This window comes from Rhizobium sp. 01N424 (genome assembly GCF_056399485.1).
Genome location: NZ_JBFTRK010000004.1, coordinates 55,666 through 286,351, shown reverse-complemented (window position 1 = coordinate 286,351; position 230,686 = coordinate 55,666). Strand labels below are relative to the sequence as shown.

The following is a 230,686-nucleotide window of genomic DNA, read 5'->3' as shown; positions in this document are numbered from 1 at the left end:
ATGCGCTCCTTCGAGGCGATCAAGCAGATCCGCCAAGACTATGCCTTCGCGATCGATATCGAGATCTGCGCCTTCGCACAGGACGGACTGACAAACGAGCCGCGGACGCTTGAAATGCTCGACGCGGCGCTCGCGGATGGAGCCAACCTCGTGGGCGGAGCGCCCTATATCGATCCCGATCCGCGGGGCCAGATCCGGATGATCTTCGATCTGGCGGAGAAGCATGGCACCGCCATCGATTTCCATCTCGATTTCGATCTTTCGCCGGAAAAGACCAATCTGCCTGCGGTCATCGAGGAGACGGTGCGCCGCCGCTATCAGGGCCGCGTCTCGCTCGGCCACATGACCAGCCTCTCCGCGATGGCGCCGGAGGACGTTCAGCTGCTCGCACAGCAATTGAAGACAGCCGGCATTGCCGTTACGGTCCTGCCCTCTACTGATCTCTTCCTGAATGGCCGCGGTCATGACCGGCTTGTGCCGCGCGGCGTTGCACCGGCCCATCTGCTGGCATCCGAAGGGGTGCTGACCTCGATCGCCAACAACAATATCCTCAATCCCTTCACGCCCTATGGCGATGCATCGCTGCTGAGAATGGCCAACCTCTATGCGAATGTCGCGCAGCTTTCGCGGCGCAGCGACATGCAACTGGCCTTCGAGATGATCAGCACCTCGGCAGCGCGGATCATGGGCAGGGATGAGCAGCCGATCGAGATCGGCTCGCCTGCCGATATCATCCTGATCGATTCCATCGACAGGGAACAGGCGATCCGCGAAAACGCCCGCGTCATCTTTGGATGCAAACGCGGGCGCAGGACTTTCGAGGCACCAAGGCCGAGCATCTTGCGGGCTTAAGCCGCCTGCGCTGCCTTCGCCGGAATTTCGACGTCGATCTCCAGCACCGAGACATGCTCGCCGCGGTCGATCTTCACCTGCAGCCGGTCGCCGTCGATTTCCACATGCCTGGCGATCACGGCGAGGATTTCCTCGCGCAGGATCGAGACCAGGTCGGCCCCGGGTGTGATGCGCTCATGGGCGAGCAGAAGCTGCAGCCGCTCGCGGGCAACAGGCGCGGACTTTTTCTTCTGGAAGAAGTTGAACACGTTCATGCTGCCCTCCGTCCGAAGATCTTGCCGAACAGGCCGCGCTTCTCGCCAGGTACCGTAACCGGCACCACTTCGCCTGCCAGGCGGCGGGCGGCTTCGAAATAGGCCTTGGCCGGCGCCGTGTTCTGATCGGCAAGCGTCACCGGCGCACCGATATTGGAAGCACGCAGGACGTCCATGCTCTCCGGAATGATGCCGAGCAGCGGAATCGAGAGGATTTCCAGCACGTCATCGACCTTCAGCATGTCGCCACGCTCGGCGCGGGTCACGTCGTAGCGGGTCAGCAGCAGGTGCTTTTCGATCCGCTCGCCGTTTTCGGCTTTCGCCGTCTTGGAGTCGAGCAGGCCGATGATGCGGTCGGAGTCGCGAACCGAGGAGACCTCGGGGTTGGTGACGACGACGGCGATATCGGCATGGCGCATGGCGAGCGTGGCGCCGCGTTCGATGCCGGCCGGGCTATCGCAGATGATCCAGTCGAAGTTGCGCTTCAGATCGTTGATCACCTGCTCGACACCCTCGGCGGTCAGGCAATCCTTGTCGCGCGTCTGCGAGGCCGGCAGCAGGAACAGCGTTTCCAGCCGCTTGTCGCGGATCAGCGCCTGCGAGAGCTTGGCATCGCCCTGGATGACGTTGACCAGATCGTAGACGACCCGGCGTTCGGCACCCATGACGAGATCGAGATTGCGCAGGCCGACGTCGAAATCGACGACGACGACCTTTTCGTTGCGCTGCGCCAGAGCGGCGCCGAGTGCGGCCGTAGAGGTCGTCTTGCCAACGCCACCCTTACCCGAGGTAACAACTATGACTTTACCCATATCCCCTCTCCTGTCCTAAACCATTCGTCCGTTAAATCAGCCGCGATGCAAGGATCGCGTCGTTTTCGAGCCAGAGCTGCGCAGGCTGGCCGCGCAGTTCGGCAGGCAGATCGTCTGCCGTCTTGTAGATGCCGTCGATCGCCAGCAATTCCGCTTCCAGCTTTCGGCAGAAAATCCGGGCCGACGAGTTGCCGACCGAACCTGCCAGCGCCCGGCCGCGAAGCGCGCCGTAGATATGGATGGAGCCGCCGGCGATAATCTCGGCGCCCGAAGCGACCGATCCGATGATCGTCACGTCGCCTTCCGGGAAGATGATCGACTGGCCCGAGCGCACCGGCTCGTGCAGAACCATCGATGACAACGTGGCGCGTGTTACCTGAACGGGCGCGGTGGCCTGCACCTGCGCCTCGGCCTTCGGCGCCGGCTCCTTCGCCTGCGGCACGTCGGCGACGTCGACATCGGGTGCCGGGCGACCGCCGCTCATGCCCGGCGGCATGGTGGCGTCGAGCTGCGATGGCCGCGCTCCTTCGATGCCCATGATCCGGACGCCGCGTTCGCCAAGCGAAGCGATCATCGACTTCAGCTGAGCCCGGTCCGCCTGGAGATCGGCGACATCGAGGACAACCGGCCTTCCCAGGAAAAAGCCTGCCGAACGCTTGGCCAGATCGTCGAGCCGGACCAGCCATTCATCGAAGGGCAGATCGGGCGTCAAAACGACCGCCAGGAACGAACGGCCTTTGATACGGATGGAGCGCGCGTCGGTTAACACATTAGCAATCTTGGTTAATTTTTGATTGCTTCGGTGTAGCTGCTTCGTGGTTAACAAATAGTTAACGCGCGGCCCCGGCCGCAACGTTCAGTTAACGGCCGGGGACATTTGCACGGCGCCGTGGCAGGGCCGCCACAGGGCTATTTTACCTCGACGGCAAGGTCCTCGACATCGGGTGCGGTCTTCACCAGACCCATCTCCTGCATGAAGGCCCCGAACCGCTGGTAGCGGGCGGTATCGAGCGCCGCGGGACGCTTGGCGAAACGCGGCAGCGTATCGAAGAAGGCCGTGCGGTTCAGTTCGTCGTCGAGAGCAGGATAGGCCTTGACGAACAGCTGCCAGGCTTCCTCGGGATGATTGGTGATGAAGATCGAGGCCTGTTCGACGGCCGCGAGGAAACGTGGCAGCCGCGGATCGGCGATCGAATCGCGATGGGTGACGAAGATCAGCTCGTCATAGGGCGGCACGCCGTTTTCTTCTGGAAAGAATGCCTTGCCCTCATGGCCTTCAAGCTTCATCTGCGTCAGCTCGAAATTGCGGAAGCCGCCGACATTGGCATCGACCTTGCCGGCGATCAGCGATGGCGACAGGGCGAAATTGACGTTGACCAGCTCGACGTCTTCTTTCGTGAGACCGGCGTTTTCCAGCATCCGCTTCAGCATCGCGTCTTCGAAGCCGGTGACGGAAAAGCCGACCTTCTTGCCCTTCAAATCGGCAAGACTCTTGATCGGCCCGTCCGCAAGCACGGTGACGGTGTTGAGCGGCGTCTCGACCAGCGTGCCGACGCGCACCAGCGGCAATCCGGCTTCGTGGTCGAGGTAGAGGTTGGGCTGGTAATGGATGCCAATATCAGCCTGCTTGGCGGAAATCAGACGCGGCACCGCCGAGGGATCGGCCGGCGGGATGAGCTCGACATCCAGCCCTTGCGCTGCAAACAGGCCCTTCTGCCCGGCGATGACAAGCGGTGCGTGGTCGGGGTTGACGAACCATTCCAGCATCACTGTCAGCTTGTCATTGGCAAGCGACGGCGAAGCGAGCGCCACAAGGGCAAGGAAGGTGGCGGATATCAGACGCAGCATGTTGGCTCCATGAATGTGCAGTTTGAAAATCGTTCAGCGCGTGGTTGCCCATGGTGTCCAGCCGGAGGTGAGCCTGTCGACCACCACCCGGCAGATCAGCGTCATCGCTGCCAGCACTGCCATGGCGGCAAAGACCATGTCGGTCTGCATGCGCGCATTGGCCTGGACCATGACGAAGCCGAGGCCTGCCGACGCGCCGACCCATTCGCCGATCACGGCGCCGAGCGGCGCCAGCGGGGCGGCGATCCTCAAGCCTGAAACGAGGGCGGGAACCGCAAGCGGCATCCGGATGCGGACCAGCGTCTGCCAGTGGCTGGCATTTGTCAGCGACACGGCATCGAGGATATCGCGCTCGGTCCGGCGCAGCCCGTCGGCGAAAGCCGAAGCGACGGGAAAGAAGATGATGATCGTTGCCATGGCGACCTTGGAGGCCATGCCGAAGCCGAGCCAAATGACCAGGATCGGCGCCAGCACAAAGACCGGGAAGGCCTGCAGGATCAGCACCAGCGGCCAGACCAGCGCACCGGCGGCCGGAAAGGCCGACAGCACGAAGGCCGCCGCCGCACCCGAGATTGCTCCGCAGAGGAATCCCAGCACGATTTCGAGCGCCGTCGTCAGGCTCTGCTCCAGCAGGAACAGCGGCTGCCGCACAAAGACCGAAGCGACCGAAAGCGGCGAAGGCAGGATGAAATGCGCCGGCGCAAACAGCCAGATGACCGCCTGCCAGATCGCAAGCAGCAAGACTGCACCATAGAGAGCGTTGAGAGGGCGCATCCTTCAGGTGTCAGTGGAAACTGAGGAGCGTGAGCGCGGCAGAACAGACATGGCGAAGCGACCTCCAGACGGCAATGGAGATCCAGGCAAAGCGAAGACGAAGGGAGATACCGGGGCATCTTGTTCCGTTCCTACGCCGGCATGACCCGGATCAGGTTCAAGGGTCCAGCTCAGCGCCATCTCAGCATCGTCAGATGCTCCCCTCGGAATGGGCGGGAAACTGTCGCGTTTTCAAAGGACTGTCAATGGTGGATCCGCCGCCTGCGCAGCGCGCAGGCATTTGTGATCGAAAGGGCTAGAGACTTTTGGCCCGGGGCTACCTATCTAACAGTCATGCAATTTAGGGAGACCGAATATGAAATTCGCTATTCTCACCGTTCTTGCTGCTTCGCTGGCGGGAATATCAGCCCAGGCCGCGGACCTGACACCACCGCCTGCGCCGGTCGAACCGGAGGCGATAACGCCGGTTTTCACCTGGTCTGGCCCGTATATCGGTGCCGAGGGTGGCTATAGCTGGACGACATTCGATCCTGACGGTGCATCCAATGTCGACGCCAACGGCGGGATCCTGGGCGGCTTTGCCGGCTACAACTACCAGTTCGACAATAACTGGGTGATCGGCGTCGAAGGCGATGTCCTCCATAACTGGAACGAAGAGGACACGGCCTTTGGCTCCGTCGAGACGACATGGCAGGGTTCGGTCCGCGCCCGCGTCGGCTATGCCTTCGACAACGCCCTGCTCTACGGAACGGCCGGCTGGGCGATCGCGCGGGCAGAAGGTCATCCGACCGGGGCTTCCGATGTGTCCGACACGCTGAACGGCTGGACGATCGGCGCCGGTATCGACTACGCCTTCACCCAGAACATCTTTGCCCGCGGCGAATATCGCTATACCGACTACGGCAGCGGCAACTTCGGCGGTGCGGCGGGCGGTGATTTCGATCTGAACCAGAACACGATCATGATCGGCGTCGGCGTCAAGTTCTGAGGGGATGGTATGAAATGCGCGATCGCGGACGGCACGCCTTCACCCGGCGTGACGCGAAGCTAGCCGTTTTCCAAAAGTCCCCCCCTACGTGTTCCAACATCCCCGTGGAAAACCGGAACACCGTGTTGCACTAAATTAGGACTTCGACAAAAGTCATTCCTCATGATGAGGAATGCTCACAATGCTGTCGGGTCTCGGGACAATCACCATTACGGACGAGAATTACAGCGAGCACGTGGCCTTCGAACTTGGTGAGCGTGACGGCCTGCTGTTTGGCGGCGAGGAGATTCTGCGGCGGGCGCAGCGCGCCAAGAAAGTATTTCTCTTCCTGCTGACATCGCGGCGCGAGTTGCGCATCCGCATTGCCAATGTCGAGCATTCCTGCGCCAATTTCGTCGTCATCAGCGAACCGCTTCCTGCCACCTGAGAGCGCGGGAAAAGGCCACGAGCGGGTCAGCGCTGCGTGGCCTTCATGACGCTGCCCGTGAGGCGAGCCGCGCCTCAGTTCAGATGTTCGAAATCAGCCATGTTCTTCTCCGTCACCAGCTGGAACGGGATCCAGACCTCGCGGTCGATTTTTTCACCCTTGATCGCCTTCAAAGCCGCATCGATCGAACCCTTGCCCTGACCCTTCGCATCCTGGAAGACCGTGACCTTCAGGTCGCCCGCCTTCATCGCCTGCAGGGCTTCCGGCGTGGCGTCGATACCGGCGACGATGATCTTGTCCGTGGATGCGCCACCATTCTTCAATGCGGAGATGGCGCCGAGTGCCATCTCGTCGTTGTTGGCAAGAACGGCATCGAACTCCAAGCCCGATGTCAGCCAGTTGGAGACCAGATCGGCGCCGTTGACGCGGCTCCAGTTACCGACCTGCTCCTGAGCGACCTTCAGGCCGCTGCATTCGGGCGTCGCGATGACGTCATGGACGTCCTGAGTGCGTTGACGCGCGGCCTGGCTCGTCAGGTCGCCGATCATGACGACGACATTGCCCTTGCCGCCCAGAATGCGACAGACTTCCTTGGTCTGCAGCGTGCCGGATTCGGCCTCGTTGGAACCAACGAAAGCCTGCTGCTTGCCGAGCGTCGAAAGATCGGTCGGCTGAACGTTGACATAGATCAGCGGGATGCCGGCATCCTCGGCGACCTTGCTGAGAGCCGGCGTGCCATCTGAATCGACGGGATCGACGATGATGGCCGAGACGCCGCCGGCAGCGAAATTCTTGACCTGGTCGAGCTGCTTGTTGACGTCCGTCGTCGCATCCTCGATCTGCAGCTCGACACCGACGGACTTGGCATAATCCTGCATGCCGTTGACGATCAGCGTCTGAAAATTGTTGGTGAGCGTCCCCATCGAAACACCGATGCGATCGGCCGCGTGCGCCTGCATAGCAAGCACCAGGGCAACCGCGCTGGTGGTCAGCAATTTCAGCATGTTCTCTCCTCCCAGAGATAAGGCGGCGCCAGCCGGCCGCACGAAAACGTTAGCCGGGGAAGATCGCGCAGTCCGTGGAAAAATTGATGAAAATCCCTCATTTGCAGGGATCCGGACAGCAAAAAGGCCCGGCGGAGAAGCCGGGCCTGCGGGTTGCTTGGGAAGATCAGCCAGCCTGCCGTTCGCGGCGCGCCTTCTTTTCGGCCCGGCGTCTGGCCTGCTCCATGAACCGCTTGTCCATGCGCTCCTGCGCTTCGGATGAACCGTCGTGGAAAGTGCCGAACCACTTGTCGAGCGGGATCACGCCATCGGCGTAGTTGCACTCGAAATACTTGTGGTGAAGGTAGTGGTCGTAGCTGTGCGTATCGATGGCGCTTTCCTCGCCGACGACGATCTTGTCGAAACCGGCATGGCCGGGCGCCGGTGCGAGGCCGGCATGCGCCAGATGGAAGATCGCATGAACCGGGTTCGACGGAACGATCCAATGGATCAGCACGCCGGAGAAATACAGCAGGTGCTCGATCGGGTGCATGGCAAGACCTGACCAGGGGCCGGGATTGACGTTGTTATGATGCAGCTTGTGGACGGCATGATAGAGCGGCGGCCAGTGGATCAGCCGGTGGACCAGATAGAAATGCAGGTCGCGGAATGTAGGGATCAAGAGCATCACCACGGCGTAGTAAACCGGATGCTCGGCGAATGAGACATAGGGAATGATGCCATTGGCGAAGGCCCACAGCGTCAGCACCTCGAAAGCCGTCCAGAGCGGCACGGCGCTGGCGAAAGTCCAGATGACATTATCGACCGTCTGATTGCCGAACAGGAAGGCGTCGTTGCCGACGGAGGGCCATTTGGCATTGAATTTGAAGCTCGTCCCCTGCTTCTTCTGCATGTAGAGGCGCAGGTGGAACGCGCCGAAGAAGACGAAGACGATTGCGGCGTTGCGCACCAGCAGATAGGCAATCCAGCCGATCGAGAAGGTCTTTGCGGTCTCGAGCGACGGCGTTGCATAGAGCCAGAGCAGCGTGCCGATCGCCGCATAGAGCACGTTCCACGGCATCAGGTAGCCCGGATAGCCGAACACCCATTTCAGGAAACGGAGCGGCTGCACCGGCCAGATGAAGACTGGCGGATACTGAATAAGCTTGGAAGGCGCCCAGTCGCCACGTTTGTTGCGCTTTCCGTAAAGTGTGTCGTCCATCTGATATCCTCCAACTCGTGCCGGAAAATTACCGCAGCAACAGTGCCGTTTCCCATCGCTGTCTTGATGTGTTTTGATCAACTGAGCGATTTCGCCAGAGGCGCTGCAATGCTTGACTGTCGAGCGGAGTTTTGGGGAGGTTTTGATGAAAAAGACGACACTGCAGGATGTCGCCACAGAGGCCCGGCTTGGCATCGCCACCGTCGAGCGCGTCATCAACGGCCGCGGCGGCGTCACCGAGAAGACGGCAGAAAAGGTGATCCGTGCGGCCAAGAAACTTGGCTACGGCGAGCGCTCGACGGAAACGCATCGCGGCGCCATCCGCATCGAGGTCATTCTGGTGCGCCCTGAAACCAGCTTCTTCGCCCGGTTGAACCAGGCCTTCGAGCGCATTGCCGCCTCGCTTGACCGCGCCGTCATCCTGCACCGCACCTTCATCAAGGAAAGCGATCCGATCGGCATGGCCCATCACATCGCCAATCCGAGCTTCCGCCGCTCCGGGCTGATCATCTGCGCGCAGGACCACCCGAAGGTCATCGAGAGCCTGCGGCGGGTGCGTGCCGCGGGCGTCGAGGTTGCCCAGGTCGTCACCCGCTGCGACGACCCCGAGGTCCCCTATCTTGGCATCGACAATTATGCCGCCGGGCGCAGCGCCGCCTATTACATGTCCGGCATGCTGGCGGCCCGGCGCGGAAACTTCGCCGCGATCTGTCATAGCGGCGCCTATTCGAACCACCGCCAGCGCATCCAGGGCTTTTCCGATTACGTCACCGAGAAGGGCGCCAATGGCCACGCGGTATCGCTGGTGATGATGGGACGCGACGATGATCTGCAATGCGCGGAACTGCTCGGCGAGGCGCTGCGCCGCGATCCTGAAATCATCGGCGTCTATTCGGCCGGCGGCGGCGACGAAGGTGTCGCCATCGTCCTGCAGCAATGGGCCAGGCAGCGTGATATCTTCTGGGTCGGTCATGAGCTCACCGAGAAGAAGAAGCGCTATCTGGAAACCGGCCTGCTGGATATCTGTCTCGACCAGGCGCCCGAAGTGCAGGCGCGGCGCTCCGTCGATCTCATCCTGCGCAAGCTCGACATCATCCGCACCGAGGTCATCACCGATCCGGTGCGCTTCATGACGGTCAGTGCCCAGAACCTCTAACCAACGACGAGGCCACCGATGCAATCCCTCACCGTCTTCCAATCCCTGTGGGCCATGGAGCTTCGAAGCGCACTCACCCCGGAGCGCCCGCTCGAGGAGAATATCGACCTGATATCCGAGGCCGGTTTCGACGGCGTGAGCGCCCACTGGTATGACCGCACCTATGTCCGGCCACTTGCCGCTTTGCTGAAGGACCACGGCTTGAAGGCGGAGGGGCAATGCTTTCCGAAGACGATCGACGAGCTGAAACCGGCGCTGGAAAATGCCGCAGAATTTGATGTCTCGCATCTTTGCCTGCAGCCGGACGTCCGGCTGCGCCGGATCGAGGATTGCCTGCCGCTGCTGGAGGGCTGGCATCGGCTTTCCGAGGAGGCTGGCATTCCGGTCTTTATCGAGACGCATCGCGACCGGATGACCACCGACCTGTTCTTCACCCTCGACCTGATGGACCGGCTTCCGGATCTGAAACTGCTCGGCGATCTCTCGCATTTTCTTGTTGGCCGCGAGTTCGCCTGGCCGGTCTCCGATGAGAACCACGAACTGATGCAGCGCGTTCTCGACAGCTCCTGGGCCTTTCATGGCCGCGTTGCCTCGCGCGAGCAGGTGCAGATCGAGATCTCCTTCCCGCATCACCGGCCGTGGGTCGATCTGTTCATGGGCTGGTGGGATTACGGTTTCCGCAGCTGGCGGCAGCGGGCAGGCGCCAACGACGCCCTCGCCTTCACCTGCGAGCTCGGCCCGAAACCCTATGCCATCACCGGCCGCGACGGCGAAGACAGCACCGACCGCTGGCAGGAGGCGCTGCTTCTGAAGGACGAGATCCGGGCGCTCTGGGCCCGGACTGCCGCGTAATCAGTAGAAATCGGGTTTTTCGGGTCGCGGGACCGCCACCCGCTCGCCCGATTTCCATGCCTGAAGACAGGCCTTGGTGACCTGCATCGCCATGAAGCCGTCCCAGGCGCTGGCGCCGGTCGGCTGCCCGGTGAGTATCCCGGACGTCCAGGCTTCCAGCTGTGCTCGGTAGGCCTGCCGGAACCTCGGCCGCCAATCAGGCGGGGTCCGGAAACCGTCATGGCCCTTTGCACGAAGCGTCGTATGCGGCGACGGATCCAGCGATACCGTTCCGTCCTCGCAGACGAGCTCGGCGCGGACGTCATATCCGTATTGGGCGTCGGTGAAGACCTCGATGTCGATCACGACGCCAGATGCCGTCTGCAACAGGATGAATTGCGGCTGGCGGTTCGGCGCATTCCGCGTCGGCGGCGGGCTGGTGACGAAGGCCGAGGCAATCTCTTCGTCCAGCAGGAAGCGGGCAATATCGAATTCGTGGCCTGCAGAATTGGCAATCACCAGATCCGAGGTCAGATAATCGGGCGCCACCGCGTTGCGGTGGATGCAGTGGAGAAACAGCGCATGGCCGAGTTCGCCCGATTGCAGCGTATGCTTCATCTCGCGATAGCCGGGATCGAAGCGGCGCATGAAACCGACCTGCACCAGACGGCGCCCGGCATTGGTTTCGGCACTGATGATCGCCTCGGCATCCTCGATGCCGGCCGCAAGCGGCTTTTCCACCAGCACCGGCTTGCCGGCGGCAATCGCCTTCAGCGCCAGCGCAGCGTGCGTTTCATCGGGCGAACAGACCATGACGGCGTCGACATCCGGGTCGGCGATCAGCTCATCCGCACCGGCAAAAACACGAGCACCAGAGGCCTCGCCAACGGCGATCGCGCGCTCCCGGCTGAAGTCCTGCACAGCGATGAGCCGCGCATTGGCGACACCTTCCGCAAGGATCGCCGCATGGTCGCTCCCCATCACGCCGGTGCCGATGATACCGATCTTGACCTCTGCCATTGATGTTCCTTTCGGGATTCCGCTTTCGGTGATCCAAGCTAAGCGCGCGGCAACAGTGATTTCAAGTTCACCGACGGCTGCGAAAGGTCTGCGGCATCGGGTTTTGCCCGCTTGGCGATCAGCATCTCGGCGAGGCGGATATCCTTGGCGATGCGGTTGCCTGGTCCAAAGCCACTGGCGGCCAGCAGGCGCCCGTCCTCCGCGAGGTGGAAGAGAATGAATGTCCCGGGCTCGATTTCCCGGCGCACGCTTGTGACCGCGCCGTCGGCGAGACCGGCGATCTGCAGCGTGCAATCATATTGATCCGACCAGAACCACGGGACGGCCTCGTAGGCGCTGACCGCGCCCAGCATGCCGGCGGCCGCGTGCGCGCCCTGATCCTGCGCATTGCGCCAGGCCTCCAGCCGGATTCGCTTGGCCTCATACGGAAAGGAACAGCAATCCCCGGCCGCAAAAATTGCCGGATCCGAGGTTTGCAGGCTCGCATCGACGGCAATGCCGTTGTCGACGGTGAGACCGGCCTTCACAGCCAGTTCGGCGCGAGGCTGAGCGCCAATGCCCACCACCAGCGTACCGGCTTTCAGGATTTCACCGGTGCGGAGGGCCAGGACGACACCATCGCTGTCACCGGAGAGCCGCTCGATACCGGCGCCGCACACGATCCGCACGCCGTTGCCTTCATGAAGCGCCTGGACCTTTGCGGCAATTTCCTCAGGCACGCCCCGCATCAGAATGCGCGGCAATGCCTCGATGACGGTGACCTCAAGCCCGCGCTGGCGGGCAGCTGCCGCCAATTCCAGGCCGATAAAGCCCGCGCCGATGATCGCGACGTGGCCGCCCGCCGTCAGACGCGCGGCAAGGCCCGCCGCATCGTCATGGGTTCGCAGATAGAAGACATGGTCGAGCCCCTCCGCCGCGGGCAGGCGCCGCGGGGCCGCACCAGTCGCGATCAGCAGCCTGTCGTAAGGAATTTGCCGGCCGCGTGCCAATTCGACGGTGCGGCGCTCGCGATCGATCGCGGTGGCGGCATCGCCAGCGACCACGACGATACCGCGTTCGTCATATTGCTGCTGCCCCGCGATAAAAGGCGGCTCGGCGCCATCAGGCGCCAGCATATGCTGCTTGGAAAGCGGCGGCCGCTCGTAAGGCAGATGCCGCTCGTCGCCAATAAGCGTGATCGATCCGTCGAAGCCCCGATCGCGAAGCGCGAAGGCCGCGCGCGCGCCGCACTGGCCGCCGCCGATGATGACGAAATGCTGCATCGGCCTCACTCCAGCCCGAGAAACACAGCACCGTCTTCGACCTTGACCGGATAGGTGCGGAGATTGACGCAGACAGGCGCACCCCTCGCCTCGCCGGTGCGATAGTCGAAGCGCCCGTTGTGTTTTGGACATTCGACGATGTGGTCCATGACCAGACCATCGGCGAGATGGACCTTCTCGTGGGTACACATCCCATCCGTCGCATAGAAGCTGTCATCGGGGCTGCGGTAGACGGCGAAGGTCTTTCCGCCGTGATCAAAACGGATCACGTCCTCGTTCTCGACATCATCGATCTCGCAGGCTTTCACCCAGTTGCTCATCCGATCCTCCCGAATACATCGCGTTTGATCAGAACCTAGGCGATCGGCCGGAAAATCGCGGTCAGATTCTTGATCAAAACCCATCAATTCGAACGGCGGGGATACCATCTCGACAGGACCAAAACAGCATGTCGGAGCTATTTATGAAAACCATTTGACTAAATAAAAACTCGGTGCCAAGCTGACGGCATTCTGAGGGCTGTGGCATGACATTGCGTGGTACCAATCAGGAATCAGGGCGTCCGTATAACCGGCGTATCGTTCTCGAAGCGATCCGGTTGAACGGCCCGGTGACGCGCGCAGACATCGCCAAGCGCGTCAGCCTGACGGTGCAGACAGTCTCCACCATCGTCCGTGAACTCGAAGAGCAGGGCTACATCCTCTCGGTCCGTGAGGAGCCGAAAGGGCGCGGCATTCCGCCATCGGTGCTGACGATCAATCCGCAGGGCGGCTATGTCGCCGGCATCCATCTGACCCCGCTCGGCATCGACGCGGCACTGGTCGATCTCAACGGCAATATCGTCGAAAGCGCCTATCGCACCGCGCCGAACGTCGCGCCCGATCTTGCTTTCCAGCTGATCGGCGAGCTGGTCTCAGAACTTCGCGCCGGCGGCAGCAAGCGCATCCTGGGGGCCGGCATGGCGCTGCCGGGTCCCTTCGGCGTCGACTCCATGAGCTTCATCGGTGCGACCACCATGGCAGGCTGGAAAGACGTGCCGCTCAAGGAGCGGCTGGCGGAAGCCGCCGATCTTCCTGCTTTCATCGACACGGACATGGCCTGTGCGGCACTCGGCGAACAGCTCTATGGAATTGGCTCGCAATTCTCCAACTACTATTATCTCTATTTCGGCGTCGGCCTCGGCGGCGCCATGGTTCATGACGGGGCCGTGATGCGCGGCGGCTGGGGCAATGCCGGCGAAATCGGCCATATCCCGGCGGTACCGGATGGCGAGCCCTGCCCTTGCGGCAACAGCGGCTGCCTCGAACGCTATCTTTCTCTCGACGCCTTCAATCGCCGCGGCGTCTCGCAGCAGATGTGGGCCGAGGAAATCCGGCCGATCTTCCACAACGCCGTCCGCACCATCGAAAACCTGCTCGACCCGCAGACGATCGTGCTCGGCGGACTGGCGCCCCCCGACCTCATCGAAAAGCTGGTGGCCTCGGCCGGCCTGCCGAATTCCGTCGCCGCCCGCAATGATCGAAAGCATCCGCGGCTGGTCATGGCGAGCGATTGCCAGAACTCGGTGCTCCGCGGCGCGGCAGCGCTTGCCGTCTCCAGCCTGCTGTCGCCGCGCTTCGGCCAGATGTTTTCCACCCCCGACGAGAAAGGGATCGCCGCATGAGCGAACCGCTGCTGGTGCTCGACAATATCCGCAAGAATTTCGGCGCCATCGAAGCGCTGAAGGGCGTCAGCTTCTCGATCGGCAAGGGCGAGGTCGTGGCGCTGCTGGGCGATAATGGCGCCGGCAAGTCGACGCTGGTGAAGATCATTTCCGGCGGGCTGGAACCATCCTCCGGCCGCATGCTGTTCGAGGGTCGCGACTATGTGGCCAAGACCCCGGCCGAGGCAAAGGCCGCCGGTGTCGAGACGGTCTATCAGGACCTGTCGCTTGCCACCAATGTCGATGTCGTCGCCAATTTCTTCATGGGCCGCGAAATCACCCGCAAGGTCCTCGGCATTCCATTCCTCGACGAGCGGGCGATGGAGAAAGTCGTCGGCGATGCGCTTGCCAATGCCGGCACCCGCATCCCGTCGCTCCGCACCAAGGTGGAGCATCTTTCCGGCGGCCAGCGCCAGGCGATCGAGCTCAACCGCTTCGTCCACTGGGGCGGCAAGCTGGTGCTGCTCGATGAACCCTTTGCCGCACTCGGCGTCGAGCAGACGCGCCGCGGCCTGGAGATGATCCGCCATGTTGCCAACCAGGGCATCGGCGTCGTCATCATCACCCACATCATGCAGCAGGCCTTTCAGGTCGCTGACCGGATCGTGGTGATCCGCCAGGGCGTCGTCGCAGGCGACGTCGAGACATCAAAGACCAACGCAGACGCGGTGATCGAAATGATCACCGGACAAAGCCTCGCCGGTGCCGGACCGGTGAGACCATAAAAATTGAGGGTCCGGCGCAAAAGGAGAGAACGACATGAAGCGAATAGCCTTAGCCGCGCTGACCGTTCTGGCGCTCGGCATCTCATTGATGACGACTGCCTTCGCGCAATCGAAGGGAACGGTCTATTACCTCGTCCCGACACTGCTCGATGAATTCCAGACCGGCTCGGTCAGCGCGCTTGAGATGTTTCTCAAGCAGACCGGCTACGAAATGAAGACGCTGAACGCCGACAACAAGACGGATGCGCAGCAGTCGCAGATGAACGACGTCATTGCGCTGAAGCCTGCGGCGATCATTCTGGCCGCCGTCGATTTCAACGCGCTGAAACCATCGATCGAGGCCGCACGCGCCGCCGGTATCCCGGTCGTCGAGTTCGACCGCCAGATCACTTCGACACAGTCGGACTTCACGTCGGTCGCCGGAACGATCGAGATCGGCTACGTGGCCGCCGAACAGGCAGAAAAGCTGCTGAAGGCCAAGAATGGCGACGTGAAGGGCAAGGTTCTCCAGGTTCTCGGCGATCCCGGCGACCCCTACACGCTCGACATCCAGAAGGGCTTCGAAGAGAAGATGAAGGCCTTCCCGGGCGTGAAGATCATCTCGGTGCCTGCCATGCAGTGGGAAGCCAGCAACGCCGGAACGATCGTTTCCGACCAGATGCTCGCCAATCCTGACATCGATTTGATCTTCAGCCATGCGGCGCATCTCTCGGTCGCCGCCGTCGCTTCGCTCGAAGCCGCCGGCAAGAAGCCGGGCGACGTGATGCTGATGAGCTCGAACGGCGCTCCCGTCGGTCTCGACCTGATCCGCAAGGGCTGGCTGAATGTCGAAGTCGAGCAGCCGCTTTACGCACAGGCCGCTGCCGTCGCCATCTTCATGGACAAGATCGCCAAGAAGCAAGAAATCAAGCCCGGCGAATATGACGTGCTCGGCTTGAAGGGCGTCGTCACCAAGGAAGCATGGGGTCCGAACATCAAGATCCCGGGTGCTGCCATCACTAAAGAGAATGTCGACGATCCGGCTTTCTGGGGCAACCAGAAAGCACCGACCTCGCAGGTCAAATCGGTCGAATGAGCGACATCCAAGCGCCCGGGCTTCACGGCCCGGGCTCCCTCCCCAGCAACCGGAACGGCCTGATGACACCTCGCACGCGTCAATTCTTTGAGCTCGTCCTCGACAATCTCGTCTGGTTCATGCTCATCTTCGTGCTCGCCGTCTTTTCGGCGTTCGTCCCGAACTATTTCCAGCTTGGCATCTTCGCCAATATCATCGAGGCCTCCAGCGTCCTCGGCGTCATGTCGATCGGCCTGTCGCTTGTCATCATCGCCGGACATATGGACCTCTCGGTGGAGTCAGTTGCGGCGCTGTCGGCCATGGCGGTCGGCATCCTGTTCTGCTCGGCCGGCATCGGCATCGGCTTCACGCTGAGCCCGGAATGGCTGATGGTGCCGGTCTCGCTGCTGATCGCCCTTGCCGTCGGCGGGCTGATCGGACTGCTCAACGGCTTCCTGATCGTCAAGGTGAAGATGAATGCCTTCATCATCACGCTGGCCTCCTATATCTGGGTGCGCGGCATCGTGCTTGCCGTCTCGGGCGGCCGCTCCGCACAGGATCTGGCACCCGCCATCCGCTGGTTCGGTATTCAGAGACTGATCGGCCTGCCACTGACGGCCTGGATCGCGATCTTCTGCTTCGTGCTGTTTTCGGTGATCATGGCCAAGACCCCCTTCGGCCGTCATCTGACGATGATCGGCGGCAACGAGACGGCAACGTTCCGCGCCGGCATTCCCGTCCAGCGCAACCTGATCATCGCCTTCGTCATGGCAGGCGCGATCGCCGGTCTCGCCGGCTGGTTGCTGGCGATCCGCACCTCGGGCGCGACTGCCAATCTCGGCGTCGGCCTGCTGTTCAACGCCTTTGCGGCCGTCGTCATTGGCGGCGTCAGCCTGAAGGGCGGCGTCGGCGCGCTCCCCGGTGTCTATGCCGGCGTGCTGCTGCTGTCGTCGATCAACACCGCCATCAATCTCATGGGCCTGCCCGCCAATTTCACCCAGGTGATCCACGGCTTCCTGGTGTTGGCGGCGGTCCTTCTCGATACATTCAAGCAAAAACTGCGTCAGAGGCTCGCATGACTGGAAGACTGGACGGAAAAATCGCGGTTGTCATCGGCGCCGCCCGCGGCATCGGCAAGGCGACGGCCAAGCGCTTTCAGGAAGAGGGCGCTACCATTATCCTCGCCGACTACGAAGAGGAAGGCGGACGCGCCGCCGCCGAAGATCTCGGCGTCACCTTCTTCAAGACCGACATCTCGAAGATGGAGGACGCCAAGGCTGTCGTCGGCTTCGCGGTCGGGACCTATGGCAGGATCGACATCATCGTCCAGAATGCCGGCGTCTATCCCTGGCAGCTGATCGAGGATACCAGCCCCGAGGACTGGGACAACGTCATCGCCGTCAATCTGCGCGGCTCCTTCAATGCGGCGCGCGCAGCGCTCGACCCGATGCGAAAGCAGGGCTATGGCCGCATCCTCTTCACCTCGTCGATCACGGGGCCGCGCGTCACCAGCCCCGGCCACGGGCACTATTCGGCGACAAAGGCCGGGATCAACGGCTTCATCCGCGCTGCCGCGCTCGAATTCTCCTCCTATGGCATCACCGTCAACGGCGTCGAGCCGGGCAACATCATGACCGAGGCGATGCAGCTTCACCGCGGCCCGGCCTTCATCAAAAACATGGAGGATGCCATTCCGCTCGGCAGGCTCGGCAGCCCGCGCGATGTCGCCAATGCCTTCCTGTTCCTCGCCTCCGATGATGCGAGCTACATCACCGGCACGACGATCGTCGTCGATGGCGGGCAGCTTCTGCCGGAGGGAAGCGATTTCAGGCTCCTGCCTCCGTGAGCTGGCGGCGGTCCTCACGGTCTCGTGAGCGAAGTCGGCCGCCCGTCTCTTGACCTTCGTGACTGCTTCCCTACTTCGCAACTCGGGCGAAGAAGTTGGGAATGACATGAAGGTATTGATCGTAGAGGACGAGGGCATCATTGCCTGGGACCTCGAGAGCATGGTGCTCGACAACGGGTTCGAGGTTGCAGGACTCGCAAGGACAGAGATTGAGGCGCTCTCGCTGGCACGGCGCGCCGATATCGCGCTCGTCGACGTCCAGCTGGCGGATGGCCCGACCGGGCCGCAGATCGCCCGCACGCTGATCGATCTCTATGGCATCGAGGTCGTCTTCATGACTGGCAATCCCGAAATTGTCGCGGGCTTCGAGGGCGCCGTCGGCGTCGTCACCAAGCCGCATCACCTCGACAAGGTCAAGTCGGCGCTGATGGATGCGCTGGCTGCCAGAACCCGCAAACGGGATGCCAGGTCCAGCGGCGCGACGGCTGCCTGATGTAGTTCGCTGCAGCGGAAGGCCGTCAGCTTTCCGCCCGCCAGAACCGTTCCCTGAATCCGGTTCCGGACGCGTCCCTCATGTAGCTCCTCAGTTCCCACTCGGCATCGAGGCCGGGGAAGATTTCGGCGATCTGCGATTCATATTTCAAGATTGCCGCGAACTTGCGCTCGAAATCGATGTCGATATCGACATGATTCCTGACCGTCCAATTGGTCCGCGCCAGTGCAGCCGGCACGCTGTCCGGATAACCGGGCGGGAAGAAGCCGGCGGCATAGGGAATGTCCTCATAGAGATAAATATCGGCGTTCCAGGCAGCACTGCATTTGCGGAACGTCTCGGTGGTCACGACATGATCCAGATGGCGGCCGACCGCCAGCGGGCAGAGGACGATCGTCGGGCGCACCGCGGCGAACCATTCCGCCAGCAAATCCTCCAGCGGCCCCCAAGCCGGATCCTGATCCGATGGCGGCGAGAAGACCGCCTCCCGGGTCGCGTAAAGGGAGATGCCATCGCGGTCTCTGCGATAGATCGAATCCGTCATGCCGCCATGAATGTAATCGGCGCCGAGGAGCGCGATTGAGGCGATATCCTCCTCGCGCCTGACGGCATAGGGATTTGCGCCGAGCCCCCACCATTCATGCAGCTCGCGAACCAGCGGTGACGGCTCGCCCTGCAGATCGGCATCACCGGTAAAGATCGTCGCCGCGACGACATGGGCGCCATCCTTCACGGCCCTGTCCATCAGCCCACCGGCGCTGAGAACGGCGTCGTCGAGATGCGGTGAGAGGATAAGGACGCGGTCGTCCCGGGTGAGCTTGTCGAGCATTGCGGCATCCGTTCGAGTGGCGATCTGCCTTACAGACATCAGACGCCGGATTATTCACCCCAGCCGACAACACCCTTGATTTCAAGGAAATCGTGGATCGCCCAATCGGCGTATTCGCGGCCGTTGCCCGACTGCTTGTAGCCGCCGAAGGGTGCGAATGTGTCCCAGTCCGGATAGTTGAGATAGACCGAACCAGCGCGCATGCGCTTGGCCACGGCACGGGCATGCTCGATATCGGTCGACTGGATATAGGCGGCGAGACCGTAGACCGTATCGTTGGCGATGCGAACGGCATCCTCGTCGTTCTCGTAGGAGATGATCGAGAGAACCGGCCCGAAGATCTCCTCGCGCGCAATCGTCATGCCGGGCGTGACATGGCCGAAGACAGTCGGGCGGATATAATAGCCGCGGTTCAGCCCCTCCGGCCTGCCGGGACCGCCGGTGACCAGCGTTGCACCTTCGCTGATGCCGCTCTCGATCAGGCGCTGGATCTTGTCATACTGGATCTGGCTGACGACGGGGCCGAGATCGACGCCTTCGGCGTGCGGATCGCCGGTCTTGAATGCTTCGGCTGCCTTTTTGGCGATGGCAAGCACCTCGTTGTGGCGGCCTGCCGGTACCAGCATCCGGGTCGGCGCATCGCAGGACTGGCCAGAGTTGCCGAAGCAGCCCTCGACGCCCTTGGCGACAGCCGTTTCGAAATCGGCATCGTCGAGGATGATGTTCGCCGACTTGCCGCCGAGTTCCTGCGCCACACGCTTGACCGTATCGGCTGCCGTCTTCGCGACGATGATGCCGGCGCGCGTCGAACCCGTGAACGAGACCATATCGACATCAGGGTGGCCAGCCATGACCTGGCCGACATCGGGACCGGTGCCATTCACCAGATTGAACACGCCCTTCGGCGTTCCCGCGGCCGCCATCACCTCGGCGAAGATGATGCCGCTGATCGGCGCGATTTCCGATGGCTTGAGAACGACCGTGCAGCCTGCGGCGATCGCCGGAGCCACCTTGCAGACGATCTGGTTTAGCGGCCAGTTCCAGGGGGTGATCAGCGCGCAAACGCCGATCGGCTCCTTGACGACGGTGGTCGTGCCGCGCTTTTCGCTGAATGTGTACTCCTCGAACGCGGCGATCGTCGCTTCCATGTGGGCGCGCCCCACCCCGGCCTGCGAATCGCGGGCGAATGGCAGCGGCGCACCCATTTCCTGACTGACGGCCTGGGCGATATCTTCGAAGCGCTCATTATAGCATTCGAGAATCCGCTTCAGCAGCGCCAGACGCTCCTCCTTCGAGGTCAGCGAGAAAGTTTCGAACGCCTGCTTCGCAGCCGCAACAGCCTTGTCAACATCGGCTGCGGAGCCGCCGGAGATCGAGGTATAGGTTTCTTCGGTCGATGGATCGATCACCTCGATCGTCTTCGGCACCACAGGATCGACCCACTCGCCGTCGATGAAGAATTTCAGGTGGTTATTCATGTGTTCTCCAATGCCGTTGATAGCTCAGGCGCGGGCAGCGCGATTGCGCTCGACCGGTGTCATTGACGGACACTAGCCGAACTTCGGAAATGTGAAATAGCAATTGCGAGGCAATCTCTGCCGCCGCCACGCGGCGGTGTTTCTCACCGGGCAAACCGTGTCGAGAGAATGATCGAGGACAGCGTGCGGTCGACGCCATCGATCGCCCCGATCCTGTCGATCACCTGGTCGAGCTCCGATATCGACGGCGCGGCGATCAGCGCGATCAGGTCGAACGATCCGCTGACGGAATGCAGCGCGGTTACCGCCTGCATCTTGTCGAGGGCCGATGTCACCTGCGCCAGGGCCTTGGGCGCGATGGTGATCAGGATATGCGCCCGGATCAGCCCCGAGGCATAGGCATCCGACAGCCTGACGCCATATCCGGCGATCACGCCCTCGCGCTCGAGCCGTTCCAGCCTCGCCTGCACCGTCGTTCGCGACAGCGACAGTTTCTTGGCCAAGGTGGCAACCGGCAGGCGGGCATTTTCGCCGAGCAGCGCCAACAGCTCCCGGTCCTTCACGCTCAGATCCATCGCTCTACACTCCGCAAAAATTGATCAGCAAACTGATTTAATATGGCCGTCGTTTTGCGCATTCTGCCGCTATTCTATGTGAAGTCCACTGCTAGGCTTATAAAAATCCTATAAACGTCATCGAGGGCTGATATGAAAGAAGTTGTTGTTGCAGGCGCAGGCAAGATCGGTGGCGCCATCGCCTTGATGCTGGCCGATACGGGCGCGTACAAGGTGCTGGTCGTGGACCGCAGCGCCGAGCAGACCGAGCGGGTCGAGCGGCATCCGGCGATCTCGACCGCCGTGCTGGATATTTCCAGCCATGCGGATCTGGTGGCAACGCTCAAGGGCAAGTTCGCCGTCCTGTCGGCAGCGCCCTTCAATCTGACCGGCCTGATCGCCGAGGCGGCACTTGCCGCAGGCGTGCACTATCTCGACCTGACGGAAGACGTCGCGACGACCAAGAAGGTCGAAGCACTGGCAGAAAATGCGGAAAGCGCCTTCATTCCTCAGTGCGGCCTGGCACCGGGCTTCATCTCCATCGTCGCCAACGATCTGGCCAAGCGCTTCGACAAGCTCGACAGCGTGCGCATGCGCGTCGGCGCGCTGCCGCAATATCCGTCCAACGCTCTGAACTATAACCTCACCTGGAGCACCGACGGCCTGATCAACGAATATATCGAACCCTGCGAGGCGATCGTCGAAGGCAAGTTCATCACCGTACCGGCGATGGAAGAACGCGAAGAGTTTTCACTCGACGGCGTGACCTATGAGGCGTTCAACACCTCTGGCGGACTGGGTACGCTTGCCAAGTCGCTGGAAGGCCGCGTGCGGACGATGAACTACCGCACGATCCGCTATCCCGGCCATCAGGCGATCATCAAGGCGCTCCTGAACGATCTCAACCTGAAAAACCGCCGCGACGTGCTGAAGGACCTGTTCGAGCATGCGCTGCCCGCCACCATGCAGGATGTGGTCATCGTCTTCGTAACGGTTTGCGGATGGAAGGACGATCGTTACCTCCAGGAAACCTATGCCAACAAGGTCTATTCCGGCGTCGTTGCCGGCCGCAAGATGAGCGCGATCCAGATCACCACCGCAGCAGGCATCACCGGCGTGCTCGATCTTCTTGCGAACGGCAAGCTGCCGGCCAAGGGCTTCGTGCGCCAGGAAGAAATCGCTCTCGCCGACTTCCTCGACAACCGCTTCGGCCAGTTCTACAGCCCCGAAGCCGCGCGCCTCAAGGCAGCTGGCTGAACCAGCCCTCAGAAATCGAACTTCGGCCGATCAAGCCGCAGTTTCAAAGGCTGGGATTGAATTTGTCCCAGCCTTCCTTGACCGTTTCCATCGCCGGATTGGTCGATGTGCTCGCGACATGCGGCAGCGTCGAAATCTTCTCGCCGAGAACACGGCGGTATCTTGCGATGTCGCGGGTGCGAACCTTCAGCAGGTAATCGAAGCGCCCGGCGATCATGTGGCACTGTTCGACCTCCTTGATCTTCTTGACAGCATCGTTGAAGCTCTTCAGCGCGCCCTCGGTCGTGTTCGAGAGCTTGACCTCGACGAAGGCGATATGGTCGAGTTCCATCTTCGCCGGATTGAGCACCGCCCGGAAACCCTCGATATAGCCTTCCGCAATCAGCCGCTTGAACCGGATCTGGCATGGCGTATTCGACAGACCGACGCGCGCTGCCAGGTCTGTGATTGAGATCCGCCCATCTTCCGACAGGGCTTCCAGTATCTTTCTGTCCAGCTGGTCGAGTTCACTAAACAAGGCTGTCTCTTTAGGCATATTAGCATCCCAATCGCGATATCTATGGATAATTGCCACTGAAATCGCCCTCAATCAAGTTGGATCGACCAGGCACATTTATGCTAGATTGCCGCTGCCGGTGGTTTGGGGCATGGGCGCACGCGCCTTGTGTATCGAACAGACGCCGGCAGTTGCCGTTCAAACAAGTCCCGCTGCTAGGATCCCGCAATGCTCAACGCCGCTGATAACGCACCAGGTCCGGATTCCAATTCGCCATTTGCCGAGTTTGCGCCGCCGATCCGCGAGCAATCGGACCTGCGCAAGGCCATCACCGCCGCCTACCGGCGCCCGGAAACGGAATGCCTGCCGCCCCTCGTGGAAGCAGCCCGCGTACCTGCGGACCTGAAGGCCGCCGCCCGTGATACCGCGCGCAAACTGATCGAGGCGCTGCGTGCCAAGCACAAGGGAACCGGCGTCGAGGGCCTGGTGCAGGAATATTCGCTGTCGAGCCAGGAAGGCGTTGCGCTCATGTGCCTCGCCGAAGCGCTGCTGCGTATTCCCGATACTGCCACGCGCGATGCGCTGATCCGCGACAAGATTTCCGAAGGCGACTGGAAGTCGCATGTCGGTGGCGGACGCTCGCTGTTCGTCAACGCGGCGACCTGGGGACTTGTGGTTACCGGCAAGCTGACATCGACCGTCAACGACCGCAGCCTTGCCGCCGCGCTGACCCGGCTGATCGCCCGCTGCGGCGAACCGGTGATCCGTCGCGGCGTCGATATGGCGATGCGCATGATGGGCGAGCAGTTCGTCACCGGTGAGACGATCGACGAGGCGCTGAAGCGCGCCCGTCCGCTCGAAGCACGCGGCTTTGGTTACTCCTACGACATGCTGGGCGAGGCAGCGACGACGGCAAAGGATGCCGACCGCTACTACCGCGACTACGAGAAGGCGATCCACGCGATCGGCAAGGCATCGGATGGCCGTGGCGTCTACGCCGGCCCAGGCATCTCGATCAAGCTCTCGGCCCTTCACCCCCGCTATGTCCGCGCCCAGTCAACGCGCGTGATGACCGAGCTTCTGCCGCGCGTTCGCGAACTGGCGCTGCTTGCCCGCAAGTATGACATCGGCCTCAATATCGATGCCGAAGAGGCCGATCGCCTCGAACTTTCGCTGGACCTTCTCGAAGAGCTCAGCCTCGACGCGGGGCTGAAAGGCTGGAACGGTCTCGGCTTCGTCGTTCAGGCCTATGGCAAGCGCTGCCCCTTCGTTCTCGATTACATCATCGATCTCGCCCGCCGCTCCGGCCGCCGGATGATGGTGCGCCTCGTCAAGGGCGCCTATTGGGACGCCGAGATCAAGCGCGCCCAGCTCGACGGCCTGCCTGACTTCCCCGTCTATACGCGCAAGATCCACACCGACGTTGCCTATGTCGCCTGCGCCCACAAGCTGCTGGCCGCCACTGACGCCGTGTTCCCGCAATTCGCAACGCATAATGCCCAGACTCTGGCGACCATCTATCAGCTCGCAGGCCCGGACTTCCAGATCGGCAAATACGAGTTCCAGTGCCTGCATGGTATGGGCGAGCCTCTTTATGACGAGGTCGTCGGCAAGCAGAATCTCGACCGGCCCTGCCGCATCTACGCGCCCGTCGGCACGCATGAAACGCTGCTCGCCTATCTGGTCCGCCGCCTGCTGGAAAACGGCGCGAACTCCTCCTTCGTCAACCGCATCTCGGACCCCAAGGTTTCGGTCGATGACCTGACCACAGATCCGGTCGATCTCGTCGAAGCCTTCACGCCCATTGGCAGGCCGCATGATCTCATCTCCCTGCCGCAGAACCTCTATGGCGCCGAGCGCGGCAACTCCTCCGGCATCGACCTTTCGAACGAGACCGAACTGGCCCGCCTTGCCGGCAACCTCCTTCAGACGACCACGCAATCCTGGCATGCCACGCCGCTTCTGGCCGACGGCTCGGTGGATGGCACGACAAGCCCGGTTCTCAATCCGGCCGATCATCGAGACGTTGTCGGTCAGGTGACCGAAGTGGAGATCGAAGCCGCCGCCAGGATCGCCAGGCTTGCTGCTGATGGCGCCAAGCAATGGGCGGCAGTCCCGCCGGCAGACAGGGCAGCCTGCCTCGATCGCGCCGCCGATATCATGCAGTCGCGGATCGAGCCGCTGATGGGCATCATCATCCGCGAGGCCGGCAAATCCGCCGCCAACGCCATCGGCGAGGTGCGCGAGGCGATCGACTTCCTGCGCTACTATGCGGAACAGGCTCGCCGCACGCTCGGCCCGTCGCATGTGCCTCTCGGCCCGATCGTCTGCATTAGTCCATGGAACTTCCCGCTGGCGATCTTCACCGGCCAGGTCGCCGCAGCGCTGGTGGCGGGAAACCCAGTTATTGCCAAGCCTGCGGGCGTCACCCCGATCATCGCCTTCGAAAGCGTCAGGATCCTGCATGAGGCCGGCGTTCCGCGCGCAGCGCTTCAGTTCACCCCGGGCAGCGGTCGCCTCGGTGCCGCGCTGATCGACGCGGAAGAGACGGCCGGCGTGATGTTTACAGGTTCCACCGGCGTTGCCCGGATGATCCAGGCGCAGCTTGCCAACCGTCTCTCGGCGTCGGGCAAGCCGATCCCGCTGATCGCCGAAACCGGCGGCCAGAACGGCATGATCGTCGATTCCTCGGCGCTTGCCGAACAGGTCGTCGGCGACGTCATCGCTTCAGCTTTCGACAGCGCCGGTCAGCGCTGCTCGGCATTGCGCGTGCTCTGCCTGCAGCAGGACGTCGCTGACCGCACCCTGACCATGCTGAAGGGCGCCCTCCAGGAACTGACGATCGGCCGGACCGATCGCCTCAGCATCGATGTCGGCCCAGTCATCACGGCGACCGCAAAAGGCGATATCGACGCTCATATCGAGAAGATGAAGGCACTCGGCTGCAAGGTCGAGCAGCTGCCTCTGCCGGAGACAGCTGACCTCGGCACCTTCGTTCCGCCGACCATCATCGAGCTCAAGAAGCTGTCGGATCTGGAGAAGGAAATCTTCGGGCCGGTTCTTCACGTTGTCCGCTACCGCCGCGAAGATCTCGATCGCCTGATCGACGATATCAACGGCTCCGGCTACGGCCTGACATTCGGGCTTCATACGCGTCTCGACGAGACGATCGCCCATGTCACCAGCCGCATCCAGGCCGGTAATCTCTATGTCAACCGCAACATCATCGGCGCGGTCGTCGGCGTCCAGCCGTTCGGCGGCCGTGGCCTGTCGGGCACCGGCCCGAAGGCGGGCGGTCCGCTCTATATCGGCCGCCTGGTCCAGAAGGCGCCGGTGCCGCCGCAGCACAGCTCCGTTCACACCGATCCTGTCCTCGCTGACTTCGCAGTCTGGCTATCGGGCAAGAGACGGGCTGACGACGCCGAAGCTGCACGCGAGCTCGGAAGCCTGTCGGCCGTCGGCCTTGAGAAGGAACTTGCCGGTCCTGTCGGCGAGCGCAACATCTATGCGCTTCATCCGCGCGGACGGGTTCTGCTTGCACCCGAGAGCGAACGTGGCCTCTATCGCCAGCTGGCGGCCGCGCTCGCCACCGGAAACCAGGCCGTCATCGACGAAGCCACCGGCCTTCGCGCCGCACTGAAGGACATTCCCGCAAGCGTCGCGGCGCGCGTCTCCTGGACTTCGGACTGGAACGAGGATGGCCCCTTTGCCGCAGCCCTTCTAGAAGGCCGCGCAGAGCGCATCCGGGCGCTCAACAAGGCGATCGCCGCACTCGATGGACCGCTTGTCCTGGTGCAATCGGCGACGGCCGCCGAAATCGAGAGCGATATCGAGGCTTATTGCCTGAACTGGCTAATCGAAGAGGTCTCGACCTCGATCAACACGGCCGCCGCCGGCGGCAACGCCAGCCTGATGACCATCGGCTGAGCGATAGGAAATACTTGCCCGGACATCTGCCCGGGCAAGTTGATCTATTCCGGCAATTTCAGCCTTTCAATTGCCCGGTCTGGGTGGCCTCGACATCATCGATTTTGGCCGCTGCAGCGCACGAGGCGGCGACGCGGCACATGACGGATGCGGCGTGACCGCCAGCAATACACTCAATATTTCCTAAAATTCTACAAATACAACCAGATTTACTTCAATAATAAATCGGGTGATTAATCACTATTAGCTACGACTATGGAAATAGTCAGAATGACCTAGGTGGACATGGAATTATTTTACGAATACTAATTGCGCAGTTACTATGAACAGGACGCGTATGATGAGTCCGATCTCGGTAGTAGTTATTGACGACCACCCGTTAATGGTGGCCGGACTGACGGAAATTCTTGGAAAGAATCCGGAATTTACTATCGCAGCGACCGGCACATGCGCAGACGATGCTTTGGATATCGGCCTGAGACTGGCACCCGATGTGTTTGTCGTCGATCTGATGATGCCAGGCAACATCTTCGACGTGATCGCGAAACTGGTCGAAAAAATCCGCACCAAAATACTGGTTTTTACAGCAAACACGGGTAGCGATTACGCGGTACGTGCGCTCAATGCCGGCGCGAGCGGCTATGTTCTCAAGGGCAGCAGCATTCAGGAACTTGTCCAGGCGATCGGCGCCGTGCATCGCGGCGACATGTTCATCACCCCCGCCTTTGCCTGCAAGGTCATCGAAGAGCTCAAGATCGCTTCGCTGCGCAAGAAGGCCGGAGCGGATTTGAAGCTCAGCATCCGCGAGGGGCAGATCATCGGCATGCTTCTGCGGGGCTTCACCAACCGGCAGATCGCAATCGGCCTTAAGATCGGCGAGAAGACCGTCAAGAATTACATGACGATACTGATGCAGAAGCTGAATGCCCGAAACCGGCTGGAAGTGCTGATCGCCGCACAAAAGCTGGAGGGTGCCGGCGATTCCATTCCGCGGCACTAGATACTGTTGCCCTCCATCGGCACGGTTACCCGAAGCTCCGTTCCGGACACCGGCCCCGGCCGGATATCGACATGCCCCCTGAACGCCGCGACGCGGTTGCGAATGCCCTGGAGGCCGAGCGGACGCCGGCGATCCGCGGCGTTTTCAGGTGCAATTCCCGGGCCTTCATCGGCAATGGTGACGACAATTTCGGACATATCGGATGATGCCGACACGCGCTGACCGCGGCCGCCCCCGTGGCGGAATGCATTGTTGAGCCCTTCCTGCACCACGCGATAAAGACAGATTTTCAGCGGATGCGCGACGCGCTCAGGAAGTATCCCATAAGCTGATGCGACCTTCGATCCAGTCGCATATTCATGCTGCTCGACCGCCATCTGCAAGGCGGCCTCCAGTGGCATGTGCTCGATCTCTGGCACGACAAGATCAGTCGATAGCTCCCGTAGATCGGTCAGCACCAGACGCGCGATATGAACGGGTGCAAGTTCGGCGCCTTTGATCTCCGGCACACGTTCAAGCGCAGCCTTCGGCAAGTCAGGACTCGCCGCCGACCCGCTCAGCTTGAGAATGAGTAGGCTGAGCAGCTGAACGGGACCATCGTGCAGATCGGCGCCGATCCGGTTGAGAAGCTGCTCGTTCGATTGCGTGGCATCCATGCGGGACCGGTCCGCCGCTTTTCGAAGCTCGGTATTCTGCTCGGCCAGCGCCTGCGCCTCGGCTAGCTGCGTCTTCAACACCGCGCGCTGACCGGCGATCGTCCTGCTGGCCCGCCGGACGATCAGAAACAGCAGCGCCATGATCGCCAGCGACGTCGTACCGACGATAACCCATGTATGGCGCTGGACTCTGTTGCGCTGAACGACGAATTCGCCGGCTTCCTCATAAAGCTCGCCGACGGCGATAATGTCGCGCGTGCCGGGCCGGTAGATGGGGGCGTAGATTTCGATGAGAGGCCGGTGAGTTGCCGCAGGACCATCGTCCTCTCCGTCGTCGTGGCTGTCCTCGAGTTGCGCCACGACCCGCCCCTTGTAGGCGCGCTCGATATCCTCCGAGGGAAAGGTCTTTCCAATCAGCGATTTGTTGGTGCTGTAGATGACGAGACCATCGTGGCGCCATATCCGGAAACCCTCGACGCGCCGGGCGAGATCCGTACCGATCAGCAGCTCATCCAATTCCTCCTGGCGGGCCAGTGAAACCTGAGGATTGTCGGCATTTCCATCGATATGCCGGGCGAGAAAGCCCTCCATGTAGAGAGCCCCGGATTCGGCCCGGCTTCTCAGCTGGTTGGCGGCGATCTGTCCGCTCAGCCATTCCCCCAGCAGCGCCATCGAACCACAGACGACGATGCCCGCAACAATGAGAAATTGCCGCGTGACATCAAGGCCTTGCCAGATGCCGGACATGCCCGGCCCCCCGCCTTCGGCATTCTTCCTGCCAGGGACGTAAGTCACATTTATTTGCGGGTCAAAAGTCCCGCCCCCTCAAAGACCAAAGTCTCTAGATGTCCCCGGACCTATGGAACTATTCCGTGGCCTCCCCCCGAGACATCATCCGATCATCGCAGATAATGCCGATCGGTTTCTACTGGATTCTTTCGGGGCGCAACTTTGCGCTCCGAGTAAAAAATCCTGAGACCCGGCTTGATCCTGCGAATTCGTTGTGGGGCGCAAGCATTGCCGAAACGATAATCGTTTCCCGTGCAATCAGAGGGGAGAGTACCATGGTCACCTATATCCGTTCGGATCTCGATTTCATCCTGGCACAGATCAAGATTGCAGAGGCGCACGCTGCGGGAACGCCGCTCTATGGACCGGGTGGCCTGATCCCTGCTTACAACGTGGCCTGGGGGTTGCGCACGGTCGATGGATCCTACAATCACCTCCTGCCTGGCCAGGAAATGTGGGGCGCCGCCGGCGCAGAGTTTCCCGAGCTGATGTCTCCGAGCTACCGGCCCGCCGATGGCACGGTCTTCGATCCAGATGGTCCGGGCGGAGTCCCGGCGATGCCGACGGCTCCCAACTACAACCCGTCGAACAATCCCGGTTCCCTCGTTTTCGATGCAAGCCTCCGCACCATCTCGAACCTGCTCGTCGATCAGACGCTCGGCAATCCGGCCGCAATCCTGACCGCACTTGAGCGGGCCGGCGCCGCCAGCCCGATGACCGATCTTCCCGCAGTCACCGCGATCTACCAGACATTCAAGCCGGCTTCAGACGCCGAGTACCAGGCGCGCGTCGTCATGCAGAACGCCAAGACCGCAGCCGATGCGCTTGGCGACGGTGATCCCAACACGCCTCCGACCTCCGAAGAGCAGGCCGCTCTGGACACATTGGCGAATGCCACGGCAGCGCATGCCGCGACGGTGACGGCTCTGGAGGCTGCCCGCGAGGTGCGCGATGCGGCACTTGAGCCCTTCGGCATCACCATGCAGGGCGACAACGTCTATCTTCCTGCCGTCGCGCCGGATGAAGGCCTTTCGGCACCGTTCAATTCCTGGTTCACCCTGTTCGGCCAGTTCTTCGATCACGGCCTCGATCTGATCAACAAGGGTGGCAGCGGAACAGTGTTCATCCCACTGGCAGAGGACGATCCGCTCTATGTCCCAGGCAGCCATACGAACTTCATGGTGCTGACCCGCGCTACGGTTTCGCCCGGCGCGGACGGCTTGATGGGTACCGCTGACGATATCCGCCCTGTCAACACCACGACCTCCTATGTCGACCAGAATCAGACCTACGCTTCGCATGCGTCGCACCAGGTGTTCCTGCGCCAGTATCAGCTCAATGCGGCAGGCGATCCGGTTGCAACGGGCAAGTTGATCGAAGGCGGCAACGGCGGCATGGCCACATGGGGCGAGGTCAAGGCTCAGGCCAAGACACTGCTCGGCATTAACCTGACGGACGCCGATGTCGGCGCCGTGCCGCTGCTGCGCACTGATCCCTATGGCAATTTCATTCCCGGCGCGAACGGCTTCCCGCAGATCATCCTGGGCATCGGCGCGGATGGTATCCCCAACACGGGCGATGACGTCGTGCTCGAAGGTAATCCGGCAGCCAATGGCGGTCTCGGCGTTTTCACGACCGGCGCCATCCGCACCGCCAGCGCGTTCCTCGCCGACATCGCCCATGAGGCCGTGCCGATCGGCAAGATCGCCGATGGTGACATCACCATCGGTCTCGGCAACCCGGGCAATGGCGATACCGAATATGACAACGAACTGCTGGACGCCCACTTCATCGCCGGCGACGGCCGCGTCAACGAGAATATCGGCCTGACCGCCGTCCACCACGTCTTCCATGCCGAGCACAACCGGCTTGTCCAGCATACGAAGGACACCGTTCTCGCAAGCAACGACCTCAACTTCATCAACGAATGGCTGGAAGTCGATCTGGTTGCTCTGCCGGCGGCCGGGCAGATCGCATCGCTCGTCTGGGATGGCGAGCGCCTCTTCCAGGCGGCCAAGTTCGGCACCGAGATGCAGTACCAACATCTCGTCTTCGAAGAATTCGCCCGCAAGATCCAGCCGAATATCAACGTGTTCCTGGTGCCTGACGGCTTCGATACGACCATCGACCCGTCGATCGTCGCCGAATTCGCCCATGTGGTCTATCGCTTCGGCCACTCGATGCTGACCGAATCGATCGATCGCTTCGACCCGTCATTCAACGAAGACCATATCGGCCTGATCGAGGGCTTCCTCAATCCGCTCGCCTTCGATGGCGGCGATACCGGCGTTGCCCATTCGATCGGCGACGACGTTGCGGCTGGTGCGATCATCCGCGGCATGACCCGGCAAGTCGGCAACGAGATCGACGAATTCGTGACGACGGCGCTGCGCAACAACCTGCTCGGCCTGCCGCTCGACCTTGCGACGATTAACCTCGCCCGCGGCCGTGATACCGGCGTGCCATCGCTGAACGAGGCGCGGCGGACCTTCTACGAGGCCACCAACGAGGACGCGCTACTCAAGCCCTATGAGAGCTGGGTCGATTTCGCCGGTCACCTCAAGCACGAGGCATCGATCATCAACTTCATTGCCGCCTATGGCACACATTCACTGATCACCGGCGCAGACACGCTGCAAGAGAAGCGCGACGCCGCGCTGACAATCATCACCGGCGTCTCGACCGGCGGCTTCGCCGTGCCGCTGGACCGGCTCGACTTCCTGAACGCCACAGGCGCCTATGCAGGCGGCGCACTGGGCGGCCTTGAAAACGTCGATCTCTGGATCGGCGGCCTTGCCGAACAGATCATGCCCTTCGGCGGCATGCTCGGCTCGACCTTCAACTTCGTCTTCGAAGTGCAGATGGAAAAGCTGCAGAACGGCGACCGCTTCTACTATCTGCAGCGCCTCGACGGTCTGCACCTCTTCGGCGAAATGGAGAACAACTCCTTCGCCGCGATGATCATGCGCAATACCGACGCCACGCATCTGCCGTCGGATGTATTTTCCACGCCCGGCCTCATTCTCGAGGTCGATCGCACCAAGCAGTACAATCCCGGCCTTGGTGAAGATGCAGGTGCTGACGGCATCCTGGAGGACGATCCGAATACGGTGGCGGATGAGAGCGCCGACAACCGCGGCGTCGATCCTCTTGGCACCAGCCTGCTGACCCCACTCGTCATCCGTGACAATCCGGCCACCGCGGGCGTCGATACGAACTATCTCCGCTACACCGGCGGCGACCACGTCGTCCTCGGCGGCACCGAAGGAAATGACACCCTCATTGCCGGCATCGGCGACGACACGCTCTTCGGCGATGCCGGCAACGACCGGCTGGAAGGCGGCTTCGGCAACGACATCATCAATGGCGGCGACGGCCACGATATCATCGTCGACAGCGGCGGCGACGACAATATCAAGGCCGGCAAGGGCCATGACGTCGTGCACGCCGGCCCCGGCCTCGACCTCGTGATGGGCAATGACGGCCAGGACTTCATCTTCCTCGGCACCGACATGGGCTCGGAAGTCTTCGCCGGCACCGGCAACGACTTCATCTACGGCAACAAGAATGCCGAACGCATTCTCGGCAACGAGGGCGACGACTGGATCGAGACCGGCACCTTTGACGGCGCACCTGGCGACAATTTCGACGAAATCTTCGCGCATGACGGCATCAACGGAAACGACGTGTTCCTCGGCGACGGCGGCTTCGACGAGTTCATCGGCGAAGGCGGCGACGACATCATGGTCGGCAGCGCCGGCCGAGGCAAGATGGCGGGCATGTCCGGCTTCGACTGGGCGACCTACAAGGACAACACGCTCGGGGTAAACGCCGACTTGTCACGCCCGATCGTCTTCGACGAAGCGCCGACACTGCCGCAGAACGCGGCGCTCGACGAGTATGAGTCGATGGAAGGCCTCTCTGGCACCCGCTTCGCTGACGTGCTTGGCGGCACCGAAGACGTGGCGGCCGACCGCGCCAGCCTCGCCAATGGCGGCACCAGCGGCTACCTCGGCAGCACGCTCGACGCGCAGGGCATCGCCCTGATCGCCGGCCTGCAGGCGGTGCTCGGCGCCGGCGTCACCTCCTTTGCGGGTGGTGACATCATCCTCGGCGGCGATGGCAGCGACCGCATTCAGGGTAATGGCGGCGACGACATCATCGATGGCGATAAGTGGCTGAACGTCCGCATCGGCATCATGAGCGGGTTCGATGACAACGGTCCCACCGGAGCAGAAATCGCCGGCAATCCGAACATCAAGAGCATGACGAGCCTCGTCACGCTTGTCGTCAACGGCGCGTCTGTCACCAAGACGCTCGCCGCGTGGATGTTCGAAGGCCGGATCAATCCCGGCCAGCTGCAGATCATCCGCGAAATCACTACGACGGGCGCGGACAACGTCGCCGATACCGACACCGCCGTCTTCCGCGGCGACCGCGGCGAGTACGCCTTCTCGGCCACCACGGACGGGCAGGTCATCGTCACCCACGCCGTCGAAAACGCAATTGATGGCAGCGACCGGCTGCGTAACATCGAGAAGGTGGAATTCGCCACGGGTGGCGCACTCAACATCATTGTCGGGACGCCTTACAGCGACAATGGCCTCGCCCCACAGGGGGCCGCTCCGCTCAATCAGCCGGTACTGAACGGCACGGCAACGGACGACCTGATCCTCGGCCTTGCCGGCTCCGATGTGCTCAACGGCAATGGCGGCAACGACATCCTGGTTGGCGGCGCCGATGGGGCGGTTGCGGCTCTGACGACTGTGACCTTCCAGGATAACTTCAACACCAGCAGTTTTACCAACTCCAACGGACCCAACGGCAATCCCGCGTGGACGACGCCCTGGACAGAAACTGGCGACAGCACACCCGGCGGCCCAGCGACAGGCAGCCCAACGACGGGCCAGATTCGCCTCGATGATGGGCAGGACAATCTACGGTTCAATGCCGGGGATGGCGGCCAGATCCAGCGCACCGTCAACCTCGCCGATGCAACTGCTGCCACTCTGGCCTACACCGTGGGCCGCAGCACCGGCAACAACAGCCTCGACGGCGCACCAGACGACGACGCCGTCAGGGTCTATTTCTCGCGGAGCGGTCTTGAGGCCGACTTCGTCTTGGTCGACACCATCAACAGCACATCGTCAACAGCGGCGCGCAATATAAACCTTGCGGGTCCCTTCACGGCGAATGCTGCGATCCGCTTTGTCACCAGCGCGCTGGAAGGGGGCGAGTTTGTCTCGATAGACACCCTTGCTATTACCCGCACCACGGTCGGCACTGGTGCGGTTGCCGGCGACACGCTCAATGGTGGCATCGGCAACGACACCTACTCCTTCAGCCTTGGCGACGGCAACGACGTCATCAACGAAGCCGGTGGCGCGGGCGCGGGAACGGCAGACAAGATCTCGATCCTGGCACCGAGCACAGGCGTTGATGTCGATGGCCTGCCGATCCTGACCATCAATGCACTGAATGCCTTCGATAGCAGCCCGACTGACGCGAACGGCAACCTGGTGATCAATTACACGCTGCCGACAGGCGTGCAGCAGTCTATCACCGTGAACGGTCACTACACCGGCAACGTTGCAGAAACCGGCGTCGAGCTCATCAACTTCAACGGCGCCTTCTTCAACGGCTACCAGCTGGTGGGCGACTATGCCATCAGCCGGGCAGACCCGGCAGGCGGCGCGCGCACGGTCAACCTTTCAGCCTCGATCGTGAACAACTTCATTGCCGGCGAAGACGGCGACAATGACGCGATCACCGGCGGGAGCGGCAACGACCTTATCTTCGGCGGCGGCCAGGGCGATGACCTCGTCGGTGGTCTCGGCGACGATCTTCTGGTTGGCGGCGCGGGCGACGATGATCTCGACAACCGGCTCAATGCGGCTCTCGACGACTTCGAAGGCGCGATCGGTGCCGACACCATGGTCGGCAGCGCAGGCAACGACACCTACGGCGTAGACGACCTGCTTGACGTCGTGGTGGAAGTTGCAGGCGAAGGCACGGATACGGTCGAGACTTTCCTCGCCGACCTGTCGATCGCGGCGATGGCCAATGTCGAAAACCTCGCCTTCCTCGGCGCCGATGCCAGCCAGTTCGTGGGCACCGGCAACGCGGGCAACAATGTCATCACCGGTGGCGACCTCAACGATACGCTGAGCGGTCTTGCCGGCAACGACACCCTCAATGGCGGCCTCGGCGCCGACACCATGATCGGTGGCGAAGGCAACGATACCTATGTCGTCGATGACGTGGGCGATGTGGTCAACGAGAGCACCGGCCTCGCGGCCGATGTCGATACCGTCCAGTCCTCGGTCAGCTTCACCTTGGCAACAGGAGTCGAAAATCTCACACTGACGGGCGCCGACGCCATCAATGGCACCGGCAATGCCGGGGTGAACACGCTCATCGGCAATGACGCCGACAATCAGCTTTTCGGCGGCGGCGAAAACGATACGCTGACCGGCAATGACGGCAACGACGTGCTCGACGGCGGCACCGGGAACGACACGATCAGCGGCGGCGCCGGAAACGACACCGTTATCGGCGGTGCAGGCAACGACACGATCGATGTCGGCACCGGTTTCAACCGGATCGTCTACAGCGCTGCCGGTTTCGGCAACGATACGATCAACAGCTTCGATGCCGATGGCGGCCTGGCCACCAACCAGGACAAGATCGACCTCAGCGCTCTCGGCGTCACGGCGGCCAACTTTGCCACGCGCGTCGTCGAAACGGCCGTGACCGGTCCCGCCGGCAGGTTGCTCACGATCAATGATGGTGCGGGCAACACTCTCGGCACCATCCGCATCAACAACGTCACCGATGCGCAGATCGACGTGAACGACTTCACGCTCGCGGCCGCAGCACCCGCAAACTTCGGCAACGCGACGGCTGGCGCCGACACGATCACCGGCAATGCGGCTGCAAACAGCATCAACGGCCTTGGCGGCAACGACACCTTGAGCGGTGCCGGCGGGGACGATGTGATCAATGGCGGTGAAGGCGCCGACACGCTGAACGGTGGCGACGGCAACGACACGCTGACCGGCGGCACGAGTGCTGCTTCGGTGAACAATGTCGACAATTTCGATGCTGCCGGTTTCGGAAATTCCAACGGCACGACGAATTGGGGTCCCGATTGGGTCGAAACCGGCGACAGCGGCGGGGTGACCACCGGGCAGATCCGTATCGACGCCGGTGCAGCCCCGGGCAGCAACGCGCTACAATTCATCGGCGGAAACGGCAATGATTTCAACGGAGCGCAAATCCAGCGCAGCGTCGATCTCGCCGGGGCGACCGCAGCCACGCTCAGCTACTCGATCGTCGAGACTGGGCTGGATGCGGGTGACGACACCATCGGCGTGTTCTTCTCCCGTGACGGCGTGACCTTCGTCCAGGTCGATACGATCAACGACGGAACGAATACCGTGCCGACAAGAACGATCGACCTCAGCCTGTTTGGCAGCGGCCCGTTCACAGCCAACGCAGCCGTTCGCTTCGTCGCCTCAAGCCTGGAAACCGGCGACAGCGTCAACATCGACGCTCTGACGATCAACGCTACCGGCAGCTTCGGCGTCGATACCATCAATGGTGACGCCGGTGACGACACCGTCGTCTGGAATGCCAATACCGCCGGGGCCACCGATGGCCGCGACATCGTCAACGGTGGAACGGAAGGAACGGCCGGCGATACGTTCGTGATCAACGGCAATGCCTCCGCGGAGACCTACACGATCTACACCAGGGCAGCCTGGCTGGCGATCGCAGGCAATGTCGCCGCAAACCTCAACGCCGCGACCGAGATCGTTGTCACCCGCAACGGCACCAGCAATGCGTCCGTCATCGCCGAACTCAACGAGATCGAAGAAATCCGTCTCAACGGCGTCGATCCCTCGGGCGACGGCACCGCGGGGAACGACAGCTTCAGCATCGTCGGCGACTTCTCGACAACCAGCCTGCGCCTCAACACGATCACCATCGACGGCGATGCCGGAAATGACACGATCGATATCTCGGCGCTCGGTTCCGCACACCGTATCGTCTTCCGCTCCAACGGCGGCAACGACACGATCATCGGCACGCTGCGGCCGCAGGACGTCATCGAACTGGCCGCCGGCACCACTGCCGACGACTACGAGATCACGACCGGTGCCAACGGCGTGACGACGATGACCAATGGCGGGCACAGCATCCAGTTCACCAGTGAAGGCGGGCTGCCGCAGTTCAACGGCGATGGCACGACGGCCGAGGAAGAAGAAGACGACACGCCGGCACCGAACCCGCCTGCCCCGACGCCACCAGCCGCAACGGCAGGGGCGACGATAGCAGGCACTGCAGCCGCCGACGTGCTTCTCGGTACGGCCAGTGGTGAAACGATCGTCGGCTTTGCAGGCAATGACGTGGCAACCGGTGGCGCCGGGGCCGACATCATCCGCGGCGATGACGGCGACGACTTCCTCAATGGGGAAGGCGGAAACGACATGGTCTTCGGCGGCGCCGGAAATGACGACCTTCTGGGTGGCGAAGGCAACGACATGCTCTATGGCGATGCCGGATCCGACCGCGTCTTCGGCGATGCCGGCGACGACATGATCCGCACCGGTGCCGGTAACGACACCGCCCATGGCGGCAGCGGCAACGACCTGTTCGTCGCCGAAGCAAGCGATGGCGACGACACCTACTATGGGGATGACGGCAGCGACACGCTAGATATGGCGGCGATCACCGCCAACCTGACCGTCGATCTCGGCAGCGGCTACATGGGCCGGGGCAGCGCATCGAGCAGCCTGTCGGGCAACGATACGCTGTGGGGCATGGAGAATGTCGTCACCGGCTCCGGGGCCGACACGATCACCGCCAATGCTGCCGTCAATATCATCGATGGCGGAGCCGGAAACGACAAGTTCGTCTTCCTCTCCGAAAAGGATGCCGACGGCGACACGATCATCGGCTTCCAGCCAGGCGACAAGATCGACCTCAGCGGCACCGACGCCAATGGCGGCGTTGCCGGGAACCAGGCCTTCACGCTGGTCAACGGTTCGGCGCTGACAGGTGCCGCCCAGCTGATCGTCACGCATGAGGTCCGGGCCGATGGCGACTACACAGTCGTCCAGGGCAGCGTCGATGCCGACAGCACCGCCGAACTCCGGCTCAACATCAAGGGGAACCACAACCTCACCGCTTCCGACTTCAACCTGTAACCCGCGACGTCAGGTGTGCCGGCTCCTCCGGCACGCCTGACAGCCCAACAACAGCACGAAGTGGTGAAAGACATGCGCCCCAAGACTCCATTGACCGGCAACAAGCGTAAACAGGTCGAGAAACTGACCCACGGACTGCGCGGAATATTCGTCTTCCTGTTCTTCACATCAGGGGTCATCAACATTCTGGCGCTGACCGGCTCCTTCTACATGCTGCAGATCTATGACCGCGCCCTGACCAGCGGCAGCGTCCCGACACTACTCGGGCTTTCGGCCCTGGCGATCGGCCTCTACCTGTTCCAGGGTTTCTTCGACATCATCCGCTCGCAAATCTTGGTGCGGATGGGCGCCCGGCTCGACAGCCGGATCGCACCCATGGCTCATCAGGTGGCAATCGACATGCCGCGCTTCGGATTTTCGACCGCAGAGGCGCTCGAGCGCGGGCGCGATGTCGATACCGTTCGCAGCTTTCTCGGCAGTCAGGGTCCCGTTGCCCTGTTCGACCTGCCATGGGTGCCGCTCTACCTCGTCTTCGTCTACATGCTGCATCCCTATCTCGGCGCGCTGACTTTCGCCGGCGCCTTCGTGCTGTCGATGCTGACCATCGCGACCGAGCTGATGACGCGGCGGCTCGCGAGTGCCACGCACAAATCGGGCATCGAGCGCAATGCGATCGCCGATTCCAACGCCCGCAATGCCGATATCCTGAAAGCCATGGGCTTTGCCGGCCGCGCGGTGGATCGCTTCAACCGCGCCAACCAGGATCACCTGGAACTGCAGACCCGCACCAACGATATTAGCGGCACCTTCGGGGCGATCTCGCGCGTACTGCGCATGATCCTGCAGTCGGCCGTCCTCGGTCTCGGCGCATGGCTGACGATCCAGGGAGAGCTTTCGGCTGGCGCAATCATCGCCGCCTCGGTCGCCTCGGCCCGGGCGCTTGCGCCCGTCGATCTGGCGATCGGCAACTGGAAGGGTTTTGTTGCCGCCCGAACCGCCTTCATCAGGCTGAAGGAGACGGTCATCGCGCTTGCCGGCGCAGTACCGCCGATGGCGCTGCCGGCGCCCGCCCGTACGCTGAAGGTGGAGAAGATAACGGTCGCTGCTCCGGGTTCCGGACGGGTGCTTCTCAGCGAAGTGAGCTTTGAGATCGCCGCCGGTCAGGCGCTCGGCATCATCGGCCCGAGCGGCGGCGGCAAGACCACACTGGCGCGCGCTCTGACCGGGGTCTGGCCGACCCTTCGCGGCAGTGTTCGTCTCGACGATGCCGAGCTGACGCAATGGTCGGACGACGATCTCGGCCAGCATGTCGGCTATTTGCCGCAGGATGTGGCGCTGCTCGATGCGACGATCGAGGAGAACATCGCGCGGCTGGAGCCCCAGGTCGATGCCCGGGCGATCGTCGATGCGGCGCAGACGACAGGCATCCACGAAATGATCGTGCGGATGCCGGATGGCTACCGCACGGCACTCGGTCCGCAGGGCGTCTCGCTTTCGGCCGGACAGCGGCAGCGCATCGGCCTTGCGCGGGCGCTTTACCGCAACCCCTTCATCGTCATCATGGATGAGCCGAATTCCAACCTCGATGGCGAGGGCGAAATGGCGCTGACACAGACGATCAAGGCGGTGCGCGCGCGCGGCGGCATCGCCGTCGTCATCGCCCACCGGCCAAGTGCGCTTGCCGCCGTCGACATGGTTGCCGTCATCCAGAACGGAAAGATGGTCGCCTTCGGACCCAAGGACGAGATCCTGAAACCAACCGCAGCCGAACCGGTCAGCCGGCCGGCGGCGGCCGCACAGATCGGATCACGCATCACAGCGAGGATGTCAGAATGATCGAGGTCAAAGGAACCAAAACCGCAAAGACGGAAGAAACCCCGCACGATCGCTACGTCCTGAAGAATGAGGACAAGCAGTCGAAAGTGCCGATGTTCATGACCCTGTTTCTGACTGGCTTCGCTCTCTATCTGAAGACAGCGCTCTCTCATCAGCAGCCAAACCCGCCCGCTGAAGAAGCAGATGCCCGGCCGGCGCTGGACGACGAAGAACTGTTGCCAGCGGCCGACGCTGTCACGGCTCTTGCGGCGGCAGGGATCGAAGACGACGAGGCCGAAGCCCTGCAGGCGGGAAAGAAGGCCTCGGGCGTGACGCTCTCGAACCACAAGAACAGCGTGAGCTACGCGCTGACCGATTCTCCGGCGATCGAATTCAACAGGCTCAATCTGCCAAGCCTGGCCCTGTTGAAAAGCTCAGGCGGGATTTCGGTTTCCTTCCACGCCTCGAACGACAATGCATGGAAGGCTTCGAAAGCGGCCTCGGCCGGGCCGCAAACGAGCAACGGCAACGGCGGCAGCAACGAGCGCGTCTCTTTCCCCACCCCTCAAACAGGAAACGAAAAACCGCAAAACCGCGCCCCGCGTATCGGCAGCCCGGTCACCCTCGCTGACGTTTCCGGTTGCGCCATCGCCTTGATCGGCCTTGCCGACCTGCTGCGCGGCGCGCTCGATCCCGATGGCGATCTCCTGTCCGTGCGGGATCTGACGGTCTCATCGGGCAAGCTGGTGCAGACGGCAGGCGGGTTGAGCTACGACGCGGCGGGGCTCGGTCCCGTGACCATCACCTACCAGATTACCGACGGCACGGCCTTCGTGTTGCAGACCGCGCATTTCTCGGTGGTCAAGGCGGCGCCGGTCATCGGTACGGCTGGAGACGATCTGCTTTCGGGCACGCAATGCGCCGACGAGATCGGCGGGCTGGCCGGAAACGACAATATCGACGCCAGAGACGGCAACGACACCGTGGACGGCGGCGATGGAGACGACAATATCGTTGGCGGCAGCGGCAACGATACGATCCGCGCAGGCAACGGTAATGACATCGTTCTCGGCGGTCTTGGCGACGATCACATATGGGGTGGCCGCGGCAATGACCGCCTCTATGGCGAGGAAGGCCGCGACACGATCTACGGCGAGGAGGGCGACGATCTCATCAGCGGCGGCGCGGATGCCGATATCCTTCGTGGCGGCGACGGTCACGACCGAATGACTGGCGATGCCGGCAACGACATCCTGGACGGTGAAGATGGCGATGACGACCTTGACGGAGGCGATGGCGACGATATCCTCTTCGGACAGCCGGGCACCGACACGCTGAAGGGCGGCACCGGCAACGATTTCCTGAGCGGCGGCAGCGGCCGGGACACGGTGAAGGGCGAAGATGGCGGCGACACGGTCGCAGGAGACGCCGACCGGGCCGACGACATCTACGACGGTGGCGCCGGGATCGATACCCTCGACTATTCGGCGCTGGCCGAGGCGGTCGAGATCGACCTCGCCGATGGCATCGCCTCCGGAGCGGAGATCGGCGATGACGCCGTCTCGAATTTCGAGATCGTCCGGGCCGGGGCGAATGACGATGAGGTGACCGGCAGCTTTGCCGACGAAGCGATACACGGCAATGCCGGCGACGACTATCTGAGCGGCGGCGGCGGCACGGATCTTGTCGAAGGCGGTGACGGCGATGATGTTGTCGAAGGCGACATCGATGCCGTGGCCGACCGTTACGATGGCGGAAGCGGCATCGACACGCTCGACTATTCCGCAGCAGTCATGTCGATCGTCGTCGATCTCGCGGCCGCTGATGCGACGGGTGAAGAGATCGGCAACGACAGCATCAGCAATTTCGAGATCATCAAGACCGGCAATGGCGATGACACCCTGCATGATGATGAAGGCGCCGATCTTCTCTGTGCCGGAGACGGCGACGATATCGTGGTCGCGGCAGCCGGTGCATCTGATGACGAGTACCGCGGTGAAGGCGGCTTCGACACGATCGACTATACGCAGGCAGCGCACGGCGTGCTGATCGACCTCAACACCGGCACCGCTACCGGATTCGATGTCGGCCATGATGTCATCGAGGGTTTCGAGAAGGTCATCGGCGGCGCGGGAGACGATACGGTCCGCGCCGGACCGCTGGCTGTCGTGATCGAGGGTGGGGCCGGCGACGACACGTTCGAATTCACTGTGGCCGCCGGTGAAAGCAGCGCCGATGTTGTCCACCAGATCCTCGATTTCATGGTCGGGGACCGCATAGACATCTCGAAATACAAGATCTTCGAGGAGGTTCTGGACGGTCTCGAGGATCGTTTCGAGGAGATCTATGGCGACAAGGCGGATGACGAGCCCCTGCCGATCCGCGTTCGCCACGAGGGAACCGATGAGATGAGCCGGACCTTCATCGAGGTCGATATGGACAAGGACGAGCACTACGAAATGACGATCAACCTGACGGGGCATCATCTGCTTGTCATCGTCGAAAATCCCGCGGCCTAGGAAGGTAAGACATGTCTCGAAACCAGCAAAGATCCCAGGCCGCACTTTCACCTGAGGACAACAATACATTTCCTGTGACTGCCCGCGTTGTCGCCGGCATGGCGCTTGGCGTGCTGCTGTTTGCCGGGGCTGGAGGATGGGCGGCGACGACGCAGCTCAGGGGCGCGATCATCGCCCCGGGCGTCATCATGGTGGACCGGAACCTGAAGTCGATCCAGCATCGAGACGGGGGCATCGTCAGCGAGATCGCCGTGAAAGAGGGCGATGTCGTCACCAAGGGGCAGATCATGCTGCGCCTCGACGACGCCCAGACCCGCGCGGAGCTCTCGATCGTCAAGGCGCAGTTGATCGAACTGACGGCGCGTCAGGCACGGCTGATCGGCGAACGCGACAATGAGGAGGCCATCGTCTTCCCGCCGGATTTCGGCACGGAGTTCCCGGCCATTGCTGCAGGCGAGCGCCGTCTCTTCGACGGCAACCGCAAGAACCGGCAGAACCAGAAGCAGCAGCTTCAATATGGCATTTCGCAGCTCGAGGAGGAGTTGAAAGGCCTCGTCGCCCAGCATGACGCCAAGACCGGCGAACTCGAACTGGTGAAAACCGAACACACCAAGATCAAGGGCCTCGCCGACAAGAAGCTGATCGATACATCCCGCAAATATTTCATCGACCGTGAACTCGCGAAACTGACCGGCGAGAGCGGAGAGATTCAGGCCAATATCGCTCGCTCGCGGGCACGCATGAGCGAGATACAGGTGCAGATCATCGCCATCGACGAGGCGGCCCGGACAGAGGCGCAGCGAGAATTGAGCGTCGTCGAGCCGAAACTGTCGGAATTGCGGGAGCGCCGGGTCGCCGTCGAGGACCGGCTGTCGCGGACCGATATCCGCGCACCACTATCAGGAACCGTCAACGAGCTCTTCGTCCACACGATCGGCGGCGTCATCACGCCGGCAGAGAAGCTTCTGACCCTGGTGCCCGCTGACGCGGCGCTTAAGATACAGGCGAGACTTGCGCCCACCGATATCGATCAGATTTCGGTCGGCCAAGACGCGAGAATGCGTTTCTCCGCCTTCAATCAGCGCGCAACGCCGGAGTTGAAGGGTAACATCGCCTATGTCTCGGCGGCAACCAGCACCGATCCTGCGACGGGTCAGATCTTCTATCTCGCCGATGTTGCCGTGCCTCCGGCAGAAATGGCAAAGCTCGGCGCCAACAGGCTTTTACCGGGCATGCCTGTCGAGGTGTTCGTCTCCACCGAGGAGCGAACGGCAATGTCATTTCTTGCCAAGCCGCTGACGGATCAGTTCAACCGGGCCTTCCGCGAGGAATAGGAGCATTTCATTCTTGGCGGGGCGCGCTGCTTCAGTGCGCCCCGCTGCCTAATTTATCAGCCTTCCAGCCACTTCACCTGCTCGGGCGTCAGCTTGATATCAAGCGCCGACAGGCTGTCTTCCAGCTCGGCGATCGTCCGCGGCCCAATCAGCGGGATGACCGGGAATGGCTGGGCGATCACATAGGCAAGCGCGATATGGATCGGACTGCGGCCGAGCTGCTTGGCGAGCTCGATCGCCCGGTCGCGGCGTTCGAAATTGCGGTCCGAATACCAGCAACGGACGATTTCCTCGTCGTCATGCTTGTCGCGTCCGGCACGATCGGTGAAGAAGCCGCGGCCCTGGCTCGACCAGGCGAAGTTCGGGATCTGCTTCTTGTTCAGCCACGTCTTCCACTCGTCGTCGGAAGACGTCACGCAACCCGCCCAGATCGGATCCAGCATCTCGGCCAGCGAGAAGTTGTTGGAAAGAGCAGCCGGCGCGGTCTTGCGGTTCTTGTCCGCGTAAGCGATTGCTTCTTCCATGCGGCCCCGCGTCCAGTTCGATCCGCCGAAGATGCCCCGGATGCGGCCCCGCTTGACCTCGGCATCCATCGCATCGACGAATTCGCCGACCGGAACGGCGGTGTTGTCGCGATGCATGAAGTAGATATCGACATAATCGGTATTCAGCCGGTCGAGCGACTGGTCGAGCTGCTTGGCGATCATGTCAGGATAGCAGAGCGGCGAGTGCGCGCCCTTGCCGATCAGCACGATCTCTTCGCGCGATACATTGCGGCTGGTGTGCCAGTCGCCGAAAATGCTTTCGGTCTTGCCGCCGCCGTAAACGTAAGCCGTATCGAACGCGTTGCCGCCCGCCTCGTAGAAGGCATCGAGCGTCAGCGATGCGGAAGCAAAGTTCGGGAAGAACTCGAAGCCGAGCGTCACCACCGAAGCGGGCTTCAGGATGCCCGGGATTTCGCGCTTCGGAATGCTGTTGCCGAGCTTGACCGGAGCGCCTGCGAGATTGAGCGTCCGCTTCGTTGCCTTCTCGACCCCGTATTCCAGGCCGACCGACGCGCGCCACTGATCGAGAACCCGGAGATTGCCGACGGAATCCGCCCAGCTCATGCCCGGGGAGGTGAACTCATGCTGTCCAGCGCGGATCGCATCGCCGGCGGCATCGACCTCGAACGAATAGAGCCAGCGGTCTTCCTTGACCTCAATGGTCTCCTGCTCGTTGCCCTTGAAGATCTCGATCTTGCCGGTGCCGCCCTTGTGGCCGGAAGCGAACCAGAAATCCTTGACCTCGATCCGGCCATCGGAGCCGATGACGCGCAGCGTGTTGTCCTGGTTCGCCATGATCGAGCAGGACACTTCGGCGATGATCGAGTTCGGGAATTTCAGCACCGCCGAGGCCCACTCATCGACACCGGACTGGCCGAGATGGGCGACGCCCGAGACCTTCTCGGGCTCAAGGAACGGCTTGCCTTCGGCAGCACCGGCAATCAGCCGCGCCATGGAGACCGGATATCCGCCGACATCGAGAATGCCGCCGCCTGCGGTATCGTTGGAAAACAGCCGGTGCTCGGGCTTGAAGCTTCCCATGTTGAAACCGAAGCTGGAGCGGATGATCCGCACGGTGCCGATGACGCCGCTCTTCACCAGCTCGACGATCTTCGCCGTCTGCGGATGGACGCGGTACATGAAGGCTTCACCGGCAAAGACGCCGGCCTTCCTCGCCTCGTGATAGATCGCGTCCGCATCGTAAGCGGAGAGCGCGATCGGCTTTTCAACGAGCACGTGCTTGCCCGCGCGGATCGCCTTGATCGCCCACTCGGCATGGCCGGTATGCGGCGTGGCGATATAGATCGCATCAATCTCGGGATCAGTGAGCAGCGCGTCATAGCCCTTGACGATACGCGCGCCCGGGAAGCCGTCGCCGAGGCCCGGCTTGTCGGGATTGCGCGTCGCGATCGCCGCAAGCTTGCCGGTCCGCGAATGCGCGATGCCATCCGCAAAGGTGCGGGCGATGGTGCCCGGGCCGATGATGCCCCAGCGGATCGTTTGCTCTGAACTCATGACTATTCCTCTTTCGATGTGGTCGTCTTGGGATTGCGATACTCAGCGCAGGCGTTGGCCGGCGCTGTCGAACAGAAATGTGCGCTTGGCCGACAGCGAAACGGCCAGACTGTCGCGATTGCCGGTGGTGCGGGATTCCGGCCGCTCGATGATCAGCTGCTCGCCGCCCAACGTGGCGTAGATGTAGCTGGTATTGCCGAGATGCTCGGCGACATCGACGCTGACGGTCATGTCGGCGTCGCCCTTGCCCGCATCACCGAAATGCTCGGGGCGGACGCCCAGCGTCACGTCGGTTCCCTCCGCAAGGGTCGCAGTCAGCGGCAAGGTCAGGCGGACATTCCGGTCTGCGGCAAGCGCGATGGTCAGTCCCGCGGCGTCCCTGCCTGTCACGACCGCCTTTAGAAAATTCATCTTCGGCGAGCCGACGAAACCGGCGACAAACTGGTTTGCCGGATCGTCGTAGAGATCGAGTGGCGCGCCGACCTGCTCGATATTGCCAGCCCTGAGCACGACGATCTTGTCGGCCAGCGTCATAGCTTCGGTCTGGTCGTGGGTGACGTAGATCATCGTCGTGCCGAGCTGCTTGTGCAGCCTCGAAATCTCGACGCGCATCTGCACGCGCAGCTCGGCATCAAGGTTGGACAGTGGCTCGTCGAACAGGAAGACCTTGGGCTCGCGCACGATCGCCCGGCCGATCGCCACGCGCTGGCGCTGGCCGCCCGAGAGCTGCTTGGGGCGGCGCTGCATCAGCTCGTTGATCTGCAGGATCCCGGCGGCGTGGCTGACGCGCTTTTCAGTATCTTCCTTCGGATTGCCGTTCATCCGCAGGCCGAAGGAAAGGTTTTCCGCAACCGTCATATGCGGATAGAGCGCATAGGACTGGAAGACCATGGCGATGCCGCGGTCGGCGGGCTCGACATCGTTGACGACCCTGCCACCGATATCGATCTCGCCACCAGAGATGTCCTCCAGCCCGGCGATCATGCGCAGTAGCGTGGACTTACCGCAGCCCGACGGCCCGACAAAGACGACGAACTCGCCGTCCTTGACCTCCAGATTGGCGCCGTGGATGATTTCCAATGCACCATAGCGTTTGACGACGTTTCTGAGTGAAAGCTCTGCCATGCGGCTCCCCGATTATTTGATTGCGCCGGCGGCGATGCCGGCGATGAAGTGGCGCTGCAGGAGCACGAAGACGACGAGGATCGGCGCAGTGAGCATCGTCGCCCCCGCCATGATCCCGCCCCAGGAGACCTTGGTGAGGCCGATCAGCGTGCCGAGCGCCACCGGTGCGGTCATCATCGCCGGCTTGGAGTTGATCAGCAGCGGCCAGAGATAGTTGTTCCAAGACACCAGGAAGAGGATGATCGACAGCGCCGCCATGGTCGGCCGCGCCAGCGGCAATGCGATGCGCAGGAAGATCTGCCATTCCTTGACGCCTTCGACGCGTGCCGCGTCGAAAAGCTCGTTCGGCATCATCGAGAAGGACTGGCGCATGAAGAGCACACCGAGCGAATTGAAGAGCGGCGGAACGATCAGCGCCACCCAGGTATTCGCCAGCTTGAACTCGCGCGCAACCATGATGAACTGCGGAATGACCACGACCGCAAAGGGCAGCGTGATGGTGCCGAGAATGATGGCGACGACGACCGAGCGCCCGGCAAAGCGGTAGCGCGCCAGCGCCCAGCCTGCCATCGAGGTCAGCAGCACAGACAGAATGGTGTAGATGATAGCCACCGAGATCGACGTAAACATCGCCCGGGTAAAGCCGGTCTGGGCCTCAAGATCCTGGAAATTGGCGATGAAGTTCGTCGATGGAAGCAGCACGATCTCGGGGCTGAAGATGCCGTAGTCGGGCATGGTCGAGAAGATGAACATCATCCACAGCGGGAAAAGCCAGATGATCGCCAGCGGCGTCAGCACCGCATGCAGCGCGATCCGCCTCAACAGCAGTGATTGCGACTTGGATTTCATTTCGCTTCCCTCCCGACCCACAGGTTGAGCAGTGAGATCGCAACCGCCAGTGCCGCTATTGTGTAAGCCACGGCTGACGCATAACCGAAGTTTAGCGACAGGAAGCCCTGGCGGTAGAGCAGCAGGCCGAGCGTCTCCGTGCCGCCGCCCGGACCGCCGCGATTGGTGATCAGGAACGGTTCGGTGAAGAGCTGCATCGTGCCGATAACGGATAGAACGACGCAGAACAGAATGATCGGCTTCAAGAGCGGCAGGGTGATGTGAAAGAACTGCTGCGTCTTGCTGACCCGGTCGAGCGTCGCAGCCTCGTAGACATCCTCAGGGATCGATTGCAGCCCAGCAAGGATGATGATGGCGTTATAGCCTGCCCAGCGCCAGGTCACGGCGATGATGACGAGCGCCATGGCGGCGTTAGCATTATCGAACCAGGAGACCGCCGGCAGGCCGACAGATGTGATCAGCTTGTTGACGATGCCGAAATCAATGCTGAACATCAGGCGGAAGACTGCCGCATAGGCGACCTCGCCGACGACGACGGGCGCGAAGAAGGCAAAACGGAAGAGTGGCCGCAGCTTCAGGAGCGGCGAATTCAGGAGCACCGCCATGACGGTGGCGATCGCGATCATCACCGGCACCTGGATGACCAGGATGATCAGCGTGTTGTAGAGCGCGTTGTAGAAAGCCGGGTCGCCGAACAGGCGCCCCCAATTGGCCGAGAGGCTGTATTTCCACGGATTGACGCGCGTATTTTGAAACGAGATCAGAAACGAACTGATGATCGGCCACACCCAAAAGGTGGCGAAGACGATGAGATAGGGCGCGAGGAACGCATAGGCGCTCCGGTTGCGGATCGGCATGTTTTCCTCCTCACAGACGCAACGAGCCATCCCGGAGGATGGAGAACCGGGCGCCGCAAAGCGCCCGGCTTCGTCACTTATTCTGCGATCGGAAGACCGGTCGCGGTGGCGATCTGCTTGGCAGCGTCGTCAAGCGCTGCCTTGGCATCCGGGAAGCCACCGGCGAAGTATTTGGTCTGCGCTGCCTTGTAGATGGCATCCGCATCCGTCTGGTACTGCGTGCCGCGGCTCGGCTTGATCTTCGGCAGGGTCGAGAGAATGTCGGCCCAGACCTTCTGACCGCCCCAATAGGGCTGCGGTTCGTTGACGAACGGATCCTGGACGGCCGAGAGAAGCGACGGCACAAGGCCGAAGGACTTCAGCATCGTCACCTGGCCTTCATTGGTGCCAAGCGAGTAGTTGATGTAGTTCCAGGCCGCTTCCTTGTTTTCGGAATTGGCGGCAATCGCCAGCGAAGAACCGCCGAGGTTTGCAGCATGCGGACCATCAGCCGTCAGGCTCGGCATCATGTAGACGCCCCACTTGCCGGACAGATCGGGCGAGCCGGAGCGGATCGTGCCTTCATACCAGCCGCCATACATCTGGCTGGCCACCTTGCCCGCGGTATTCGCCTGGATCTTTTCGTCCCAGATGGCAGCCGTCAGCGTGCCGGCATCCTTCATCTGTTTGACCTTGTCCAGGGTCGCAACGCAGGCAGGCTTGTTGATGGTGATTGACTGGCCGTCCTCGGAGAAGTAGCCGCAGCCCTGCTCGTTGGAAATCATGCGGAACCATTCGCTGTCGCCGTTGAAATCGGCCTGCGCCATGACGACGCCAGGATTGGCGGCCGAGATCTTCTTGCCGGCGGCGATGAAATCGTCCCAGGTCTTGATGGTCGTAGGATCGACGCCAGCCTTTTCATAGAAGTCACGGCGGTAGAAGACGGCAACCGGACCGGAATCCCACGGCATGGCGTAGGCGACGTCGCCGACTTCGAGCTCGGTGCGTTTGAAGTCGGGGAATTTCGCTTGGATGTCGGCGTTGTAGCCGAGGTCCTTCAGATTGGTGAAGCAGTCGGGGAAGCGGTTCCAGAAGATTTCCGCTTCGAAATTCTCGACCGTGACGATGTCAGGCAGGCCGTCTCCTCCGGCGGCGCAGGCTGCCAGCATCTTGTCGAAGACCTGCTGGTTGCCGAGATCCTGCACATCGACTTTGACGTCAGGGTATTTCTTGTTGAAGCCTTCCACAGTGGATTTCAGCGCCGATGCGGCGACGTTCCAGCTCCAGATGGTGAGCGTGCCCTGCTCTGCATATGCGGAGCCGGAAGCAAGCAGCGCGACAGCAGCCGTCGCACCGATAAGATTGAAGCGCATTGAAAATCCTCCCTTTTCAATTGCCGTCCCTTAGCGAACGTGCCTACACTAACCGGAAGGCACCGGCTGTCTCCTAAAAAGGGAATATGGATTTGGCGGAAAGTAAGGTTGCGCAAAGAGCCATCTATCAACCGGGTGCGAGCAGCATCGAGGGGTTGCCCACCGCGCTTCAAATGTTCCACGCCCATCCGCCCGTCATGGCCATGCCGCACTGGCACGCGCAGGTCGAGGTCAATTTCGTGATGCATGGCAGCGTGCATTATCGCATGAACGACCACGAATTTTCGCTCAACGCCGGCGAGATGTGCCTGTTCTGGGGCGGCCAGCCGCATCAGATGGACGAATCGTCCGATGATTCGATTTATGCCGGCGCCCACCTGCCGCTCGTCTATTTCTTCCGCATGCGCCTGCCTGTCGCCATCTCCAGCCAGCTGATGCGCGGCGCCACCATGCTGACCTCGGCGACAGATGCAGCCGACAGCGAAAATTTCGCCCGCTGGCACCGCTATGCGGCATCAGGCGATGCGGCAAAGTCGCAGCATGCGGTGGATGAACTGCTGCTGCGCATCGAGCGCATCCTGCTGGAACCCTATGCGATGATCGGCCTCAGCACGCAGCTGGCCGAAAACGATCCGCCCTATGCCCAGTCGTCGCGCAACGTGGCACGCATGTGCGACTTCATCGCTGCCAATTTCATGGAAGACATCGACACGATCGATATCGCCCGCGCCGCCGATCTCCATCCGAAATATGCGATGAACCTCTTCAAGAAGTCGACCGGCATGACGCTGAGCAAATATGTGAACCTGCTCCGCCTCTCTCGGGCCCAGGCGATGCTGATGAGCGAGGAAGCCAACGTGCTGCAGGTGGCCATGGATAGCGGCTTCGGATCGATCAGCGCCTTCAACAAATCCTTCCGGCATATCGCCGGCATGTCCCCATCCGATTTCCGCCGTGACCTGCGCTCATCAGGAATTTCCACGGCAAACTGATCCCCAACCCATACTCACACCCCATCGAGGAGACCTCACCATGGCTGGAAGACTGGCAGGCAAGATTGCGATCATTTCCGGCGGGGCGACAGGCATGGGCGGAGCAGCCTCGAAACTCTTTGCCGCCGAGGGCGCCAAGGTGGCGATCATCGACCGGAACGAGGAGGCCGCCGCAGAAACCGCAAAGGCGATCCGCGACGCCGGCGGTGTCGCCGACTACTGGGTGGCCGACGTCTCCAATGAGGCGGCCGTCAACGATGCCGTGAGAGGTGTGGAAGACAAGTTCGGTGCCGTCACCGTGCTCTTCAATCATGCCGGAACGATCGTCATCAAGCCGTTCCTCGAAACGACGCTCGAGGAATGGGAATGGCTGCATGGCGTCAACGTGCGCTCGATGTTCCTGATGACCAAGGCGGTCTTGCCGAAGATGATCGCAGCCGGCGGCGGTTCGATCGTGTGCACCTCGTCGATCTCGGCGGTTGCAGCAACGCCGATGGAAGTTCTCTACGACACGACCAAGGGCGCGGTGCACATGTTTGCCCGCGCCATTGCCGTCGAATTCCGCGACCGCAACATCCGCTGCAATGCCGTCTGCCCCGGCTTCATCCGCACGCCGCATGGGTTGCGCGAGGTCAAGGAACTGCAGGCGCTCGGCGTCGATGTGTCGGACGAGGCGATCGCCGCCCAGCAGGGGCGCATCGGTGAGCCCGAAGACGTGGCGCGCGCTGCGCTTTACCTGGCCAGCGACGACTCCAATTTCGTCAACGGCGTCCACCTCTTCGTCGACAATGGCTTCACCGCCATCTGACGAGACAAGACAGGCAGCTCCACCGGGAGGACAGATGGCGCGCGAATTCGATTTCATCATTGCCGGCGGCGGATCAGCGGCTTCGGTGGCGGCCATGCGGCTGGTGCGCGATTTCGGCTTTTCGGTCCTGATCGTCGAGCGTGGCCCAAGCCAGACGGCGAAGCTGATGTCCTTTCCGGCGGGCTACATGAAATACCTCGCCCGCGACGATTTTCTCGAAATGCATCATACCGTTCCCCAGCCGCAGCTTGGCGGCCGCGGGCCGATCGTGCCTGTCGCCAAGGCACTCGGTGGCGGCAGCGCGGTCAATGCGATGGTCTATATGCGGGGCCAGAAGGAAGACTATGACGGCTGGGCGCGCTATCTCGGCAATGGCAGCGAATGGTCCTACGAGGACATGCTGCCACACTTTACCGGCATCGAGGCCAACAGCCGCTTCAACAACGCCTATCACGGCATATCAGGTGAGCTTCGCGTTTCCGAGCCGAAGCATATTTCGGATACGACCGAGGATTTCATCCGGGCCGCCCAGGGGCTCGGCCATTCCTACAATCCGGATTTCAATGGCGAGCGCCAAAACGGCGTCGGCATCATGCAACATACATTCGCCAAGTGGGGCCGTCGCACCGAGCGCTCCGACGCGAAAAAGGCCTTCCTCGATCCCCTGGCAAAGGACGAGCGGCTGCAGATCATCACCGGCGCGCGGGTCGACCGCATCCTCATCGAAAACGGCCGCGCCCGCGGCATCGTCTACACCAGGGGTGGCGAGACGCAGACGGCGATCGCAGGCAGGGAGGTGCTGGTTGCTGCCGGTACCTATAACAGTGCCAAGCTGATGATGCTGTCGGGGCTCGGTCCGGCCGATCACCTTCGCCAGCACGGGATTGCCGTTGCAGCCGACATTCCAGGCGTCGGCGCCAATCTTCAGGATCATCACGAGGTCCCGGTGATCGCGACGACCAAGGGCAAATCCGGATATTTCGGCGAGGACAAGGGCTGGCCGATGATCCGCAACGGACTGCAATATCTGTTCTTCGATTCCGGGCCGGTGACGACAACGGGGATCGAATCCTGCCTGTTCTACGATCCGGATGGCGGCGAGCGGCCGACGATCCAGCTCTATTGCGCGCCGATCGTCTATCTCGACCGCGACGTCTCCTCGGCCAAACCCACCTGGGGCGTGACCTTCACCTCATGCCTTCTGAGGCCGAAGGCGCGTGGCAGCGTCCGGCTGCGCTCCGCCAATCCTGCCGACCAGCCGCTGGTCGATTGCAACTTCTTCGGCGATCCCGCTGATCTGAGGCTGACACTGGCATCGCTGAAGACAGCGCGGCGCTTGCTGGAAACCGAGCCTTTCCTGTCCAAGATCGACATGGAGATCCTCCCCGGCCGCGCCATCCAGGATGAAGAGGCCCTGACGAAATTTGCCGGGCAGACGGTCAAGACCAACTACCATCCCTCCGGTAGCCTGCGCATGGGGCCGGACAGCGACCCCATGGCGGTCGTCGGCAGCGACCTTCGTGTGCGGGGCATCGACGGCCTCCGGGTCATCGATTGCTCGATCATTCCCTTCATCCCTTCGGGCAACACCAACGCTCCGGCGATGGCAATCGGCTCGAAGGCTGCCGAGATGATCGCCGCCAGCCACGCCTGAGCTAAAGGCCGCCCAGCATGGCCAGATTGCCGCAGCCAATAAAATAGATAGCGAATAATTTGAATCCTATCGAATTTGGTGTTATATGCAGCGCATGGACACCTACAACAGCCTTCAGCGCGTCTTCACCGCCAACCTGCTTTCGACCGGCCGCCAGTGGCGCCGCGCCGTCGACCTCGCACTCAGCAGCCACGGAATCTCCGAGGCCTGCGCCGCCCCGCTTCTCTGGATCGGCCGCCTCGGCGGCGGTGTCCGGCAGGTAGTGCTGGCAGGCCATGTCGGCATCGAGGGGCCTTCACTGGTTCGTCTTCTCGATCAGCTCGAAACACTTGGCCTTGTCGTCCGCAAGGACGATCCCGCCGATCGTCGCGCCAAGGGTCTTTATCTGACCGATGAGGGCAGTGCCCTTGCGGCGCGTATGGAAGCCGTGCTCGACGAGCTTCGCGAGCGCATTCTCCAGGATGTCAGCAAGGCCGACCTTGAAGCTGCCGTGCGCGTACTGCAGGCTTTCGACAATATCGACGTGACGCAGACCAGCGCCCTCGAAAAGGAAATCGAGGCAGCGTCGTGACATTGGGATGGCGTGACTGGCTTTTCTCGGGCAAGGCCTTCCTTGCATCGATGCTGGCGCTGTTCGTGGCGCTGTCGCTCGACCTGCCGCGGCCCTACTGGGCGATGGCCGCCGTTTATGTGGTGGCCAATCCGCTGGCGGGCGCGACCAGTTCCAAGGGACTTTATCGCGCGCTCGGCACACTGCTCGGCGCTTCGGCGGCGGTGTTCTTCGTTCCTCTGTTCGTCAACGCTCCGGAGCTCCTGTCTCTGGTCGTGGCGCTCTGGACCGGCACGCTGCTCTTCATCTCGATGCTCGACCGCAGTGCTCGAAGCTATGTCTTCATGCTCGCCGGCTATTCGCTGCCGATGATCGCCCTGCCTTCCGTCGGCTCGCCCGAGACGGTCTTCGATACGGCGCTTGCCCGCTCGGAAGAGATCATCATCGGCATCGTCTGCGCCAGTATCGTCAGCGCCGTCATCTTTCCGGCCAGCGTCAGCTCGCTGCTCGGTCAGCGCATCACCACCTGGCTCGATGATGCCGGAAGCTGGGCCGACGAGATCCTGCGCGGCGAAGGCGCCTCGCCCGCCACGCCGCTGAAGCGCCAGAAGCTCGCCTCCGATGTGACCGGTCTTGATCTCGTCATCAGCCAGCTCGGCCATGACGCGAATGGCCGCGATATCGTCCGTCATTCACGCGAATTGCGCGGCCGCCTGCTGATGCTGCTGCCGCTGTTTTCTTCGCTTGCCGACCGTCTTCACGCGCTGAAAGCCTCCGGACAGGAGCTGCCGCCGGCGCTTTCCACGCTGCTCAACGATACCGCCGCCGGGTTGCAGCAGGGTGGCAAAGGCAAGCCGGACGGCACGGGCGCGAACCTGCGCCGGCGCATCGACGATGTTCAGGGCTCCAAAAGCCGCGAAACCGGCTGGAACGCCCTGCTTTATCGCAGCGCGCTTGCCCGCCTCGGCGAGATCGTCGATCTCTGGCACGATTGCCTGACCCTGCGCGACCAGATCGCCAGCGGCCGCCATGCGGGCCCTTGGCATCCGGTTTTTCGCCACCGCCAGGTGGTCGGCCGCGTCAGGCACTATGACTATGCGCTGATTGCCTTCGCTGCTGGTTCGGTCGTTGCCGGGATCGCCATAGCCTGCTTCTTCTGGATCTTTACCGGCTGGCAGAATGGCGCGGGCTTTGTCACCATGGCTGCCGTCGCCTGCTCGTTCTTCGCCGCGATGGACCGGCCCGCGCCCTTCATCCGCTCGATGTTCATCTGGTCGGCTCTGAGCCTCGTCATTTCGTTCATCTACATCTTCGCGATCCTGCCGGCGGTCAATTCCTATGAGCTGCTGGTGGTTGTCTTCGCACCGCCATTCCTGCTGCTCGGACTGCTGATCACCCGCCCGCAGTTCAACATGCTGGCGATGCTGCTATCGGTGAACAGCGCGAGCTTCATCGCCCTCCAGGATCGCTACACATCCGACTTCACCACCTTCACCAATGAGGCGGTCGCGGCCCTTGCCGGCATCGGCTTCGCATTGGTCTGGACGCTGATCGCCCGCCCCTTCGGCGCCGAGCTTGCCGCTTGGCGGCTGGTTCGCGCCGGATGGAGGGATCTGGCAGAGACCGCAGCCGGGGAACGCCGCACCGACCACGAGCGGCTCTCGGGCCGTATCCTCGATCGCCTGGGTCAGTTGGTTCCGCGCCTGGCCGCCATCGAGGATCGCGAGTTGAAAAAGGTCGATGGCTTTGCCGATGTGCGCCTCGGCTTCAACGTGCTGATGCTGCAGACCCGGCGCACGGAACTAACCGGCGCAAGCGCCGCCTCCATCGGCCGCGTGCTCTCAGGCGTCTCCGATTTCTACCGGGCGCGGCTCGATGCCGGCCAGGCAATCGATCCGCCCGACGAACTGCGTGCCGCGATCGACGACAGCCTCGGAACCATCGCCCATGAACGGGCGGAGACCCGGGACAATATCGATGCCCTGGTCGGCCTGCGCAGGGCGCTCTTTCCCGAGGCCCCGCCGCCGGACTGGCCCACGCCCGAAACCATCTCAACCCCGCTTCAGATTGCAGCCGAGTAAACCGTTATGCCTGCCGAATTCGATCTCTATGGCGTCTATGTGCCGCGCCTTCTCGTTCTCATGGTGCTTTCCCTTCTTCTCGTGATGATCGTCCGCCGCGGACTGAGCTGGCTGGGTGCCTATTCGCTCGTCTGGCACCGCGGCCTCTTCGATCTCTCCCTCTATGTGCTGCTTCTCGGAGCAGTCTCCTCTTTGACACGCTGGTACTTCGCATGAACACGCTGAAATCAATCTCCCGCCTGATCGTCACCCTCGCCTTCGTTGCCGCCGCTGCCTATGCCGGACATGGCCTCTGGGTGCATTACATGGATGAACCCTGGACGCGCGACGCGCGCCTGCGCGCCGATGTCGTCGGCATCGCACCGGACGTTTCCGGCCTTGTCAGCGACGTCGCCGTCAAGGACAACCAATCGGTCAAGAAGGGTGATGTGCTGTTCCGCGTCGATGGCGAGCGCTTCAAGATTGCTCTCGCCCAGACCGAAGCCGCGCTCGAAGGCGCCAAGGCCATGCTGGAACAGGCCCGCCGCGAAACCGACCGCCAGCAGCGCCTCGGCGATGCCGCCTCCGTGCAGCAAAAGGAACAGGCGCGCACCGCCGCCGACCAGGCGGAAGCCACCTATCTCCAGGCCGTCGCCAACCGCGATCTGGCACAGCTCAATCTTGACCGCTCAGCCGTCAAGGCGACCGTCAATGGCACGGTTTCGAACCTCAGCCTGCGCCCCGGCGACTATGTCACCGCCGGCACCGCCAAGGTCGCGCTCGTCGACACCGACTCCCTGCGCGTCGAAGGCTATTTCGAGGAAACCAAGCTGCCGCGCATCCATGTCGGCGACAGCGTCACGATCCATCTGATGGGCCATAGCCAGACCCTGGAAGGCCATGTCGACAGCATCGCCACCGGCATCGAGGACCGCGAGCGCACGTCCGGAACCGGGCTGCTGGCCAACATCAACCCGACCTTCAGCTGGGTACGGCTGGCGCAGCGCGTTCCTGTACGTATCAGCCTCGACAAGGTGCCCGACGGTGTGCAGCTGATTGCCGGTTTGACGGCGACGGTCGAAGTCGGAAGCCAAAGCTCCGACCTCGCCTCGCTCGACTGACGCTGCTCAGAAGTTCCAGTCCTCGTCCTCGGTCGCTACGGCCTTACCGATGACGTAGGACGAGCCGGAGCCCGAGAAGAAGTCGTGGTTCTCGTCGGCATTCGGCGAGAGCGCCGAGAGGATCGCCGGGTTGACCTTGCAGGCCTCCGGCGGGAACAGCGCCTCGTAGCCGAGGTTCATCAGCGCCTTGTTCGCGTTGTAGTGCAGGAACTTCTTGACGTCTTCGGTGAGCCCGACGCCGTCATACAGCGCCTCGGTGTACTTGGCCTCGTTGTCGTAGAGCTCCAGCAGCAGATCGAAGGCGAAATCCTTGATCTCCTGGCGGCGGGCCTCCGGCAGGCGGTCGACGGCGCGCTGGAACTTGTAGCCGATATAGTAGCCATGCACCGCCTCGTCGCGAATGATCAGGCGGATCATGTCGGCGGTGTTGGTCAGCTTGGCGCGGCTCGACCAGTACATCGGCAGATAGAAGCCGGAATAGAACAGGAAGCTTTCGAGGAAGACGCTGGCAACCTTCTTCTTCAGCGGATCACCGGAAGCATATTGCTCCATGATCAGCGCCGACTTCTTCTGCAGAAACTCGTTTTCATCGGACCAGCGATAGGCGTCGTCAACGTCAGGCGTCGAGCACAACGTCGAGAAGATCGACGAGTAGGAGCGCGCGTGCACCGCCTCCATGAAGGAGATGTTGGAAAGCACCGCCTCCTCATGCTGGGTCGAAGCATCGGCCATCAGCGTCACCGAGCCGACGCCGTTCTGGATGGTGTCGAGCAGCGTCAGGCCGGTAAAGACCCGGATCGTCAACTGCTGCTCTTCCGGCTTCAGCGTCGCCCAGGAGGGAATGTCGTTCGACAGCGGCACTTTTTCCGGCAGCCAGAAATTGCCGGTCAGGCGGTTCCAGACTTCGAGGTCCTTGTCGTCATCGATGCGGTTCCAGTTGATGGCGCGGACGCGGGATACGGGTTTGGCGTGCATGTTCATGGGGAATCTTTCCTCAATCAGTTCTGTTGGAGGACGCGGCCCCCTCACCCTAACCCTCTCCCCGCTGGGGAGAGGGGACGTGCCCGCCTACACGCCTCAATCAAGGGGCTGACGGGCGCTTCGGTTCCCTTCCCCCCAGCGGGGAGAAGGTGCCGGCAGGCGGATGAGGGGGCTCCGGGCTCAAGCGTTGCTAAAGCGATAAGGCTTCAAATCACAGCGTACACGACACACATCCCTCCACCTGCGTCCCCTCCAGCGCCATCTGGCGCAGACGGATGTAGTAGATGGTCTTGATGCCCTTCTTCCAGGCATAGATCTGCGCCCGGTTGATATCGCGCGTCGTCGCCGTGTCGCGGAAGAACAGCGTCAGCGACAGGCCCTGGTCGACATGCTGGGTCGCAGCCGCATAGGTGTCGATGATCTTCTCCGGCCCGATCTCATAGGCGTCCTGGTAATAGTCGAGATTGTCGTTGGTCATGAAGGCCGCCGGATAATAGACGCGGCCGATCTTGCCTTCCTTGCGGATCTCGATCTTGGAGACGATCGGATGGATCGATGACGTCGAGTGGTTGATGTAGGAGATCGACCCCGTCGGCGGCACGGCCTGCAGGTTCTGGTTATAAAGCCCGCCTTCCATGACGGCCGTCTTCAGTGCCAGCCAGTCTTCCTGGGTGGGGATTTCGATACCGGCGTCGTTGAACAGGTCGGTAACCGTCTGCGTAGCCGGTTTCCATTCTATTTCGGTATACTTGTCGAAATATTCGCCCGATGCGTATTTGGAATTCTCGAAACCCTTGAAGCTCTGGCCGCGCTCGACAGCCAGCCGGTTCGAGGCGCGGATCGCGTGATAGGTCACCGTGTAGAAATACATGTTGGTGAAATCGACACCCTCTTCGGAGCCGTACTGGATCCGCTCGCGGGCGAGATAGCCGTGCAGGTTCATCTGGCCCAGGCCGATCGCGTGGCTCTCGTCGTTGCCCTTCTCGATCGACGGGACGGAGGAGATGTGGCTCATGTCGGAAACTGCCGTCAGCGCCCGGATCGAGGTCTCGATCGTCTTGCCGAAATCGGATGAGTCCATGGCGGCGGCGATATTCAACGAGCCGAGATTGCAGGAAATGTCCTTGCCCATCACCTTGTAGGAGAGGTCATCGTTATACTCGCTGGCTTCGCTGACCTGCAGGATCTCGGAGCACAGATTGCTCATGGTGATGCGCCCGGCGATCGGGTTCGCCCTGTTCACCGTGTCTTCGAACATGATGTAGGGATAGCCGCTCTCGAACTGGATTTCGGCGACGATCTGGAAGAAATCGCGGGCCTTGATTTTCTTCTTCTTGATGCGGCTGTCGGCCACCATCTCGCGGTATTTTTCGGTCACCGAAATCTCGGTGAACGGCACGCCGTAGACACGTTCCACGTCATAGGGCGAGAACAGGTACATGTCCTCGTTGTTCTTGGCGAGCTCGAAGGTGATGTCAGGAATGACGACGCCGAGCGACAGCGTCTTGATGCGGATTTTTTCGTCGGCATTTTCGCGTTTGGTATCGAGGAAGCGCATGATGTCGGGGTGATGGGCGTTGAGATAGACGGCACCGGCCCCCTGGCGCGCGCCGAGCTGGTTGGCATAGGAGAAGGCGTCCTCGAGCAGCTTCATCACCGGGATGATGCCGGAGGACTGGTTCTCGATATGCTTGATCGGCGCGCCCATTTCGCGAATGTTGGTCAGCGACAGCGCCACGCCACCACCGCGCTTCGACAGCTGCAAGGCCGAATTGATCGAGCGGCCAATCGATTCCATATTGTCTTCAACGCGCATCAGGAAGCAGGAGACCAGCTCGCCGCGCTGCTTCTTGCCGGCATTGAGGAAGGTCGGCGTCGCCGGCTGGAAGCGGCCGGAGATGATCTCATCGACCATGTCGCGCGCTAAGGCCTCGTTGCCCTGCGCCAAGGCGAGTGCCACCATGCAGATGCGGTCTTCATAGCGCTCCAGATAGCGCTTTCCGTCAAAGGTCTTCAGCGTGTAGCTTGTGTAATATTTGAAAGCGCCGAGGAAGGTCGGGAAGCGGAATTTCTTGTCATAGGCATGGTCGAAGAGATCGCGGACGAAATTGAACGAATACTGATCCAGCACCTCCTGCTCGTAGTAGCCCTCAGTCACGAGGTAATCGAGCTTCTCCCGGAGATTATGGAAGAACACGGTGTTCTGGTTGACGTGCTGCAGGAAATACTGCTTCGCCGCCTGCCGGTCCTTGTCCAGCTGGATCTTGCCGTCCTCGTCATAGAGGTTCAGCATCGCGTTCAGCGCGTGGTAATCCAGCCCTGTTTCCGCGGCCTGCGCCTTTACAGGGCGCTCGAGAACTGCCGTGTCCAAAATCGTTCCAATCCGTGTTTGACATTGGCAACATCATCAGCGGTGCCGAGCAGCTCGAACCTGTAGAGGTACGGCACCTGGCATTTCTTCGCGATGATGTCGCCGGCAAGCCCATAGGTCTCGCCGAAGTTGCTGTTGCCCGCGGCAATCACGCCGCGGAGGTTCGAACGGTTTGCCGCATCGTTCAGGAAACGGATCACCTGCTTGGGCACAGCTCCCTTGCCGCCCTCACCGCTATAGGTTGGGACCACAAGCACATAGGGTGAGACGGCTTGAAGCGTCTCGCCTGATATCGGGATGCGCCGGGCGGGAAGGCCGAGCTTTTCGACGAAGCGATGAGTGTTTTCCGACCGGCTGGAAAAATAGACGATCTCGCCCATCGCAGCCGCCGCTCAGGCGAGCGCGCTGATCATGTCGGGGCGGAAGCCAGCCCAATGCTCCTCGCCGGCGATGACGACGGGAACCTGGCGGTAGCCGAGACCCTGCACCAGATCATAAGCGGCGCTATCGGTGGAAACGTCGATGATCGTGTAGTCGATGCCCTGGCGATCGAGCGCGCGGGTGGTTGCGGTGCACTGAACGCAGGCGGGCTTGCTGTAGACGGTGATGCTCATGGGAAAACCTCGTGACTAAAAGGCATGGGATATCGTTCGGACATCCGCCGATGTCCGCGCTTGGGAAGATCGAAAAGGAAGACAGCCGTTGCCGATTGCCGGGCGTCAGCAGCCCGTCATTCGCGCCGGTATGATCTGAAACTCAAAGACATAAGACTTCACCCCGAAGTGGCTCATGCGGGACACACCGGAGGAAGCGAAGAGCGGCATCATGCCCACATCTCATCGCTCGCCAGCCGGACACCCCGCCCGTGGACGTTTTCGCTCAAGGCAGGTCTCCTGGCTTGCGGATCATCACATTCATCCCGGTCTTCCCAGATCTTCATGACCCAGTGACCCGAAATGGGACAGATGCTCGCCGCTCACAGTTGCGGGGGCAGCTCCGGCATTGCTCCGCCTTGCGGCAGATCTCACCGAATTCCCGTCTTAGCCCACGATCCTTTGCGAATCGGAGGAACCTCGAACACTAGATATAGTACGCGAGTCTATTTTTACGTCAATGGATGGTTCAGGTTTCGGGTGCCGCAAGCCGAAAAAATGAATGTGATGTGGATAACAGAAGATTAATGCGGATTGGCTGTGGAAAAGAGAAGCCGGCAAGAGCCGGCTCCTCGAATGCAATGACGATCAGGCCGTTGCCGTGGCAACGCGTTCGCGCAAAGACCGCGCCGCCGCCACCATATTGACGAGCGCCGGCTTCACTTCCTCCCATTTGCGGGTCTTCAAGCCGCAATCCGGATTGATCCAAAGCTGCGAATCGCCAAGCCGCTCGCGCGCTAAAAGAAGCAGACCGGTCATATCGTCAATATCGGGAACGCGCGGCGAGTGGATATCGTAGACACCCGGGCCAATTTCGTTCGGATAGTCAAAACTGCGGAATGCCTCCAGCAGCTCCATCTTCGAGCGCGACGTCTCGATCGAGATCACATCCGCATCCATCGCGGCGATAGCATCGATGATGTCGTTGAACTCCGAGTAGCACATATGCGTGTGGATCTGCGTCGCGTTGCTGACACCGGTCGAGCACAGGCGGAAGCTTTCGACGGCCCAGTCGAGATAGGTCTTCCATTGCGAGCGCCGCAGCGGCAGGCCTTCCCGGAGTGCTGCCTCGTCGATCTGGATCATTCTGGCGCCGGCCTTTTCGAGATCACCGACCTCGTCGCGAATCGCCAGCGCGATCTGCCGGCATGCTTCGCTTCGGGCGATATCATCACGCACGAAGGACCAGTTGAGGATCGTCACCGGTCCAGTCAGCATGCCCTTCACCGGCCGCTCTGTCAGAGACTGGGCATATTGCCACCAGCTTGTCGTCATCGGCTTCGGCCGCGCGATATCGCCGAAGATAATCGGCGGGCGGACATAGCGCGACCCATAGCTCTGTACCCAGGCATGCTGCGTGAAGGCAAAGCCTGACAGCTGCTCGCCAAAATACTGCACCATGTCATTGCGCTCGAACTCGCCATGAACGAGCACATCGAGGCCGATTTCCTCCTGCCAGCGGATGGCTGCTTCGGTTTCCTTGCGCAGGAAAGCCTCATAGTCCGCATTGCTGAGCGTCCCCTTCGTGTGTGCCGAACGGGCCTTGCGGACTTCAGGCGTCTGCGGAAAGGACCCGATCGTCGTCGTCGGGAACAGCGGCAAGCGGATATCCGTCTGCTGGATCGCCTTGCGCTCGGCGAAACCGGCCTTGCGGCGCTTCATGGTCTCGTCGATCGCTGCAATGCGCTTCCTGACCGCGGGGTCGTTGACCTTCGGCGATGCTGCGCGGGCGGCCGCGGCCCCCGAAGATCTGCCGATGGCATCGGCCACGCAATCGCGGCTCTGCGAAAGCGCCTGCCCCAAAATCGAGAGTTCATCCAGCTTCTGCGTGGCAAAAGCCAGCCATTCCTTGACCTCGGCGTCGACAGCCGTTTCGAGCGCAAGATCGATCGGCACATGCAGAAGCGAGCAAGACGGCGCGATCTCGATCGGACGCGTCTTGGAAAGCGCCTCGACCCGATCGAGCAGTCTCTCGAGATCAGCGCGCCAGATGTTGCGGCCGTCGATGACGCCGAGAGATAATACCCGGTCATCAGGCACCGCCGATACGACCGCATCGAGCTGCTCGGGCGCGCGCACCAGATCGACGTGCAGACCGGCAACCGGCAGCGCCGCTGCTGTCTTGAGATTGTCGCCCAATGCCCCGAAATAGCTGGCGATCATGATCTTCAGGTTCGGAACCAGCTGGTGAAGCGCGCTGTAGGCCGTGGTCAGCGCGTTCCGCTCAGCGTCTGTGAGATCGAGCACGAGGGCTGGCTCGTCGATCTGCACCCAATCGGCACCCGCAGTGCTGAGCTCCGCGAGGATGGCCGCATAGACAGGCAGCAACCGGTCGAGCAGTTCGATCGGATCGAAGCTTGGCTGCTTCGCCTTGCCGAGCTTCAGGAAGGTCACCGGGCCGAGAATGACCGGGCGGGTGTGGACACCGAGCGCCTTTGCCTCCCGGAACATCTGCAGCGGCTTGTTTTCGGTCAGCGCGAAGCGCTGGTCACGGGTGAATTCCGGCACCATGTAGTGGTAGTTGGTATCGAACCACTTGGTCATTTCGAGCGCCGGAACGCCCTCATGATGATGCGCATGGCCGCAATCGCTGTGCTCAGCGCCCACTGAGCCGCGCGCCATGGCGAAATAGATGTCGAGATCGACGGGACCGCCCCTCCAGCCATATTCGGCCGGTACGGCACCGACCATCACCGCCGTGTCGAGTACATGGTCGTAGAGGGAAAAGTCGTTGGAAGGGATGATATCGATCCCCTTCGCCCTCTGCAGCGCCCAATGTTCGGCCCGCAATGTCTTGGCGACGTCGAGAAGTGCTGTCCTATCGGACTTTCCGGCCCAATAGCTTTCCAGCGCGAACTTCAGCTCGCGGTGCTTTCCGATACGAGGGAATCCGAGATTTGCAGTCTTGATGCTCATGTTTCCTTACCCCGAGGGTTGTGGGCAAGGCTTGGGATGACGCATCGGCGCGCGGACACAGGCGTGCCGGTCGCAAAAGCGGCACACCGGACACCCCGCCCGTGGACGTTATCGATCGCGGCAGGTCTCCTGGCTTGCGGGTCAACGCTGCCGTCCGTCTTCCCGGGGCGTCTTCCCCAGTGACATGAATGGACGGCCGCTCGCCGCTTACAGTTGCGGGGGCAGCTCCGGCATTTCCCCCGGATTCCCTCTTAGCTCCGAACCAAAGGTCCGCAGAACCACGATGACACGAGCATGTCGCATCGCGGATCACACGTCAATAGACATAAAGATATGTTTATGTCTTTGTTTCTTTGGTTGGCTGTGCTCGCCGATTACGACAACAGCATCGAGGATGGCGCGCCGGTCTCCGCGGGAGACTGCAGCTTCTGGGCAGCAAGCACCACTTCGACGCGATTGCGGGCATCGAGCTTCTGCATCAGGATCGTCATGTAGTGCTTGACGGTCTTCTCGCTGATATCAAGCATGCTGGCGATTTCGCGGTTGGTCTTGCCCTGCAGCAGGTAGTTGACGATCTGCTCCTCGCGGGCGCTCAGGCGCTTCTGCATCTGCGCCTTGCGGCGCACCTCGGCCGTCTTCATCGACAGGATCACCTTGGTGGCGAAACCCGGCGTGATGAACGTGCTGCCGTCATGCACGGTCTTGATCGCCTCATACAGATCGCGCGCCGTGCTGCCCTTCAGCACATAGCCGCAGACGCCGAGATTGAGCACCTGGATCGCCGTGTCGATATTGGCGGTGGCGGTGAAGACCACGACCTTCGTGCCTTCGTAGTTCTTCTGGATCAGCTCGAGTGCCGCCAGCGTATCGCCCGGCATGCTGAGATCGGTGACAAGAACGTCGGGCCGGTGCTCCTCGACGATCTTCAGTGCGTCGATGGCGTTCTGCCCACGGGCAGTCACCCGAAGATCTTCCTTCGCCGAGTAAAGATTAACGAGTCCATCCAGTAATATTGGATGATCATCAACGAATGCGACCGAGATAGACATAATGACGAATAAACCCCCTCGTCTTCTTTCCGATAGCTCTAAAGTAAACAGAGCCAAACATAAAGACGGATTTTAATGCTTGGTTAACTTCATCGGATTTCTGTCTATTCGATCTGTATGCTTTCAGCCAGTTATCAATTCGGATAGTCCGTCGCCTTATAGGCCAGCTGCGTCAGCCTGCTGCAGCTCCAGCACCATCTCCAGTATCATGCCGCCCCCCGGCCGCTTGGTGACAGCAAGCTTGCCGCCGAAGCTCTCGATCCTCTGCCGGAGGCCATAGAGCCCCATTCCGCCCTCGCGCGCCGCAAACGGCACCGTCCCGGAGGGCAAACCGTCATCCTCGACCGAAATCGCGATGACGGGCATGTCGATCCGACATCGGACACGCTGGCCGTTGCCGCCGGCGTGGCGGTAGGCATTGTTGAGCCCTTCCTGGACGAAACGGTAGATGCAGGTCTTCAGCGCCGGCGGCAGATCGGCATTGGTGCCGCTGGAGACAAAAGCGACCTTGGTCTTGGTGCGCGCCTCATGCTGCCTGATCGCTTCGGCCACCACGTCCTTGGCCCAGAGATGCAGGATCTCAGGCAAGAGCAGCGACTTGGTGACCGTCCGGGCCTCGATCAGCGCTTCACCCAGCGTCTTGCTGGTCTCGTCGAGGAGCCTGGCGCGCTCATCCTTTTTGGTCAGGTCGCGCAGCTCGTCGAGCTGCAGGATCGCCAGTGTCATCAGCTGCACCGGGCCGTCATGCAGATCGGCGCCGATGCGGCGGATGAAGGTCTCGTTGAGGTTGGCGAATTCCATGGAGGCCCGGCGCGCCGTGTCCCTCAGCTCCATCAATTCCTTCGAGGCGGACTCTGCTTCCTCGGCGCGGTGGCTCAGAACCTGCCGCTGATGCTCGATCGTCCGGCTGCCGCGCCTGACGATCAGGAACAGCCCGAGCATGACGACGAAGGAGAACAGCGCCACCGTCGTCCAGGTGACCACCCGCAGCCGCGCGAGCTCATCGACAAAACCGCTCGGATCCTCATGGATCTCGGCCACGCCGATGATCCGCCCCGAAGCCTGGTCATGCAGCGGGCTGTAGATTTCGAGATATTCGGTATTGATGTTGCGGAACGTATGCTCGTCGGCATGAAGATCCGCATAGACGGCGACAATTTCGCCTTTCAAGGCGCGCTGCAGGCCCTCGGGGAAACTGAAGCGGTGGCCGATCATCTGTTTAGTCCGGGAATAGGCAACAGTCCCGTCGGGCGCCCATATCTCGATATGCGGGAAACGCGCCTGGAGATCCGCATCGCCGAACAGCGCGTCGAGATGAGCGATGCTGGCGGCCTTAAGGCGCGTCGAGGCGCCCAGTTCCTGCACCTCAGCCTCAGTCAGGCTCTGAACCAGCAAGGCCGTCGTGCCGGCCTTTCCGCTGAGCGCTTTGTCGGCAACCAGCCGCGTCGTCAGATAGCCCGCAGAAACCGTGGCGATCAGAATAACCAGGCTGCTGGCGATCAGGAACTGCGTGGAAAGGGTCCGCTCGGCGCCCCATCGAAGGATACGCTTAAACAGTCGCGGCGCTTCCGCGCTTTCATCTACGCCAGCATTTCTGGCGCCTAAGTATTCGTCCGGCAAAACGTCCCCCCAAGGCCGATAGCGCTATCATCCTTGCAATATTACCCAAGGAAATAAAGAACCATTTTTGTACTATAGGCCCGTATGAATTCTATCAGACCAAAGGCCAATTCATCATAGGACCTTACTCCCGGAAGGATAAGGACCGAAGACCTGCTTTTGCCGTGGACGAACATCGAAAACATCGTCCGACCATGCGCCGTTCAAAACCCCGGTAACTTTCCGCAAGATCGCATCATCCCAAGCCAGCCCTGCAAGGCGGGCTTTGAAGACATCAGGGGCAATTCAAACCGCCGGGCTCGCAGCGCGATCCGGCGGACAGGACAAGTTTGCGAAAAACCAGGCGCCAGGACAGCGCGCCGACGGAGGGGAAAATGGTTACGCTTGTAAGACACGATCTCGAGTTCATCCTGAAGCAGATCGCCATCGCCGAACAGCATGCGGCCGGTGGTGACCTTGCCGCGCTCGTCGCCGAAGCCGGCGAAGCAGCCGGCGCGACCGGCACCGGTGCGCCGCAGGCGCATCTCCTGCCCTACGGCCTCAGAACCGTCGACGGCAGCTACAACAACCTGCTCGATGGCAAGGAAACCTGGGGCGCAGCCGACCAGCCGTTCACGCCGCTGGTGCAGCCGAACTACGTCAACGAAAATGACGACACACAGATGTTCGGGACACCGCAAAATCCGGTCTACCTGACCAACGGCAACTATACGCCTGGTACACCGAGCGGCAGCCCGATGCTTGCGCCCGGCACAGTCGTCGACGCCGATCCGCGCATCATCTCCAACCTGATCGTCGATCAGACCAGCAACAACCCGGCCGCGATCATGGTCTATGATGCCATGCTCGCCGAGGGCAAGACCGCTACGCGCGCACCGATGCAGGACGCCAATGGCGCGCCCGTCGTCCATGCAACCAATGTCGTCGGCCCCGATGGCACCGTTCTCGCCGCCGCGGGCAGTCCCGTCTATGTCTACACGTTCGAGAACGTCTCGCCCGATATCGGCGACTCCGCGCCTTACAACTCGATGTTCACGCTGTTCGGCCAGTTCTTCGACCATGGTCTCGACCTCGTGGCCAAGGGCGGCGCTGGAACGGTCTACATCCCGCTCTCGCCGGATGATCCGCTCTACAATCCGGCAACCCCGCAAACCAATTTCATGGTTCTGACCCGCGCCAGCCGCGACGCCGACGGCGAAGTGGCTGCCAACACCACGACTCCCTGGGTCGATCAGAACCAGACCTACACCTCGCATGCATCGCATCAGGTGTTCCTGCGCGAATATGTCATGCATGAGGGCAAGCCTGTCGCGACCGGCCATCTTCTTGACGGCGACCGTGGTCTGCCCACCTGGGCAGACATCAAGGCGCAGGCCCGCGACATGCTCGGCATCGACCTGACCGATGCCGATGTCACCAACATTCCACTGCTGCGCACCGATCCCTATGGCCGCTTCATCCCCGATGCCAACGGCTTCGCCCAGGTGATCACCGGCATCGGCGCAGACGGCATTCCGAACACCGCCGACGATATCGTCGTATCGGGGACGCCGGGCGCTCCTGTCAGCACCGCTGGAGCCGTCCGAATCGGCCACGCCTTCCTCGACGACATCGCCCATGCCGCAGTACCGGTCATCGCCGGTGGCGTGCTGCAGGCCGACGGTGACGACGCCGTAGGCTATTCCGGCGGCTTCAACACCCGCGGTCAGCAGACTGCCTACGATGATGAGTTGCTCGACGCGCACTACATCACCGGCGACGGCCGCGGTAACGAGAATATCGGCCTGACGTCGATCCACCACATCTTCCACTCGGAGCACAACAGCATCGTGGAGCAGACCAAGCAGGTCGTCCTCGACAGCGCCGACCTGGTCTTTATCAACCAGTGGCTGCTTGAGCCGATTACCACGCTGCCGACAACCGAGGCAGAGCTTGAGGGACTCGTCTGGAACGGCGAGCGTCTGTTCCAGGCAGGCCGCTTCACCACCGAAATGCAGTATCAGCACCTCGTCTTCGAGGAATTTGGCCGCAAGATGCAGCCGGATATCGATGCCTTCGTCTTCGAGCCGTCGACCGACATCAATCCGGCGATCTTCGCCGAGTTCGCCCACGCGGTTTACCGCTTCGGCCACTCGATGCTGAACCAGGATATCGACCGCCTCGTGGAAAATGCGGATGGTACTTTCAGCTTCGATAACATCACGCTCTTCGACGGCTTCCTGAGCCCGCTGGAACTCGGCGCGGTCGATGCCAATGGCAACGTGCTCGTCAATCACGATCAGGCAGCCGGCGCCATCATCCGCGGCATGTCTCGACAGGGCGGCAACGAAATCGACGAATTCGTCACCGACGTTTTGCGCAACCAGCTTGTCGGTATCCCGCTCGACCTTGCAGCGCTCAATATCGCCCGTGGCCGCGACGTCGGCCTGCCGACGCTGAACGAGGCACGTGCGCAGTTCTACCAGGCAGCCGGTCAGGACACCCAGCTGAAGCCCTATGTCAGCTGGACCGATTTCGCGCTGAACTTGCAGAACACCGCGTCGATCGTCAACTTCATCGCTGCCTACGGCACGCACTCCTCGATCACCAGTGCAACGACGCTCGACGCCAAGCGCGCCGCCGCCGCCTCGATCGTGCTCGGCACGGCAGGCGCACCTGCCGACCGTCTGGACTTCCTGAACTCGACCGGCGCCTGGGCGACGGCTGAGACGGGTCTCAACGATATCGATCTGTGGATCGGCGGCCTTGCCGAGAAGAAGATGGATTTCGGCGGCATGCTCGGCTCCACCTTCTCCTTCGTCTTTGAGCTGCAGATGGAAAACCTGCAGGAATCGGACCGCTTCTATTATCTCTCCCGCGTCCAGGGCCTGAACCTTCTCAACGAGCTGGAAAACAACTCGCTGAGCAAGATCATCATGCGCAATACGGATCTCGGCGAAGGTTCGACGGCGCTGCCGGGCGACATCTTCTCGACGCCGGACCATACGCTCGAAATGGATATCTCGAAGCAGGTCGGCGCCGATCCGATCTTCACCGATGCGATCCTGCAGGCGCTGACTCCGCTCGTCGTGCGCCGCGACACCGATGGTGACGGCGACCTCGACTACATGGCCTATCACGGCGGCGACCACGTCGTCATGGGCGGCACCGAGGAAGACGATACGATCATCGCCGGCGAAGGCGACGACACGATCTGGGGCTATGGCGGCAACGACACGCTCGAAGCCGGCTACGGCGTCGACCACGTCCACGGTGGCGAGGGTGACGACATCATCACCAATGCCGGCACGGATATCGGCGCCGCCGACTTCCTGCATGGCGAAGGCGGCAACGACGTCATCCATGGCGGCAGCGGCCTGGCGCTGATCTTCGGCAACGACGGCAAGGACTTCATCATCGCCGGCCCCGACGGCAAGCATGTGCTTGGCGGCCTCGGGGACGACTTCATCCGCGGCGGTGATGGCGGCGACTTCCTGATGGGCAACGAGGGCAACGACTGGATCGAAGGCGGCGGCCGTTTCGACACGCTGTCTGGCGAGAACTCCGAACTGTTCTTCAACTCCTCGATCATCGGCCATGACGTTCTGAACGGCGATGGCAGCGACACCGACTACGACGCCGAATCCGGCGACGACATCATGTTCCAGGGCGACGGGATCCAGCGCAGCAACGGCATGGCCGGTTTCGACTGGGCGATCCACAAGGGCGACGATACGGCGGCAAATTCCGATCTCGGCATCCCGCTCTTCGCCACCCAGGAAGCCTTCATCCTGCGCGACCGCTTCGATCTCGTCGAAGGTCTCTCGGGCTGGGTCCATGATGACATCCTGACCGGGCGCGTCGCGCCGACCAATGCCCGTGCCGAACTGCAGAATACCGCAGCCATTCCCGGCACCGGCAGCCCGCTGGAGAGCTACTCCAACGCGCTGCTCGAAAAGAACCTCAGCCTGATCGCCGGTCTCTCGCAGCTCGTCGCCCACCGTGCCCGTACCTCTGTCACGGTCAACGGCGTCACCGAAACAATCGTCATGGATACCGCTGACGCTTCCGACATCCTGCTCGGCGGCGGCGGTGATGACATCATCACCGGCCTCGCCGGCGACGACATCATCGACGGCGACCGCTGGCTGAACGTCCGGATCCGCATCAACGACCTCAACGGCAATGAGATCGGTTCGTCCGACGGCCTGTCGAAGGGCGTCTTTGCGCCCAACGGCGCCGCAATGTTCAACGGCCGCACACTCAGCGACCTGATGTTCGACCGCACGCTGAACCCGAGCCAACTCGAAATCGTCCGCGAGATCATCGACGGCGAGGTAGAGGGCGATATCGATACGGCCGTCTATACCGACGTCCGCGCCAACTATACGATCACCCAGAATGCGGATGGCAGCATCACCGTCGCTCATACCGGCTTCGACGAAGACGGGGGCCCCGACGGAGATGAGGAGACGGTTGCCAATCCGGTTTCCGACGGCACCGACCGCCTGTTCAACATCGAGCGGCTGCGTTTTGCGGACGGCGAATATGCACTCAGCCCGCCGCAACTCCAGCTCTACACGCTCGATCGTGGCCAATACCGCGACGACTTCAGCCCGTCCAACTACACGGGTACCGACGGCACCACGCCCTGGACAACACCTTGGACGGAGTCTAGCGACAACAACAGCGCCACCAGCGGCGATGTTCTCGTCACCGGCGGCACGTTGCGCTTCGACGATAACGGCAATGGCGCCAGCGTGCAGCGCGCCGCCAACCTTGCCGGTGCGACGACGGCACGTCTCACCTACGACGTGAACGAGAGCGGCCTCGACCAGGGCGATACGGTGACCGTCTGGTTTGCGGCCAATGGCGTCAATTTTATCCAGATCGACACTATCAACTCTGCAACAAACGTTGCCGAACGGAGCATCGATCTGACCGGTCCGTTTACCGCCGGGGCCATTGTTCGCTTCACATCCACCGCACTCGGCAATAATGACATCGTCGATATCGACAATGTCACGATCGACTTCACCCGCCCTGCGGCGGCGCCATCGATCAACTATGCGACAAGCTTCACCGAGAATGGTGAGCCGGTTGCGATCGCCTCCGGTCCTGCGATTACTGATGAGGATGGCCAGATCGTTTCCGCACGGATCGTTCTGACCAATGCCCAGAACGGTGACCAGCTGAATGCAGGCGCTCTTCCTGCAGGCATCACCGCCCAGACCGACACTTCGGTTGCCGGCCAGATCGCCATCACGCTGACGGGGACTGCCACGCTTGCCGCCTACCAGGCCGCAATCCAGGCGATCACCTTCGGCAACAGCTCGGACCAGCCGGGAACGGTGGCACGCGTCATCACCGTCACCGTCAACGACGGCCTGATGAACAGCAATCCGTCGACCGCAACGATAGCGGTCACGGCTGTCAACGATGCGCCCGTCGCCGGTGACGATACCGTCATCACCAATGTAGAGACCGGCAGCTTTGTCATTCCGGAATGGGCACTGCTCGCCAATGACACGGATGTCGACAGCCTTCTCAACATCACCGGCGCCACCGAGAACCAGACCAACTTCGCGGTCGCAGTGAACCCCGCAGGCGACGTCACGGTCACGCACTCGACCACACAGCAGCGCAACTTCACCTACACGGTGAGCGACGGTGCTGCGACCGATACGGCGACCGTTACCGTCACCCGCGACACCAACGACGTCAGCGGCACGGCCGGCAACAACATCCTGATCGGCGACAACTCCGGTGACACGTTCGACGGCGGCACCGGCAACGACATCATCCTCGCCGGTGGCGGCAACGACACCATCGTCTGGAACGCCAACAACAACGGCGCAACGGATGGACGCGATATCGTCGATGGCGGCGCGGGTACCGATACGTTCGACCTCAACGGCCGCAATGGCCAAGGCGGCAACGAGACCTTCCGCATCTATACGCGGCAGGCCGCCGAGCTCGCCGGAATCACCGGTCTGCTGGCGACGACCGAAATCGTCATCACCCGCAACGGTACCGACAACGCCTCCGTCATCGCCGAACTCGACAATATCGAGGAGATCACCGTCGGCAACATAACGCTGGATGACGGTACGCCGACTGGCGGGACAACGGGTGGCGACACCATCACCGTCATCGGCGACTTCTCGCAGACCAGCCTGGCGCTGAACACCATCACCATCGACGGCACTGACGGCGACGACGTGATCGACATCTCGGCACTGCAGTCGGCACACCGCATCGTCTTCCGCTCGAATGGCGGTCACGACACGATCGTCGGCACGCTGCGCCCGCAGGACGTCATCGAGCTTCCCGACGGCCTGACCGCAGCCGACTTCGAAACGACTGTCGATGACGAGGGACGCACGGTCATGACCCGTGACGGCAGCTCGATCACCTTCGTCGGTCCCGATGGTTCGGAGCCGCCGGTTGGTCCAGGCGACGACGACCACGAGGAGGAGGAAGAAGAGCAGGAAGGCAGCGGCAGCTGCGACGATGATGACGATGACGGCGAACAGCCGTCCGGCGGCGAAGGTCTGGCTCCGGCCACGCCCCGCACGCTTGTTGGCACCGGTGCCGGCGAGGCCCTGCTCGGTGCAGCCGCAAACGACATCATCCTGGCAGGTGATGGTAACGACATCCTCGTCGGTGAAGCCGGCAGCGATATCCTGCGCGGTGAAGGCGGCCACGACCTCATCACCGGCGGCGCAGGCGCCGATGTGATGTCGGGCGGTGACGGCGACGACGAAGTGCATGGCGGCGCTGATGCCGACCATATCTTCGGCGACGCAGGGGCCGACCGGCTCTATGGCGACGATGGCAACGACGTCATCGAAGGCGGGGCGGGCGACGACCAGGTCTGGGCGGGCGCCGGCAATGACCTCATCCTCGCCAAGCTCAACGACGGCTCCGACACCTACTGGGGTGGCGATGGCAACGACACGCTCGACTATGCAGCGGCCACCACCAACCTCACCGTCGATCTCGGCAACGGTTTCATGGGCAGAGGCAGTGTCGCCGGGTCGAGCACCGGAACGGATATCGTCTACGGCTTCGAAAACTTCATCGGTGGTTCCGGCCACGACACGATCACCGCGTCGCTCGCCGTCAACATCATCGATGGCGGGGCTGGCGAAGACGTCTTCCGCTTCACCTCGGCGGCAGCGGCCAACGGCGACAAGATCTATGGCTTCCAGCCGGGAGACAAGATCGACTTCTCGACCATCGACGCCAACACGTCTGTCGCCGGTGTCCAGGGCTTCGCGCTGAAAGCGGGCTCGATTACCGCCGCCGGCCAGATCGCCGTCAGCCACGAAACCATCGATGGCGAGGCCTTCACGGTGCTGCGCGGCAACGTCAACGCCGATCCGGAAGAAGACTTCGAACTGATGATCGCGGGCACCCATAACCTGAAGGCATCCGACTTCAACGGGGTCTCCTGATCGATGGCTCTGCCCCATGGCCGGTAACGGCCATGGGGCATGCCGAATGAATTGCCGGAGGGGAAAATCATGGCAACGAAGAAGAAAGAGCCGCAATACAAGATCGACAAGGCGCGCGGCATCCTGACCTACCTGTTCGGCCTGTCCGGACTGATCAACATCCTGGCGCTCACCGGCGCTTTCTACATGCTGCAGATCTACGACCGGGCGCTCGCCAGCGGCAGCATCTCGACGCTGATCGCGCTCTCGGTTCTGGCAATCGGCCTCTACCTCTTCCAGGGCGTCTTCGACATCCTGCGCTCGCAGATCCTCGTGCGCCTCGGCGCCAAGATGGATACGACGCTGGCGCCGCTGACCCACCAGGTCGTCGTCGAAATGCCACGCTACGGCTATTCGACAGCAGAGGCCGCTGAGCGTGGCCGCGACGTCGATACGCTACGCAGCTTCCTCGGCGGCCAAGGCCCGATCGCGCTTTTCGACCTGCCGTGGATCCCGATCTATCTCGTCTTCGTCTGGCTGCTGCATCCTGTGCTCGGCATGCTGACGCTGGGCGGCGCCGCAGTCCTCGCCTGTCTGACGATCCTCGCCGAAGTGCTGACGCGGCGTCACGCCCATACGATGATCAAGGCCGCCGTCACCCGCAACGCCGTGCTCGATTCCAACACCCGCAACAGCGAAGTCCTGCATGCCATGGGCATGACTCAGCGTGCGGTCGATCGCTTCGAGCGGGCCAATCGCTATCACCTCGAGCACCAGACGAAGACCTCCGATATCGGCGGCACGCTGTCGGGTCTATCCAAGGTGCTGCGCATGATGCTGCAGTCGGCGATCCTCGGCCTCGGCGCCTATCTGGCGATCGGCGGCGAGCTTTCGGCCGGCGCTATCGTCGCTGCCTCGATCGTCACCAGCCGCGCGCTCGCCCCTGTCGATCTGGCGATCGCGCAGTGGAAGAGCGTCGTCTCGGCACGCCGCAGTTACTACCGCATCCAGGAAACGCTGGCTGTCCTGAACGGGAAGGAAGAGTTCATCCCGCTTCCCGAACCAAAGGAAAGCCTGAGGATCGAGGGGCTGACAACCGTTGCGCCCAGCACCGGCGCTGTGCTGCTCAGCGAGGTCGGTTTCGAACTGAAGGCCGGCCAGGCGCTCGGTCTTATCGGCCCCAGCGGCGGCGGCAAGACGACGCTGGTCAAGAGCCTGCTCGGCATCTGGCCGGCGCTGCGCGGTTCGGTGCGCATCGATGGCGCCGATCTCGGCCAGTGGAATGCCGATTTCTTCCGCGATCACGTCGGCTACCTGCCGCAGGACGTGGCACTGATGGACGGCACGATCTCCGACAACATCTGCCGCTTTGCCGAGGAGCCGGATCCACGCAAGATCATTCTCGCGGCCAAGGCGGCCGGCATCCACGACATGATCGTCCACCTGCGCGAAGGCTACCAGACTGAACTCGGTCCGAACGGCACCGCACTTTCGGCCGGTCAGCGGCAGCGTGTGGCGCTGGCCCGCGCGCTCTATGGTGACCCCTTCCTGGTGGTACTCGACGAGCCGAATTCCAATCTCGACGCCGAAGGCGAAGAAGCCCTGACGGCAGCGATCCTTTCGGTCCGGCGCCGCGGCGGCATCGTCGTCATCATCGCCCACCGCCCCAGCGCGCTGCAGGCCGTCGATATGGTCGGGCTGATGCAGGGCGGCAAGCTCACCTCCTTCGGCCCGAAGGAAACGCTGCTGCAGACCAAGGCCAAGCCGCTCGCCGTCGAAAAGTCGTTCGGCGACAGCCGTCCGCCGCGCTCGACGGCCGCGGAATAAGGGAGAGCTATCATGGAGGAGAAGCTCACCCTTGGCCTGCCGGATGCGCAGGCAGCGATCGCGCCGATCAACAAGTACCGCGAGAAGGAAGAGAGCAAGAGCGGACCGCGCAAGTTCTTCATGCCGTTGACGGCCTTTTCGGCGCTGGCGATGATGTTTGCAAAGACCGAGCCCGGCGCACGCAACCAGCAGCCGGAGGACAAGGAGCAGGAGCCGGAACAACCCTCCAACGACGATTACGGGATCATCGAGGACGTCACCGCCTTTCTCCAGACGCTCGCGAGCGAGGCCGCCGCTCCGGAAGCAGGTGAACAGCAGCCTGCCGTCCGGCTGAGTTTCCGCACCAGCACGTTCTACGTCACGGACATGCCGCCGCGTCTTGAGCGCACTATCCTGAGCGGTACGGCCAACGACAATCTGCGCAGCATCATCGACACCGGCGAAGGCTTCGAGTTTCCGGCGCTGCGCCCGCCCGTTCATCTGGACCTGTCGTCCCGCGCAACGCGCGGCACTTCCGCCAGCGGCGCGCCCTCCGGTGGCAATCGCAATCCCGATGACCAGGACGACCCGGACCCGAACCGGGCACCGGTCAGCCTCGGACGCTACACATTCTCCAGCGGCTTCGTGAACCTCTCGGCGCTGGTCATGCTCGACGACCTGCTCGCCCATATGTACGATCCGGATGGCGACAAGCTCAGCATCAACGACATCTCGGTATCGAGTGGCCAGATCCGCGCCTACGGGCAGGATATGTGGCTCTATACCCCGCAGCGCGGCTATATCGGCGACGTCACCTTCACCTATGACGTGTTCGATGGTCAGGCCGAAATCCGCACCGGCGCGCTGTTCAACCTGCGCAAGGCGCCGCCCCATGAAATCCAGGGAACGGAAGGCGCCGAAACGCTGACCGGGACGCCCGGCGAAGACCTGATATCCGGCCTCGGCGGCAGCGACGTGATCTATGGGCGCGAAGGCGACGACATTATCTCCGGCGACGGCGGCGACGACCTGATCCTCGGCGGCGACGGCGCCGATACGCTCTATGGCGGCGCAGGCAACGACACGCTCTTCGGTGGTGCCGGCAACGACGTCCTCTTCGGCGGCGACGGCGATGACCGTTTGTTCGGCGAGGCAGGCAACGACACGCTGATCGCCGGACACGGCAACGACGCGCTGAGCGGCGGCACCGGCGCGGACCGGCTTTTCGGCGAAGACGGCGATGACAGCCTGCTCGGAGAAGCCGGCGACGACTATCTCGACGGCGGCGATGGCGACGACGCCATGACCGGCGGCAGCGGCAACGACGTCGTTATCGCCGGCAAGGGTAACGACACGATCAGGGCCGGGCTCGCGGGCGAGGAAGCGCGCATGGCAGTGGCCACGGCGCATGACGGGAATGACAGCTATTCCGGTGGCGAGGGCATCGACACCTATGACATGAGCAGCGCCCGCAAGGCCGTCGCCGCCGACCTTTCTCTTGGGACCGCCAGCGGCGAAGAGATCGGCAGCGACAGGCTCGTCGATATCGAAAATCTCACCGGCGGCGCGGGCGACGATACGCTCACCGGCAGCGACACCGCCAATATCCTGGCCGGCGCCGACGGCGACGACGCCCTTTGCGGCAAGGATGGCGACGACACGATTTCCGGCGGAAACGGCGACGACACCTTCGTCGTGCTTGCCCGGAGCGGCGATCGCGATGATGACGACGACGGGGATGATCACTATTTCGGAGACGATGGCTTCGATACGCTCGATCTCGCTGCGCTGGTCCAGGAGGTCATCGCCGATCTCGAAGCGCAGCTCGCAGAAGGTCATGAGATCGGCCGCGATACGATCGAAGGCTTCGAGGCCGTGATCGGCGGCGCCGGCGACGATCGCCTTTCCGGCAATTCGGCGGCCAATATTCTCGTCGGCGGCAACGGCAACGACCGCCTCTCCGGCCGCGCCGGCGATGATGTCCTGACAGGCGGGGATGGCGACGACATCGTCTCCGGCGATAGCGGCGACGATATCGTTCTCGTTGCCGTCCACGCCGCCGATGACGGCCGCAACGGACGGAGCGACGGCGACGACAGCTATCAGGGCGGTGACGGCTTCGACACCTACAGTGCCGCCGGGGCCGTGCACGCCGTCATCATCGACCTCGACCATGGCACCGCCACCGGCGTCGATATCGGCGACGACACTCTGGCCGGATTCGAGGCCGCGATCGGTGGTAGCGGCGCGGACTTGATCATCGCCGGAGATGGCCTCAACTTCATGGCCGGTGGCGCCGGAGACGACGTCTTCGTCTTCCGTTCGCTGGCATCGATCGCCAACGATGGCGACGGCCGCGACCAGATTCGCGATTTCGCCGTCGGCGACCGGATCGACTTCTCCGGGATTGCCGCCAGCATCGGCGGACTGGTGTTCGGAGCGCCCGATACAGACGGCCCGCAGCAGCCGGTGAACCGGATCATGCTCTATCACGAGAGCTTCGAGGACGGCGACCGGACCATCGTCAAGGCGATCATCGACTTCGAGCGCGACGAGGATTTCGAGATCCTCCTCTATGGCCGCCACGAACTGACCGAACAGGACTTCATCCTGGCGGCACGCGACACCGGCGCGGACGGCACCGCTCCGCATCAAGCCTGATCACAATCAAAGAAAAGCTAGGGGAAAGCACATGCAGCCGGCAAAGAAAGAAACACAAAAGCAGTTCGGCATTTCGGGCCGCATCTATCTCTCGGCGTTTCTCGCCGGGGCGCTGGTCTTCGGCATTGGCGGCTGGGCCGCACAGGCGAAGCTCTCGGGTGCCGTCATCGCGCAGGGGCAGGTTGCCGTTTCGCAACAGGTCAAGGTGATCCAGCACCGCGATGGCGGCATCGTTTCGGAAATCTTGGTGCGCAACGGCGACGCCGTCCGCAAGGGTTCCGTACTTTTCCGCCTTGACGAAACCCAAACCCGTGTCGAACTGACGATCGTTCGCAGCCAGCTGCAGCAACTGCAGGCGATGATGGCGCGGCTGTCCGCCGAACGCGACGGGGCCGAGACCGTCAGCTTCGCAGGGCTCGACGTCCCTGCCCCGCTCGCCAGGAGCGAGACCAAGCTGTTTACCGAAAACCTCGGCATGCTCGCCAATCAGAAGGAACAGCTTCGCCTGCAGGCTGCGCAGCTGCAGCAGCAGGTGGAGGGCTATCGCGCCCAGCAGCACTCCAACGATGAGGAAAAGGCAATCATCGATCTGGAACTGCAAAAGACCAACCAGCTGCTGGCAAGAGGCCTGATTCAGATCACCCAGCAGCGCGACGCCGCCCGGCAGAAGGCGCGGATCGAAGGCGCCCGCGGCGAGCTGATCGCCCGCATGGCCGAAACTGAAAACGAGATCAGCGAAGTCAGGATGAAGCTCCTGTCGCTCGATCAGAACCGCCGCAAGGAGGCGCAGACGGAGATCGTCGGGCTCGAGGCCAAGATTGCCGAACTCACGGAACGGGAAGTTGCCGCCGGTGACCGCCTGTCACGGATGGAAGTGCGCGCGCCGGTCGATGGGCTGATCTACGACATGCAGATCCACACGATCGGCGGCATCGTCGGTGCCGGTGCGACGGTGATGTCCGTCGTTCCCGATAGCGAAGAGATGACCGTCGAAATCCAGGTGCCGCCTGCCGATATCGACCGCATCTCGCCCGGCCAGCCGACACGCATGCGCTTTACGGCCTTCAATCAGCGCACGACGCCCGAGTTCCACGGCGCCGTCGATGTCGTGGCCGCCGCCACGGCAACCGACCGCACCACCGGCCGGCCCTACTATCTCGCCACCATCAAGCCTTCCGACCTGCTGCAGCTCGGCAGCCGCAAGCTCGTTCCCGGCATGCCTGTGGAAGTCTATGTGCAGACCGACGAGCGCAGTGCGCTGTCCTATCTGGCAAAGCCATTCACCGACCAGATGATGCGGGCATTCCGCGAGGAATAGGGTCCGGAAATCCACTGGAAGCCGATGGGACGCGACCTGTTCGCATACCCGTCGGCTCCCGCGCGTTAACCAATCGTTAACCATATTGGACCAGCCTTGATGCCAGTCGCCGCCTCTCTTTGAGGCGGCATTTGCAGATAAATCGAGGTGGTAAGATGCGGCTCGTCACTCTTCCCGGCAAGATTCTCGCCAAGACAAATCATACGCTGATCATCATGGGCGACGGTGCTGCGCGCCAGGCCGTCTGCGTGCTCGATGAAGCGCTGAAGGCGGCAAATCCGCAGCGTATTGACGCCGTGCGTCAGCATCTCGGGCTGATCGAGCGGATCGCCAGCGGCAAAACCGACAGAGGCGAAGTCGCCTTCGACGGCCGCGTCTGGATCACGTCGGCCGATCTCACGGTCAATAGCGGCGGACGCCTGCATTGATCCTCAGCGGTCGAAGAAATCCTGCCACTGCTTTTCGCCGGCCATGCAATCGCTCTTCGGCGGTGCAGCGGCCTTCTGGATTTCCGGAACCGGGCTGAGGCCGCTGACCTCAAGCACCAGCTTGCGGCGGACAGCGATGCCGAAATCCTCTATCTTGTAGACCGGCAGCACGAAAGCGCCCGGGCCGCCGATGACGCAGTCGGCATAATAGTTGTCGAGGCCGCCCGGCGCCCCTGATGGCCGTAGCATCAGCGCCAACCCGTTGATGATGAGCCCCGCCTCCACCGCCTTGTCGCGGGTTGGCGCAACAGGGTTGCCGGCATTGTTTGTGCCGTCGCCCGAAACATCGATCACCTGCCGCATCGCTGTATAGGGGCTCGAAACGATCATCGACGTCCCCTGGGTAATCGCCGTCGATATCGATGTGCGCCTCTGGGTGTTCAGCGGCCGCTGTTCCAGTTTATCGGCAAATGCGATCGCATCGCTTTCGTTCTCGATCAGATGCCAGTCGAGCACTGAGCCCGGCACCACGAAGCCCGCCCATTCGAAATAGCTGATGGCGATGCGCCCCGTCAGTCCGCCTTTGACGGCGTCGATGAATTCCTTGTGCTTGAGCGCCTCGACATAGCCCTCTCGCTGGATGCGCACCTCTTCGAAGTCCATCGACCGGGACGTATCGACGGCCAGCACGAGCTTGACATCGACCTCGCCGGCGCCTGCCTGTACCGGCACGGCCGCACTTCCGGAGAGCGTCATGAGTATCGCGAGCGTCTCGAACATCGGCAATCCAATCACCGGCTATGGACCCTGCCGAAGGATATAGTCCGAACAGCGCATCCGCCAATGCGGCTTCGAAAGATTGTCGTGTCTCAAAGACGGTCGCTTCTTTGAACACGTTTTGCTTGCGTTAATCACCCGGATAGATCGCACGGCACAATCCTAGATATAAGCCGTTACAACCTGATGTCTGGCTTTCTGCAAAACATGCGGCAGCTACGCACCAGCCGCAATGGCAACTTCGCGATGATGACCGCGATCGTTCTGCCTGTGCTCATCGGCGCCGCGGGGCTGGCGATCGATCTCGGCAACATCATGCTCTCTCAACGCCAGTTGCAGGAAGCGACCGATTCCGCCGCACTCGCGGTCTCGACAGCACTTGCCGATGGCAAGGCCGATGAGACTTCCGGAAAGGCTCTGGCGAAAGACTTCGTCGGCGGCCAGATGGCCAACTATGTCAGCGCCACATCGGCAACCGCGATCAAGAACGCCACCAATGCGACGATCACGACGACAACGAGCGCGACCGGAAAGTCCTTCACCGTTGCAGTGAATTCTTCCGCGACGGTGACGTTGACGCCGCTGATCGCGTTCCTTGCCGGTAACAGCAAGACGATCGCGGCAGCGAGCAACACCACCAGCGGATCCGGCAGCACCAAAAGCGGTCTGTCGATGGAAGTGCTCGTCGATGAATCCACCTCGATGTCGCAGAACACGACGACATTGAAAAGCGCGACATGCATCATCCCGATCTTCAATGGCTGTCTGCTTTACGGCCCGCCGGTCTATGTCACCAAGATCGAGGCCCTCAAGCAGGCCGCAACCGCGCTCTTCGATGCATTCGACAAATCCGATCCTTCTGCAAAATACGTTCGTACAGGCGTGGTCTCCTATACTGCAGGCATCAAGGGGAAATCGGCGATGGCCTGGGGAACAACGGATTCGCGGCGCTACGTTTCGAATATCGTGGTCGCTCCGCTCAGCGGAACCGACGCGACCGCGGCCGTGAATACAGCGACCACCACCATCAAGAAGAACATCTATGGCACCGACACCGAAAGTGTCGAACAGAAGAAGAAGGACAATGCCAACTCCGACAGGGTGATCGTTCTGATGACCGACGGTGAAATGACCGGCATGACCGACCAGTGGAGCAAGGCGCTCGACCAGTCGGTGCGCGATGAATGCGCTGCCGCCAAAAGCGCCGGCATCACGATCTACACCGTCGCGTTCATGGCGCCTGCCAACGGCAAAAACCTTCTTAAATATTGCGCGTCAACGACGGCGAATTACTACGAGCCGGAGACCATGGATGGACTGGTCGCTGCCTTCGCTTCCATTGCCCAGACTGCCACCAAATCGGTGAGTCGCCTGACCAATTAGCGATACAGCTAAAGGTGTCAGACCGCCCGGCGCCGGTCGGATGCGGCGCGCTCCACCCAGTCGGCAATCGTCCTGTTTCGCCCTTTCGATTTGGCATTGAGCAGGGCCGCATCGGCACGCAGCAGCAAGTCTGCGGAGGGCGCATCGCGCACAGTCGATGCAGCACCAACCGAGATCGTGACGGCGCCAAGCAGGCGGCCATGATAGGTCACCGGCGTTGCCGCAATAAGCGTCCGCAGTTTTTCCGCCAGATCGAGTGCGCTATCTTCGGAAGCCCCGGTCAGCAGGATTGCAAATTCCTCGCCGCCGAAGCGATAGACGATACCGGCATCACCGACCACTTCCGAGAGGATGGCGGAAACCCGGCGCATGACTTCGTCTCCCGCGTCATGGCCGAATTCGTCGTTGAAGCGCTTGAAATGATCGATATCCGCCATGATGGCGATCGCATCACCTGCCCCGTCCCGGGCGATCCGGTTCAGCGCCTCGTCCAGCGAGCGGCGATTCAGAAGCCCGGTCAGGCCATCCCTTATCGCCAGCCCCATCAGCCGGTCGCGCAGCTGGAGATTGGCAACGCCGAGACCGATATTCTCAGCGATCAGTTCGAAATAAAGACGCGCCGCAGCGATAGCCTGGCCGTCGGATTCGCCCTCGAAATAGAGAAGGCCGACGGTATCGCCCTGAGCCGAGAGCGGAACACAGATCCCCATCTCTTCTGCATGGGAAAGATGCTGGCATGGGATATCGCCCGCGGCGGCATCACTGACATGCGGCCGGCCGCGGCGCAGCGCCCAGCATTCCGCCGAGGTCAGCGCCGGCCCGGCCCGGCGCGGCTCCCGCCAGCTGCCGATCGAGCTCAAGGCGGTGCGGCTATCGTTCATGACATAGAGATGCCCGGCGAAATTCGGGAAGATCTGCGGTGCAAACAGCGATACGACCTCTGCAAGCTCCTCTTGGCGCTGGCAGGCCTGCAGCCGGTGCATCATCTGCAGGATGAGATCCTTGGTGCGTTGGTCCTCGCGCCGCTCGGCGTCCAGCCGCTCGCGCTCGAGGCCGTTGTCGCGGAAGATCTGGATCGCGTCGTTCATCTCGCCGATCTCGTCGCGCCTGTTATCGGGCAGCACCTCGACGGCATAATCCTGCTTTGCGAGGCGGTTGACGATGCCAGTCATCCGCATCAGCGGCATGGCGACACGGCGCCTGAGGACGAAGTAGAGTACGCCGAGGAAAACCGCCGCGGTCAGCCCGAGCAGGCTCTTGGCCACGGCGCCCCAGAAGTCGCTCCATTGTTTGGCTTGCGCAAGCGCATCGCTGGTGCGCGTGGAAACGAGATCGGTGAACTGGCGGACACTGGTGAAAAGATCGCCCTGGACCCGTTCGTGCTCCGGCCCGAACAGCGCCTGCCGCGCCCCGTCCCGGTTGCCATTGGTATAGGCGGCAACGGCGCGCTCCTCGAGCGCATCCAGCGCCTCGCCATCCTGTTCCACTTCCTGGATCAAGGCTGCTTCCCGCGAAGACAGTGCCGCGGACTTGAGAGACTTTATCGCCTGCTCGCGATCCCGCTCGCCCTTTTCATCACCCCTGAAGGCCTGAAGGTGGCGGTCTTCGCCCCGCATGACGAACAGGCGGGCATCCTCACTCGTCTGCTCGGCTGCCATCGCCAGTTGCTCGGACAACTCGTCGAAAGCCTGGCTTTCCACAACCGCCCGGCGCTCGAAATCTGCGCTGCGTGCGGACAGGATGAAGGCGCCGCCGGATAGCAGCGTCAGGCCGACGGTGACGCCATAGGCCCAATTCGTGATGGTGCTAATCCGCATGTCGAAATCTCGTCTGCACGATGGAAGTCAGCGTTCTGGATCGTACGTTGATGTGCCGATCTTATCGATCGAGCATTAAATGAGTATTTAATAATAAGCGTGAAAGTTGAGCGGCTAGACCGGAACACAGCAGGGCGATACCACAATTGCTTCAGGCGCAACAATACCAAAATCCTCCGGCTGGAGAGACAGAACCGCCTAGCCCCGGGCGGTGCTTGCAAATTTTGGATTGCGGATCGCCCAGCTAACGAGATCGACCTCGATGTCATCATACCAGGCTTCGAGAACCTGCCAGCGGTAGCTCATTTCTTCGATCAGCGGCCGCTGCAGCTCATGATGCGCGGCGGTCAACTCGGCAATCGCGGCGGTATCGATCGGTTCTTCCCTGGATTTCTCCTGAAGGATCGCGAGATATTCGGCCTGGTTCCGGTCATGCGCGCGCTTGACCTGCATGTAGGTGCGCAGCGTGACGAGAACTTGATCTTTGTTGGCCATGAATCGAATCCCGTTTGGAATCCGAATAACCCGAACCGAATATTCGCGCCAACGAAAAAGCGGCTTCGCTAATATTTGTGATCATATGAAAAGGGGCAGCCTGCCGGCCGCCCCTCCTCCCAAACATCGATCGCCGCTGCGATCAGGCAGCGTTGCGCTTCGGCAGCTTCCAGCCCGGACGGACGAAATGGCAGGTATAGCCATTCGGAATCCGCTCCAGATAGTCCTGGTGCTCGGGCTCTGCTTCCCAGAAATCGCTGTCGGCGGTCACTTCGGTCACGACCTTGTCCGGCCACAGACCTGAGGCATCGACATCGGCGATGGTATCTTCGGCGACGCGCTTCTGCTCGTCGCTCGTGTAGAAGATCGCCGAGCGGTAGCTGGCGCCCCGGTCATTGCCCTGGCGGTTCAGGGTCGATGGATCATGGATCTGGAAGAAGAATTCCAGAAGCTCGCGATAGCTGATCTTGGCCGGATCGAAGATGATCTCGATCGCCTCGGCGTGGTTGCCGTGATTGCGATAGGTGGCATTCGCCACTTCGCCGCCGGTGTAGCCGACGCGGGTCGAGATCACGCCGTTGTAGCGGCGGATCAGATCCTGCATGCCCCAGAAGCAGCCACCTGCGAGAACTGCGCGTTCGGTCGTCATTGAACTTCCTCCACCTGGTCGAGATAGGCGCCGTATCCTTCCGCTTCCATCCGGTCGCGGTGGACGAAACGGAGCGACGCCGAGTTGATGCAATAGCGCAAGCCGCCGCGGTCACGCGGGCCGTCGGGGAAGACATGCCCGAGATGACTGTCGCCATGGCTGGAGCGCACCTCGGTGCGCACCATGCCATGCGAGATATCGGTCAGCTCGCTGACATTGGCGGGCTCGATCGGCTTGGTAAAGCTCGGCCAGCCGCAGCCGGATTCGAACTTGTCGGCCGAAGCAAAAAGCGGCTCGCCCGAAACGATATCCACATAGACACCAGGTTGCTTGTTATCGAGATATTCGCCGGTGCCGGGACGCTCGGTTCCCGATTGCTGCGTCACGCGGTATTGCTCCGGCGTGAGCTTGGCAATGGCTTCGGCACTCTTCTTATAGTGCTGCATGATTTTCTCCTAGCAATGACCTGCCGCCTCAATTGCCTCCGGCCGACGCGATGAGAACGGGCTTGTCGCGATAGTCCGAAGGGAACATCTGCTTGAGGCTTGCGATCTTCGGCAGATCGTTGATCACTATATAGGGATAGGTCGGGTTATTTGTCAGGAAGTCCTGGTGATAATTCTCGGCCGGATAGAAATTCTTGCCCGGCTCGATGGTGGTGACGATCGCCGCATCGAAGACCCGGGCGTGGTTGAGCTGACTGATATAGGCCTTGGCGACCTTTGCCTGCTCGTTGCCGGCGGGGAAGATTGCCGAGCGGTACTGCGTGCCCGTATCCGGCCCCTGGCGGTTCAGCTGCGTCGGATCGTGGGCGACGGAGAAATAGATCTGCAGCAGATGCCCATAGCTGACCTTCTTCGGATCGAAGACGACCTGCACGGACTCCGCATGGCCGGTATCGCCGCCGCTCACCGTTTCATACTGCGCCGTGCTCTTGCTGCCGCCGGCATAGCCCGACGTGGCGCTGACCACGCCGTTCACATGCTGGAACACGCCCTGCACGCCCCAGAAACAGCCGCCGGCAAACGTTGCCGTCTCCGTGCCTGACGCCGCTTGCTCATCGACGGCAGGCGCCGGGATGACGCGGGCTTCTTCAGCCGATGACGGCGTGAAATAGAAGGCGGCGCCGGTCATCAGCAGGGCTGCGGCGCCGAGCGCGATGGTGCGGATCGCACCGGTGGATTTGTTCTTTTCCTGTTGGCTGGTCATGGTTAGCTCCTTTCAGCCGAAGGTGAATGCGAATGCCTGGACGCCGGGATCGAGGAAGCGGATCTCGAACGTATGATCGCCGACCGCGCCTGTCTCGCGAACCAGCTGGTAGAGACGCTGTCCGGTGACCGTGCCATAGCCATCGGCGTCGGTATCGACGCCATGCCCGTCTCCGGGCGGCTTGCCGTCGACCGCCACCTGGAAGCGCACCGGCTTGCCGTCTTCGCCCGGCCCGAGCACGAGATGCAGGTCGCGGGCATGGAAGCGATAGTAGATGCTGCCGTCCTTGTCGTTGAGCTTCGCCTGTTCGGCGCCGACAGTCCAGTTGCCCGTCAGGCCCCATTCGTTGAGGCGAGGCGTGGCGGCAACATAGGTATGTGCGGCATCGTTGACCGTACCCTTGTCATCGACGAAATTCTGCGAACGCTGCCAGCCGACATAGGTCTCCGGCGATTGCACGTCCGCCTGGTTCGATGCGGCTTCGGCGCCCGTTGCCTTCACATCGACGATATCGGACGAGACGTTCGCCTTGCCGGCCTCGGCGAGCAGCTGCTGGATGACCCGTTCCGAGCCGTCGTAATCTCCCTCGCCGAAATGATGGTGCCGCACCCGGCCCTCCGCGTCGATGAAATAATGCGCCGGCCAGTACTGATTGTCGAAGGCCCGCCAGATCGCATAATCGTTATCGATGGCGACGGGGTAGGTGATGCCGAGATCGTCGATCGCTTTCTTGACGTTGTCGACATTCTTCTCGAAGGCGAATTCCGGCGCGTGGACGCCGATGACGACGAGACCCAGATCCTTGTACTTTTCGGCCCAGGCTTTGACATAGGGAATGGCGCGGATGCAGTTGATGCAGGAATAGGTCCAGAAATCGACCAGCACCACCTTGCCCTTCAGAGCCTGCATTGAAAGCGGCGGCGAGTTCAGCCACTGCACGGCGCTGTCGAGCGACGGCATGGTGGCTTCGACGGGAAGCGCCTCGGCACCGCCCGCTTTCGGCGCGCCTTTCATCATCATGGCGTTCGAGCCGCTCATGGCCGGATTGCCGCTCATCATCATCTGGTTGTTGCCGCTCATCATCGCGTCGCCGCCCTGCATGAGGACCGAGGAACCGGAGTTGTCGGCCTGCTGTTGCTGCGGGTGCAGCTTGTCGATCAGGCCCTGCTCCAGAGTGCCGGTGCTGGCCAGCGATGCCTGCGTCAGGAAGCCGGTATCGGCCCCGAGCCCAATCGCAACCACAGCAACGAGAACGGCAATGCCAACGCCGCGGCGAACCCACTCGCCGGCGCCGAGCGACCGCTTCATCACTTGGTAAACGCGACCACCAACGAGCAGCGCCAACGCCAGCGACGTCGCTGCTCCCAACGCATAGGCAAGCAGCAGCAAGGTCGTGCCGACACTTGCGCCCTGCAAGGCGGCCCCGGTCAGGATCAGACCCAGGACCGGACCAGCGCAGGGCGCCCAGAGCAATCCAGTGGCAACGCCGAGAAGCAGAGAAGCGACAACCGTCGAGCCGCCGCTGCGGCTCCCCTTATCGGCAGACTGTGACAGGCGGGCGCCGAGCGCGACCAGCGGCCGTGTGAGGCGATCCGAGAGCGCCGGAAACAGCAGAACGATACCGAAAACGGCAAGCAGGACGAGCGCGGCGTAGCGGCCATACTCGTTCGCCTGTACCGCCCAGCCGCCGCCGATCGCGGCGAGGCTGGCGACGGCTGCGAATGTTGCGGCCATGCCTGCCAGCATCGGCAGTGTCGAGCGCATGAATGGCTGGCCCGCCCGCGCGAAGACGAAAGGCAGGACCGGCAGGATACAGGGGCTGACGATCGTCAGCACGCCGCCCAGATAGGCGAAGACAAAGAGGATCATGATATTTTCCGTTTATCAGGCCGAGGCCGGATGAAATTTCAATGCGATGCCGTTCAGGCAGTAGCGCAGGCCTGTCGGCTTCGGGCCGTCGTCGAAGACATGCCCGAGGTGACCGCCGCAGCGCCCGCAATGGACGGCCTCGCGGACCATACCGAAGGATGAATCACGCGTCGTGCCGACGACCTTGTTGTCGATCGGCGCCCAGAAACTCGGCCAGCCGGTACCGCTGTCGAACTTCGTCGTCGATGCGAAGGATTCCAGGTCGCACCCTGCGCAGGCAAAATTGCCCTTGCGGTGTTCGTTGAGAAGCGGGCTGGTGAATGGCCGTTCGGTCGCCTCCTTGCGGAGAACCGCATATTGGTCGGATGACAGCAGCGACTGCCATTCGGCATCCGAATGCGTGACAGCAAATGTCTCGTCGGCGTTTGCGCTTGTCGCCGATAGCGCCAGCCGCAAGCCGATGGCGGCCAGTCCCGTGTTCAGGAGCAGCATGCGTCTATTCAACATCTTCAGACCTCCTTGTCCGAAATTGGTCCTGTCTGCAGATAAGTACGGGCGCGGAACGCATTTTGTTACACGGCGAGACAGGAAAAGTGCTGGACACTCTGGGCAATTGATTTCGCGGATATCACTGGGACGTTATATCTTTTGAAATACGACGCTATTCCGCCCTTTCGTGGACGGCAAGCAGACCGCCGGTCATATTATCGCGAGCGGCCGTGAAGCCCTTCGCTCAGTTCCTGAAGACGAGGCAGGTGCCGTTGCTTTTCCGGATTTGCGCGCAGAGCTGATTGGCCTCGTCGCGGGTCTGACGGGCGATGCGCGTCACATAACGCGGCCGGAAGCCGAAGCTGCGGTCGCGCTGGCGCATGACCAGCGGCTGCTCGGCATTGAGCGGCGCCGGCAGCCGGCCGACGACTGTAAAGAACAGGCGGCGGGCAGCGTCCGGATTGGCATGGGCGGCGATCTGCACGCCCCAGGGCATCCATGTCCCCTCGGTCTGCCAGGCGGGCTCGCGCAGCTTGCGGCGTTCGGCAAGGGCAACACAGCTGTCGAGGAAGGTCTTGGTCTTGTCGAGCGCGGGTGCCGCGATTTCGGGCGCGCTGCTCTTCCAGTCGTCGACGCTGTAGGAGGTGATGCCGATCACATAGGCGCGGGTCTCGGATGGCAGGCTGCCGCCGGAGAGATAGTTCGACAGCCCGTTCTCACCGGCATTGTAGGCAGCGGCGGCGAAGCCGAGATTGCCGAACCGGTCGCGCAGCTCGCCGAGATATTCCGCCGATTTGTGCAAGGCTTCCAGAACATCGTAACTGTTTCTGAGACCCCGCAGCTTTGCCGTTCCGGGCATGAACTGGGCTATGCCCTCGGCACCCTTGTAACTCAGGGCGTCGGCCCGGAAGCGGCTTTCGCGCCAGATCAGCCGCGCGAAGAAATCCGGCGGCAATTGGAAATCCGCCGCCGATCGCTCGATGGCGCTGCAGAGATCGCGATTGAAGCTGTCCTTGCGGATGCAGAGCGTCTCGCCCGCGCCCTCAGCCGAGCGCGTATAGAGGCAGCCGGCGGGCGCCGGTCCCTGCACTTCTTCCACCGCCATTCCGGGATGTGCGAATGGCGTGGCGAGCAGGATACCCGCCGCCCATGCTGTCAAAGTCCTTCGCACCGAATGCTTTGCGGCCGTCATGTGGTTCCGGTGCGGAAGAGCCCGCGCCGCCATAGGTGGCTAATGTAGCCATACCAAATGCTTTGACGGCCGCAGTCAAGCGATAACCGGCGCCAGCGTCTCCGCCGGCGCCGATAACGGCGTCACTCTTAAGCAGCGCGGACCTTGCGGCTGCCGCGAGCCCATTCCGGCAGCCACTCGCCGTGGGCGACCAGGAGGTCATCGACCAGCGACCAGATCTGGTCGAGATCGAGTTCGGCGGCCGTATGCGGGTCCATCATCGCGGCATGATAGATATGCTCGCGATTTTCGGTCATCAGCGCTTGAACGGTCAGTTCCTGGACGTTGATGTTGGTCCGCATCAGCGCCGTCAGCTGCGGCGGCAGGGCGCCGATATAGGTCGGCTGGATGCCGGAGGCATCGACGAGGCAGGGAACTTCGGCGGCGCAATTTTCCGGCAGCGAGGTGATGCAGCCGTTGTTGCGGACGTTGCCGTAGATCACAGAGGGCTCGCCGGTCCAGACCGAGTTGATGATCGAGGAGGCATATTCCTTCGACTGCTTGACCTCGATGGTGTTGGCTGTCCGGTAGTTTTCGGCCTGGCCCTTCCAGCGCTCGATCTGCTCGATGCAGCGCTTCGGATATTCGTCGAGCGGGATGCCGAACTTCTCGATCAGGTCCTCGCGGCCTTCTTTGATGAAATAGGGCGTGTACTCGGCGAAATGCTCCGAACTTTCGGTGACAAAATAGCCGAGACGCGTCAGCATCTCGTAGCGCACCTTGTTCGGGCAGCGCGGGTTCCAGCCGGGCTTCGGCGCCCGGCCTTCGCGGTAGCCACGGACGAGATCCGGATAGAGATCGCGGTAGGAGCCGTCAGGCTGACGATGCTCGAACTTCAGATAGAAGGCCATGTGGTTGATACCGGCCGAGCGGTAGCGGATTTCCTCGTAGGGAATGTCGAGGTCATGGGCAAGCTCCATCGCCGTGCCCTGCACCGAGTGGCAGAGGCCGACCTGCTTGATCGTCGGATATTTCTCGGAGATCGCCCAGGTGTTGATCGCCATCGGGTTCACATATTGCAGCATGATCGCCTCGGGGCAGACGGCGAGCATGTCCTCGCAGATCTTCCAAAGATGCGGGACAGTCCGCAGGCCGCGCATGATGCCGCCGACGCCCAGCGTATCGGCGATCGTCTGGCGCAGACCGTATTTCTTCGGCACTTCGAAATCGGTCACCGTGCAGGGCTCGTAGCCACCGATCTGGAAGGCGACGACGACGAAATTGGCACCGGTCAGCGCCTTGCGCTGGTCCGAATAGGTCTCGGCCTTGGCGTTGACGCCGAGCGTCGAGATCAGCTTGTTGACGACGATGGCGCTTTCTTCAAGCCGCTGCGGATTGATGTCCATCAGCGCGATCGTGGCGCCCGACAGCGCAGGGCGCTGCAGGATATCGCCAACGATATTCTTCATGAAAACGGTGGAGCCAGCTCCGATGAACGTAATTCTGGGATTTGCCATATGAACCTCCGGCGTCAGGCAGTCAGGCTACCTCGAAAGCGGCTTTCACGAGCCGTTCGGTGTAGGCGGTCTTGGGATTGGTGAGAACTTCGTTGACGGGACCCTCTTCCATGATCCGGCCATGCTGCATGACGATCACACGATGGCAGAGGGCACGCACGACCTTGAGATCGTGCGAAATGAACAGGTAGCTCAGGCCACGCTCGTCCTGCAGCTTGCGCAGCAGCTCGATGATCTGCGCCTGGACGGAGAGATCGAGCGCCGAGGTCGGCTCGTCGAGCAGGATGAATTCGGGCTCGAGCGCGATGGCCCGGGCAATGGCGATGCGCTGGCGCTGACCACCCGAGAACTCGTGCGGGAAGCGCGAGAGAATATTGCCCGGCATGCCGGCCGCAATTAGTGCTTCGCGCACGCGGTCGAGACGTTCGGCACGGGTGGCACCAAGCTTGTTGACGACGAGGCCTTCCTCGATGATCTGGCCGATCGTCATGCGCGGGTTGAGCGACGAGAAAGGATCCTGAAAGACGATCTGCATGCGCGAGCGAAGCGGCCGCATTTCGGAGCGCGATTTGCCATGGATCGGCTGCCGGTCGAAATAGATCTCACCGGTATCCGGATCGTTGAGGCGCACCAGCGCCTGGCCGAAGGTCGTCTTGCCCGAACCGGATTCGCCGACGAGACCGAGCGTCTCGTGCCGGCGGAGCGTCAGGTTGAGACTATCGACGGCGACGAGCTCCTTCAGCTCCGGCTTGAAGAAGCCGCCATGGCGCATCATGAACGAGACGCGCACGCCGCGGGCGTCGAGAATGATATCCGATCCCTCAGGCAGCGGATTGGCCTGGCCGCGCGGCTCCGATGCCAGCAGATGCTTGGTATAGGGGTGCTGCGGATTGGCGAAGAGCTGCTCGGTCGTGTTGTGCTCACGCATCTCGCCATGCTGCATCACATAGACGTAATCGGAGAACTGGCGGACGACCGTCAGGTCGTGGGTGATCAGGATTGCCGCCATCCGCAGTTCCTTCTGCAGGTTGCGGATGAGATTGAGGATCTGCGCCTGCACGGTGACGTCGAGCGCCGTTGTCGGCTCGTCGGCGATCAGCACATCGGGATTGTTCGAAAGCGCCATGGCGATCATCACGCGCTGGCGCTGACCGCCGGAAAGCTGATGGGGATATTGCTGCAGGCGGATTTCCGGATCAGGAATCTGCACCTGCTTCAAAAGCTCCAGCGCCCGTGCCTCGGCCTGCTTGCGGCTGACCCTGTTGTGGACGCGGATGGCTTCGACGATCTGGCTGCCGATGGTATAGATCGGGTTCAGCGAGCTCATCGGCTCCTGGAAGATCATCGAGATCCGGTTGCCGCGCAGCTTGCGGCGGGCAGGCTCCGAGAATTTCAAAATGTTCTTGCCGTCGTAATCGACCGAGGACTGCGGGGCGACGACGGCCCGCTTGGACAAGAGCCCCATGACGGTGCGCGCCGTCACCGACTTGCCGGAACCGGATTCGCCGACGATGGCGATCGTTTCGCCGCGGTAGAGCTGGAAGGAAATGTCCTTCACCGCTTCCACGGTGCCGTGTTCGACCTTGAAATTCACGCCGATATTGCGCGCATCGATGATCGGCGTTTCGTCGCGGCCATCATGGTCGTGACGGACGGGCGGGGCGAAGGAACTGACGAGAGCGAGAGCCATCTGCATCACCTCAATAAGGATCGACCGCGTCGCGCAGACCGTCACCCAGCGCGTTGAACGCGAAGACGGTGACGAGCACGAAGCCGACGGGAGCAAGGATCCAGGGATAGGTCCCGATGACGGAATAGTTTGCGGTATCCTGCAGCATCAGGCCCCAGGAGATCAGCGGCGGCTTCACGGCAAAGCCGAGGAAGCCGAGGAAGGATTCGAGCAGCACGACGCTTGGAATATGCAGCGTCACGGCAACGATGACGTGGCTCATCACATTCGGGAAGATGTGCTGGAAGATGATGCGCCGGTCGGTGGCGCCGACGGCCATCGCGGCCCGCACGTAGTCGATGCGGGCGAGCGCCAGCGTCTTGCCGCGCACCTCGCGCGACATCTGCGCCCAGCCAAGCGCCGACATCACGAAGATCACGAAGGCGAGGAAGACGTTCGTCGGCGCGGTAATCGGGATCAGCGAGGTCAGCGCCAGATACAGTGGCAATTGCGGGAAGGCGAGCACCAGCTCGACGAAGCGCTGCACCCATACATCGAAGCTGCCACCAAAATAACCGGAGACCATGCCGACGGTGGTCCCGACGATGGTGACGATAAAGACGACGGTCAACGCGATCATCAGCGAGATGCGCGAGCCGATGATGGCGCGCGACAGCACATCACGGCCGAACTTGTCTGTGCCGAGGAAATGCACCGGCTCACCGCCGACAGTGCCGAAGAAATGCCGGTTGGCAGGGATCAGCCCGAGCAGGCGGTATTCCGCACCCTTGACGAAGAAGCCGAGAACACGCGGATTGTCGTAGTCGGGGCCGACGATCGGCTGGAAGGTAACGGGATCAAGCTCCTCGGAATCGCCGAGCGCATAGACCCGCGGCCAAACGAGTTTGCCGTCCTTGTCGTGGACGCTCATCATCTGCGGCGGCGCAAAGCCGACATCCGTCGCCTTCGGGTCCATCGGCGCGAAGAAGTCTGCAAAGATCGCCATGATGATCAGCAGGCCGACCAGGATCAGGCCCATCATTCCGGTCCAGGACCGGCGCAGGCGGCGCCAGACGAGCGCCAGGTAGCTCTCGTTGCCATGCGGCACGTTCTTGACGGTTTCCTCGTGCGGCGGTGGCGGGGAAGAGTCGAAAGCCAGCATCTCAGGCTCCTCCGTACTGACGGACGCGGGGATCAAGCAGCGCCAGCAGCATGTCGGCGATGATGTTGCCGACGATCAGCGTTGCCGAGAGAACCAGCATGAAGGTGGCGGTGACATAGACGTCGCCGATCGCCATGGAGCCGACGATGGCGGGGCCGACGGTCGGCAGCGAGAAGATGATCGCCGTCTCGATTTCGCCGGTGAGCATGTAGGGGAGAACGACACCCTGATACATGACTAGCGGATGCAGCGCATTCGGAACGGCGTGGCGCAACACGACGGCACTGCCGGACAATCCCTTGGCGCGCGCGGTCTCGACATACTGGGCGTTCAGCGTATCCAGCAGATTGCCGCGCATGACGCGCATGTTGTAGGCGAGGCCGCCGAAGGTGGCGATGGCAACGACCGGCCAGACATGGCTGACGAGATCCATGAATTTCGCCCAGGACCACGGCGCTCCGCCATACTGCGGCGAAAAGAAGCTGCCGATCTCGGTGACGTTGAACTGGAAGACCAGGAGATAGACGATGATCAGCGCCATCAGAAAGCGCGGCACGGTCATGCCGAGGAAGGAGATGCCGGACAGCAGGCTGTCGATCCACGTGTACTGGCGCGTTGCCGCCCAGATGCCGAAACTGATGCCGAGGATCGATGCGAAGATGTGGCAGACCAGGGCCAGCGCCAAGGTGCGCGGCAGGCGCTCGGCGACGACATCGGCGACCGGCTTGTTGTAGAACATGCTGTAGCCGAAATCGCCTTCGGTGATGATGCCCTTCATCCAGTTCACGTACTGGATGACCATCGGCTTATCGAGGCCGTGTTCGACGCGGTAGGCCTGGGCCTGGGCATCGGCTTGCGCGAAGGAAGCGCCGCTCTGATTGATCAGCTGCGAGCGGATGTAATCTGCGTAGTCGCCGGGCGGCGCCTGAATGATCGCAAATGTCACCACGCTCAGAATGAAGAGGACGGGGATCGCCGAGGCGATGCGCATGAGCAGGAATCGTAGCATCGGACGGTTCGCTTCTCCTTGCCGCCAGTCGCTCGTCTCTAGCGCGGCCGGCTTGTTGATTATGCCCGGCCGCGCGCAGCACGCGCGGCCGGAAGCTCATTCGGTTGGGAGGGAGCTCTTAGTTGATCGGACCCTTGTCTCCGGGCTTGCCGGGCAGCTGCTGCGGAAACAGCTCGTATTTGCCCTGCTTGTCGGCGGCCACCCACAGACGTTCGCGGATGACGGAGTCTTCAGCCCAGTTGAACATGAAGATCGGTGTACCCTGCGGGACGTTGGAGAAGCGCTTGTTGACGATCAAGGCGCCCGGATATTCCGTCAGACCAACGGTATCGACATTCTCGGTCGCGACCTTCTGATACTGCTTCATCAGATCGACGCGCTCGTCGTTGTTCTGGCTCGCCTGGAACTTGGTGACGAGATCGACCAGCTTTTCTTCGTATGGCATCAGATCGACTTTGCCGTCCTTGCCGGCGCGATGCTGCCAGCTGGTGCGTGGACCGATCGGAGCCAGCTGCTCGGTGTTCTGCACCACGGAAGCCAGTTCCGGAGTGTTGCGCTGGATCAGCCAGTCGAAGCGGCCGCCGTAATGGGCATCGTCGCGCTTCGGACCGTCGAGGGCATTGATGATGACCTTGATGCCGAGCTTTTCCATCTGCCCGACGACGCCTTCTGCAAGGCTCTTGTCGGTGGCGTAGCCGTTGTTGACCAGCAGCACGACCTCGACATCCTTGCCGTCGGCCGTTCCGGCCGGGAAGTTCACGAAGCCGTCGCCATCGGTATCCTTCAGGCCGGCCTTGGCGAGCAGCGCCTTGGCACCTGCCAGATCGTAGGGATAGTAGACCGTGGAATTGCGATCGTAGAAGCTTGTGCCAGAGGACAGGCCACCCGGATAGATCGCCGTGAACGGACCCTTGACCAGCGAGTCGCCGATGGCCTTGCGATCGACCGCCATGGTGACCGCCTTGCGGAAGTCCTCGTTGCGGTTCAGCTCGCGGATCGCTTCTCCACGCGCATCGGGATCGCCCCAGCCATTGGCGGAGAGGTTCATGCGCAGGTTATAGCCGATCAGGCGCGGACCGAAAGCGAGACGCGCCGGAGCGGTCTTTTCGGCGGCACGCTTCAGCGATGCCACGAAATTCTCAGGCTGTTCGAGGTTCGAGAAGTCGCCCGAGCCGGCCACCGCCTGAACGTCACGGTCAGCCCATGTCGAGAGCTTGTAGTGCAGCTCGTTGAGGTAAGGCAGCTGATTGCCCTTCTCATCGACCTTCCAGTAATACGGGTTGCGGCGCATGACGATGATATCGTCAGGACGGTATTCTACCGGCACCCAGGCACCCATGACAGGCATGTTCATGAATTCGGGCGGGAAGGCATTCTTGAACTGGTCGTAGGTGTTCTTCGAATATTTCGGGTGCTGCGGCTTCAGGATATGCGACGGGCCCGGGCAGAAGTTCGGGTAGGCCATCGTGTAGAGATACTGCTTCGGGAAGGCCTCCTTGAAGGTCCATTCCACCGTGTAGTCGTCCACCTTTGTGAGCGTCGTTCCCTCGCCGAAAGCCTCAGGCGATGCACCGCCGCCGAGCGGCGAGACGTTCGGGTCGACGACTTCGTCTTCCCAGTAGAACATGATGTCGTCGGCATTGAACGGCGCGCCGTCGGACCACTTGGCACCTTCGACCAGATGCATGGTGAGCTTGTGACCGTCGGCCGACCATTCCCAGCCCTTGGCCAGATTCGGCAACGGCTCGGTATCCTTGGCTTCCACCTGGAAGAGGGGTGCGGTGCGCGTCAGGCACTCGGAGAGGCCGATATCGATGCCGCCCCAGCCCTGCGTCTGGCCGGCGCCATAGTTCCAGCCTTCCGGACGGCCGCCGATGACGTGACGCATCGTGTCGCCATAGACGCCGATGCCGTCAGGCATGTTCGCGGTCTTGAAGACCAACGGCTCCTTCGGGAGACGATCCTTGACGGCCGGAAGCTTGCCGGTATCGACAAAGTTCTTTTTGACCCAATCCGGCTCGTTATAGGAAGGAAGCGCCTTGAACTCCTCGATGGAGTCTCGCGACACGTATTTTATCTTGCCTTCCGCCGGAAACGGCGGCGGCGCTGGCGGCGTGGTCGGCTCGGAAGCGTAGGCATTCAAGGCCGCGACTGAAACGCCAAGCGCCAGTCCAGCCAGGATGCCGATCTTACGGAAATTCGTCATCGTCTCTCCCTCTTGTTCCGGAGCGCTTGCAGGCGTCTCCGCTTCTCCTCTAGGAATGATGAAGCAAGCCTTGGCGCGGCGGCCTTCCTCCCGAAGGACCGCCGCGGCTTGCCTCACCGGAAAATCAGACCGCCTGCTTCAGCGCCGCCTTTTCGGCGCGAAGCTCTTCGATCGAGCGGACGTTGCGGCGCGCAGCCCCTGCCCATTCCTTCGTCTTGACCTTGCTGTTGGCCAGACGCTCCTTGGCGGCAGGCACGGCATGCGCATATTGCGGCAGCCAGCGGGCCTGGGCGACGACCATCTCATCGACCATCTGCCAGACCTCTTCCGGCGTCGAGACGGCGCCGACCAGAGGATCGTGCAGAACGGCAAGCTTCAAGAGATCGATGTCGCCGGTCACGGCCGCATGAACCGACATGCGCTGGACATTGATCGATGCCATGCAGGTGGCGGCGCAGGCTTCCGGAACGGTGATGCCCGAGACCATGTTGATGCCGAACCGATCGACGAAGCCGGGCGACTCGATGATCGCGTCGGATGGCAGGTTGGTGATGACGCCATTGTTCTTGACGTTGAAGTGGCCACGATACACCCGGCCGGTTTCCAGCGCTTCAAGAATATGGCTCGCATGCTCGTTGGAGCGCTTGGCCGGATCGATCGGCTTCTCGGCCGAGGCGAGGAACTGCGGAAACTCAGTCTCGAACCAGTTGCGGGTCTCGGTCGAGTGGCGCAGGTAACCGCCGGTCTCGCCGTGGATCCAGTCCGACATGTCGATCCACTTGGTGATCTCTTCCGGCCGCTTGCGGTACCAGGGCAGGTATTCCGACAGGTGGCCATTGCTTTCGGTCGAATAGACGCCGAAGCGCTTGAGCACGTCGATGCGCAGCTTTTCCTGCTGCGAGAAGACCGGATGCGCCTCGAAGGCGGCAACCAGCTCGTCCTTGCCGATCTTGCGGCCATTGAGCTTCAGATCGACGAACCATGTCTGATGGTTGATGCCGGAGCAGATGTAATCGAGCTCGGAGAGCGACTTGGCGCCGAGCACTTCGGCGATCTGTTCGGCACCATGCTGGACGCCGTGGCAGAGACCGACCGTGTCGACCTTGCCATACTCGATCGCCGCCCAGGTGTTCATCGCCATCGGGTTGGCATAGTTCAGGAATTTTGCGCCCGGCTCGGCAAGCTCGCGGATATCCTTGCAGAAGTCGAGAATGACGGGGATGTTGCGCTGGCCATAGAGAATGCCGCCGGCGCAGATCGTATCGCCGACGCACTGGTCGATGCCGTATTTCAGCGGGATGCGGATATCGTCGGCATAGGCTTCCAGACCGCCGACGCGCACGCAGCTGATGACATAGCGCGCACCGGAGATCGCCTCGCGGCGGTCGGTCGTCGCCGTCACCTTGGTCGGCAGCTTGTTGGATTCGACGATCTTGTCGAGGATCGCCTTGATCATCTGGAGGTTATGTTCGCTGAGATCGGTCAGCGCGAATTCGATGTCCTTGAATTCAGGCACGCACAGGATATCGGTAAACAGCTTCTTGGTGAAGCCGACGCTGCCTGCCCCGATGATAGCGATTTTGAAACTCATGTCCTTCACCTCGGTCCGATCGAATGTTACGTAGAGAGAAGACAAGGGAGAACCAGGCCGCATGTTTGCACATGCAGGTGAAAACCACTGGAATTAAAACCTGTATTCCTCCCGGCCGTTCGTCCGGCCGCGATCTCTTCCTCTTATGCGAAGGGATTATGCGCATATTCGGCAGGGCGGCCAGAGAAGGATTATGCTTTCGAGGGTAATTTTGTGCTGCACGATTTGATCGCCAACGGACAGGCCATGCGGACCGTTTCGCTGCCCCGCGGACGCCAGAGGCTGCACGCCATGCCGACCAGTGCGGGCTACGAAGTTCGCGAGAACGAGACCTATGACTGGGACGGCCGCAAGCGCGGCCAGACGCCGTTTACGGTGCTGCAGCACACGATCAGCGGCAGCGGCCACCTGCGTTATCTGAACCGCAACTACAAGCTCCAGGGCGGCGACACGATGATGGTGCTGGTACCGCACAATCACCGCTACTGGCTCGAGAAGGGCGAGCGCTGGGAGTATTTCTGGATCTCGATGAATGGCGACGAGACGCTACGCATCCACAAGATGGTGCTGGCGCTTGCCGGCCCGGTGCTTAAACTGCAGCAGGCAACCATCGATCATCTTGCGGATTGCAGCCTGCGCCTGGTCAAGGGTGCAACGACCCCGGGTTCGGCTTCGGCCATCGCCTACGAGGCGGCGATGGCGCTCTATGACGACGTCTTCGGTTCGCCGGCCTTCATGGCCGAGCAGAGCCTGATGCAGCCGGTGATCGACCATATCAACCTGTATCTGGAAAAACCGCTCCCGGTCAGCGAGCTCGCCGCCATCGTCGGCCTCAGCCGCGCCCACTTCTCCCGCAGCTTTTCCGAAAGCGAGGGCATACCACCCGCGGAGTATGTCCTGCAGCAACGTCTGCAGCGCGCCGCCAAGCTGCTCACCAAGGCCGACTTCCTGCCGGTCAAGGAGGTGTCGATCATGTGCGGCTTCGAGGATGCTAACTATTTCGCCAAGGTCTTCCGCCGCGTCTACGGTATCACACCCACGGAGTTCCGCACCACCGGCATGTATGCCAGCATCGGCCGCAGCCGGTAGGGCGCTATCCCGGATGTGATCGGCAAACCGCTGTCGATCCGCACCCGGTTTGTGATATGCCCTGCCCATGGACACACAAACAGACTTCGACTGCCAGACATGCGGCGCTTGCTGCTCGTTCTCGGCCGACTGGCCGCGCTTCTCGACCGAGTCGGATGCCGAGCTCGATCTGATACCGCTGAAATATGTCGCAGCCGATGAAGCGGGAATGCGCTGCGAAGGCAACCGGTGCTCCGCCCTGGTCGGCGAGATACGGTCGAAGACATCCTGCGCCATCTACGCCGTGCGGCCGCATGTCTGTCGCACCTGCAGCCCCGGAGACTTCGAATGTCTCTCCGCCCGCGAATTTTTCGGCATCGGCAACTGAGCTTGAAAACCGCCGGCGCTGGCGCAAGCTGCTAGAAATAGATCGACATGATCAGATCCTGATCGAAATCGCCGAAACCCTTGCCGAAGATGTTCATTCCGCCAGGATTGTCGGCCTTTTCGTCGATGCCGATGCGGAAGCGGATCGAATGATGGTCGGCGATGCCAAGCGAGGCAATGGTCTGGGTCGAGACCATGGCGCCGTCGATCCAGGTGCCGGTCTCGTCGATCGTCCAGGTCTTCAGCTTGCCGTACTGCGAGCCCGACAGCTTCCACCAGGCCGGCGAATACATGCCGCGGCGGTCGCCGAAATCGCCGGGCGAGGTCCAGTGCCCGGCCTTGATACCATTGACCCAGATGGAGATGTCGGACGGCCAGTTGGCGTTGGTGGCCGGCGTTTCGGAGCTGAGTTCGGCTGAGAACTCCACCTTTCGGATCTTCTTGCCCGAGACCTTGGCATTGTTCGGGAACTTGTATTCGACATAGCCGCGGGTGAACCAGAGAAGTGCCGCCTGCATGCGCTGCGGGTCGAGGAAGACTTCCTGCACATCGAGCATGCCGATGACATTGTTGACCGAACAGAGGCCGCAGGGCGCACCCACCTCGAACTCGGTGAAGAGGCCGATCGGCATGCTGACGGTCACCACGTCCTCGCTCGCCTTGGTGCCATTGGCGCCAAAGCGGATCAGGATCTCGTCATAGATGCTGGAGCAGACCTTCTGGTTGCCCTTGCTCGCCTTCATCGTCTGCGTCTGGATGAGGCCCGCCTGCTCGAGCGCCTTCAGATTGGTCGCCGTCGTCGATTGCGGCAAGCCCATCTGCGCCGCGATGTCGTTGACATTCAGCGGCCCCTTCTGGCGCAACAGGTTGAGGATCTCGATCCGCGTCGGAGACCCGAGTGCCTGGACGACATCGGCGTCCCGCATCGGATCGACGGTTAGAAGCTTAGTCTCCATATGATAATACTGGTTCTCCAGTCTTTCTTGTTGGTTTCAGCTGATATCATGGGCGCAGGCACTGTGTCGCTGCTCAAATTTTACTAGGGGCCGGTCCGCGCCTCGGGAGAACTCTCGCGGACCGGCAGGGGCCTTCTCACCTCGGCCCTGAAGCAATCTCATGCACGTCATCCCTTGATGCCGGACGAAAGCATCAACGCCTGCGTCACGCGTTTCTGGAACAGAAGGTACGCAAGTGCGACGGGCATCGCGGCCAGAATGGCGACCGCCATGTCGCGCGCATATTTGACGCCGAAGGCATCGCGGGTCTGGGTGATGCCGACGGTGATCGTCATCATGTCATCGGAGTTAGTGACCAGGAACGGCCAGAGGAAGGCGTTCCAGGCCATGATATAGGTGATGATCGCCAGCGCCGTGGTGATCCCCCAGTTCAGGGGCAGATAGAGCTTGAAGAGGATCTGGAATTCGCCGCAGCCATCGAGCTTGGCGGCCTCACGCAGCTCCTTCGGCACGGAATCGAAGAACTGCTTGTAGACGATGACGACGACGGGAACGATCAGCTGCGGCAGGATGATGCCGCCCCAGGTGTTGATCAGGTTCAGCTTGTGCATCAGCACGAATTGCGAAATCACCAGCGCCTGCGACGGCACCATGAAGCTCGCGAGGATGATGCCGTAAAGCAGCTTGCGGCCGGGGAAAACGATCTGCGAAAGCGCATACGCGCACATGACGCTGATCAGGATGACGACGATGGTCACCGTTACCGAGGTAACGATCGAATTCAGATACCAGGTCGGCAGCTTGGTTTCGAACAGCGCATAGTAATAGCCCGAGAAGTTGAGCACATCGGGGATGAAGGTCGTCTTCGCCACGACCTCCTGCTCCGGCTTGATCGAGGTGACGACCGCCCAATAGATCGGGAAGGCCCACATGCAGGCGATCAGGAGCGTGAGAACGAGGAGCAGCACGTTGCCGATTGTTTTTCCGGGCATCCTAGCGCTCCCTCACACGTAGCAGCTGGTACTGCAGCACCGAGACGACGACGATGATCGCGAACAGGATGACGGCGACCGCCGAACCCGTGCCGCCGTGGTTCGAACGGAAGGCTTCGCGGTAGACGAGCTGCAACAGCACATAGGTCGAATTGAAAGGGCCGCCCTCGGTCAGCAGGTAGACCTGGTCGAAGATCTTCAGTTGCAGGATCAGCTGCAAGGTCAATACCAGCGCGGTAACCGGCCAGATCAGCGGCCAGGTGATGCGCTTGAAGCACTGCCAGCGCGTCGCGCCATCCAGCATCGCCGCCTCGTAATAATCGTGCGGAATGTTGCGCAACCCGGCGATAAAGAGCAGCAGGTTGAAGCCGTTGGTCCACCAGACAGTCACCAGCGCCACCATCGGCATCGCCCAGATGGGATCGCGGAAGACGCTGACGCGCTTGCCGGTCACGGCTTCGATGACGAACTGCGCGATACCGAACTGCTGGTCGAGAACCCATTTCCAGATCTGCGTGACCACGGAAACCGGCAGGATATAGGGAATGAAGAAGAGTATCAGGATCAGGCTCTGCACCCAACCCTTGAGACGCACCACCATCAGCGCCAGACCAAGCCCGATCAGCGTGTTCGGAATGACGGTCAGCACGACGAAATAGCCGGTGTTCCAGACCGAGGTGAAGAAGAGCTTCTGGCTGAACAGCTTGACGTAATTGTCGAAGCCCACCCACTGGCCCTCGCCGATCAGCGGGGCGTCGGTGAAGCTGAGCGCGAACATCTTATAGACGGGATAGGCAAAGACAGTCGCATAGGCGATCAGGAACGGCGCGATCATCGCCACCGCCGTCAGCGTCTTGCGCCGCTTCTCATTGTTGATCACAGGCATCTCCTTCGAAGCGAAGGCTGGCCGGAGAAGGCTCTCCGGCCAGCAACGGCTTATTCCTGGCTCTTCAGCTCTTCGCGCATCTGATCGATGGCATCGGCCGGATCGAGCTGGCCGTTGAGCGCGGGAACCACGAAGTTCTGCGTTGCCTCGTAGATCGGACCGGCGACACCGGCGAGCTTGGAGACCGGGTCGAAGACGGCGGTATCGGCAAGCTTCGCATAAGTGGCGTTCGGCTGCATTTCCTTGAATTCCTTGCTTTCGGTCACCGGCTTGAAAGCAGGTATATGACCGGCGCTGGCCCAGGAGATGCTGTGCTCGTTCATCCAGGCAATGATCTGCAGCACGGCCTTCAGCTTCTCAGGCGAGATCGGCTTGCTGTCGCTGTTCGGAACCGCGAAGGAATGCGAGTCCGCCCAGGTCGCCTGCGTGCCCATCAGGTTCGGGATCTCGATGGCGCCCCATTCGAAGCCGAGTTCGCCCTTCTTGGCGAGATCGGTCATGGTCGGCACTTCCCAGACGCCGTTGACATGCATCGCAGCCTTGCCGGAGGTGAAGAGAGCGATCGAGGCTTCATAGGAAATCAGCTTCGGCGAATAGCCGGTCGAAACCCAGTTCGCCATGGTCTGCAGTGCCTTGACGCCGGCGTCACCGGGCAGGATCTCGTTGCCATCCATGAACTTGGCGCCCTGCTGGGCGATCAGCGTATAGAAGACGCGCCACATCGAGCCGCCTTCGTCCGTATGCAGCGACAGCGGATATTCGACCTTGCCGGTTGCCTTGATCTTCTCCAGCGCGGCATTGAAATTGTCGAGGCCATCGAGACCCTTCGGTAGCCCATCGTCACCGAGCAGCCCGGCTTCCTTCAGGATGTTCTTGTTGTAGTAGAGAACGATCGAGTGGACGTCGAAGGGAATGCCGTAGACCTTGTTGTCGAAGGTGCCCTGCTTCCAGGCGGCATCGACATAGTTTTCCTTCTTGATCCCGGCCGAAGCCAGTTCCTCATCCGTGAACGGCCGCAGGATGCCGGTCGGAACGGCCAGCGGATAGCGCGACATGTGATAGGTCATGATATCGGGCTGCTGGCCGACGGCAGCCGCCGTCTGCACCTTCGTATAGAAGGGCACGCCCCATTCCAGCGTCGTCGCGTTGATCTTGATATCGGGGTGGGTGTCGTTGAATTCCTTGATCAGCGCCTTCATGCGAACGCCGTCGCCGCCACTCAGGAAGTCCCACCAGGTCACGTCTGTCTGCGCGAATGCGGCTGCCGAGGGCAGCAAGGCTATGGCCGCCGAAACGGCAAGTTTTACCAGTTTTCTCACGTCGGTTCCTCCTCAGTAAAAGTGTTGTTCATGGGCATCTCGCGGCACGGGACGTCCGTCGCCGCAGACCTCCTCCAAGGCCTGCGGTCCCCCTTCCCGCATGTCTTCGCCGAGTTCCGGATTCCGTCCGGATTTCGGTATCAGCTGAGCCTTCCGCCTTCGGCATCGAAGGCCAGCATTTCAGGCACCCTCAGCGAGAGGGTGATCTTTTCCTTGGGCTGCGGCCGGCTTTCCCGGCACTCGACCGTCATTTCGGCACCCGTTGCTGTCAGCACATGCAGATAGCCGGTGCCACCCAGTTCCTCGGTAAATTCGGCAGTCACATCAAGCGGCAACCCGCCTTCCGTCGCGCCGAGCCCGATATGCTCCGGACGCACGCCGACATGGACGACGGCGCCGTTCGCGACAGGCGCCCGGGTCGGCAGATCGAAGGTCTTGCCCGGCGCATCGTCGAGTTCGATCGTCGCCGAACCCTGGCTTGAAACGATGACCTTGCCCTTCAGAAAATTCATGCCCGGCGAGCCGATGAACCCGGCAACGAACATATTTGCGGGATCGCGGTAGAGATCGAGCGGCGCGCCGACCTGCTGCACGACGCCGGCCTTGAGCACGACGATCTTGTCGGCCAGCGTCATCGCCTCGACCTGATCATGCGTGACATAGACCATCGTCGCGCCGATCTGCCGGTGCAGGCGGGCAATCTCCATGCGCATCTTGACGCGTAGTTCGGCATCCAGATTGGACAGCGGCTCGTCGAACAGGAAGACGCGCGGCTCGCGCACGATCGCCCGGCCGATGGCAACGCGCTGGCGCTGGCCGCCGGAAAGCTGGCTGGGCTTGTGATTGAGATAGTCCTCCAGCCGCAGGATATCGGCCGCAGCCTTCACCTTCTGCTGGATCTCGGCCTTCGGCCGCTTGGCGATCGACAGGCTGAAGCCCATGTTTTCGAAAACCGAGAGATGCGGGTAAAGCGCATAGGACTGGAAGACCATCGCGACGCCGCGCTTCGAGGCTTCAGTATGCGTGACGTCCTCGTCTTCGATGCTGATCTTGCCGCCGCTCGTTTCCTCCAGACCGGCGATCATCCTGAGCAGCGTCGATTTTCCGCAGCCCGACGGGCCGACGAAGACCGCGAACTCGCCCTGTTCGATCTCGATATCAACGCCATGGATGACCTTGAACGAGCCGAACGACTTGCTGACGTCAGTCAGTTTGATTCCAGACATGCATCCTCCCGATTGGCATTCCCACCTGGGCGGCCTCCTCCGCCGCCCGGATGACAATCAGCTCACGCCGCAGCGACGGAGAGCAGGATGAAGTGATAGGACTTGGCCGGCAGCGAACCGCTGAGCTTGCCCTCATCCGTGACCTGCAGCCCGGAACCGGCCTTGGGAACGATGCGGTTCTGATCCTCGACCGAGTTGCGCGCCTTCAGGTCGTCACCGACCATCGTGTGATGCTGGAGGATTTTCGCGCCCTTGAAGCCCTGCAGATCGACATCGAGATCCATCGCCTCGTCGAGGCTGCGGTTGATGGCGAAGACCGCGATCGTCTTGCCGTCTTCCTGCAGCACGGCCGAGAGGTCGAGATAGGGAACGTCCTGCGCCACTTCGCAATCGTAGGTCGGGCCTGACGCGGAGACGTTCAGCGCCGTCCCGCGGCCGTATTTCGAGGCGAACTGCAGCGGGTAGTAGATCGACTGGCGCCAGGCCGGGCCGCCGGCCTTGGTCAAAATCGGGGCGATGACATTCACCAGCTGCGCCATGCAGGCGATCTTGACGCGGTCTGAGCGGCGGATGAAGACGTTGATCAGCGAGGCGACGAAGACGGCGTCCTCGAGATTGTAGAGCTCTTCGAGCAGCGGTGGCGCTTCCGGCCAGTCCCAGTTCTTGTAGCGCTGGTCGTCTTCCTTGCGGTCGTGATACCAGACGTTCCACTCGTCGAAGCAGATTTTCACATCGCGCTTCGAGCGCTTCTTCGCCTTGATATAGTCGATGACGCCGCCGATGGTGACGATGTAGCGGTCGAGCTCGATCGCCTTGGCATAGTAGTTCAGCGTGTCGTTCTCTTCGTTGCCGAAATACTTGTGCAGCGAGATGTAATCGACGCTGTCATAGCTGGCTTCGAGAACCGTCGCTTCCCATTCGGGATAGGACTTCATCTTGTCGTTCGACGAGCCGCAGACCACGGTTTCGAGCGTCTTGTCGAAATATTTGAAGGCCTTGGAAACTTCGTTGGCGAGGTGGCCATATTCGGCCGCCGTCTTGTGGCCGACCTGCCAGGGGCCATCGATCTCGTTGCCGAGGCACCAGATGCGGACGTTGTGCGGATCCTTGTAGCCGTGCTTGGCGCGCAGGTCGCTCCAGTAGGTGCCGCCCGGATGATTGCAATATTCGAGGAAGTTGCGGGCATCATTCAGACCGCGCGAGCCGAGATTCATCGCCAGCATCATTTCGGTCTTGGCGAGCTTCGACCAGTCGGCGAATTCATTGACGCCCATCTGGTTGGTTTCGCGGGTGCGCCATGCGAGATCGAGGCGCGTCGGGCGCTGGTCGCGCGGGCCGATGCCGTCTTCCCAATGATAGGCTGAGACGAAGTTGCCACCTGGATAGCGCACGATCGGCATATCGAGATCGCGCACCATATCAAGAACATCGGTACGGAAGCCATCCTTATCCGCTTTTTCATGACCGGGCTCATAAATGCCGGTGTAAACGGCGCGGCCCATATGCTCCAGGAATGAGCCATAGACGCGCTTGTCGACGGTCGAGATCGTGAATTCCCTGTTCAGGGTGGCTTTAGCCCGCATCGATGTTCCTCATATTTATTGAAACTGATTTTTTGCCACGCTATTCTGAGAGATTTTTTAAATCAAGCATTTTGTTTTATATCAAAAGAACAGATTTAAATGATGGAAAACGTGCCCTCTGTTGCGACAAAACGCCTGCATCGCTCAACTGCGGCAGAAGAGATTGCTGCAAGCCGCAACCTATGAAAGACTCCTGACAGAAACACCCTGTCGCCTCTCATTTGCGGGATTCGAACCATATGCGTTATCTCACCTGCCTGCGGTTCATCGCAGCAGTCGCCGTCGGCTGCATCGCCGCATCAGGGAATACCCTCCACGCACAGGAGCCGCAGAGTTGGCCGCAGAGCCGCAGCGACATCCCGGCAGATCCCGATATCCGCTTCGGGATTCTCCCCAATGGCATGCGCTTTGCCATCATGCACAACGCCACTCCGCCGGGGCAGGCGGCGATCCGCTTCCGGATCGGTGCCGGTTCGCTAAACGAGAGCGACGAGCAGCAGGGCTTGGCGCATTTTCTCGAGCACATGGCATTCAAGGGTTCGGCCCATGTTCCCGAAGGCGAGATGATCCGCATCCTGCAGCGCAAGGGTCTGGCCTTCGGCCCGGATACCAACGCCAATACGGCCTATGACGAAACCGTCTATTCGCTCGATCTTCCCGAGGTCGATGCCGACACGCTCTCGACCGGTCTGATGCTGATGCGCGAAACGGCGAGCGAGCTGACCCTCGACACCGGCGCCTTCGACCGCGAGCGCGGCGTCATCCTTTCGGAAGAGCGGTTGCGCGACACGCCACAATACCGGGCGTCGATCGGCGTCACCAACCTGCTGCTCGAGGGCCAGCGCGCTACCCTGCGCTCACCAATCGGCAAGATCGACATCATCAAGAATGCGCCTGTCGACCGCGTCCGCGACTTCTACAATGCCAATTACCGTCCCGACCGTGCGACATTGATGGTGGTTGGTGACGTCGATCCGGCTGCACTGGAGGCCGACATCCGCAAGCGCTTCAGCGACTGGCAGCCACGTGGCGCCGCGGTTGCCGAACCGGATCTCGGTGCGTTGAAGGCAAAGACCGAAAGCGCCGATGTGATCACGGTGCCGGGCAGCGCGACCAATGTTCAGATCATCTGGACACGCCCGTTCGATACGTCTCTCGACACCTATGCCAAGCGGCGTCAGCAACTGGTCGAGGACTTGGGTCTTCTGGTGCTGCGGCGCCGCCTTTCGACCATTGCCAGCAAGCCGAACGCACCCTTCACCAGCGCCGACGCCGGCTCGCAGGATCTGCTCGAATCCGCCCATGCGGTGATGATTGCCGCAAACGGCGATCCGGAAAAATGGCAGGCGGCGTTGAGCAGCATCGACCAGGAACAGCGTCGGCTGCTGCAGTTCGGCGTCTCCCAGCCGGAACTCGACCGCGAGATCACTGAATACCGCGCCCTGCTCCAATCGGCAGCATCGGGCGCAGCGACCCGGACGAGCACCGGCATCGCCTCGACCCTCGCCTACACCGTCGATACCGATCAGGTTTATACGTCGCCATCCGAAGACCTGGCTCTCTTCGAACGCATGACGAAGGACATCCAGGCCGGGGAGATCAACAAGGCCCTGCCGGTCACCTTCTCCGGCAATGGCCCGCAGGTGATGCTGCTGACGCCTGCGGCTCCGAAGGGCGGCGCAGATGAGCTGCGCAAGACTTACGACGCATCGCGCGCTATCGCCGTGACGGCTCCGGTGGCGGCGGCCGATATTGCCTGGCCCTATATGGATTTCGGCGCGCCGGGCACAGTCGTCGAACGCCACGTCGTTGACGATCTCGGCCTGACGATGGTGAAATTCGCCAACGGCGTGCGGCTCACCGTCAAACCGACGAAGCTGCGGGCCGACGAGGTTCTGGTGCGCGAAGATATCGGCCACGGCCGTATCGGCCTGTCCAGGGATCAGGCCTCGGTGCTCTGGGCCTCGCCCGCCGTCATCCTCTCCGGCGTCAAGGCCATGGACTATCCGGATATCCAGCGGGTGCTGGCGGCGAATGTCGTCGGCATCGATTTCTCCGTCGGCGACAGCTCGTTCCGCTTCAATGGGCAGACGCGGAGCAGCGACCTGCAGACGCAGTTGCAGCTGATGGCCGCCTATACCTCAGATCCGGCATACCGGCCGGAGGTTTTCGACCGGGTGAAGCAGGCCTACCTGAACAATCTCAATCAGTATGCCGCGACCCCTGGCGGCGTCATCAGTCGCGATTTCGCAGGATTTGCGCATGGCGGCGACCCCCGCTGGACTTTCCCCGGCAAGGCAGAACTTGGCTCCGCCCAGTCAGCCGAGTTCGAAAAGCTTTTCAGACCGGCGGTTGCCAGCGGCCCGGTCAACATCACCATAGTCGGCGATGTCACGGCCGATGAAGCGATCGCTCTGACCGCACGGACATTCGGCGCCCTGCCGACACGTCCGGACGCAGCTCCGAGCACAGCGCCGCTCAAAATCAGCTTCCCTACTCCAACCGCGTCGCCCGTCACCGAGACACATAGCGGCAGGCCGGACAATGCCGCAGCCATAGTCGGAGTACCGGTCGGCGATATGCTCTCAGACCTGAAGCGGTCTTTCACCGCCAACCTCGCCGGACAGGTCATCCAGAACAGGCTGATCGACCAGTTCCGCATCGCCGAAGGCGCGAGCTATGGCGTGCAGGCCGATGTCGATCTGTCGAAGGACATTCCGGGTTTCGGCTACGCCTATATCTATGTCGACACGACGCCAGGGAAGCTCGCGCGTTTCTATGAACTCGTCGACCAGGTCACGGCCGATCTGCGGAAGAACACTATCTCTGCCGACGAGCTCAGCCGCGCCCGCGCCCCCGTCATCGAAACAATGAAGCACCAGCAGCAAAGCAACGAATACTGGATCGAGCACCTGCAGGACGCCCAGACGGATCCCCGCGGACTGCAGCGCGTCCGCGACAACCTCAGCGGCTATGACGATGTCACCGCCGAAGACATCCGCCAGTTCGCGATCGCCTACCTGAAGCCGGAAACGTTCTGGAAATTCGAGGTGCTGCCCGCAGCGGGACAGTAAAAGCGTCCGGTCGAACGGCTTGGCTGGGCGCTGTGGCAAACCACAGCCTCACCTTTGCGCGTTCGGAATTTCCGAACTTCAGAATTGGAATTTGCTGTCTAATCCGGACACTGCTTTTCGGCTACATCATTCTCATCAACCCCGGCAATGCGCCGGGCAATCGATCAACCGAAAGGATTTCGCCATGTCCAGACTTGCAAACAAGACAGCCCTCATCACCGGCGGCACCAGCGGCATCGGCCTGGAGACGGCCCGCCAGTTTATCGCCGAGGGTGCGCGCGTTGCCGTGACCGGCAGCAGCGCGGCCGGCATCGAAAATGCCCGCAAGGAACTGGGCGACAAGGCGCTCGTGATCCAGTCCGACGCCGGAGACGTCGAGGGTCAGAAAAAGGTCGCGCAGCAGATCAAGGAAGCGTTCGGCCATCTCGACATTCTCTTCGTCAATGCCGGCGTTGCCCAGTTTGGTCCTATAGAAGGCTGGTCGGAAGCCGCCTTCGACAAGTCGATCGCGACGAATGTCAAAGGCCCCTATTTCCTGATCCAGGCGCTGCTGCCGATCTTCGCTAAGGGCGCGGCCATTGTTTTGAACACCTCGATCAACGCCCATATCGGCATGCCGAACTCGAGCGTCTACTCGCTGACCAAAGGCGCGCTTCTGACGCTTGCCAAGACGATATCGGGCGAGCTTGTCGGCCGCGGCATCCGCGTCAACGCCGTCAGCCCCGGCCCTATCGCCACGCCGCTCTACGGCAAGCTCGGCATGTCGGAAGCGGATTCGAAGGCGATGGCGTCGCAGGTTCAGAGCCAGATCCCGGTCGGCCGCTTCGGCGACGCCAGCGAAGTTGCCAAGACCGTCATTTTCCTCGCTTCCGACGAAGCGTCCTATATCGTCGGTAGCGAGCTGATCATCGACGGCGGCATGAGCAATCTCTGAAGACCGAACTCGTTCGAAGCGCCCGCGGTGAATGCAGCGGGCGCTTTCGAGTAGCGCGACGGCAATGATCACGCTTCGGTTGCGGTTATTCTATGTAAGGCAGGAAGCAATCAGCGATTAGCCGCGAATGCCCCGCTTTATATTAGCGACTAGGCATGAAATGCTTGCATCACGGCCGTAAATCGGTTGTCCTTGGCGATGCCGTGAATGTGGGCAAGCTCGCCATGAAGAAGATTCAAGCGCGATTTCGGTTTGCGGGCGAGCGCCGTCAGGTGACGGCACTTTTCTACGATATTGTCGGCTCGACCGAGCTGTTGCTGCGAACCGAGCCCGAACAGTTCTTCCGCTCCGTTTCAGCACTCCATCAAAGCGCGGATGCGATCATCGCCAAGCATGGCGGTTTCGTTCACCAGCGGCTCGGTGATGGCGGCTGCTGCTATTTCGGCTTTCCCAATCAATCCGAAGACGCCGCCGAAAGCGCGGTTCGGGCATCACTGGAACTGGTCGGATCCCTGACCAAGCCGAAGGGCCGGACAGGGCGGCCGCTGAAACTCAGAATCGGGATCGCCACCAGTTTCGTCGTCTTCTCCGCGGAGGGCGACGAAATCGTTGGCGCTGCGCCGATACTGGCGGCCCGCCTCCAGGGCGAGGCAGACCCGAATTCGGTGCTTGTGGCCGACTCGACTGTCCGCTTGACGCAAGGGGCTTTCGACTATTCCTTCATCCGGGAGGCCAATCTCAAGGGTTTCGACGAACCGGTCGCGCTCTGGCGTCCCAAGGACCGGCATCCGGCGGCGGCCAACGAACAGTCCATCGCAAGCGAGCGGCCGCCGCTCCGCGGCAGGACCAGCGAGCTTGCCATTCTTTCCGATGCGTGGCGTTCGGCCCTTGATGGGAGGGGCAGCTCGATCGCGCTGACCGGTGAGGCCGGCATCGGCAAATCACGCGTCGTCGATGAGTTCATCAGCAGGACAAAGACACGGCCGCAGGACCTTGCCATCCTGCAATGCGGCCGCCGTCTGGAGGGGCAGCCGCTCTTTCCATTCACGGCCTTCATCGACCGGCTTGGCGCTTCGCCCGCTCTCAGGGATGGCGGGATAGCGGCATTCAACGACGCCCTGGTTCTGTCGGGGCGGCCTGTCGATAGGAAGCTGATCGAGCCGCTCGCCAATTTCACGGCCAGCGCGACGACCGCGATGTCTGGCAGTCTCCGCACATCCGATCTATCCGGGCGCGCGTTCAGGCAGTCCGTCATCGAAGCCGCCGCGCATGTTCTCACCTGCAATGCACCGGCCTCTCCGGCGCTGATCGTCTTTGAGGATGTTCATTGGGCCGATGGCATGACGCTGGGGCTTCTGGAGCGTCTTCGGGCGCTGGCCGCCGAGCAGCCGATCCTCGTGATCCAGACGTCGAGGTTATCTGGCGCACCGGCAGGCGCCACGGAAATTACCTTGTCCGGTCTTGCGTCCGATGCGGTGCGGGATCTCGTCGCCTCGATCTGGGGCAAGCCGGCGCCACCGGGATTATCGGACTTCATTCTCGACCAAAGCGATGGCATGCCGCTTTACGGCGAGGAGCTGGCCAGCTTTTTCCGATCGCGCAATACGCTGGCCGGATCGCCCGCAGAGTGGAAAAGGCAGCTGACGGAAGGCGGCGTCACGTCACTCAACGATCTGCTGGCCGCCCGGCTTGCCGGAAGCGGCTCTGCCAGGCTGACAGCCCAGATCGCCAGCGTCATCGGCCGTGAGTTCAGCCTCCCGCTGCTGATGCATCTTCTCGACAGCATTGCCCGGCAGCCGCCCGACCATCCAGTCGCGCGGCTTATTGCTGAGGGGATTATCGAGCGCGTGTCGGAGGCTCGCGACACTTTCCGGTTCCGGCATGTGCTGATGCAGGAGGCCGCTTATGGCAGCCTCCTGAAAACCGACAGGCGCCGCATCCACCGGCTGATCGCAGAACGGTTGATCGGCGAGGAAGTGCCAAGCCTGCCTGCCGCAATCGCCGCCTGGCAATGCGCCGAGGCGGGATTGCACGAAGATGCGGCCAGGTTCGCCCTGGAAGCAGCCGAGGCCAGCGTCTCGCGCTCCGCCATGAATGAAGCTGGCATTTCGATCGCACTCTGCGCGGACGAACTCAAGCGCGTAACCGCGGCACGCAACGGCCGAGCCGACTTGCGGCTCAGACTGCTGGAAGTTCAGGGCGTCGTCGCGACCGCGCTCGAAGGCGAGGGCTCGAAGGCTGCCCAGCGGGTCTATTCGCGCGCCATGCAGCTGTTGCGGACGCAGCCGCCGCCGGTCCGCGCAAGGCACTTCCCGGTTTATTGGGGATGGTGGTTCACGGCGCCCACCGTACTGGAGCAGCAAACCCGCGCCCGGATTCTCGTTGCCGATATGCGGGGCGTTGAAGATGACGAGACGCGGCTTCAGTCTTTTCACTGCGGGTGGGCGACGAGCTTTCATGCCGGTGAGCACGAGTTCTGTCTCGACTGTGTCTCCAGGGGACTTCATCTCTACGATCCCGAGCGGGCGGTCAGGAATCGTGCCTTCTTCGGCGGACACGATGCGAAGGTGTGCGGACTGGGCGAGAGCGCACTTTCCTATCTGCTTCTCGGCCGTCCGGACGATAGCGAGAATGCGATCGCCACCTGCCTCGACTGGGCTGAAGCAACCAATCATGCCGGCACCATGGTGCACGCGCTCTATTATGCGATCGTCCTCAGGCGATGCCAGGACCGCTTTGACGACGTTCATGCCCTTGGCGAGCAGATGTATGCGCTGGCCGGCCGACACGGTCTCTCGGCCAGCCAGGCCCGTGCCAACATGTATTGTGGCTGGGCCGAGCTGATGCGCTCTGCAGGGCGCCGCGGGGCAGACCGCTTCCAAGACGGGCTGACGCTTCAGCAGCAGCTGGGTACCGACGATAATCTCTCCATGCATAGCGACATGCATGCGCAGGTGCTGCAGCTCACCGGCAGACCTGCCGAAGCCATGGAAGCGCTGCAAACTGCAATCGCGGCAGGAAGCGCAAGCGGCCAGCTGTTCTGGCTCGCGGAGCTCTATCGGCGGCGCGCCAATCTCAAGCGCCAGCTGCAGCACAAATCGCTCGAGGTCATCAGGGATTTCACAAAGGCAGTCCGCATCGCGGAAACACAAAAAGCTGTCTGGCTCGCCGGGCGAGCAAAACGCGATCTCGATGAATTGGCAGGGCCTTGAGCCATGGACGAGATCGCGGGCGAAGCGTTTTCGGCCATGCTTGAGAACGGGCAGATACCCTCCCCGCCGGATCCCGCCGGGACCGTCCGGCGCATCCTTGAACGAAACCGTGACTACGGGATCACCAGGCTGGGTTCGGTGACCGAACTCGACTGGATCGGCATCCCGGTGGTGCAGGTGGTGCGGCCGCGCTCGCTCTCCGTCGCGGTCAGCCAGGGCAAGGGGTTGACTGTTCCACTGGCGGCGATTTCGGGGCTGATGGAGGCTCTCGAAGGCTGGGCGTCGGAAAGGATTGATCTCACGCGCGTTTTCGAGGGAACGCTTGGGGCGCTGGACCCTCAAGGATTTTGGACCCATCTTCAAGGAACAAAGGACACCGCACTATCCTGGATCAATGGCGTCGATCTGTTTTCGGGACAGGCAATGCCGGTTCCGCTTGGCCTCGCCGATTCCGCCTATACCTTTCCATCGCCGCATCCGGCCTGGATGCCCCGGGACACGACGGGCCTTGCCGCGGGCACCAGCCTCGAAGGCGCCATTGCACATGCCTGCCTCGAATGTCTTGAGCGTCACGCGCGATGCGAGGCGATGGCCACGCCGCATTTCTTCGATCGCTATCAGGTCAACGCGCGCTCCGTTCAAGCCGGCAAGGCTTCGGAAGTTCTGCAGCGCTTGATTGAGACAGGCTTCGTCACCGGCATCTGGAAAATTCCAGCGCCGCACGATCTGCCTGTCTATTGGTGTCATGTGATGGAGGACGCCGGTAGAGCTCCATTCGCGCCGTTACCCGCAGAGGGCTTCGGATGCGCGCTTACCGACGACGCGGCCCTGACATCCGCCCTGCTCGAGGCCTGCCAGTCGCGGCTTGGCGTCATCTCCGCCGCACGGGACGATATCAGCGCTGAACTCTACCGCTATCCTGATGAATCAGAGCTCCGGGAGTGGCGCGCGCAGCTTTCCCGTGGCGGGAGCGCTTTTGCCGAAACCGGCAGGCCTGAACAAGATCGCCCGCTCCGGCGGATCGGGCGCGCCCTTCGGCACGCCGGTGCAAGAGCAGCCATCCTGGTCAGCCTTCATGCGGATGAGACGATCCCTCTTCATGTGGTCCGGGTCATCACGCCACCGCTACAGACGAACCCGGAGGCCGATGTTGGGCGCTGATATCGTTGTATTCCTCGGCCCATCATTGGATGCGATCGAGGCGCAAACACATCTCGATGCAGTCTACGAACCTCCGGCAGGCGGCGGCGACATCATCAGAGCCGTGATCACGCACGCTCCGGCAGCGATCGCGATCATCGACGGCGTCTTTGCGCAGGCGCCCGGCGTGCGCCATCAGGAGATCCTGTGGGCGATGTCGAAAGGCGTGCACGTCTACGGCGCGGCCAGTATTGGCGCGCTGCGCGCGGCCGAACTGGCAGGCGAAGGCATGATCGGGCATGGCATGATCTATCGCTGGTACCGGCGATTTCCGCTTGCCGACGATGCCGATGTCGCCGTGCCGATGGCACCTGCCGAACTTGGTTCGCGAAGGCTGGGTGAGGCCATGATAGACATCAGGCTGGCGCTGAAGCAGGCTCAACGGGAGGGTGTGCTAGAAGCATCCCTGCGGCTCCGGCTTGAAGCGGTCGCGCGCACGCTTCATTTCCGCAACCGGTCGTTCGCAAGCCTCATCGCAGCCGTACAAAACCGTCTGGGGCTGACAAGCGAAATAGCGCCCTTGAAGAATTGGCTGAAGACCGGAGCGATCAGCCGGAAGAGGACAGACGCGATCTCTCTTCTGAACTATTTGAAATACCAGAGAAGAATAGGTTTAAAAACACCCATTCATTGCCATTTTGAGCTTACGGAAGCCTTCGCTTACGATATGGAGTCATGCAACTTACTCGATAATCTCTTGCCGAAACTACAGTTTCTCTGATATAAAGCCGACTGTTGCTTGCTGTGAACAGAAGCGACGGAGGCAGCCTTGGATGCCGTTACTCACCCGAAGAGCGCAGATCATCTGGCGGCCGTAGCGCAGCCATTGGGGACACGTTTCCTCATTTTCCCGCAGCCTCCCTACATCCCTGGATATGAGAAGCCCGAAGTCGTGTGGATCGGCCCGTCCGCCGGTCCCGTTCTCGCGGGGCCTTCCGACAAGCGCATGTATGTAGTCAGCCCGGCCGAGGAGAAGATCCCGTATCTGGCGCCGGATATTCCTCCCTATCCTGGGCTTCTGCGGCCACCGGTTGAGCCTGGACCCGACGGACATTTCGATCACATCGGTCCGGATTCACCGCAATTTCTCTCGACGCACAGCTACGCCTGTGCCCGCCGCGTTCTCGATATCTGCGAGAGTTATGCCGGGCATGCCATCGGCTGGTTCTTCGAGCCGACGCTTGAGCGGCTAGAGATCGTCCCGCGCATCGCGCACTGGGAAAACGCACAATCCGGCTTCGGCTTCCTGGAATTGGGAGAAGAACAACCGGAAACCGCGGCATCCTGCTTCGCGCTGAATTTCGACGCCGTTGCCCATGAGATGGGGCATCTTGTGCTGCTCAGCGCACTCGGCATTCTCCAGGGCGACGGGCGTGGCAGCGATTTCTTCTCCTATCATGAAGCGGTCGCCGACCTGGTATCACTGCTCGGCCTGCTGCAATTTGATACGGCGGTCGATCGCCTGCTGCGCCGGACCGGCGGAAACCTGCTCGTGCACAACGAGCTAGACCGTTTCGCTGAACTCAGCGCCGAAAAGCAGCTGCGATCCTTCAACAACGCGCTTCGCCTCAGCGATGTCAGCAGCGAAGTGCACGACAGGTCGAAACCGTTTGCCGCCGGCATTTTCGACTGTCTGATCGAGGTCTATCAATCGCTGCTTTTCGAGCGCGGATTGTCGAGAATCGATCCGCGGCGCTACAGCGACCTTCGCCAGCAGATGGCGCCGGCTCTGATCGAAGAAGCGCTGCGCAACTCAAGGCGATCCGCCGATCTGAGCCATTTTGCCACCAAAGCCGCCCTGCAGGAGGCTCGCGACATCATCGGCGAGGCTCTGCTCGGCTCGTGGCACGATCTCGAACCCGACAGCGTGACATTCCAAAATGCTGCCATGGCATTCCTCGAGACCGCATGGCGGGGCCGCGGCTCCGCCTATATCGACCAACTGGAAGATTGCATGAGGTGGCGTGAAATCCTTTGAAAACCTGAGGGGGACGCATCGATGACATATGAGAGCATTCCAGCACCGCCATTGGCTGGATCCCAGTATAGCGCGAACGAGATTATCCTCTACGGCGTGGATCTGAACGACGGCAAACACATTGCCCATATGGACGCGGGGCTTGGCGGCAACGCGGATCTGCAAATCAAACTCGACAGCAAGGTCGGGATCACCGGCTTCACCGTTCTTACCTACGGATACGCTTTTGAAGGCCACTGCTACAGGCTGGATACGACCAGAATATTCATCATCACTGGCCCGAATGCAGAACCTGCCGTTGGCTGTGGCTTCGACGGGCTGGGTTACAAGATGTGGCGGATTACCGCGTCTACGAAACTTCTGGAAGTCTCCACGGCGCTCGGCGATGCGCAGGAACTCATCCTTGACGCTCAACTTCCGGGAAAAAGATCTCCGAGTTCCTATGCGATCACGCTCAGGATGGCGCACCGCGGTGGGCGCTTGAGCAACGACTAGCGGAAACCATGAGAGGACATGAAAATGCCTTGCGAAGTGATAGTCATTTTCACCGAGAATTTCGACACTGTTACCGTCAGCGATGGGCACGTTCCGTATGTCGTCACCACCGGCAAAGGCAGAGTCCCTGTCGAAGACCTGCCGGTAAAATCAGGCTTTTCCTTCAAGATCTCGGTGACGCTTTACGATGGCACCACACAGATCTTCATCGAGAGCACAAAAAAGAAGAAGGGCTCGGGCAAGATTGTGGAAGACATTGCCGTGTACCAGATACCTGCCGAGAGCGCACCCAACGGCGAAATCAAATATCCCAAACCGGCCGTGATCGCCGGAGCCAGACTTGACGATCTCGATGCGGCGGTCGTTCGGCTGGAGCAAAGACTTGGCGGTGGCGGGCGATAGTGCAGTTGCGTGACTGAACGCAGCACCAACCGTGCCGCACTGACGAGGTGCCCAGCGCTCCCAGTTCACACCAGACTACTGCGGAGCTTCAAGGCCGAATCCTGCCAAATCCGGAAGCCCCCTTTGAAGGCGTTTTCGTTGTCGCCGCGGCGGCAGCCGTCCGGCAGGCCCTTGATCTTGTCGACATTGCCGCCGCCGATGACGATGTAATCCGGCTGCAGCGCAGCCTTCAGCCGCTCGGCGACATCGGCCACGGACTTCCGCCATTTGGCCTTTCCGTCCGCCTCAAGGCCGCGGAGGCCGACATAGTCCTCGAAGGTCTTTTTCTTTTTGTAGGGAAGATGCGCCAGTTCCATCGGCAGACAGACGCTGTCGGCGACCATCGCCGCGCCCAGCCCGGTGCCCAACCCGAGAAACAGCATGCGCCCGCCCTCGTAGCTGCCGATCGCCTGCATGAGGGCGTCGTTGACCAGCTTCAGCGGCTTGCCAAAGGCCTTTTCGAAATCGTAGTCCTTCCATCCGGCCGCAAGATTGTGCGGGTCAAGCGAAGGCTTGTTGTCCGAGACAGGACCGGGATAGCCCATGCCGATGACATCGTAATTCCAGCCCTCCGCCATCTCGCGCACGGCCTTCACCATCTTGTCGGGCGACATATCAGGCCCCGAAACGACCGCGCGTTTTTCGCCGCCGGTGCTCAGGTGGACCTTCACATGTGAGCCGCCGAGATCGACGGCGAGCACCGTTTGTGCGGTCTGAGGCGTTTCGGCAGCATTGTTGGGCGTGTCCATGAGGAAATCCTGCTTCTTCCGACGGAGTTGGTTTGAAAAGGTGCGGTGCGTTTAGCATTCGGGCTAGTGCGTGGTGACCTCGATCTTGAAATCACGGCCCTCCCAGCTGTTCCGGTCCTTCCAGAAAATCGTGAAGGAGATCGCCGATCCCGCCGGGAAACCGGCGGTCGGCACGTCGGCGAGGTGGGTGCCCATCAAACTATCGGCCGTATCGATATCCTGCGTCGTTTTCCAGCCATCGGCAGACCAATGGATCAAGGCCGGCTCGAACAGTTCGAAGCGCAGCAACCGGCCCGACGGCACATAGTCGGTCGTCGAATTCGTTCGCCAGACCCACGGCGCCGGTGCCGGCTTGCCCTGCACATAGCGCTTCAGCGTCTGCGGCGGCATGTCGAACACCGCCCCATCCTTCAGCGATCGCAACAGCTTGATATGTTCGGCATGCGCCCAGACGAGCGGCATGGCGCTTCCCGAGGGACGGCCGAGGAATAGCTCCTTGTCGGCAATGTCCGCCTCGTCCCAGATCTGCTCCGGCAGCAATCCGCCATCGCTTGCCGATGCTTCCAGCGTTGCGAGCAACCGCGCCGCCTCATCTTTTCTTCCGGCCGCAATTTCGAAATGCGCCCGCTCGCCTGTCAGAAGCGGCCAGAGGCGGCCGATACCCGCGCCATCAAACGGCGAGCCGTCTTCCTTCTCACCGTAGCCATCCTCGTTATAGCGATACCAGTAGGGCCCGGCGGGAAGATCGCGCTTTAGCAGCGAGTCGATCGCCTTGACCGTGTTGACGATCCGCGGATCGTCCGCCGCCCGCAAACCGAAACGCACCAGCGCCAGCGCATCGGGGCTGACGAGCAGGCCGGATTCCAGCGTCATCCCGGCATTGTCGCGGTTCTTGATCGGCACCAGTGCCGGTGATCGCGCATGGCCTTCGCCGGTGAAACTGCCGATCCGCATGTAGTAACCGTCGATGCCGAGGCTTTGCGACAGCGCCGTGTTCCTCGCATACGTCCAGCTTTCGATCTGCTCGTTCCAGCTGTCTGCGACTTCCCTCAGATAGCGCGCCAGATCGCGGTCCGATGCAGCGTCCATGGCGTCCGCAGCGGCCAGCAGCCCGGCGATCTCGACCGCGAGCGTGAAAGGCGAGAAGCCGCCATCTTCCTCCCACCGGTCCTGCTGGGTTGCCGGACCGTTGCGGACGACGTAGCGCGCCGCGGCCCTGACCATGCCCTGATAGCGCCCGGCATCGGATGGCCCGATAACCTTGGCTCTGAGCAGCATGTCGTAGAGCAGGATGGGAAAGGCGGTCTCGTCCATCTGGATGCCCTTCCAGTAGGGCCGCCCGTCGAGCCAGGAATTCTGCACCCAATGGCCGTCAGCCTCCTGGGTCGCGACCAGATAGTCGAGAACCTCGAGCGCATCGGCATGCGCGCCGGCTGCGAGCAGCCCGCCTGCCGTTTCGACAAGATCGCGCGTCCAGACAAGATGATAGCCGCCAAGATCGTCGTCGCCTTTCGACGAACCCCAGGGGATGGAGAGGCTGGCGATGATCGCACCGGAAGCGTCGTCACGATGCGTCGCCAGAACCGCGGTGCTGACGCGGTAGCGGTTGAGGTCGCGCGGATCATGCGGCTCATCGAGGGGAAGCAGCCCGCTCTGCCATGTGCGCCATCCGGCCTTGTAGGCTTTGAGTGCAGGCTCAAGGCCCTGCTGCAGGCTGAGCAACACCCGGAACGCCGCCTCTTCCGGCTGCGTTCCGAAGCCGAGCGCGATCAGCGCCCGGCCCCCGGTCTGCGACAGATCGAGCGTGCCGCCGAGCGCCACATTGCCGTCTTCGGCGCGTTGATACTCCTGCCGCAGCCCCTCGCCGCGCGACAATGTCTGCCAGGCATCGGAAAAGCCGACGAAACCGGCTGAACGGGCAAGCCACGGCACCGACGAGGCAACGGCCAGCGACCGGCCGGTGCCATAGGCAAAGAGCATCGGATGCCCCTTGAAATCGTCGTACCAGCCGGTGTTGTTGGCGCCGCCATTGACGAGATGCGGCGATATGATTGCATGAAGCTGGTAGTCGGAGAGCGTCCCAATCAGTGCCTCGAACTGGATCTCCTGCAGCACGACTTCGCGGTCTGGATCCGAGAGGATCGTCTTGGTGATCCGGTAGCGCCCGTCCTTCGCCGTGTTGATCAGCCGGAATGCCGGAACGCCGTCCTCCAGCGTCTCGACGACATGATCGGCGTCACGCTTTTCCTCTGAGAAATAGTCCTTTGCAGTGACGGCGAAGCCGAAATCGCGGATGCTCGCCTGATCGAGCCGCGGCGCGTAGACCTCGTTGAGGATACCGTGGCTGGCGGTGAACCAGACCTGACCGGCTTCCCCGGGCGCGCGCCCGACGGCGGACTTGTCGCTCGATGTCCAGCGCGGCAGAATTCCGGGTGCCCCCGGCGGCGTGGTCGGCTGCGTCAATGGTCTGATCCTCCGTTCGCGCCTTATGCGAGAACCGCTCCGCATCCCGGGAAAGGACGCGCAAGTGCAGGCTCAGCAAAGCACCTGAAACGGAACCTGTCGAGGACAGAGTGAACGGCGAAGCCGTGATGGCGGCAAGGTGACGCGGCGAATGTCAGCCGGCAGGAGCGAATTGGCTCATGGCGCCGAGATAGGGTTTGGGAAGCGGTGAGGCATAGGAGCCGCGCTTGCTGGTCGACAAACCAAGCGATACCAGCGCCTCCGCCTGCTTGACCGCAGCCGCGACGCCATCGACGACGGGCACGCCGTAATGCGCCTGCAGCTCGCGGGCGAGATCGGTCATGCCGGCGCAGCCAAGCACGATCGCCTCGGCGCCGTCCTCTACAAGGGCGCGTTCAATCTCGGCCCGCAGCTTGCCGATCGCCCCGGATGCCTCGTTCTCCAGTTCGAGCACCGGAATGTCGGAGGCCCGCACCCTGGCACGGTCACCCATGCCATAGCGGCGAACCAGATTGTCGATCAGCACCCGCGAACGCTCCAGCGTGGTGACCACAGTGAAGCGCTGGGCCAGAAAACCGGCGGTGGCAACAGCGGATTCGCAAAGGCCGAGCACCGGGACGTCGCAGAAGCTGCGAGCCGCCTCCAGCCCGGTATCGTCGAAGCAGGCGATGATGGCCACATCATAGCCTTCCGCCTGCCTGTCCTTCAGCTCCGCGAGCAGCCCCGGCAGCGCCATGGCGCCGTCATAGTGGCCCTCGATCGAAACGGGCCCCATGCGCGACGTCGCGGTGATGATCTCCGTGCCTGCAGCAGCGACCGCGCGGGCTGCAACCGCGGCCTTCTCTGTCATCGAGGCCGTGGTATTCGGGTTTACCAATAGTATGCGCATGTTACCTGATCTTTGCCTGCCGGCGGCCAAGCATCATCATGATGCCGAGCGTGCCGAGGATGATGGTGAAGGAGAAGACCGTGGTGACCGTGCCCAGCGCATAGAGCACCGGCGTCGTGACATTGGTGGTCATCCCGTAGATTTCGAGCGGCAGCGTGTTGTAGCTGCCCGACGTCATCAGCGTGCGGGCGAATTCGTCATAGGAGAGCGTGAAACCGAACAGGCCGACGCCGATCAGGCTCGGCAGGATCATCGGCAGAACCACATGGCGGAAGGTCTGCCAGGATGTAGCGCCGAGATCGCGCGCTGCTTCTTCGTAAGCCGGCGAGAAGCGGTTGAAGACGGCAAACATGATCAGCACGCCGAAGGGCAGCGTCCAGGTGAGATGGGCGCCGAAGGCCGAGGAATACCAGGCGGGCTTCAGGCCGCTCTGCTGGAAGACCACGCCGATGCCGAGCGAGATGATGATGGACGGTACCACGAGGCTGGCGACCGTTGCGTAGAACAGCGCCGTCGCGCCGCGGAATTTTCTGCGGAAGGCAAGGCCCGCCAGCAGCGAGACGACCACCGTGACGATCATCACCATGAGGCCGAGCGTGAAGGAGCGCTTGAACGACGCTCCGAAATCGCCGACCGCCTGCTTCTCGAACAGATTGGCGAACCAGTGCAGCGAAACGCCGTTCAGCGGGAAGGTCAGGCCGCCGTCCGGCCCCTGGAAGGAGAGGATCAGGATCGCCGAGAGCGGCCCGTAGAGGAAAAGCACGAAGACGATGAAGAATGCCGTCAGCGCGTAGAATTCGAGGCCGCGTCTATCACCGTTCATCTCAAAGCTCCTTGCGGATATCGACGACGCGCAGGATCGCGGCGACCATCAAGAGCACGACGACCAGCAGGACGACGGCGTTTGCGGCAGCGGCCGGATATTGCAGCAGCGACATCTGGTTCTTCATCATCAGCGCCACCGAGGCGCTCTGGCCGCCGGACATGACCTGAACGGTCGAGAAATCGGCCATGACGAGCGTCACCACGAAGATCGAGCCGATGGCGATGCCTGGCTTGGCCAGCGGAATGACGACGTTCCAGAGGACCTGCCAGCCGGAGGCGCCGGCATCGCGCGCCGCCTCGAACAGCGAGCGGTCGATGCGCATCAGCGTGTTGAAGATCGGGGTCACCATGAACAGCGTGTAGAGATGGACCATGGCAAGCACCACGGCGAAATCGGAATAGAGCAGCCACTCGATCGGCTGCGGCACGATGCCGGCGGAGACGAGCGCGGAATTGACGAGGCCGTTGCGGCCGAGCACCGGGATCCACGAGATCATTCGGATGATGTTGGAGGTCATGAACGGCACGGTGCAGACAAGGAAGAGGATCATCTGCGTCGAGGTCTTGCGGATGTGGAAGGCCAGGAAATAGGCGACCCAGAAGCCGATGAAGAGCGTCAGCGCCCAGACGATGACGGTGAATTTGAGGGTGTTGAGATAGGTCTTCCAGGTGACCCATGAGCCGAGCGTATCGGTGTAGTTCATGGTCAGGAAGGCCGGATAGAGCCCGGCGAAGTCGTAGTCCCAGAAGCTGACGACACCGATCATGGCGATCGGCAGGATGAAGAAGATGCCGAGGATGATGAAGAGTGGCACCGCCTGGAGATAGGAGATGGCGGCAAGCGGAAGACGGAAGCCGGCGCTGCGGACGCGGCCGATTTTCTCGTTTGTCTCTACAGAAGCGATCGTCGCCATCGGCCATTCCCTCGGGCTTCACGTTGGATGGAGAGGGCGAGGGATCCGAAGACCCCTCCCCGACCCTCCCCACATGGGGGAGGAGAAGTTCCGCTGCGACCTCGCCAAACTCCCTCCCCCTTGTGGGGAGGGTTGGGGAGGGGAAAGCCGCATGCACCTTAGGCAGCGATGAACTCGTTCCAGCGGCGGACCATGTAGCGGTCCTCGTCCATGACCGAGTTCCAGCAGGCGACGTGCCCCATGCGCTCCTCGAAGGAGCCGCCATCGCGCACCGCACCGGCCTTTTCCATGACCTTGCCATCCGGGCCCTTGATGTCGCCCTTTGCAGCCTTGCCCTCGATCCAGTAGCCCCATTCGTCTTCCGACATGAACTTCTTGGCGGTGTCCATGCAGGCGGAATAGTAGCCCTGGCGGTTGAGGTAGCCGCCGACCCAACCGGACGTGTACCAGTTGATGTATTCGTAGGCGGCGTCGAGTTCCTTGCCCTTCAGATGCGAGGCGAGGCCGAGACCGCCGCCCCACGAGCGGTAGCCTTCCTTGAGCGGCTGGAACTTGCAGGCGATGCCCTTCGAGCGGACGGCGGCGACGGCCGGCGACCACATGGACTGGATGACCACTTCGCCCGATGCCATCAGGTTGACGGACTCGTCGAAGCTCTTCCAGAAGGCGCGGAACTGGCCGTCGCCCTTGGTCTTGATCAGGAAATCGATCGTCTTGTCGATCTCTTCCTTGGTCATGTTGCCCTTATCGGCATATTTGATGTTGCCGGCGGCTTCCATGATCATCGCGGCATCCATGATGCCGATCGACGGAATGTTGAGGATCGAGGTCTTGCCCTTGAAAGCAGGATCGAGGATGTCGGCCCAGCTGGTGATGTCACGGCCGACGAGATCGGGGCGGATGCCGAGCGTGTCGGCATTGTAGATCGTCGGCATCATCGTGAAGAATTCGGTCTCGCTCTTGGCGAAGGTCTTCGCATCCTTGGCCTCGACATAGCCGACGGTGTGCGGCGCCGTGCCCTGTGCGATGACGCTGTCGGCCTTCAGCTTGCCGGTCTTGAAGAGCGGCACGACCTGGTCGTAATATTTCAGCTTCTTGGTTTCCATCGGCTGGATGACGCCGGTCGGATAGACCTTCTTCAGGATCCAGTATTCGATATCGGCGATGTCATAGCTGTCAGGCTGGGTGACGGCGCGCTGCGCCGCGGCGTCGGAATCGGTCGCCGTCATCTCCAGCGTGATGCCGAGATCGGCCTTGCACTTCTCGGCGATGTCGTTGAGGTTCGAAACGCCGGTACCGAACTGGCGTAGCGTGATGTTGGACTGCGCCCAGATCGTCGGGAAGCCGGTGATCAGGCCGGAGCCTGCGGCAGCACCGATCGCCGCAGCGCCGGTCTTCAGAAGCGAACGGCGGGAAATCCCGGTCTCCGTCTTGGTTGTCGTCTTTTCAGTCGTCATGTCAGTTCCCCTTTTTTTGATGGCAAGGTTCATGCACGGCCAAGGAGGACGGCGTCCTCGAGGGCCCAACTCAGAGACACCGCATCGCCGACCGATACGGGTTTGGCGAAATAATCGCCGTCGCTCGCGATGACCGTGAAGTCGTCACTGCCCGCACCGATGACGGTGAGTTTCACCGTCGCGCCGCGATATTCGATGTTGGAAACGACGCCGCCGAAGCCGAGCGTCTTGTCGCTGGCCGCCTCAAGACGGACGCGATCGGTACGGATGCCGATATCGACGGCTTCGCCCACAAGCCTGCCGTCGCCGCGCACCGAGAAGGTCTGTCCTTCCGGCGCCTCGAGCACCAGCATGTCGTCCTTGACGGAGGTCACGCGGCCCGAGAGAACATTGTGGTCGCCCATGAAGCGGGCGACGAAAGCCGTCGCCGGACGCTCGAAGACCTCGCGCGGAGACGCCGCCTGCTCGATCTTGCCGTCGTTCATGATGACGATCACATCGGCGAGCGCCATCGCCTCTTCCTGGCTGTGCGTCACATGCACGAAGGTGATGCCGAGCGTCTTCTGCAGCTTCTTGAGTTCAGCGCGCATGCGGATCTTCAGAAACGGGTCGAGCGCCGACAACGGCTCGTCGAGCAGCAGCGCTTCCGGATCGGTGATCAGCGCGCGGGCCAGCGCCACGCGCTGCTGCTGGCCACCGGAGAGCTGCGCCGGGCGGCGCGTCGCATAGGCCTCCATCTGCATCAGCTTCAGCATCTCGAGCGCCTTGGCCCGGCGCTCGTCCTTCTCGACGCCCTTCATCTTCAGGCTGAAGGCGACGTTGTCGATCAGGTCGAGATGCGGAAACAGTGCGTAGGACTGAAACATCATCGCCGTGCCGCGCTTGGCGGGCGGAAAATCGGTAACGACGGTATTGCCGAGGCGGACGTCTCCCGAAGAGATGCTCTCGTGACCGGCGATCATCCGCAATGTCGAGGTCTTGCCGCAGCCGGATGGGCCGAGGAAGCAGCAGTAGGATCCCGCCGGGATCTTGAGGCTGATGGCATGCACGGCGGTCGTGCTGCCATAGACCTTGGAAACGGATGCAATATCGATCTCTGCCGCTTTCGACATCATGTCTTCCCCTGTTCGAGTAAGACAATGCATCTGCCGTGCCAGTTTCTGCTGCACTGCGTCAAAGCCATGGGATTCAACGGAAAACAGGATTAGACTGGTTTAAGCGCAAATTAGAGGCAGCGAAAACTTTGCACAGTAAATAGGCTTTCGTCTGCAATTTACGCATTAGATCGTATACGATTTGAGCGCCATTTTGCGCGCAAAATTTGTTTAACTTCTGATGCAAAGCTGGCTATCATTGCGGCTGCAATCAGGTACCCGTTTCATGACTCCTTCAGCCAACGCGCTTTTGCAGGCAGACGATTCAGCCGACACCGGCACCCAGCAGATCCGCGATGCAATCCGCGACGCGATCGTCGAACGCCGGCTCGCGCCCGGAACGAAACTGTCGGAAGCCGATGTCGGCAATCTCTTCAATGTCAGCCGCACGCTGGCCCGTGCCGCGCTTCAGGCGCTCTCTTACGAGGGCCTTGTCAGCGTCGAGAAGAACCGCGGCGCCTTCGTTGCCTATCCCTCGCCAGATGAAGCGAAGCAGATCTTCGCGGCCCGCCGTCTCGTCGAACCGGGCATCCTGCGCGAGGCAGCCGCCCGCATCACGCCATCGCAGATCCAGCACCTCCGCCAGCTGCTGCAGGAAGAAGGACGCCTGATCAGCGAGCGCGGACAGACAGCGCGCCGGGCCGAAATCAAGGCTTCCGGCGACTTCCACCTGACGCTGGCATCGATATCGGGCAACGCCATCATGCAGCGCTTCATGGAAGAGCTGGTGGCCCGCTCATCCCTGGTCATCGCCCTCTACGGCCAGTCCGCCGTTTCCAGCTGCGGCCATTCCGAGCATGGCGACATCGTCACCGCCATCGAGGCCGGCGATCTCGACCGTGCCTGCCATCTGATGGTGCATCACATCTCCCATATCGAGGCCGACCTCGATCTTCGCGAGCGCAAGAGCTTCGGCCTGAAGGAAGCTTTTTCGATCTAGCCAAACGCCCTTCGGCGCCGTCGGTCGCTCTACCCGGCCGGGCGGATGCAGCACGCTCCCCGAGCAAATCCCTGCTTTTCTTCCGGAATTCCCGCTCTAGTTCCAAAAAGAGGAGCCGCTTGCGGCGGGGATGACGAGGAGCAACTGATGAGCGGAGCGCCGTTGAAAAGCTTGCCGGAGCAGCCGGAACTGAAACGGGTGATGGGACCGGGCCTGCTGCTGCTCTTCATCGTCGGCGATATTCTCGGCACCGGCATCTACGCGCTGACCGGCCAGGTCGCAGCCGAAGTCGGCGGGGTCGTCTGGCTGCCTTTCCTGATTGCTTTTGTGGTGGCGCTGCTGACGGCGCTCAGCTATCTCGAGCTGGTGACGAAATATCCGCGGGCGGCCGGCGCGGCGCTCTACACGCACAAGGCCTTCGGCGTCCACTTCCTGACATTCCTGATCGCCTTTGCCGTCATGTCCTCTGGCATCACCTCGGCATCGACAGCATCGCGCGCCTTTGCCGCCAATTTTTCCGAGGCCTTCGGCTTTGAATTCGGCGACTATGGCGTCACCTTTATTGCCGTCGCCTTCATCGCCCTAATCGCCGCCATCAACTTCCGCGGCGTCGGCGAAAGCGTGAAGCTCAACGTTGTCCTGACGATGGTCGAACTGACCGGCCTGCTGATCATTATCGGCATCGGATTCTGGGCGATTGCCGGTGGTGAGGGCGACGTATCACGCGCCTGGACCTTTCAGCCGAGCAGCGAGCACGGCGTGTTCTGGTCGGTCATCGCCGCCACGACGCTCGCCTTCTTCGCCATGGTCGGCTTCGAGGATTCCGTCAACATGGCCGAGGAATGCAAGGAGCCGAGCCGGATCTTCCCGAAGGTGCTGCTCGGCGGCCTGTTGATCACAGGCGTTATCTACGTGCTGGTTGCCATCTCGGCGATCACGCTGGTGCCTGCGGCCGAGCTCGGTGAAGGCGAGACGCCACTGCTGAAGGTGGTGCAGGCGGGCGCGCCGAACTTCCCGATCGGTATTTTCGGCATCATCACCATGTTCGCCGTCGCCAATTCGGCGCTGATCAACATGATGATGGCGAGCCGGCTGATCTACGGTATGAGCCGCGAAGAGGTCCTTCCGGCCGCTCTCGGCAAGGTTCATGCCGCGCGCCAGACGCCCTATATCGCCATTGGCTTTACGTCACTGCTGGCCGTCGGCCTGATCCTGTTTGCCGGCGGCGTGCCGGCGCTCGGCGGAACCACGGCTCTGCTGCTGCTCGGCGTCTTTGCCGTCGTCAATATCGCCGTGCTGGTGCTACGCCGCGACAAGGTCGATCACCCGCATTTCCGCACGCCGACCATCGTGCCGGTCCTCGGCGCGGCGACCTGCCTGTTCCTCGTCGGCCCCTGGACCGGCCGTGATCCGGTCCAGTACGTGATCGCCGCCTGCCTGATCGGCATCGGTGTGGTCCTCTGGTTCGCGACGATCGGCTTCATGCGAAGCGCGAACCAGAATGCCTAATGCGACGACTGTTGCTTGGCGCGGGCGACGATCTGCGTCGGATTGACGAACTGCAGGGCGATGATGAGCCAGAAGAGCGTCGTGATCATGTAGATCACCGCCATCGCATCGATCGACTGCGCGGCACGAACGCCGGAGGCAAACACTGCGTAATAGAGCGAGACGACCAGCGTCTGCGTCGTCGGCCCCGAGATCAGGAAGGTCAGCTCGAACATCGCGATGGTGCGAACCAGAACCAGAAGCAGCGCCGCCAGCATGCCGGGCAGAAGCAGCGGCAGCAGGATGCGGATGAAGAGGCTCGTGGTCCCCGCCCCGAACACCCGGGCCGCTGCTTCGATGCGCGGATCGATCTGTTCGATGAACGGGATCATCACCAGCACGACGAAGGGGAAAGACGGCACGAGGTTGATCAGCACGACGCCCCAGAACGTACCGCCGAGGCCGAGCTGATAGAGCACGGTCGCAAGCGGAATGCCGTAGGTCAAAGGCGGGATCAGCAGCGGCAGCAGGAAGAGCAGAACGATCAGCTTCTTGCCGGGGAAGTCGCGACGGGCCAGCGCATAGGCCGTCAGCACCCCGAGAATGCCCGAGATCACCGTGACCGTGAAGACGATCTGGAAGGTGACTAGCACGACGCTCGACAGCTGGAATTCCTTCCAGGCGCTGAAATACCAGCGCGTCGTCCAGCCGGCCGGCAGCCAGGTGCCGAGCCAGCGCGTCGAGAAGGAATTGATGATGACGACGGCGATGACGGCCAAGAGGTTGAGGATGAAAAGTCCTGCAACGGCCCAGACGGCGAAGCGCCAGATTTTCGATGTGAGGCCCTGGTCACGGATCATGGCTCAGCCTTTCGTGCCGCCGGCAGGGCCGCGATAGAAGAACGAGCGGCAGGCGAGAACCGCCACTACGACGACAAGCTCGACAGCCCCCATGATGAGCGCGATCGCCGAGCCCAGTGAATGGTCATATTGCTCGAAGGCCGCCTGATAGGCCGCGATCGAGATGACGCGCGTCGGACCGGCCGGCGCACCGAGCAGAACCGCCGAGGGAAAGACTGCAAAGGCCTGCACGAAAGCAAGGCAAAAGGTGACGGCGAGACCCGGCACCAGAAGCGGCAGGAAGACCCGGAAGAAGCGCTTGCGCGGACCGGCACCCAGCGTCGCCGCCGCCTGCTCGATCGCGGGGTCGATGCCGGTGATGTAGGACAGCGTCAGCAGGAAGGCGAAGGGAAAGCCGGTGATCAGCAGCGAGGCAAAGACGCCCCAATAATTGTTGGTCAGCTTCACCGGCGCATCGAGAATGCCGATCAGCAGCAGCGTCTGATTGAACCAGCCGCGCGGGCCGAGGAACGTCAGCAGGCCATCGGCGACAAAGACGGTACCGAGCGTGATCGGCAGCACCAGGATCGTCGTCAGCAGGCGCTGGCGGCGCATCAGGCGGACGCGAAACGCGATCGGCACAGCGAGCGCCAGATTGAGGATGGTGACAGGCAGCGCCAGCCACATCGTCGCGCCGATGGTGTTGTACTGGAAGGGATCGCTGAAGAACTTGGCGTAATTCGCATACCACGCGCCGCCATCCTTCGGCGTCACCGAATCCACCACGCCATAGAAGAAGGGATAGACGAACAACGCGAGCATGAAGATCAGGCCCGGCAGCACCAGCATCGTCGTGCCGTCGAGCCCGCGGACCGCAAGCCGGGTGCGAAGCGATGGCCCGCTCATGCAGCCGTTTCCTTGAAGAGCAGCGCCCGCCCTGCAGCCGGCTGCAGGAAGGTCGCAGCGCCGCGCGGCAGCACGTCGTCTGAGCGGAAATAGAGATCGGAGCCGTCGGCGGATTTAGCCAGGCCGAAGAAGGCGCGGCCGCGATATTCCATGCTGCTGACGGTAGCGGGAATCCCATCGCCGGCGACCGCGACCAGATCTTCGGGGCGCACGGAGAGAACCGCAGCATCGCCCACCTGAAGCGGTACGCGCATCGTGCCGGTCAGCCGCGCCGGGCCAACCTCGATCTGCGCTTCGTCACCCGACACCGAGGTAACGCGGCCGCGGATACGGGTGCGGAAGCCCATGAAATCGGCGACGTTCAGATTGACCGGGCGCTGGTAGAGATCCTGCGGCGTGCCGATCTGCTCGATATGGCCCTGGCTCATGACGACGATGCGGTCTGCCAGAGACAGCGCCTCATCCTGGTCGTGCGTCACGTAGATTGTCGTCGAGCCGATCTGGTCGTGAATGCCGCGGATTTCGGCGCGCATTTCAAGACGGAGCTTGGCATCGAGATTGGAAAGGGGTTCGTCCATCAGGACGATCGGCGGACGGATGACGACGGCACGCGCAATCGCAACACGCTGCTGCTGGCCGCCGGAGAGCTGGCCGGGCAGCTTGTCTGCCTGGCTTTCGAGCCGGACGAGCGCCAGCGCATCGTTGATCCGCTTGTCCGCTTCCGGCCCCTTGATGCCCTGCATCGCCAGACCGAAGCCGACATTCTTGCGCACGCTCATATGCGGGAAGAGCGCGTAGCTCTGGAACACCATGCCGAAGCCGCGCTTTTCGGGCTCCAGCTGGTCGATGCGGCTGCCGCCGAGACGGATCTCCCCGCCCGAGAGTGCCAGCAGCCCGGCGATACAGTTGAGCGCCGTCGACTTGCCGCAGCCCGATGGGCCGAGCAAAGCGATGAACTCGCCGGGTTCGATCGCAAGATCGATACCGTCGAGCGCGTTATAGGCGCCGAACGAGCGGCGAAGGCCGTCCAGTTCGAGACGGGCCTTGTTGCGCGACGACGGCGCTGCGTTCTGGGCGGGCGCGTTCAATCGAAACTCCATACATATCGAGGCAATGAGGGCGCCGGCCCTGTGACCGGCGCCATGGATTGCGATCAGCCCTTCTTGGCGCCGATCTTTTCGTCCCAGATGCGGAAGGCTTCGACGAGCTGCTTGGGCTCCAGCGGCACTTCCAGCGGGTTGCTGGCGATCCAGTCGGCATATTCAGGACGGCCGAATTCCTTGATCACGTCCTGGCTTTCCTGCGGCGCCATGTCGATGGTGACATCCTTGACGGCCGGACCCGGATAGAAATAGCCGGCGTCATAGGCGATCGCCTGCTGCTTCGGCTGCAGGATGTAGTTCAGCACATCCATCAGCACCGCGATCTTCTCGTCCGATACGCCCTTCGGGATGACCGCATAATGCGCGTCTGTGACCCAATGGAAGCCGTCGAGCTTCTGCACCTTGGCCTCGGCCGGAACGATGCCAAGCGCGCGCGGGTTGATGTCCCAGCCCGTCGTCGTGGCCACGATGTCACGTGTGCCTTCGCCGAGTTCCTTGAAGACCACGGCGGTACCGGTCGGGTAATATTCGATATTCTCGCCGAGAGCGGCCAGATATTCCCAGGTCTTCGTCCAGCCCTTGGCCGGATCGCGCGGATCGCTGTCGCCGAGAAGGTACGGAAGACCCATCAGCAGCGTGCGGCCGGGGCCGGAATTGGCGGGGCGGGCGTAGAGGAACTTGTTCTTGTTCTGCTTCGTCCAGTCGAGCAGCTCCTGCGCCGTCTTCGGCGGCGTCGCTACCTTGTCCGGCATGTATTCGATCAGCGGACCGGACGGGTAGTAGGTGATGACGACACCCTGATCCTTGGCAAGGCCCTGCATCTTGAAGGCCTGCGGCTGCAGGATGCCTTCAAGATTGGGAAGCTCGGATTTATGCGCGCCGAGATCGATCCAGAGACCCTGGTCGACACCAGCCGAAAGCGCGTCGGTGCCGGTCAGCACAAGATCGATATCGACCTTGCCTGCCGCCTGCTGCGCCTTGATCTTGCCGGGCAGTTCCGGGGCCGGCGCCTTGGTGAAGGCGAAGCTCGACACCCAGTCGGCCTTTTCGGCGGCATAGGCTTCGAACATGCCCTGCGTCAGCGCAAGATTGCCGGCAACGTCGGCGATGGTGATCGTCACCGGGCTCGCCGGCTTCTTCGCCTGGGCAAACAGATGGCTGGGCAGCATGCCGGCAACGGCAACGCCCGCGGCAGTGCTCACGAATGTTCTGCGCGTAATGTTCATGGGTCTCTCCTCCTCTTGTGCGGCGTCTGCGGACGAGCCCAGACAGCCTGCTCTCCCGTGATCTGCCAGGCGAGATCAAAGCGCCGGCCAACCGCCGAAAAGCGGTTGAAAGCCTTGCAAAGCGACCGCTCCTCATCGGCAAGCCTTGGCAATGGATGAGGATTGATATACTAGTATGCACAACAGAGTCAACGTGCAGGAAATAGCATGCGGCAGGCATCCGGCTCCGAAGCGATCGACTTTCCGCCCACGGTGGAAAGACCGGCGAAGCTGCGCCGTGTGACGACGGCCGATGCCATTTTCAACCAGCTCTACGCCGACATTGTCTCGCTGCGCATGCCGCCCGGCATGGCCCTCCAGGAAAAGAAGATCGCCGAAGAATTCGGTGTCAGCCGTACCCCGGTGCGCGAGGCACTGCTGCGGCTTGCCGAAGGCGGGCTCGTCGATATCTACCCGCAGTCGGGCACCGTCGTTTCCCGGGTTCCCGTTTCGGCCATTCCCGAAGCCGTTGTCGTGCGCAAGGCGCTGGAAACGACGACCATCGAAGCCGCGACGCGCAACGCAACACCCGCCGATATCGAGCGGCTCGATATGATCATCAGCAGGCAGAAATCGTTGGCTTCGCTGGGCGACACATCGGGTTTTCACGAGGAAGACGAAGCCTTCCACGAAGCGATCACCCGGATTGCCGGCTATCCCGGCATCTGGGCGATCCTGAAAACCGTGAAAGTGCAGATCGACCGCGCCCGCCGCCTGACGCTGCCGGCGCTGGGGCGCATGGACAATGTGGTGCGCGAGCATATCGTCATTCGCGATGCGATCGCCAGTCATGACGTCGATGCTGCCTGCGAGGCGATCCTGCATCACCTCAGCGCCGTCATCCCGGATGTGGCGGAGCTGCGCACCCGCTATCCCGATTATTTCTGCTAGAAGCCAAAAATATAGAAACGACTGACGAGGAGGAACCCGATGCGGCAAGGATGGAGATGGTTTGGGCCCGAGGCCCCGGTGACACTGGACGAGGTGCGCCAGACCGGCGCCACCAACATTGTCTCTTCGCTGCACCAAGTCCCAATCGGCCGCGCCTGGACGGAAAAGGAAGTCTCCGAGCGCAAGTCGATGATCGAGACGACACCCGCCGGGCGTTCGCCGCTCGTCTGGTCCGTCGTCGAAAGCATCCCGATCCCCGATGCCGTCAAGCGCAAGGGCGGCAAGGCGAAGGCCGAGATAGAGGCCTGGATCGCCAGTCTCGAAGCGGTCGCAGCCAACGATATCCCGATCGTCTGCTACAATTTCATGCCCGTCGTCGACTGGACCCGTACCGAACTCGACTACGTCACGCCGACAGGCGCCACCGCCATGCGCTTCGACCACGAGCGCTTTGCGGCCTTCGATCTCTTCGTCCTGCAGCGCCAGAGCGCCGGAAACGATTACTCGGCTGAAGACCAGCAGCGGGCACGCGAGGTCTATGACGAGATGAGCGAGGAAGAGATCTCCGAGATCACCCGCATCATCACCTCTGCCCTGCCGGGCTCCACCACCGAGCCGCTGACCATTCCCGGCTTCCGCGACAAGCTCTCAAGCTATGCCGGCATCGATGCCGCGAAGCTTCGCCAGCATCTGATCGAATTCCTGCAGGCCGTGACGCCGGCTGCCGAAGCCCGTGGCGTCAAGCTGACGCTGCATCCGGACGATCCGCCGCGCTCGCTGTTCGGCCTGCCGCGTATCGCCTCGAATGCCGAGGATTATGCGGCGCTCTTCGATGCCGTTCCCTCGCCTGCCAACGGCATGTGCTATTGCACCGGCAGCCTTGGCGTCCGCGCCGAGAACGATATGCCCGCGATCGCAAGGCGTTTCGCCTCGCGCATCTATTTCGCCCACCTGCGCGCCACCAAGCGCGAAGGAGACGGCCGCACCTTCCACGAAAGCGCCCATCTGGAGGGCGATGTCGACATGGTCGCAGTGCTGAAGGAACTCGTTGCCGAAGACAGCAAGCGCGGCGCCAAGGACGAGATCGTCTTCCGCTCCGACCATGGCCACCGCATGCTCGACGACCTCAACAAGACCGTCACGCCCGGCTATCCGGCGATCGGCCGCATGCGCGGCCTGGCAGAGCTGCGCGGGATCCTCTACGCGCTGGGGTCTATCCCGTCGTAGGACTTGCGAGGGCCGCATCTTGCGATCTTTCCCTCTCCAATACCCTCATCTCTTTGCCTCGGGGCTGCGCCCACGGGATGTCACAGAGATGGGGGTGGATTGAGCTACCCTTCCGGCAGCCAGGAACGATAAAGCGGATGCTCCGCCGTGATCGGCAGCGGGGTCGGCTTGCCGGTTCGTTGCGAGTGATAGGCTGCTGTCACCAGTTCCAGAGAATTGCGCGCGTCCTGCAGCGTCACCGGCGGCTCGGTGCCATCAGTGATTGCCTGATGGAACAGCTCGAACTGGCGGGTATAGCCGTCTTCCTTGACCTCGTAACCTGCAAGGGCGTCATCGACACGCTTCTGATGTTCCTCGGTCCCGGCGATGAAAGTCCAGGGATCGCGGCCCATCGTATAGGGCTCCAGAATGCTTTCGGCGACCAGATCGTGGAAGCAGAAGCGCAGCCGCGAGATTTCCTTGCGCGACCCCAGCGTCATCGACAGCGCCGCCAGCGAGCCGTTCTGCATCTTCACCGAGATCGCCGACGTGTCCTCGACCTCGATCGGATTGACCAGCGTCGCCCCATAGGAAAACACCTCGGCACCGGCGCCGTGCACATAGTTCAGCATATCATGCGCGTGGATGGCGTGGCCGAGCAGCCCGCCGCCGAGCTCGCTTTTCCATTTGCCGCGCCATGGCACGGCATAATAATCCGGCCCGCGCCACCAATGCGTTTCGATCGTCGTCAGGAACGGGCGTCCGGTAAGGCCGAGTTCGATCAACCGCTTCAGCTTCTGCAGGCCGGAACCGTACCGATACTGGAAGATCGGCATCAGCATCTTGCTGCCGGCGCGCGCGACGATCCCGGCCATCTCGTCGACCTCGGCAATCGAGCCGAACAGCGGCTTCTCGCAGATCACATGCTTGCCTGATTCGATCGCCTTCTTGCAAAGCGCAAAATGCGTATCCGGCGGCGTGCAGATGTTGATGACGTCGAGATCATCGCGGGCAAAAAGCGTATCGGCATCCTGCGTATATTCGCCGATGCGGTGGCTCGCACAGAGCTCCCGTCCGCGCTCCTCGTCCAGCGAGCAGAGGACAGGCACTTCGAACAAATCCTTGTTCCAGTCGAAGCCCGCAAGATGCCGGGCGGCAATACCGGCTCCGATGACGCCGACGCGCAATTTCTGTGTCATGGCAGGCTCTCCTATCGTCCGCCGAGCCTGACGGCATTAGTCTGCGCTTCCAGCGAAAGCCGGCAGACTTCATAGACATGCGTCTGCAGCATCGCGGTCTCGCTGCGATCGCGCACATCGGCGGTGAAGGCGTCGAAATAGTCGAGCTTCTCGTCGCTGCAGTCGATGTGGATGTTTTCCTTGCCGTTGACGAGGAAGAGATGGTCCTTTCCGGGGCGCCCGGAAATATCGATGTATTTGCGCAGCTCGATATAGCCTTCGGTGCCGAGGATGGTCAGACGGCCATCGCCCCAGGTGCCGAGCCCTTCGGGTGTGAACCAATCGACGCGGACATACCCTGACGCCCGGTCGGAGCGCAGCAGCACTTCGCCGAAATCCTCGAATTTCGGCTTATCGGGCATGCCGAAATTACCGATCGAGCTGGCGACGACCTCGCCCGTGGTCGAGCCTGTGTAAAACAGGAACTGGTCGACCTGATGCGAGGCGATATCGACGATGATGCCGCCAAAGGCTTCGGGATCAAAGAACCAGTCCGGCCGTGTCGGCAGCTGCAGCTTGTGCGGTCCCATGCCGATCGTCTGAATGACCTTGCCGATCCGGCCTTCCTTGACCAGCTTTCCCGCCTTGACGGCGGAGCGAACGCAATGGCGCTCGGAAAAGCAGATCGAGAAGATGCGGCCGGTCTCGGCAACCGTCTTCTTCACCTCTTCAAGCTGCGCGAAGGTGGTGACCCCCGGCTTGTCGGTCATCACGTCCTTCCCCGCCTTCATGGCGCGGATGGCAAGGCCTGCACGGTCACGCGGGATGGCGGCGATGCAGATGACATCGATCGACGGATCGGCAAACAGCTGTTCGCGATCGATCTGCGGGGTATCCGGGTAGGTTTTTTCGAAGTTTTCGCGCAGCGCCGGAACCGAGGTTTTCGGGCAGTAGCCAACGAATTCTCCGCCGGCCGCAAGCAATCCTTTGACGTGATCGAACGTGTGCCCATGATCGATCCCGATGACCGCAAATCTCAACATCTCGAAATAATCCTCCTGCTTGCACGGCGCGCCGCGACCCGCCCGCTCCTCTTGTAACCATTCAGATACTTGCGCCAATTCTGTGTCAAGCAATGTTTAGCCGCATAATGCGACAAATTCTCCGGCGCAATTGCAGTGCCCAAAAAGCCGCAGGGACGGCAGTCGGCGGCCAGGAACTGAAAGCCCGGTTGATGCGTTCTGGCGCTATTCCTCCATCAACGACCGAGATCCGCCGTGGACCAGAAACAGCGCACCGCACCGCAACTGGACGAAGATCAACGCGAGGAACCGAAGGACAGCGCAGACGCTGAGCCCACCGGCAAAGAGGAAAAGAAGCCTTCGATTGTCCGGCGCCATCCGCTGGCGGCACTCCTCATCGTTGTCGCGATCGCGGCCGTCGCGGTTATCGGCTACTTCGTCTGGCTGGTCTATTTCCATCCCTATGAGAGCACCGATGACGCCTTCATCGATGCGCGCAGTTTCTCGGTCGCAGCCAAGATTTCCGGCTATGTTGCCGATGTTCCCGTCTCCGACAACCAGCATGTCGATGCCGGCGCCGTCATCGTCAAGATCGATCCACGCGACTACCAGATTGCCCTCGATCAATCGAACGGCCAGATCGGCGTCGCGAAAGCGGCAATATCGAGTGCCGAAGCGCAGATCGCCGCCGCCGGTGCGGCGATCGACGAAGCGAAGGCGCAGCAGACCTCGGCCGCCGCAGCCCTCCAATATGCCAATGATGAAAACAGCCGGCAGCAGCAATTGGTCAAGAGCGGCGCCGGTTCCGAACAGTCCGCCCAGCAGGCCGCATCGACGTTACGGCAGAACCAGGCGAATTTCGTCCAGTCGCAGGCAAGCGTCACCTCCGCGGTGAAGAACCAGGCCGCCGCCGAAGCGCAGAAGGCGAGCGCGATCGCCACCCTTCACCAAGCTGAGGCGGAGGTGGAAGCGGCGCAGCAGAACCTCGACTACACGACCATCACTGCGGCTCAGCCGGGCCGGGTCGTCAAGCTCAGCGGCTCGAAGGGCCAGTATGTGCAGGCGGGTCAGGCAATAGCCATGTTCGTTCCCGACGAGATCTGGATCACCGCCAATTTCAAGGAAACGCAGCTCACCGACATGCGTCCCGGCCAGCCCGTCGATGTGACGATCGACGCCTATCCGGATCATCTGCTGAGGGGCAAGGTGGATTCCGTGCAGCCCGGCTCAGGCACCGCCTTCTCGCTGCTGCCGGCTGAAAATGCCACCGGCAACTATGTAAAGGTCACCCAGCGTGTGCCGGTGAAGATCGTCGCCGACGACTGGCCGAAGGATATCGCCATCGGCCCCGGCATGTCGGTCGTGCCGACGGTGACGGTCCGGCCGAGGCATTGAGATGAGCAGCGCCGCAACGACGGCCGGAAGCGCGCCCACAGCCGGGTCCGGGGCATCGAACCCATGGCTGATCGCGATGGTCGTATCGCTCGCGACCTTCATGGAAGTGCTTGACACGACGATCGCCAACGTGGCGCTGCGCTACATCTCCGGCGGCCTCGCGGTCAGCGCGGATGAAGCGTCCTGGGTGGTCACCACCTATCTGGTTTCCAATGCCATCATTCTGGTCGCCTCCAGCTTCATCGCCAAGCGCTATGGCCGCAGGCGCTTCTATCTGCTCTGCCTTGCCACCTTCACCGTCGCCTCGATCTGCTGCGGCCTTGCTTGGAATCTCGAGTCGCTGCTGGTTTTCCGGATGATCCAGGGCTTTGCCGGTGGTGGCATGGTGCCGATATCGCAGTCGATCCTCGCCGACTCCTTCCCGCCCTCCAAGCGCGGCCAAGCCTTCGCGATGTTCGGCGTCGCCGTCGTCGTCGCCCCGGTGATCGGCCCGACGCTCGGCGGCTATCTCTCCGACAATTTCTCCTGGCACTGGTGCTTCCTGATCAACGGACCGGTCGGCGTCTTCGCCTTCATCCTCGTGTACATGCTGGTGCAGGAGCCGGAATCGCTTCGCAGGGAGCGCGCGGAGATGCGCAGCAAAGGCACGCGTTTTGACATTACCGGCTTCCTACTGGTCGCAACATTCCTCGGCGCGCTGGAACTGGCGCTCGACCGCGGGCAGACGGAGGATTGGTTCGGCTCGAACTTCATCATCGCCACGGCCGCAGTCTGCCTGCTGGCCCTTGCCTTTGCCATCCCGTGGCTGATGACCCATCGAAATCCTGTGATCGATGTCCGGCTGCTTGCCAGCCGCCAGTTCGGCGCCTGCGTCATCGTCATGCTGGCAACCGGCGCGATCCTGATTGCCACGACGCAATTCGTGCCGCAGGTGCTGCAGACCAATTTCGGTTACACCGCGACCTGGGCCGGCTTTGCCCTGTCGCCCGGCGGCCTTGTGACGATGATGATGATGTTTGCCGCCGGACGCCTGACATCGATGGTCCAGCCGAAATATCTGATCGCCATCGGCATGGCGATCATCGCGCTGGCGATGTGGGACATGACGCGGCTGAATGCCGATCTGAACTTCGGCTTCTTCGTATGGTCGCGGCTTTATCTCGGCCTCGGCCTGCCGCTGATCTTCATTCCGATCACCGCCGCATCCTATGACGGTCTGCGGCCCGATCAGACTGACCAGGCCTCCGCGCTGATCAACGCGGCGCGCAATACCGGCGGCTCGATCGGCGTCTCGATCGCCTCCAATGTGCTGGCCCACCGCGAGCAATGGCACCAGAGCCGGCTGGTCGAGCATGTCATTCCGTCGGAACCCGGCTATACGAACGCGTTCAATCAAGCGACGCAATTCTTCGCCGGTCGCGGCTCAAGCCTGCTCGATGCGCAGTCGCAGGCGATGGGCTGGATCGGCAATCAAGTGCAGACCCAAGCGAGCTATCTTGCCTATATCGACGTCTTCCACGTCCTGATGGTGATCTCAGCGCTGATGGTGCCGCTAGCGCTGATCCTTCGGCGCATCGATCTCAAGCAAGATGCGGCACCTGGAGGGCACTGAGAGCTAGTGGCCATCCGGCGGCACGGCTTCGGCAGGCACGGTGCCCTTGATATTCTTGCGGTGGAAGATGAACAGCCCGGCGAAGACGATGATGGCGGCGCCGACAATAATCTGCGTATCCGGCACATCGTTGAAAAAGACGTAGCCGAGCACGATCGCCCAGAGTAGCAGCGTGTATTGCAGCGGCGCCAGCAGCGAGGCGGGCGCCAGCTTCAACGCGCGGGTGATCAGCAGATGCGCGCAGGTGGCGACAACGCCGAGAAGCAGCATGCCGCCGAGATCGATAAGCGTCACGTTTCGCCAGTCGCCGGTTAGCACGACCAGCACGATGCCGGTTGCAAGGGCGGCGATCGTCTGCCACGTCACCAGGGTCGTATCGCTGGTGGAGCGCAGATAGCGGTTCATAACAAGGGTCAGCGCGAAGGCGAAGCTGCCGACGAGGCCGAAGATTGATGGCAGTGAGAGCATCGCCGTCGATGGCCGTAGCGCGATTACGACACCAACGAAACCGATGAAAACGGCAAGCCAGCGCCGCCAGCCGATCTTCTCGCCGAGGAAGAAATGCGAAAGTGCGGCAACATAGATCGGCCCGGCCATATAGAAGGTCATGACGTCGGCCAGCGGCAGATAGGCAACGGCCGCATAGAACAGCCCGACGTCAAATGTGGCCATGCAGACGCGCATCAGCTGCAGGCGTTTCTGCTCCACATTGAAAAGCGCCCGCGGACCCTGGCGGACGATCATCGGGCCGAGCACGAAGAAAGCGCCGAGCGAGCGGATGACCAAGACCTGCCCGACGGCAAAGCTCGCCACCAGCCATTTGCCCATCGCGTCATTGAGCGCGAAAAGCAGATCGCCGATCAGCATGAAGACGATGCCGGTCATGACGATATTGCCGGCGGCCGCCGTGGCTGAATTCGGTTTCATTATCGGGTATTTCCTCGCGCCTGCGGCATGATCGATGCCGCAGGCGGCTTCGGCCTTAACGGCCGCGATGTCAAGCGTTCGGTGGCGCTAATTTATGCAGGCGAGCGCAGACAGGACTAATGAATGATGCGAACCGGCACATCCTGCGCGGGTGATAGCGCAGCGCCATCCCTGGAGGCGCCATGCAGATCCGCGGCAGCGGCCGCCAGACCAAGGAGTGCTGCGCGCAGCTGGGCGTTTGTGCTCTTGCCGGCACCAAGATCGACCACAGCATCCCACAACTCATCCGCGATCACGCGGAGATTGTCTTTGTCATCATCAAGCAATTCGCAGATGGTCTCAACCCGGGAGACGGTATCCTTCACCAGATCTCTCTTTCCCACATCTGAAAGATCCGTCACTTTATTAGCAACCGAGACGAGCTTTATGACAAGTCCAGGAATTGTTTCTTCGCGATACATCGATTGTCCCATCCGCCGATCAGAATAGAATTGATTATTCATAACGATTCTGCCGCCCCCAATTGGGTGAGATGGCGAAAAAGTCCAGCTTTAATTGACTGCGTTCTGGAAAACGGCCTGATGCCGGGCTATGCCCTTGCTGACAGTCAAGCGAATGCGTTTCCTGGAGGCTCCATGACATCCGATCCGTCCCTCGCCGCCCTTGCCGAAGAGGCAAAGGGCTGGCGCCGTACCATTCATCAGCATCCGGAACTGCTTTTCGATCTGCCCGTGACATCAGCGCTCGTCATCGGCAAGCTGACATCCTTCGGCTGCGACGAGGTGGTCAGCGGCCTGGCGAAATCCGGCGTTGTCGCGGTCATCAACGGCAAGCTCGGCGCCGGCAAGACGATTGCGTTGCGCTGCGACATGGATGCGCTGCCGATGTCGGAACAGACCAACCTGCCGCATGCCTCCAAGGTCGAGAACATGATGCATGCCTGCGGCCACGACGGCCACACCGCCATGCTGCTCGCCACTGCCAAACATCTCGCCGCCAACCGCAACTTCGCCGGCAAGGCCGTGCTCATCTTCCAGCCGGCAGAAGAGGGCGGCGGCGGCGGCCGGGTAATGATCGAGGAAGGCGTGCTCGAACGCTTCGGCATCGAGGAAGTCTATGGCATGCATAACGAGCCCGGCCTTGCTATCGGCTCCTTTGCCATCCGCAGCGGCCCGATCATGGCAGGCGGCGACCGTTTCATCATCACCATCAACGGCAAAGGTGGCCACGCAGCCTCGCCACATCTCAGCCACGACCCGGTCATCGTCATGGCGCATATGATCACCGCGCTGCAGTCGATCACGTCGCGCTTCATCGATCCCTTCGATCCGGTGGTTCTTTCGATCACCTATGTCAACGGCGGCAATGACCGGGCGCTCAACGTCATCCCGGCGGCCGTCCAGATCGGCGGCACCATCCGCACGATGCAGCCGGAGACGCGCAAGGCCGTCGAAGCGCGCTTCCGCGAGGTGGTGACGATGACCGCCAAGGTGTTTTCCGCCGAGGCCCAGATCGACTGGCGCCCCGGCTACCCGGTCACCGTCAACGATGTGGCAAAGACCAGGGTCGCGGTCGCCGCAGCCGAACGCGTGGCCGGCAAGGGGCGCGTGAACGACGACTACCCGCAGACCATGGGCTCGGAAGATTTCTCCTACATGCTGGAGAAGCGCCCCGGCGCCTTCATCTGGCTCGGCAACGGCGATAGTGCGGACCTGCACAACCCCGCCTATGATTTCAACGACGAGGCGATCATCCACGGGGTCAACTATTGGCTGGCGCTGGTCGATCAGCAACTCGGGGCCAAGGGCTGAGGAGCCGCATTGATGACTGACACTTCGATTTTCACGGCCGGCGAACTGCAGGCACGCGTCGTCGCCATTTTCAGGAAGGCCGGCATGAACGGCGTCCAGGCCGAGGCGGTCACCCGCGTCATCACCGCCGGCGAACGTGATGCCTGCAAGTCGCACGGAATCTACCGTATCGAGGGCGTGCTGCGCACCATCAAGGCCGGCAAGGTGACACCCGATGCCGTGCCTGAGGTACTCGCCCAGCGTGATGGCTCGGCAATCGTCAAGGTGGACGCCAAGGGCGGCTTTGCCAATCCGGCCTTCGAGCTTGGTCTGCCGCTGCTGGCAGAACGTGCCCGCGCCTCCGGCCTCGCGGCGCTCGTTATCAACGACTGCACGCATTTCTCGGCTCTCTGGCCGGAGGTCGAGGCTGTCGCAGCCGAAGGCCTCGCAGCAATCGTCATGTGCCCAAGCTACGCAACGGTGGCGCCGGCTGGCGGCAACAAGCCGCTGCTCGGCACCAATCCGCTCGCCTTCGGCTGGCCGCGCCCGGACAAGACGCCCTACGTCTATGATTTCGCCACCTCGGTCGCCGCCCGTGGCGAGATCGAGCTTCACCGCCGCGCCGGCAAGAAACTGCCGGAGGGATGGGCGATCGACGCCGATGGCGAACCGACGATCGAGCCTGAAGCCGCACTCGCCGGCGCCATGCTGCCCTTCGGCGGCCATAAGGGTTCGGCGATCAGCACAATGGTCGAACTGCTGGCCGGTATCATGATCGGCGACCTCACCAGCCCCGAAGTGCTCGACTATCTTGGCACCACGACCCTGGCGCCGCGCCACGGCGAACTGGTGCTTGCCTTCTCGCCACAGGCCTTTGCATCAGGTCGCGCCGGAGACCCGTTCGCCCGCGCCGAAGTTCTCTTCGAGGCCATCGCTGGCCAGGGCGCTCGCCTTCCCTCGCAACGCCGCTATACGGCGCGGGTTAAGTCGCTTGCTGAGGGGATTGTGTTGACGAAGGCGGAGATAGAGCAGCTCGACCGGCAGCTTGCGCTTGGGTTGGATTCGGTTGGTTAAGTAGGCGACGCCTGCACTTCAGCGCCAACGCCGACTTGGCATATTGAAGCGGGCAGCGCTCCGCAAACTCCCCTCATCCCTGTGCTTGTCACAGGGATCCAGCCCGCCCAAGCCCTTGGGCCGAAAAGACTCTTCCCACCGCGCAGACGCGCGGTGACTGGATTCCTGTGACGAGCAGAGGAATGAGGGAGACGTAAAGACAACCGCTCAAAACAAAAGCGGCCGGAGTTGCCTCCAGCCGCCTCAAAACTCAGACCTAGAAAAGTCTCAAGCCTTATACTTTGCAACCGCGCCCGGAAGCTTGCTCCACTCGCCGTACCAGCTGTTGAACAGCTTGAACTGGCTCTCGACATAGCCGCGCTGGCTGTCGTTGAGGGTGTCGCTCTCGTTGAAATGCAGCGTGTATTCCTCGTCGCCCTTCAGCACCATCATGTGCTTGAAGAACAAGACGAGATCCGGACCTTCATCGAAGGAGGAGAGGACGGCGAGAGCCTGCTCCAGCTCCAGAGCCCGCTGACGCGCATCGACGTCGCCCTTCGCCGCGGCCTGCGACAGGTTGCAGAGCGTGATGACTTCCTTTGGCAGGACGTTGCCGATGCCGGTGATGGCGCCGGTGGCGCCGCAATTGACGAAGCCGTGGAAGACGGCAGTGTCGACACCGATCATCAGCGAAACGCCGTCGTCACGGCTGGTGATGTTCTCGGCCGCGTAGCGCATGTCTGCCGGGCCGCCGAATTCCTTGAAGCCGACGAGGTTGGAATGTTCGGCGCGCAGCGCGAAGAACAGGTCGGCGCGGGTGGCGAAGCCATAATAGGGGCTGTTGTAGATGACAGCCGGAAGATCCGGGGCTGCCGACAGGATCGCCTTGAAGTGCGCCTTCTGGGCGGCGATGACCGAGCCGCGCGAGAGCACGCGCGGGATGACCATCAGGCCGTGGGCGCCGACCTTCTGGGCGTGCGCCGCATGGGCAACGGCCGAGGCGGTGTTCACCGCACCCGTGCCGACGATGACGGGAATGCCGGCCTTGACCAAGCGCTCGACGCCTTCCATGCGCTGCGCGTCGCTGAGCAGCGGCCAGTCACCCATAGAGCCGCAATAGACGACGGCCGACATGCCGTCGGCGATCAGCTGCTTGCCCTTGCGCACCAGCGCGTCGAAGTCCGGGGTCCGGTCCTTCTTGCAGGGGGTCATGAGCGCCGGGATGACGCCGGAAAAGATCTTGGCCTTCATGTCAAACTCCTTCAGCGGATAGCGAATGATCGGGGCAGCACGGGCGCGGACGTATCAGCGCCTCAAGCTCTGATATATCATCTAGCACTTTGTATTTTATTTGTCGACAAGAAATCGCCGACGTCTCACAAATCGATATCGTGCCGCTGGTTTCGCGAAAACAACGCCTGGATCTGCGCCACGATCTGCTCGGCATGCGCCTTGGCCAGCCTGTCGGCGGCATCGATATCCCGCGCCTCGATCGCAGCAATCATATCCTCGTGCTCGTCGACGAACTGCTGCGGCAGACGGTCGCCGTAGGATTGATAATAGAGCCTGAGGATACGTCGGCCCTCGTCGAGCAGCCGGTTGAACAGGCTGATATAATAGGGGTTGCGTCCAGCCTCGGCGATTGCCGCATGCAACGCCGCATTGGTGGCGATCATCGCCAGCGCATCGCCAGCCTCGGCGGCGGCGGTAAAGCGGGCCTGCGCGGCGCGGATCGCCACAAGGTCCTCGGGGCGTTGATATTGAGCCGCGAGCCGCGTCGTCACCCGGTACATCAAGACAAGCGCATCGAAGAAGGTGTGTAGATTGAGGAAGTCGATATTCGCCACCATCGTCGAGCGGTTCGGCAGCGTATCGATCAACCCCTCTCCCGAGAGCCGGACAAGCGCCTCGCGAATCGGCGTGCGCGACATCTTGAAACGCTCGGCCAACTGCACTTCATCGATGGGACTACCCGGCGGCAGGACCAGATCGAGGATCTCGTCGCGCAGCAGTTCGTAGACCATCTTCACGCCTGAGCCGCGCTTGCGCTCGGGAACGGAGGCCGGGTCTGTTTCGGTCATCGCGGAAATCCTTGTCTCTCACCTATCGAGTAAGGGGGCACGCGCACCGGATCAATCTTTTTTCCGCAGGCGCCCTATCGGCCCGTCAAAAGCCGCTTCACGCCCGACACTCATTTACAACAAACAGGTTTACAGTAAATTACTAACATGTTAGCTCTCTAATTACTGACTTCAGGAGAGAAAATGGTGGCGGGATTTGGTTTGTCGGTCGCTCTGGCGACGCCTTTCAAAAGCAGTGGCGCGATTGCGGCCGATGTCATGGTGAAGCAGGCAAGGCGGAGTCTCGCAGACGGCTGCGCCAGCGTCACGCTGTTCGGCACGACCGGCGAAGGCGCCTCGATCGGCACCCAAGAGCGCGCACGGATCCTCGATGCCTTCATGGAAGCAGGGATCGAACCGTCGCAGATCGTTGCCGGTGTGCTTGTCGATGCCGCCGAGGATGCCGCCCATCAGATGGCGCAGGCACTCTCGAAAGGCGTGCGCAACATCCTGCTTGCCCCGCCGTCCTACTTCAAGAACGTCAGCGACGATGGGCTTTTTGCCTGGTATGCCGACGTCTTCGCGCAGGTGGGCGACAAAGCGCGCGATGTGCTGGTCTACAACATTCCCTCGGTGACGATGGTTGCCCTCAGCATCGATCTGATCGGCCGCCTCAGGACTGCCTTCCCGGCGATCGTCACCGGCGTCAAGGATTCCTCCGGCGACTGGCCCTACACCGAAACGCTGCTGAAGACCCATGGCGACCTGATCATCCTGATCGGCGACGAGCGCCATCTCGCCAAGGGCGTGCGGCTGGGCGGCCAGGGAGCGATTTCGGGCATGGCGAATTTCGCGCCGCTCGAGGTCCGCGCCATGGCGGTCGATGGCAAGGACGATACGCGCGTCGAACGTTTCGTTGCAGAGCTCCTGAAGCATCCCGTGACACCCGCCGTAAAAGTCATGGTGGCAACCATGACAAACGATGAAACATGGCTTGCAGTCCGTCCGCCTTTGACGTCAATTTCCGCCGGCGGCAGACGCGAACTCGCTTCTGCCTTCGAAAGCCTGTTTCGCACCAAGGCGGCCTGAGCGAAATGTACGAGGAGAAGCCTATGGATGGAGCCGACGAGCAGCCGACGCTACGGGAGAAAGCCTATGAGAGCTTTACCCGGCATCTGCTGGCGCGCGACGTCCGTCCCGGGCAATTCGTCTCCCAACGCCGGCTGGTCGAACTCACAGGACTGACGCTCGGCGCCATCAGGGAGCTCATCCCGCGTCTGGAGGCGGAGGGGCTGATCAAGACGGTGCCGCAGCGCGGCCTGCAGATTGCCCATATCGACCTCAACCTGATCCGCGAAGCGTTCCAGCTTCGCCTGTTTCTCGAGAAGGAGGCCGTCGCCCTGTTCACGCAGACGGCCTCCGACGCGACCGTTGCGGCCATGCTCGCCGAGCATCGCGACATTGTCGCGGCGATCGAGAGCGGCAACGCAACGCATGAGCTCGAAGTCCATGCCCAGGCGGTCGACTGGGGCATGCACGACGCCTTTATCGACGCGCTCGGCAACACGATCATTTCCAACGCCTACCGCGTCAACTCGATCAAGATGCGCTTGATCAGCCAGGAGCGCTTCCGCATCGACGGCCGCGTCGGTCCTGTCATGGGCGAGCACCTCAAGGTGCTGGAGGCCATCGAACGGCGCAATGTGGACGAGGCGGTCAATGCCCTCGCAGCACATATCAATCACGCGCGAAGCCGTGCGCTGAGACTATAGACGACCGCCCGCGGTGAGGAGATCGCAGGGCACAAAGGAGGAGGAGTAACAGCATGGCATCTTCATTCATCAATCCCACCCGCCGCAGCTTTCTGGCGGGATCTGCCGCAGTCGGCGCGGCCGGCATCCTGGGCGTCAAGCCGGCCTCGGCGGCGGTCGACTGGAAGCGCTTCGCGGGAACGACGCTCGAGGTCAACCTAGTCAAGAGCCCGCGCAGCGAAACGATCCTCAAATACCTCAGCGAATTCGAGACACTGACCGGCATCAAGGTCAATGCCGAGGCGACGCCCGAACAGCAGCAACGCCAGAAGACCACCATCGAACTCAGCTCCGGCAAGCCGAGCTTTGACGTCGTGCACCTCAGCTACCATGTCCAGAAGCGCCAGTTCGAAAAGGGCGGCTGGCTGGCCGATATCAGCGGCTTCCTCAATGATCCCTCGCTTACCGACCCATCGCTGGTGGAAAGCGATTTTGCCGAGGCCGGCATGACCTTCGCCAAGGATTCCGAGGGTAAGCTGCGCTCGCTTCCCTTCTCGGTCGACTACTGGATCGTCTACTGGAACAAGGAACTTTTCGAGAAGAAGGGCCTATCCTACCCGGCGACCTTCGAGGAGATGGTCAGCGCTGCCGAGGCCCTGACCGACAAGAGCAGCAACACTTATGGTTTCGTCGCCCGCGGCCTGAAGAATGCCAACGTACCGGTCTGGACGACGCTGATGCTGGGCTACGGCACGACGCCGCTCGGCCCGGACGGCAAGCTGCGGACGACCTCCGATGATGCCGTGGCTGCCGCCAAGATGTACCAGCAGCTGATGACGAACGCAGCGCCGGTCGGCGTCTCGGGCTTCAACTGGGCCGAAGCGCAGTCTGCCTTCCTGCAGGGCAAGATCGGCATGTGGCTCGATGGCGTCGGCTTCGCACCGCCGATCGAAAACCCGGAAAAGTCCCGCGTCGTCGGCAAGGTCGGCTATGGCGTCATGCCGAAAGGCCCGAAGGCGCAGGCAGCGGCGACGACGGGAGACGGCATCGGTGTTGTTGCCGCCAGCAAGAACAAGGAAGCCGCCTACCTCTTCTGCCAGTGGGTGATCTCCAAGGAAATGGGTGCCCGCCTGCTCCAGGCTGGTGCCGGCGTTCCGTTTCGCAACTCCGTGCTCGAGGATCCGAAGGTTCGCGAAGGCGTCAAGATGCCGAGCGCCTGGGTCGATGCCGTTGCAGGCTCCGCCAAGGTTTCGCAGCTCGCCCTGCCGGTCATCATTCCGGTCACGGAGTTCCGCGACATCTATGGCGTCGGCCTCACCAACATGATCGGCGGCGCCGATCCGGCGGCCGAGCTGAAGACGGCAACCGCTCAGTTCGAACCGGTCCTGGCACGAAGCGAGGGATAATGGCATCCGTGAGCATGGAAACCGCGCGGAGCGGACGTGACGCAAAAGCGAGGAGCAAGCCGAACAGGCTTGCTCCGAACTATTGGCCCTTCGTGATCCCGGCACTGATCGTTATTGCCGCGGTCATCGTCTTTCCGTGGGTTTTCACGCTGTGGATGAGCGTGAATAGCTGGACACTTGGCCAGGCCGTCGTCTTTGCCGGCCTGGACAATTATATCCGGCTGTTCACCGACTTCCGTTTCTGGGAGTCGCTCTGGCACACGGCTGTTTACACGCTGCTTGCCGTCGTCGCCCCCCTGTTCTTCGGAACACTGGCCGCACTGATCTTCGACGCGCAATTTCCGCTCCGAGGCCTGCTGCGCGGCATTTTCGTCATGCCGATGATGGCGACGCCTGTTGCCATTGCGCTCGTCTGGACCATGATGTTCCATCCGCAGCTCGGTGTGCTCAATTATCTTCTGTCGCTCGCTGGCATCGGCCCGCAGGAATGGATCTACAACCAGAAGAGCGTCATTCCTTCGCTGGTGCTGGTCGAGACCTGGCAGTGGACGCCGCTGATCATGCTGATCGTGCTTGGTGGTCTGGCCGCCGTGCCGCGCGAACCATATGAAAGTGCCGAGATCGACGGCGCCAATGTCTGGCAGAAATTCCGCTATCTGACGCTTCCGATGATTGCGCCCTTCCTGATGATCGGCGTCATCATCCGCTCGATCGACGCCGTCAAGAGCTTCGACATCATCTATGCGATGACGCAGGGTGGGCCCGGCACGGCGTCGGAGACGATCAACATCTATCTCTACAACACCGCCTTCTCCTACTACGACATCGGATACGCTTCGGCGATGGCCGTGATCTTCTTCGTCATCATCGTCGTCCTGTCCTTCGTTTTGATGATGGTCCGTCAGCGCGCCAACTGGTCGGATACGGAGACACGATGATGAAGCGCAAGACGCTCGACCGCATCGGCCTTTTCTTCGTCGCCCTGGTGATGGTCTCGCCGGTCATCCTGTTCTTCCTCTGGATGATCTCGCTATCGCTGAAATACGAAATCGACAACGGCGCCTATCCGCCGATCCTGATCCCGGAACGCTTCGCCTGGTCGAACTATCTCCAGGTGTTTCAGGAAAACAATTTCTTCCTATATTTCTGGAATTCGATCCTGGTCACCGGCGGCGCGACATTGCTGGCCCTTCTGATCGGCGTACCCGCCGGCTACGGCATCGCCCGGCTGAAGGCGGAGCGCTCGGCGATGGTGATCATGATCGCCCGCATGACGCCGGGTCTTTCCTTCCTCATCCCACTGTTCCTGTTGTTTCAATGGCTGAACCTGCTCGGGACGCTCTGGCCGCAGATCATCATCCATCTCGTGGTCACCGTGCCGATCGTTGTCTGGATCATGATCGGCTATTTCGAGACGACGCCAAAGGAGCTGGAGGAGGCAGCCAGCATCGATGGCGCGACGGCCTGGCAGGTGTTCCGCCTGGTGGCGCTGCCGATCGCCAGGCCCGGCATCGTCGTCGCCTTCATCCTGTCCGTGATCTTCTCGTGGAACAACTTCGTCTTCGGTATCGTGCTCGCAAGCCGCGAAACGAGAACGCTGCCGGTTGCGGTCTATAACATGCTGTCCTTCGAGCAGGTGAGCTGGGGGCCGCTGGCCGCTGCCGCGCTGATCGTCACCTTGCCGGTGCTGGTGCTGACGATGTTTGCGCAGAGACAGATCGTTGCCGGATTGACCTCAGGCGCGGTCAAGGGTGGCTAGGCAGGACAATTCAACCAAACGAGTGACCGCAGCCTTGAACCTGTCATCTCCTCCATCCACCGGCCGCCGCCATGTGCTTTGCGTTGGCGCAGCCGTGCTCGACACGCTGTTCAGGGTGCGATCGATCCCGGAAAAGCCGGGCAAGGTGCTTCCCTACGAAATGCTGCAGGTTGCCGAGGGTATGGCCTCGAGCGCCGCCTATGCGATTGTCAGGCTGGGCGGCATGGCAAGCCTCTGGGCCGCCACCGGCGATGACCCCGCCGGGCATCAGATCATCTCCGATCTGCAGCAGGCAGGCATAGACGTGGAAGGGATGACGCTCGTACCGGGCGCACGCTCAGCAGTCTCAAGTATTCTCATCGACGATGATGGCGAGCGGCTCATCGTTCCCTTCTACGACAAGCAGCTGCACGACGTAGTGCGGGATGTGACGCCCGCCGATCTCTCAATCTTCGATGCGGTTATGGTGGATGTGCGTTGGCCCGGGCTGGCCAAAAAGGTACTGCAGGCAGCCCGCCAGGCTGGCAAACCCGCCATCTTCGACGGCGACGTCGCGCCTGCAGAGACACTGGATATGCTGGCGAAAGAGGGCGATCATCTGCTTTTTTCGGAACCCGCCGCGCGTCTGCTCTGCGCATGCGACGACCCTGCTGCAATGGTGCCGATCCTTCGCGAGCGCTATCCGAATGCCCTGGTCGCCGTGACTGCAGGAGAACGCGGCTGCTATTGGTGGAACCGGCAGGAAGACGCCGTCGCTCATGTTCCAGCCTTTCGGGTGAAGGCCGTCGATACGCTGGCGGCGGGCGATGTTTTCCACGGAAGCTATGCCCTGGCGATTGCCGAGGGCGCCGGACCCGAAGATGCAATCCGGCTGGGTTCGGCTGCCGCCGCGCTCAAATGCACGGTCTTCGGCGGTCGCCTCGGCGCACCTGATCGCGCTGCCGTCATGGCCTTGCTGTCAAAGGACTGACGCGTCAGCCGCCGCGCTTCATTGCCTGAACGAGGTTGCGGCCGCGCCGCAACGCGGTGATGGCCGCGCCGACGGCCACGATCCAGAGCGCGGCACACAGAACATCGTTGTGCAGGCCGAGCAGTGGTTCGAAGACCGACAGGACGGCTGCCGCCGTGACGGTTGCCATGCGGTGCTGCTTGGCCATCGGGCCAGAGAAATCGGCGCCTTGCCCGCAGGCACGGCCAAGCTCGCGGACATAGGCGGTGAGAACCGCAAAGGCGGCCGCCGCCCAGCCAAGGCCGGCAAAGCCGATGCCGAGGCCGATACCCGCGAAAATCAGGATATCGGCGGCGCGATCCGGAAACTCGTTCCAGAAGGGGCCATCGGCCGCAGCCTTGCCGCCCTCGACCGCGACCATGCCGTCGAACAGATTGCAAAGCAGACGAAGCTGGCAGGACAGTGCTGCGAGGAGCAGGAAGACGATCCGCTGGGTGCCGGTATCCTGTCCCGCGAAATAGAAGAACAGTCCGGCCAGCGCCGCGGCCGCAATGCTCGCCTGCGAGATCTGGTTCGGCGTGACTGACTTTTGCGCCAGCCAGCGGGCGATCGCCTGCGCCCACCATGTATTGCGGCTCGTCAGCGGACGGCGGTCTCCGGCCTCGGTCACGGCGCAGTTCTCCCTCTTGAGATCGAATAATTGTAGATCGCCGCATAGCTGGTGGAAACGGCAAGCGGCACGGCGATGGTCTTCAGGATTTCGGGCGTGCCGCTCAGCATATGGAAGGCGACGAGAATGGTCGCCGACCCCAGGCAGGCAATCAGCGGCGGCGCGACGAGACGGACGCCACCGGAAAACAGATTGGACAGCGCCTCGACCGCCCGTTTCAGAAACAACGTCAGGCAGGCGGAAAGCATGCCCTGCACGGCGCCTGCCATGAGCATGGCCGGCAGCGGATAGGCGCGGTTGGCAAACAGCGCCCAGCTGCCCATAGCGATAAAGGCAAAGGCGACATGCACGGCGCTGCTTCGGCCAAGCCGCGCGACGAGGCCACTCATGTCAGCGACCACCAGTAGCGAACGAGATGGAAGAAGATCGGCGCCGAGAAGACGACGGAATCGAGCCGGTCGATAAGGCCACCATGGCCCTCAATGATATGGCCCCAATCCTTGACGCCGCGATCACGCTTGATCGCCGACATGACGAGCCCGCCGAAGAAGCCCATCAGGGTGATGATGAGCGCCAGGAGGCCCGCCTGGAAGGGCGTGAACGGGGTGATCCACCAGAGCGAAGCACCGATCAGCGTGGCGCTGGCGATGCCGCCGATGAAGCCTTCGACGGTCTTTGAGGGCGAGAGTCTCGGCGCAATCTTGGTGCGGCCAAAGAGCTTGCCCCAGACATATTGCAGCACGTCGGACAGCTGCACGACGATGACGAGGAAGGCGATCAGCAGGACGTTGCGGCCCTCATATCCCGGGATCGTCAGCGTCAGCAGCGCCGGCACGTGCGAGGCGCAGAAGACGCAGATCATCAGCGCCCATTGGACTTCGGCGATGCGGATCAGGAAGCGCTCGGTATCGCCGCGCAACACCGAGATGATCGGCATCAGCAGGAAGGCGTAAACAGGCACGAAGATCGAATAGATACCGTATTCCTCGGCCCAGAGCAGATAATACTGGATCGGCAAAACGACGAAGAAGGCCGAGGCGAGCGCCCAGTGATCGGCCCGCTTGGTATTGGTCAGCGTGATGAACTCGCGCAGCGCCGCAAAGGAGCAGAAGGCGAAGAGAATGATGACCCCTGCCCGCCCGGCCAGAAAGGCGACGCCGATGAAGATCACCATGATCCACCAGGCCTTGATGCGGGCGTTCAGGTTTTCGATGGCGCTGTTCGAACCGTCGGGCGACAGCTTCCGGTGCAGCACATAGCCGATAGCGGATGCCAGGATCAGCACACCGAAAATGCCGAGAACCAGGGTAATCAGATCGTGTTGCGCCCCGTTCATTCGCCAGCTCCGGCCGTTTTCGGCGACAGCGCCAGCATCGCGGCGCGCAGACGCTCGAGAAAATCTTCCTTCGCCTCGCCGCTCTCCAGCTGCATCGGGCTGCCGAACGTCACGGTGCAGATCAGCGGTATCGGCACGATTTCTCCCTTCGGCATGACGCGGTTCAGATTGTTGATCCAGACCGGCACGAAATCGATATCCGGCCGCGCTTCGGCCAGATGAAAGATGCCACTCTTGAACGGCAGCAGCTGTTCTTCGGTCTGGTTTCGCGTGCCCTCGGGGAAGACGATCAGCGACGAGCCGCTGTCGATGGCGTCGGCCATCTGCGCAATCGGATCCTGCGTCCGGTTCTCGCGATCCCGCTGGATCAGCACCGAATTGAAGACATCGCGGCCGATGAAGGTACTGAGCCTGGATTTCAGCCAATATTCGGCACCGGCCACCGGCCGTGTTTCGGCGCGCATTCTGGGCGGCAGCACCGCCCAGACGAGAATGAAATCGCCATGGCTGGAGTGATTGGCAAAATAGACGCAGCGCCGCGGCGGCAGGCCTTCGCCCGACCAGATGGCACGCACCGCGGTGATGGCGCGCGCAAACAGCACGATCGCCACCGCGGCAGGCTTTGCAATCAATGTCCGCATGTCCTGCATCAAGGCTTCCTGCATTCAGGGTTGCAGGAACCTAGCTGCCTTTTGCGCAGACGGGAAGCAGCGCCGTAAGCCGGGTAAGATTTCCACAGGCGGCCGGCATCACGCCGACCGTGCTTCTCCCTCATCGGCCTCGGCCGACACGAGAATCTTGTCGACGCGGCGGCCATCGAGATCGATGACCTCGAAGCGCCAGCCATTCTTGACGAAGCTCTCACCGAGCTCCGGCAGGTGCTTCAGCTCTTCGAGAATGAGACCGGCGACAGTCTGGAACTCGATGTCGTCGTCGAGCTTGAAGCTCATGAACTCGGCGAATTCGTCGATCGGCGTCCAGCCGGATACCAGATAGGAGCCATCGGTGCGGCGAACGATTGCCTGTTCTTCCGAAGGACCTTCCAGCAACGCGCCCATGATCGCTTCCATGATGTCGCCGGACGAGATGACGCCTTCGAAATGGCCATACTCGTCATAGACGAGAACCATGTGAACGGGCGATTTGCGGATCGCCTGGATCGCATGCGTTGCGGTCGATAGATCCGAAATGACCGGAACTTCATGGGCCAGCGCCTGGATATCGGCATGGCCGTTGGCATTCATGGCGTCGTAATAGTCCTTGACGAACAGGACACCAAAGACTTCGTCGGAGCTGCCGCGGCGAACCGGCAGACGCGAGCGGCGCGTCGCATGCAGCAGGGTGCGGATCTCTTCCGGGGTATCATCGACATCGACGACCTCGACATCGCGGCGCGGCGTCATCAGGGCGCGGGCCGTGCGGTCGGCAAGGCGCATGACGCCCGAAATCATCGCCGATTCTTCGCTTTCGATCACGCCGGCGCTCTGCGCTTCGGCGAGGACCGTCTTGATCTCTTCGTCGGTCACGCCGTCGCTGACCTTGCCGGACTGGCCAAGCAGCTTCAGCACCAGCTTGCCCGATGCATCGAGCAGCCAGACGAGCGGCAGCGCAAATTTGGAGAGCACGACCATCGCAGGCGCCACCTTGGCTGCAACCGCTTCCGGTTCGCGCAGCGCAATCTGCTTCGGCACGAGCTCGCCGACGATCAGCGACAGGTAGGTGATGGCGACGACCACGGTGCCAACGCCGAGCGCATCCGACAGCGCCGGGCCAACGCCCTGCTCCGACAGCCACTGCGTCAGGCGTCCGCCGAGCGTGGCGCCGGAAAAGGCGCCCGAGAGCACGCCGACCAGCGTGATGCCGATCTGCACGGTGGACAGGAAGCGTCCGGGATTTTCGGCAAGTCTGATGGCCTGGGTGGCCCCCAGGCTGCCGTGATCGGCGAGAACTTTAAGACGGGCTGGGCGGGAAGAAACGACAGCAAGTTCGGACATGGCGAGCACACCGTTCAGAACGGTAAGCAGGACCACGATAATGATTTCGACTAACAAAAGGAGCCTATGATATCGACAAGGATGCCCCAAGATAAGGGTAAAGCGCTGACATTGAAAGCAAACGATCCGTTGAATGGCGGATATTTTTTCGTGGCCGGAGCGTTTCCATAGCGATATCTGGCATGTTTCGGAACGCCGCAGGCCATCGTCTCCGCGGCACAACCAAAACCTTCACGTTTCCGAAAAACGGAACTTTTAAGCGTTCTATCGGTTCTTCATGCTCAACGAGCCTGGGGAGAATACCTTATGACACAGATCCGAGAAACCGAGCGCCGTGGCCGTACTCTGCGCGGCCGCCCGTATAGCCTTCCGGAATTTGCCAAGAAATACGGCCTCGAAGACGATCAGGCTGAAGACCTCTTCGTGCGCTTCGGCCCCTCCTCGATCGAACTCGATCTGCTGATGGCCGCCAAGCGCCGTCCGCCTGTGCGTCTCGAGCAGGTGATGTAATCGATCCCGACCCGGTCATGCGGCTCGCGAACGGCAGTCTCTGACGAAAGAATGGACGATGAACGCCACGACCGCAGCCAGCAAGAAGGCCAAGCCCAACGCCGCGATGATGAAAGCGCGGGCGGTTCCGCAGCTGATTGACCCGGATGCCGAACCGTTCGTCGCTGAAGCCGTGCGTGAGCTTGTCGATTGCAAGATCCCGTTTCTGGTCGCCGGTACCTATGCTGTCTGCGCCTACACCGGCATCCAGCGGCAGACGAAGGACTTCGACATCTTCTGCAAGGCCGGTGACTACGGCCGCATCCTTGGGCATTTCAAAGACAAGGGTTACGCCGTCGAAGTCGAGGATGAGCGCTGGCTCGGCAAGGTCTTCAAGGGCAAGCATTTCTTTGATGTCATTTTTGCATCGTCCAACGGCACGATGCCCGTCGGCGACGACTGGTTCAAGGATGCGCGCCAGGTGGAGATGTGCGGTTGCCCGGTCTGGATCATCAGCCCGACAGAGCTGCTTTGGTCGAAATTCTTCGTTCAGCTGCGCCACCGCTATGACGGCGCCGATATTGCCCATGTGATCCTGCGCGCCCATGATAAGATCGATTGGCGCAAGCTGCTTGGCTATATGGAAGTGCACTGGGAAGTGCTGCTGATTGCTATCCTGAACTTCCGGTGGATCTACCCGACCGAGCGCGACAAGATTCCGCAATGGCTGATCGACGAGTTGCTGGAGCGCCTTGCTGCGCAGCGCGAGCTGCCGCTGCCGCAGATGCGCATCTGCCGCGGACGTATGTATTCGCGCGTCGATTTCGAGATTGACGTCAAGGAATGGGGTTTTGCCGATGTCGGTGGCGAGGGACAGCCGCGCGGCGAATGGGAGGAAGCCGATGGCTGAGACGAGAAAGAAGATCCGCGTCGCCGCCGTCGCCGACCTGCATGTGAAGGAAGACGGCGCCAAATCCTACAAGGAGCTTTTTGCCGAGGTCTCCGGTGTTGCCGATGTTCTCGTCATGGCAGGAGACCTCACCGATCTCGGCAAGCCCAAGGAAGCTGAGCTTCTCGCTGCGGATCTGCGCAGCTGCACGGTTCCCGTCGTTGCCGTTCTCGGCAACCATGACCACGAGAGCGGGTCTGTCGAGGACGTGACCCAGATCCTGACCGATGCCGGGGTGAAACTGCTGAACGGTCAGGCGGCGGAGATAGCGGGCGTCGGCTTCGTCGGCGTCAAAGGCTTTGCCGGCGGCTTCGGCCGGCATATGCTTGGCTCGTTCGGCGAGAACGCCATCAAGGCGATGGTCGCCGAAAGCGTCGAGGAATCGATGCGACTTGAAAATGCCATGCGCCAGGTGCGCGCCGACAGATCGATGGTGATCCTCCACTATGCGCCGATCGCCGAAACCGTCGTCGGCGAACCGCTGGAGATCTACCCGTTCCTCGGATCCTCGCGTCTGGCGGAAACCATCGACCGCTTCAAGGTCAATGCGGTCGTCCACGGCCATGCCCATCGCGGCACATACGAAGGGCGCACACCTGGCGGGGCGCCAGTCTATAACGTTGCCGCCCATATCGAAAAACCGACCGGCAAGGCCTACGCGCTGCTGGAGCTGTAAATCTAGGCGCGTTTACCAATCTTGCGGACCGGCTTCTGTTCCGGCCGGACGACACGAAACGCGTCGTTTTCAGCAGCCCGCATCAGGCGGCCGGTGCGGCGCAACATGTCGATCAGCTCACTGCCGTCGGTCGATGCGCGCGTTCGTTCGAGCTGCTCGTATTCCGCCATCGCCTGCTGCCAGTGAGCACCGCCCCGATCGTGCGAGCGGCCCTCTTCCTCCCAGATGGCATAGGCACGCTGATTGATCCAATCGTCCTTCGTACGGCTCATGATATGTCCAACTGAAATAAGCAAAATAATCTCCGGGAAGACTGCCACAGCGGGCTTACAGAGTCGTTACTTGCGCGGACGAAATTTGAGCGGATTTACTTGCACTATCAGCAGCAAGATCAGGCCGAAAGAATGTGCGTGTTCTACTCCTTGCGCTCGGCAAGCTCGATGATGATGCCGTCGGGGTCGCGCAAGAAGGCGATCTTGTGCAGCACCTCGGAATTGAAGGCGAGACGCGGCCGCTCCTTCACCTCGACGCCGGCGGCTTCAAGCTTTGCGAAAGTCTCGTCGACGCTGTCGAACAGGAAGGTCAGATGGCGCATACCCGCGGTGCCGTCAGGCACATCCGCGGCTCTGGCTGCGCCGCCTGGCGGCGCGACGATCTCCAGCATGCCGCCGCCTGCATCCAGAAATACGAGATCGGAGCCATCCGGCTGCTTTTTCCGAAGATGAAGTCTGAGGCCTAGCAGGCTACAGTAGAAATCGACGGTGCGATCCATGTCGCTGACCGTCATGCCGACGTGTTCGAAGGATTTCAGCATTGCAGGCGGGGCCTCCTCTCCCCGGCAGGCGGATGAAAAATCGCTGCCGAACCTACGCCTCTGCAACCGGGCCGCAAGTCCGAAATCTAGCCTTCAACGAAACGTGCAGTCAGTTTTTCCGGTGATCAGCCTTGCCCGCGCTGGCCGAATGTGATCGATTTCCAGCGCTGCTGGAGGGCGGCAATTTTCCGCGATTTCCATGAGCAATCGCTCATCAGCATTGGAGGGGTTACCATGTCCCAGCTTCTCGACGCCGCTTCCGCAAACGGCCTCTTCGTCGGCCGCATCTGGAACCCTGAGGCCGGTGGCCCGTCGATCGTGACGATCCGCGACGGGCAGCTCATCGATATCACTTCCAAAGACGTGCCGACGCTGAGCGCGCTGCTGGAACTGGCCGATCCTGCAGGTTTCGTCCGCGGGGCGGCCGGGAAGCCTGCCGGGACGCTGGAGGCAATCGCCGCAAACAGCACCGGCGCTCCGGATACGAGCAAGCCCTATCTGCTGGCGCCCGCCGATCTCCAGGCGATCAAGGCCTGCGGTGTCACCTTCGCCCAGTCGATGATCGAGCGCGTCATCGAGGAGAAGGCGGCAGGCAATCCTGACCGCGCCGCTTCGATCCGCGATCGCGTTGGCGCGCTGATCGGCGGCAGCCTTGCGAATATCAAGGCGGGCTCGCCCGAGGCCGCCAAGGTCAAGCAGGCGCTGATCGACGAAGGCATGTGGTCACAATATCTCGAAGTCGGCATTGGCCCCGATGCCGAGGTGTTCACCAAGGCACCGGTTCTGTCGTCGGTCGGCTGGGGCGCCGATGTTGGTTTGCACCCGATCTCCACCTGGAACAATCCGGAGCCCGAAATCGTCCTGGCGGTCAACAGCCGCGCCGAGATTAAAGGCGCGACACTCGGCAACGACGTCAACCTGCGCGATGTCGAGGGCCGCTCGGCGCTGCTGCTCGGCAAGGCGAAGGACAATAACGCATCCTGCTCGATCGGCCCTTTCATCCGCCTGTTCGACGGCAGTTACACGCTCGACGACACACGCAAGGCCGAGCTTGACCTCAAGGTAACAGGCGAGGACGGCTTCGTTCTGCACGGCAAGAGCTCAATGTCGAAGATCAGCCGCGATCCGACTGATCTCGTCAAGCAGACTTGCGGCGCACACCACCAGTATCCCGATGGCTTCATGCTGTTTCTCGGTACCCTCTTTGCCCCGACCCAGGACCGCGACGCCAAGAACCAGGGCTTCACCCACAAGCTCGGCGATGTCGTGGAGATCTCTTCGGCCGGGCTCGGAACGCTTAGCAACACCGTGCGCCTGTCGACGCAATGCCCGCCCTGGACATTCGGCATCTCGGCCCTCTTCAAAAGTCTCGCAAGGCGCGGCTTGTTGTGAGCGGCAATTGTGCTTGGCGCCGCAATCGGGTTAGAAGAGCAGCATGAACGACAACGTCATCAAGTTTAAGAAACCGAACAAGCCGAAGCCGCCGCGCCAGATCAATCCGGCGCTGCGCAAGCTCATCGTGGTCCTGACCATCCTGGTGCTTTTTGCGGCCGCCTGGGGCTATTTCAACTTCTTCGGCGGCCAGCCCGCGCCGTAAGGATGCGGACGCGGTTCCGCCGTTTCCTCACCAGTTGAAGGTCAGCTTGCCCATCACCGTCCGGCCATCGCCATAGGTGCAGCCGAACGAGCTGCAGCTGGCGATATATTCATTGTCAGCCAGATTTCGAACGTTAAGTGAGGCGGTGACGCCTTCCTTCTTGTAGGTCAGTGCCGCGTCGAAGAGTGTGACTGCGTCGAGGTCGTAGGTGTGCAGGGCCGCGGGCGTACCATAGCTTGCGTATCCATAGCGCTGGCCTACATAGCGAACACCCGCGCCGATGCCGACGCCTTCAAGCGGGGAGCCTTCTGCAAAGCTGTAATCCATCCAGAGACTGGCGGCATGTTCCGGGACACCGTCCAGCGGAAGGCGGTTCGTCAGCATTCCGGGGGCAATCGTGTCGGTATCCGTATAGGTGTAGGCCGCTCTGAGATTGAGGCCATCCGCCAAACTCGTCACTCCTTCGAGCTCGACGCCTTTGGCATGAACTTCGCCGATCTGACTGGTAACGCCGCCAACTGTCTGCAGGACATTTTGCTGACGCAGATCGTAGACCGCCGCAGAGAAAAATCCGTCCCAGCCTTCGGGCTGATACTTCACACCGATTTCGACCTGCTTGCCTTCCGTGGGACGGACATCGGAAAAGGTTGCCGTGGGCGCAACCGGCTCAAACGAAGTGCTGTAGCTGACATATGGCGCAATACCATTGTCGAAGACATAGCCCAGCCCGACACGTCCCGTCAGCTTTTGGTCATCGCGATCGAGAGATCTGACCACCGGCGTTGCAGGCAGGAAATTCGTCGTGGTGCCATCCGTACTTGCCCAATCCTGCCTCACGCCAAATGTCGCCCGCCAATTGTTGTAGGCCATCTCGTCCTGAACATAGATACCGACTTGACTGAGGTCCGTGTCCACCAGCGTGTCCGTCGTACGGGACAGCAGGCTGATCGGTCCACCATAAGTGGGATTCAGGATATCGAGCGGCGTTGCCCGGAAGAACCGGGTGCGCGCATTGTTGCTGAAGTAGCGATAGTCCAAGCCGATCAGAAGCTTGTGCTCCAGATCACCGGTCTCGAACTCTCCCAGCAGACTATTGTCCACATTGAAGGTGTCGAGCAGTTCGTCCTGGAAAGTCGCATTGCGCAGGATTGAGTGACCATCGGCGCCGACACCCGGACCATAGGCTACGTTCGCGACGGTCGTTGACATCCCCAGCGCCTGATAATCCCAATCGAAATTCGAGTAGCGGACATTCTGGCGGAAGGTCCAGGCGTCGTTCAATTTGTGCTCCAACTCGTAGCCGAGATTGGTCAGCGTCCGGTTGGAATGGTCGAAGCTCTTGTCGCCGACATAGAAGTCCGGGCTGAGCGTATTGGCAAACAGCGCAGGCACGCCCGACGGCGTGCTCGGATTGTCGTGCTGCACGCTGGTCAGGATCGTCAGCTTGGTGTCTTCATTGGGCTGCCAGGTGACGGCAGGAGCGATGAAATAACGGTCGTTGTCGAGCTGATCGACCTGGGTGCTCGCGGTTCTTGCCAAGCCAGTTACACGGTAGGCGAAATCCGACCCGTCGCTGACCGGGCCGCCGGCATCGAAATAGGTGCCATAGGTATCGTAGCTGCCAATCTGCAGCCCCACCTCGCCGAAGCGGTCGAAGGTCGGCCGCTTGCTGATCAGGTTGATGATGCCGCCCGGATTGCCCTGGCCGAACATCACGGAGGCCGGGCCGCGCAGCACTTCGATACGCTCGAGCTGGTAGGGATCGATCGCCGGCGCGCCTGCCGTCCGCATCAGTCTCAGGCCGTTCAGATATTGCGACTGACGGCCATCGAACCCACGCATGCGCGGCGCATCGAAGCGCGGATCGGACCCGCCCGGCTGGCTGACGACACCGGGCGTGTAATCGAGGGCCTGGCCGACGGTTTCGGCATCCTGCGCCTTCAGCTGATCGGCGGTGATGACGGAGATGGACTGCTGGGTTTCGAGAATCGGCGTTCCGGTCTTGGTCGCCGTCGAACTCGTCCTGGCAACGAAACCCTTCAACGGCGCCTTCGGGTCCTGCTTCGCCTGGCCCTGCACGGTGATTGGCGTGAGCTCGGTCACGGTCTGCGTATCCTGCGCGACCGCGGCTGCCGGAAGAAGCGCTGCCCCGCAAACGGTGGACAGCAGGACAAGCGATAGATTCTTCACGCGCACGGCAACCTCATGGAGACGAGGACGGGACGACCCGTCTAAAACTTGACAATTTCAGTCACGTTACTAGACGCTTTCGTTTTTTTGATCCAATAAGGCAACGAGCGTTTTTCATAAGCGCTGGTTATGAAAACAGGTGGCAATTGGCGAATAGCTCCGCGCTCGAGCTCAGGCATCTCCGATATTTCGTTGCGCTTGCCGAAGAGCAGAATTTCGAACGTGCGGCGGCCCGGTTAGGCATCGCCCAGCCCGGCCTCAGCCAGCAGATCATCAAGCTCGAAGCCCTGCTCGGCGTAGCCCTGCTCGATCGCAGCCGCCGCTCGGTGCGGCTGACGCGGCCGGGACTTGAGCTCGCCGAACAGGGCCGCCGCGTCCTCGGCCAGGCGGAGAACGCCATCGACGCCGTTCACCGCGCTGCGCGCGGCGATCTGGAGCGGGTCTCGGTTGGCTATGTCGCCTCGGCTGCCTATTCCGGCGTGCTCGGCGATGCGCTTTCGAAGTTCAAGGCCGCGAGCCCCGGTGTCGAATTCCAGCTGATCGAGATCGAGATGCGCCAGCAACTCGAAAAGATCGCCGACAAGACGCTCGATCTTGGTTTTATCCGGCCGCCGATCTCGCTTCCGCCGGGTTTGGCAGCCGAAGTCGCCGTGCGCGAAGATTTCGTCGTGGCCCTGCCTGCCGGCCATCGACACGCGAGTGCCGCATCCGTTTCGCTGAAATCACTCTCCCCGGAAGTGTTCATCACGCCGCGCCAACCCGCCGATACCGGCTTTCACCGCAACACGATCGCCGCCTGCCGCGAAGCCGGTTTCGAGCCTCATATCAACAGCTCCGGCCGGGATTTCATAACGATCGCCAGCATGGTCGTGCTCGGCGTCGGCGTTGCGCTGGTGCCGCGCTCGTTCCAATGCGTCCAGCTTCCGGGCATTACCTACACCAGGCTGAAAGGATGCTCGGTGACATCGGATCTGGCGATCGCCTACCGCAAGGTCGAGCCATCGCCGGTCATCAAGGGCTTCATCGCCCATTTCAAGAAAAACTTGGCACGCGATCAGGACGGTCTTCGCGATGGCGGTGCCGACGAGAGCTTCTGAGCCGAGCGGTCTATGACACCACGTTGCGGATGAACTTCACGATCCCGGTCTGCCGGTTCGCGTAGGAATAGTCCTGGGCCGAGCTGTAAATCGCAAAAGTCCCGGCCGGGTAGTCCTTCTCGGCGCCGCCGACGGTAAGGGTCAGCACGCCTTCGGTGACGAAGATCATTTCGTGCCAGCCCTGCGGGTCCGGTTCCGCGTCATAGCGCTCGCCGCCTTCAAGCGACCAGAGCCACATCTGTGTCTCGTGGGCCGCAGGCGCGGTGCCGAGCAGCACGCCGGCGCTTGCCGGGCCGCTTCCGCGCCAAGTCACCTCGTTGATATCGGCAGAGGAGCTGCGGTCGGGATCACGCACCAGATCGACAAACCCGACGCCCATCGCAGCCGCCAGCTTGTCGAGACTTGAGAGGCTGATATTCGCATCACCGGCTTCGACGGCGACGATCATCCGCCTGCTGATCCCCGATGCTTCAGCCAGTGCCACCTGGCTCATGCCGGAGGCCTGACGATGCCTGCGAAGATTGCCGGAAACATGCGCTAGGACATCGCGACGCACTTGACTGTGCAGTATATTGCTCATAGGCTCCTTTTACTCTTGATGGGCAGACTATTCAACAGCGATTTCAGCCGTGCGTGGGGCACCTACGCGGGAGCGGATGTTTGCGCGCAGCCGTCTGCCCCGCATTTAAAGGCGAGGTCATTCATGTCGCAACAGCCAATCGTTCTCCACGAAGCCGATATCACCGCTCTTCTTCCGAAAGTGGACGTCCGCTCGGTGCTGGAGCGCATGTTCCGCTCGCTGGCAGATGGCGATGCCGTTCAGCCGCCGCAGACGCTGAGCCTGTTTCCGCGCGATGCCGGCGACTTCATCACCTATCTCGGCGTGCTCTCGGGCGAGAAGGTCTTCGGCGCCAAGCTTTCCCCCTACATCCCCGGCGACGGCAAGGCGCTGGTCACGGCCTGGACGCTGCTGATGTCGATGGAAACGGGCACGCCGGTACTGCTCTGCGATTCCAAGAAGCTGACCACCGAGCGCACCGCTGCGACATCTGTCATCGCTGCCGATGCCCTGGCGCCTTCAGATGCGTCATTGCTCACCATCGTCGGCTCCGGCCCGGTGGCGCTTGCCCATTTGCGCTATGCGGAAACGATCCGCGCCTGGAAAGAGGTGCGCATCGCGTCGCCGAACGTCGCCAGCCGCAAGGACATTCCTGCGACGATCGCCAGTGGCGTTGCGGTCAGCCAATACGCCGATGCCAATGCCGCCGTTGCGGGCGCCGACGTGGTGCTGCTTTGCACTTCCTCGGGCAAGCCCGTCATCGACGTCAAGTCGCTGTCGAAATCGGCCGTCGTCACCTCGATCAGCACCAATGCCGCCAATGCCCACGAGGTCGATCCCGCGGCCCTGCAGGGCTTCGACGTCTATTGCGACTACCGCGCGACGACACCGGCATCAGCAGGCGAAATGAAGCTGGCCGCCGCCGCCGGACAATGGAGCGCTGACGCGCTTTGCGGCGACCTGCCCGAACTGCTGGCCGGAAAAGCCAAGGCTCCCAGCCGCGAACGCCCGGCCTTCTTCCGCTCGATCGGCCTCGGCCTCGAAGACGTCGCAGCCGCCGTCGCCCTGCTCGCCGCCGCCCGCGCCTAAGACACAAGCAATAGCCAGGAGAATGACATGAAGATCCGCAATTTCGGCGTCGAGATTTGGATGAACAAATACGAGAACGTCTGCGAGCTGAACCTCGCCGAGACCTGCGTTGAATCGCTGACCGTCGGCGAATTGCTCGACATGGCAGGCAAGACCGATATCGCTGCCGAATTGCTGCCCCTGAAGCTCACCTATGGCGAGATCGAAGGCAGCGTGCGGCTGCGCAATCTGGTTGCAGGTCTCTACCAGCGCCAGAAGCTCGAAAATACCGTGATCACCCACGGCGCCATCGGCGCCAACGCACTCGTTCACCTGACCCTCGTCGAAAAGGGCGACCGCGTCATCTCCGTTCTGCCGACCTATCAGCAGCACTATTCGATCCCCGAGAGCATCGGCGCCGACATCCAGATCCTGAAGCTGACAGAGAAGACCGGCTTCCTGCCCGATCTCGAAGAGCTGAAGAAGCTGGCGACGCCGGGCACCAAGCTGATCGCCATCAACAACCCGAACAACCCGACCGGTTCGCTGATGGACCGCGCCTATCTCGAAAAGATCGTCGAGATCGCCCGTGCCTGCGGCGCCTGGATCCTTTGCGACGAAGTCTATCGCGGCACGGATCAGGAAGGCGCAGACGGCATGACCGCCTCGATTGCCGATCTCTACGAAAAGGGCATCAGCACCGGCAGCATGTCGAAGACCTATTCGCTGGCCGGATTGCGTCTCGGCTGGATTGCCGGCCCGGAAGATTTGATACATGCGGTTTCCGTTCATCGCGATTACAACACGATCAGCGTCGGCCGCCTCGACGACCACTTTGCGGCGATCGCGCTCGAAAATCGCGACAAGATCCTGAAGCGCAGCCATCAGATCACCCGCAGCGGCCTCTCCATCCTTTCGGACTGGGTCGATGCCGAGCCGCTCATTTCCTGGATCAAGCCGAAATCCGGCACCACGGCCCTGCTGAAATACGATTTGCCGATCTCCTCCGAGGACTTCTGCCTTCGCCTTCTCGAGCAGAAGGGCGTGATGCTGACGCCGGGCAGCGCCATGGACATGGAGGGCTATCTGCGCATCGGCTACACCAATGGCGAAGCGGTGCTCCACGAAGGCCTGAAGCGCATTTCGCAGTTCCTGAAGGAGGCCGCCGTTTCGGCCGCCTGATCTCTTCGAAAACCCAAGAATTCCAGCCGCCCGGTTGCGGGCGGCGGATCGAGTCCGTTTCCAAACAAAAGGGGAATTTCCATGAAACGACTTTTGACAGTGCTCTCGCTTTCGCTTCTCGCGGGCACCGCCTTTGCCGACGAGCTTCGCATCGGCACCAGCGCCGATTACCCGCCGTGGGAATCGGTCGATGCCAGCGGCAACATCATCGGCTTCGACAAGGATGTCGGCGACGAGATCTGCAAGCGCATCGCCGCCACCTGCAACTGGCAGAACCAGGCCTATGACGGCCTGCTGCCGGGTCTTCAGGTCGGCAAGTTCGACCTCGTCATCTCCGGCGTGTCGATCAACGACGAACGCTCGCAGAAGGTCGATTTCTCGGCCGCCTATGCCGACGCTCCGAACGCGATCGTCACCGCGCCGGGCAGCGATGCAGCCTCGGCCAAGTCTGCCGCCGATCTCACCAAGGCCCTCGCCAAGGCTTCGATCGGCGTTCAGTCCGGCTCGACCCACGAGCAGGTGATCCGCGCCCATTTCCCGGATGCCGACGTACGGGTCTACGACCGTCCCGACCAAGTTGCCGACGACCTCGTCGCTGGCCGCATCGATGCCGGCCTGATGGAGCGTTCCGCCTGGGAGCCGCTCATCAAGGATCGCGGCGCCGACAAGCTCGCCTATGCAGGTCCGCTGCTGACCAGCGCCGACTTTGCCGAATTCGGCAAGGGCCAGGGCGTTGCCATGGGCAAGGGCAAGGCCGAGCTGAAGACCAAGGTCGACGGCGCCGTCGAAGCGATGCTGAAGGACGGTACGGTCAAGACCATTTCCGAGAAGTGGTTCGGCTACGACGCCTCCAAGAAATAATGGCATGCGGGAGGCGGCATGCCCGCCTCCCCTTCCAGGAGAGACCATGCGCATTTCACCCGACATCCTGGCGGCAGCCAGGAACGATCTGTCCGCCCTGGTGGCCATTCCATCCGTCAGCGCCCGTGGCGAAGGCATGGAGGCCTGCGCGGACGAGGTCGAGCGCCTTCTTGCCGAAGCCGGTTTCAGCACAGGGCAGCACAAAGGCGATGTCGGCCCGTTCGTCGTCGGCGAGATCGGCGATGGACCATTCACGCTTGTCATCTACAATCACTACGACGTGCAGCCGGAAGACCCGGTCGCCCTCTGGACTGATCCGCCCTTCGTGCTCACCGAGCGCAGCGGCCGCCTCTACGGCCGGGGATCGGCCGACGACAAGGGCGAGTTCATCAGCCGCATAGCCGGTTGGAATCTTTTCCGCCAAGCCCATCCCGGCGCCCTGCCGTTCAAGCTGATCTGGATCGTCGAAGGTGAAGAGGAGATCGGCAGCCCGTCGCTGACCCGCTTCCTCGACAGCCGCTTCCCGGACACCAGGGCCGACCTCTGCTGGTGGGAATTCGGCGAGGTCGACAAATCAGGCCGCCCGATCATTCTCATGGGCTTCAAGGGCATCCTCGCGGTCGAGCTCGAATGCCGCACGGCGCGGGCCGACCTGCATTCGAGCCTTGGCGCCATTTTCGACAATCCGCTCTGGCGCCTTGCGGCTGCCATTGCCTCGCTGCGAGACGCTTCAGGCCGCATCCTGATCGACGGCTTTTATGACGGCGTCGTCGCGCCGGATGTCCGCAGCCGCGCGCTTGCCGCGACCCCGCCCTTCCCGCTCGAAAGCCTGCAGGCCGAAACCGGCGGACAGCGCCTGCTCGATGGCGTCGATGCTGAGACATTCTACGAGCACCTGAATTTCGAACCCTGCCTGAACGTCAACGGCTTCCATGGCGGCTATGACGGCGAAGGGGCAAAGACCGTTCTGCCCTGCACCGGAATGGCCAAGCTCGACTTCCGGCTGGCACCGGGCCAGCACCCGGTAGAGATCGCCGCATTGCTGCGCCGTCACCTGGACGTGAAGGGATTTGACGACGTCGAGATGAAAATCCTCGATGCCGAGGTTCTCGGCGTCAGAAGCGACCCGTCGCATCCCGCCGTCGATCTCGGGGCGGCGCTGCTGGAAAAATGGTTCGGGCGGCCAGCGGTGATCCAGCCGAGTTCGGCCGCCTCGGGGCTTGCGCATCCTTTCGTCCATAAATTCGGCGCTACCCTGTTCGGCGCCGGGCTGACGCATCACGGCGCGATGCTGCACTCTCCGGACGAGAATATCCTGATCTCGCATTTCGAGAACATGATCGGCTTTTCCGCCGAGTTTTTCGCGGCCCTTTGCGAGAGCGCAGTGACCCGGGAGGCTGCCGCAGATGCTTGATGCCCTCGTCCAATATCACGGACAGCTTCTGCAGGGGCTGTTGACCACCCTGATCGTTGGCGTCGCCAGCTTCGTCGCGGGCTTCGTCATCGCCGCAGCCCTTGCGCCGCTCGCCGTCTATGGCAGTCCGCTGACGCGCAAGATCATCATGGGCTATGTCGGGCTGATCCGCGGCCTGCCGGAACTGCTCGTCATCTTCCTAGTCTTCTATGGCGGCACGGTGCTGCTGACCAAGATGATCGGCCGCTATGTCGAAGTCGATGCGTTGACGGCGGGTGTCGTGTCGCTGTCGGTCGTTGCCGCCGCATACCTGACCGAAATCCTGCGCGGCGCTCTGCTCAGCGTCTCGCAGGGACAGTGGGAGGCAGCACTGTCGCTCGGGCTGCGCAAGCCCCGCGCCTTCCTTCTCGTCATCCTGCCGCAGATGATGGTGCGCGCCCTTCCCGGCCTTGGAAACCAGTGGCTGGTGATCCTCAAGGAAAGTGCCCTCGTCTCGGTCGTCGGCCTTGAGGAGCTGATGCGCAAATCGGTGGTCGCCGCCGGCGCGACGCATCAACCACTCGCCTTCTATCTGGCCGCTGCCGGCCTCTATGTTGCCATCACCGGCATCTCGTCCCTTCTCCTGAAGGCGTATGAGCTGCGCCTCACGCCGCATATGAGGTGACCATGCTCTCCTTCGATCTGTTTCTTCCGGCGTTTCTGACCGTCAAGGACGGCTTCATCCTCACCGTGTTGATCACCGTGGCGAGCTTCGCGCTCGGCCAGGTTCTGGCCCTGCCGCTGGCTTTGGCGCTGACCTCCTCGCGCCGTTCTCTGCGCGTGCCGGTCTCGACCTATACGTTCCTGATCCGCGGCAGCCCGCTGCTGGTCCAGCTGTTCATCGTCTATTACGGCCTCGGCCAGATCGATCTGATCCGCCACAGCTTCCTGTGGCCGGTGCTGCGCAGCCCCATCTATTGCGCCATCTTCGCGATCGGCATGAATTCGGCAGCCTATTCCGCCGAGCTGCTCGCCGGTGCGATCCGCCAGCTCCCGGCGGGTCAATGGGAAGCCGGGCGGGCGCTCGGGCTGCATCGTGTGGTGCTGCTGTTGAAAATCATCCTGCCGCAGGCCTACCGTGCCATCCTTCCGGCGATTGCTAACGAACTGGTGCTGGTCATGAAGGGCTCGACGCTCGCCAGCGCCGTGACCGTCATGGAAATGACCGGTGCTGCCCGCGTCTTCGTCGCCCGCACCTACGCGCCTTTCGAAACCTTCCTGATCGCCGGTACGCTCTATCTGTTGATGGGTGCGGTCTTCGGCCGGATCTTCCGCTTCATCGAAATGCGCGTGGCGATCCCCGGGCGGTAACTGCCTCGGCTGGTAATAGCCCCGGCCGCTAGCGTCAGGTATTTCGCCTGATGCCCTGCAGCAAATCGAGCACGGAGTTTGCGGCATCGAGCACATTCGTGCCGGGCCCGAAGACGGCGGCGACGCCGTGGTCGGTGAGGAACTGATAGTCCTGGCGCGGAATGACCCCGCCGCAGACGACGATGACGTCGCCACCACCCCTGGCCTTCAGCGCCTCGACCAGCTGCGGCAGCAGCGTCTTGTGACCGGCCGCCAGCGACGAGACGCCGATGACGTTGACCTTCTCGCCGATCGCCATACCGGCCGCCTCGTCGGGCGTCTGGAACAGCGGCCCGGCCAGCACGTCGAAGCCGACATCGCCGAAGGCCGAAGAGATGACTTTCGCACCGCGATCATGGCCGTCCTGGCCGAGCTTGGCGACCATGATCTTCGGCTTGCGCCCCAGGCTCTCCGTCACATCCGCCATGCGGCCCTTCAGCACGGCAAGCTCCGGCTGATCGCGATAGGCCTCGCCATAGACGTCCCTGATCACCTCGGGTACCGCCGCATGATCGCCGAAGGACGCGCGCATCGCATCGGAGATTTCGCCGACGGTGGCGCGCGCCCGCGCGGCCTCGACTGCGGCGGCAAGCAGGTTTCCCTCTCCGCTGCGGGCGATGTCTGCAAGGGATTTCAGCGTTTCGGCAACCTTGACGCCGTCGCGGCGGCGGCGGGTATCCTCGATGCGCTTGACCTGCGCGGTCCGCACAGCCGCATTGTCGATCGCCAGGATGTCGAGCTCTTCCTCGGTCTCAAGCCGGTACTTGTTGACGCCGACGATCACTTCGTCGCCCTTGTCGACAGCGGCCTGACGGCGCGTTGCCGCTTCCTCGATCAGGCGCTTCGGCAGGCCCTCGTTGACGGCCCTGGTCATGCCGCCCAGCGCCTCGACTTCCTCGATCAGTGCCCAGGCCTTGTCGGCGAGTTCCTTGGTCAAGCTCTCGACATAATAGGAACCCGCCAGGGGATCGACGACCTTGGTGACGCCCGTCTCGTGTTGCAGGATCAGCTGCGTGTTGCGGGCGATGCGGGCGGAGAATTCGGTCGGCAGCGCGATCGCCTCGTCGAAGGAATTGGTGTGCAGCGACTGCGTGCCGCCGAGCACCGCCGACATCGCCTCGAAGGCGGTGCGGATGATGTTGTTGTAGGGATCCTGCTCCTGCAGCGAGACACCCGATGTTTGGCAGTGGGTGCGCAGCATCAGCGACGAGGCCTTCTTCGGCTGGAACTCCTCCATGATCTTCGTCCACAGCATGCGGGCGGCGCGCAGCTTTGCCGCCTCCATGAAGAAGTTCATGCCGATGGCGAAGAAGAACGACAGGCGTCCGGCGAACTCATCGACATCGAGACCCTTGGCGATGGCCGCGCGCACATATTCGCGGCCATCGGCCAGCGTGAAGGCAAGCTCCTGCACCAGTGTCGCACCGGCTTCCTGCATGTGATAGCCGGAGATCGAGATCGAGTTGAACTTCGGCATCTCCCGCGCTGTATATTCGATGATGTCGGCAACGATCCGCATCGAGGGTTCGGGCGGATAGATATAGGTGTTGCGGACCATGAACTCCTTGAGGATGTCGTTCTGGATGGTCCCGGACAGAGCCGCCCGCGACACGCCCTGCTCTTCACCGGCGATGATGAAGGAGGCGAGGATCGGGATCACTGCGCCGTTCATCGTCATCGACACCGAGATCTTCTCCAGCGGAATGCCGTCGAACAGGATCTTCATGTCCTCGACGCTGTCGATCGCCACGCCGGCCTTGCCGACATCGCCCTCGACGCGCGGATGATCGCTGTCATAGCCGCGATGCGTTGCGAGATCGAAGGCGACGGAGACGCCCTGCTGACCGGCGGCGAGCGCCTTGCGGTAGAAGGCATTGGAGGCTTCGGCGGTCGAGAAGCCGGCATATTGGCGGATCGTCCAGGGGCGTCCGGCATACATCGTTGCCCGCGGTCCGCGGGTGAAGGGAACAAAGCCCGGAATGCTGTCCAGATGCGTGGTGCGCGCGAGATCCTCGGCCGTATAGAGCGGCTTGACGTCGATCCCTTCGGGCGTGTGCCAGGTCAGCACATCCGGAGAAGCCTTCAGCTCCTTCTCGGCCAGCCCCTGCCAATCGGCCACGGTCTTCTTCGTCATATCGTCCTCCGGCATGTCATTGCGCGGCACGCTATCACCAGGAATGCATGCGGCGCGATAGGGCCTTAGGATAATTTACGCGAGCCTTCCCGTCACGCTTCCGCGTGCCCGGTCACCCGTGCGCGTGTCTGGGGATCTTCGGCAGGAAGATCGTCAGCAGGCCGAGCAGCGGCAGGTAGGAGCAGATCTTGTAGATGAACTCGATGCCGTGGCTATCGGCGAAATCGCCGAGGAAGGCGGCTCCAAGACCACCGGCGCCGAAGGCGAAGCCGAAGAACACCCCGGCGATCAGGCCGACGCGGCCGGGCACCAGCTCCTGCGCGAAGACGACGATCGCCGAGAAGGCCGAAGCGAAGATCAGGCCGATGACGACGCTGAGAACACAGGTCCAGAAGAGGTTGGCATAGGGCAGCAGCAGCGCGAAGGGAATGACGCCGAGGATCGAGAACCAGATGACGAAGCGGGCGCCCAGGCGGTCACCGATCGGGCCGCCGAGGAAAGTGCCGACGGCAACCGAGCCCAGGAACAGGAACAGCATCAGCTGCGCCTGCTGCACGCCGAGCTGGAAGCGATCGATCACGTAGAAGGTGAAGTAGCTCGAGATGCTGGCCATGTAGACGTTCTTCGTCGCGGTCAAAAGCACGAGGATCAGGAGCGCGATCACCACCTTGTTCTGCGGCAGCGGCAAGGTGCGGCTGACGGCCGGCTTGCCGGCATTCTGGCGGCGGTGGCTCATGTACCAGTTGCCGACCCAGCCGAGCACGATCATGCCGATCAGCGCGATGCCGGAGAGCCAGGAAACGCTGTGCTGGCCGAGCGGGAAGACGATGAAGGCGGCAATCAGCGGGCCGATTGCCTGGCCGGCATTGCCGCCCACCTGGAAGAAGGACTGCGCAAAGCCGTGACGGCCACCGGAGGCAAGCCGCGCAACGCGGGAGGATTCCGGGTGGAAGACGGCCGAGCCGAAGCCGATCAGGCTGGCAGCGACCAAGAGCAGCTCGAAGCTGCCGGCATTGCCGAGCAGGATCAGGCCGCAGAAGGTGCTGGCCATGCCGACGGGCAGCGAATAGGGCATCGGCCAACGGTCGGTGAAGATGCCGACGAAGGGCTGCAGCAGCGAGGCGGTGACCTGGAAGGTCATCGTCAGCAGGCCGATCTGCACGAAATCGAGGTTATAATTGGCCTTGAAGAGCGGATATAGCGACGCAAGAAGCGACTGCATGATATCGTTCAGCATGTGGCAGAAGCTGACTGCCATCAGGATCGACATTGTCGTCTTCTGGAAACGCGGCGCGGTTTCGCTCACTACGGCCATGAATATATCCTCCTGCAACAGGATTCCTTGCCTGCTGCGGTCATGTGATGAAGAAATGGAAGCGTTCGGGACCGGGTGAAATCCTCCCGGTGGCGTTCGCTAGCACAGCATCTATCGCAACTTCTGCGTCCGGCACAGCCCGCTTTGGCCAAGAGCGGTACGCCAATGTCTAAAATTTGCGCGCCTGCGCCATTTTTGCTGCGCCTCCGAAGACTGGCGTTGAACGCGGGATTTCGGGCGGTGGTTGTACGCGGGCCTTGGGCTCCCTAAAGTAAGGCGGTTCGAACCAAGCTTCCAAGGACCCGCATGCAGGACAAGGCCTCTTCACCCGCGCTCGAGATATCAGCGATCCGCCGCAGCTTCGGCGCCCAGGCAGCACTTGCCGGCCTTTCGCTGACCGTCGCCCGTGGCGAGATCGTCACCCTGGTCGGCCATTCCGGCTGCGGCAAGTCCACGCTGCTCAGAGTGATCGCAGGCATCGAGCGGCCGGATGGCGGGGCAGTGGTGCTGGAGGGCGAGATGGTGTCCGGGCCGGACCGCTTCGTCGAGCCGGAAGAACGCAAGATCGGTTTCGTCTTCCAGGACTATGCCCTCTTTCCGCATCTGACGGCGATGCAGAACATTCTCTTCGGTCTGCGCAGGCGGCCAAAGGCCGAAGCGGCAGCGATGGCGGCGGAAGTCATCAGCATTGCCGGGATCGGCCATCTGACGGACCGCTACCCGCATATGCTCTCTGGCGGCGAGCAGCAGCGCGTGGCACTTGCCCGGGCGCTGGCGCCGCGGCCGCGCATCCTGCTGATGGACGAGCCATTCTCCAACCTCGACCAGGGGCTGCGCGAGCAGGTCCGCACCGAGACGATCGCACTTCTGAGAACACTCGGCACCACCGCCATCATCGTCACCCATGATCCGCAGGAGGCGCTGTCGGCGGGCGACCGGGTGGTGCTGATGCGGGCGGGTGAGATCGTTCAGGTGGGAACCGGCTACGATCTCCACGACCGGCCGAACTGCGCCTATGCCGCCGAATTCTTTTCGCTGGCGAACAAGATTCCCGGCATCAGCAGGAACGGCCGCATGGAAACGGCAATCGGCAGCTTCGCGCATGGGCTCGACCTGCGCGACGAGGAAAGCGGCACCGTCTATGTGCGCTTCCAGGATATCACGGTCTCGGTCGATGAAGGTGACCTGCCGGCCCGCATCATCAGGCGCTCCTTCCAGGGGGAAATCGAGGAACTGACGCTCGATGTCGAGGGTCTCCAGGCTCCGATCCGGACCCGCACCATGCGGCGCCTGCCGGACGATGCGCAGAGCGTGCGAATCTCGATCGCTCCCGAACGGGTGCTCGCCTTCGCCTGAACGGGTGAGAACGCCATCACGAAGCCGTGATGGCGGCGACTTAAACTTGACTATCTCCGTCAAGAACTGCAGCTACGGGGCGCAGTCATTTACGGGGGTAGTATGATGCAAACCAAAATGTCCGCGGCTTTCGCCGCTGTTTCTCTGTGCGCTCTGCCGGCAACTCTTTCCGCAGCCGAGCTCAATCTCTACACGACACGTGAGCCGGCGCTGATCGCGCCGCTTCTGGAGGCCTACACGGCGAAGACCGGTACCAAGGTCAACACCGTGTTTCTCAAGGACGGTCTTGCCGAACGTGTGGCAAGCGAAGGTGCTGCCTCTCCGGCAGATATCCTGATGGCCGTCGATGCCGGCAATCTGGTGGATCTCGCCGAAAAGGGCGTCACCCAGCCGATCGAGTCCGCAACGCTCAACGCCGCCATTCCAGAACAGCTTCGCGATGCGAAGGGCTACTGGTTCGGCCTGTCGATGCGCGCCCGCGTGCTCTATGCCGCCAAGGATGTCGATCTGACGGCCTTCAACTACGAGGATCTCGCCGATCCCAAGTGGAAGGGCAAGATCTGCATCCGCTCTGGCCAGCATCCGTACAACACGGCGCTGTTTGCGGATTATATCGCCCATTACGGCGAAGCCGAAACCGAAAAGTGGCTTTCCGGCGTCAAGGACAACCTCGCCCGCAAGGCGGCCGGTGGTGACCGCGACGGCGCAAAGGACATCCTCGGCGGCGTCTGCGACATCGCGATTGCCAACTCTTACTATGTCGGTCTGATGCGCTCCGGAAAGGGCGGCGAAGACCAGGTCAAGTGGGGCGACGCAATCAAGGTGGTCCTTCCGACCTTCAAGAACGGCGGCACGCAGGTCAACATCTCCGGTGCGGCCGTTGCCAAGCACGCGCCGAACAAGGAAGAGGCCGTGAAGCTTCTGGAATATCTCGTCTCCGACGAAGCCCAGAAGATCTATGCCGAAGCCAATTACGAGTATCCGGTCAAGTCCGGTGCCTCTGTTGATCCGATCATCGCCTCCTTCGGCGAACTGAAGATCGACAGCAAGCCGCTGGCCGAGATCGTCGGCTACCGCAAGGAGGCGAGCGCGCTCGTCGACAAGGTCGGTTTCGACAACTAAGGCGATCGGGGCGCCTGCTCTGCGGGCGCCCCTTTCCGTTCGGATGATTGCATGTCCCTGACATCAGTGGCAGATCGCTCCGCAAGGCGGCCGGTCAGCGCCTGGCTTTCCGGAGCCGGGCTTGTTGCGTTTCTCGTCATCCTGCCCTTCGGCGGCCTCGCCTTCGAAGCCTTCAAAGGCTCGCCGTCGCTGTGGAGCCATCTGTCTTCGACGATCCTGCCGGTGGCCCTTGCCGATACAGTCATCCTGCTGGCCGGTGTCGGCCTGCTGACGGCGGCAATCGGCACGCTGACGGCCTGGCTGGTGACCGCCTATGATTTTCCCGGCCGTCGCATTCTCGAATGGGCGCTGCTGCTGCCGCTGGCGGTGCCGACATACATCATCGCCTATGCCTATCTCGATATCCTGCACCCGATCGGATCCGTGCAGGGCGCGATCCGCTGGCTGCTCGGCTATGAAAGCCCACGCCAGTTCCGCCTGCCCGATATCCGCTCGATGACCGGCTGCATCCTGCTGCTCGGCATGGTGCTTTATCCCTATGTCTATATTCCTGTCCGGGCGATGTTCCTGACGCAGTCGGCCAATCTCATCGAAGCGGGACGGATGCTCGGCATTAGCAGGCGCGGCGTCTTCTGGCATATCGCCCTGCCGCTTGCCCGCCCGGCCGTTGCCGTCGGCGTCAGCCTGGCATTGATGGAAACGCTGAACGACGTCGGCGCCGCCGAATTCCTGGGCGTCCGCACGCTCACTGTCTCGATCTACACGACCTGGATCACCCGCACCGACCTGCCCGGCGCGGCGCAGCTCGCGCTGGCACTGCTTTTCATCGTCGTTGCCCTGATCGGCATCGAGCGCTGGGCCCGGCGCAATCAGCGCTACGCAACCGACAGTCGCCGCAGCCGCGGCCTGCAGCCGCAAAAGGTCTCTCTGTCCAAGGGTCTCTTTCTCACTGCTCTCGGCTTCCTGCCTGTTATCTTCGGCTTCGCGGCGCCGGCTGTCTATCTGGCCTACGAGGCCTGGAAGCGCTTCCGCTTCGCCGGGGTTTCCGCCAATTTCCTCAGCGAAGCCGGATATACAGTGCTCTTCGCCTCGGTCGCAACCGCCGCGGTCATCCTTCTCGGCCTTCTGCTTGCCTATGCCGGCCGTCTATGGCCGGGTGCAGGCTCATCCTTGCTGATGCGGATTGCGGCAACCGGCTATGCCGCACCGGGAACAGTCGTGGCGATCGGCGTGCTGATCGTCCTCGGCAGCGCGGACAGGATGATCTTTCATGCCGGTACGCAATGGTTGGGCGTCGCCACCGGATTGTTCTTCATGGGATCGGGAGCGGCGCTCGTCTATGCGCTGACGGTTCGCTTCCTGGCGATTTCGGCGGGCGGCATCGATGCCGGATTGGCGCGGATTCCTGTCACGCTCGACCACGCATCGCGCACCCTTGGCCAGACACCATCAGGCACATTCCGCCTCGTGCACCTGCCGCTGTCGAAGACGGCGATTGCCGCGGCTGCGCTGCTGGTCTTCGTGGATTGCGTCAAGGAACTGCCGGCGACCCTGCTGCTGCGCCCGCTGAATGTCGAGACGTTCGCCACGCATCTCTATGGCGAGGCAGCGAGGGGAACATACGAGGAAGCGTCGATCGCCGCTCTCGCAATCGTCCTCGTCAGCCTCCTGCCCGTCATCCTGCTCTCGCGAGTCGGCACCACAAGGCGCTGAAAGGCACCCGCGCGGTTCGCGCGGGCGCTTTGTCCTAGGGTTCGCGCTCGAACAGCGCGTCGGTTTCCTGCCACAGGGCATCAGGGATCGGCAGCTTCGCCCAGTCGAGATTCTGCGCAATGCGCTCCGGCCGGCTCATGCCGAGAACCGCGGCAGAGACCTGTGAATTGCGGAAGGCGAACTGGATCGCCGCCGCCTGCAGGGGGACGCCGTGACGCTCGCAGATCGCCTCGATCCGCTTGGCCCGGGCGACGACCTCTTCCGGCGGAGCGCCGTAATCGAAGGTCGTGCCTGAATTGCTAGGACCCGTGGCGAGAATGCCCGAATTGAACACCCCGGCGACGACAATCTCGACGCCCCGATGCGCCGCTTCCGGCAGCAGATCGGCTTCGGCCGCCCGGTCGAGCAGGGTATAGCGCCCGGCCATCATGACGGCATCGAGCGCGCAGGCCTTGATGAACCGCGTTGCGACATCGCTCTCGTTGACCCCGACACCGATCGCCTTGATGTGACCGGCCTTTCTGAGATCGTCGAGCGCCCGGTAGCAGCCCTCGACGGCCTCGTTGAAACGCCGCTCGTAGGCATCCCCGTGGGTGAAGCGATCGACATCGTGGATATAGACCAGATCGAAATCCGCGATGCCGAGACGGTTTGCCGATTGCTCGAGCGAACGCATCGTTCCGGCATAGCTGTAGTCGAAGACCGGCTTGAGCCGCAGTGGCGACGCCCACAGGCCGTAATCCACCTTCTCACCATAGGGCGGCGCCATATAGCGGCCGGCCTTGGTCGAGACGGTGACGGTCTTGCGGTCGATGGTTCGCAGGAAGGTGCCAAGGCGCAGCTCGCTGAGACCATGGCCATAGAGCGGCGCGGTGTCGAAATAGCGCATTCCGCCGTTATAGGCAGCAGCCAGAACATCGGCCGCCTGCGCCTCGGTCACATCTCGGTAGAGCGTTCCGATGCCGCTTGCGCCGAAGCCGAGGCGAGAGGCAAAGCCGATCTTGCTCGAAGTCATAACCACCGTCATGCTCTGGCCTCCCCAAAGCCCGGAAGCCGGTAGACATCGATCGCGTTCAGTCCGAAGATCCGCTCCCGCTCGGCGCTCGACAGATCCTTGAGGCATTCCTGCAGCGCCTCGACGACACGGTCGTAGCTTGCCGCTACCAGGCAAACCGGCCAGTCGGTGCCGAACATGCAGCGATCGGTGCCGAAGACATCGAGCACTTCATGGACGTAGGGCTTCAGGTCCTCAGGCGTCCAGCTCTGCCAGTTGGCTTCCGTCACCATGCCGGAGAGCTTGCACCAGACGTGGTCACGTTGCCCTTTGAACTGGCGGATCAGCACCGCCCATTCATCGAAACCGCGATTGCGGATTTCTGGCTTCGAGATGTGGTCGAGCACGAAGCGCATTTCAGGGAAGGCTTCCGCTGTCGCGATGCAGGACGGCAGTTGCGGCAGGTTCGGCACGAGGTCATAGACAAGCCCGGCAGCCTCGACAGCTTTCAGGCCCTTCTTGACCTCATCGCGCAGCAGCCAGTTCGGGTCACTTTCCGTCTGGATCAGATGGCGGACGCCGACCAGCCACTTACCCTGAGGCGACGATTGCAGTTCGGCAAGCGTCTGGACGAGTTTCGGATCGGTCAAATCCACCCAGCCAACGACACCGGCGACGAAATCCGTCGCCTCCGCCGTCCTGATGAAATCCCAGGTCTCGCCGAGATCGTTCCAGGTCTGCACCAGAACGGTTCCGTTGACGCCATTCTTCTGCAGAGCCGGGCGCAGATCGTCCGGCTCGAAGACGCGGTTGATCGGCTCGAAGGGGCCGCTCAGCCAGCCATAATCGCCACCGCTTTTGGGATCCCAGAAGTGATGATGGGAATCGATGATCGGGCTTGTCATGGTTGACGCTCCCTACCAGCGCTGATGAACATATTGCTTGATGTAGGTGTCGTAGATCGACCTGATTTCCTGCATCGCGCTGTCGGAAATCGCCGGCAGGCTGGCTGCCTCGGCATTGGAGCTCGCCTGCGCCGGATTGCGAGCGCCCGGAATGGCGACCGTGACGGCGTCGAACATCAGGATCCAGCGGAGCGCAAACTTCGCCATCGTCGTATCGCCGGAGACCAGCGGACGGACCTTCTCGACGGCTTCGAGACCGACTTCATAGGGTACGCCGGAGAAGGTCTCGCCGACATCGAAGGCTTCGCCGTTGCGGTTGAAGAGCCGGTGATCGTTGCTCTCGAACTTGGTGTCCTTCTTGAACTTGCCCGACAGCAGCCCGCTTGCCAGCGGCACGCGGGCGATGATCGCCACCTTCTTCTCTTCGGCCTGCTTGAAGAAATGCTCGATCGGGCGCTGGCGGAAGGCGTTGAAAATGATCTGGACGCTGACGACGCCGGAATATTCGATCGCCTTCAGCGCCTCCTCGACACGCTCGACGCTGACGCCGTAACTGCGGATCTTGCCCTGCTCCACCAACCGGTCCAGACGTCCGAAAACTTCGGGGTGATAGTAGAGATCCGTCGGCGGGCAATGCAGCTGAACGAGATCGAGGCAATCGGTCTCGAGGTTCTTGAGGCTGCGATCGATCCAGCCGTTCAGGTTTTCGGCGCTGTAGCCTTCGACGGACTGCTCGGGCAGGCGGCGTCCGGCCTTGGTGGCGATGAACGGGCGTTCGCCGCCGCGTTCCTTCATCACCTTGGCGATCAGGCGTTCCGAATGGCCGTCGCCATAGACATCGGCCGTATCGATGAAAGTGACGCCGGTGTCGAGGGCGGCGTGAAGGGCGGCGAGCGCCTCCGTATCGTTGACGTCTCCCCATGCGGCGCCAATCGCCCACGCGCCAAATCCGATGTCGCTGACCTTGCGGCCTGTCCGGCCGAACTCCTTCGTTCGCATCTCTCACTCCCTGATTTGCGGTGACCGGCGGGCCGGTACCGTCTGGTTAGACTTGCTTGACATTCTCCGTCAACCCAATTATCAGAAAACAGGGTTGTACGACAACCCGGTAAGTACGCAAAATCTGCATCGGGAGGATGAGACCGTGCGATCACTTGTTTTGGGAGGCATTTCTCTAGCGCTTAGCCTCGGCGCGTCACTGCAAATGGCATCGGCTGAAGACACGATCAAGATCGGTGTCGTGGCCGCAGAATCCGGCGCTTTCGTCTCGGCCGGTCACACCCTGCCGGCAGGCGTTGGCCTGGCGGTCAAGGAAATCAACGACGCGGGAGGCGTCAAGGTTGGTGACAAGACCTACAAGGTCGAGATGGTGAAGCGCGACGACCGCACCGACATCTCCACCGCCATTGCCGCGACCCAGGAACTGGTTCGCGACGAAAAGGTTTCGGCGATCTTCGGTTCGGAAACCCACGACTTTACCCTGGCGATGACCAAGATCACCCAGCCTGCCAAGGTGATCCAGTTTGCCGGCAACAGCACGCTGGCAAAAATCCTGAACCCGCAGTCCGTCGCCCCCGGCGCCGAAGACCACTACCTCTTCCAGTCCGAGCCGCAGGAATTCCAGCGCTCCGGCTCGACGGCCCGCGGCGTTCTCAGCCTGCTGACCCCGCTCGTCGGCCACCCGCTGAAGAAATCAGTCGTCATCGTCGGCAACGACGCAACCGGCCAGTTCCTGACCTCCTACTACGTCAAGGCACTGAAGGCCGAAGGACAGGAAGTCCCCGAAGTCATCTCCTATCCGCCTGACACCACCGACTTCTCGCCGTTCCTGACGCGCGCCAAGAGCCTGAATCCTGATGTCGTGCACTTCTGGTACAACGGCGACTCGACGCTGACGGCCCTGCCGCAGGCGCTCGAACTCGGCGTTGCGCCCAGCTACTTCCTGTTCGGCGTCGACCCGGGCATCTGGAAGGAACGCGGCCTGACCGCCGACGTGCCGGTCGCCATGAGCTGCGTGCCGATCTGCTGGGGTGAATCTTCCAACGCCAATGCGAAGACCTATTTCAAGGCCTACTTCGCAGCCGGCGCGCCGAAGGGCGTCACCTCCTCGGTCTCGCTGCTCTACTACGACTATGTCCACATGCTCGCCGAGGCCTGGACAAAGGCCGGTTCACTCGATCCGGACAAGACCGTCGCAGCCCTGGAATCGCTCCATCACAAGGGCGTGGTTTCCGACGATCTCTCCTTCAACAAGAGCCATCAGGTGACACACGCGACCGAAGTCTGCGCTGCAGCGCCAGGCGGCGACATCTCCTGCGCGATGCAGCAGCCACCCGCCGAAGCCCCCGCGGAATAAACTGCCGATGCGCCTCCCGCCGGCCCTCTGCGCCGGCGGGACTTTCGTTATTGAAAGCGGACGCGCCTGACGCGCAGTCCCCGTAACAGCGGAACAGAGCTGTGGACATTCTCATTCAGCAAATCCTCAACGGCCTGTCGATCGCGAGCGTCATCACGCTGATCGCGGTCGGGGTCACCTTGATCTTCGGCCTGACCGGCATCATCAATTTCGCGCATGGCGAATTCCTGATGGTCGGCAGCATCGTCACCTGGCTTGCCGTGCAGGCTGGCCTCGGCTTCTTCGTCGCCCTCGTGCTCGCCGTCCTTGCCGTCGGCGTCATGGGCTTCGTGCTCGAACGCGGGCTGTTCCGCTTCACGCTGACGCGACCGACCAATGGCTTCATCGTCTCGCTCGGGCTGATCGTCGTGCTGCAGCACATCGTCATCTTCTTCTACGACCCGAACCAGAAGAGCATTCCTCGGCCATTGACCGGCGTCTGGGAGATCGGTGGCGTGCGCATCGCCTCGGTCCGCGTCATGGTCATTCTGGTCACCATCGCCGTCGTGGCGCTGACCTTCGCCATGGTCACCCGCAGCCGCTATGGACGCGCGCTTCGCGCCGCGGTCGATGACCGCGATACGGCTGCACTGATGGGCATCCCGGTCCGCCGTTATATCACCGGTGTCTTCGTGCTCGGCAGCGCCCTTGCCGGTCTCGGCGGCGCGTTGCTCATCGCCCTCTTCCCGATCACGCCGTTCACCGGCGGCACCATGGTGATGAAGGGTTTTGCCGTGGCGCTGATCGGCGGCCTCGGAAACCTGACCGGTGCTGTCGTCGCCGGCCTGATTCTCGGCATCGTCGAAGGTTTCAGCGCCGGCTACGGCTTCTCCGCCTGGACCGACGCCTATTCCTTCGCCCTGATGATCCTGGTTCTGCTCTTCCGCCCGAACGGCCTGTTCGGCGGCACGAGCGGCCCGAAAATGGCCTGACGCGCGAAAGGCACATGCTATGAACAATTCACTTTCGTCGCTCCGCTCACTGATACCGGCTCTGGTCGTGCTGGCGATCCTTGCCTTCGTCCCGGCGCTTGGCGCCAGCAACCGTATGCTGTCGCTGGCGATCTCGGCCGGCATCAACATCGTCGCGCTCTATGGCCTCTCGGTGCTGTTCGGCCAGACCGGTATCCTCTCCATGGGCCATGCGGCCCTTGTCGGCGTCGGCGCCTATGCGGCGGCGCTGCTTGCCCGCGATACCGGCATCAGCTTCTGGGTGGCACTGCCGCTTGGCGGCATCGCCGCTGCCGCCTTCGCGGCCATCATCGGCGTTCCCTCGCTGCGCGTCTCCGGCCACCACTTCGTCATCATGACCTTCGCCTTCGGCCAGCTGCTGACCATCGTTCTCACCAATGGCGGTGATTTCACCGGTGCCGCGACCGGGCTCGACCTGCAATTGCCGGTCAGCTTCTTCGGCATGCGTCTCGATGATCTCGTCCCCTACTACTTCGTCGTGCTGGCCTTCGTGGCACTCAGTGCCGTCGCCAGCTGGGGGATCATCAACTCGCCCTATGGCCGGACGCTGCGGGCCATCCGCGAAAACGAGAAACTGGCCGCATCGCTCGGCATCAATGTCGGCCGCCACAAGATCGGCGCCTTCATCGTCAGCGGCGTCTTTGCCGGTGTCTCCGGCGTGCTGCTCGCCTATTTCCTTCGACACATTTCGCCCAGCCAGTTCGCCTCCTTCCCGAGCATCTATCTGGCGCTGATGGTGATGATCGGCGGCGCGCGCCTGCTGCTCGGCCCGATCGCCGGCGGTATTCTCGTCTCCTTCCTGCCTGAGGTGCTGAACCTCGATCCGGTCGAATCCCGCATCCTCTACGGCGTCTGTCTGATCGCCGTCATCCTGCTGCTGCCGAACGGCCTGATTGCCGGCCTCGTCGACGGCTGGAACAGGCTCGTTCGAGGCCCGGCGCAAAAGCAGGCGTCGCGCCAGGCGGCAACTGCCAAGCATGCTTCGGAGGCAGGCCGATGAACGCCATTCTTGAGATCAGCGGATTGAAGAAGCAGTTCGGCGGCGTCACTGCATTGTCAGGTGTCGATCTGTCGATCGAAGAGGGCGAGATCCTCGGCATCGTCGGTCCGAACGGCTCCGGCAAGACGACGCTCTTCAACGTCATCACCGGCGTCTACCGGCCGACCGAGGGGCATGTCCGCTGGCGCGGGCGGGACATCACCAGCCTTGCCGCCCATGAAGTGTCGGGCGCCGGTATCGGCTACACCTTCCAGCAGGCCATGGCCTTTCCAGGCCTCACCGTCTGGGAAAACGCCCAGATCGCCTGCGAGCACGCACGCAACACCAGCCGACCCTACCCCTGGACGACGCCTGCTGCCCTGCTCGATTTCGTCGGACTGACTGCACTCGCGAATGAGCGCGCCGGCGTGTTGCCCTTCGGCAATCTGCGTCTCCTCGGCATCGCGCTGGCGCTCGCCACGCGGCCCTCGCTGATCCTACTCGATGAGCCGGCGGCAGGCCTCAACGACAAGGAAACCGCAACGCTGGTCGGTCTGGTCAAGCAGTTCCCGGCCCACGGCATCAGCGTCTGCGTGATCGATCACGACATGAAGCTGATGCAGATGCTCTGCAAGCGGCTTGTCGTTCTCGATTTCGGATCGAAGATCGCCGACGGGCCGACACAGGACGTTCTCTCCAATCCGAAGGTGCTCGAAGTCTATCTCGGAGGTGCGCTGTGAACCTGCTCGATGTTTCCAACGTGACAACGGGATATGGCGCAACGGTCGTCAACCGCGATGTCTCGGTGACGCTTGGCGAGAACGAGGTGATCACCATTCTCGGCCCGAACGGCGCTGGCAAATCGACTTTGCTGCGCACCATCGTCGGCCTCGTCAAACCGCGCGCGGGGACCATCAGCTTCGCCGGCGAGAACGTGACGGGCCGCACACCGGATATCATTGCAAAGCGTGGCGTCGTTCTTGTGCCGGAGGGGCGCCGGATCTTCGGCGACATGACCGTCGAGGAAAACCTGCGTCTCGGCGCCTATGCGCGGCGTGATACCGACGCTGTCGAAGCCGACGTCAAGACGATGGAGCGCTTCTTCCCGATCCTTGCCACCAAGCGACAGCAAAAGGGTGGCTCGCTGAGCGGCGGCCAGCAGCAGATGCTGGCGATCGCCCGCGGCCTGATGGCGAGACCCCGCGTGCTGCTGCTCGACGAGCCGTCGCTCGGGCTTTCCCCGCTGCTCGTCAAGGAGATCCAGACGATCATTCTCGACATCGGCAAGACCTTCAACGCCTCCGTTCTGCTGGTCGAGCAGAATGCCGGCCTGGCGCTTTCCGTCGCCACGCGCGGTTATCTGATGCAGAACGGCCGCATCGCGACATCAGGGCCGATCGCAGAACTCAAGGACATGTCGCTGATGCGCGAGCTCTATCTCGGCGGCGTGGCGGAGCAGGTGTGACGATGGACAAGATCGCTCTTTCCTACGGCCGTGGCCATCTCGACATCACGCTTCCGCCGGGCGCCCGGCCCACGGTGATCCGCAAGCAGCAACTGCCGAAACTCGCCGATGGCAAGGCAGCGGTGATCAAGGCGCTGCACCATCCGGTTAATTCCAAGCCTCTTTCTGACCTTGCGAAGAACCGCCAAAGCGCCTGCATCCTGATCTGCGACATCACTCGACCGGTGCCGAACCGGCTGTTTCTGCGCCCGATGATCGAGACGATGATCGCGTCAGGCATTCCGCAGGAGAAGATTTCGGTGCTGGTCGCCACCGGCCTACACCGGCCGAACCTCGGCGACGAGCTGGCCGAACTGGTCGGCGATCCCTGGGTGCTCGAAAATGTCCGCGTCGAAAACCACTATGCCAGGGACGAGGACGCCCATATCGATTTCGGCTTCACCAAGACGCGAAACACGCCGGTCAAGCTCGACCGGCTGTTTGCCGAAGCCGATCTCAGGATCGCCACCGGCCTCGTCGAGCCGCATTTCATGGCCGGCTGGTCTGGCGGGCGAAAGGTCATTGCTCCCGGCGTTGCCCATCACGAAACGATCCGGACGTTCCACTCGGCACGCTTCATGGAAGATCCGCTGGCCGTCCAATGCAATCTCATCGGCAATCCACTGCACGAGGAGCAGCTGGAAATCGTCCGCATGCTCGGTGAGGTCTATGCGCTGAATACCGTGCTGGATGAGGATCGCGATCTCGTCTGCGTCACCTTCGGCGAGATCATCGCCAGCCATCAGGCGGCGGTCGATTTCGTCAGCGGCGCGACGCAGATCCCTCTTGCCCGGAAATTCTCCACCGTCATTACCTCCTCGGCCGGCTATCCACTCGACAAGACCTACTACCAGACCATCAAGGGCATGGTGACGCCGCTCGATATCCTCAAGCCCGGCGGCACGCTTATTATCGCCTCCGAATGTTCGGAAGGCTTCGGCTCACCGGAATTCCGCGAGGCGCAGGCAAGACTGGTCGAGCTCGGACCAGAACGTTTCCTGGCGACGCTGACGGCAAAGAGCCTGGCCGAAATTGACGAATGGCAGACGGAGATGCAGCTGAAGCCGATGCGGCTCGGCAGCGTCGAGCTCTATACGACCGGGCTGTCGGGCGACGACTGGACGCTGACAGGCGTCGGCATGATTGGCGATATCCAGGCGGCCATCGCCCGCAGCATTAGTGCCAGCGGCGACGCCGATGTCGCCATCATCCCGGAGGGGCCTTATGTCGTGCCTCGATATGCGGCGTGAGCGGTTAGCGATGAAGGTTGGCGTCGCGCAACTCTTCGAAGCGCGCGGTGCTCTTCGACAGGTGATTGCGCAGCGCCTTGCGGGCGGCGGCTTCGTTGCCGTCGCGGATCGCGGCGAAAATCGCATGGTGCTCCTTGCGCATCCGCTCGGCATGCTGCTCGCGCCCGGCCGCCGTCATCTTGTCGAGCCGGGCCCACTGGCGCGGCACCATCGCATTGCCGAACGTGTCGAACAGCCGTCCGTAATAGGAATTCTGCGTCGCAACGAGGATCGAGCGATGGAAGGCAAAGTCTTCCTCGGCGCCATAGCCGCCTTCGGCTATCGCCCGGTCCAGCGCATCGAGCCGGTCCTGCATGCGGACGATATCCTCCGGCGTGCGCCGGAGCGCCGCGAGACCGGCAGCCTCATATTCGATGCCGAGGCGCAATTCGAGAACCCGCAGCACCTCGTCGATCGATTCCAGATCGTTGGGGATGATCGAAAAGGAACGCGGCGTCGGATCGTTGGAAACGAAGGCGCCGAGCCCCTGGCGGGTCGTAATCAAGCCTTTCGCACGCAACGTCGCAAGCGCCTCGCGCACGATCGTGCGGCTGACCCCCGTCGCTTCCATGATCGCCTGCTCGGTCGGCAGCCGCTGGCCGGGCTTCAGATCGCCGGATTCGATCTGGGCGATCAGGCTGTCGGCCAGCCCGCTGCGCAGATTCGGCGTCTGCGGAATGGTGTTGAAAACGGCGTTGTCCCTGTCCTTCATGCTGTCGCGACGTCCATTCTCGCCGTCAGGCGGCGGCCGGGGAATAATGCCGTTGCTACCGCATACCAGCACAAAAAGCAAAAGCCCGCCTGGCGGGGATAACCATAACGAACGGGGAGGAAAGAATGAAAGAGAAAATCGGCTTCATCGGTCTCGGTGCAATGGGATCAGGCATGGCGGCCAATCTGCTGTCGAAAGGCTGGCCACTGACCGTCATGGCCCACAGAAAGCGCGAGGCCGTCGAGCAGCTGAAGGCGCAGGGCGCCAGCGAAGCGGCGACGCCCAAGGCACTGGCGCTGGCATCGGATGTGGTGGTGCTCTGCGTCACCGGTTCCGAGGAAGTTCAGCAACTCCTGTCCGGTCCAGATGGCCTGCTCGCCTCCGGAAAGCGGATGCTTTTGATCGACTGCTCGACCTCAAACCCCGCCGTGACGATCAAGCTCGCTGCCGAACTTTCGGAGCAGGGTATCACGCTCGTCGACGCTCCCCTGGCCCGCACGCCAAAGGAAGCGGCCGAAGGCAAGCTGGATGTGATGGCCGGTGGCTCTGCCGATGGCATTGCCCGCGCCCGGCCGATCCTCGAAGCCTTCGCCGCTCGCATCATCGAGACCGGTCCGGCGGGTACCGGGCATACGATGAAGCTGCTCAACAACTTCGTGTCGATGGGCTACTCGGCGATCTATTCGGAAGCATTGATGATTGCCGCGAAGGCCGGCCTGACCCCTCAGGTGTTCGACAGCGTGCTGCGCGGCAGCCGCATGGATTGCGGTTTCTACCAGGCCTTCTTCGAGTTCGTGCTGAACCGCAACGAAAACGCTCAGCGCTTCGCCATGGCCAATGCGCTGAAGGACATGTCCTATCTCGCCTCGCTGGCCCAGGCGCTGCAGGCGGTCAATCCGGTCGGCGCTGCCGTTCGCAACAGCTTTGCGACGGCGGTTGCCGCAGGGCGCGGCCAATCCTTCGTACCGGCCCTCTCGGATGTTATCGCGGCGGCAAATGGTGTCTCGCTGACCGAAGCGGCGGACGGAAAATAGGACGGATGACCGTGCTCGAGATTCACCTCGATCCCGTCGGCGGCATTGCAGGCGACATGTTCGTGGCAGCCCTGCTCGATCTCAGGCCGGACCTGAATGCCGGCTTGCAGGCGGCGCTGAAACTCTGCCCGCTGATCGAAAACGTCGCGTGCGAACTCGTGGCGCATCACGACGGCGTGCTGACCGGCAGCCGCTTCAAGGTGTATCATGCCGAGCACGGGGCGGATCACCCGCATGATCACCATCATCACCATGACCATCACGGCCACCACCACCATGATCACGGCCATGCGGAGCACGATCACAGCCATGCAGGGCATCACCATCATGTCGCCTGGCGGGACATCCGCGATGCGCTGAGCCGTTCGGCACTCGACGGAGAAACCATCCGTCACGCGACCGGTATCTTCGAAAAGCTGGCGGAAGCCGAAGCCAAAGTCCACGGCACGACGCCCGAAGACGTCGCCTTTCACGAGGTCGGCGCGTGGGATTCGATCGCCGACATCGTCTCTGCCGCCTGGCTGATAACGCAGCTCGGCGCAGTGCATTGGAGCGTTGGTCCGGTCCCGCTCGGAAGCGGCCGGGTGAAGACCGCGCATGGGCTGCTCCCGGTTCCGGCGCCGGCGACCGTTCACCTGCTGAAGGATTTCGATGTCATCGATGACGGGATCGGCGGCGAGCGCGTCACGCCGACGGGTGCCGCCATCCTTGCCTATCTCTGCGGGACAAGGACTGCACCCGGCCGAAGGGTGCTGAAGGCATCAAGCCACGGCTTCGGCACCAAGCGGCTCCCCGGCCTCAGCAACTGCCTGCGGCTCCTGGCTTTCGAGCGCCGCGACGAGGTATTAGCCTTCAACGGCACGGTGGCGGTGCTCGAATGCGAGATCGACGACCAGACCGGGGAAGATATCGCCCAGGCGGTGGACCGGCTGCGTGACCGGCCGGATGTGCGCGACGTCGTCCAGATGCCGGTCTTCGGCAAGAAGGGCCGGATGATGACCCATCTCCGGGTGCTTGCCGACCCATCGAAAAGCAGGGATGTCGCCGCCGCCATGCTCGACGAAACGACAACCATCGGCGTGCGCGCCACGACGGCTGAGCGGATGACGCTGAGCCGCGAGCAGGAAACGGTCGAGCACGCAGGAAAGATCTACGCCTTCAAGCTCGTCGACCGCCCCTCGGGCCGCACCGCCAAGCTCGAAGCCGACAGCCTGACATCGACCCCGGGGGCGGCAGCGCGCGGCAGCCTGAGGAACCTTCTGGAGGGGCTGTTGAAACAGAAAAGAGGAGACCTGTTGTGAGAAAGGCTCTGGAGGAATGTCTCGCCTCGCTCGGCGACGTCTCGATCGCGGTCAGCGGCGGCATCGACTCGCTGACGCTGGCGGTCATTGCGACCCGGCTTCTCGGACCGGCGCGCGTCAACATCATGCACGCGGTCTCGGCTGCCGTCCCCGCAGAAGCCACCGAGCGCGTCAGGATGCTGGCGGGAAGCGAAGGCTTCGACCTCGAGATCATCGACGCCGGCGAATTCTCCGATCCGGATTATCTCCGGAACCCCGTCAACCGCTGCTTCTTCTGCAAGGGCAATCTCTACGGCGCCATCGCCGCCCGGTCGAGCCGTCAATTGCTGTCCGGAACCAATCTCGACGATCTCGGCGAGTACCGTCCGGGGCTTGAAGCAGCCAAGAATTTCTCCGTCCGCCATCCCTTCGTCGAGGCCGGTATCGGCAAGCAGGCTTTGCGCCAGCTGGCCCGTGATGCGGGCCTTGGTGCGCTGTCGGAACTGCCGGCCTCCCCCTGCCTCTCCAGCCGGATCGAAACCACGATCGCCATCGAGCCGGAAATGCTGGAGGCCGTGCACCGGATCGAGACGTTCCTGACCGAGACGCTCAGACCTCAAACCGTCCGCTGCCGCATCAGGCGCAGCGGCATCGCCATCGAGCTTGATCGCGATGCGCTGGCACTGGCAACGGCAATGAACGACGTCGGCAACGACCTGCGCGGCATGCTGCCCGGCGCCTACAGGAACGGTCCGCTGACCTTCGAGCCCTACCGCAACGGCAGCGCTTTCGTCGGTGCCAGGCCATGACCGGCGATGCCGTCTTCGATTTCGCCCGGGCCGAGCGCATCGGCCTCAGCGAAGCCGTGTTTTGCGCCGGCAAGATGCCGCAGCAGATTGCCGCGATCCTTCGAAGCGCCAGCGAGCGGGATGCCGGTCTGCTGCTCACGCGCCTCGACGACCAGAAATTCGCGGCGCTCCCGAGTGAATTGAAGCCCGCCACGGACTGGTGCCCGCTGTCGCAAACCGCATTCTTCGGCCCGGTGTCGCCAGTATCCTCGACCGGAAACGTCGTGATCGTCGCAGCCGGAACCTCGGACGCACCGGCCGCCCGGGAAGCCGAGCGGACCCTTCGCCACGCAGGTGTCGAGGCATCCGTTATCATCGATGTCGGGGTCGCCGGGCTCTGGAGACTGATGGACAGGATCGAGGAGATCCGCCGCTTTCCCGTCGTCATCGCAGTCGCGGGCATGGACGCGGCGCTCGCAAGCGTTCTCGGCGGCCTCTACAGCGGCAGCCTGATCTGCGTGCCGACCTCGGTCGGCTACGGCGCGGCCGAAGAGGGCCGCACGGCACTCAACGCCATGCTGGCCAGCTGCGCGCCGGGGCTGCTCGTCACCAATATCGACAACGGTTATGGCGCGGCCTGTGCGGCGCTGCGCATGCTTGGTGTCATGAAACTTCGCTGAGGAGGAGCCGCAGTGCGGCTCCTCGACGTTTTCTCAGGCAGCGTCGACAGTCAGCTGCGTCTGCTCGCCGAGACCATCGATACCAAGCTTGATCGTCTGCCCGGCCTTCAGGAACAGCGGCGGCTTCATGCCGAGGCCGACGCCCGGCGGCGTGCCCGTCGAGATGATATCGCCCGGCTGCAGGCTCATGAACTGCGAGATGTAGTGAACGAGGAAGGAGACGCCGAAGATCATCGTCTTCGTCGAGCCGTTCTGGCGCATCGTGCCATCGACCGACAGCCACATCTTCAGGTCCTGCGGATCGGCGATCTCGTCGCGCGTCACCATCCAGGGGCCGATCGGGCCAAAGCTGTCGGCCGATTTGCCCTTTGTCCACTGCCCGCCGCGCTCGGCCTGGAATTCACGCTCCGAAACGTCGTTGATCAGGCAGTAGCCGGCTACATGCTTCATCGCGTCGGTTTCCGAAACATAGCGGGCCTCGTCGCCGATGACGATGCCGAGCTCGACTTCCCAGTCGGTCTTCTTCGACTTCCGCGGGATGATGACGTTGTCGTTCGGGCCGGTAATGGCGCTGGTGGCCTTCATGAACAGGATCGGTTCTTCGGGAATTGCCGCACCGGTCTCGGCAGCGTGGTCTGCATAGTTCAGGCCGACGCAGATGAACTTGCCGGTGCGCGAGACGCAGGGGCCATACCGGCCGGGCTCGGCAACGACGGGCAGGCTCTCGACGTCGATCGCGGCGATCTTCGCCAGACCCGCAGCCGTCAGGCTGTCACCTGATATGTCGCCGACATGACCGCTGAGGTCGCGGACTTTGCCGTTCCTGTCGAGAATGCCGGGCTTTTCGGCGCCGCGCTCACCGTATCTCAGAAGCTTCATATCGATTGTCCGTTTTTCAGATGTGTCTTCAGGCGTTCGCCCAGCCGCCATCGATGACGATGGCGTTGCCGGTCATGAAGGCCGATTCCTTGCTGGCGAGGTAGACGACGAGGTCGGCCACTTCCTCGGGCGTGCCGAGGCGTCCCATCGGCTGGCGGGCGATGAAGCCGGCGCGCGCCTGATCGTAATCGCCGAGGGCCCGCATGCGGTCCTGCAGCGACGGGCTTTCGACGGTGCCGGGGCAGATCGCGTTGGCGCGGATACCCTGTCCGACATAATCGAGCGCCACCGATTTCGTAAGGCCGATCACCGCAGCCTTGGTGGTGCCGTAGATGAAGCGGTTCGGCGCGGCGATGACCGTCGAGGCGACCGATGCCATGTTGACGATCGAGCCGCCGCCGCGGGCGATCATGCCCGGCAGGAAGGCGCGGATCATCCGGTACATGGCGCGGATGTTCAGGTTGACGGAAAAATCGAAGGCATCCTCGTCGCAATCGAGGATCGAGCCGTGATGCACGAAACCGGCGCAGTTGAAGAGGATGTCCGGCGCATCGATCTCGTTGGCGAAGGCGCTGATCGCCGCCGGGTTCAGCACATCGAGCTTGTGCGCGGTGACGCCCGCCTGATCGCGCAGCGTATCGAGCTTTGCGGCGTCGATATCTGTGGCGCAGACGCGCGCGCCTTCACGCAGGAAGGCGAGCACCGTGGCGCGCCCCATCCCCTGCCCGGCTGCCGTCACGACAGCGGTTTTTCCCTCAAGTCTTCCAGTCATGTCATGTCCTCAACAGATTATTCGGGTTGTTCTCCGGCCAGCCCGACGCGGTTTGCGGCACCATGGAGGTGCGCCCGCATGGCATCACGGGCTTCGTCGCCGTCGCCCGCTTCGATGGCATCGAGAATGCGTTGATGCTCACCGAGCGTCACGGCCGCCAGATCTTCGGAGCGCTGCTGGTTGCCGGAGGCCAGAATGCTTTCGCGCACCCGCTCGGAAACGAACATCAGGAACTGGACCATGTAGAGATTGCCCGTCGCGGCAGCGACGGTCTTGTGGAATTCGAGATCTGTCTTCAGCCACATGACGCTGCCGTAGGGCGCATCACGCATCGTCACCAGCGCATCCTTCATCGCCGTCAGGTCGTCGCTGGTCCGGCGCTTGGCGGCAAGGGCCGCCGCCTCGACTTCGAGAATGCCGCGCAGTTCGAACAGCGACTGGAAGGCCGCAGCCTGCTGCAGGGCTTCGTAATCGATGGTCAGCGTCGTGGCATTCGGCTGGTCGGCGACGAAGGCCCCGCGGCCCTGCTGCGACCAGATCCGGCCCTCGGACCGCAGCCGCGCGATCGCCTCGCGCACGACGTTGCGGCTGACACCGAATGTCTGCGCCAGCTGCTGTTCGGTCGGCAACTGATCACCCGGCCTCAAACGCCCCTGGGCGATTTCGCGCGAGATCGAACTTGCGACCAGCGTCGACAGATGCGGGCCCCGATTGACCTTGTCGAGTTTCAGCGTCATTCCCTACCCCCTGCCATGCCATCTGCACTTGCCAATATCCGCCCCTCGCTCAAGAGATGCCGCGGGTCGAATGCATCCTTGATCCGGCGCGAGAGCTCCAGCGTCAAGGGGTCGGCACGTTTCAGGAAGGCATCCTGCTTGACGCGGCCGATACCGTGCTCGGCGCTGATCGAGCCGCCATGCTTGTCGACGACATCGAAGATCACCTCTTCCGTGGCATGAAACAGCCCATCGAACTGATCATCAGGCATGCCGACAGGCGGAACGATATTCAGGTGGATATTGCCGTCGCCGACATGACCGTAGGTGACTGCGATTGCCTCGGGATGCGTCTGCGACAGCGCCTCCAGCGTGTCGCCGACGAAGGCGGCCAGGCTTGAGATCGAGACCGAGACATCGGTCCTCAGATATCGTCCGCCGCGGCCCTGCGCCTCGACCATCATCTCGCGCAGCAGCCAGAGCCGGTCTCCCTGCGCCTTGCTGCTGGCGATGACGCCATCGAGTACCAGATCGGAGGCATCGCCGAGAAACCCTTCGAGCAGGGCGCGAAGATCGACACGTCCGGCTGCCGAAGCCTCGATCAGCACATAGACGGGATAGGCCTCGCTCAAGGGATCGGGAAGATCGTCCCGAGCGTTGATGGCAATCTCGATGCCGCCGCGCAGGATAAGCTCGAATGCCGTCAGCAGGTCGCTGCACTGGCGGCGCGCCCGCGCGTAAAGCTGCATGGCATCATCCACGGAGGCCAGCCCGACCAGCGCGGTTTCCACCTGTTCCGGCTTCGGAAACACCTTGAGCGCCACGGCGGTGACGATGCCGAGCGTGCCTTCGCTGCCGATGAAAAGCTGTTTCAGGTCATAGCCGCGGTTGTCCTTGCGCAGCGTGCGCAGGCCGTTCCATATCCGGCCGTCGGCAAGCACGACCTCGAGGCCGAGCACCAGGTCGCGGGTCATGCCGTAGCGCAGCACGTTGAAACCGCCGGCATTGGTCGAAACGTTGCCGCCGATCCGGCAGGTGCCCTGCGCCCCGAAGGTGATCGGCAGAATACAGTCGGCCGCTTCGGCGTGGCGCTTGGCATCTTCGAGAATGCAGCCGGCCTCGACGACCATGGCGAAATCGATCGGATTGACGGAGCGGACCTTGTTCATCCGCTCCAGTGAAACGACGACCTCGCCGCCTGGATAGCTTGGCACTGCCGCGCCAACGAGCCCGGTCAGCCCACCCTGCGGAACGACATGGATCTTCTCTTCATGGCAAAACGCCATCAGGCGGCTGAGCCCAGCGGCCGAACGCGGCCGCGCCACGGCCAGCGGCCGGCCGTAATGCTCTCCGGACCAATCGCGGCTGTAGCGCTCCAGCGCCTCGCCTTCCGTCAGGAGCAGGTCTGCCGGCATAGCGGCAGAGAGGGCGGCGAGCGCTCTTTCCTGGAGGGGCGGAAGGGCATTCATTCGGTTGCTCCGGTTAAGCGGGAAAACATCTGGACAACTGGGTCACTTACATGGTTATCATACAACACTGGTTTCGAACATCAAGTGCGGCGATCTTTTCCAATGCTCGCCTTTCGCTAAAAACCAGTGTAAAAACGATAACTTGCAGGAGGATCCGTACTATGACCGCAGCGTCCGGCCAATTTCGAAATATGCACGTCATGATCCGTGTGTTCGACCTCGATAGGTCGATCAAGTTCTACACGGAACTGCTCGGCATGAAGCTTCTTCGCAAGGATGACTATCCGGGCGGAAAGTTCACCAATGCCTTCGTCGGCTATGGTCCCGAGGAGACCGATACCGTCATCGAGCTGACCTACAACTGGGGCCGCGAAGAACCCTACGAACTCGGCACCGGCTTCGGCCATCTGGCACTCGGCGTCAACGACATCTATGCCGTCTGCGCCGCGCTTGAGAAGCAGGGCGCCAAGATCCCGCGCCCGCCGGGCCCGATGCTGCACGGCACCACGCATATCGCCTTCATCGAGGATCCCGACGGTTACAAGATCGAGCTGATCGGCCTCGACACGATGTAAGTCCCGCTTCGTTTTCCGGAGGCCGCGCTGCAGAGCGCGGCCTTTTTTGTTTGCCGGTAGCGTCTCCGCACGGCCCATCATTTGATGATCGCAATCTTGCTGCGGTCGATGGTAATGGCGACGGCGAGGATCAGCACCGAGCCGAAGACGACGTTTTCGGCAAAGATGTTGATGCCGATGAAGGTCATGCCGATGCGCACGATCGAGATGATCAGCGCGCCGACGGCCGTGCGGGCAACGCCACCGAGACCGCCGGTGATCGCCGTGCCGCCGACGATGACGGCAGCGATTGCCGGCAGCAGCAGCTGATTGGCCAGATTGGGCGAGCCGCTCGACAGACGCGCAGCCAGGATCACGCCGGCAATCGCCGCCAGCATGCCGGAGATTGCGAAGGCGACGATCTTGGTCCGCTCGACATTGATACCGGCAGCGATCGCCGCAGGTTCACCGGCACCGATCGCCAGGCTGTGGCGGCCGAAGCGCGTATATCTGAGACCGAAGAATGCCAGGATGCCGATGATCGCGGCAATCCAGATGACCGTCGGCAGGCCCGCAAAGTTGTCGTTGATCCAGGCAGTGTTCAGACGGCCGGCTTCCTCGATGGTGATCGCCCGCCCGGCCGCTGCCCACAATGCGATACCGGCGACGACACCGCCGGTCGCCAGCGTCGCCACGAAGGACGGCACCTTTAGGCGGACATGGACGTAGCCGCTCAGCGCGCCGAAGACGAGGCCCGACAAGATTGCCACCGGAAAGGCGAGCATGCCGATCTGTGGCAGAAGCTGTGCCAGGATGACACTCGACAGTGACGCCACCGACTGGATCGACAGGTCGATGCCGCCGATCAGGATGACGAAGGTCACACCGGCAGCGAGAATGAAGAGCACTGCCGTGTTCGACAGCAACAGGATCAGCGTATCGCCGGTCAGGAATCCGGGGGCCGCGACCTCGATGACGAGGACCAGCACGACGAGAAGTGCGGGCGGAATGGCGCCCTGCATCCAGCCTGCGGCGAGAAGGGATTTCATATCCTTGAAACGTTCCATCATCGCCTCCTCACACCATCGCCCGGACAAGATCGACCTGATCCGGCTTGTTTCCGGGCGCCGCATCGAAATGCGCGGTGACGGCGCCATCGCGCATCACCAGCACCCGATGCGACAGGCCAATCGTTTCCTCCAGCGTGTCGGAGATCAAAAGGATCGCGACACCCTGCGAGGACAGGTCGCGCACCAGTTCATAGACTTCCTCCTTGGCGCCAACATCGAGGCCGCGCGTCGGGTGATCGAGGATCAGGATCCGCGAACCCGCCGTCATCCAGCGCGCCAGAACCACCTTCTGCTGGTTGCCGCCGGAGAGTTTCCGGCAGGCGATATCAGGCCCCGGCGCCTTGATGCGCAGCCGCTTGATCCAGTCGGCGGCGAGCCGCCGCTCGCGGCGATAATCGATTGCGCCGTTGCGCATCACCGAGGAGAGGTCGGCGAGCGTGATGTTTTCGGCGATCGACAGGAACATCACCAGCCCCTCGACGCGGCGCTCGCGCGGGATATAGCCGATGCTCTTGCGAACCGCCTGTTCCGGCGTGCGGAACTGCACCGCCTCGCCGTTGATCTTCAAGGTTCCGCCGGTATGGGTCATGAAGCCGCCGATCGTGCGAGTCACTTCCTCGCGGCCGGAGCCGACAACGCCGGCAATACCGACGATCTCGCCGGCATGGATCTGCAGGTCGACATCGTGAAACGCGCCATCGATCGCCAGTCTGCTGGCATCGACGACGATCTCGCTCTTCGGCGGCAGCTGCTTGTCTTCCTTGTAGTAGGTCGACTGCAGGCCGCGCCCGACCATGATCTCGTGCAGTTCGGGTCCGGTGACATCGGCAGCCCGATGCTCGGCCACCACCTGCCCGTCCTTCATCGTGTAGACACGGTCGGAAATGCGCAGCACCTCGTCCAGCCGGTGCGAGACGAAGACGAAGCTTGCACGCGATTTCAGCGAGCGCACGCGCTTGAACAGCACGTCGATATCGCTGCCGCTCAGAACCGAGGTCGGCTCGTCGAGCAGGATGACCAGCGGGCGCGAGACGGTCTCTTCCAGCGTCAGGGCCTTGGCGAGTTCGACCATCTGGCGCGCCGCAAATGTCAGTTCAGAGGTGCGCGCGGTCACGTCGATATCGACGCCGATCTTGTCGAGCTGGCGCTTTGCCGCTGCCCGCATCGCTTTCCAGTCGACGATGCCGAAGCGGACGAACTGGCTTTCCTGGCCGAGATAGATGTTCTCGGCAACGGAGATGTTGAGCAGCAGCGACTGCTCCTGGAACACCATGCCGATGCCGTTGGCGGCGCCGTCGCGCGCATTACGCAGCTTCAGCGGCTGGCCGTCGAGCATCAGCGTGCCGCTGTCAGGCTGATGGGTGCCAGCAAGGATGCGCATCAATGTCGATTTGCCGGCACCGTTTTCGCCGATGAGGCCGACGACCTCGTTCGGCCGGATTTCGAGCGAGACGTTCTTCAATGCATGAACGCCGGCGAAGGATTTGCTGATATCGTTGGCTGAAAACATGGCGGTCACTTCACGATCTGGAGGCGCAGGCGGTCGAGCGACAGCGCGACGGCAGCGATGATCATCAGGCCCTGAACGGTCTGCTGCACATAGGGCGAGACGCCGAGCAGGATCATGCCGTTGCTGAGAACGGTGACGATCAGGACGCCAACCAGCGTATTGATGACGCCGCCTTCACCGCCGGTCAGCGCCGTACCGCCGACCACCACGGCAGTCACCGCCGCAAACAATCGGCCATCGGCGATGACGGCATCGGAGCGGCCGAGCTGGGCCGCGGCAAGAACACCGGCAATGCCGAAGAAGAAGCCCGCCAGCCCGAACGCCATGATGCGGACGCGGCGGAGATTGATGCCCGACAGTTCGGCGACATCCTCGCCCCCGCCGATCGCCATGATATGGCGGCCGAGACGGGTATAGTATTGAACGGTGCAGGCAATCAGGAATGCGGCGAGCGCCACCCAGACGGCGAAAGGCAATCCGAGAAAGCGGGCAAGCGCCAGATCGCGGATCGACGGATCCATCAGGCGCACGGCGGAACCACCGAGCATATAGACGGAGATGCCGAGCCCGATGAACCAGACACCGAGCGTCGCCATGAAGGACGGGATTCGGAGATAGGTCTGGATGATGCCGGTCGTCAGGCCCATGACGGTGCTGGCGGCGATGGCCGCGATGACGGCAAGCCAGCCGTAGGCATTGGCATTGGCATCATTGGTGGCGAGCAGCACGGTCACCATGGCCGCAACCGAAAGCGAGCCCTCGACCGAGAGGTCGATACTGCCGAGCAGGATGATGAAGGTCAGGCCCATGGCGAGCGTCAGCGGAACCGCGGCGGAATTGGCAACGCGCACCAGGTTGCGAGGCTCGATGAAATTGGGATTGGCGATGGTAATCAGAATGCAGAGCGCGATCAGCACCAGCGCCGGAGCGTAGGCGCGCAAGCGCTTGAGGTTCGGCCCGCTGAACAGGCGGCTTCCAACAGTCGGCATGGCACCTGCCTGTTCGCTTTTTGTCATAGTCTTGATGTTTTCGGCATTGATGGTCAACAGACGGCACCTCACTGCGTCATGCGGAGGAGCTGGCAGGCGCCGTAGCGCCCGCCAGCGACGAGGCAGCCTCGGGAGGAGCCGATGCTGCGGGAGAGACGGTACCCGCTAGGTGCGGATGGCGCCTGTCACACGACCCCAAAGGTCGTTCCAGTCCAGCGTCGGATGCGAGTCGATGTTGGTCTTGTAATATTCCTCGACATTGTCCTTCGCGATCAGCACGGCCTTGCCGTAGAACTCGCGATGGTCAGCCGGCTCCTTGGCCGGGTCGAACTTTTTCTGGAGTGCTGCGAGGCCGATGGCGAGGCCCATGCCGCCCTGCCAGAACGGATCCGAGGTGACCGTGCAGGCAAATTCGCCCTTGCGCACCGCGTCAACCGCAGCCTTGATGCCGTCAACGCCGACTACGGGAACCTTGCCAGCGAGGTTTTCGGCGCGCAGCGCTTCGAGAGCGCCGGTGCCCATGTCGTCGTTGGCGGCCCAGATGCCCTTCACGTCATCGCCGAAGCGCGTGAGCAGGTTGCTCGTCAGGTCATAGGCTTCCGACGACTTCCAGTTGGCGACCTGGAAATCCAGGAGCTTGATGTTGGTGTTGGCAGCCAGCGCGTCTTCCAGACCCTTCTTGCGCTCGATCGCCGCCGTGTTGGAAATCTGTCCGCCAAGCGCGATGATGCCGCCGGAGCCGCCGATCGTCTTGAAGAGGATTTCGGCAATCTGCTTGCCGCTGGAGATGCCGTCGAATTCGATATGCGAGACGTAGTTCGGATTGAAATCCTTCGGATGAAGGTCCGCCGGCTTGTTCCACTGCGTCACGACATAGGCACCCGCCTTGGCGCAGGCTTCGACGATCGGGCGCGCATCCGGCGTATCGTTCGGGTCGGAGTTCAGCACCATGTTGCCGCCGGTCTTGGCGAGCATCGCCTTGATGTCGGCAATACCCTTTTCGCTGTTGCCTTCGGAAACCAGCGTGACGTGGTCGAGGCCGATCGCGGAGGCGAAGGCCTCGGCACCCGTCTTCCAGACGGCATGATAGGGGTTGGAAAGAGAGCGGATGGACGTGACAAGCGTCGGCTTGTCAGCGGCGAAGAGCTGCCGTGGCAGGGCGGCGACCGTCGCACCCGCTGCGACCGTCGCCAGAAACGATCTGCGGTTCATGCTGCCGAAACGCGAATTCATCTTATCGTTCATTCGAAAACCTCCCGTTGAATGACGAAGATAGCGATGCCGTCCTTATTTCCCCGGCACCTCCATCTGAAGCGACGTCGTCATAACATTTGTACGACAACCCTTCAAGACGATAACCGTACCCTTTCTCTTGACGAGGGGCAAGAGACTTGAGATTGTGATCGCGAATTGATGCCGGGACAACGAGGAGCGACCGGTTTCATCTGGATTTTACGGAGGAAAGAATGCCCGATTACATCATCGTCGGGGGCGGCTCGGCGGGATGCGTGCTTGCTGCGCGCCTGAGTGAGGATCCGGACGTATCCGTGACCCTGCTGGAGGCCGGCCCGCGCGACAGCAATATGTATATCCATCTGCCCGTCGGCTTCTTCAAGATGACGGCCGGTCCGCTCATATGGGGCTATGAAACGGTCGCAGGGCGCGAGATCGCCGGACGCAAGATGGTCTATCCGCAGGCGCGCGTGCTCGGCGGCGGCAGCTCGATCAATGCCCAGGTCTTCACCCGCGGCTGCCCCGAGGATTACGACGGCTGGCGCGACCTCGAGGGTTGCACGGGTTGGGGCTACGACGATGTCCGGCCCTATTTCCGCAAGTCCGAAGGCAACGACACGTTCGGCGGCGCCCATCACGGCACCGAGGGACCGCTCGGCGTCAGCTCGCAGACGCCGCATGCCCTCACGCGGGTTTTCGTCCGCGCCGCGCAGGAAGCGGGTCTCCCCTTCAATCCCGACTTCAATGGTGGATCGCAGGCCGGAGCCGGCTTCTACCAGACGACGACCCGCAATGGGCGCCGCAGCAGCACGGCCGTCGGCTACCTGAAACCCGCAGCGCACCGCAAGAACCTGACGGTCCGCACCGATACGGCCGTCAACCGCATCGTCATTGAGAACGGCTGCGCCGTCGGCATCGAGATCATCGAGAACGGCCGCCCGGTGCTGCTGCGTGCCGAGCGCGAGGTCATCCTGACATCAGGCGCCATCGGCTCCCCGAAGATGCTGATGCTCTCCGGCCTCGGCCCTGCAGACGAATTGCGGGCGCTCGATATCGACGTCGTCAGGGACCTGCCGCAAGTGGGCAAGAACCTGCAGGACCATATGGATGTCGATGTTCTCGCCGAGCTCACCGGATCACACGGCATCGACCGCTACAAGAAGCGGCATTGGCAGGTGGCGGCAGGCATCGAATATGCGCTGTTCGGCAAGGGGCCGGTCGCATCCAACATCGTCGAAGGCGGTGGCTTCTGGTGGGGCGACCGCACCGAGGCGACGCCGGATCTGCAATTCCACTTCCTGCCCGGCGCCGGTGTCGAGGAAGGCATCGGCGGCGTACCCGGCGGCAATGGCTGCACGCTCAATTCCTATCACGTCCGGCCGCGCTCGCGTGGGACGGTAACGCTGCGCTCCAAGGACCCGGCCGTTCCACCTGAGATCGACCCCAACGCCTTTGCAGAGCCTTACGATCTGGAACGCGCCGTCGATGGCATCAAGATCTGCCAGGAAATCCTTTCGCAACCGGCCTTCCGGCCCTTCGTCAAACGGCTGCATCTGCCCGACGGTAATATCCGCACGCAGGAGGAATACCGCCAGTTCGCCCGTCAATACGGCCGTTCCGCCTATCATCCCGTCGGCACCTGCCGCATGGGTGGCGGCGAAGACGCCGTCGTCGATCCGGACCTCAAGGTGCGCGGCATCGATCGCCTCAGGGTCTGCGACAGCTCGGTGATGCCGCGGCTGATTTCTTCGAACACCAACGCGGCCACAGTGATGATCGCCGAAAAGGCAGCCGATATTCTCAAGGGAGTCTTGCAACGGCGGCCACAGCACGATTACGCATGACGATCCTTTCCAGCGCAGATCATTCCATGACCCATTCCATCCCGTCTCCCCGCGAATTCCTGGCCTCGCTCTTCCACGCCGCCGTCAAGGCCGCCGATCCCCTGACGGGGATTGCGGCGCACCTGCCGGAAAAGCCGAAGGGCAAGACCGTCGTCATCGGCGCCGGCAAAGGGGCGGCGCAGATGGCGCGGGCATTGGAAAGCCTTTGGGATGGACCGCTCGAAGGCGTCGTCGTCACCCGCTACGGCTATGGCTGCGAGACCGAACATGTCGAGATCATCGAGGCCTCGCATCCCGTGCCGGATGCTGCGGGTCTCGCCGCATCGAAGCGGCTGATCGAGACGGTGAAGGATCTCTCCGCCGACGATCTCGTGATCGCTCTTGTCTGCGGCGGCGGCTCGGCGCTGTTGCCCTCTCCACCGCAGGGACTGACGCTCGAAGACGAGATTGCGCTCAACGAGATGCTTCTTGCCTCGGGCGCGCCGATCTCGGCGATGAATGTCGTGCGCAAGCATCTGTCGACCATCAAGGGCGGACGGCTGGCGGCAGCGACCAGGGCCCGCGTCGTCAGCCTCATCGTCTCCGACATTCCCGGCGACAATCCTGCCCATGTCGCATCCGGCCCGACGGTGCCCGATCACTCGACCCGTCAGGAGGCGCTGGAGATCATTACCCAGTACGGCCTCAAACTGCCGCAGGCGGCGATCGATCATCTCAATTCGGCGGCAGCCGACGCGCCGCTCCCGGATGATCCGGCCTTTGTCCGCAACAGCCACCATATCGTCGCCTCGGCCGGCGTTTCGCTGGAGGCCGCTGCCGCATTGGCGCGGGCAGGAGGCATCGAGGCGGCGATCCTCTCGGATGCGATCGAGGGTGAATCCCGCGATGTGGCGCAGGTCCACGCGGCCATCGCCAGGGAAGTGCTCGGCCGCAACCGGCCGTTCGCCAAACCCGTCGTCATCCTTTCCGGCGGTGAAACGACAGTGACGCTGCGCGCCAAGGGCGGCAAAGGGGGGCGTAACGGCGAGTTCGCGCTGGCAGCAGCCCTTGCCCTCGACGGGCACGACATCCATCTGATCGCAGCCGACACGGATGGCATCGACGGCTCGGAAAACAATGCCGGAGCCTTTGCAGATGGTGCGACGGTGAAGCGGCTGCGCGCAGCCGGTCTCGATCCGCGCCGCGTTCTCGATGCCAATGACAGCTATACCGGCTTCAAGGCGACCGGCGACGTCTTCGAAACGGGCCCGACCGGCACGAATGTCAACGATTTCAGGGCGATCCTGATCCTCTAGCCGGAACCGATCATGCAACACCTGCTCTTCATCGGCACGCTCAACCAGCCGACCTCCTATTTCGAAGGTGCCAATGGCGATGGGCTTTCGGTTCATCTCTTCGACGACGAGACGCTGACTGCCGAGCGGCTGGCAACGGCGCCGCAGATCGTCAATCCAACCTTCCTCTCGCCATCAGCAGACGGCAGTCTCGTCTATGCGAATTCGGAGATCGAAGGCTGGTACGAGGGCCTCGTCACCGCGCTTGCGTTCGACAGGCAGGCCGGGCGCCTCCGCCATCTGAACATGCAGCCGTCGCTCGGCGCTACGACGGCACATAACGCAATCTCGCATGACGGCAGGCACCTCTTTGCCGTCAACTATGCGATGGGAGAAGGTGGTCCGGATCAGGCGCTTGTCGCCTTTGAGCGCCGGGCCGACGGCTCGCTGGCGCCGGGCAAGATCAGTGTGGCGCAATCCGGAACCGGCCCGAACCCCGCCCGCCAGGAACGTAGCCATCCGCACAGCCTCACCGAGATCGCCCCGAACCTGATCTTGGTTGCCGATCTCGGCACGGATCGGCTGACGATCTACGCTCTCGAAGGGGACCGGTTCGAGAAGGTGAGCGAGACCGCGGCAAGGCCTGGTGCAGGACCGCGCCACGTTGCGCTCCATCCGTCCGGCCGCTTCGTCTTCGTCATCAACGAGCTTGATTCCACGGTGGCGAGCTATCGCTTCGATGCCTCCCGCCGGATGCTGCATGAGATCGAGATCCACTCGACGCTGCCGCCGCAGACCACGGGCACCAACTATGCGTCGGACCTGCAGATCTCGCCGGACGGCCGGTTTCTCTACGGCGCCAATCGTGGCCACGACAGCGTCGCGGTCTTCGAGGTCGACGCAGAGACCGGCAGGCTTTCGCCGAAGGGTCAAACTCCCTGCGGCGGCCGCACGCCGCGCAACCTGGCAATCGCCCCGCAGGGCGGTCACCTTCTTTGCGCCAATCAGGACAGCGACGTCGTGACCATTTTCACCCGTGACCGGGAGACCGGAACGCTCCGCGACAGCGGCAAGACGATCCGCATCGGCACGCCGATGTGCCTTCGCTTCGCCAAGGCCTGATGCCAGCGCTCAGTGCTTGAGGATCTGGCTGAGGAACAGCTTGGTCCGCTCATGCTGCGGATTGGTGAAGAAGTCGTGAGGCTTTCCCTCCTCGACGATCTGGCCCGAATTCATGAAAATCACACGGTCTGCAACGGCCCGGGCAAAGCCCATTTCGTGGGTGACGCAGACCATCGTCATGCCGTCCTTGGCAAGACCGGTCATCGTTTCCAGGACTTCCGAGACCATCTCCGGATCGAGCGCCGAAGTCGGCTCATCGAAGAGCATCACGGCGGGCTCCATGCAGAGCGAGCGGGCAATGGCGACGCGCTGCTGCTGGCCGCCGGAAAGCTGGATCGGATATTTGTTGGCTTGTTCCGGAATGCGCACGCGCTCGAGAAAACGCAGCGCCGTCTTCTTCGCTTCCGCCGCCGGCACGCCCTTGATCCACATCGGCCCGACCATGCAGTTCATCAGCACCGTCATATGCGGGAAGAGATTGAAGTGCTGGAACACCATGCCGACATTCTTGCGGACGTCGCCGACGTTGCGCATCTTGTTGTGCAGGGTGATGCCGTTGACCGTGATATCCCCTTCCTGATGCGCTTCGAGCCGATTGAAGCAGCGGATCAGCGTCGATTTTCCCGATCCCGAAGGACCGCAGACGACGATGCGCTCGCCCTTGGTGACGGTGAGGTTGATATCCTTCAGCACCTGGAAGGCGCCGTACCACTTGGACACGTTATTCGCTTCGATGATCTTGTCGCCGTTCATCGGACTTTGCTCCTGGCGTAGTGACGCTCGATGCGGGATTGGATGAGCTCCAGGCAGATCGACATGATCCAGTAGAGCATGGCGGCGGAGATCAGCATCTCCATGTGCTGGAAGGTCTTCTGCCCCAACGTGCGGGCAAGGAACATCAGTTCCCAGACACCGATGACCGAGACCAACGAACTGTCCTTCAGCATCGAGATGAACTGGTTGCCGGTCGGCGGAATGATGACAGGCAAGGCCTGCGGCAAGATAATCTTGCGCATCGTGACACCGAAGCCGAAGCCGATCGAGCGCGAGGCTTCCCATTGACCGCGGTCGATGCTCTGGATGCCCGACCGGAAGATTTCCGTCATATAGGCGCCGTAGCAGAGCGACAGCGCCAGGATACCGGCCGGAACCGCGTCGATGACGAAGCCGAGCTGCGGCAGGCCGAGATAGATCAGATAGACCTGCATCAACAGCGGCAGGCCGCGGAAGAACGAGGTGTAGAAGCTGGCGATCGCATAGGCAAAGCCATTGGTCGACAGCTTGGCGACGGCACCCAGAATGGCGATGGCCGAAGCGATGATGATCGAGATGGCCGACACATAGATCGTCGTTACCAGACCCTGCGTGATCATGAAGGGCAGTTTCTCGGCAATGAACGGCAGGCTGAGATGAAAGGTCGCGAAGAAGGCCAGGAACAGAGCGAGCAGTTCCAGCCAGACGATGGCGATCTGCACCCTCAGCGGCGCAAAACCGATCAGCACGACATTGAGCACGAACATGACGGCGATGACGAAGGCAATCGCAAAACGGCCGTAGAGGCCGCTGGATGCGGGATCGCCGATGACAGGGCGCATCAATTCGCCCATCGCGGTGCCGCTCATGTTGAACATCAGAAAGAACGCCAGCACGGCGGCAAACAGTGTCGCCACGAACCACGGCTTATGGACGAGTACTTCGGACTCGACGGTATCGGGATAAAGCATCTCTTGTCCCTTGCGGCAAATCGACGGTCCGGAGGTCCGGACCGTCTGGTTCTGGCGGCGGTTACTTTACGACCGTATAATCCACGCCGTACCACTTTACCGAAAGCTTGCTCAGCGTACCGTCGGCCTGCATGCCCTTGACGGCCTCGGCGATCTTGTCGTTGAACTCCTTGTCGCCATGTTCGATGGCAATGGCGAGCGGCTCGTAGAATACCGGGTCGCCGATCTGCTTGATCGGATAGCCGGCCTTGACCGCGTCGAGAATGCTCGGCAGCGAGGAGACGACGGCATCGAGACGCGTGCCATCACCGAGACGCAGGTCGTCGAAAGCCGTGGTCGAGTTGGCGTAGGACTTCACGTCCTTCGGCTTGAACTCGTATTTGAAGGGAGGCGCGCCGGCAGCGTCGAGCGTCAGGTCGCCCTTGGCATAGGCCTCAAAAGTCGAGGTCGCCGTGGTGCCGACGACCTTGCCGTCGAGATCGGAAAGCTTGGTCGCGTTGCTGTCCTTGTGAACGGCAACGGCGGCAGGGGTGTAATAATAGACGGCCGGGAAATCGAAGATTTCGGCGCGCTTCTTGGTCGGCGTCATGGAGCCGACATGCATGTCCCAGCGGCCCGCCCAGTTGCCGGCGGTGATGATGTCCCAGCCCGGAGTGACGAATTCGACCTTCACGCCAAGACGCTTGCCGATGTCCTTGGCAACGTCGATGTCGAAGCCATCGAGTTCGTTCTTCTCGTTCATGAAGGACTGCGGCGCCCAGTTGGCGTCGGTCGCGACCTTCAGGTCCTTGGCGGCCAGCACGCGGTCGAGCACGGCACCGGCATTCGCCGGCACGGCAGCCAGCGCGACGGCGAGCGACGCGGCAGCGGCGGTCATCTTTGTCAGTCTGTTCATGCGATGGTTCCCTTTATTGTCATTCTTGGTTTTTGGCCCGGGCTCATTCCCGTACCGTCATGCGATCTTGAAGTCGAAGAGACCTTTTCGTCTTCCGGCGATCTGAAGCAGCCGCAGGCCGGTCGCTTCCCTGAATCGATGGAAGTCAGAGCTCTCCTTTCTGGCGCATCTCGTCGCGGATCGAGCGGGCGACCCGGAAGGCTTCAACGCCGGCCGGAATGCCGCAATAGACCGCGATCTGCGTGAGTGCCGCCCTGAGCTCGTCATCGGTCAGCCCATTGCGGATGGCGCCGCGGAAATGGATGCCGAATTCATGCATGCGGTTCAGCGCCGCCAGCATGCCGAGGTTCAAAAGGCTGCGCTGCTTGAGGTCGAGACCATCATCGGTCCAGGCGGTGCCCCAGCAATATTCGTTGAGCACATCCTGGAACTGGGCCGAGAAACTGTCGGCGCCGTTGATGGCGCGATCGACATATTCGTCGCCGAGAACCTTGCGCCGGATGGCCTCGCCGCTCTTTCTGAGCGCTTCATCCATGGTTCGCCTCCCCGGTTGTCAGGAACCCGCGCATCAGCTCGGCAACCGTCTGCGGTGCCTCGATCAGGATCGAGTGGCGGAGGCCCGGCAGGATCGCGAGCTTCGAGCCTGGAATGCGCTCGTGCATGTATCGGGCCATGCGCGGGTTCGACCCGGCATCGTCCTCGCCGGTTGCAATCAGCGTCGGGCAGCGGATCTGATCGAGAAAGCCGCCAAAGTCGGTTTCCGCCAGCACGCGGTAGGCCGCCGCATAGCATTCCGGATCGTTCTCGGCATCGCGCTGTCTGAGCGTCGCGATCACCTCCGGATTGTTGTCCTGAAATGCTTCGGTCAGCCACCGGGACAGCGATGCATTGTGATGGTCGGCAGGCGTGCCGGCGCGCAGCGCCGACAGCCGTTCGAGAACCCGCGTCCGCTCCTCCGGCGTGCGGCCGGCAACGGTCGACAGCAGCACCAGCTTGCGCAAGCGGTCGAGATGGGTCAGCGCCAGGCGTTGTGCAATCAATCCGCCGAGCGAGAAGCCAGCGAGATGGAAGGTCGAGAAGCCTGCCTTGTCGGCCAGCGCCAGCGCTTCATTGACGAAATCGTCGATCTCATAGCGCCCCTTGACCCGGCTCGATTGGCCGTGTCCGCGCAAATCGAATGTCAGGATCGTGAACCTGTCCTTCAGACGCTCGACCACGCCCGACCATGCCTCGAGATAGGAGCCGACGCCGTGGATGCAGACCAGCGGATCGCCGCTGCCGTCGATCCGGTAGTTGAGCGTCACGTCTCCGACGGTATGGCGCTGTGCCTCTGCCATGATCAGCCCGCCGCCGCCTTGCGCTGCTTGTCCTTTTCGCGGGCCGCGAAGAAGGGCATGATTTCCTTGACGAACAGCTCGATCGTCCGCTTCTGCAGCTCGAAGGGCAGATTGAAGGTCAGGCCGAGACAATACTGATCGACACCGGCTGCCTCATAGACCAGCAGCTTCTCGATCGCCTCGTCGGGCGTGCCGAACATCAGGTTCTTGCGGATGTTGTCGGGATTGTAGTTGTCCTTGCCCTTGACCGCCTCATAGGGAACCGCTTCCGGAAATCCTTCGCGCACATTGCCGATATTCTGCATCAGGTTTTCGAAGGCCCGGCCGTAGTCCATGCTGTGCTGGACAGCGGTTTCCCAGCCGTCCGCCTTGTCGTAAACGCAGGTGCGGCGCTGCATCATGAAGCGCGGGCGCGGGACTTCCGGATGGTCGGCAACGGCCTTGTTGAACTTGTCGGCCAGAACCTGGATCTCGGCGGCAGGCTGAGAGAGCGGTGTCGAGAGGATGCTGGCGCCATTGGCGATCGCCCAGTCAAACGAGCCGGGATCGCGCGCCGCGACCCAGATCGGCGGGTGCGGCTTTTGCAGCGGCTTCGGCACAGACGTCGCCGTCGGAAACTTCCAGTAGTGGCCGTCATGGGCATAATCGCCGGCCCACAGCTTCTTCACCGCAGGAACGATCTCCTTCATATAGGCGACGCCTTCCTGCTGCGGCATGCCGCCTGCCATCCGGTCGAACTCGTACTGGTAGGAGCCGCGGGCGATGCCGAATTCCAGGCGCCCGTTCGTCAGGTGATCGCAGAGAGCGGATTCACCGGCAAGACGGATCGGGCTCCAGTAGGGAGCGACGAGCGTCGAGGTACCCAGGCGGATCTGCTGCGTATGCTGTGCCAGCCAGACGAGAGTCTGGAAAGGATTCGGAGAGATCGTGCATTCGATCGTGTGATGTTCGGCCGTCCACAGGGCCTCGAAGCCACCCTCGTCGGCCATCCGGGCCAGATGAAGAAGGTTGTTCCTGGCCGTCGACATCGAGATATCGGGCGAGAAGCGCTCCATGGTCAGCGATACTGCGAATTTCATCTGCTAGCCTCCCTCTCGGGCTGTATTTTCTTCTGTGCCGTCACTTCAGACGGATGACGAAGGGGTCCTGCATCGCCCCGGAGTAATCGATGATGACGTTCTTCAGGCGCGAGAATTCGTGCATCACCTCGAAACCGCCGCGGCGGCCATATCCGCTCTCCTTGAAGCCGCCATTGGCGGACATGAAGGAGGCGGAACGGTAGGTATTGACCCAGACGGTTCCGGCTTCGATCTGATTGGCGAAGCGAAGAGCGCGGTCGATATCCTTGGTCCAGATGCCGGAAGCGAGGCCGTAATGGCTGTCATTGGCGAGCGCGATCATCTCCGCCTCGTCGCGGAACGGCATGACGCCGACCACCGGGCCAAAGATCTCGTCGCGCATGAAGCCCATGTCGTTTTGCGCATCGACCATGACGGTCGGCTCGAAATACCAGCCGCCGCTCGATAGCCCTTCCTTCTTGGGACGGCGGCCACCGGCTGCGATCCTCGCGCCTTCCTTGACGCCGGATGCCACGTAGCCCTCGACCTTGGTGAGCTGGTCGGCGAGCGCCAGCGGACCGATATCCGTGTCCTCGACCGTTGGCAGGCCGACGCGGATGCGAGCAGTGCGGGCAACCAGTGCATCGATGAACTTGTCGTAGATGCTGGCCTCGACAAAACAGCGGGAACCGGCAACGCAGGTCTGGCCCGCCGCGGCAAAGACGCCGGAGACGACGCCGTTGACCGCGTGTTCGATCTCGACATCGCCGAAGACGACATGCGGAGACTTGCCGCCAAGCTCCATCGAGCAGGGCACGAGGTTCTGCGCCGCATTGCCGGCAATGCGGCGGCCCGTCGCGGTGCTGCCGGTGAAGACATATTTGGAGACACCCGGATGGCGCGTCAGCGCCTCGCCTGCGCTCCTGCCGGTGCCGGTCACGACATTGACGACCCCTGCGGGGAAGCCCGCTTCATGGATCAACTCGGCAAGCGCCAGCGTCGAGGCGCTTGCATGTTCGGAAGGCTTGATGACGACGGTGTTGCCGATCGCCAGGCACGGCGCCAGCGTGCCGGTGAGCAGCATCAGCGGCGAATTCCAGGGCGTGATCATGCCGACGACGCCGAGCGGCTCGCGCAGATTGAGATTCAGCGTGTCGACCCGGTTGATCGGGATGGTGTCGCCCTGCAGCTTGTCTGCCATGCCGGCGAAATAGTGATAGCTATCCGGCATCGAGCGCATCTGCGCCCGCGTTTCCTTGAGCAGCTTGCCATTGTCGCGCGTCTCGATTTCAGCAAGCGTATCGGCATTGGCCCGGACAAGCTCGGCAAGACGGCGCACCAGCGCGCCGCGATCGGTCTGTGTCATGCGCCGCCAGGCAGGATTGCGGAAGGCGGCATTTGCGGCGGCAACGGCAGCCGCGACATCATCGGCATCGGCCTCCGCCAGATCGTACCAGCGCTCGCCGGTCGTCGGATCATAGCTTGCGATATAGTTGCCGTTCTTCGGCGCCACGAATTCGCCGTTGATGAACAGGCCCTGGCGCGAGCCTTCGATTGAGCTGACTGTCGTCTTCATGTCACTGTCCTTGGTCTTGGGAGGCTTGGATCCAGGCACGGGCTTCGCCGTCGATCATCGCGACGCGGCCGCCATCGTCGGAATCCATGTAGATGCCGAACCGGCCGGCCTGCCGCTCACGCACATAGCGGCGCAGCATCGAACGCAGCTCGTGGGTGGCGATCGTCTCGTAGGGAAGATCGTCGATCGCAAAGAAGCGGAGATCAGCGGGCAGATTGACGCCCTCCCCCTCGCCCGCCAGCCGGGCACGATAGACGAGGTAGCCGGGATCGCTGTCGGCGACGTCAAAGACCGAATAGAGGAAGGTCTCATCGGGCATCAGCCGCAGCGCATCGCCACCTTCGACGACCAGCTGGCTGTCAGCCTTGCGGCGGCGCGCCGAGGGAAGCACCCAGCTGCCTTTTCCGTCCGAGCGCAGCAGCAACCCATCACCGGCTTCGATCAGGTAGCCGATGATCATGCCATGCGAGGCGAGCCAGCCCGCGGGCAACGGATCCTTGACGCTGGCATAGCGGCCGCGGCAGAAGCCGAGCGGCGCGGTCGGGCTGGTGCCGAAAGCCCTGACCTGACCGATCAGAACCGTATGATCGCCGGCATCGACCGAGTTGAAAGTCGTGCAGTCGAACCAGGTGAGGCTATCCGTCAGGACAGGCGCTCCGGTATGGATGCGATCGTGGGTGACGGACTGGAACTTGTCCGGCGACTTCGAGGCGAAGGTGCCCGATACATCGACCTGGCCCTCATGGAGAATATTGACCGCAAAGCAACCGGCACCTGTAAAGGCCTGATAGCTGGACGCGGACTTGGCGATGCAGACCAGAAGCAGCGGCGGATCCAGCGAAACCGAGGTGAAGGAATTCGCGGTCATGCCGCGCGGCGTGCCGTCTTCATCGCGGGTGGTGATGACGGTGACGCCCGTCACGAAGGTTCCGAAGGCCCGGCGCAGTGCGATCGGATCGATCGGCGCATCCGCCTTTGCCGCTATCTCCGCCATGCTTTCGTGCCTCCTCCGTTTGTTAAAGAGGAGGCTATCGCTGCCCGTCCGGTGGTTCTTCCGCGCCTTCAAAGGAAAGGCCGGAAAACTTCTGCTGCGATCCATAGGAGAGGGAAAGTGGCCGCGCGAAAGCACTGCAAGCGAGGATAACGAGGCTGTGGGAGATTACTTTCCGGCCGTTGCGCGGTTGTCGATGACGCCATGCAGGCGGATCGCCAGCTCGACCGCAAAGCGCTTCTCAGGTGTCTCGACATCGACGCCGAAGAGCTCCTGGATACGCGACAGACGATAGCGCAGCGTCGTCACATGCAGGCCCATCGTATCGGCGCAGGCCTGGCTGCGGCAGCCCTCTTGGAGATAGGTGGAGAGCGTCTCCAGATACGGCGTGCCGTTCTCTCGGTCGTGCTCGGCAATGGCGCCGACGCTTTCCTGCACGAAGCTGCGCACGTCGCCCGCTTCGGACGCCGCAACCAGCATCGGCAGCGGCCCGAAATCCTGGGCGGAAACGGCGCCTGTCAGCCCGAAGGAGCGGCCGATGCGGATCATCCGGCTGCAGCGTTCCCAGGCGGCGGGATAATCGGAAAGCGCGGCACAGCGGTTACCCGCGACGACCACCGGTGGCTCGTCGAAATAGCGGCCGAGCTCCTCGGCGATGCGCCGTGTCAGCTTGGCCGTGCGCTCCTGCCGCTTGCTCGGATCATGCGGAACCAGGCACACGACGCCGCCGTCGATCGCAATCAGGCTCGCCTGCAGCGATGCCTGCTGCATGATGCGGACAAGGGTGTGCTCGACATCGACGGAAGCCCCGCCGAACGCCTTCGTCTTGTCAGGGAAGTCGACGACGATCATCTGCTGCGGCGTCGCGAAATTGAGCCCCAGCCTTTGGGCGCGCTGGGCGACATCCCCCGCATTGCGCCATCTGGCCTCGACGATCTCGAAGAACAGTTCGGTCTGTGTGCGCGTCTCGAACCGGAAGCGGATGAAGCTGCGCATCATCTGGACGCTGAGCGCGAACTTGGCGCTGTCGAGCATCAGAAGATCGAGATCGCTGAACTCGCGTGAGGTGGGGAAGATGATCAAGGCCCCCACCAGCTGGTTATCGACCATCAGCGCCTCGATGCGGGTCGAGATCTTGAAGCGCTGAGTGCCATCATCGAGAAACAGGCTCGCGGCATCGGTCGCGCCACGATCGATCGCCTCGCGCGCCGCCTTCATTAGTGGCCGGGCAAAAACGGTGGACGCGGCTTCCTGCCAGGATGCCTCGTTGTAAAGCGCGTTTGGCGGCCGCCCCGCGATGACCTGATTGGCAGTGAAATCCACCACCACAGTCGGGTTCGGCAGCATCATGCCGACCATCGCCGAGAGCGGCGCAACCGCGCCGTCGCTCAAGACATGTTCGAGCAGCGACGTATGCGCCTGCAGCGCCCGCTCCAGCCGCTGCGCTGCGCGCTTCTCTGCCTCCAGCCGGTGCTCGCGCTCGACGGCGATGGCGCCCATGTGAATGATGGTGCCGAGAAAGGCGAGGTCGTCTTCCGTGACATCGGTGATCTGCCGGGAGATGACGCTCAGCACCATCGGCCGGCCCTCGGCATCCCGGCAGTTCATCGGCATGACGACGACAGTGCGGTAGTCGCGCTCGAAGGCCTCTTTGCGATAACCCGGAAACTCGGCCGTCTCGCGCGCGTCGCGGATATAGACGGGCTCGTTGCGCTGCAGGGCGATCAGCGACGGGCTGGTCGCCAGCTCCCACCGGTCCGGCAGCTGGCGCTCGATCAGCGTCGGATCGTAGCGGACGATGACATAGGCATAACCATGCGCCGCATCGATGCCCATGATCGAACCGAGCGACCAATGGGCGTGACGGCACGCGGCCGCGATCAGGTGCTGCAGCACGGTCTGAAGGTCGCCGCCGCTGTTGATCTGGCTCGCGACGTCGCGGAGCGCCAATATCTGAGACTTCTGATCCAACCTGCCTCGCTCCCTCCGGCTGGCGCGTATCATGCGCGCGGCCTCAATAGAAATCTACTCCGTTTCGATGGAAGCTGAAGCCATCCGCTTCCGCCGATCAAAGGAAGACGTTCGCCGTTTAGCCGCTAGGCTTCTAGCCAGTTTCAACATTTCGTATCGGCGCAAGGCATGACACTCGGCATCAGAAAGATTTCCACCTTCCTCGAAGAAACGCATGTCGAAGGCGGCAAGGCAGCGCCTCGGCCGGTGACCATGGTCGTGGTAGCAGCAGTGATCCAGAACCCCTGGGCCGGACGCGGCTTCGTCGAGAACCTGCGGCCGGAGATCATCCGTATTGCCGGCGAACTCAGCCACGAGATGACCAGCCGCCTGCTGCGGCAGATGGATGCCGAGAAGATCGAGGCCTGCGGCAAGGCAGCAGCGGTCGGCATCAACGGGGAAATCGAACATGCCTCCGCGATGATCCATACGCTGCGCTTCGGCAACCCGTTCCGCGAGGCGATCGGCGGCACCAACTATCTGGAATTCGCCAATACCCGCAACGCGCCGGGCGCCCTGCTGTCGCTGCCGATGATGCACAAGAGCGAGAGCGGCAAGCGCTCGCACTTCCTGACCGCCAACTTCATGATTGCCGACGCTCCCGGTGCTGACGAGATCATCGTCGCGATCGGCGCAGCCGACGGCGGCCGGCCGCATGCGCGCATCGCCGACCGTTTCCAGGATATTGCCGAGATGGAAGCCGAAAAGGCAGCCAAGGGCTAACCCGGGCTACCGGCTCCCGTCACCGGGAATTGCCGCGGTGATGATCGTGTCGGCCGCAATCGAGCGGTCGAACACGCCGGCGAACTCGATCTTTGCCAGGATCAGCGGCGGATCGGGATCTTCGGGCGGCAGCAGGCGGCCCTGCGGCCAGATGGCTTTCAGCTGCTCTCTATTTACGGAGGCCAGGTTGACGTCGATATCCGTCAGCGTTCCCGGCACGCGGTAGGGGCAGCGTCTCTTCGAGCAGTTCGACGCCGAGGAGAACTGCCAGAGGAAATATTGCTGCCAGTTGCCCATCGGAAACGTGCCGCCGACATCGGGCTTGTAGCGCGCATACCAGATCGGCAGCCGTGCCAGCACCGGATAGATCTGCCGGTAGGCGGCGATATAGCGGGCGGTCGCGTGGTTGACGTAGAGGATCGGATAGCGGCCGGTGCGGGTGCGGATATGCCCGGCAAAGATTTGCGCATCAGACAGAGACATGAACTGATCGGTATCGAGCCCCTCGAGATCGAGAACCATCAGGTCGTCGGGGCCGGGCTCTGCGTAGTCCAGAAAGTGGTTGGCCTGATCGACCGGGTTTCCGGGTCTGGCGACATGATAGGCGCCCCATAGCAGCCCGCTCTGCTTGGCAATGAATTTCCGGGTCTGATAGAGCTCGCGGCTGACCGCATATTTGCGCCACATCGTCTTGCAATGCGCGACGGTATCGCCGCGATGCTCGCCGCTGCAATCAAACACTTCCGGAAGCCCGTCCGAGGCCTTGGAAATCATCCCGGCGATCCGCTTGTCGGTGAGCAGAGCACCCCAGTCGATCGCGTTCATCTCATAGGCATCGACAACGAGCGCTGCATCCTGGCGGTTCCAGGGCGCCGCGTCGCGCGCGCCAGCGGAAGGACCGGCCAGTGAGAGACTGGCCGCCATGAGGTATGCAAACACCCATCTAAGGGATCGCCGCATCGACCGCCCTCTGTTCGCGCCGGGCAATTATATTAGATCATGCTTGCGCGAAACTGCGCCGGAGCGGCAGGGGGTAAACGGTGCTACGCCTTTCGGACGAATTGCCGAAGCAGCAGCCGTCTCCCATATCCATTTGGCTATGGTGAAAAGGACAGATGACCGACACCAATGCGGGGCCCGCTGAACCGGAATTCGGCGGGCCTCCTTTTCTTCGGGCAGAATGCCTACTTCCCGGCAATCGCATTGCGGATCATCGCGTCGTAGCCTTCCGGATCCTGCAGCATCGCAAAATGGCTGGCATCCTTGAGGATCACCAGTTTGGCGCCCGGAATTTCCTTTGCCATCATCTCAGTATGATCAAGTTTGACGGCCTCGTCGTGGTCGCCGATCGCCAGCGTCACCGGCACGGCGATCTTGGCGAGATTCGCAGCAGTCCAGGCCGGCTGGCTCGCCCACATCGCCGAGATCTGGTTGACGAACGCGTCATATTCGTTCGGCGTCGGCGACAGCTTCTTGTAGGATTCGCCCGCGGCATTGATATAGTCGCTGAAGGTCTTGTTGGTCATCACGTCGGCCTTGACGCCATCGGTCGTGACATTCGCCGCCTGGGCAATGACCCGCGTCAGCTTCTCCGGATGCGTCATCGCCATGTCGATGCCAATAATGCCGCCGTCGGACCAGCCAACGAGCGTGACCTTGTCCAGCTTCAGATAGTCGAGCAGCGCCACGTAGTCGGACGTCATCAGGTCGTAGCCGAAGGGCTGGGCGCTGCGCGTCGAGCGGCCGTGGCCGCGGCTGTCGGCAACGATCACCCGATGATCCCGGGCAAAATCCGCGACCTGATTGCCCCAGACATCGGCGCTGCCGAGGCCGCCGTGAATGAAGAGGATAGGGTCGCCCTCCCCATACTCAGCGTAGTACATCTTGATATCGTTGACCGGTGCCATGCCGCTGGCCTTGGCGGGCGGCATCGGTGGAAAACTGGGTAGCGTTTCCCAGCGCTCGGCGGCTTTTGCCGCCGTGGTCAGGGCGAGTGCGGTCAATAGGGCAATGGCAGCAGCTTTGATTGCAGACACAGCTGATCTCCGAGCGAAACAACGCCGCGGAGATTAGGCCTATCCAGCCAGCTGGCAAGTCATCCAATCGAAGGCGGGTCAGGCGGCCGAACGGCTGGTCTGCGGGTTCCGGGGTCCCTGATAGTTCGATTTGACCGACGAGCCGTCGTCGCGCATCACCGCACGGCGGTTCAGCTTGAAGAGGCTGACCAGCTGCGACAGCGCGTCGGCGCCGAGCGCCAGGGTGCTGCTGATCGCCGTCGTGCGCGCACTCATCGCCGCATTTTCGCGCGTCATCTGGTCGAGCCGCTCGACTGCCTTGCTGATGTCGCCAAGCCCCGCCGTCTGCTCGTCGGCCGCATGGGCAATTCTGTCGACATTGCCGTCGATCCGTTTGACGAGAACGTCGATCTGCTTCAGTGCCTCGCCGGTCTCACCGACCAGCCGGACGCCTTCGAGCACCTCGGTGCCGGAATTGTTGATCAGTGCCTTGATTTCCTTCGCCGCATTCGCCGAGCGCTGGGCAAGCTCGCGCACTTCCTGAGCAACGACGGCAAAGCCTTTGCCGGCCTCGCCGGCGCGCGCCGCTTCGACACCGGCGTTCAACGCCAGAAGGTTCGTCTGGAAGGCGATCTCGTCAATCACTCCGATGATCTGGCTGATCTCACGGGAGGCCGCCTCGATGCGCTGCATCGCGTTGACGGTCTGCTCCACAACGTTGGTCGAGGCTGCGGTCGAAGCCCGGGCGCTTTGAACAAGCTGCCGGGTTTCCTTGGTGTTTTCCGATGACGAGCGGACGGTGGCGGTGATCTCGCCGAGTGCGGCCGTTGTCTCCTCAAGGGCCGCTGCCTGTTCGCGGGAGCGGTCGGCAAGATGCTCGGAAGCCTCGCGCACCTCCTGGCTGCTCTTGCTGAGGTCACCGGTCTGGCCGAGAACATTGACCAGCGTCTTCTGGAACTCGCCGATCGACTTGTTGAAGTCGCGGCGCAGTCGTTCGAATTCACCGACGAAGGGCTTGTCGAGCGTAACGCGGATATTGCACTGCGACAGCCGTTCGAGCGCCGCGCCGAGCTCTTCCACCGCATCCATCCGGTCAGTCACGTCGATCGCAAATTTGACGACCTTGAAGACCTCGCCCTTGTGGTCGATGATCGGATTGTAGGACGCCTGAATGAAGACGCGCTTGCCATCCTTGCCAAGCCGCATGAACTGCCCGGTGGAGAATTTGCCCGAGCGAAGCTCGGCCCAGAAGTCCCGGTATTCCTGCGACTGGGCGTAGCCCGCCTCGCAGAACATCGCATGATGCTTGCCGATGATCTCGGACGCTTCGTAGCCAAGCGCGCCGAGGAAATTCTCGTTGGCCTTCAGGATCGTGCCATCGGGTGTAAACTCGATGACGGCCTGCGCACGCGACAGCGCTGCCAGCTTCCCCTCGTCTTCGGCGCTCTTGCGCTTGATCCAGGTGATATCGGTGGCGATCTTCACCACCTTGTAGGGCTTGCCGCGGCGGAAGACCGGATTGTAGGAGGCTTCGATCCAGATTTCCTGGCCATTCTTCGCCAGACGCCGGTACTGGCCCTGATCATACTCTCCGCGCGCCAGCTTTGCCCAGAACGCCTTGTATTTCGTCGATGCTGCCTCGTCGCGCAACACGAACATGCTGTGATGACGGCCGACGATCTCGGAGCGCTGGTAGCCGACGGCTTTGCAGAAATTCTCGTTGGCAGTCAGGATGTTGCCAGAAAGATCGAACTCGATGATGGCTTGTGAGCGGCCCAGCGCCTCAAGCACGGACGACGCATCAAAACCGAGTTTCGGAAAGCTGGACATGTTTCAGTGACCCCACGATTATCGGCATCGGGACGATCCTGAACCGCCCGCCTTGCGCCCTCGCGAAACACTATCCGGACACCGTTAATTAGATATTAAGCATATCTGAAGTGATGGTTTTTACGGGCGGCTATCCCGCGCCGGGCGCCGATCCGCGTCAGGGTTGCGGAGCCGGTCTGCCCGATGACCTCATACGTAACCTGCGCCGCGCATTCGTCCAATGCAGGATCTGGCTGAGGAACAGCTTGGTACGCTCGTGCTGCGGATTGTCGAAGAACTCATCTGGCGAATTCTGCTCGACGATCTGGCCCTGGTCCATAAAGATGACGCGGTTGGCGACCTGGCGGGCAAAGCCCATTTCGTGGGTGACGCAGAGCATGGTCATGCCTTCTTCGGCCAGGCCGACCATCGTATCCAGCACTTCCTTGATCATTTCAGGATCGAGCGCCGAGGTCGGCTCATCGAACAGCATGATCTTCGGATTCATGCAGAGCGAGCGGGCGATCGCCACGCGCTGCTGCTGGCCGCCGGAGAGCTGGCCCGGATATTTGTTGGCCTGTTCCGGGATCTTGACGCGCTTCAGGAAGTGCATGGCGACTTCTTCCGCCTGCTTCTTCGGCATCTTGCGCACCCAGATCGGCGCCAGCGTGCAATTTTCCAGGATCGTCAGATGCGGGAAGAGGTTGAAGTGCTGGAACACCATGCCGACTTCGCGGCGCACTTCGTCGATCTTCTTCAGGTCGTTGGTGAGCTCGGTGCCATCGACGACGATCTGACCCTTCTGGTGCTCTTCCAGACGGTTGATGCAACGGATCATCGTCGACTTGCCGGAGCCAGACGGGCCGGCGATGACGATGCGCTCGCCACGCATAACCCTGTATAGCAAGTGTTTTTTATCGATAAAGAACCAGAAACATCTTAAGCTTATGCGATCGTTACGAAAAATAGGATCTGCCTGTGATCGGTCAGGCGGCGGCTCCTCAGCAGTCCAAGCGATCGCCGCGGCGCTTGGAAGCAGTAGCAGCGACCGCCTTGATATTGCGCATCGCTCACGGTTGTCATAGGCCTCATCACATAATCGCAGGAGCCCAGCGCGTGACGAAACAGAAGCCGAAAATTGCTATCAATGGCTTTGGCCGCATCGGCCGCTCTGTTCTTCGCATCCTGCTGAAAGAGCGCCGCGATATCGAGGTCGTCCTCGTCAACGACATCGCTCCGCTGGAAAGCTGCGCCTACCTGTTCCAGTATGACAGCGTCTTCGGCCCATGGCCGGAGGACGTGGTGGCCGAGGCTCGCGCGTTGCGGATCGGCGAGCGTTCGATACCTTTCCACAACGAGCGGGATATTCGCGCCCTCGATCTATCGCACGTCGATATTTTCCTCGAATGCACCGGCCAGCCTTATACCCGCGATTACGTCTCCCGGGCGCTAGAGGCCGGCGCAAAGCGTGTCCTGATTTCGGGTCCGGCGGAATCTGCCGACGCGACGGTGGTGCTTGGCGCCAACGAAGAGATGATTGCCGGCCACAAGATCATATCCAATGCATCATGCACCACGAACGCGCTGGCACCCCTGCTGAAGACTGTCGATGACCTCTTCGGCATCACTGGCGGGCAGATGACGACGGTTCATTGCTATACCGGAAGCCAGCCGACCGTCGACCAGCCGCGGGACGATTTTGCACGCAGCCGCGCGGCAGCCCTCTCTATGGTGCCGACGAGCACCAGCGCCCACAAGCTGGTTGGCAAAGTCCTGCCATCCCTCGCCGGAAAGATCGAAGCCCGGGCCATCCGCGTTCCGACCGCAAGCGTCTCGGCGATCGACCTGACGGTGTCGCTGGAGAAGGCGCCGACCCTAGCCGAAGCCCGCGAACGCTTCAAGGGCGCAATCGCCACGTCGCCCGTCATCGGCTGGATCGAAAAGCCGCTCGTATCCGTCGATCTGCGCGCCCGGCCGGAATCGCTGGTCGTCTCAGGACCGGAACTCTCGGTTTCCGCTGGCGGCCTTCTGCGGGTTTTCGGCTGGTACGACAATGAATGGGGCTTTGCCAACCGGATGCTCGACGTTGCGGCCCTAATGGCACGGTCGTAGCGCGGCGAAATGAGAGAGACGATAGCAATGCCGTATCCGAGGTCATTCGGGGCCATATCCACAGTCGCCGCCACGCTGTCCCTGTTGTGGGCACCGGCGCTGTTGGCGCAGGAGGCATCGTCCGGTTCGAACTGGTCCAAGGACCCTACCAGCCGCTGCGAATTCATTTCCCCCATCTCTCTGACTGCAGGTCCCACCTACTGGACAGGGCTATGCACCGCGAACAAGGCATCCGGACTTGGCATGCTGCGACGGCGCGACGGCGATCGCGCCGGTCCTGCCTTCTATGGCGAAATGAACGCAGGCGTGCCTGTCATCGGGGTGATCGATCATGATGGTTATCGCGTTGGCCGCTTCAACAACGGCGATATCGGTGGCGATGCCAATCTCGAACCGCAGGTTCGGCTCGATGCGTTCCGGGCGGCGGCAAAGGCAGCGCGAGCGGTCGGCTCGCAATATGCCAAGCAGAGCAACGCCGCCTCATCGCGCCACTACGAAAACATTGCCCAGCAACTCGATATGCAGGTGGAATGACCATTCGTCTCGGCGCCGGCATCGACCCTGTCGATGAGAACGCCATTTTGCGGAAAGGATTGTGAGCGTTATCGCAGCCGTTGTCTCGCGAGGGCAACGAAATATTCAGCCCCTTGCCGAAGCACATTGTCGTTGAAGTCATAGCTGGGATTATGCAGGGGAGCTGACGTCTCTCCATTGCCGATGAAGGCGAAGTTACCGGGAACTTTCTCCAGGAGCCTGGCGAAATCTTCGGAGGCGGCGATAGGCGCAATATCGTCTTCCACCGCCCCAGGTCCGAAAACGGAGCCGGCAACCTCCACTGCAACGCGCGTTTGCTCGGGTGTGTTAACGAGTGGAACGAACTCACGGCGATAGTCGATCGATGCCGAACAACCATAGGCCGAAGCAGTCCCATCAACAATCTGGCGCATACGGCGCTCAATCTCCGCGCTGACCTCAGACCGCATGCTACGCGCGTCGCCGAGTATGGTTGCGGTACCGGGGAGAGCGTTACGTGTACCGTCGGCAATGAGTTCAGTGACCGATACAACCGCCATATCTGCGGGGTCGAGCCGTCGAGAAACGATCGTCTGCAGGTTCACGACGAGCGCACAGGCTGCGACCAGCACTTCATTGGCATGGTGCGGTCGCGCCGCGTGGCCGCCTGTTCCGTCCAGCCTTATCTCGAATATGTCCTCGGCGGCCATGATTGAGCCAGTTCGCGTCGCGAACCGGCCCACCTGCATACCCGGCATGTTGTGGATGCCGTAGACTTCGGAAAAAGGAACCCGGGCCATCATGCCGTCGTCCAGCATTGAAAGAGCGCCCCTGCCCCATTCCTCCGCCGGCTGAAAGATGAAGCGAACCGTGCCCTCGAAGCCACCCTCTTCTGCCAGGATACGGGCAGCGCCAAGCAGCATTGCGACATGTCCGTCATGGCCACAGGCGTGCATCGTGCCCGCGGTTTGCGAGCGGTAGGGAAGGTCGCTCTTCTCGCTGATCCGAAGCGCATCCATGTCTGCACGAAGCGCGATGGCGCGCTTTCCGGTTCCCAGCGTCAAACTGCCGACCACGCCGGTTTTTCCAACACCTTCTATGACCTGGATGCCCCATGAACGGAGTTTCTCGGCGACGAACGCTGCCGTGTTGATTTCTTCAAAGCCGAATTCGGGATTGCGGTGCAGATGATGCCGCCATTCGATCATCTCCCTCTCGACTGTCTCGAACCTGTTCATAATCCACTCCCGAGCAAGAGGGCGCCGCCGGGGCGGCGCCCGGACAAGATCATTCGGCACTCTTTTGCTCGAACTTGCCACCCTTCAGTTCGTAGAAGACGAAGTCCAGCCGCGTGATATCGCCCTTCTCGTTGTAGGAGAGAGGGCCTATGACGGTATCGACCTTCAGCCCGCCGTGCAGCTTGTCTGCGACAATCTGTGGATCGGCGCTCCCGGCTTCCTTGATGCCGGCTGCAATGACCTGCATCGCCGCGTAGCCATAGAGCGTGAAGCCTTCCGGATCGATCTTCCTCCCGGCAAAGCGCTTCACGACCTCCGCAGCCGCGGGGTTTTGACGTGCATCGGGGCCGAAGGTAATCAATGTGCCGTCGGCTTCCGGCCCGGCGATAGCCGCGAATTCACTCGAGAACATCGCGTCTCCGCCGATCATCGGGGTCTTGACCCCTTGATCACGCAATTGACGAAGAATGAGACCTCCCTCGGTGTAGACGCCGCCGAAATAGACGACATCAGCCTTGGTCTCTTTGATCTTGGCGATCAGGGCCGAGAAATCCTTGTCGCCGACAGTGATGCCCTCGTAGCCGGTCTCGGTCAGGCCGCCGGCATTGACGGATTTCTTTACCTCTTCGGCAAGACCCTGACCGTAGGGCGTCTTGTCATGAACGATGAAGACATTCTTGCCGGTGAAATTCTTGATCAGATAGTTCCCTGCGACGGTCCCTTGCTGGTCGTCACGCCCACAGGTGCGAAAGGTGTTCCAGAGCCCGCGTTCCGTGAGCTTGGGATTTGTGGATGCCGGAGTGATCTGGAACATGCCGTTCTCGGCATAGACATCCGAGGCAGGGATTGATGCACCGGAATTCTGATGCCCGATGACGAATTTTATGCCGGATGCCGCAAGCCGATTGGCGACCGAGACAGCCTGCTTGGGATCGCCACCGTCATCTTCCGTCTGCAGCAAGATCTTTTCGCCGAGAATTCCACCTGCGGCATTGATGTCCTCGATCGCCTGCTTCACGCCATTGAGGTTCTGTTCGCCAACAGCGGCGCTGCCGCCTGTGATCGGGCCGGCCCAGCCGATCGTCATATCCGCCAAAGCCGGCGTGGCCAGCACGCCCGCAATCGTCGCGGCAATTATTATGCTTTTCATGTCATTCCCCTTTCAGGTTTCTTCGTTGAGAGGTCCTTCGGTCACGAACAACAGCACGCGGCTCGAAGCGTCGAGTTCAAGGCGGACTGCCATTTCGGGATTTGCAATGGCTCGGCGAAGCCCGGCGAGACCGGCTGCGCCCGACGGCGTGGTCGCGGGACCGCCAGCGGCTTCCAGCAAGAGTGGTTCGCTCAGAAGACGATCCTCCTCGACGGTTACGACGTCCACAAGCCCGGCCATCAGTTTCAACGCCGGCCGGCTTGCCTCGCCGCAGGCAAGCATCGTTGCGGACGTAGTCAGATCGCCAGGCACCCGCTCGACATTGCCTGTGCGGATTGCCACATCGACACATGCCGCTGTCGCGGGTTCTACGACGACAATCCTTGCCGGTTGCGCGAGCCAGTCCTTGAGGCCTGTCGCCATTGCCGCCGCGAGACCGCCGACACCGGCCTGGATAAAAAGATGCGTCGGACGCGGCCCTTCCCCGATCTGCTCTTTGATTTCCTGCGGGATCACGCCGTAGCCTGCGATCACGTCGCTCACGATCGGGTCATCGGGATCGGCGGAGGTGTCGGCCACCAGAATGCCGGCACCGTCTTTGGCCGCCTTCTTTGCCGCGTCGACAGCGTCATCATAGGTTCCGTCGATGTCGACGATCTCTGCACCCATGTTGACGATACGATCACGGCGGGCGCGAGAGACGCCAGGGTAGAGGAAGATTCGGGCGCGGCTGCCAGCAAAACGTGCGGCGGCGGCAACGGCCAGGCCATGGTTTCCAGCACTCGCAGTCAACAGCTGAGGCAGACGGCCAGCCGGCACTTTGCCCGAAGCGATCGCGGCGAAATCCTCACCGGTAGCCCGCGACAGCGCCCGCAATGCCGCATAGGTTCCTCCAAGTGATTTGAAGCTGCCGAGTGTTCTAGCTCCCTCGTCCTTGAGGAAGACCGCACCCAGCCCATGGGCAGCTGCGAGCTCCGGCAAGGCAATCAGCGGTGTCGCGGCATATCCCGGCGCAAGCGCATGCAGGCGGGTCTGGATAATGTGAGCGTCTTCGATCGGCAGGTTCTTTGTCATGCGGAAATGCTACTGCGTTATGCGCGCTGAGTTTCGCCGAAATTCCTTGCACCTTACCGGTTTCAGGCGATATTCTCCCTATTCATGACGGAAACCGCTACCCTCGATTCATTCGATCTCTCTTTGCTGAAGCTGGTGCAGGTCAACAACCTGATGCCGGCCCGCATGCTCGCCGAAAAAGTTGGCCTTTCGGAAAGCGCGGTGTTGCGCAGGCTTCGCCAGATGCGGGCGAATGGGACGATTGCCGCCGATGTCGCGATCGTACGGCCGGCGTCGATGGGATTTCCACTGACAATTCACGTTCTCGTTTCGCTGGAGCGCGAGGCCGGTAGCGAACTCGAGGCGTTCATCAGGAAGATCAAAAAGCGGCCGGAGGTTCGGCAGGCCAACTACGTGACCGGTGAGGCTGATTTCATTCTGATGCTGCAGCTTTCCGGCATGGAGCAATACGACGTCTTCACGCGTGAAGTGTTCCACGAAGACGGCAACGTGAAATCGTTCACGACGCTGGTTACGATCCGCGATGTCGTCAACCCTATGGATGCGGTCCTTGCTCGAGGCATCGACCGATAAATCAAGGCGCCGCTCACACCGCGGTGCCCCCTCGAAGTATAACTCCGCGGACCACTGCCACTCACCTGCTCGCCAAAAGGCGGATCTAGAGGCGGTTTCGGCGGTGTAGTGATACGCGGCCAATATGCACGATAAGAACCTCGGCAAGATCCTGGTGAGCTTCGATGAGACCGGCCGCCCGACCGGCATCATCTGCCACGGCCCGATCGTTCTGCTTTCGGCACTCGCGGATCCGGATGCCTTCATCGCCTCGATGATCACAGGTGACGGCAAGGCAGGCTCGCTCACCACCGGCTGGCCTTATGCCGGTTATCGCGCGACGATCTTCTTGACCGGCGAAGAGCAGGCGCTCGAAGGCCCGAACGGCCTCGGTGGCAACGTTCAGTTCTACCCGGTCAATGCCCTGGCCGAGGCCGGCGCACGCGTGGAACCGATCGCCAACTGGCACAGCAACGTCGTCGTCGACCGCGAACTGATCACCGGCCAGCAGCCGATGTCGGCACCGGAATTCGGTGATGTCCTCGTCGCCAAGCTCAATGACAAGCAGTAGCGACGTCGAAAGCGGACCGCCGGCTCAATTCGGCGGTCCCAAACCCATACTTTAAGTCGCGTCCAAGCTCAAAAAAGCGCTTTCCCCGGGGCTTGTCTCATGGGAAAGGTAACGCTGCATTTGCGACGAAAGATCCATGAAAACAATATCGGGCACCAACCTTGAACAAGCGAAATTCCATAACCGCCGGGTTGTGATCGAGGCGATCCGCAGCAGTGGACCGCTGTCCCGGGCGGCGATCGCGCGGATGACCGCGCTGACCACGCAAACGGTGTCCAACATTGTCGAGGAACTGGCGCGCTCTCACCTTTTGATTTCCGGCGAGCCGCAGAAGACAGCGCGCGGACAGCCGATCATTCCCTACTCGATCAATCCGCAGGGCGCCTATTCGATCGGCCTTGAGCTCGGAAGCCAGCGCGCCAGCGGCATTCTGACCGATCTCTCCGGGGCCATCTGCGCCCGCGTCGAGCACAACATCGACCATGCCGATCCGGAGAAGGCAATTCCTGTCCTGGAGGGCGTCGTCGCCGAGCTTCAGGGAGCATTCGCGTTTGACCGCCGCCGCCTTCTCGGGATCGGCATGGCACTTCCCGGGCGCTATGCCGACGGAGGGGTGACCACGCTCAGCCCGCAAAATCTGCCGGGGTGGCAGCGCTTCCCCGTTGGACGCGAGCTTGAAGACCGTCTGGGCTTGCCGGTGCTCATCGAGAACGATGCGGCGGCAGCGGCGATCGGCGAGCGCCTTCACGGCGTCGCCCGCGGCTTCAACAGTTTCGTCTATCTCTACCTTGCCCGCGACGGTGGCATCGGTGCCGGCATGTTTCTCGACGGCCATCTCTACAAGGGCAGCCGCTACAATGCAGGCGAAATCGGCCATATCGTCGTCGAACGCAACGGCAGGCCCTGCCCCTGCGGCAAACGTGGTTGCCTCGACCGCTATGTGTCGCCGTCGGTCGCCTATGAATTCATGGGCATCGGCAATGCAGGCGAGCTTTCGACCGACGAACTCGACGAACGGGTGAGAGCCGGCGGCAAAGGTCTTGAGGACTGGCTGGCGCTGGCGGTCGAGCCCTTGCGGCAGACAATCGACTTTCTTGAGCTTGCCTTCGACCCGCAGACGATCGTTCTCGGCGGCAGCATATCGACGCTGATGATGCAGCGGCTGGCCGACTGCCTGGCGCCCCTACCCGTGCCGATCGATCCCGATGAGATAAGGACCGTGCCGCGCGTCACCATCGGCACGACCGGGAAGGATACGGCCATTCTCGGCGCCGCAGCCCTCCCGATCTTTTCCGAAACGAACCCCCGTTTCGACGTGCTGCAGAAGCCGCTGGGCTAGCGGCTTCAGGCTTGCTGGATGCCGTAGAGAAGCGGCATCAATCCCGCGAGCGCCCGGAACCGCTCCCAGGATTTCGCCTCCGGTCTCGTCCAGCCGTTTTCGGCGAGGGCCGAAAGCCTTGGAAAGACCAGGCGATCGAAGACGGCCCGATCGGTCATCGGTTCAGACCAGATGCAGGCCTGTATCCCGCGAAGCATGTTCCTTTGCGCGTCCGTCCATCCCTCGACCGGATCGAACTGGTACAGCTTTTCAGCGTCGGACGTCCCCGCCCAGTTGGCGCCCGGCTCGTCCCAATCTGGCCTGAGTGCCATATCGAGATAGTAGACCTGGCCGGGGCAAACCACGATTTCGTAGCCTTGGGCGGCGAGTTCGGCAGCCACTTCGACATTTCTCCAGCTGCAGAGATAGCTGCGCGATTTGTCGATGACGTCTCCATGAGCTGCTTCCTCCCAGCCGCCGGTCGTGCATCCGTTTGCGGCCAGGAAGCGCTGCACCCGCTGCAGGAATTCGGCCTGCAGCACCGCGGTGCCCGACCCGGAAATATCGTCGGCGCCATGGTCGTTGGTAATGACGTTCAGCCGTTCCGCATGCCTGTCGGCGATCTCGTTACCGGCGAGTGAACGCAGTCTTGCCAGTGCCTGCGGAGAACCGGACCAGGCGCCGAGCGGGACCTCGTCGGCGCCGATGTGAATGATCTTCGAGGGGAACAAGTCGATAAGTTCGGAGAGAATGGTCTCGACGATCTCGTAGGTCTCTTCCCTTGCCGGGTTGAGGCAATTGTCCGGAAAGCCCTGAACGGAATAGTAGCTGCCCATCTCGTCCGGATCGCGCAGTTCCGGAATGGCGAGCTGCATCGCATAGCAATGGCCCGGCATGTCGATCTCCGGAACGACGGTTATGCCGAACGAAGAGGCGAGCGAAACGATCTCTCGTACCGCAGCCTTGGTGTAGAACCCGCCCGTTCGAGCCGGGCTGGAGCCGAGAAGCGGCGGAATTGCCAGCCCGTGGCCGCGCCAGGCGCCAATCTCCGTCAGAGCCGGATAGGCGTCGATCTCTACGCGCCACGCTTCATCATCCGACAAATGCCAGTGGAAATGGTTGAGCTTGTTCCACGCCAGCACCGCGAGCAGCTTCTTTATTTCCGCGGCGCCGTAGAATTGCCTGGCAACATCGAGATGCAACCCGCGCCAGGCCATTTGCGGCTCGTCGGCGATCTCGCCGGAGCCCGGAAAATGGAAGACCTGCGGATGCAGCCTTGCGCCCCGCCAGATCTGACCAAGCGTGATGAGGCCGTAGAGAAAACCGGTCCGGCCGGCCGCCTCGACCTCGACGCTGCTGCCCCGAAAGCGGATACGGTAGCTTTCCGGGCCCGGGAGATCTGCTGCTGTCAGCAAGACAGGCATGCCGCCCTCGGCAGCCGGTCTCACCATCCCCTCGACGGCAAACAGCCGCTCCACCAGCGCCGTGAAATTTTGTGCCGCGGCCTCTGCTTCGGCATTGGAAGCCTGCAGGGCAAAGCCTGCAGGCAACGGCATGCGGGCGCCGACCGAGACTTTGCTGGGCCACGGAATAATGGAAACGGGAACGGAGAC

Annotated in this window: 194 protein-coding genes, 1 pseudogene and 3 riboswitches (2 of these 198 running past the window's edge); of the genes and pseudogenes, 90 read left to right on the top strand and 105 right to left on the bottom strand. The window is 62.1% G+C overall.

Annotated elements, in window-relative coordinates; translation table 11 throughout:
* Positions 1-852: the 3' portion of an amidohydrolase family protein gene (locus tag AC1DNK_RS14025; RefSeq protein ID WP_477941671.1), read on the top strand. 387 nt of this gene lie to the left of the window's left edge; only the last 852 of its 1,239 coding nucleotides appear in the window; its start codon lies beyond the left edge, outside the window; the stop codon is at positions 850-852.
* On the opposite strand, the gene minE is transcribed toward AC1DNK_RS14025, so the two are convergent.
* The 5 genes from minE to AC1DNK_RS14000 all read right to left on the bottom strand — a co-directional run bounded on the left by minE (position 849) and on the right by AC1DNK_RS14000 (position 4,540).
* Entirely contained in the window at positions 849-1,106 is a 258-nt protein-coding gene (gene minE, locus AC1DNK_RS14020; RefSeq protein WP_112388597.1) for a cell division topological specificity factor MinE, read from the bottom strand. The genes AC1DNK_RS14025 and minE overlap by 4 nt on opposite strands.
* Positions 1,103-1,918 (bottom strand): septum site-determining protein MinD, encoded by an 816-nt coding sequence (minD, locus tag AC1DNK_RS14015; protein WP_112388598.1) that lies wholly within the window; start codon positions 1,916-1,918, stop codon positions 1,103-1,105. The genes minE and minD overlap by 4 nt, the downstream gene beginning before the upstream one ends.
* Before the next feature lie 31 nt (positions 1,919-1,949).
* Positions 1,950-2,696 (bottom strand): septum site-determining protein MinC, encoded by a 747-nt coding sequence (gene minC, locus AC1DNK_RS14010; protein WP_477941815.1) that lies wholly within the window; start codon positions 2,694-2,696, stop codon positions 1,950-1,952.
* 131 nt (positions 2,697-2,827) lie between these two features.
* Positions 2,828-3,766, bottom strand: a complete 939-nt coding sequence (locus AC1DNK_RS14005; protein ID WP_477941669.1) for an ABC transporter substrate-binding protein — start codon at positions 3,764-3,766, stop codon at positions 2,828-2,830.
* Between the two features lie 33 nt (positions 3,767-3,799).
* Positions 3,800-4,540, bottom strand: coding sequence for an ABC transporter permease (locus AC1DNK_RS14000; protein WP_477941668.1), 741 nt, complete (start codon positions 4,538-4,540; stop codon positions 3,800-3,802).
* Between the two features lie 111 nt (positions 4,541-4,651).
* Positions 4,652-4,754: riboswitch (TPP riboswitch) on the bottom strand.
* A 141-nt stretch (positions 4,755-4,895) separates the two neighbouring features.
* Between AC1DNK_RS14000 and AC1DNK_RS13995 the strand changes: the two genes are divergently transcribed.
* Both AC1DNK_RS13995 and AC1DNK_RS13990 read left to right on the top strand, forming a co-directional pair.
* Positions 4,896-5,528: an outer membrane protein gene (locus tag AC1DNK_RS13995; RefSeq protein WP_112388601.1), complete on the top strand. Its 633-nt coding sequence runs from the start codon at positions 4,896-4,898 to the stop codon at positions 5,526-5,528.
* A 181-nt stretch (positions 5,529-5,709) separates the two neighbouring features.
* Positions 5,710-5,955: a hypothetical protein gene (locus AC1DNK_RS13990; protein ID WP_112388602.1), complete on the top strand. Its 246-nt coding sequence runs from the start codon at positions 5,710-5,712 to the stop codon at positions 5,953-5,955.
* A 74-nt stretch (positions 5,956-6,029) separates the two neighbouring features.
* Here the strand turns inward: AC1DNK_RS13990 and AC1DNK_RS13985 are convergent, their stop codons facing one another.
* Both AC1DNK_RS13985 and AC1DNK_RS13980 read right to left on the bottom strand, forming a co-directional pair.
* Complete coding sequence (locus AC1DNK_RS13985; protein WP_477941667.1) at positions 6,030-6,959, bottom strand: sugar ABC transporter substrate-binding protein; 930 nt, start codon at positions 6,957-6,959, stop codon at positions 6,030-6,032.
* Between the two features lie 166 nt (positions 6,960-7,125).
* Positions 7,126-8,160 (bottom strand): sterol desaturase family protein, encoded by a 1,035-nt coding sequence (locus tag AC1DNK_RS13980; protein ID WP_477941665.1) that lies wholly within the window; start codon positions 8,158-8,160, stop codon positions 7,126-7,128.
* Between the two features lie 145 nt (positions 8,161-8,305).
* Here AC1DNK_RS13980 and AC1DNK_RS13975 point away from each other — a divergent pair, with 145 nt between their 5' ends.
* The gene (locus tag AC1DNK_RS13975) at positions 8,306-9,316 is read left to right on the top strand and encodes a LacI family DNA-binding transcriptional regulator (RefSeq protein ID WP_477941664.1); all 1,011 of its coding nucleotides are present in this window, start codon (positions 8,306-8,308) and stop codon (positions 9,314-9,316) included.
* An 18-nt stretch (positions 9,317-9,334) separates the two neighbouring features.
* Complete coding sequence (locus tag AC1DNK_RS13970; RefSeq protein WP_477941663.1) at positions 9,335-10,168, top strand: sugar phosphate isomerase/epimerase family protein; 834 nt, start codon at positions 9,335-9,337, stop codon at positions 10,166-10,168.
* Here AC1DNK_RS13970 and AC1DNK_RS13965 read toward each other — a convergent pair whose 3' ends face one another.
* Genes AC1DNK_RS13965 through AC1DNK_RS13955 form a run of 3 tightly spaced genes read right to left on the bottom strand, consistent with a single transcriptional unit; the run spans position 10,169 to position 12,749 of the window.
* The gene (locus AC1DNK_RS13965) at positions 10,169-11,167 is read right to left on the bottom strand and encodes a Gfo/Idh/MocA family oxidoreductase (protein WP_477941661.1); all 999 of its coding nucleotides are present in this window, start codon (positions 11,165-11,167) and stop codon (positions 10,169-10,171) included.
* 38 nt (positions 11,168-11,205) lie between these two features.
* Positions 11,206-12,429 carry an NAD(P)/FAD-dependent oxidoreductase gene (locus AC1DNK_RS13960; RefSeq protein WP_477941660.1) on the bottom strand — a complete coding sequence of 408 codons (1,224 nt, stop codon included), beginning with the start codon at positions 12,427-12,429 and terminating at the stop codon, positions 11,206-11,208.
* Between the two features lie 5 nt (positions 12,430-12,434).
* Positions 12,435-12,749 (bottom strand): MocE family 2Fe-2S type ferredoxin, encoded by a 315-nt coding sequence (locus tag AC1DNK_RS13955; protein WP_477941659.1) that lies wholly within the window; start codon positions 12,747-12,749, stop codon positions 12,435-12,437.
* 206 nt (positions 12,750-12,955) lie between these two features.
* On the opposite strand from AC1DNK_RS13955, the gene AC1DNK_RS13950 reads away from it, so the two are divergent.
* The 6 genes from AC1DNK_RS13950 to AC1DNK_RS13925 all read left to right on the top strand — a co-directional run bounded on the left by AC1DNK_RS13950 (position 12,956) and on the right by AC1DNK_RS13925 (position 18,249).
* A complete protein-coding gene (locus tag AC1DNK_RS13950) occupies positions 12,956-14,092 on the top strand; it encodes an ROK family transcriptional regulator (RefSeq protein WP_477941658.1) in 1,137 nt (378 codons plus the stop codon).
* Complete coding sequence (locus AC1DNK_RS13945; RefSeq protein WP_112388610.1) at positions 14,089-14,856, top strand: ATP-binding cassette domain-containing protein; 768 nt, start codon at positions 14,089-14,091, stop codon at positions 14,854-14,856. Before AC1DNK_RS13950 ends, AC1DNK_RS13945 begins: the two co-directional genes overlap by 4 nt.
* Positions 14,857-14,890: 34 nt before the next feature.
* A complete protein-coding gene (locus AC1DNK_RS13940; RefSeq protein ID WP_112597077.1) occupies positions 14,891-15,931 on the top strand; it encodes a sugar ABC transporter substrate-binding protein in 1,041 nt (346 codons plus the stop codon).
* Between the two features lie 62 nt (positions 15,932-15,993).
* Positions 15,994-16,989, top strand: coding sequence for an ABC transporter permease (locus tag AC1DNK_RS13935; protein WP_112389025.1), 996 nt, complete (start codon positions 15,994-15,996; stop codon positions 16,987-16,989).
* Complete coding sequence (locus AC1DNK_RS13930; RefSeq protein WP_477941655.1) at positions 16,986-17,756, top strand: SDR family NAD(P)-dependent oxidoreductase; 771 nt, start codon at positions 16,986-16,988, stop codon at positions 17,754-17,756. The genes AC1DNK_RS13935 and AC1DNK_RS13930 overlap by 4 nt, the downstream gene beginning before the upstream one ends.
* Before the next feature lie 58 nt (positions 17,757-17,814).
* The gene (locus AC1DNK_RS13925; protein ID WP_310291280.1) at positions 17,815-18,249 is read left to right on the top strand and encodes a response regulator; all 435 of its coding nucleotides are present in this window, start codon (positions 17,815-17,817) and stop codon (positions 18,247-18,249) included.
* Between the two features lie 25 nt (positions 18,250-18,274).
* Here the strand turns inward: AC1DNK_RS13925 and AC1DNK_RS13920 are convergent, their stop codons facing one another.
* The 3 genes from AC1DNK_RS13920 to AC1DNK_RS13910 all read right to left on the bottom strand — a co-directional run bounded on the left by AC1DNK_RS13920 (position 18,275) and on the right by AC1DNK_RS13910 (position 21,131).
* Positions 18,275-19,078, bottom strand: coding sequence for a PIG-L deacetylase family protein (locus AC1DNK_RS13920; RefSeq protein WP_477941654.1), 804 nt, complete (start codon positions 19,076-19,078; stop codon positions 18,275-18,277).
* A gap of 50 nt (positions 19,079-19,128) precedes the next feature.
* Positions 19,129-20,556, bottom strand: a complete 1,428-nt coding sequence (locus AC1DNK_RS13915; protein ID WP_477941653.1) for an aldehyde dehydrogenase family protein — start codon at positions 20,554-20,556, stop codon at positions 19,129-19,131.
* 143 nt (positions 20,557-20,699) lie between these two features.
* On the bottom strand, positions 20,700-21,131 hold the full coding sequence (locus AC1DNK_RS13910) for an Lrp/AsnC family transcriptional regulator (protein ID WP_442208580.1): 432 nt from the start codon (positions 21,129-21,131) through the stop codon (positions 20,700-20,702).
* A gap of 132 nt (positions 21,132-21,263) precedes the next feature.
* On the opposite strand from AC1DNK_RS13910, the gene AC1DNK_RS13905 reads away from it, so the two are divergent.
* Positions 21,264-22,367, top strand: coding sequence for a saccharopine dehydrogenase family protein (locus AC1DNK_RS13905; RefSeq protein WP_477941651.1), 1,104 nt, complete (start codon positions 21,264-21,266; stop codon positions 22,365-22,367).
* Between the two features lie 43 nt (positions 22,368-22,410).
* On the opposite strand, the gene AC1DNK_RS13900 is transcribed toward AC1DNK_RS13905, so the two are convergent.
* On the bottom strand, positions 22,411-22,902 hold the full coding sequence (locus AC1DNK_RS13900) for an Lrp/AsnC family transcriptional regulator (RefSeq protein ID WP_477941649.1): 492 nt from the start codon (positions 22,900-22,902) through the stop codon (positions 22,411-22,413).
* A 189-nt stretch (positions 22,903-23,091) separates the two neighbouring features.
* On the opposite strand from AC1DNK_RS13900, the gene putA reads away from it, so the two are divergent.
* Together putA and AC1DNK_RS13890 are read left to right on the top strand one after the other, a co-directional pair.
* Positions 23,092-26,790 carry a trifunctional transcriptional regulator/proline dehydrogenase/L-glutamate gamma-semialdehyde dehydrogenase gene (putA, locus tag AC1DNK_RS13895; RefSeq protein ID WP_477941648.1) on the top strand — a complete coding sequence of 1,233 codons (3,699 nt, stop codon included), beginning with the start codon at positions 23,092-23,094 and terminating at the stop codon, positions 26,788-26,790.
* 322 nt (positions 26,791-27,112) lie between these two features.
* Positions 27,113-27,790: a response regulator gene (locus AC1DNK_RS13890; RefSeq protein WP_477941647.1), complete on the top strand. Its 678-nt coding sequence runs from the start codon at positions 27,113-27,115 to the stop codon at positions 27,788-27,790.
* On the opposite strand, the gene AC1DNK_RS13885 is transcribed toward AC1DNK_RS13890, so the two are convergent.
* Positions 27,787-29,193: a sensor histidine kinase gene (locus AC1DNK_RS13885; RefSeq protein ID WP_477941646.1), complete on the bottom strand. Its 1,407-nt coding sequence runs from the start codon at positions 29,191-29,193 to the stop codon at positions 27,787-27,789. The genes AC1DNK_RS13890 and AC1DNK_RS13885 overlap by 4 nt on opposite strands.
* A gap of 317 nt (positions 29,194-29,510) precedes the next feature.
* Between AC1DNK_RS13885 and AC1DNK_RS13880 the strand changes: the two genes are divergently transcribed.
* From AC1DNK_RS13880 to AC1DNK_RS13865, 4 genes are all read left to right on the top strand, one after another.
* Positions 29,511-38,447 (top strand): peroxidase family protein, encoded by an 8,937-nt coding sequence (locus tag AC1DNK_RS13880; protein WP_477941644.1) that lies wholly within the window; start codon positions 29,511-29,513, stop codon positions 38,445-38,447.
* 72 nt (positions 38,448-38,519) lie between these two features.
* The gene (locus AC1DNK_RS13875) at positions 38,520-40,283 is read left to right on the top strand and encodes a type I secretion system permease/ATPase (RefSeq protein ID WP_112388622.1); all 1,764 of its coding nucleotides are present in this window, start codon (positions 38,520-38,522) and stop codon (positions 40,281-40,283) included.
* Entirely contained in the window at positions 40,280-42,781 is a 2,502-nt protein-coding gene (locus tag AC1DNK_RS13870) for a calcium-binding protein (RefSeq protein ID WP_477941643.1), read from the top strand. The genes AC1DNK_RS13875 and AC1DNK_RS13870 overlap by 4 nt, the downstream gene beginning before the upstream one ends.
* An 11-nt stretch (positions 42,782-42,792) precedes the next feature.
* A complete protein-coding gene (locus AC1DNK_RS13865) occupies positions 42,793-44,115 on the top strand; it encodes an HlyD family type I secretion periplasmic adaptor subunit (protein WP_477941641.1) in 1,323 nt (440 codons plus the stop codon).
* Positions 44,116-44,171: 56 nt separating this feature from the next.
* On the opposite strand, the gene AC1DNK_RS13860 is transcribed toward AC1DNK_RS13865, so the two are convergent.
* The 5 genes from AC1DNK_RS13860 to AC1DNK_RS13840 all read right to left on the bottom strand — a co-directional run bounded on the left by AC1DNK_RS13860 (position 44,172) and on the right by AC1DNK_RS13840 (position 50,358).
* Positions 44,172-46,175, bottom strand: a complete 2,004-nt coding sequence (locus AC1DNK_RS13860) for an aldo/keto reductase (RefSeq protein WP_477941640.1) — start codon at positions 46,173-46,175, stop codon at positions 44,172-44,174.
* A 42-nt stretch (positions 46,176-46,217) separates the two neighbouring features.
* The gene (locus tag AC1DNK_RS13855; RefSeq protein WP_477941639.1) at positions 46,218-47,300 is read right to left on the bottom strand and encodes an ABC transporter ATP-binding protein; all 1,083 of its coding nucleotides are present in this window, start codon (positions 47,298-47,300) and stop codon (positions 46,218-46,220) included.
* A gap of 12 nt (positions 47,301-47,312) precedes the next feature.
* A complete protein-coding gene (locus tag AC1DNK_RS13850) occupies positions 47,313-48,149 on the bottom strand; it encodes a carbohydrate ABC transporter permease (protein WP_477941638.1) in 837 nt (278 codons plus the stop codon).
* The gene (locus AC1DNK_RS13845) at positions 48,146-49,006 is read right to left on the bottom strand and encodes a carbohydrate ABC transporter permease (protein WP_477941635.1); all 861 of its coding nucleotides are present in this window, start codon (positions 49,004-49,006) and stop codon (positions 48,146-48,148) included. The genes AC1DNK_RS13850 and AC1DNK_RS13845 overlap by 4 nt, the downstream gene beginning before the upstream one ends.
* Before the next feature lie 77 nt (positions 49,007-49,083).
* A complete protein-coding gene (locus AC1DNK_RS13840; RefSeq protein ID WP_477941633.1) occupies positions 49,084-50,358 on the bottom strand; it encodes an ABC transporter substrate-binding protein in 1,275 nt (424 codons plus the stop codon).
* A gap of 86 nt (positions 50,359-50,444) precedes the next feature.
* On the opposite strand from AC1DNK_RS13840, the gene AC1DNK_RS13835 reads away from it, so the two are divergent.
* The 7 genes from AC1DNK_RS13835 (at position 50,445) to AC1DNK_RS13805 (ending at position 57,543) form a co-directional block, all read left to right on the top strand.
* The gene (locus AC1DNK_RS13835) at positions 50,445-51,350 is read left to right on the top strand and encodes a helix-turn-helix domain-containing protein (RefSeq protein WP_477941632.1); all 906 of its coding nucleotides are present in this window, start codon (positions 50,445-50,447) and stop codon (positions 51,348-51,350) included.
* A gap of 40 nt (positions 51,351-51,390) precedes the next feature.
* A complete protein-coding gene (locus AC1DNK_RS13830) occupies positions 51,391-52,158 on the top strand; it encodes an SDR family NAD(P)-dependent oxidoreductase (protein ID WP_477941630.1) in 768 nt (255 codons plus the stop codon).
* A 34-nt stretch (positions 52,159-52,192) separates the two neighbouring features.
* Positions 52,193-53,812 carry a GMC family oxidoreductase gene (locus AC1DNK_RS13825; protein WP_477941629.1) on the top strand — a complete coding sequence of 540 codons (1,620 nt, stop codon included), beginning with the start codon at positions 52,193-52,195 and terminating at the stop codon, positions 53,810-53,812.
* 94 nt (positions 53,813-53,906) lie between these two features.
* Positions 53,907-54,383: a MarR family winged helix-turn-helix transcriptional regulator gene (locus AC1DNK_RS13820; protein ID WP_477941628.1), complete on the top strand. Its 477-nt coding sequence runs from the start codon at positions 53,907-53,909 to the stop codon at positions 54,381-54,383.
* A gap of 50 nt (positions 54,384-54,433) precedes the next feature.
* On the top strand, positions 54,434-56,443 hold the full coding sequence (locus tag AC1DNK_RS13815; RefSeq protein WP_477941813.1) for an FUSC family protein: 2,010 nt from the start codon (positions 54,434-54,436) through the stop codon (positions 56,441-56,443).
* A 6-nt stretch (positions 56,444-56,449) separates the two neighbouring features.
* Positions 56,450-56,659, top strand: a complete 210-nt coding sequence (locus AC1DNK_RS13810; protein ID WP_112388635.1) for a DUF1656 domain-containing protein — start codon at positions 56,450-56,452, stop codon at positions 56,657-56,659.
* Positions 56,656-57,543: an efflux RND transporter periplasmic adaptor subunit gene (locus tag AC1DNK_RS13805; RefSeq protein ID WP_477941626.1), complete on the top strand. Its 888-nt coding sequence runs from the start codon at positions 56,656-56,658 to the stop codon at positions 57,541-57,543. Before AC1DNK_RS13810 ends, AC1DNK_RS13805 begins: the two co-directional genes overlap by 4 nt.
* Before the next feature lie 6 nt (positions 57,544-57,549).
* Here AC1DNK_RS13805 and nrdF read toward each other — a convergent pair whose 3' ends face one another.
* The 7 genes from nrdF to AC1DNK_RS13770 form a co-directional block, all read right to left on the bottom strand.
* The gene (nrdF, locus tag AC1DNK_RS13800) at positions 57,550-58,524 is read right to left on the bottom strand and encodes a class 1b ribonucleoside-diphosphate reductase subunit beta (protein ID WP_477941625.1); all 975 of its coding nucleotides are present in this window, start codon (positions 58,522-58,524) and stop codon (positions 57,550-57,552) included.
* Positions 58,525-58,735: 211 nt separating this feature from the next.
* Positions 58,736-60,895, bottom strand: a complete 2,160-nt coding sequence (gene nrdE, locus AC1DNK_RS13795; protein ID WP_477941623.1) for a class 1b ribonucleoside-diphosphate reductase subunit alpha — start codon at positions 60,893-60,895, stop codon at positions 58,736-58,738.
* On the bottom strand, positions 60,865-61,275 hold the full coding sequence (nrdI, locus tag AC1DNK_RS13790; protein ID WP_477941620.1) for a class Ib ribonucleoside-diphosphate reductase assembly flavoprotein NrdI: 411 nt from the start codon (positions 61,273-61,275) through the stop codon (positions 60,865-60,867). The genes nrdE and nrdI overlap by 31 nt, the downstream gene beginning before the upstream one ends.
* A 12-nt stretch (positions 61,276-61,287) precedes the next feature.
* Positions 61,288-61,509 (bottom strand): glutaredoxin-like protein NrdH, encoded by a 222-nt coding sequence (nrdH, locus tag AC1DNK_RS13785; protein WP_477941618.1) that lies wholly within the window; start codon positions 61,507-61,509, stop codon positions 61,288-61,290.
* Positions 61,510-61,761: 252 nt separating this feature from the next.
* Positions 61,762-61,986: riboswitch (cobalamin riboswitch) on the bottom strand.
* 150 nt (positions 61,987-62,136) lie between these two features.
* Positions 62,137-64,464: a 5-methyltetrahydropteroyltriglutamate--homocysteine S-methyltransferase gene (gene metE, locus AC1DNK_RS13780; protein WP_477941616.1), complete on the bottom strand. Its 2,328-nt coding sequence runs from the start codon at positions 64,462-64,464 to the stop codon at positions 62,137-62,139.
* 102 nt (positions 64,465-64,566) lie between these two features.
* A riboswitch (cobalamin riboswitch) is annotated at positions 64,567-64,762 on the bottom strand.
* A gap of 76 nt (positions 64,763-64,838) precedes the next feature.
* Positions 64,839-65,513, bottom strand: a complete 675-nt coding sequence (locus AC1DNK_RS13775) for a response regulator (protein WP_442208560.1) — start codon at positions 65,511-65,513, stop codon at positions 64,839-64,841.
* A 156-nt stretch (positions 65,514-65,669) separates the two neighbouring features.
* Entirely contained in the window at positions 65,670-67,133 is a 1,464-nt protein-coding gene (locus AC1DNK_RS13770; RefSeq protein ID WP_477941613.1) for a sensor histidine kinase, read from the bottom strand.
* Between the two features lie 374 nt (positions 67,134-67,507).
* Between AC1DNK_RS13770 and AC1DNK_RS13765 the strand changes: the two genes are divergently transcribed.
* From AC1DNK_RS13765 to AC1DNK_RS13745, 5 genes are all read left to right on the top strand, one after another.
* The gene (locus AC1DNK_RS13765) at positions 67,508-74,572 is read left to right on the top strand and encodes a peroxidase family protein (protein ID WP_477941610.1); all 7,065 of its coding nucleotides are present in this window, start codon (positions 67,508-67,510) and stop codon (positions 74,570-74,572) included.
* A 69-nt stretch (positions 74,573-74,641) separates the two neighbouring features.
* The gene (locus AC1DNK_RS13760; protein ID WP_477941608.1) at positions 74,642-76,378 is read left to right on the top strand and encodes a type I secretion system permease/ATPase; all 1,737 of its coding nucleotides are present in this window, start codon (positions 74,642-74,644) and stop codon (positions 76,376-76,378) included.
* Positions 76,379-76,390: 12 nt separating this feature from the next.
* The gene (locus AC1DNK_RS13755; RefSeq protein ID WP_477941606.1) at positions 76,391-79,018 is read left to right on the top strand and encodes a cadherin-like domain-containing protein; all 2,628 of its coding nucleotides are present in this window, start codon (positions 76,391-76,393) and stop codon (positions 79,016-79,018) included.
* Between the two features lie 31 nt (positions 79,019-79,049).
* On the top strand, positions 79,050-80,336 hold the full coding sequence (locus AC1DNK_RS13750; RefSeq protein WP_477941605.1) for an HlyD family type I secretion periplasmic adaptor subunit: 1,287 nt from the start codon (positions 79,050-79,052) through the stop codon (positions 80,334-80,336).
* Positions 80,337-80,491: 155 nt separating this feature from the next.
* Positions 80,492-80,764, top strand: a complete 273-nt coding sequence (locus tag AC1DNK_RS13745; protein ID WP_112597125.1) for a hypothetical protein — start codon at positions 80,492-80,494, stop codon at positions 80,762-80,764.
* A 3-nt stretch (positions 80,765-80,767) separates the two neighbouring features.
* Here the strand turns inward: AC1DNK_RS13745 and AC1DNK_RS13740 are convergent, their stop codons facing one another.
* The gene (locus AC1DNK_RS13740) at positions 80,768-81,544 is read right to left on the bottom strand and encodes a DUF1194 domain-containing protein (RefSeq protein WP_477941603.1); all 777 of its coding nucleotides are present in this window, start codon (positions 81,542-81,544) and stop codon (positions 80,768-80,770) included.
* 204 nt (positions 81,545-81,748) lie between these two features.
* On the opposite strand from AC1DNK_RS13740, the gene AC1DNK_RS13735 reads away from it, so the two are divergent.
* A complete protein-coding gene (locus AC1DNK_RS13735) occupies positions 81,749-82,924 on the top strand; it encodes a TadE/TadG family type IV pilus assembly protein (protein WP_477941601.1) in 1,176 nt (391 codons plus the stop codon).
* 17 nt (positions 82,925-82,941) lie between these two features.
* Here AC1DNK_RS13735 and AC1DNK_RS13730 read toward each other — a convergent pair whose 3' ends face one another.
* From AC1DNK_RS13730 to melA (AC1DNK_RS13665), 14 genes are all read right to left on the bottom strand, one after another.
* A complete protein-coding gene (locus tag AC1DNK_RS13730; RefSeq protein WP_477941599.1) occupies positions 82,942-84,741 on the bottom strand; it encodes a diguanylate cyclase in 1,800 nt (599 codons plus the stop codon).
* 198 nt (positions 84,742-84,939) lie between these two features.
* Positions 84,940-85,236 (bottom strand): hypothetical protein, encoded by a 297-nt coding sequence (locus tag AC1DNK_RS13725; protein ID WP_112388652.1) that lies wholly within the window; start codon positions 85,234-85,236, stop codon positions 84,940-84,942.
* A 142-nt stretch (positions 85,237-85,378) separates the two neighbouring features.
* Positions 85,379-85,885, bottom strand: coding sequence for a peptide-methionine (S)-S-oxide reductase MsrA (msrA, locus tag AC1DNK_RS13720; RefSeq protein ID WP_112388653.1), 507 nt, complete (start codon positions 85,883-85,885; stop codon positions 85,379-85,381).
* Positions 85,882-86,331, bottom strand: coding sequence for a peptide-methionine (R)-S-oxide reductase MsrB (gene msrB, locus AC1DNK_RS13715; protein WP_112388654.1), 450 nt, complete (start codon positions 86,329-86,331; stop codon positions 85,882-85,884). The genes msrA (AC1DNK_RS13720) and msrB (AC1DNK_RS13715) overlap by 4 nt, the downstream gene beginning before the upstream one ends.
* Before the next feature lie 28 nt (positions 86,332-86,359).
* A complete protein-coding gene (gene msrA, locus AC1DNK_RS13710; protein WP_477941597.1) occupies positions 86,360-87,094 on the bottom strand; it encodes a peptide-methionine (S)-S-oxide reductase MsrA in 735 nt (244 codons plus the stop codon).
* Positions 87,095-87,106: 12 nt separating this feature from the next.
* Positions 87,107-88,963 carry a cytochrome c biogenesis protein DipZ gene (locus tag AC1DNK_RS13705; RefSeq protein ID WP_477941595.1) on the bottom strand — a complete coding sequence of 619 codons (1,857 nt, stop codon included), beginning with the start codon at positions 88,961-88,963 and terminating at the stop codon, positions 87,107-87,109.
* Positions 88,964-88,978: 15 nt separating this feature from the next.
* Positions 88,979-89,470: a peptide-methionine (R)-S-oxide reductase MsrB gene (gene msrB, locus AC1DNK_RS13700; protein WP_112388657.1), complete on the bottom strand. Its 492-nt coding sequence runs from the start codon at positions 89,468-89,470 to the stop codon at positions 88,979-88,981.
* 226 nt (positions 89,471-89,696) lie between these two features.
* Positions 89,697-90,557 (bottom strand): lytic transglycosylase domain-containing protein, encoded by an 861-nt coding sequence (locus tag AC1DNK_RS13695; RefSeq protein ID WP_477941812.1) that lies wholly within the window; start codon positions 90,555-90,557, stop codon positions 89,697-89,699.
* Between the two features lie 215 nt (positions 90,558-90,772).
* Positions 90,773-92,140 (bottom strand): alpha-galactosidase, encoded by a 1,368-nt coding sequence (gene melA, locus AC1DNK_RS13690; RefSeq protein WP_477941594.1) that lies wholly within the window; start codon positions 92,138-92,140, stop codon positions 90,773-90,775.
* A gap of 22 nt (positions 92,141-92,162) precedes the next feature.
* Entirely contained in the window at positions 92,163-93,830 is a 1,668-nt protein-coding gene (locus AC1DNK_RS13685; RefSeq protein WP_477941593.1) for an ABC transporter ATP-binding protein, read from the bottom strand.
* 10 nt (positions 93,831-93,840) lie between these two features.
* Positions 93,841-94,971, bottom strand: a complete 1,131-nt coding sequence (locus tag AC1DNK_RS13680; RefSeq protein WP_477941592.1) for an ABC transporter permease — start codon at positions 94,969-94,971, stop codon at positions 93,841-93,843.
* Position 94,972: 1 nt separating this feature from the next.
* Complete coding sequence (locus AC1DNK_RS13675; protein WP_112514527.1) at positions 94,973-95,980, bottom strand: ABC transporter permease; 1,008 nt, start codon at positions 95,978-95,980, stop codon at positions 94,973-94,975.
* Between the two features lie 118 nt (positions 95,981-96,098).
* Positions 96,099-98,186, bottom strand: a complete 2,088-nt coding sequence (locus AC1DNK_RS13670; protein ID WP_112515236.1) for an ABC transporter substrate-binding protein — start codon at positions 98,184-98,186, stop codon at positions 96,099-96,101.
* Positions 98,187-98,310: 124 nt separating this feature from the next.
* Positions 98,311-99,777, bottom strand: a complete 1,467-nt coding sequence (melA, locus tag AC1DNK_RS13665; protein ID WP_112597146.1) for an alpha-glucosidase/alpha-galactosidase — start codon at positions 99,775-99,777, stop codon at positions 98,311-98,313.
* A 213-nt stretch (positions 99,778-99,990) separates the two neighbouring features.
* Here melA (AC1DNK_RS13665) and AC1DNK_RS13660 point away from each other — a divergent pair, with 213 nt between their 5' ends.
* Together AC1DNK_RS13660 and AC1DNK_RS13655 are read left to right on the top strand one after the other, a co-directional pair.
* Positions 99,991-100,866, top strand: coding sequence for an AraC family transcriptional regulator (locus AC1DNK_RS13660; protein ID WP_477941591.1), 876 nt, complete (start codon positions 99,991-99,993; stop codon positions 100,864-100,866).
* A 67-nt stretch (positions 100,867-100,933) separates the two neighbouring features.
* Positions 100,934-101,233: a YkgJ family cysteine cluster protein gene (locus AC1DNK_RS13655; RefSeq protein WP_112444142.1), complete on the top strand. Its 300-nt coding sequence runs from the start codon at positions 100,934-100,936 to the stop codon at positions 101,231-101,233.
* Between the two features lie 31 nt (positions 101,234-101,264).
* Here AC1DNK_RS13655 and AC1DNK_RS13650 read toward each other — a convergent pair whose 3' ends face one another.
* The 6 genes from AC1DNK_RS13650 to arfA all read right to left on the bottom strand — a co-directional run bounded on the left by AC1DNK_RS13650 (position 101,265) and on the right by arfA (position 108,194).
* Positions 101,265-102,188 (bottom strand): ArsR/SmtB family transcription factor, encoded by a 924-nt coding sequence (locus AC1DNK_RS13650; protein WP_112388666.1) that lies wholly within the window; start codon positions 102,186-102,188, stop codon positions 101,265-101,267.
* A 167-nt stretch (positions 102,189-102,355) separates the two neighbouring features.
* Positions 102,356-103,180, bottom strand: coding sequence for a carbohydrate ABC transporter permease (locus AC1DNK_RS13645; protein WP_112388667.1), 825 nt, complete (start codon positions 103,178-103,180; stop codon positions 102,356-102,358).
* Position 103,181: 1 nt separating this feature from the next.
* Complete coding sequence (locus tag AC1DNK_RS13640; protein WP_477941590.1) at positions 103,182-104,066, bottom strand: carbohydrate ABC transporter permease; 885 nt, start codon at positions 104,064-104,066, stop codon at positions 103,182-103,184.
* A gap of 50 nt (positions 104,067-104,116) precedes the next feature.
* Positions 104,117-105,385 (bottom strand): ABC transporter substrate-binding protein, encoded by a 1,269-nt coding sequence (locus AC1DNK_RS13635; protein ID WP_477941589.1) that lies wholly within the window; start codon positions 105,383-105,385, stop codon positions 104,117-104,119.
* Between the two features lie 140 nt (positions 105,386-105,525).
* Positions 105,526-106,611 (bottom strand): ABC transporter ATP-binding protein, encoded by a 1,086-nt coding sequence (locus AC1DNK_RS13630; RefSeq protein ID WP_477941588.1) that lies wholly within the window; start codon positions 106,609-106,611, stop codon positions 105,526-105,528.
* Between the two features lie 62 nt (positions 106,612-106,673).
* Positions 106,674-108,194: an arabinosylfuranosidase ArfA gene (gene arfA / locus AC1DNK_RS13625; protein ID WP_477941587.1), complete on the bottom strand. Its 1,521-nt coding sequence runs from the start codon at positions 108,192-108,194 to the stop codon at positions 106,674-106,676.
* Between the two features lie 239 nt (positions 108,195-108,433).
* Between arfA and AC1DNK_RS13620 the strand changes: the two genes are divergently transcribed.
* From AC1DNK_RS13620 to AC1DNK_RS13585, 8 genes are all read left to right on the top strand, one after another.
* Positions 108,434-111,268: a M16 family metallopeptidase gene (locus tag AC1DNK_RS13620; RefSeq protein WP_477941586.1), complete on the top strand. Its 2,835-nt coding sequence runs from the start codon at positions 108,434-108,436 to the stop codon at positions 111,266-111,268.
* 184 nt (positions 111,269-111,452) lie between these two features.
* Entirely contained in the window at positions 111,453-112,202 is a 750-nt protein-coding gene (locus AC1DNK_RS13615; RefSeq protein ID WP_477941584.1) for an SDR family oxidoreductase, read from the top strand.
* A gap of 224 nt (positions 112,203-112,426) precedes the next feature.
* The gene (locus tag AC1DNK_RS13610; RefSeq protein ID WP_477941583.1) at positions 112,427-115,414 is read left to right on the top strand and encodes an ATP-binding protein; all 2,988 of its coding nucleotides are present in this window, start codon (positions 112,427-112,429) and stop codon (positions 115,412-115,414) included.
* 3 nt (positions 115,415-115,417) lie between these two features.
* Positions 115,418-116,575, top strand: coding sequence for a YcaO-like family protein (locus tag AC1DNK_RS13605; RefSeq protein ID WP_477941581.1), 1,158 nt, complete (start codon positions 115,418-115,420; stop codon positions 116,573-116,575).
* Entirely contained in the window at positions 116,562-117,335 is a 774-nt protein-coding gene (locus tag AC1DNK_RS13600; protein ID WP_477941580.1) for a TfuA-like protein, read from the top strand. Before AC1DNK_RS13605 ends, AC1DNK_RS13600 begins: the two co-directional genes overlap by 14 nt.
* A gap of 48 nt (positions 117,336-117,383) precedes the next feature.
* Positions 117,384-118,592, top strand: coding sequence for a gluzincin family metallopeptidase (locus AC1DNK_RS13595; RefSeq protein WP_477941579.1), 1,209 nt, complete (start codon positions 117,384-117,386; stop codon positions 118,590-118,592).
* Between the two features lie 21 nt (positions 118,593-118,613).
* Positions 118,614-119,087: a hypothetical protein gene (locus tag AC1DNK_RS13590; RefSeq protein WP_112597170.1), complete on the top strand. Its 474-nt coding sequence runs from the start codon at positions 118,614-118,616 to the stop codon at positions 119,085-119,087.
* Between the two features lie 18 nt (positions 119,088-119,105).
* Positions 119,106-119,489, top strand: a complete 384-nt coding sequence (locus tag AC1DNK_RS13585) for a hypothetical protein (protein WP_477941577.1) — start codon at positions 119,106-119,108, stop codon at positions 119,487-119,489.
* Positions 119,490-119,554: 65 nt separating this feature from the next.
* Here AC1DNK_RS13585 and AC1DNK_RS13580 read toward each other — a convergent pair whose 3' ends face one another.
* The 7 genes from AC1DNK_RS13580 to AC1DNK_RS13550 all read right to left on the bottom strand — a co-directional run bounded on the left by AC1DNK_RS13580 (position 119,555) and on the right by AC1DNK_RS13550 (position 127,937).
* Positions 119,555-120,277, bottom strand: coding sequence for an ROK family protein (locus AC1DNK_RS13580; protein WP_477941576.1), 723 nt, complete (start codon positions 120,275-120,277; stop codon positions 119,555-119,557).
* A gap of 63 nt (positions 120,278-120,340) precedes the next feature.
* The gene (locus tag AC1DNK_RS13575) at positions 120,341-122,785 is read right to left on the bottom strand and encodes a glucan 1,4-alpha-glucosidase (RefSeq protein ID WP_477941575.1); all 2,445 of its coding nucleotides are present in this window, start codon (positions 122,783-122,785) and stop codon (positions 120,341-120,343) included.
* Between the two features lie 109 nt (positions 122,786-122,894).
* A complete protein-coding gene (locus AC1DNK_RS13570; RefSeq protein ID WP_477941574.1) occupies positions 122,895-123,629 on the bottom strand; it encodes an aspartate/glutamate racemase family protein in 735 nt (244 codons plus the stop codon).
* Position 123,630: 1 nt separating this feature from the next.
* A complete protein-coding gene (locus tag AC1DNK_RS13565) occupies positions 123,631-124,452 on the bottom strand; it encodes an ABC transporter permease (RefSeq protein WP_112514511.1) in 822 nt (273 codons plus the stop codon).
* Position 124,453: 1 nt separating this feature from the next.
* The gene (locus AC1DNK_RS13560) at positions 124,454-125,368 is read right to left on the bottom strand and encodes an ABC transporter permease (protein WP_477941572.1); all 915 of its coding nucleotides are present in this window, start codon (positions 125,366-125,368) and stop codon (positions 124,454-124,456) included.
* 158 nt (positions 125,369-125,526) lie between these two features.
* Positions 125,527-126,825, bottom strand: coding sequence for an ABC transporter substrate-binding protein (locus AC1DNK_RS13555; RefSeq protein ID WP_442208522.1), 1,299 nt, complete (start codon positions 126,823-126,825; stop codon positions 125,527-125,529).
* A 29-nt stretch (positions 126,826-126,854) separates the two neighbouring features.
* A complete protein-coding gene (locus tag AC1DNK_RS13550) occupies positions 126,855-127,937 on the bottom strand; it encodes an ABC transporter ATP-binding protein (RefSeq protein WP_477941809.1) in 1,083 nt (360 codons plus the stop codon).
* Between the two features lie 268 nt (positions 127,938-128,205).
* Here AC1DNK_RS13550 and AC1DNK_RS13545 point away from each other — a divergent pair, with 268 nt between their 5' ends.
* Both AC1DNK_RS13545 and AC1DNK_RS13540 read left to right on the top strand, forming a co-directional pair.
* Positions 128,206-128,919, top strand: a complete 714-nt coding sequence (locus AC1DNK_RS13545; protein WP_112388683.1) for a GntR family transcriptional regulator — start codon at positions 128,206-128,208, stop codon at positions 128,917-128,919.
* Between the two features lie 147 nt (positions 128,920-129,066).
* Positions 129,067-130,428 (top strand): APC family permease, encoded by a 1,362-nt coding sequence (locus AC1DNK_RS13540; protein ID WP_477941571.1) that lies wholly within the window; start codon positions 129,067-129,069, stop codon positions 130,426-130,428.
* Here the strand turns inward: AC1DNK_RS13540 and AC1DNK_RS13535 are convergent.
* Genes AC1DNK_RS13535 through AC1DNK_RS13520 form a run of 4 tightly spaced genes read right to left on the bottom strand, consistent with a single transcriptional unit; the run spans position 130,425 to position 134,481 of the window.
* Positions 130,425-131,267: an ABC transporter permease subunit gene (locus tag AC1DNK_RS13535; protein ID WP_112514508.1), complete on the bottom strand. Its 843-nt coding sequence runs from the start codon at positions 131,265-131,267 to the stop codon at positions 130,425-130,427. The two genes, AC1DNK_RS13540 and AC1DNK_RS13535, sit on opposite strands and share 4 nt — an antisense overlap.
* Before the next feature lie 3 nt (positions 131,268-131,270).
* Entirely contained in the window at positions 131,271-132,152 is an 882-nt protein-coding gene (locus tag AC1DNK_RS13530) for an ABC transporter permease (RefSeq protein ID WP_477941569.1), read from the bottom strand.
* Complete coding sequence (locus tag AC1DNK_RS13525) at positions 132,149-133,252, bottom strand: ABC transporter ATP-binding protein (protein ID WP_477941568.1); 1,104 nt, start codon at positions 133,250-133,252, stop codon at positions 132,149-132,151. The genes AC1DNK_RS13530 and AC1DNK_RS13525 overlap by 4 nt, the downstream gene beginning before the upstream one ends.
* 53 nt (positions 133,253-133,305) lie before the next feature.
* Positions 133,306-134,481, bottom strand: coding sequence for an extracellular solute-binding protein (locus tag AC1DNK_RS13520; protein ID WP_477941566.1), 1,176 nt, complete (start codon positions 134,479-134,481; stop codon positions 133,306-133,308).
* 207 nt (positions 134,482-134,688) lie between these two features.
* Between AC1DNK_RS13520 and AC1DNK_RS13515 the strand changes: the two genes are divergently transcribed.
* Both AC1DNK_RS13515 and uxuA read left to right on the top strand, forming a co-directional pair.
* Positions 134,689-135,411, top strand: coding sequence for a GntR family transcriptional regulator (locus AC1DNK_RS13515; protein ID WP_477941565.1), 723 nt, complete (start codon positions 134,689-134,691; stop codon positions 135,409-135,411).
* A 39-nt stretch (positions 135,412-135,450) separates the two neighbouring features.
* Positions 135,451-136,638 carry a mannonate dehydratase gene (uxuA, locus tag AC1DNK_RS13510; protein ID WP_442208516.1) on the top strand — a complete coding sequence of 396 codons (1,188 nt, stop codon included), beginning with the start codon at positions 135,451-135,453 and terminating at the stop codon, positions 136,636-136,638.
* A gap of 104 nt (positions 136,639-136,742) precedes the next feature.
* Here the strand turns inward: uxuA and AC1DNK_RS13505 are convergent, their stop codons facing one another.
* Together AC1DNK_RS13505 and AC1DNK_RS13500 are read right to left on the bottom strand one after the other, a co-directional pair.
* Entirely contained in the window at positions 136,743-137,816 is a 1,074-nt protein-coding gene (locus AC1DNK_RS13505; RefSeq protein ID WP_477941563.1) for a Gfo/Idh/MocA family protein, read from the bottom strand.
* Between the two features lie 11 nt (positions 137,817-137,827).
* Complete coding sequence (locus tag AC1DNK_RS13500) at positions 137,828-138,838, bottom strand: Gfo/Idh/MocA family protein (protein ID WP_477941561.1); 1,011 nt, start codon at positions 138,836-138,838, stop codon at positions 137,828-137,830.
* 234 nt (positions 138,839-139,072) lie between these two features.
* Between AC1DNK_RS13500 and AC1DNK_RS13495 the strand changes: the two genes are divergently transcribed.
* Positions 139,073-140,212, top strand: coding sequence for an HlyD family secretion protein (locus tag AC1DNK_RS13495; protein WP_477941560.1), 1,140 nt, complete (start codon positions 139,073-139,075; stop codon positions 140,210-140,212).
* Between the two features lies 1 nt (position 140,213).
* A complete protein-coding gene (locus tag AC1DNK_RS13490) occupies positions 140,214-141,824 on the top strand; it encodes a DHA2 family efflux MFS transporter permease subunit (protein ID WP_477941559.1) in 1,611 nt (536 codons plus the stop codon).
* A gap of 3 nt (positions 141,825-141,827) precedes the next feature.
* On the opposite strand, the gene AC1DNK_RS13485 is transcribed toward AC1DNK_RS13490, so the two are convergent.
* On the bottom strand, positions 141,828-142,751 hold the full coding sequence (locus AC1DNK_RS13485; protein ID WP_112388695.1) for a DMT family transporter: 924 nt from the start codon (positions 142,749-142,751) through the stop codon (positions 141,828-141,830).
* 116 nt (positions 142,752-142,867) lie between these two features.
* Positions 142,868-143,254 carry a hypothetical protein gene (locus tag AC1DNK_RS13480; protein WP_148194275.1) on the bottom strand — a complete coding sequence of 129 codons (387 nt, stop codon included), beginning with the start codon at positions 143,252-143,254 and terminating at the stop codon, positions 142,868-142,870.
* Between the two features lie 132 nt (positions 143,255-143,386).
* Between AC1DNK_RS13480 and AC1DNK_RS13475 the strand changes: the two genes are divergently transcribed.
* Together AC1DNK_RS13475 and AC1DNK_RS13470 are read left to right on the top strand one after the other, a co-directional pair.
* Positions 143,387-144,562, top strand: a complete 1,176-nt coding sequence (locus tag AC1DNK_RS13475; protein WP_477941558.1) for a M20 aminoacylase family protein — start codon at positions 143,387-143,389, stop codon at positions 144,560-144,562.
* A 12-nt stretch (positions 144,563-144,574) separates the two neighbouring features.
* A complete protein-coding gene (locus tag AC1DNK_RS13470; protein WP_112388697.1) occupies positions 144,575-145,615 on the top strand; it encodes an Ldh family oxidoreductase in 1,041 nt (346 codons plus the stop codon).
* A gap of 267 nt (positions 145,616-145,882) precedes the next feature.
* Here the strand turns inward: AC1DNK_RS13470 and AC1DNK_RS13465 are convergent, their stop codons facing one another.
* Complete coding sequence (locus AC1DNK_RS13465) at positions 145,883-146,845, bottom strand: dihydrodipicolinate synthase family protein (protein WP_112388698.1); 963 nt, start codon at positions 146,843-146,845, stop codon at positions 145,883-145,885.
* Positions 146,846-146,970: 125 nt separating this feature from the next.
* On the bottom strand, positions 146,971-147,675 hold the full coding sequence (locus AC1DNK_RS13460) for a GntR family transcriptional regulator (protein WP_112388699.1): 705 nt from the start codon (positions 147,673-147,675) through the stop codon (positions 146,971-146,973).
* A 183-nt stretch (positions 147,676-147,858) separates the two neighbouring features.
* Here AC1DNK_RS13460 and AC1DNK_RS13455 point away from each other — a divergent pair, with 183 nt between their 5' ends.
* The 6 genes from AC1DNK_RS13455 to AC1DNK_RS13430 are packed head-to-tail and all read left to right on the top strand — an operon-like array spanning position 147,859 to position 153,540.
* Positions 147,859-148,743 carry a dihydrodipicolinate synthase family protein gene (locus AC1DNK_RS13455; protein WP_112388700.1) on the top strand — a complete coding sequence of 295 codons (885 nt, stop codon included), beginning with the start codon at positions 147,859-147,861 and terminating at the stop codon, positions 148,741-148,743.
* Positions 148,744-148,766: 23 nt separating this feature from the next.
* Positions 148,767-149,426 (top strand): GntR family transcriptional regulator, encoded by a 660-nt coding sequence (locus AC1DNK_RS13450; RefSeq protein ID WP_112388701.1) that lies wholly within the window; start codon positions 148,767-148,769, stop codon positions 149,424-149,426.
* 53 nt (positions 149,427-149,479) lie between these two features.
* On the top strand, positions 149,480-150,811 hold the full coding sequence (locus AC1DNK_RS13445) for an ABC transporter substrate-binding protein (RefSeq protein ID WP_112388702.1): 1,332 nt from the start codon (positions 149,480-149,482) through the stop codon (positions 150,809-150,811).
* On the top strand, positions 150,811-151,749 hold the full coding sequence (locus tag AC1DNK_RS13440; RefSeq protein WP_112388703.1) for a carbohydrate ABC transporter permease: 939 nt from the start codon (positions 150,811-150,813) through the stop codon (positions 151,747-151,749). The genes AC1DNK_RS13445 and AC1DNK_RS13440 overlap by 1 nt, the downstream gene beginning before the upstream one ends.
* Positions 151,749-152,570, top strand: a complete 822-nt coding sequence (locus AC1DNK_RS13435; RefSeq protein ID WP_162698697.1) for a carbohydrate ABC transporter permease — start codon at positions 151,749-151,751, stop codon at positions 152,568-152,570. The genes AC1DNK_RS13440 and AC1DNK_RS13435 overlap by 1 nt, the downstream gene beginning before the upstream one ends.
* A gap of 22 nt (positions 152,571-152,592) precedes the next feature.
* Entirely contained in the window at positions 152,593-153,540 is a 948-nt protein-coding gene (locus tag AC1DNK_RS13430; protein ID WP_477941557.1) for a sugar kinase, read from the top strand.
* A 4-nt stretch (positions 153,541-153,544) separates the two neighbouring features.
* Here AC1DNK_RS13430 and AC1DNK_RS13425 read toward each other — a convergent pair whose 3' ends face one another.
* The 5 genes from AC1DNK_RS13425 to AC1DNK_RS13405 all read right to left on the bottom strand — a co-directional run bounded on the left by AC1DNK_RS13425 (position 153,545) and on the right by AC1DNK_RS13405 (position 157,576).
* Positions 153,545-154,189: a CDP-alcohol phosphatidyltransferase family protein gene (locus AC1DNK_RS13425; RefSeq protein WP_477941556.1), complete on the bottom strand. Its 645-nt coding sequence runs from the start codon at positions 154,187-154,189 to the stop codon at positions 153,545-153,547.
* Complete coding sequence (locus AC1DNK_RS13420; protein ID WP_477941555.1) at positions 154,186-154,578, bottom strand: hypothetical protein; 393 nt, start codon at positions 154,576-154,578, stop codon at positions 154,186-154,188. The genes AC1DNK_RS13425 and AC1DNK_RS13420 overlap by 4 nt, the downstream gene beginning before the upstream one ends.
* Positions 154,575-155,525 carry a phosphatidate cytidylyltransferase gene (locus AC1DNK_RS13415; protein ID WP_477941553.1) on the bottom strand — a complete coding sequence of 317 codons (951 nt, stop codon included), beginning with the start codon at positions 155,523-155,525 and terminating at the stop codon, positions 154,575-154,577. The genes AC1DNK_RS13420 and AC1DNK_RS13415 overlap by 4 nt, the downstream gene beginning before the upstream one ends.
* Positions 155,522-156,166 carry a lysophospholipid acyltransferase family protein gene (locus AC1DNK_RS13410; protein ID WP_477941807.1) on the bottom strand — a complete coding sequence of 215 codons (645 nt, stop codon included), beginning with the start codon at positions 156,164-156,166 and terminating at the stop codon, positions 155,522-155,524. The genes AC1DNK_RS13415 and AC1DNK_RS13410 overlap by 4 nt, the downstream gene beginning before the upstream one ends.
* 108 nt (positions 156,167-156,274) lie before the next feature.
* Positions 156,275-157,576, bottom strand: a complete 1,302-nt coding sequence (locus AC1DNK_RS13405) for a hemolysin family protein (RefSeq protein ID WP_112514488.1) — start codon at positions 157,574-157,576, stop codon at positions 156,275-156,277.
* A gap of 249 nt (positions 157,577-157,825) precedes the next feature.
* Here AC1DNK_RS13405 and AC1DNK_RS13400 point away from each other — a divergent pair, with 249 nt between their 5' ends.
* The 3 genes from AC1DNK_RS13400 (at position 157,826) to AC1DNK_RS13390 (ending at position 159,633) form a co-directional block, all read left to right on the top strand.
* Positions 157,826-158,029: a hypothetical protein gene (locus AC1DNK_RS13400; RefSeq protein WP_112388708.1), complete on the top strand. Its 204-nt coding sequence runs from the start codon at positions 157,826-157,828 to the stop codon at positions 158,027-158,029.
* Between the two features lie 109 nt (positions 158,030-158,138).
* Complete coding sequence (locus AC1DNK_RS13395; protein WP_112444412.1) at positions 158,139-158,918, top strand: nucleotidyltransferase family protein; 780 nt, start codon at positions 158,139-158,141, stop codon at positions 158,916-158,918.
* Complete coding sequence (locus tag AC1DNK_RS13390) at positions 158,911-159,633, top strand: metallophosphoesterase (protein WP_112597236.1); 723 nt, start codon at positions 158,911-158,913, stop codon at positions 159,631-159,633. Before AC1DNK_RS13395 ends, AC1DNK_RS13390 begins: the two co-directional genes overlap by 8 nt.
* A gap of 2 nt (positions 159,634-159,635) precedes the next feature.
* On the opposite strand, the gene AC1DNK_RS13385 is transcribed toward AC1DNK_RS13390, so the two are convergent.
* Both AC1DNK_RS13385 and AC1DNK_RS13380 read right to left on the bottom strand, forming a co-directional pair.
* A complete protein-coding gene (locus AC1DNK_RS13385; RefSeq protein ID WP_477941552.1) occupies positions 159,636-159,905 on the bottom strand; it encodes a DUF2934 domain-containing protein in 270 nt (89 codons plus the stop codon).
* 143 nt (positions 159,906-160,048) lie between these two features.
* A complete protein-coding gene (locus AC1DNK_RS13380; RefSeq protein ID WP_112388711.1) occupies positions 160,049-160,447 on the bottom strand; it encodes a VOC family protein in 399 nt (132 codons plus the stop codon).
* Positions 160,448-160,681: 234 nt separating this feature from the next.
* Here AC1DNK_RS13380 and AC1DNK_RS13375 point away from each other — a divergent pair, with 234 nt between their 5' ends.
* Positions 160,682-161,839 carry a fumarylacetoacetate hydrolase family protein gene (locus AC1DNK_RS13375; RefSeq protein ID WP_477941551.1) on the top strand — a complete coding sequence of 386 codons (1,158 nt, stop codon included), beginning with the start codon at positions 160,682-160,684 and terminating at the stop codon, positions 161,837-161,839.
* A gap of 43 nt (positions 161,840-161,882) precedes the next feature.
* Positions 161,883-162,044 (top strand): hypothetical protein, encoded by a 162-nt coding sequence (locus AC1DNK_RS13370; protein ID WP_410704644.1) that lies wholly within the window; start codon positions 161,883-161,885, stop codon positions 162,042-162,044.
* A gap of 27 nt (positions 162,045-162,071) precedes the next feature.
* Here AC1DNK_RS13370 and AC1DNK_RS13365 read toward each other — a convergent pair whose 3' ends face one another.
* Positions 162,072-164,240 (bottom strand): TonB-dependent siderophore receptor, encoded by a 2,169-nt coding sequence (locus tag AC1DNK_RS13365; protein ID WP_477941550.1) that lies wholly within the window; start codon positions 164,238-164,240, stop codon positions 162,072-162,074.
* Between the two features lie 140 nt (positions 164,241-164,380).
* Here AC1DNK_RS13365 and AC1DNK_RS13360 point away from each other — a divergent pair, with 140 nt between their 5' ends.
* Entirely contained in the window at positions 164,381-165,331 is a 951-nt protein-coding gene (locus AC1DNK_RS13360; protein WP_477941548.1) for a LysR substrate-binding domain-containing protein, read from the top strand.
* Positions 165,332-165,341: 10 nt separating this feature from the next.
* On the opposite strand, the gene AC1DNK_RS13355 is transcribed toward AC1DNK_RS13360, so the two are convergent.
* Complete coding sequence (locus AC1DNK_RS13355; protein ID WP_477941546.1) at positions 165,342-165,911, bottom strand: helix-turn-helix domain-containing protein; 570 nt, start codon at positions 165,909-165,911, stop codon at positions 165,342-165,344.
* Positions 165,912-166,034: 123 nt separating this feature from the next.
* On the opposite strand from AC1DNK_RS13355, the gene AC1DNK_RS13350 reads away from it, so the two are divergent.
* From AC1DNK_RS13350 to AC1DNK_RS13325, 6 genes are all read left to right on the top strand, one after another.
* Positions 166,035-166,979, top strand: a complete 945-nt coding sequence (locus AC1DNK_RS13350) for an ornithine cyclodeaminase family protein (protein WP_477941545.1) — start codon at positions 166,035-166,037, stop codon at positions 166,977-166,979.
* Between the two features lie 27 nt (positions 166,980-167,006).
* A complete protein-coding gene (locus tag AC1DNK_RS13345; RefSeq protein WP_477941544.1) occupies positions 167,007-168,140 on the top strand; it encodes an aminotransferase in 1,134 nt (377 codons plus the stop codon).
* Between the two features lie 81 nt (positions 168,141-168,221).
* Positions 168,222-169,001 carry a transporter substrate-binding domain-containing protein gene (locus AC1DNK_RS13340; RefSeq protein ID WP_112388718.1) on the top strand — a complete coding sequence of 260 codons (780 nt, stop codon included), beginning with the start codon at positions 168,222-168,224 and terminating at the stop codon, positions 168,999-169,001.
* 46 nt (positions 169,002-169,047) lie between these two features.
* A complete protein-coding gene (locus AC1DNK_RS13335; protein WP_477941542.1) occupies positions 169,048-170,415 on the top strand; it encodes a M20/M25/M40 family metallo-hydrolase in 1,368 nt (455 codons plus the stop codon).
* A complete protein-coding gene (locus AC1DNK_RS13330; RefSeq protein WP_112388720.1) occupies positions 170,408-171,079 on the top strand; it encodes an ABC transporter permease subunit in 672 nt (223 codons plus the stop codon). Before AC1DNK_RS13335 ends, AC1DNK_RS13330 begins: the two co-directional genes overlap by 8 nt.
* Before the next feature lie 2 nt (positions 171,080-171,081).
* Positions 171,082-171,765, top strand: coding sequence for an ABC transporter permease (locus AC1DNK_RS13325; RefSeq protein WP_477941540.1), 684 nt, complete (start codon positions 171,082-171,084; stop codon positions 171,763-171,765).
* Positions 171,766-171,799: 34 nt separating this feature from the next.
* Here the strand turns inward: AC1DNK_RS13325 and scpA are convergent, their stop codons facing one another.
* Both scpA and AC1DNK_RS13315 read right to left on the bottom strand, forming a co-directional pair.
* The gene (gene scpA, locus AC1DNK_RS13320; RefSeq protein WP_477941539.1) at positions 171,800-173,938 is read right to left on the bottom strand and encodes a methylmalonyl-CoA mutase; all 2,139 of its coding nucleotides are present in this window, start codon (positions 173,936-173,938) and stop codon (positions 171,800-171,802) included.
* 112 nt (positions 173,939-174,050) lie between these two features.
* Positions 174,051-175,253 (bottom strand): MFS transporter, encoded by a 1,203-nt coding sequence (locus tag AC1DNK_RS13315; protein ID WP_112597259.1) that lies wholly within the window; start codon positions 175,251-175,253, stop codon positions 174,051-174,053.
* 306 nt (positions 175,254-175,559) lie between these two features.
* Here AC1DNK_RS13315 and AC1DNK_RS13310 point away from each other — a divergent pair, with 306 nt between their 5' ends.
* From AC1DNK_RS13310 to AC1DNK_RS13300, 3 genes are all read left to right on the top strand, one after another.
* Entirely contained in the window at positions 175,560-176,609 is a 1,050-nt protein-coding gene (locus AC1DNK_RS13310) for an ABC transporter ATP-binding protein (RefSeq protein ID WP_112388724.1), read from the top strand.
* A gap of 117 nt (positions 176,610-176,726) precedes the next feature.
* A complete protein-coding gene (locus AC1DNK_RS13305; protein ID WP_477941537.1) occupies positions 176,727-177,731 on the top strand; it encodes an extracellular solute-binding protein in 1,005 nt (334 codons plus the stop codon).
* 51 nt (positions 177,732-177,782) lie between these two features.
* Positions 177,783-179,444, top strand: a complete 1,662-nt coding sequence (locus AC1DNK_RS13300) for an ABC transporter permease (protein ID WP_477941536.1) — start codon at positions 177,783-177,785, stop codon at positions 179,442-179,444.
* A 34-nt stretch (positions 179,445-179,478) separates the two neighbouring features.
* Here AC1DNK_RS13300 and AC1DNK_RS13295 read toward each other — a convergent pair whose 3' ends face one another.
* The 3 genes from AC1DNK_RS13295 to AC1DNK_RS13285 are packed head-to-tail and all read right to left on the bottom strand — an operon-like array spanning position 179,479 to position 182,342.
* Positions 179,479-180,471, bottom strand: coding sequence for an aldo/keto reductase (locus tag AC1DNK_RS13295; RefSeq protein WP_477941535.1), 993 nt, complete (start codon positions 180,469-180,471; stop codon positions 179,479-179,481).
* Complete coding sequence (locus AC1DNK_RS13290) at positions 180,468-181,343, bottom strand: amidohydrolase family protein (RefSeq protein WP_477941533.1); 876 nt, start codon at positions 181,341-181,343, stop codon at positions 180,468-180,470. The genes AC1DNK_RS13295 and AC1DNK_RS13290 overlap by 4 nt, the downstream gene beginning before the upstream one ends.
* Before the next feature lie 12 nt (positions 181,344-181,355).
* Positions 181,356-182,342, bottom strand: coding sequence for an aldo/keto reductase (locus tag AC1DNK_RS13285; RefSeq protein ID WP_477941531.1), 987 nt, complete (start codon positions 182,340-182,342; stop codon positions 181,356-181,358).
* Positions 182,343-182,547: 205 nt separating this feature from the next.
* On the opposite strand from AC1DNK_RS13285, the gene AC1DNK_RS13280 reads away from it, so the two are divergent.
* The 6 genes from AC1DNK_RS13280 to AC1DNK_RS13255 all read left to right on the top strand — a co-directional run bounded on the left by AC1DNK_RS13280 (position 182,548) and on the right by AC1DNK_RS13255 (position 188,442).
* Positions 182,548-183,699 (top strand): ABC transporter substrate-binding protein, encoded by a 1,152-nt coding sequence (locus tag AC1DNK_RS13280; RefSeq protein WP_310290735.1) that lies wholly within the window; start codon positions 182,548-182,550, stop codon positions 183,697-183,699.
* Between the two features lie 101 nt (positions 183,700-183,800).
* The gene (locus tag AC1DNK_RS13275; protein WP_477941529.1) at positions 183,801-184,670 is read left to right on the top strand and encodes a branched-chain amino acid ABC transporter permease; all 870 of its coding nucleotides are present in this window, start codon (positions 183,801-183,803) and stop codon (positions 184,668-184,670) included.
* Positions 184,671-184,689: 19 nt separating this feature from the next.
* The gene (locus AC1DNK_RS13270; RefSeq protein WP_477941527.1) at positions 184,690-185,709 is read left to right on the top strand and encodes a branched-chain amino acid ABC transporter permease; all 1,020 of its coding nucleotides are present in this window, start codon (positions 184,690-184,692) and stop codon (positions 185,707-185,709) included.
* Complete coding sequence (locus tag AC1DNK_RS13265; RefSeq protein WP_477941525.1) at positions 185,706-186,428, top strand: ABC transporter ATP-binding protein; 723 nt, start codon at positions 185,706-185,708, stop codon at positions 186,426-186,428. The genes AC1DNK_RS13270 and AC1DNK_RS13265 overlap by 4 nt, the downstream gene beginning before the upstream one ends.
* Entirely contained in the window at positions 186,425-187,153 is a 729-nt protein-coding gene (locus AC1DNK_RS13260; protein ID WP_477941523.1) for an ABC transporter ATP-binding protein, read from the top strand. The genes AC1DNK_RS13265 and AC1DNK_RS13260 overlap by 4 nt, the downstream gene beginning before the upstream one ends.
* Before the next feature lie 2 nt (positions 187,154-187,155).
* Positions 187,156-188,442, top strand: a complete 1,287-nt coding sequence (locus tag AC1DNK_RS13255) for a nickel-dependent lactate racemase family protein (RefSeq protein ID WP_477941522.1) — start codon at positions 187,156-187,158, stop codon at positions 188,440-188,442.
* 4 nt (positions 188,443-188,446) lie between these two features.
* Here the strand turns inward: AC1DNK_RS13255 and AC1DNK_RS13250 are convergent, their stop codons facing one another.
* The gene (locus tag AC1DNK_RS13250) at positions 188,447-189,193 is read right to left on the bottom strand and encodes a FadR/GntR family transcriptional regulator (protein ID WP_112388735.1); all 747 of its coding nucleotides are present in this window, start codon (positions 189,191-189,193) and stop codon (positions 188,447-188,449) included.
* A gap of 104 nt (positions 189,194-189,297) precedes the next feature.
* On the opposite strand from AC1DNK_RS13250, the gene AC1DNK_RS13245 reads away from it, so the two are divergent.
* Genes AC1DNK_RS13245 through larB form a run of 4 tightly spaced genes read left to right on the top strand, consistent with a single transcriptional unit; the run spans position 189,298 to position 192,975 of the window.
* Positions 189,298-190,227, top strand: a complete 930-nt coding sequence (locus tag AC1DNK_RS13245) for an NAD(P)-dependent oxidoreductase (protein WP_477941805.1) — start codon at positions 189,298-189,300, stop codon at positions 190,225-190,227.
* Positions 190,228-190,238: 11 nt separating this feature from the next.
* Positions 190,239-191,528 (top strand): nickel pincer cofactor biosynthesis protein LarC, encoded by a 1,290-nt coding sequence (gene larC / locus AC1DNK_RS13240; RefSeq protein ID WP_477941803.1) that lies wholly within the window; start codon positions 190,239-190,241, stop codon positions 191,526-191,528.
* A complete protein-coding gene (gene larE / locus AC1DNK_RS13235) occupies positions 191,525-192,316 on the top strand; it encodes an ATP-dependent sacrificial sulfur transferase LarE (protein ID WP_477941520.1) in 792 nt (263 codons plus the stop codon). The genes larC and larE overlap by 4 nt, the downstream gene beginning before the upstream one ends.
* Positions 192,313-192,975, top strand: coding sequence for a nickel pincer cofactor biosynthesis protein LarB (gene larB, locus AC1DNK_RS13230; protein WP_477941518.1), 663 nt, complete (start codon positions 192,313-192,315; stop codon positions 192,973-192,975). Before larE ends, larB begins: the two co-directional genes overlap by 4 nt.
* A gap of 33 nt (positions 192,976-193,008) precedes the next feature.
* Here the strand turns inward: larB and AC1DNK_RS13225 are convergent, their stop codons facing one another.
* From AC1DNK_RS13225 to AC1DNK_RS13210, 4 genes are read right to left on the bottom strand one after another with little or no spacing between them, the layout of a single operon-like run.
* Positions 193,009-193,854, bottom strand: coding sequence for a fumarylacetoacetate hydrolase family protein (locus tag AC1DNK_RS13225; protein ID WP_477941517.1), 846 nt, complete (start codon positions 193,852-193,854; stop codon positions 193,009-193,011).
* Between the two features lie 28 nt (positions 193,855-193,882).
* A complete protein-coding gene (locus tag AC1DNK_RS13220) occupies positions 193,883-194,626 on the bottom strand; it encodes an SDR family oxidoreductase (protein ID WP_477941515.1) in 744 nt (247 codons plus the stop codon).
* A 17-nt stretch (positions 194,627-194,643) separates the two neighbouring features.
* A complete protein-coding gene (locus AC1DNK_RS13215) occupies positions 194,644-195,363 on the bottom strand; it encodes a FadR/GntR family transcriptional regulator (RefSeq protein WP_477941513.1) in 720 nt (239 codons plus the stop codon).
* Positions 195,360-196,811, bottom strand: a complete 1,452-nt coding sequence (locus AC1DNK_RS13210) for an FAD-binding oxidoreductase (RefSeq protein WP_477941511.1) — start codon at positions 196,809-196,811, stop codon at positions 195,360-195,362. Before AC1DNK_RS13210 ends, AC1DNK_RS13215 begins: the two co-directional genes overlap by 4 nt.
* 161 nt (positions 196,812-196,972) lie before the next feature.
* On the opposite strand from AC1DNK_RS13210, the gene gloA reads away from it, so the two are divergent.
* Positions 196,973-197,386, top strand: coding sequence for a lactoylglutathione lyase (gene gloA, locus AC1DNK_RS13205; RefSeq protein ID WP_003592575.1), 414 nt, complete (start codon positions 196,973-196,975; stop codon positions 197,384-197,386).
* Between the two features lie 77 nt (positions 197,387-197,463).
* On the opposite strand, the gene AC1DNK_RS13200 is transcribed toward gloA, so the two are convergent.
* The 4 genes from AC1DNK_RS13200 to AC1DNK_RS13185 form a co-directional block, all read right to left on the bottom strand.
* Complete coding sequence (locus AC1DNK_RS13200; RefSeq protein ID WP_112389041.1) at positions 197,464-198,432, bottom strand: ABC transporter permease; 969 nt, start codon at positions 198,430-198,432, stop codon at positions 197,464-197,466.
* A gap of 10 nt (positions 198,433-198,442) precedes the next feature.
* Positions 198,443-199,945 (bottom strand): sugar ABC transporter ATP-binding protein, encoded by a 1,503-nt coding sequence (locus tag AC1DNK_RS13195; RefSeq protein ID WP_112514462.1) that lies wholly within the window; start codon positions 199,943-199,945, stop codon positions 198,443-198,445.
* Between the two features lie 5 nt (positions 199,946-199,950).
* Complete coding sequence (locus AC1DNK_RS13190; protein WP_003592569.1) at positions 199,951-200,991, bottom strand: ABC transporter permease; 1,041 nt, start codon at positions 200,989-200,991, stop codon at positions 199,951-199,953.
* A 108-nt stretch (positions 200,992-201,099) separates the two neighbouring features.
* Positions 201,100-202,179, bottom strand: coding sequence for a sugar ABC transporter substrate-binding protein (locus AC1DNK_RS13185; RefSeq protein WP_112388744.1), 1,080 nt, complete (start codon positions 202,177-202,179; stop codon positions 201,100-201,102).
* 221 nt (positions 202,180-202,400) lie between these two features.
* Between AC1DNK_RS13185 and AC1DNK_RS13180 the strand changes: the two genes are divergently transcribed.
* From AC1DNK_RS13180 to AC1DNK_RS13170, 3 genes are read left to right on the top strand one after another with little or no spacing between them, the layout of a single operon-like run.
* Complete coding sequence (locus AC1DNK_RS13180) at positions 202,401-204,011, top strand: GMC family oxidoreductase (protein WP_477941509.1); 1,611 nt, start codon at positions 202,401-202,403, stop codon at positions 204,009-204,011.
* A gap of 26 nt (positions 204,012-204,037) precedes the next feature.
* Positions 204,038-205,306, top strand: a complete 1,269-nt coding sequence (locus AC1DNK_RS13175) for a glycerate kinase type-2 family protein (RefSeq protein WP_477941506.1) — start codon at positions 204,038-204,040, stop codon at positions 205,304-205,306.
* 12 nt (positions 205,307-205,318) lie between these two features.
* On the top strand, positions 205,319-206,407 hold the full coding sequence (locus AC1DNK_RS13170; RefSeq protein WP_477941504.1) for a lactonase family protein: 1,089 nt from the start codon (positions 205,319-205,321) through the stop codon (positions 206,405-206,407).
* 9 nt (positions 206,408-206,416) lie between these two features.
* Here AC1DNK_RS13170 and AC1DNK_RS13165 read toward each other — a convergent pair whose 3' ends face one another.
* The 9 genes from AC1DNK_RS13165 to AC1DNK_RS13125 all read right to left on the bottom strand — a co-directional run bounded on the left by AC1DNK_RS13165 (position 206,417) and on the right by AC1DNK_RS13125 (position 215,959).
* Positions 206,417-207,160 carry an amino acid ABC transporter ATP-binding protein gene (locus tag AC1DNK_RS13165; RefSeq protein ID WP_477941503.1) on the bottom strand — a complete coding sequence of 248 codons (744 nt, stop codon included), beginning with the start codon at positions 207,158-207,160 and terminating at the stop codon, positions 206,417-206,419.
* The gene (locus AC1DNK_RS13160; protein WP_477941500.1) at positions 207,157-208,131 is read right to left on the bottom strand and encodes an amino acid ABC transporter permease; all 975 of its coding nucleotides are present in this window, start codon (positions 208,129-208,131) and stop codon (positions 207,157-207,159) included. Before AC1DNK_RS13160 ends, AC1DNK_RS13165 begins: the two co-directional genes overlap by 4 nt.
* A gap of 61 nt (positions 208,132-208,192) precedes the next feature.
* Positions 208,193-209,026, bottom strand: coding sequence for a transporter substrate-binding domain-containing protein (locus AC1DNK_RS13155; protein ID WP_477941499.1), 834 nt, complete (start codon positions 209,024-209,026; stop codon positions 208,193-208,195).
* 145 nt (positions 209,027-209,171) lie between these two features.
* Entirely contained in the window at positions 209,172-209,561 is a 390-nt protein-coding gene (locus AC1DNK_RS13150) for a carboxymuconolactone decarboxylase family protein (protein WP_477941498.1), read from the bottom strand.
* Entirely contained in the window at positions 209,554-210,363 is an 810-nt protein-coding gene (locus AC1DNK_RS13145) for an alpha/beta fold hydrolase (protein ID WP_477941497.1), read from the bottom strand. Before AC1DNK_RS13145 ends, AC1DNK_RS13150 begins: the two co-directional genes overlap by 8 nt.
* Positions 210,364-210,365: 2 nt before the next feature.
* The gene (locus AC1DNK_RS13140; RefSeq protein WP_477941496.1) at positions 210,366-211,442 is read right to left on the bottom strand and encodes an LLM class flavin-dependent oxidoreductase; all 1,077 of its coding nucleotides are present in this window, start codon (positions 211,440-211,442) and stop codon (positions 210,366-210,368) included.
* A 40-nt stretch (positions 211,443-211,482) separates the two neighbouring features.
* On the bottom strand, positions 211,483-212,997 hold the full coding sequence (locus AC1DNK_RS13135) for an aldehyde dehydrogenase (RefSeq protein ID WP_477941495.1): 1,515 nt from the start codon (positions 212,995-212,997) through the stop codon (positions 211,483-211,485).
* A gap of 1 nt (position 212,998) precedes the next feature.
* The gene (locus AC1DNK_RS13130) at positions 212,999-213,991 is read right to left on the bottom strand and encodes a flavin reductase (RefSeq protein ID WP_477941494.1); all 993 of its coding nucleotides are present in this window, start codon (positions 213,989-213,991) and stop codon (positions 212,999-213,001) included.
* Positions 213,992-214,156: 165 nt separating this feature from the next.
* Positions 214,157-215,959 (bottom strand): helix-turn-helix domain-containing protein, encoded by a 1,803-nt coding sequence (locus tag AC1DNK_RS13125; RefSeq protein ID WP_477941493.1) that lies wholly within the window; start codon positions 215,957-215,959, stop codon positions 214,157-214,159.
* Positions 215,960-216,127: 168 nt separating this feature from the next.
* On the opposite strand from AC1DNK_RS13125, the gene AC1DNK_RS13120 reads away from it, so the two are divergent.
* A complete protein-coding gene (locus tag AC1DNK_RS13120) occupies positions 216,128-216,721 on the top strand; it encodes an amino acid synthesis family protein (RefSeq protein ID WP_477941490.1) in 594 nt (197 codons plus the stop codon).
* Positions 216,722-216,727: 6 nt separating this feature from the next.
* Here AC1DNK_RS13120 and AC1DNK_RS13115 read toward each other — a convergent pair whose 3' ends face one another.
* From AC1DNK_RS13115 to AC1DNK_RS13100, 4 genes and pseudogenes are all read right to left on the bottom strand, one after another.
* Complete coding sequence (locus AC1DNK_RS13115) at positions 216,728-217,645, bottom strand: glycoside hydrolase family 25 protein (RefSeq protein ID WP_477941489.1); 918 nt, start codon at positions 217,643-217,645, stop codon at positions 216,728-216,730.
* A gap of 260 nt (positions 217,646-217,905) precedes the next feature.
* Complete coding sequence (locus AC1DNK_RS13110; RefSeq protein WP_477941801.1) at positions 217,906-218,748, bottom strand: alpha/beta fold hydrolase; 843 nt, start codon at positions 218,746-218,748, stop codon at positions 217,906-217,908.
* Positions 218,749-218,835: 87 nt separating this feature from the next.
* A complete protein-coding gene (locus AC1DNK_RS13105) occupies positions 218,836-220,566 on the bottom strand; it encodes a methyl-accepting chemotaxis protein (RefSeq protein ID WP_477941487.1) in 1,731 nt (576 codons plus the stop codon).
* A 220-nt stretch (positions 220,567-220,786) separates the two neighbouring features.
* Positions 220,787-221,443: pseudogene (locus AC1DNK_RS13100) on the bottom strand (amino acid ABC transporter ATP-binding protein); the annotation flags it as partial.
* 218 nt (positions 221,444-221,661) lie between these two features.
* On the opposite strand from AC1DNK_RS13100, the gene AC1DNK_RS13095 reads away from it, so the two are divergent.
* Both AC1DNK_RS13095 and AC1DNK_RS13090 read left to right on the top strand, forming a co-directional pair.
* The gene (locus AC1DNK_RS13095) at positions 221,662-222,657 is read left to right on the top strand and encodes a type I glyceraldehyde-3-phosphate dehydrogenase (protein ID WP_112388759.1); all 996 of its coding nucleotides are present in this window, start codon (positions 221,662-221,664) and stop codon (positions 222,655-222,657) included.
* A gap of 243 nt (positions 222,658-222,900) precedes the next feature.
* Positions 222,901-223,191 carry a hypothetical protein gene (locus tag AC1DNK_RS13090; RefSeq protein ID WP_477941486.1) on the top strand — a complete coding sequence of 97 codons (291 nt, stop codon included), beginning with the start codon at positions 222,901-222,903 and terminating at the stop codon, positions 223,189-223,191.
* A 68-nt stretch (positions 223,192-223,259) separates the two neighbouring features.
* Here the strand turns inward: AC1DNK_RS13090 and AC1DNK_RS13085 are convergent, their stop codons facing one another.
* From AC1DNK_RS13085 to AC1DNK_RS13075, 3 genes are read right to left on the bottom strand one after another with little or no spacing between them, the layout of a single operon-like run.
* The gene (locus AC1DNK_RS13085) at positions 223,260-224,408 is read right to left on the bottom strand and encodes a M20 aminoacylase family protein (protein ID WP_477941484.1); all 1,149 of its coding nucleotides are present in this window, start codon (positions 224,406-224,408) and stop codon (positions 223,260-223,262) included.
* Positions 224,409-224,457: 49 nt separating this feature from the next.
* Positions 224,458-225,558 carry a branched-chain amino acid ABC transporter substrate-binding protein gene (locus tag AC1DNK_RS13080; protein WP_477941482.1) on the bottom strand — a complete coding sequence of 367 codons (1,101 nt, stop codon included), beginning with the start codon at positions 225,556-225,558 and terminating at the stop codon, positions 224,458-224,460.
* Positions 225,559-225,570: 12 nt separating this feature from the next.
* Positions 225,571-226,632 carry a pyridoxal-phosphate dependent enzyme gene (locus tag AC1DNK_RS13075; protein WP_477941480.1) on the bottom strand — a complete coding sequence of 354 codons (1,062 nt, stop codon included), beginning with the start codon at positions 226,630-226,632 and terminating at the stop codon, positions 225,571-225,573.
* An 84-nt stretch (positions 226,633-226,716) separates the two neighbouring features.
* On the opposite strand from AC1DNK_RS13075, the gene AC1DNK_RS13070 reads away from it, so the two are divergent.
* From AC1DNK_RS13070 to AC1DNK_RS13060, 3 genes are all read left to right on the top strand, one after another.
* The gene (locus tag AC1DNK_RS13070) at positions 226,717-227,205 is read left to right on the top strand and encodes an Lrp/AsnC family transcriptional regulator (protein ID WP_112388763.1); all 489 of its coding nucleotides are present in this window, start codon (positions 226,717-226,719) and stop codon (positions 227,203-227,205) included.
* 124 nt (positions 227,206-227,329) lie between these two features.
* Positions 227,330-227,755 (top strand): type 1 glutamine amidotransferase family protein, encoded by a 426-nt coding sequence (locus AC1DNK_RS13065; protein ID WP_477941479.1) that lies wholly within the window; start codon positions 227,330-227,332, stop codon positions 227,753-227,755.
* Between the two features lie 136 nt (positions 227,756-227,891).
* The gene (locus tag AC1DNK_RS13060) at positions 227,892-229,094 is read left to right on the top strand and encodes an ROK family transcriptional regulator (protein WP_112388764.1); all 1,203 of its coding nucleotides are present in this window, start codon (positions 227,892-227,894) and stop codon (positions 229,092-229,094) included.
* Between the two features lie 5 nt (positions 229,095-229,099).
* On the opposite strand, the gene AC1DNK_RS13055 is transcribed toward AC1DNK_RS13060, so the two are convergent.
* Positions 229,100-230,686, bottom strand: the 3' portion of a protein-coding gene (locus AC1DNK_RS13055) for a beta-N-acetylhexosaminidase (protein WP_477941478.1). Its footprint extends 435 nt past the window's final position; only the last 1,587 of its 2,022 coding nucleotides appear in the window; its start codon lies beyond the right edge, outside the window — the gene reads right to left on this strand; it ends in the stop codon at positions 229,100-229,102.

What these genes read in the sequence shown, in the direction of transcription:
- minE (WP_112388597.1), bottom strand. Translation starts at nt 1,106, where the DNA reads ATGAACGTGTTCAACTTCTTCCAGAAGAAAAAGTCCGCGCCTGTTGCC.
- minD (WP_112388598.1), bottom strand. Translation starts at nt 1,918, where the DNA reads ATGGGTAAAGTCATAGTTGTTACCTCGGGTAAGGGTGGCGTTGGCAAG.
- AC1DNK_RS14005 (WP_477941669.1), bottom strand. Translation starts at nt 3,766, where the DNA reads ATGCTGCGTCTGATATCCGCCACCTTCCTTGCCCTTGTGGCGCTCGCT.
- AC1DNK_RS14000 (WP_477941668.1), bottom strand. Translation starts at nt 4,540, where the DNA reads ATGCGCCCTCTCAACGCTCTCTATGGTGCAGTCTTGCTGCTTGCGATC.
- AC1DNK_RS13995 (WP_112388601.1), top strand. Translation starts at nt 4,896, where the DNA reads ATGAAATTCGCTATTCTCACCGTTCTTGCTGCTTCGCTGGCGGGAATA.
- AC1DNK_RS13990 (WP_112388602.1), top strand. Translation starts at nt 5,710, where the DNA reads ATGCTGTCGGGTCTCGGGACAATCACCATTACGGACGAGAATTACAGC.
- AC1DNK_RS13985 (WP_477941667.1), bottom strand. Translation starts at nt 6,959, where the DNA reads ATGCTGAAATTGCTGACCACCAGCGCGGTTGCCCTGGTGCTTGCTATG.
- AC1DNK_RS13980 (WP_477941665.1), bottom strand. Translation starts at nt 8,160, where the DNA reads ATGGACGACACACTTTACGGAAAGCGCAACAAACGTGGCGACTGGGCG.
- AC1DNK_RS13975 (WP_477941664.1), top strand. Translation starts at nt 8,306, where the DNA reads ATGAAAAAGACGACACTGCAGGATGTCGCCACAGAGGCCCGGCTTGGC.
- AC1DNK_RS13970 (WP_477941663.1), top strand. Translation starts at nt 9,335, where the DNA reads ATGCAATCCCTCACCGTCTTCCAATCCCTGTGGGCCATGGAGCTTCGA.
- AC1DNK_RS13965 (WP_477941661.1), bottom strand. Translation starts at nt 11,167, where the DNA reads ATGGCAGAGGTCAAGATCGGTATCATCGGCACCGGCGTGATGGGGAGC.
- AC1DNK_RS13960 (WP_477941660.1), bottom strand. Translation starts at nt 12,429, where the DNA reads ATGCAGCATTTCGTCATCATCGGCGGCGGCCAGTGCGGCGCGCGCGCG.
- AC1DNK_RS13955 (WP_477941659.1), bottom strand. Translation starts at nt 12,749, where the DNA reads ATGAGCAACTGGGTGAAAGCCTGCGAGATCGATGATGTCGAGAACGAG.
- AC1DNK_RS13950 (WP_477941658.1), top strand. Translation starts at nt 12,956, where the DNA reads ATGACATTGCGTGGTACCAATCAGGAATCAGGGCGTCCGTATAACCGG.
- AC1DNK_RS13945 (WP_112388610.1), top strand. Translation starts at nt 14,089, where the DNA reads ATGAGCGAACCGCTGCTGGTGCTCGACAATATCCGCAAGAATTTCGGC.
- AC1DNK_RS13940 (WP_112597077.1), top strand. Translation starts at nt 14,891, where the DNA reads ATGAAGCGAATAGCCTTAGCCGCGCTGACCGTTCTGGCGCTCGGCATC.
- AC1DNK_RS13935 (WP_112389025.1), top strand. Translation starts at nt 15,994, where the DNA reads ATGACACCTCGCACGCGTCAATTCTTTGAGCTCGTCCTCGACAATCTC.
- AC1DNK_RS13930 (WP_477941655.1), top strand. Translation starts at nt 16,986, where the DNA reads ATGACTGGAAGACTGGACGGAAAAATCGCGGTTGTCATCGGCGCCGCC.
- AC1DNK_RS13920 (WP_477941654.1), bottom strand. Translation starts at nt 19,078, where the DNA reads ATGCTCGACAAGCTCACCCGGGACGACCGCGTCCTTATCCTCTCACCG.
- AC1DNK_RS13915 (WP_477941653.1), bottom strand. Translation starts at nt 20,556, where the DNA reads ATGAATAACCACCTGAAATTCTTCATCGACGGCGAGTGGGTCGATCCT.
- AC1DNK_RS13910 (WP_442208580.1), bottom strand. Translation starts at nt 21,131, where the DNA reads ATGGATCTGAGCGTGAAGGACCGGGAGCTGTTGGCGCTGCTCGGCGAA.
- AC1DNK_RS13905 (WP_477941651.1), top strand. Translation starts at nt 21,264, where the DNA reads ATGAAAGAAGTTGTTGTTGCAGGCGCAGGCAAGATCGGTGGCGCCATC.
- AC1DNK_RS13900 (WP_477941649.1), bottom strand. Translation starts at nt 22,902, where the DNA reads ATGCCTAAAGAGACAGCCTTGTTTAGTGAACTCGACCAGCTGGACAGA.
- putA (WP_477941648.1), top strand. Translation starts at nt 23,092, where the DNA reads ATGCTCAACGCCGCTGATAACGCACCAGGTCCGGATTCCAATTCGCCA.
- AC1DNK_RS13890 (WP_477941647.1), top strand. Translation starts at nt 27,113, where the DNA reads ATGAACAGGACGCGTATGATGAGTCCGATCTCGGTAGTAGTTATTGAC.
- AC1DNK_RS13885 (WP_477941646.1), bottom strand. Translation starts at nt 29,193, where the DNA reads ATGTCCGGCATCTGGCAAGGCCTTGATGTCACGCGGCAATTTCTCATT.
- AC1DNK_RS13880 (WP_477941644.1), top strand. Translation starts at nt 29,511, where the DNA reads ATGGTCACCTATATCCGTTCGGATCTCGATTTCATCCTGGCACAGATC.
- AC1DNK_RS13875 (WP_112388622.1), top strand. Translation starts at nt 38,520, where the DNA reads ATGCGCCCCAAGACTCCATTGACCGGCAACAAGCGTAAACAGGTCGAG.
- AC1DNK_RS13870 (WP_477941643.1), top strand. Translation starts at nt 40,280, where the DNA reads ATGATCGAGGTCAAAGGAACCAAAACCGCAAAGACGGAAGAAACCCCG.
- AC1DNK_RS13865 (WP_477941641.1), top strand. Translation starts at nt 42,793, where the DNA reads ATGTCTCGAAACCAGCAAAGATCCCAGGCCGCACTTTCACCTGAGGAC.
- AC1DNK_RS13860 (WP_477941640.1), bottom strand. Translation starts at nt 46,175, where the DNA reads ATGAGTTCAGAGCAAACGATCCGCTGGGGCATCATCGGCCCGGGCACC.
- AC1DNK_RS13855 (WP_477941639.1), bottom strand. Translation starts at nt 47,300, where the DNA reads ATGGCAGAGCTTTCACTCAGAAACGTCGTCAAACGCTATGGTGCATTG.
- AC1DNK_RS13850 (WP_477941638.1), bottom strand. Translation starts at nt 48,149, where the DNA reads ATGAAATCCAAGTCGCAATCACTGCTGTTGAGGCGGATCGCGCTGCAT.
- AC1DNK_RS13845 (WP_477941635.1), bottom strand. Translation starts at nt 49,006, where the DNA reads ATGCCGATCCGCAACCGGAGCGCCTATGCGTTCCTCGCGCCCTATCTC.
- AC1DNK_RS13840 (WP_477941633.1), bottom strand. Translation starts at nt 50,358, where the DNA reads ATGCGCTTCAATCTTATCGGTGCGACGGCTGCTGTCGCGCTGCTTGCT.
- AC1DNK_RS13835 (WP_477941632.1), top strand. Translation starts at nt 50,445, where the DNA reads ATGGATTTGGCGGAAAGTAAGGTTGCGCAAAGAGCCATCTATCAACCG.
- AC1DNK_RS13830 (WP_477941630.1), top strand. Translation starts at nt 51,391, where the DNA reads ATGGCTGGAAGACTGGCAGGCAAGATTGCGATCATTTCCGGCGGGGCG.
- AC1DNK_RS13825 (WP_477941629.1), top strand. Translation starts at nt 52,193, where the DNA reads ATGGCGCGCGAATTCGATTTCATCATTGCCGGCGGCGGATCAGCGGCT.
- AC1DNK_RS13820 (WP_477941628.1), top strand. Translation starts at nt 53,907, where the DNA reads ATGGACACCTACAACAGCCTTCAGCGCGTCTTCACCGCCAACCTGCTT.
- AC1DNK_RS13815 (WP_477941813.1), top strand. Translation starts at nt 54,434, where the DNA reads ATGCTGGCGCTGTTCGTGGCGCTGTCGCTCGACCTGCCGCGGCCCTAC.
- AC1DNK_RS13810 (WP_112388635.1), top strand. Translation starts at nt 56,450, where the DNA reads ATGCCTGCCGAATTCGATCTCTATGGCGTCTATGTGCCGCGCCTTCTC.
- AC1DNK_RS13805 (WP_477941626.1), top strand. Translation starts at nt 56,656, where the DNA reads ATGAACACGCTGAAATCAATCTCCCGCCTGATCGTCACCCTCGCCTTC.
- nrdF (WP_477941625.1), bottom strand. Translation starts at nt 58,524, where the DNA reads ATGAACATGCACGCCAAACCCGTATCCCGCGTCCGCGCCATCAACTGG.
- nrdI (WP_477941620.1), bottom strand. Translation starts at nt 61,275, where the DNA reads ATGGGCGAGATCGTCTATTTTTCCAGCCGGTCGGAAAACACTCATCGC.
- nrdH (WP_477941618.1), bottom strand. Translation starts at nt 61,509, where the DNA reads ATGAGCATCACCGTCTACAGCAAGCCCGCCTGCGTTCAGTGCACCGCA.
- metE (WP_477941616.1), bottom strand. Translation starts at nt 64,464, where the DNA reads ATGAGCATCAAGACTGCAAATCTCGGATTCCCTCGTATCGGAAAGCAC.
- AC1DNK_RS13775 (WP_442208560.1), bottom strand. Translation starts at nt 65,513, where the DNA reads ATGTCTATCTCGGTCGCATTCGTTGATGATCATCCAATATTACTGGAT.
- AC1DNK_RS13765 (WP_477941610.1), top strand. Translation starts at nt 67,508, where the DNA reads ATGGTTACGCTTGTAAGACACGATCTCGAGTTCATCCTGAAGCAGATC.
- AC1DNK_RS13760 (WP_477941608.1), top strand. Translation starts at nt 74,642, where the DNA reads ATGGCAACGAAGAAGAAAGAGCCGCAATACAAGATCGACAAGGCGCGC.
- AC1DNK_RS13755 (WP_477941606.1), top strand. Translation starts at nt 76,391, where the DNA reads ATGGAGGAGAAGCTCACCCTTGGCCTGCCGGATGCGCAGGCAGCGATC.
- AC1DNK_RS13750 (WP_477941605.1), top strand. Translation starts at nt 79,050, where the DNA reads ATGCAGCCGGCAAAGAAAGAAACACAAAAGCAGTTCGGCATTTCGGGC.
- AC1DNK_RS13745 (WP_112597125.1), top strand. Translation starts at nt 80,492, where the DNA reads ATGCGGCTCGTCACTCTTCCCGGCAAGATTCTCGCCAAGACAAATCAT.
- AC1DNK_RS13740 (WP_477941603.1), bottom strand. Translation starts at nt 81,544, where the DNA reads ATGTTCGAGACGCTCGCGATACTCATGACGCTCTCCGGAAGTGCGGCC.
- AC1DNK_RS13735 (WP_477941601.1), top strand. Translation starts at nt 81,749, where the DNA reads ATGCGGCAGCTACGCACCAGCCGCAATGGCAACTTCGCGATGATGACC.
- AC1DNK_RS13730 (WP_477941599.1), bottom strand. Translation starts at nt 84,741, where the DNA reads ATGCGGATTAGCACCATCACGAATTGGGCCTATGGCGTCACCGTCGGC.
- AC1DNK_RS13725 (WP_112388652.1), bottom strand. Translation starts at nt 85,236, where the DNA reads ATGGCCAACAAAGATCAAGTTCTCGTCACGCTGCGCACCTACATGCAG.
- msrA (WP_112388653.1), bottom strand. Translation starts at nt 85,885, where the DNA reads ATGACGACCGAACGCGCAGTTCTCGCAGGTGGCTGCTTCTGGGGCATG.
- msrB (WP_112388654.1), bottom strand. Translation starts at nt 86,331, where the DNA reads ATGCAGCACTATAAGAAGAGTGCCGAAGCCATTGCCAAGCTCACGCCG.
- msrA (WP_477941597.1), bottom strand. Translation starts at nt 87,094, where the DNA reads ATGACCAGCCAACAGGAAAAGAACAAATCCACCGGTGCGATCCGCACC.
- AC1DNK_RS13705 (WP_477941595.1), bottom strand. Translation starts at nt 88,963, where the DNA reads ATGATCCTCTTTGTCTTCGCCTATCTGGGCGGCGTGCTGACGATCGTC.
- msrB (WP_112388657.1), bottom strand. Translation starts at nt 89,470, where the DNA reads ATGTTGAATAGACGCATGCTGCTCCTGAACACGGGACTGGCCGCCATC.
- AC1DNK_RS13695 (WP_477941812.1), bottom strand. Translation starts at nt 90,557, where the DNA reads ATGGCGGTGGAAGAAGTGCAGGGACCGGCGCCCGCCGGCTGCCTCTAT.
- melA (WP_477941594.1), bottom strand. Translation starts at nt 92,140, where the DNA reads ATGGCAAATCCCAGAATTACGTTCATCGGAGCTGGCTCCACCGTTTTC.
- AC1DNK_RS13685 (WP_477941593.1), bottom strand. Translation starts at nt 93,830, where the DNA reads ATGGCTCTCGCTCTCGTCAGTTCCTTCGCCCCGCCCGTCCGTCACGAC.
- AC1DNK_RS13680 (WP_477941592.1), bottom strand. Translation starts at nt 94,971, where the DNA reads ATGCTGGCTTTCGACTCTTCCCCGCCACCGCCGCACGAGGAAACCGTC.
- AC1DNK_RS13675 (WP_112514527.1), bottom strand. Translation starts at nt 95,980, where the DNA reads ATGCTACGATTCCTGCTCATGCGCATCGCCTCGGCGATCCCCGTCCTC.
- AC1DNK_RS13670 (WP_112515236.1), bottom strand. Translation starts at nt 98,186, where the DNA reads ATGACGAATTTCCGTAAGATCGGCATCCTGGCTGGACTGGCGCTTGGC.
- melA (WP_112597146.1), bottom strand. Translation starts at nt 99,777, where the DNA reads ATGAGTTTCAAAATCGCTATCATCGGGGCAGGCAGCGTCGGCTTCACC.
- AC1DNK_RS13655 (WP_112444142.1), top strand. Translation starts at nt 100,934, where the DNA reads ATGGACACACAAACAGACTTCGACTGCCAGACATGCGGCGCTTGCTGC.
- AC1DNK_RS13650 (WP_112388666.1), bottom strand. Translation starts at nt 102,188, where the DNA reads ATGGAGACTAAGCTTCTAACCGTCGATCCGATGCGGGACGCCGATGTC.
- AC1DNK_RS13645 (WP_112388667.1), bottom strand. Translation starts at nt 103,180, where the DNA reads ATGCCCGGAAAAACAATCGGCAACGTGCTGCTCCTCGTTCTCACGCTC.
- AC1DNK_RS13640 (WP_477941590.1), bottom strand. Translation starts at nt 104,066, where the DNA reads ATGCCTGTGATCAACAATGAGAAGCGGCGCAAGACGCTGACGGCGGTG.
- AC1DNK_RS13630 (WP_477941588.1), bottom strand. Translation starts at nt 106,611, where the DNA reads ATGTCTGGAATCAAACTGACTGACGTCAGCAAGTCGTTCGGCTCGTTC.
- arfA (WP_477941587.1), bottom strand. Translation starts at nt 108,194, where the DNA reads ATGCGGGCTAAAGCCACCCTGAACAGGGAATTCACGATCTCGACCGTC.
- AC1DNK_RS13620 (WP_477941586.1), top strand. Translation starts at nt 108,434, where the DNA reads ATGCGTTATCTCACCTGCCTGCGGTTCATCGCAGCAGTCGCCGTCGGC.
- AC1DNK_RS13615 (WP_477941584.1), top strand. Translation starts at nt 111,453, where the DNA reads ATGTCCAGACTTGCAAACAAGACAGCCCTCATCACCGGCGGCACCAGC.
- AC1DNK_RS13610 (WP_477941583.1), top strand. Translation starts at nt 112,427, where the DNA reads ATGAAGAAGATTCAAGCGCGATTTCGGTTTGCGGGCGAGCGCCGTCAG.
- AC1DNK_RS13605 (WP_477941581.1), top strand. Translation starts at nt 115,418, where the DNA reads ATGGACGAGATCGCGGGCGAAGCGTTTTCGGCCATGCTTGAGAACGGG.
- AC1DNK_RS13600 (WP_477941580.1), top strand. Translation starts at nt 116,562, where the DNA reads ATGTTGGGCGCTGATATCGTTGTATTCCTCGGCCCATCATTGGATGCG.
- AC1DNK_RS13590 (WP_112597170.1), top strand. Translation starts at nt 118,614, where the DNA reads ATGACATATGAGAGCATTCCAGCACCGCCATTGGCTGGATCCCAGTAT.
- AC1DNK_RS13585 (WP_477941577.1), top strand. Translation starts at nt 119,106, where the DNA reads ATGAAAATGCCTTGCGAAGTGATAGTCATTTTCACCGAGAATTTCGAC.
- AC1DNK_RS13580 (WP_477941576.1), bottom strand. Translation starts at nt 120,277, where the DNA reads ATGGACACGCCCAACAATGCTGCCGAAACGCCTCAGACCGCACAAACG.
- AC1DNK_RS13575 (WP_477941575.1), bottom strand. Translation starts at nt 122,785, where the DNA reads ATGCGGAGCGGTTCTCGCATAAGGCGCGAACGGAGGATCAGACCATTG.
- AC1DNK_RS13570 (WP_477941574.1), bottom strand. Translation starts at nt 123,629, where the DNA reads ATGCGCATACTATTGGTAAACCCGAATACCACGGCCTCGATGACAGAG.
- AC1DNK_RS13565 (WP_112514511.1), bottom strand. Translation starts at nt 124,452, where the DNA reads ATGAACGGTGATAGACGCGGCCTCGAATTCTACGCGCTGACGGCATTC.
- AC1DNK_RS13560 (WP_477941572.1), bottom strand. Translation starts at nt 125,368, where the DNA reads ATGGCGACGATCGCTTCTGTAGAGACAAACGAGAAAATCGGCCGCGTC.
- AC1DNK_RS13555 (WP_442208522.1), bottom strand. Translation starts at nt 126,825, where the DNA reads ATGACGACTGAAAAGACGACAACCAAGACGGAGACCGGGATTTCCCGC.
- AC1DNK_RS13550 (WP_477941809.1), bottom strand. Translation starts at nt 127,937, where the DNA reads ATGTCGAAAGCGGCAGAGATCGATATTGCATCCGTTTCCAAGGTCTAT.
- AC1DNK_RS13545 (WP_112388683.1), top strand. Translation starts at nt 128,206, where the DNA reads ATGACTCCTTCAGCCAACGCGCTTTTGCAGGCAGACGATTCAGCCGAC.
- AC1DNK_RS13540 (WP_477941571.1), top strand. Translation starts at nt 129,067, where the DNA reads ATGAGCGGAGCGCCGTTGAAAAGCTTGCCGGAGCAGCCGGAACTGAAA.
- AC1DNK_RS13535 (WP_112514508.1), bottom strand. Translation starts at nt 131,267, where the DNA reads ATGATCCGTGACCAGGGCCTCACATCGAAAATCTGGCGCTTCGCCGTC.
- AC1DNK_RS13530 (WP_477941569.1), bottom strand. Translation starts at nt 132,152, where the DNA reads ATGAGCGGGCCATCGCTTCGCACCCGGCTTGCGGTCCGCGGGCTCGAC.
- AC1DNK_RS13525 (WP_477941568.1), bottom strand. Translation starts at nt 133,252, where the DNA reads ATGGAGTTTCGATTGAACGCGCCCGCCCAGAACGCAGCGCCGTCGTCG.
- AC1DNK_RS13520 (WP_477941566.1), bottom strand. Translation starts at nt 134,481, where the DNA reads ATGAACATTACGCGCAGAACATTCGTGAGCACTGCCGCGGGCGTTGCC.
- AC1DNK_RS13515 (WP_477941565.1), top strand. Translation starts at nt 134,689, where the DNA reads ATGCGGCAGGCATCCGGCTCCGAAGCGATCGACTTTCCGCCCACGGTG.
- uxuA (WP_442208516.1), top strand. Translation starts at nt 135,451, where the DNA reads ATGCGGCAAGGATGGAGATGGTTTGGGCCCGAGGCCCCGGTGACACTG.
- AC1DNK_RS13505 (WP_477941563.1), bottom strand. Translation starts at nt 137,816, where the DNA reads ATGACACAGAAATTGCGCGTCGGCGTCATCGGAGCCGGTATTGCCGCC.
- AC1DNK_RS13500 (WP_477941561.1), bottom strand. Translation starts at nt 138,838, where the DNA reads ATGTTGAGATTTGCGGTCATCGGGATCGATCATGGGCACACGTTCGAT.
- AC1DNK_RS13490 (WP_477941559.1), top strand. Translation starts at nt 140,214, where the DNA reads ATGAGCAGCGCCGCAACGACGGCCGGAAGCGCGCCCACAGCCGGGTCC.
- AC1DNK_RS13485 (WP_112388695.1), bottom strand. Translation starts at nt 142,751, where the DNA reads ATGAAACCGAATTCAGCCACGGCGGCCGCCGGCAATATCGTCATGACC.
- AC1DNK_RS13480 (WP_148194275.1), bottom strand. Translation starts at nt 143,254, where the DNA reads ATGAATAATCAATTCTATTCTGATCGGCGGATGGGACAATCGATGTAT.
- AC1DNK_RS13475 (WP_477941558.1), top strand. Translation starts at nt 143,387, where the DNA reads ATGACATCCGATCCGTCCCTCGCCGCCCTTGCCGAAGAGGCAAAGGGC.
- AC1DNK_RS13470 (WP_112388697.1), top strand. Translation starts at nt 144,575, where the DNA reads ATGACTGACACTTCGATTTTCACGGCCGGCGAACTGCAGGCACGCGTC.
- AC1DNK_RS13465 (WP_112388698.1), bottom strand. Translation starts at nt 146,845, where the DNA reads ATGAAGGCCAAGATCTTTTCCGGCGTCATCCCGGCGCTCATGACCCCC.
- AC1DNK_RS13460 (WP_112388699.1), bottom strand. Translation starts at nt 147,675, where the DNA reads ATGACCGAAACAGACCCGGCCTCCGTTCCCGAGCGCAAGCGCGGCTCA.
- AC1DNK_RS13455 (WP_112388700.1), top strand. Translation starts at nt 147,859, where the DNA reads ATGGTGGCGGGATTTGGTTTGTCGGTCGCTCTGGCGACGCCTTTCAAA.
- AC1DNK_RS13450 (WP_112388701.1), top strand. Translation starts at nt 148,767, where the DNA reads ATGGATGGAGCCGACGAGCAGCCGACGCTACGGGAGAAAGCCTATGAG.
- AC1DNK_RS13445 (WP_112388702.1), top strand. Translation starts at nt 149,480, where the DNA reads ATGGCATCTTCATTCATCAATCCCACCCGCCGCAGCTTTCTGGCGGGA.
- AC1DNK_RS13440 (WP_112388703.1), top strand. Translation starts at nt 150,811, where the DNA reads ATGGCATCCGTGAGCATGGAAACCGCGCGGAGCGGACGTGACGCAAAA.
- AC1DNK_RS13435 (WP_162698697.1), top strand. Translation starts at nt 151,749, where the DNA reads ATGAAGCGCAAGACGCTCGACCGCATCGGCCTTTTCTTCGTCGCCCTG.
- AC1DNK_RS13420 (WP_477941555.1), bottom strand. Translation starts at nt 154,578, where the DNA reads ATGAGTGGCCTCGTCGCGCGGCTTGGCCGAAGCAGCGCCGTGCATGTC.
- AC1DNK_RS13415 (WP_477941553.1), bottom strand. Translation starts at nt 155,525, where the DNA reads ATGAACGGGGCGCAACACGATCTGATTACCCTGGTTCTCGGCATTTTC.
- AC1DNK_RS13410 (WP_477941807.1), bottom strand. Translation starts at nt 156,166, where the DNA reads ATGCGGACATTGATTGCAAAGCCTGCCGCGGTGGCGATCGTGCTGTTT.
- AC1DNK_RS13400 (WP_112388708.1), top strand. Translation starts at nt 157,826, where the DNA reads ATGACACAGATCCGAGAAACCGAGCGCCGTGGCCGTACTCTGCGCGGC.
- AC1DNK_RS13395 (WP_112444412.1), top strand. Translation starts at nt 158,139, where the DNA reads ATGAAAGCGCGGGCGGTTCCGCAGCTGATTGACCCGGATGCCGAACCG.
- AC1DNK_RS13390 (WP_112597236.1), top strand. Translation starts at nt 158,911, where the DNA reads ATGGCTGAGACGAGAAAGAAGATCCGCGTCGCCGCCGTCGCCGACCTG.
- AC1DNK_RS13385 (WP_477941552.1), bottom strand. Translation starts at nt 159,905, where the DNA reads ATGAGCCGTACGAAGGACGATTGGATCAATCAGCGTGCCTATGCCATC.
- AC1DNK_RS13380 (WP_112388711.1), bottom strand. Translation starts at nt 160,447, where the DNA reads ATGCTGAAATCCTTCGAACACGTCGGCATGACGGTCAGCGACATGGAT.
- AC1DNK_RS13375 (WP_477941551.1), top strand. Translation starts at nt 160,682, where the DNA reads ATGTCCCAGCTTCTCGACGCCGCTTCCGCAAACGGCCTCTTCGTCGGC.
- AC1DNK_RS13370 (WP_410704644.1), top strand. Translation starts at nt 161,883, where the DNA reads ATGAACGACAACGTCATCAAGTTTAAGAAACCGAACAAGCCGAAGCCG.
- AC1DNK_RS13355 (WP_477941546.1), bottom strand. Translation starts at nt 165,911, where the DNA reads ATGAGCAATATACTGCACAGTCAAGTGCGTCGCGATGTCCTAGCGCAT.
- AC1DNK_RS13350 (WP_477941545.1), top strand. Translation starts at nt 166,035, where the DNA reads ATGTCGCAACAGCCAATCGTTCTCCACGAAGCCGATATCACCGCTCTT.
- AC1DNK_RS13345 (WP_477941544.1), top strand. Translation starts at nt 167,007, where the DNA reads ATGAAGATCCGCAATTTCGGCGTCGAGATTTGGATGAACAAATACGAG.
- AC1DNK_RS13340 (WP_112388718.1), top strand. Translation starts at nt 168,222, where the DNA reads ATGAAACGACTTTTGACAGTGCTCTCGCTTTCGCTTCTCGCGGGCACC.
- AC1DNK_RS13335 (WP_477941542.1), top strand. Translation starts at nt 169,048, where the DNA reads ATGCGCATTTCACCCGACATCCTGGCGGCAGCCAGGAACGATCTGTCC.
- AC1DNK_RS13330 (WP_112388720.1), top strand. Translation starts at nt 170,408, where the DNA reads ATGCTTGATGCCCTCGTCCAATATCACGGACAGCTTCTGCAGGGGCTG.
- AC1DNK_RS13325 (WP_477941540.1), top strand. Translation starts at nt 171,082, where the DNA reads ATGCTCTCCTTCGATCTGTTTCTTCCGGCGTTTCTGACCGTCAAGGAC.
- scpA (WP_477941539.1), bottom strand. Translation starts at nt 173,938, where the DNA reads ATGACGAAGAAGACCGTGGCCGATTGGCAGGGGCTGGCCGAGAAGGAG.
- AC1DNK_RS13315 (WP_112597259.1), bottom strand. Translation starts at nt 175,253, where the DNA reads ATGGCCGTAGTGAGCGAAACCGCGCCGCGTTTCCAGAAGACGACAATG.
- AC1DNK_RS13310 (WP_112388724.1), top strand. Translation starts at nt 175,560, where the DNA reads ATGCAGGACAAGGCCTCTTCACCCGCGCTCGAGATATCAGCGATCCGC.
- AC1DNK_RS13305 (WP_477941537.1), top strand. Translation starts at nt 176,727, where the DNA reads ATGTCCGCGGCTTTCGCCGCTGTTTCTCTGTGCGCTCTGCCGGCAACT.
- AC1DNK_RS13300 (WP_477941536.1), top strand. Translation starts at nt 177,783, where the DNA reads ATGTCCCTGACATCAGTGGCAGATCGCTCCGCAAGGCGGCCGGTCAGC.
- AC1DNK_RS13295 (WP_477941535.1), bottom strand. Translation starts at nt 180,471, where the DNA reads ATGACGGTGGTTATGACTTCGAGCAAGATCGGCTTTGCCTCTCGCCTC.
- AC1DNK_RS13290 (WP_477941533.1), bottom strand. Translation starts at nt 181,343, where the DNA reads ATGACAAGCCCGATCATCGATTCCCATCATCACTTCTGGGATCCCAAA.
- AC1DNK_RS13285 (WP_477941531.1), bottom strand. Translation starts at nt 182,342, where the DNA reads ATGCGAACGAAGGAGTTCGGCCGGACAGGCCGCAAGGTCAGCGACATC.
- AC1DNK_RS13280 (WP_310290735.1), top strand. Translation starts at nt 182,548, where the DNA reads ATGGCATCGGCTGAAGACACGATCAAGATCGGTGTCGTGGCCGCAGAA.
- AC1DNK_RS13270 (WP_477941527.1), top strand. Translation starts at nt 184,690, where the DNA reads ATGAACAATTCACTTTCGTCGCTCCGCTCACTGATACCGGCTCTGGTC.
- AC1DNK_RS13265 (WP_477941525.1), top strand. Translation starts at nt 185,706, where the DNA reads ATGAACGCCATTCTTGAGATCAGCGGATTGAAGAAGCAGTTCGGCGGC.
- AC1DNK_RS13255 (WP_477941522.1), top strand. Translation starts at nt 187,156, where the DNA reads ATGGACAAGATCGCTCTTTCCTACGGCCGTGGCCATCTCGACATCACG.
- AC1DNK_RS13250 (WP_112388735.1), bottom strand. Translation starts at nt 189,193, where the DNA reads ATGAAGGACAGGGACAACGCCGTTTTCAACACCATTCCGCAGACGCCG.
- larB (WP_477941518.1), top strand. Translation starts at nt 192,313, where the DNA reads ATGACCGGCGATGCCGTCTTCGATTTCGCCCGGGCCGAGCGCATCGGC.
- AC1DNK_RS13225 (WP_477941517.1), bottom strand. Translation starts at nt 193,854, where the DNA reads ATGAAGCTTCTGAGATACGGTGAGCGCGGCGCCGAAAAGCCCGGCATT.
- AC1DNK_RS13220 (WP_477941515.1), bottom strand. Translation starts at nt 194,626, where the DNA reads ATGACTGGAAGACTTGAGGGAAAAACCGCTGTCGTGACGGCAGCCGGG.
- AC1DNK_RS13215 (WP_477941513.1), bottom strand. Translation starts at nt 195,363, where the DNA reads ATGACGCTGAAACTCGACAAGGTCAATCGGGGCCCGCATCTGTCGACG.
- AC1DNK_RS13210 (WP_477941511.1), bottom strand. Translation starts at nt 196,811, where the DNA reads ATGAATGCCCTTCCGCCCCTCCAGGAAAGAGCGCTCGCCGCCCTCTCT.
- gloA (WP_003592575.1), top strand. Translation starts at nt 196,973, where the DNA reads ATGACCGCAGCGTCCGGCCAATTTCGAAATATGCACGTCATGATCCGT.
- AC1DNK_RS13200 (WP_112389041.1), bottom strand. Translation starts at nt 198,432, where the DNA reads ATGGAACGTTTCAAGGATATGAAATCCCTTCTCGCCGCAGGCTGGATG.
- AC1DNK_RS13195 (WP_112514462.1), bottom strand. Translation starts at nt 199,945, where the DNA reads ATGTTTTCAGCCAACGATATCAGCAAATCCTTCGCCGGCGTTCATGCA.
- AC1DNK_RS13185 (WP_112388744.1), bottom strand. Translation starts at nt 202,179, where the DNA reads ATGAACGATAAGATGAATTCGCGTTTCGGCAGCATGAACCGCAGATCG.
- AC1DNK_RS13180 (WP_477941509.1), top strand. Translation starts at nt 202,401, where the DNA reads ATGCCCGATTACATCATCGTCGGGGGCGGCTCGGCGGGATGCGTGCTT.
- AC1DNK_RS13175 (WP_477941506.1), top strand. Translation starts at nt 204,038, where the DNA reads ATGACCCATTCCATCCCGTCTCCCCGCGAATTCCTGGCCTCGCTCTTC.
- AC1DNK_RS13170 (WP_477941504.1), top strand. Translation starts at nt 205,319, where the DNA reads ATGCAACACCTGCTCTTCATCGGCACGCTCAACCAGCCGACCTCCTAT.
- AC1DNK_RS13165 (WP_477941503.1), bottom strand. Translation starts at nt 207,160, where the DNA reads ATGAACGGCGACAAGATCATCGAAGCGAATAACGTGTCCAAGTGGTAC.
- AC1DNK_RS13160 (WP_477941500.1), bottom strand. Translation starts at nt 208,131, where the DNA reads ATGCTTTATCCCGATACCGTCGAGTCCGAAGTACTCGTCCATAAGCCG.
- AC1DNK_RS13155 (WP_477941499.1), bottom strand. Translation starts at nt 209,026, where the DNA reads ATGAACAGACTGACAAAGATGACCGCCGCTGCCGCGTCGCTCGCCGTC.
- AC1DNK_RS13150 (WP_477941498.1), bottom strand. Translation starts at nt 209,561, where the DNA reads ATGGATGAAGCGCTCAGAAAGAGCGGCGAGGCCATCCGGCGCAAGGTT.
- AC1DNK_RS13145 (WP_477941497.1), bottom strand. Translation starts at nt 210,363, where the DNA reads ATGGCAGAGGCACAGCGCCATACCGTCGGAGACGTGACGCTCAACTAC.
- AC1DNK_RS13140 (WP_477941496.1), bottom strand. Translation starts at nt 211,442, where the DNA reads ATGAAATTCGCAGTATCGCTGACCATGGAGCGCTTCTCGCCCGATATC.
- AC1DNK_RS13135 (WP_477941495.1), bottom strand. Translation starts at nt 212,997, where the DNA reads ATGAAGACGACAGTCAGCTCAATCGAAGGCTCGCGCCAGGGCCTGTTC.
- AC1DNK_RS13130 (WP_477941494.1), bottom strand. Translation starts at nt 213,991, where the DNA reads ATGGCGGAGATAGCGGCAAAGGCGGATGCGCCGATCGATCCGATCGCA.
- AC1DNK_RS13120 (WP_477941490.1), top strand. Translation starts at nt 216,128, where the DNA reads ATGACACTCGGCATCAGAAAGATTTCCACCTTCCTCGAAGAAACGCAT.
- AC1DNK_RS13115 (WP_477941489.1), bottom strand. Translation starts at nt 217,645, where the DNA reads ATGGCGGCCAGTCTCTCACTGGCCGGTCCTTCCGCTGGCGCGCGCGAC.
- AC1DNK_RS13105 (WP_477941487.1), bottom strand. Translation starts at nt 220,566, where the DNA reads ATGTCCAGCTTTCCGAAACTCGGTTTTGATGCGTCGTCCGTGCTTGAG.
- AC1DNK_RS13090 (WP_477941486.1), top strand. Translation starts at nt 222,901, where the DNA reads ATGCTGCGACGGCGCGACGGCGATCGCGCCGGTCCTGCCTTCTATGGC.
- AC1DNK_RS13085 (WP_477941484.1), bottom strand. Translation starts at nt 224,408, where the DNA reads ATGAACAGGTTCGAGACAGTCGAGAGGGAGATGATCGAATGGCGGCAT.
- AC1DNK_RS13080 (WP_477941482.1), bottom strand. Translation starts at nt 225,558, where the DNA reads ATGAAAAGCATAATAATTGCCGCGACGATTGCGGGCGTGCTGGCCACG.
- AC1DNK_RS13075 (WP_477941480.1), bottom strand. Translation starts at nt 226,632, where the DNA reads ATGACAAAGAACCTGCCGATCGAAGACGCTCACATTATCCAGACCCGC.
- AC1DNK_RS13070 (WP_112388763.1), top strand. Translation starts at nt 226,717, where the DNA reads ATGACGGAAACCGCTACCCTCGATTCATTCGATCTCTCTTTGCTGAAG.
- AC1DNK_RS13065 (WP_477941479.1), top strand. Translation starts at nt 227,330, where the DNA reads ATGCACGATAAGAACCTCGGCAAGATCCTGGTGAGCTTCGATGAGACC.
- AC1DNK_RS13060 (WP_112388764.1), top strand. Translation starts at nt 227,892, where the DNA reads ATGAAAACAATATCGGGCACCAACCTTGAACAAGCGAAATTCCATAAC.